A 230,686-nucleotide genomic window follows, 5' to 3' on the forward strand; every position below is an offset into this window, starting at 1 on the left:
ACGTGGTGAGTGAAGAGCGCATGTTCCGCGCAGAGCAGTTGCACTACACCCAAGTCGTGCCCCTAGACAAAATTCCGGGCTACCGCGAGACCGGGAACCCAAGTTACGTTCAAGCGCCTTATTTGGGCACCTACTACTACCTCGTAAACACTGAGCGACCACCAGTGGACAACGTTTTAGTCCGCCGCGCGCTATCGCTCGCCTTGGATCGCGATACGCTGACACGGACCGTACTGCAAGACACGGCCATTCCAGCCTACAGCATCACACCGCCCGATACGCTTGGCTACAATCCGCCAAAACTGTTTGCTCATGACCCCGAAAAGGCGCGTCAATTACTCGCGGACGCGGGCTACCCAAATGGCGAGGGTTGGCCGGGACTTGAGATCATCTACAACACCCAAGAAGCGCACCGCAAAATCGCTGTCGCCGTGCAGCAAATGTGGAAGCGCGAGTTAAACATCGACATTACAATCGCGAACCAAGAGTGGAAGGTGTACCTCGACTCTGTGTCCCAGCGGAATTTCCAGGTGGCGCGCCGAGGTTGGATTGGTGATTACGTGGACGCTAACAACTTCCTTGATCTCTTCATAACCGACGGCGGGAATAACAATACGGGCTATGCCAACGAAGTCTACGACGACATTATTTTAAATCGCGCACCGAAAGCCAAAAGTCGAGATGAGCGTTATGGGTTGTTCTATGAAGCTGAGACTATGCTGATGCAGGAAATGCCCATCATCCCAATTTACACCTACACGAGTAAGCACTTAGTGCACCCAAGCGTAGAAGGCATTTACCCCAACCTGATGGACTCATTGAACCTTAAATACGTGACGTTGCATCCCGAACGTCGCTTAAACGAGGAGGCGAACTGAGATGCTGCGCTTTATTTTCTGGCGGCTAATCCAAGCGATTCCCGTTATTTTTGTCGTCATCACGGCCACATTCTTCTTGGTGCGCTCTGCGCCGGGTGGGCCCTTTGACAGTGAGAAAGCGGTTTTACCCGAGGTCAAACGCGCGCTGGAGGCCCAATACAAACTGGATCTTCCGCTGCATGAACAATATTTTGCCTACCTTAGCGACTTAGGTAATGGCGACCTGGGACCTTCTTTTAAATACCCAGGGCGCAGCGTCAATGAAATCCTTAGCAGTGGTCTTCCGGTAACCGCTGAGTTGGGTTTATACGCGCTAAGCTTCGCGCTCCTCATTGGCGTTTTCGCGGGTGTATTTGCCGCACTCAAACCCAACACGCGGCAGGACTATATTCCAATGGGGCTGGCGATGATTGGAATCTGTATGCCCTCTTTTCTCCTGGGTCCACTGCTGGTGCTCATTTTCGGCATCTACCTCGATTGGCTGCCGATTGCCGGATGGGGCGACCTTCCCGGCGATAAAATATTGCCATCAATCACGCTGGGGTCGGCCTATGCCGCGTACATCGCAAGACTTAGCCGGGCCGGCATGCTCGAAATTCTGTCGCAAGACTACATCCGCACGGCACGAGCCAAAGGCTTGCCCGAATGGCGTGTCGTTACACAACACGCCTTGCGCGGCGGATTGATACCCGTCATCGCGTTCCTTGGTCCCGCCTTCGCGGGCCTGCTTGCCGGCTCATTCGTTGTCGAGACGATCTTCCAAATACCCGGTTTGGGACGTTTTTACGTCCAGGCCGCCTTCAACCGCGACTACACGATGATCTTGGGAACGACGGTGTTCTTGTCGACGCTCATCGTATTCTTCAACCTGATCAGTGACGTCATCGCGGCGTGGCTCAATCCGCGTCTCCGCGCGCAGTTCAAAGGAGCCGCCTAATGAATACAGAGCAAATCGACTACCTTGCCGAGGCCGAGGATGGCTCATCTCTCTGGCAAGACGCCTGGTTGAGACTGAAGAAAAATAGAGCGGCCGTCGCTGGCGGCATTGTATTGATCACCATGGTGCTTCTCGCTCTGCTTACACCGTTGATTGCGCCCTATGGTTACGAGGCACAAAACCTCGATTTGGGCGCATCGCCGCCATCAGCCGCGCACTGGTTAGGCACTGATATTTTCGGAAGAGATCTACTGACCCAGATTCTGTATGGCGGGCGTATCTCTCTGGCAGTGGGTTTCATAGCAACCGCTGTGGCCCTCGTCATTGGTGTGACTTGGGGCGCTGTTGCTGGCTACATTGGAGGGCGCGTCGATGCAGCGATGATGCGATTTGTGGATATTCTGTACGCCCTACCCTTCATGATTTTTATCATTTTGCTCATGGTGGTGTTTGGCAGAAATATTCTCTTGTTGTTCCTAGCAATTGGCGCGGTTGAATGGTTGACCATGGCTCGAATCATGCGGACGCAAGTACAGGCCCTTCGCCAGCAGGAATTTGTTGAAGCAGCTATTTCGCTTGGACTCTCGCCAAGATCGATCATTTTCAAGCACATTGTCCCCAATGCGATCGGCCCAATTATCGTTTACACCACACTGACCATCCCAAGCGTCATGTTGCTGGAGGCCTTCTTAAGCTTCCTCGGCTTAGGTATCCAGCCACCACAAACCAGCTGGGGACTGCTTATCAGCTATGGGGCGGAAACGATGGAAGAGTACCCGTGGCTCCTTATCTTCCCGGGACTTGCACTCACCGTAACCCTATTCTCACTTAACTTCCTCGGCGATGGTTTGCGCGACGCGCTCGACGTTCGCGGCTCTAAGGATTAAACGCATGAGTCTATTAACCGTTAATGATTTAAGCGTCAGCTTTGTCACGCGAAATGGAACGACAAAGGCCGTCCAGAACATCAGCTTTTCGGTAGAGCCGAAGTCCATCACCGCCATTATTGGCGAGAGTGGCTCGGGTAAATCCGTTTCGTGCTACGCCCTGCTGGGTCTCATTCCACAACCGCCAGGTCGTGTGGACTCGGGTAGCGCGCACTTCGATGGCAGAGATCTGCTGGCGCTCTCAGAACGTGAGTTAAGGGGCGTACGCGGCTCCGACATTGCCATGATCTTCCAAGACCCAATGACATGTTTGAATCCTTACATGCGCATTGGTGAGCAGTTAATAGAGCCCTTACTAGTACACGGTGTCGCCGATAAAACGACGGCCACAGCTCGTGCTGTCGCCCTGCTTGATGAGGTCGGTATAAGAAACCCTGAGTCGGCGATGAATGCCTACCCCTTTGAGTTTTCAGGTGGTATGCGCCAGCGAGTTATGATTGCGATGGCACTGATTACCGAGCCAAAACTGCTGATAGCGGACGAGCCCACAACGGCGCTTGACGTCACCATTCAGGCACAGATTCTTCGACTGATTAAGTCACTGCAAGAGAAGCGTGATATTGGCGTGCTGTTCATCAGTCACGACCTTGCCGTGGTTTCCGATATTGCCGATCAGATTGTGGTGATGGAGAAGGGGCATGTGGTTGAACAAGGGTCGCCCACCGATATTTTTTCGGGCGCACAGCACCCGTACACACAGAAGCTTCTTGCGGCCATTCCAAGTGGCGAGGCACCGCCCGCAGACACATCACGCACACCATTTATTACCGCGAGCAACCTCAAGACTTACTTCACAAGCGAAAACAGTGATGAGCCCGTCAAAGCCGTCGATGATGTTTCGCTGACGATTAACCGTGGCGAGGTTTTGGGACTCGTAGGCGAATCCGGCAGTGGAAAATCAACCTTTGGACGCTCTCTTCTTCGCCTAACCCCCATCACCTCAGGCAAGATCGCGTTCGATGGCGTGAATGTTGGGGAGCTGGACCGTGGAAGCTTGAAAACCCTGCGTCGTCGGATGCAGATGATATTCCAGGATCCCTACGCGTCCCTGAATCCGCGAATGACGGTATACGACACGCTGGCTGAGCCACTCTTACTCCATAAGATTGTTGACCGCTCGAACCTTGATGCGGCGATCAAATCGCTTATGGATAACGTGGGGTTATCGCGTGCTTTTGCCAAGAAATACCCGCATGAGTTTTCGGGGGGACAGCGACAGCGCATAGCGATTGGTCGGGCATTGGCCACCAAACCTGAATTCATTGTCGCCGATGAGCCGGTTTCGGCACTCGACGTGACCATTCAAGCCCAGATTCTCGATCTACTGAAAGACCTCAAAGACGAGTACGGACTGACCATGTTGTTTGTCTCTCATGACCTGGCCGTTATTCGACAAATTGCCGATCGCGTTGCTGTTCTGTATCACGGGAAGCTTGAGGAAGTTGGCGAGACCGCATCGGTATTTAATACCCCTACCAGCGACTACACAAAGCGCCTCTTAGCCGCTATTCCTGGGAAAACGGCTGCCTAGCGGCTATAGCCGCCTAATTTTTCGACGAGCCCCCAAGAGACGTCAGGGGGCTGAGCCGGGCCTGCGCACAGTGACGAATAAAATTCACATCAAAGAAAATGATGCGACTTACCCGAACTGCTTTTCGCCGACTTTGCAAACAATGGGTTCGCTCTCGGAAATCGAGTAACGACTTTCGAGAATCGTAGAGACAAATCGCCACTTAGAGGTGGTCGCCTCAGGTGTAAACTCGATATGAGTCCAGCCGCGCCTCGCTGTATCGAGGTCGTAGAGTTCCTTGCTGCTCGCCTTGAGGGCCTTTCTCAATACATCTGGTGGGGCCGGTAAGTAAGCCTCCATTCCTGGGCTGGTGATGCCCGGCGTACCAATCTCAACGCCAATGGCGTCCCCCTCTTGATCCTGCATATTGAAAGCCCAGCCATTGTGAGTATCGCCGGCCAGGACAACGGGGTTCTTGGCAAACCGCTTAAAGACGGCGTGTATGCGCTCGCGGCAGACCGGATAACCATCCCAGGCGTCGAGATTCATAGGTAATCCTGCCTCAGCGATTTCTCGCATACCCTCTAATCGCTCGCGATAGTATTTTGGCAGTGCCATGCTATCGATGGCGTCTTTTGAGAGGACAGGTGCGATGAGCTTCCCCATCAGCACTTGCTGGCCAATGATTTGCCATGTCGCACCTCGATCGCGGCCCGCCGCAAGTTGTGAGGCCAACCAATTCTCCTGCTCGGCACCTAAAATGGTGCGATTGGGATTCATCAACAATTCTTTAACGAAGGCCTCTGCTCCGCCCGCTTTAGGGATATCACGTTGGTAAATGAGCTGCTCATCGCGACCGTGGAGTCGCGTATCGAGCATAATCAGGTCAGCGAGATTCCCGACCTGAAACTGCCGGTAGATTGGTGCTTGGTCAGTTTGCGCTGCGGTGCGAATCGGCATCCATTCGTGATAAACCTTACGCGCCATCGCAATGCGCTCATCAAAGTCACCCTCTCCCTCATTATGGTTCTGAGCGCCGGCCTTCCAGGTGTTATTCATGAGCTCATGATCATCCCAGACACAAATCCATGGATGCGAGGCATGTGCCGCTTGTAAATCTTTGTCCGCACGATAAACCGCGTATCGAGCCCGGTAATCGTCCAGCGTCAGAATTTCATTCTCGGGCTCAACGGCTCTACCTAGGGTCTCCTCGGCAATAGGGTTTACGTAGACGCCGCGGGCATATTCATAAATGTAATCTCCTAGGTGCAGCACCACATCAAGATCGCTTTTCGCGATATCGTCATACGCATGAAAATAGCCCTGTGGATAGTTGGAGCAGGAAGCCACTGCCATGCGAAACTGCGCGACATCACCCACAGGCAACGTTTTAGTACTGCCGGTCGGCGAATACTCACCGTTCACCCTGAAGCGGTAAAAGTAGCGCTTACCTGCTTCTAGCCCTGTCGCATCGACTTTCACCGTGTAGTCGCGCCCGGCATGGGTGGCCGCAGTTCCACTAGCGACTAATCGCGTAAAGGACGCGTCATCAGCCACCTGCCAGATAATTTCACTCAATTGACCGTCCACTTTGGAAGCACCCGCCTTTGGAAGATAACGAGTCCAGAGAATGACGCGGTCTGATAGCGGATCGCCCGACGCAATACCGTGGGTAAACCCATAGGACCTCGTGGATGCATAGCTCATGCGGCTCGCGCCCATAATTCCTACACCCGCGGTCATTCCTTGCAAAACGCGTCGACGATTAATGTTCATAAATTCCGTTTTCCTATTACTAAAACCACCACTCTCACGGCCAGAGCGAATGCGATCTGAAAGACTAATGTCGCGTAGATCTGTGAATGTAGTGTGAAAGTTATCGTTATTTGGTCGACAAACAGTACCTGAATTTAAGGCGAGACCAAGCCCTTGTGCGACAATAGTGTGATGAGTATCGATACCGACCAAAAACCTTATTCACCCTGGCGATTCAGTACAGCCCCTTGCATGGACTGGACAGATCGACATTGTCGCTATTTTTGGCGATTGATGAGCAAGCACACCAGAGTCTATACGGAAATGGTGACAACCGGCGCCCTTATTCACGGGGATGCGCACAGGCACTTACGGTTCAATGAAGAGGAGCACCCCGTTGCGTTACAGTTAGGGGGTAGCTCTCCTCGCGATCTTGCTATCTCTGCCAAGATGGGCGCGGAATATGGCTATGACGAGATCAACCTCAACTGCGGCTGTCCCTCGGATCGGGTCCAAAATGGCGCCTTTGGTGCCTGCCTCATGCGCGAGGCCGAGCTTGTGCGAGACTGTGTCAGCGCCATGAATGACGCAGTCGACATCCCGGTCACAGTTAAACACCGACTGGGCATCGATGAAGACAATAGCTACGACGTTGTCCGAGATTTTGTGGGAACCGTGGCCGAGGGCGGCAGTGCAGTGTTTATAGCTCATGCACGAAACGCTTGGTTAAAGGGGCTTTCACCTAAAGAAAACCGGGAAGTGCCGCCCTTAAAATACGAGTGGGTCCATCAGCTAAAGCGCGATTTCCCTCACCTTACGATCGTGATTAACGGCGGTATTACGTCGCTCGAGGAATGCCAAACCCAGTTGGCCCATGTGGATGGTGTGATGCTGGGGCGAGAGCCCTATCAGAACCCCTGGTTAGTCAGTGACGTCGATGGGGTGTTATTCGACGGCGTCGGTTCTGGTCACACGCGCCTGTCCATTGCTGAGGCCTTGATACCGTATTTGGAACAGGTGCTCTCAGAGGGGGGGAAACTTAATCACGTTCTTCGGCATGTACTCGGCCTGTACCAGCGCCAACCGGGCGGAAAGCAGTTCAGACGAATTCTGAGCGAAGGTATGCACAGCGAGGGCGCGGGTATCGAATTATTTGAGCAGGCGGTTGCACAAACTCAAGCACTGATAGAGCGCCGTCGCGCCTAAAACTCCTCGTCCCAATCTTCGTCTTCAAAGTCGGAAAACGTATCGATAATCACACCGTCATTCACCAGTGCCTCTCTGTTCTGAAGGTAGGCGTCACGGATAAAGACATAACGGTCTCCTGTAATCAGCTCTTCAGCCTCAAGTAGATCCGCTCGATATTCCAGAGCACGCCATCCGCGCGACCCCCACGTAATACGATCGTCGTCTACAAGGTAGTCGTTCGCTGACATGAAACTATCGGTAATATCGCCAACGCCGGCACGAACTGTGTACGGGCCCAAAAATGGCATCATCACATAGGGGCCTTCTGGTACCCCCCAGCGGGCAAGCGTATGCCCAAAATCCGTCTTGTACCGATCGATTCCCATGTCTGATGCGACATCAAGAACGCCAAATAAACCCAGCGTCGTATTGATCAGCACGCGCCCGGTGTTCTTACCTGCTCTGACGGGGCGGCCCTGCAAGACGGCATTTAACGCGCCATTAATGTCAGTCAAATTATCGTAAGCATTCATTAATCCGCGGCGGATCGGCATTGGCATAATGTCATCGTAGACCACGGCAATAGGCCGCAGTACCGCTGCATCGGCCGCGTCATTAAATTCCAATATTTCGCGGTTTAACGACTCGAACGGGTCGTCATTGGCACTTGCCAAGGCCGGTACGAGAACTATCGATATAACGACGAACCCATAAGTGAGCATGGAGAGTAAGCTACGCACGATTTAAACCTTCCCATTACATGGCGATACTGTACCAAAAAGCGGCACTTTAACGTGGGTTATTCGTCATCCATTGCTCAACGGATTGCCACTGCTGATCCAGTCGCTTCGCCGATACGGGCAATTTTGTACCCAGCTGCTGCGCAAAGAGCGACACACGAAACTCTTCCAGCATCCACCTAAATCGAACAGCCTCGCGAGACAATACTTCCAGTCCCGGATAATCTCTTTGGCCTTTAGAAAGCCGATCGAGCTGAGGCTGAAGCAAAGACATAGATTTCTCGTCTTTCCCCCCCTGTGCTGACAGTCGCTCAGCACGATTGAGAACCGCTTTTAAATACCGCGGATAGTAAGACAGCCACTCGGCTGGGGTCTCTAGCAAGGCTTTTGCGTCAAACAGTCCAGCTATTTGCTGTTCCATATCCACGCGGGATGCAGAAAATTCTTTAGGTTGGTATTTCGTCAGAACAGACCGCACCCCAGCTGCCGTCTTCACGGCGAGTGTCAGGTGATTACCCATTTCCAAAACGTGGGGTACCCAGTTCGCTGTCACCTGATGCTGCACCTGACTAAACGTATCTGGCGATCGAGGCAGTGCGATGTCCTCGAGCAATTGCCAAAGTCCACCTTCAATCAACGCATCAACCAGTGGGTCTCGCTCTAATTGAGCCCCCGCGAGCGCAAGCTTCGCTGCATTGTCAGTAAAGAGCTGCTTTTTAAGGTATTTGGCTGTTTTCAAATCCCCTTGAAGTAAAAGACCTGCCACACCAAGCCTGTGCTGACGCGCCGCCTCGGATGCGTAATCCAAAAGCCTTACGGACAACTGTCCCGAGCCCTCCTTTATCACCGCAGGATAGGCCATGACCTCGGCCCCCGCCGACTTACCCCGCCACTCCTCAGGAAGCGCTTGAAAATCCCAGCGCGTCACGTTGACACGCTCTAGATTATTCTTCGTTGTCACAACCTCTACGGGAGAGTCACTTCGAAACTGAGCGATAAGGCTCGAAAGGTCTCTGCCCTCAGCCAGTAATTTCTTGCGATCATCAACAACACGGATATTCATTTGGTAGTAGGGTTCGATGACCACCTGTGACCAGTCATCAAGCGATACCGAAACGCCTCTCAAACTTTTTAGCTCGCGCGACAACGCCTGTGCCAAAGGCTCATTACTTAAGGTCAATCGATCAAGTAGGGCATCCGCAACATCGGGTGCGGGAACGAGCTGTTTACGTAAAGTTTTAGGCAAACCCTTGATCATGGCGATCAGCTTCTCTCGAAGGAGACCTGGAACAAGCCACTCGAAGCGATAGCGCGGCGCACGATTCATCAGTGCCCTGGGTATCGTCACCGTTACGCCATCACGGTTACCCCCTGGTTCAAACTGGTAACTGAGGTCGAAACAGACCTCTCCAACCCGCAAGGTCTTAGGGAATTGATCCTCGACCTCACCACCCGGATCACGCGTTAGCACCTGCTCACGATTCATCTTCAAGCTGGTCGAGGCGCTCTCGTCCCTGCGTAGCCATTTGTCGAGTGCGACACCGCTTGCGCAATCCGCCGGAAGACGTTCATCATAAAACCGCACCATAGACTCCTCGTCGACCAATAAGTCTCGACGACGTGTGCGTGACTCCAACTCCATAACATCAGCAACGAGTTTCAGGTTGTGCTTCAAAAACTCGGGAGGCTTTCGAACGTTACCGGATACCAAGCCATCACGAATCATAATCTGACGTGATGTCTTTTGATCAATACCCGCATAGTGGACGCGCTGTCCGTCACTGATAGTCAGGCCAAACAGTGAGACCCGCTCCTTGGCCATCACGCGACCCGAACGCGCGCTCCATGCGGGTTCATAGTGATGTCGCTTTAGCAGATCAGGATTGGTGTCTAACAACCAAGCCGGTTCAATCGCCGCGCACTGTCGAGCAAATACCTGTGAGGTTTCCACCAGCTCTGCGGCAACCAGCCACTTAGGGGGCTTCTTGTACTGACCCGAGGCAGGAAATACCTGTGCCTTTCGGTTACGAGCCGCGTTGAACTTCCGTCCTTCGTCTTGCTGCGCAATATTGCCCAGTAGACCCGTGAGTAACGCTCTATGAATCGGCTCATACCTGTCGTCGTCGGCTTTCCCCGCTGTGACAGAAAACTTCATTTGTCGGCAAGACAGCACTAACTGGTGGTGGACCTCGCGCCACTCGCGAATGCGCAGATACGACAAAAATTCGCGTTCACACAGTTTACGCAGCTGATTTTGACTCAGTGCTTGGCGCTGCTCTTCCACGTATTGCCATAAGTTAACCCATGCTACGAAGTCCGATTTGGCATTATTAAATCGTGCGTGCTGCTGATCTGCTTGTGCTCGTTTTTCCTGAGGTCTCTCACGCGGATCTTGGACGGACAGAGCACTGACGATAACGAGTGCTTCATGGAGGCAGTCTCGACTCGCCGCATCGAGCAGGATCCGACTCAACTTTGGGTCGACGGGCAACTTCGCCATGGCTCTGCCCAATTGCGTAAGCTTGGCATCGGTACCAACCGCCCCCAATTCAGTGAGCAGTCTAAAACCGTCGCGAACCATTTTAGTCTCGGGTGGATCGACAAATGGGAACTGGCGAACATCGCCCAGACCGAGCTCCAGCATGCGCAAAATAACAGAGGCGAGGTTGGTGCGGAGAATTTCCGCATCGGTAAACTCGGGTCGAGATAAAAAGTCTTGCTCTGAGTAAAGCCGAAAACAAACACCCTCTGCGACGCGACCACAACGCCCTTTTCGCTGGTTAGCACTGGCTTGAGAGATGGGTTCAATTGGCAAACGCTGAAGTCCCGATCGATGGCTGTAACGACTTACGCGCGCATCGCCTGGATCAATAACGTATCGTATTCCCGGAACCGTCAGTGATGTCTCAGCCACATTGGTTGCGAGAACCACTCGCATGCCCGATCCCGACCGACTGAAAACACGGTTTTGCTCCGCGTTACTTAAGCGGGCGTAGAGCGGAAGAACCTGAATGCGATCTCGCCCTCGCAGGGTTTTCGCTAGGTCGCGTATTTGACGCTCGCCCGGACAAAAAATGAGCACATCGCCGCGAGGGCCATACTTTTGCGCCTCAATTTCGTCAACGAGCTCTGCCACCTGACGTTGCACGCCACGATCCCGGTCTTCAACCGCATCCAAGTAATGGACATCAACAGGGTAAGTGCGACCGGACACCTCGATAATCGGTGCATCGTTAAAGTGCTTGCTGAAACGCTCAACATCGATGGTGGCCGACGTGATAATGACCTTCAGATCAGGCCGCTTGGGCAATAATCGCTTTAAATAACCCAAAATGAAGTCGATGTTGAGACTGCGCTCGTGAGCCTCATCAATGATCAATGTGTCGTAGGCATTTAGCTGACGGTCTCGCGTGAGCTCGGTCAGTAAAATACCGTCAGTCATTACCTTGACCGCTGTTTGCTCAGACACCTGGTCGTTAAACCGTACTTGGTAACCAACCAGTCCGCCTACTTCGGCGCCAAGCTCCTCGGCAATTCGACTTGATACGGCGCGCGCGGCAATACGTCGTGGCTGTGTGTGGCCAATGCGTTTATCTCGGCCTCGACCTAACTCAAGGCATATTTTCGGGAGCTGCGTTGTCTTACCAGAACCTGTTTCGCCCGCGACGACAACAACTTGATTTTCAGCGATAGCCCGCATGATTTCGTCTTTTCGAGCAACAACAGGTAGCTGCTCGGGGTACGAAAGGTGCTGAGGAACAATCCGCTCAAAACGACTTTCACGGTCTTTACTCACATGCTCCTCAACTCAATCACACCGCTATCGGTTATCTAGCCTCGCGCCGCCTCGTCACGGAGCTCTCGTCGCAAGATTTTACCGACATTGGTTTTAGGTAGATCATCTTTGAACACTATGGACTTTGGCACTTTATACGCAGTAACTTGCTCTCGCATGTACGCGATGACGGCGTCCTCGGTGAGCGCGGGGTCAGACTTCACGACATACATGCGAATGCCCTCACCCGTCGCCTCAGATTCGATCCCTACGGCTGCACACTCAAGTACACCCGGATGCTTTGCACAAACATCTTCCAACTCATTGGGATAAACATTAAAGCCCGAGACGATAATCATGTCCTTGATACGATCTACAATCTTCACGTAGCCATCTGGCTGTATCACAGCAACGTCGCCCGTTGCGAACCAGCCCTCTTGATCAAGCACCTCAGCTGTCGCCTCTGGACGCTGCCAATAACCCTGCATGACTTGAGGACCTTTGATACAGAGTTCGCCCGCCTCGTCAAAACCGAGCGTCTCACCGGACTCACTCACCGTCTTCACATAGGTTTGCGGCACCGGTATGCCGATGGTGCCCAATTGGCGCCCATTACCCGGATTGCTTGTCGCGGTAGGTGATGTCTCGGTGAGCCCATAGCCCTCATACACATTACAGCCTGTCACCTCAGCCCAGCGCTCAGCCGCCGCCTGCGTCAACGCCATACCACCAGACATTGTCAGCTCAAGATTATTAAACGCTGTTTTTTGGAAACGCTCGTCATTGCACAGTGCAACAAACAGCGTGTTCAGCCCGCAAAACACGGTGGGCTGATATGTTTCAAAGGCATCAACCACCGAAGGCAAGTCTCGGGGGTTTGGAATAAACAAGGTGTGTGCACCCTTGCGCAGCGAATACATCGAAACAGTAAACGCGTAGATGTGATAAACCGGAAGCGGCTGCATGAAGACCGCACCTTCTGCCTCAATGCCGAAGGTTTCAAAAAAACCATCCAGTTGCATGACGTTTGCAACGATATTCCCGTGAGAGAGCATGGCGCCTTTGGCCACCCCCGTGGTGCCCCCTGTGTATTGCAGCATCGCAAGGTCGGTCAAAGCGATATCAACCGGTGTGTGTCTCCGGCGTGCACCCTTTTTAAGCACATCGTTAAACTTCACGACATTGGGTAAGACAACCTTCGGTACCATCTTCTTGATGTACTTCACCGCCGCATTCAACAACCAGCGCTTTGGCATGGGGTGCAAGTCAGCAATTTCCGTCAGGACAATTTTCTCTATGCCCGTCTTTGAGACCACATTTGCAGCTGTCTCTGCGACGTTCGCTTGCAGCACCAGTAATCGCGCACCTGAGTCATTTAGCTGATGTTCTAGTTCACGCTCTGTGTACAGCGGATTGGTATTCACAACGACCATTCCAGCCCGCAACGTTCCGAGACAGGCAACCAAATAATGCATCAAGTTTGGCATCTGAATCGCGACGCGATCACCCTGTGACAACCCTGAATCACTTTGAAGCCAACTTGCAAAATTAGCCGACAACGTATCCAGCTCCCGGTACGAGATACTGTGCCCAACGCTCGAGCAAGCAGGTAGATCGGGGTACCGTTGCATCGCGTCCTCAAACAACGCCACAATGGACGGGTAAGCTGTGACGTCGACGTCCCACTCAATTTTTAGGTCTTGGTATCGCGCGGCAATAGCGGCACTGACATCTGCTTGCATTCGGTTAACCCCGTTATTTTGGTTATGGTATTTTGAGGGCCGTTTAATTGGCCCGAAGCGAGGATCCCCCCATGGAAATCACCAACATTACGTTCGATGAACTCGCGATTGGAGATGGTATCGAAGTTAGCCGCTTAGTCACAGCAAGAGATGTCGAACTCTTTGCTGTAGTGTCGGGAGATCACAATCCGCTGCACCTTGACCCGGAGTACGGTGCCACGACGCCATTTGGAGAATGCATTGGCCACGGCATGCTGATTGGTGCTTTCGTCAGCGCCATGATTGGCATGGAGTTTATGGGGCCCGGAACCGTCTACCTTGGGCAGAACCTTGAATTCAGATCGCCGATATTTCTGGGTGATACGCTCACCCTGTCACTTACCGTAACTGACAAGCACGCGCGCAAACCGTGGGTCACTATGGCACTCAAAGTCACCAATCAGGACGGTAAAGAGGTATCTCGCGGCGAGTCCAAAGTCATCGCACCAACTGAGAAACAAACACTCACCGTTGTGCCACCCCCACCCGTCGAACTAGTTGATCACGACTCGCCTCGACTGGATGGCGCAATAAACTGATCAGCATCCATGTACATAAGGTCCATCAAGATCAGGGGCTCCCTTAACGACGGCGTCATTGTGCACATCAAGACATTGATGTCGCTTCCGTGCACAGTTGGCCCCCTGGCACCGATAAGTACCTTATTAGTGCCCTGTTCGTCTGGACCTCGCTCCTGATACGTTCTCAGCGCACCCTCCTCCTTCAAGATTTCAATCAAATCTTGAAGGATCGCAACAATACTGTCCCTAAATCGCGAGTAATTAAGGTCGCCGCGGTACTGGGAAACATCCAGAGTCATATTCAGCTGAACCGTTTCATCACCCTCAAATTCCAAGCGCGTGACGCCCACGGTCTCGCCCTCTTCGAGGCGACGAAACAGCCCTTTGGAGACCGTTCGGGTTGTTTCAATAAATGCCTTGTGCAACAAGTTGGCAGCCAAACTGCCCAACTGGTCGTATGTCATCGTAGAATTGCCAAAGGCCATGATCGCTCCCCAAAAACTGTGCTAGTACCGACTACTCCAAAATCGCCGACCCCGTCTCTCAACGTTATCCCTACAACATCGAGACCTAAGCGGCCCAGCGCTGATGCGAGAGCTTATCAGTATGATTGACCGTGGCAACCAAGATTGGCGACTTATGTCGCGCCCGACTTTAAATTTTGTGGACGGGACGCCCAGATCAGTCGACTTTGACGATGACTATTACTCGCCAACGAACGGACTCGCCGAGAGCAGCTACGTCTACATTGAAGGTGGTGAGATCGTTCCGCGCATAAAAGCGCTCAAGGCCGGTCAAACATTAACCATTGCGGAACTGGGCGTGGGCACCGCCCTCAACCTGGCGCTACTCTTGCAGGCTTGGTCGCTTTTTGCTCCGCCAGATGCACACTGCCATTATATTGGCATCGAAAAGTATCCACTTCGCCGAGCGCAGCTGGCCCAAGTCAATGCACAATGGGAGGCGCTCGGTGAAATCAACGAGGTCATCATGTCCCGTTGGCCGGCGCCGATTCCGGGCTGTCATCGCCGAAATTCGCTACTGCCGGGTTTCTCTGTCGACTTTTGGTGGGGTGATGCAACCGACGTTCTAAGCGACCTCTTGAGTTATCAACAAACATGGATTGATGTGTGGTTTCTGGACGGCTTTTCACCGGCACGCAATGAATCAATGTGGGGTGCGGCTGTTATCGATCGACTGATGCCGATTAGCAATCCTGAAGCGATTGTCACCACCTTCACGGCGGCAGGTCATGTCAGGCGCGCTTTGGAGCACAATGGATTTTCCGTAACTAAACGCACGGGGTTTGGGGGCAAGCGCGAATGTATGACCGCCACACGGTCAAGCCACCCCCCTCTCAAAGCGGCTCGTTTTGACACGGATTGGGACCAACCCAAACATTGCGCTTCACCGAAAAACTGCTTGGTTATCGGCGCCGGGCTCGCGGGATCTCATATCGCGAGAAAACTTGCGGAGGCCGGCTGCACGGTAACGGTTATAGAGCGCAATAGCCTGGCCTCTGGCGGGTCGAGTCAACCGCAAGGCGTGATCTATACCCGCCCCTCTCATAAGCATGGGAAGCTCGCAGATTTCTCTCTAGCCGCCTACTGTTTATCCACCGATCATCACCAGCAGTTATTCTCCCATCAGCAGCTTTGTGAGGGTGTCGACGGTGAGATGTCGGGCTATATCCAGTTGCGCGACGCTGACAAGCTTACTCTTTTGATATCGGCCTTCGCCGATGAAGACAGTCCAGTGAAATTTGTAACGCCGGACGAGGCGAGCCGAATTTCCGGTATACCACTTGATCGCGGTGGTATGTATTTTCCGGATTCAGGCTGGTTGAACCCCGCCGGCGTTTGTCGATCACTCATCAATCACCCCAAAATTACGCTTGTAGAGGGCGTTGGCGCGGTAAAGCCGCGTCAGTTAGATTCAGGGCTTTGGGCTGCCGAGAATCAGAAAGGGCAAACGATCGCGGCTGGGGATACGGTGATCCTTACGACTGCATGGCAGGCAACAGACAGTACCGAGTTGGACTTCTTGCCACTGCAGCCTATTCGGGGACAAACGACGCAGCTGTCCTCAAACGGCGTATTGGCCAGGATGCGTTGCACTGTTTGTCATGATGGTTACACCCCGCCTGCTCGAAGCGGGGAGCATTGTATCGGCGCAACCTATGGGCTCAACGAGACGACCTTAGAAGAGCGTGCAGACGATCATCGCTTGAATCTGTCGCAACTGGCGTCGAATATACCCTCCCTCAAAGGAGCCCTCAGCGAGACAGGAGCCCTCAGCGAGACAGGAGCACTCAGCGAGACAGGAGCCCTCAGCGAGACAGGAGCCCTCGACAAACAAAGGCTCAAAGGCATTGCCGCCGTTCGCTGCGCCACCAGTGACTATTTACCGATCGCCGGACCCGTACCCGATAAAATTGCGTTTAATCGAACCTTTGAGGGTTTGCGTCACGATCGGAAGCGGCACATTGACGCGCAGCAACCCAACATCGAAGGGCTATGGGTCTTTACAGGGCTGGGCTCTCGAGGGCTCACTTCAGCACCAATTCTGTCGGAGATGTTAGTGTCGATGATGTTCCAGCGACCGCCCCCACTACCGCGCTACTTGATGCAAGCGGTTTCACCCGCGCGCTTTCTGAGGCGCAACTTGATAAAGGGCGAGTGATGAAGCTAAAGATCCTCTCATTGCTCCTCACTCTTTTAACGTTGAGCACTCAGGGCGTTCAGGGCACGCCAGCATCGGAAGCCATCACCGTCTTTGATATTTCTGTCGTGGAAAGACGGCCGTATGACCGAGGCACTTTTACTCAGGGCCTACTAATTACCCCCAAAAACCTGTGGGTTAGCTCTGGCCTCTACGGACAGTCCTTTGTTCAGCGCGCTGATTGGCCAAGTGGCGAGAATAAGCGGCGATTGGACCTACCTGACAACCTCTTCGCAGAGGGAATCGCACACCATGAGGGTGAATTGTACGTCCTCACTTGGAGGTCGCGACAGATGCTCGTGCTAGATCCGGAGACACTCTCAGTAACAGCCACTCATAGACTGCCGGGAGAGGGCTGGGGCTTAACGAGCGATGGGACAAGTTTGTGGATGTCAGACGGAACATCGCGCATCCGCGAGTGGCGCGACGGTAAATTTCAGCGCACACTGGCGGTGACCTTGAGGGGCAAACCGCTCTCTAGACTGAATGAACTCGAGTGGATTGACGGCGAAATTTGGGCAAATGTCTGGATGACCGATCAGATCGTAACAATAGCCCCCACCTCAGGCAAAATCACCCGTATCATAGACCTGACAAATCTACTCCCGAAGAGTGAACGGGCAAGAAACACCGATGTGTTAAATGGTATCGCCCACGACCCCAAAGCAAATGCCACATGGGTAACCGGTAAACGATGGCCGTACATGTACCGTATAGAATTGCTAGAGCGTAAGTGACCTAGCAGCAACTAAATGACGACGCACTTGTAACTCAGTGCCTAAAGAGAAGTAGAAGGAATCCTATGAACGCCGTTGTAACTCCGTCGACGCACCCCGCTTTTGAACTCATTCGAACTGTCCCTATTGAATCGCTGGGGCTAGACGTTCATGAATATGTGCATCGCGCTACCGGTGCGCGGCATCTTCATATGGCCACCGATACCGACGAAAATGTCTTTATGGTGGCGTTGAAAACGGTCCCCGAAGACTCGACCGGCGTTGCTCATATCCTCGAACATACAGTGCTGTGTGGCAGTGAAAAATACCCAGTTCGTGACCCCTTTTTCATGATGCTGCGCCGATCGCTCAACACGTTCATGAATGCCTTTACCAGCTCCGATTGGACTGCCTACCCTTTTGCGACGCAAAACCCCAAAGACTTCGATAATCTTTTGTCGGTTTATCTCGATGCCGTCTTCTTCTCACGATTGGATCCGCTCGATTTTGCGCAGGAAGGCCATAGAGTCGAACTCGCCTCCGACGAGCCCGATGCACCGCTGGTTTTTAAGGGAGTGGTCTTCAACGAGATGAAAGGCGCTATGTCCTCGGTTTCATCGGTACTGTGGGATCGCCTTTGCTTCGAGCTTTTCCCAACAAATACCTATCACCACAACAGCGGGGGTGACCCTGAAGCGATCCCTGATCTTAGCTATGACGAATTGATGGCGTTTTACAAAGGGCACTATCACCCCAGTAACGCGATCCTTCTCACCTTTGGCAATTTGCCGGTCGCACAACATCACGATGCCTTTGAAAGTCGAGCACTAAACCGATTCGAGAAATCAAAAGAAGTCATTGAGGTACATCTTGAGCAATCGTTTGAGGCACCCAAGCGTGCGACGCATCGATATGCATTGGATGACAGCGATGCCGCGGATAAAACGCACCTTATTATGGGCTGGAAATTGGGTGAGAGCTCGGACTTAGACGCCATGCTCGAGGCTCAACTCCTCTCCTCAGTTCTCATGGAAAACAGCGCATCACCACTTATGCAATGGTTGGAAACAAACGACCTTGGGACGGCGCCGTCTCCACTTTGTGGCTTAGAAGAGTCGATGCGCGAAATGGTTCTCTGCTGCGGGATTGAAGGCAGCGAGGCAAGTCGCGCCGATCAATTCGAGGCAAGCGTTCTCGATGTCATCCGAAAAACCGCAAAAGAAGGGGTTTCTGAAGAGCGACTTGATGCAATCCTGCACCAAATCGAACTGCATCAGCGAGAAGTCACTGGCGACGGAATGCCCTACGGGCTCAACCTCATGCTCCGTGCATTAGGCGCGGCAACACACAACGGTGATGCCGTGGCAGCGCTTGATTTAAGCCCTGCGGTTGAGAAGTTGCGCCAAAAGATGCGGGCTCCCAATTTCATTCAAAGTCGTCTAACTGATTTGCTGCTTGAAAACCCGCACCGCGTCACACTTGTCGTCGCACCGGATGCTAATCTTGATCAAGAACGAAAAGATCGTGAGACATCCCGCCTAGCCACTATGCGAGCGTCACTCGATGAGGAGGCCATTAATACCATTCGCAAACTCGCGACTGACCTAGAGGCCCGACAGAACCAGATTGACGATGCCAGTATTTTGCCCAAAGTCGGCATTTCCGATATTCCTAAAGACGTCTCAGCGCCAACGCTCGAGAGACGCCCGTTAGGTAGCGGACGTACCCATTTTGTGGGAGCCAGCGGCACGAATGGGTTGGTTTATCAACAAGTTGCCATGGATTTACCGGCACTCACCGAAGCGCAGCAGGGAAGGCTTCCACTGCTTTGCGCACTCGCGACTGAAGTCGGTTTGGGTGGTTCCACCTACCTCGATGTCCAGGATCGACAGTCCTCCACGGTCGGCAGTTTGAGTCTCAGTGTTTCAACTCGGGCCTCACGCGAAGACGTCAACGAGGCCTTTGGCTATCTCGTTACCTCCTCCAAAGCACTGGCTAATCGGATACCTGATCAAGTCTCTCTCATGATGGACACGCTTATGCGAGCCTCTTTTGACGAGACGGACCGTATAAAGGAGCTCATTAGTCAAATGCGCGCCCGTCGCGATCAAAGTATTTCAGGTGCAGGCCACAGCCTTGCCATGACGGCCGCGAGTGCGGGCATGAGCCCCCTCGCGAGCCTTTATCAAAGTCAAAGCGGTCTTGCGGGCATTGCAAGCCTTCGCTCGCTAGACAATGCCCTCTCTGACTCAGCAGCACTTCGCGATCTCAGCACTGAACTTGCGGAACTCAGGGACCATTTATTGTCTTCTCCATCGGTCAATTTGCTGACGGTGAGCGACTCACAGAGTCTAGATCAGGCCGCTCAAGCCCTCATTGGTGCGGTCGCACCCCTTGCAAGAAGTGACAGAACATCGACTTGGACACCCGGTGAGAAGCAAGCCAGTACCAACCAGATTTGGGTCGCAAATACGCAAGTTAATTTCTGCGCGAAAGCGTATCCCACAGTTTCAAGTGGACACCCCGATGCGCCGGCACTAACCGTCCTCGGAGCCTACTTACGTAATGGCTTTTTGCATCGAGCCATTCGAGAACAAGGTGGAGCTTACGGCGGCGGTGCCAGTCACGATGCGAATGTTGGCGCGTTCCGATTCTTCTCATATCGTGATCCAAGAAACATTGGCACCCTCGCAGACTTTGATGCCTCGGTTGAGTGGTTACTGAGTTCGAAAGCAGATTCACATGCACTTGAGGAGGCTATCTTGAGTGTCGTTTCGAGCTTGGATAAACCGGCGTCTCCTGCGGGCGAGGTTAAAAAGGCGTTCTATGACGCCTTGTACATGCGAACCCTTGAGCAAAAGCGGGCGCTTCGTGAGGCGATCATTAATACCCGTCACGAAGATCTGTGCCGCGTTGCCGATACCTACCTCAAACCTGAGTTGGCATGCTCAGTTATTTTAACTGACGCCAAGTCCGCCGAAAGTGAGTCCCTGAGCAGTCTTGGCTGGCAGCATCATGATGTGAGCTGAGTCAGGGGGTTTTGCCACTAACGTAGAGAACAATGCCTTTAGGACCCTTGAGCCACAGGCGCGACCAGGTAGCGGGTCCAAGTTTCAGGTATCCCCGGGTCGGGTCGGCTAGGACCACTTTTGTGTCGCTCAACGATTGCACCACTGTAAAGTGGCCATTGCCCCCTAGATCAATCCAGGCCAGCAAAGGGTATTGAAGTCTTCGTAACTTAAGTGAGGTCACACGTTCTGTGCTGAGCGAGACACCATAGGCACGCGCCAAAGCCTGTAACTCACCGACTGAGTAACCGTCTCTGCTACGTCTGTTAGCACTGTCGTGATGCAGCAACGCGCCAGTTTGCTCCAACTGCGCAAGTGAAACGGGTGATTCTGAAAAGTAAGTCAACAACATGGCGAGCGACGCCAATCCGCAATTCGTCGACGTCGATTGCCGTATCAAAGGCACGTCGACAGGCACTTCAATGTTACCGAATTGAACCTCCTTGGCTAAACGCGCCTGACTCGATGATGGCGACGCCATCACGCAGAGTGTACTGAGCGCAAAAGCAATTGAGGCGGTTATTCGCGTCTTCGACTCTTGCACCCGGCCAGACCGATATGAAGTGCAAAGAGCGCCAACATGGCACTCCCCCACGCAAGCGTATTATTGGAATCTGTCTCGAGGCTTGTATACGTCATGGCAATAGCTGCCCAGGTAACAAGGGGTCCAGAAATTTCGACAAAGAACAGCCGACGCGCTTTTACTTCTCTAAGGTGCTCAGCTCGCATCCTTTGAAGTCGATCGCTAGCAGACAATATGACACCTCCTTAGAATTTAGGACTTCGTTCTAGGTCGCTAAGAGCCGCCCTAGGGCGGCAAGATAAGGGTTAAGGGTTCACTAACCTCGTCGGGTCGAGGGAACGTAGACACCGTAAAAATAGGCCTGAAGCGCCAAATCAACTGCAACCACGCCTAAAATAACGGGCCATACCTCGCCTCGAATTTCAGAAACATCGGTATCGAGCATGATCGATTTTGTTATCTCGCCCGGAAGCGAAAGGTTGTTATTCACAAGCGCATCTGGGGGCGCTGCGACCGCAGACAATGACATCGTCATTGATATTGCGAGAACCGCTATCGTTTTTATTCGCTGCATTTTGACCCTCCTTGGTCATCCATAAACACACCCCGACTTGGGGGATAAAGAGGGTCTCAAAAACGCAAGGTTAGGTAGAAGGCTACAGGGGCTCAAAACTCAACGATAGATTTTAAGATAGATCATGATCGATCACTGACGTCTCAGTATGGGTCGCAACGAAGGAACACGGCTGACGTTTGGCTCGACAGAGACAGGCTTATTCAGCGACCGCGAGCTTAAGCACCTGTCCGTAGCCGGTCACGTTGGTAAGTCCATCGAGGCACCCCTTAGATCTTAGCAGTGCACGAAGCTTGGGTAGGTTGTAACACGGCACCCCTGCCATAAAGTGATGCTCCAAATGAAAGTTCACGTTATTTGGCGCTACCAAGAAGCGCTGCCAAAGCGGCGCCTCGACTGTTCGTGTATTCATCCTCACGTCCGGATCGAGGGAATCGGGAACCACGGCGTGCTCGCCCACCTGACGAAGCCTTACCACCCACATGTAAGATGTCAAAAACACGCCCATCCAAACAAACCATGTCCATCCCACACCTAAAGCTAAGAGAATCGATGCAAAGACGAAATGCACGAACAGTTGCTTAGCCAATAAATTTTTCGTGCCCACCGTCTCCTTGCTCATTTGACTGCCAGCACCGCTCGCCAAGGTAATCAGTAACTTCAAGCCCGTTTGACCTGTTAGGTCGCGCCTCCATTTTCGATAAAGACTGCGTTTATTTATTGGGTACGCACCATAATTTGGCAGATCAGGGTCCTCACGTGTACCCGCGAAGCGATGATGTGAGGCGTGCCCTCTCGCGTAAGATTCAAGATCACCAAGCGTTGGAAGCGCACAAAGCCACTGGCCCACCCAGGCGTTAAGCGATTTCGTCTTAAAGAGGCTGCCATGGCCTGCTTCATGCATTAATACCGCGAGGCTGAGTTGCCTTCCCGGGAGCACGATCCAGGCTAAAAGCAATGTGAAAACGCTTGGAAAGTACCCCACGAGCATGAGGATGCCAAAAATGAGTGTCCAAGCGCCCAAGACATGTATCCACGCCTGTACATCGCTTCGCTGCAAGAGCAATTCTCGCTCCTCTACTGTTAGAACATCACCTGGCTTCATTTGCTCCTCATCTCTCTTTGAAGTGCTCTTTTTGAAGTGCTCTTTTTGAAGGGCTCTCTTACTCACACCAGCAGACCTCAGTTGCGACTCCAGTATAAGCGATGCAGCCAACCTACCCGTCCTGATCTTCCATCCTCAGGCGAAGTACACCGTGTGCAGCATAACGAGTATGCCAACCGAGTACGTCACTGCGATGGGCAGGCCAAATCTGAGATAGTCTCCGCGTGTATAGCTCCCTAAGTTTTGTACGATCAAGTTAGTCGCGTAGCCGTAGGGCGTAAGAAAAGAGCCGCTTGCGGCAAATGCCACGGCCAGCGCAAATGGCATCACATCGACTCCCGCCGCGTCGGCAAACGCATACGCAATAGGGAACATCAGCGCCGCCGCCGCGTTGTTGGTGACTAACTCAGTCAGTAGCAAGGTAATGAGAAACACACCTACAAGCCCAAGAAAAGACGAACTACCGCTCAAAACAGGCAACACTGAACTCACTAACATCTCAATGAGTTGACTCTCGATCATTGCATCGGCCAGCACCAGGGCGGAGGACACTAAGATCCAAATATCAAAGGGAAAACGTCGTCTTAAGTCATCTACACTCACTACATCTGCCGCCCAAAAACCCGTCAGCAAGAGCAATAGCCCCAGCGAGAGCGGCGCAGCACCGGTTGCGGCGAGTACAATAACCGCCAATAACGCCGCGGTAGCCAAAAGCCCTGACGCCGGGTTCATCAAACGAACATCGACACGGTCGGATAAAACAATAAAGTTTCGGCTTAAGTTCTTGCGATCAGCAAAATCATCACCGGTAGCGAGCACCAATAAGTCACCGGCCTTTAGCGGCAGCTCACCCAGCCTGCCCGGCACGTGCTGTCCATCCCGCTGGAGTGCCACGATCGCGGCATTAAACCTCGCGCGAAAACCCAGCGATTTAGCGGTTCGTCCATTGAGAACCGAGCCTGGCGCAATCAGCACTTCAGTCAACTCGCTCTGCATCAGACCTTCACGCTTCGCAAAAGTACTAAGACCTGATATCTGGTCGAGTCTTGCCACGTCCGAAACATCGCCAGTGAATACCAAGCGATCCTCAGGAAGGAGTGTCTCTGTCGGTGATACGGGCGTTATCGTTCGGCCGTCGCGCAGAATTTCAGCCAGGTACAGGGTCTCCAACGCTCTGAGTCCAGCTGTTTCAACGCTCTTTCCGACCAAAACGCCGTCAGAATCTACCTCAGCTTCTAAGGTGTATTCCTTATCCGCACCCTCAAGGTTCTCCCGGATAGGTAAACGTCTCGATAAAAGCACCAACAAACACCCGACCACTAAGACAACGGGGCCGGAAACACCAAAAAAATCACCAAAACTCAGGCCGGTACCACGCTGGTCCTCGAGAAAGCTGCTCACAATCAGATTGGTAGAGGTACCTATAAGCGTGAGAGTGCCACCTAGGATAGCCGCGTAAGAGAGTGGCAGCAGTAACCGCGAGGGGACATGATGTTCACTTCGGCGTAAAACATGCGCAAGGCTCGCTACAACTGCCGTATTGTTGAGCAGTGCAGACATGGGCACTGTCACGGCAACGATACGAGCCGTCGCCACGGATAACCGAGGCGAATCAATCATTCGAGACAACATACCCAGCCAAGGAAGCCGTTCTAGAGCGACTGCACACAGCATGAGCAACAGTAGCGTGACCAACCCTGCATTGGTGGTCTTTGCCCAAAAAGTATCGACGGTCACCATGCCTGTAACGAGGCAGAACAGTGCCGCCATCAAGAACAAAATTGTCGCGCTGACGCGGGACAATACAAGTGCGCTGATCAAGCTAGCCAACGTCAAGCCAGCGAGCCATAAGTCCATGACGCCCCCCAACAATAAAAATGGTCATCACCAAAACACCCTGAGATACGCTGCCATTTGGCGCTCGTGCGCGGGTCCGACTCGCGCTAAAGTAACACATCAGTTGCACATAATAGGAATCAAACATGCTTGGCTACGTGACCCTTGGCACTTCGAACTTGGCGGCTGCAATAAACTTTTACACCGCATTAACTGCGGAGATGGGCTGGAAAAAGCTAATGGGAACGGACCGTATCGTCTTCTTTGGCTCGTCAATGGAACAGGCTGCTCTGGCGATCTGCACGCCCTACGACGAGCAAGCACCAACGGCAGGAAATGGCGTCATGGTGGCATTTCACGGGGGTAGTCCAGAGGGCGTCGATGCATTGTATTCAAAGGCTATTGAACTTGGCGCCACCTGCGACGGAGAGCCCGGTGAGCGCGTCCCCGGCGTTTTTTATGGTGCTTATGTAAGAGATGCCGAAGGCAATAAGTTATGTTTCTGCCACTTCACGCTGTAATAACCGGGTGGCGTAGAGTTCGCGGGCTGGGTCGCCCAGCCCGAGGGTTAGCCGAGTCGCCACTCAAAATCCTCGGCACTCGCCATGAGTTGATCGACTGCTGAGCCGATGCAGTTTGCTTCGACCATATGAGCTGCATACCACGTATGAAAACAGCGAATTCTGCCTGGTTCTTTAATACCCCCGATACCTCGATCTGATAGCGCTGACATCATGCCGCGATCCGTTAGCAGTGTCCGCTCTGCTTCGCTCAGAAAAGTCTCTCGCAGGCGTTTGTGAGCCTCGTGCGCCAGCTCCATTTGCTCCTGCAATGTCGCACTGTTATCAACATCTCTCTGAAGCCTCGCAATCCAGCCCGCCGCCTCAAGTCGATCGATCTTCAGTGAGATGTCGGCGTCAATGAGCCAAAATAGGGTCGGGAATGGTTTCCCGTCGACAACCGAACTCACCCTTATGACGGCTGGTTCGCCCTGTGCATTGAAGGCGGACACGTCGCAGAATCCCCTAGGCTCTCGCCCCAGTCGCTCGGTGACAAAGTCGCGCCACTGCGCTACACGCGATTCTTTCTGCTCAGATATTTGCATGCGCGAACCCTAGCACAAAATGCAATTGACTCGGACAGATCATGGGCGTAATGTCCGCCGCTTAGGTGCCTACAGGTGGAAACGCCCGGGTAGGTTAAAAGGGAAGTCTGGATGAGCCAGCGCTGCCCCCGCAACGGTAATTGTATTGTTATGACAGTACAGAGCCCGATACCTGCCTAAGCAATACAAACCCGTGGCGCGGTGGGCTCCAGCAGGGAGATTCCGCTTCGTGCTGTGTGCGCTGCTGGCCTCTTTGCTTGTTCACTGCTCCTTTAAACATGGAGCCAACATGGCCAAGCTAATAAGACCCCTTACCCTCGCGGTATCAATTGCTGTTTCCTCACATTTCGCGGTCGCGGGCTCGATCGAAGAAACCGTTGTCGTGGCCGACAGAGTTGACACCGCCATCACCTCACTCGCCGTGTCTGTGAACGTTTTAGACCGCGAACTCATTTCTGCCTTGGGCTCTGCCACATTACCTCAACTGCTCAAGTCACAAGTCGGCATATCCACAACTCAAAACGGGGGTATTGGAGCAGTAAGCGGTATTCGCGTCCGGGGGCAAGATGCCTTTAGAACCCGAGTATTGATTGATGGCATCGACATAAGTGACCCCTCCTCGCCTCAAATTGCGCCCAGAATGGAGCACATACTGGCACCTGCGCTCGAGCGCGTGGAAGTACTGCGAGGGACACAAGGATTGCTATGGGGTGCAGATGCAGGTGGTGTGATCTCACTGACGAGTCGCCGCGCGACAGAGCAGTCAAGCATTACTGTGAGTGCTGAGCGCGGCGGCTACGGCTTTGAAACAGAGTCCATCGTAGCGAGTAGCGGCGCCACGTCTTGGGGTGAGATGACCGCCGTTTTGAACCATGTGGGTATGGATGGCTTCAACGCATTAAAAAGTGATACCCAATTGGCCGATAACGATGGCTATGACAACGACAGCTACCGCCTCAGTTACACCACACCGCAGTGGCAGGGTTGGTCGGCAACGATAAGCGCGCGCGAAGTAGACGCAGCGACGGACTACGATGGCTGTGGAAGATTCGACGAGAGCTTCAGTTTCATATCGAGTAATGACTGTTCAGACGGTTACAACAATGAGACGCGAGCCGTCGTTGTACGTCACGCAGGTGACGGTAATTCAACCCAACTCAGTATGAGTGAAAGTGACAGCGATCGTGCTTACTTTACGGACGGTCTTTTTCAGTTCGCACTTGAGGGCTCGAACGAGCAAATGTCTGTCTCCCACAATCGGACCCTAACTGAAAACTACGACCTAACTGTCGGCGTTGATCTCGACGAGCAAAGCTATGACGACGGATTTGGCACTGCGAGGAGTCGTGATAACGAGGCGATCTTTATGAACGTCAGACGCTCCACTGACAAAGTAACACTCTCGACCGCAGTGAGAAGCGATGACAATGACGACTTTGGTCGCTTCACCTCTTGGCGAATCACCGCACTGACCGAGACCGGCGTTGATGGCGTGGCCTTTAAAGCCGCTTATGGAACCGGATTTCGCGCGCCATCACCCTATGAAGTGGGCTCTAATCAATCACCCTTTGCGCTGCCTGAGGCACGAGAGACTGCATTGAACGAGGAACAAAGCGAAGGCTGGGAGATGGGGCTGCGTGGCAGCCAAGAGCGCCTATCATGGGAGCTTACTTACTTCGACCAAGAGGTAAGTGATGCAATCGTCTATAGCTATAACCCGGCACTGTTTGCCGGGGGCTACCTTCAAATACCCGGCACTAGCCAATTCAGCGGAGTCGAGGCGACGGCAGCTTGGGAGATTGGCGAGGGCGTAACACTAGAGGGCTTTGTCACTGATTTGAGCGCAGACGATGCAAACGGTAACGATCTGCCGTATCGGCCAGAAACCACGGCACAAGTGTCAGCACGATACAGTGCGGCGAAGATCGATTGGCTTTTACTCGCTCGCTACACAAGCGATCGCAGTGATGGCTTCGGCACACGCCTCAGCGAATACACAGTGATGGATGGATCCTTCAGGTATGCGATAACGGATGAGCTAAACGTCTCAGTGCGCGCAGAGAATCTCACCAACGAGGGTTACTCTGATATTGTCGGCTACCGAAGTGCCGGTCGCACATTTTACGTCGGCCTTAATGTATCCATCTAGGTGGGAAATATGAGTAAAGCAGCCAAACACAAAGCCTCCATGGAAAAGCAAAAGACGAACGTCGACGCATCCATCGCAGCAGCTGATACCGAGAAAAGCCTTGTTTTACTGCTTACCGGCAACGGTAAAGGCAAAACAAGTTCTGCGTTTGGCATGGTCATGAGAGCGATGGGGTACGGACACCGCGTTGGCATTGTCCAATTTATCAAAGGCGAACAACTCTCTGGTGAAGAGCTCTTCGCGCGTGAAAATCTCCCAGAGACCGACTTTTACCAGATGGGCACTGGCTTTACCTGGGACACTCAGGATCGGCAATCCGATATTGAAGCGGCACAGCGCACATGGCGTGAAGCACATCGAATGCTAAGCGACCCAAGCTATGACCTTGTCATTCTCGATGAACTAACTTACATGCTGTCATTTGATTACCTAGAGGAAAGCGTTGTACTTGAGGCGATTCATCAGCGTCCTGAGCAGCAGAGCGTTGTGGTGACTGGCCGCGGCGGCGGTGCTGCGCTGCAGGAGCTCGCCGATACGGTATCCGAGGTAAAAGAGATTAAGCATGCGTTTAGGGCAGGCATCAAAGCGCGCAAGGGCGTGGACTTTTAAGTGTCAGAGGCCACTCACCCTGCCCTGAAACTGAGGCCTTTCATTGGTTACAAGGCCACGAATGCTTTTTTTCAGGGGCTTTGGGGAACGGCCTATGTCGGACTCATGTCGCCTCTGCCGCCTGAAGTCTTCTCTGCAGGCGGTATTGGCTTTAGCTTGGGTACGTGGCTGGTGGCTCTCGCCTACTCGCGACTGTTTAACCTCTCCGCCTTCTTTCGCATTTCGCTTGCCGTGGAAGTCATTGCGTTAATCAGCGTAATCGCCATTTTGATCTACCCGCCGGGCTTTGCGATCGCCGCCGGCATATACCTCGGATTCCAATTTGCACTGATTTTTGGCAGTTACTTGGGAAGGCTCGAGACGCTTGTCGTGGCTAAAGACAGCCTAAAACACCTCGATATGGGTAAATCGATTGGCGCCCTGCTGGGGCTTGGCTTCGCCGCTCTGTTTTACCAGTGGGCGCGGCTTTGGCTGAACATTGACGAATCAACAATCCTTGTTCAAATGATTCATTACCCACTGCTTTTGGTACAAGCCGTGAATGTAGGACTGCTACTCTCATCATTTGACCGCTCGCGGTTCGGCGACGCACTCTAACGAGGTTCCCCGCATCAATTAAAGCGCTTGTAGATTACTCGAGAAGCTCGGGCTGCTCACTCAAAATAACGTCAAACAAAGGCTGACCACTAAACCACCCAGAGAGCGTGCTCCCCACCTGTTTTTGGGTGTGCACCGCCATGTCATGGGGGATCGGTTTTGTCTCGCCGGCGGCCTCAGCCAGTAACTGTGCTTGGCAAGAACGCTCCATGGTGACATACCACCACGTTGCCTCTTCCACCGACTGACCCACTGTGAGATGTCCGTGATTTTTCAAAACGATTGCTTTCTTGTCGCCCAACGTCGCCGCCAAGCGCTCGCCCTCTGTCATATCGACAACCACTCCGGTGTAATCATCAAGCAACGCATGATCACCATAAAAAGCGCAGGCATCTTGTGTGAGTGGGTCGAGTAAGCGTCCTAGGGAAGACCACGTCTTACCGTAGATTGAGTGCGCATGCGCCGCGGCCGTGACATCCGGTCTCGCCGCATGAATTTGGCTGTGAATCGTGAATGCAGCACCATTTAGAATCCCGCTGCCCTCCACAATTTTTCCATCGTGATCAACACGAATGAGATCAGAGACACGCATCATCTTGAAGGAGCGTCCCATAGGGTTCACCCAAAACGTCTCTGGGTCGAGTGGATCGCGAACTGTAATGTGGCCAGCAACGCCTTCATCGAAACCGAAACGACCAAATATTCGAAGAGCGGCGGCGAGACGCTGTTTGCGAAATAGTTGTTCATCGGCCGGCGAACGCTCGACATGGCCCATGTTCTCATCCGCGTTCATGATAAGACTATTAACGTGTTGATTCATCTGACCGCTCCTTTGGTTTTTGTTTTACGATGCTCTCCTGCCATCTTAGGAAGCTGCGCATCGGTCGGTATTGGTAAGCCGTGTTGTTTTAAGTGTGCCACATATTCACTGATCTCAGCGCCGTGCTTGGAGGAAACTTCCTCAGGACGAAGAGGCTCTCCACATTCGCTACAGGACAACACGGGTTCGCAGACGCTTGCGCACCCACTGTGCCAATAATGCATGGGCGCACCGTGTTCATCACTTAACCATTGATCGCCCCATTGACTCAATGTCATCAACACGGGGTAAAGGCCCAACCCCTTTCGAGTAAGGCGATATTCAAAGCGCTCGGGATGAGTGCTGTACGCAACCTTTGTCAGAACGCCCTCATCCACCAGCATGGCGAGTCGCTCAGCAAGTCGATGACGCGTGACGCCTAAGTTTTTGTGGAAACCCTCAAAGCGTCGAGTTCCCTTGAAAGCATCGCGAATGATCAGTAGCGTCCATCGTTCACCCACAACAGAAAGCGCCCGGGCGACAGAACAAACTTGCTCGTTAATGTTTTCCCATTTCATTTTGGAACTCTGCTATTCCCCCTGAAAAATAGCAAGCGACAGGCAAAAAAAAGCCCGGTCAACCGACCGGGCGTATCGAACACTGGGCATGTTCATCCAAACTGATTCATTGTGTTATCGGAGCCACCGGCCTTTAGAGCGGCGTCACCTGAGAAGTATTCCTTGTGATCATCGCCCATATCGGAGCCCGCCATATTTTGGTGCTTCACACAAGCGATGCCCTGTCGAATTTCTTTTCGCTGAACGCCTGCAACATAGCCGAGCATCCCCGCCTCGCCAAAGTACTCCTTCGCAAGGTTATCCGTCGACAGTGCCGCCGTGTGGTAAGTGGGCAATGTGATGAGATGGTGGAAGATACCGGCTTCACGCGCCCCATCAGCTTGGAAGGACTGTATGCGGTGATCAGCCTCAATGGCCAATTCGGTCTCGTCATAATCGGCCGACATCAAACCATCGCGGGTATAACCAGATACGTCCTTACCTTCCTCTGCCCAGGAATCAAATACCTGCTGACGGAAGTTTAAGGTCCAGTTAAACGATGGGCTGTTGTTGTAAACAAGCTTAGCGTTAGGCACTTGCTCGCGAATGCGGTTGACCATGCTAGCAATTTGACCCACGTGAGGCTTCTCGGTCTCGATCCACAATAGATCCGCGCCATTCTGGAGTGATGTCACGCAATCAAGTACGACCCGATCTTCGCCCGTATTGGGCTTAAAGCGGAACAAACCTGACGCTAGTCGTTTTGGACGCACGAGTTGACCGTTCGCCTTAACCACCACATCACCGTTTGCCAGATCATCGGCACTGTGCACCACGTCGCCGTCAAGGAAGCTATTGTACTGATCTCCAAGATCGCCCGGTTCATTGGTCACGGCGATCTGCTTAGTCAGGCCTGCCCCCAACGAGTCAGTTCGCGCGACAATGATGCCATTCTCAACGCCCAGCTCAATGAAGGCATAACGTACCGCTCGGATCTTCGCTAGAAAGTCTGCATGAGGAACCGTGACCTTACCGTCTTGGTGCCCACACTGCTTTTCATCTGACACCTGGTTTTCAATTTGGATCGCACAGGCACCAGCTTCAATCATTTTCTTCGCCAATAGATACGTGGCTTCTTCGTTACCAAAGCCTGCATCGATATCTGCGATGATCGGGACCACATGTGTTTGGAAGTTATCGATCTGATTGAGTATGGCTCGCTCTTGCACCTCGTTACTCGCGGCGCGTGCGGCGTCCAATTCGCGAAAGAGGCCTCCCATCTCCCGCGCATCGGCCTGTCGAAGGAACGTGTATAGCTCCTCAATCAGCGACGGAACGGATGACTTTTCATGCATGGATTGATCAGGCAGTGGTCCAAACTCTGAGCGAAGCGCAGCAATCATCCACCCCGAGAGATACAAATAGCGACGATTGGTATCACCAAAGTGCTTCTTAATCGCGATCATTTTTTGCTGGCCAATAAATCCGTGCCAGCAGCCGAGGGACTGTGTGTATTGAGACGTGTCAGCTTCGTAGTTGTCGATGTCACGGCGCATGATGTCCGCTGTGTACTTGGCTACATCCAAACCCGTTCTGAACTGATTTTGGAGGCGCATCCGCACAGCGTGCTCGGCGCTTACCCCGTTTGCAGCGGTTGCGATACCGGCCAGTTTTTCTACTTGTTCAACATAATTACTCATAGTGCACCCCCGTGATTCACGGATTCGTTTGTCATATGGGGACTATGATCTACAACTCACTATTTTTAAAATAAATGAGTTATATCTTTCTCATAATAAAAATGAATAAATGGTCGTTTGCCGGTGCGGCCTTACGACTGCGTCTTTTTACTCTTGCGCTTTTTCTCGGATTTCTTGATGTGAGACACCATGCGACGCCGACGCTGGACTTGTCGCTCAGTTAACTTATTGCGCCGACCCGCATACGGGTTCTCGCCGGTGCGCAATTCAATCCGAATCGGTGTGCCGGATAGCTCCAACTCGCGACGAAAACTATTTTCCAGATAGCGCACATAGCTTTGAGGTAAGTTTTCCGTGGAGTTACCGTGAATCACGATACGTGGGGGGTTGTGTCCACCCATGTGCGCGTAACGCAGTTTTACACGTCGACCGCTGACCATCGGAGGTGGATGGCTGGAAATAATATCTTCGAGTAACTTAGTTAACCGGGGCGTCGTTAATTTTCGCGTCGCGGACTCGTAAGCGCCGTGAATTGATTCGTATAGGTGCCCAACGCCTGTCCCGTGCAATGCAGAAATAAAGTGAATATCCGCATAATCCACAAATAACAGTCGTCGCTGTAACTCGACTTTGACACGGTCGCGCTCATCGGCGTCCATGCCGTCCCACTTATTGATGGCAACTACGAGACCCCTTCCGGCCTCGATACACTGACCTAACAAATGAAGGTCCTGCTCGACAACTCCCTCGCGCGCATCCATGAGCAAAATAACTACATTTGCCTGATCGATGGCTTTGAGTGTTTTTACAATGGAGAACTTCTCGACAGTCTCTTTAACATTTTTGCGTCGCCGAACACCCGCCGTATCGATCAAGGTGTAAGCATGCCCATGACGCTCAAACTCGATAAACACACTGTCGCGAGTCGTACCGGGCTGATCGAATACAACCACCCGTTCTTCGCCGAGTAAGCGATTAACCAGCGTTGACTTACCCACATTCGGGCGACCCACAATGGCGACGCGAATACCGCTATCGAGCTCCATGGGTTCAGGAGTCTCAGCATCAAAGGGCTCAAGAACCTCGGTGATCATTGAGCGAATCCCACGATTGTGCGTTGCAGCAATCGTGTGGAGCGCCCCTACGCCTAAGCTATGAAAGTCACTGGCGGCAACATCCTCGCCAACACCGTCGATCTTATTGACTACGAGCTCAAAAGGTTTACTGCGTTCACGTAATAGCCGCACCAAGGATTGATCGCCAACCTGAAGCCCTGAGCGGCCGTCCACCATCAACAGGACCACGTCGGCCTCATCGATAGCGGCTAGGGATTGTGCTGCCATCGCAGCATCGATTCCTTGCTCCTCACCCGTGATACCGCCAGTATCAATCACCATGAAACGCTGCTCACCCAGCCGCCCTTCACCGTATTTGCGGTCTCGGGTTAGACCTGAGTAGTCAGCTACTAGGGCATCTCGCGACTTAGTCAACTGATTAAACAGGGTCGACTTCCCTACATTGGGACGCCCAACTAAGGCGATGACAGGTATCATTGTGTCAGTCCGACGATTCCAGGTCGAAGGCCGATAACTTGCCGTCGTCATCGAGAATAAACAACCGACCGTTATCAGAGATCATGTCAGCACGCGCAGGCCCTCCGGCGATCTTCAAGCGTCCGACAATCACGCCATCAACTTGCGAAAGCAAATGCAGGTACCCCTCAAGATCTACCGTTGCGACATAGCTTTTTACCGGCGTTGGCCGGGACAACTCGCGGTAGCCAAGCTCAATATTCTGCCAACGGGCACCCTGCCCATTTCTCAGAAATGCACTGACCGTGCCATCGACATCTGCGACGTAGACGTTACCAAAGCCCACCGAGGTGCCTGTGACCGATGACACATTTTGCTGCCACAGCTTCCTACCCGTGCGTATATCAAGCGCAGCGACGCGCCCCTGATAACTTGATACGAAGAGTTCAATACCTTGAACGGTCATCACTCCATCGATATCGACAATTCGATCGATCTCGGATCCACCTTGGGGAATTCCAATACGAGACTCCCAAGAGACATTGCCCGAATCCAAATCAATGGCCACCACTTTGCCATCGCCAAAGCCTGCAATCGCATTATCGCCAATAAGCAGAGGGGTTGAGGTCCCTCGAAGGGTTAGCACTGGGACATCACTGGTGTAAGTCCACGTTGGTGTCTCTGCACCCGTTTCAAAACCCAGCAGCTTACCGTCATACGTTTGCACGATGACCCAGTCATCGGAGACCGCTGGCGCCGCGAGCACTTCGCCCGATACGGTCGCTTCCCAAACCATGGAGCCGTCATCAGCTGAAAGTTGAAGCACTGAGCCATCAGCGCCACCCAGGTACAAACCGCCCGCATGGTAGCCCACACCTCCGGATAGAGGTCGCTCCAGCGAGACGCTCCAGCGCTTATCACCATCTACAGCATCAATCGCCGCAACCTCACCGTCACTGGATGCCACGTACAGGACGCCCTCTGACAGAGCCGGACGTATTTTGAAAAACCCTTTTCCTTGCCCATCACCTACCGATGTGGACCAGCGCTTTTTAACCTTTACCAGCGCGTCGATTTTCTCGAGTTCGACCGGTGCAGTGAGGTCTTCACCCTCTGAATCAAACCAACCCTGAACGGTACTGCACCCCGTCATTGTTACGGTAAGCGCCGTAATTAAAAGAAGCCGCGACAACCTCATTGAGGCGCATCCTCAGAAACCGGCTGCTCAGTGCGAAGTGACAAACCGCTTACTTTCAAATCAATGAGACCTGATTGTCCGCCAAGCATTAACGAGGCAGCTTTCGCTGTCTGATACGCTTCAAGCGCTGCCGCTTCCCGTCCTGCGGCAAGATGGATGTCGCCAAGCACTTGCGCATAGCTCACTGGGAACGAATCGCTGCCCAGTTCAAGAATTGCGATGGCCGCTTCCTCTTGACCAAGGGCAGCTTTTACCTTCGCGAGCCTGAGCTGTGCAAGTTGTCCCAGTGTGGAATCGACCTCGACACCCGCCATCACCTTTTCCAGCTCAATTTGCGCTTGTTCGAAATCGCCTTCCTCAGCGGCCGCTGCCGCTACTTGCAAAGCGGCAAACTCTGCAAAGGCAATCGACCCGTTTTCATCACGAATTGTGTCCGCCAGCATAGCGAGCTGATCGGCAGACTCTCCTGACGCTCGCTCGAGCAAGATCTCATCGTAGGTATCGGCTGCGGCAATCGCGGTAGCCGAGGTGTAGTCTTGGTATTGAGACCAGCCAAACGAACCACCCAGCGTCAGCACAATCGCGCCAATTACCGAGACTTTATTTTCCTGCCACCACTGCTTAATTGCGTCTATCTGCTCTTCTTCTTGAAGATGATCTGCCACACCTTACTCCTCAACATCCTGCGCCAGCGCTTCCAGCTGGGCCAAAAACTTGTTCAATCCTTCTCGATCGAGCGTCATTTGCTCATCTCGAGACCTAAGCGGCTTTAAGGTAACCGTGCCCTGGGCAACTTCTTCTTCACCAAAAACCATGGCCCATGCTGCACCACTCTTATCAGCTCGTTTGAACTGACTCTTGAAACTACCGCCCCCCAAATGTTGGACAACATTCAGGGTGGGAAATTCGCTGCGTATTCTATCTGCCTCGAGCATCGCTTTGCCAAGTGCATTTTCATCACTGCTAATAATGTACAAATCGGGATCTGCAGAGGCTTCCACATCGAGCGCTTGCAGGAGCAAAATTAAGCGCTCCAATCCCGCTGCGAAACCACAACCAGCGGTATCGCGACCCCCAAACTGGCTCACCATGGCGTCGTAACGTCCACCGCCACAAACCGTTGCTTGCGCACCCAGCTTATCGGTCGTCCACTCAAAGACGGTCTTATTGTAATAGTCGAGACCCCGAACCAGATTGGGGTTAGGGACAAACGAGAGACCCGCAAGGCTGAGTAATTCGCAAAGTCGATCGTGGTGCGCACGCGACTCATCATCGAGAAACGTCGACATTGAGGGCGCGCCTTTAAGCACTGCCTGCGTCGATTCGGACTTAGTGTCGAGTATACGAAGAGGGTTTGTATCGAGACGGCGCTGACTGTCGTCGTCGAGAGCGTCAAAATGGCCTCGTAAATAGTCGGTTAATGCCGCCTTGTACCGCTGGCGTGCCTCACCGGAGCCGATCGTATTGAGCTCGAGAGTGAGCACATCATCGATCCCTAAGCGCTTCCACCACTGGCGGCACATTAGCAATAATTCGGCGTCCAGGTCTGGCGTTGCTATCCCAAATGCTTCGACACCCAGCTGATGAAACTGCCGTTGTCGGCCTTTCTGAGGACGCTCGTACCGAAACATAGGTCCTCTATACCAAACACGCTGAGGGGACTGTATGAGATTATGCTGAACCATGGCACGAACGGTACTGGCTGTGCCCTCTGGGCGTAGCGACAAACTCTCGTCGTTGCGATCAGGAAACGAGTACATTTCCTTCTCCACGATATCGGTAACCTCACCGATCGAGCGAGCAAATAAATCAGTGCTCTCGACGATGGGCGTTCGAATCTCCTGGTAGCCATGCGCACCCAGCACGTCACTCGCCGTCTGCTCTAGCATCTGCCACAACGGGGTGTCGTCGGGAAGAATGTCCACCATTCCCCGAATCGCTCGGTACTGACTCATGAATTACGTGTCCTACTGACTACTGGAAATAATCTCCGCGTCATCGCGGGCGCGCTGCGCTTCCAGATTCTCAGCACGCTTCCTAATGGTAGCCTCTAAATGGTCAACAAAGTTGTTGTTGCTCACTTTATGATCAGGCTCACCATCGAGGTAGATCAAGTTAGACGGAGTAGCACCGGTCATGCCCACATCCGCTTCACGGGCTTCGCCCGGTCCATTAACAATGCAGCCGATTACGGCAACGTCCATGGGCGTGCGAATATCTTCTAACCGCCGCTCTAATTCGTTCATTGTACCGATGACATCAAAGTTTTGTCGCGAGCAACTCGGACAGGCAATGAAATTAATGCCGTTCGCCCGCAATTTGAGACTCTTAAGGATCTCAAACCCGACTTTTACCTCTTCAACAGGGTCTGCCGCCAACGACACACGCAAGGTGTCGCCGATACCTTCCATGAGTAGCATGCCCAGCCCAACGGCAGATTTCACTGTGCCACCGCGCAGCGCACCGGCCTCAGTAATTCCGAGATGCAGCGGTTGCTCTATCTGAGCAGCAAGGCCCCTGTAAGCGGCGACTGCCATAAACACCTCGGAAGCCTTTACACTCACTTTGAAATCGGGGAAGTCATGTCTATCTAATATATCGACGTTTTTGAGCGCCGACTCAATGAGCGCTTCTGATGTTGGCTCCGGATACTTGCGCATCAACTCCTTACCCAGGGAGCCGGCATTCACACCAATTCTTATCGGTATGCCTTTGTCTTTGCAGGCCGCTATGACCTCACGCACCTTCTGCTCTTTGCCGATATTGCCCGGATTAATCCTTAAGCAGTCGACACCGTACTCAGCAACTTTCAAAGCAATTTTGTGATCAAAGTGAATATCGGCGACCAACGGAACGGGGGATTTTTTTCGAATGGCTTTAAATGCCTCAGCGGCCTCCATGCTCGGAACAGAGACACGTACGATGTCCGCACCCGCTTCCGCAATCGCTGTGATCTGGCCAACCGTTGCCTGCACATCGCAGGTCTCGGTATTCGTCATACTTTGAACACTTATGGGTGCATCTCCACCCACAGGCACGTTGCCAACCATTATCTGACGACTCTTACGGCGCTTAATGGGCGAAGCCTGACTCATGGAGAGTTCCCCTACTTTTCTTATCGTATTATCGCTGCTCCAACTGCGCAGCACTCCACACCTTGTAAATAGGTGCCTCAGCGTGGAGGTTTCTTAGCGACAGTAAATTACTGGCCTCTAAGTCAGCGTCGCCGGAAAGACGCGCGATCTCAACACCGAGTATCAGAGCCCGTGCACTTTGACCACGTACGCTCTGGCGGTAACTTGCATAATACCCACTCGCGGCCTCGACATCACCCTCAGTCAGTGAAATCTGTGTTAATTCGAGTAACGCAGTTGGATTTCGCGAATCCATGAACAAGCTCCGCGTAAAGGCTTGACGCGCCTCGTTGGTATTACCGAGTTGCAGCAAGGCCAGACCGAGGTTCACAAAAGCGCGAGGGCGGCCGCTGTAAAGCGTATCGGCGGTTACCTCCCGAAACTCGTCCGCAGACTGCTGATATTGACCTTGCGAGAACAGAAATGCCGCGTAATTATTGCGCGCTCGAGACCCAGCACCTCCCTCCAGTGCGCGGGTGAAATTGGCTGCCGCAAGCTCGAATTCGCCCGTGCTTTGAAATACCAAGGCAAACGCCTCCAATACCTCGGGGTTATCCTCGTCAATACTCGCTGCGAGCTCCAAATTGCGTTTGGCGTTGTCCCAATCCCCGGCACCTATATATTGCCGAGCCAGTGCGACACGCTGAGAAATAGCCTGCTTGTCGTCAACGACAACGGGCTCAGGACCTTGGGTTTCGGTGACGCACCCGGCCGTTACGGCGAGTAATAGTGCTATCAGTCGGTTTTTCATCCGCAGTGCCACCTCTGTGTTGTGAAAACTATTCTAATTCTTCGTACTGAGCTCTATAACGTTCTGACCGCTTTGTTCGATCGTTCACATCGCCAACTAACTGACCGCAGGCGGCGTCAATATCGTCGCCACGTGTGGTTCTTACTGTGACGATGAATCCCGCTTCCATCAAGACCTTCCAAAACCGCGAGACGGCATTCCCGCTCGGACGTTGATAGCCAGAATTAGGGAAGTCATTGAATGGGATGAGATTAATTTTGCAGGGGTAATCCTTGAGTAGGACTGCAAGCTCATGCGCATGCTCTACTTGGTCATTAACGCCCGCCAGCAACGTGTACTCGATGGTCACGACGCGTTTTTTGTCCGTCTGCGCATCAATGTATGCGCGCGCGGAGTCGAGGAGTTTGGCAATGGGATAGCGCCGATTGATGGGAACAATCTCATTACGAATGGCGTCATTCGGTGCATGCAGTGACACAGCAAGACTCACATCTGAGAGCTCTGCTAAACGGTCAAGCGCAGGTACAACACCAGAGGTCGACAACGTCACCTTGCGCTTTGATAAGCCGTAAGCGAGGTCATCACACATGAGTTCCATGGAACTGACGACGTTATCGAAGTTAAGCAGGGGCTCACCCATGCCCATCATCACAACGTTCGTGACAACTCGTCCGTTGCCCGCTTGCCAGCCATCGTATGAATTGATGGCCAACCAAACCTGACCAATGATCTCGGCGGAGGTTAGGTCCCGCTGAAACCCCTGCTTGCCCGTTGAACAAAACTTGCAATCAAGACTACAACCCACCTGGGAGGACACGCACAGCGTGGCGCGGTCGCCTTCCGGTATCAGGACCGCCTCTACCAGTGCACCCCCGTCGACCTTGATCGCCCACTTTCGGGTGCCGTCGGTTGAATCTTGCTGACTTTCAATTTCCGGTGGCGTTATTTCAGCGCAAGAGGCGAGCTTATCTCTAAGCGCCTTACCGAGATTCGTCATCGCTTGAAAATCACGGACGCCTTGGTGGTGCATCCATTTCATGACTTGCTGAGCGCGAAACTTTTTCTCGCCCAGCTCGTCAAAATAGCTTTCTAGCTGGGCACGGGTCATGCCCAGCAAGTTTACTTTGCTGGCCGGATTGGACGTTGCGATTAACGCTTCCGGCATCGTAACCCGCGGTTACCGACTACAGAGGTCGCTGGCAGCGAAAAAGTAAGCAATCTCGCGCGCAGCGGAAGCTGGCGAGTCAGAACCATGAACCGCGTTTGCATCGATTGAGTTAGCAAAATCTGCACGAATAGTGCCAGCATCGGCCTCAGCAGGATTTGTTGCGCCCATCAGTTCGCGGTTCTTTAGAATAGCGCCCTCACCCTCTAGCACCTGAACAACCACGGGTCCTGACGTCATGAAAGAGACGAGATCCGGATAAAATGGACGCTCTTTGTGCTCTGCGTAGAAACCGCCCGCCACGTCATCCGACAAGCGCAGCATTTTCTGCGCGACAATCTGCAAACCAGCAGCTTCGAAGCGCGCATTGATCTGACCTGTGACGTTTTTCGCAACAGCGTCAGGCTTGATAATTGAAAGAGTTTGTTCGACGGACATGGTCATCTCCTGAGGATCGATAAAATTAGGGGCCCGCTTGAAGTCGCAGGACCGCCAGCGCGCGCGGAGTATACGGACTTTGACTCACCCTGTCATTGCACCAAAAGTGTGCTTATTAATGCTTCTCCGACGCGTGGTTGATCGTATAGCGCGGAATTTCGACCACGAGCGGCTCACTCCCGACAAGTGCTTGGCAGGAAAGCCGGGACTCAGGCTCCAGTCCCCACGCTTTGTCGAGATAATCCTCCTCGAGCTCATCGGCCTCGCTGAGCGAATCGAAGCCTTCTCTCACAATGACATGGCAGGTGGTACAGGCACATGACATCTCGCAGGCGTGCTCAATATCGATGTCATTGGACAGCAACACATCACACACACTCTGCCCACTCTCAGCCTCGACCGCAGCGCCGTCGGGGCAAAACTCATGATGGGGTAATACGATAATCTGTGGCATTTACGTTCTCTCTAATCTGAGTCATCAAGCTCCGAGACGGCTACACCGCTCAGAGCACTCTTTATACTTCTGTCCATCCGACGCTCGGCAAAGGTAAGAGAAGCTTGTCCCAATGTCTCGGTTCGTTGGCGAATGGCCTCAACATCATCGCCCTCGATGATATTAACCAGCGCAGCCGCGGTACTCTCAAGTTCGCCACGCTCTTCAGCACTCAACAAATCACCGTCGGCCTCGAGTGCACCCGCGAGACCATGAAGCAACGATTCCGCTTCAACTCTCGCCTCTCGTAGTTGCCGTGCCTGCATATCTTCTGCCGCATTCTGCTGACTTGAGCGCAACATCAGGGCGACCTCATCGTCAGATAAACCAAAAGAGGGCTTCACGACAAGACTTGTCTCGGTGCCTGTTATTTCCTCGCGCGCTGAAACCTCTAAGAGTCCATCTGCATCGACTTTGAATGTCACACGTATACGTGCAGCACCAGCAACCATCGGAGGAATACCGCTCAGCTCAAATCTAGCAAGTGAACGGCAGTCTTCGACGCGCTCCCGCTCACCCTGCAACACGTGGACAACAAGACCGGTTTGCCCATCTTTTGCGGTGGTGAATTCCTGCGCTTTCGCAACCGGCAGCACCGAATTTCGAGGAATAATTTTTTCGATCAGCCCACCGTATGTTTCCAGACCGAGTGACAAAGGAATAACGTCCAATAAGAGTGCTTCACCGCCATCACCATTGCCGACCAACACATCGGCCTGCATCGCCGCACCCAAGGCTACGACTTGATCAGGGTCTAGTGTGCACAGGGGCTCACATCCAAAAAAGTCTGCCACCTCAATGCCGATAACGGGCATACGGGTCGACCCACCCACAAGCACAACCTGTGTCACATCAGTTATGCCCGCATCCGACATGGCCTGCCGACAGGCATCAAGCGTTCTCACAACAAGGCCTCGGGTAAGCGTATTAAATTCCTCTCGGCTTAAGGTCAGTTCTTCTCTGTCCGAACAAAACGATGGAGGCAAGACCGATATCGCATCAAGCTGGGTCAGTGACTCCTTAATTTCACGCGCAATGCCCATTAACTCGCGTTGCTCAGCGTAGGTTGGATGACTCAAAGACCAGGCTTTAAGTAGCCAATCAACAATGCATTCATCGAAATCATCTCCGCCGAGGGCACTGTCACCACCCGTCGCGAGAACCCGTAATAGGCCGCGCTCCATACGAAGTATCGAAATATCAAAGGTGCCACCGCCAAGATCATAAACGGCAACAACACTCGACTCGTCGATAGACTCATCCAAACCGTAGGCAACCGCTGCAGCCGTAGGCTCATTCAACATGCGCAACACGTTCAAGCCGGCCAACTCGGCTGCTTGGCGGGTGGCCTGGCGTTGACTGTCATCAAAGTAAGCAGGAACGGTTATAACGACGCCGTCGACTTCTGCCGCGGCATTTTCCTTGGCCCGTTTTGCAAGCGCGCGCAAGATCTCGCTTGAAACTTCAACAGGTGTTTTTTCGCCAAAATCCGTATCGAAGGCGAGCCGGTCTGAATCGGCCAAACCCATCGTCTGAGATACCGTAAGGTCCTCACGCGAACGTCCCATTAATCGCTTTGCCGATACGATCGTATTTTTGGGATCACTGCTTGCGGTGGCCTTGGCCTCATGGCCGACAAGGACAACCTCACCAAAGTTCACGACCGACGGCAGCAAAACCTCACCCGTCGCGTCCTTAATAACTTCAACACCTGACGCCGTTTTTACGGCGACCAAACTATTTGTTGTACCAAGGTCAATGCCGAGCCCTCTCTTGCGCTCGCGCTGAGGCACCTGACCACTGTCGGGTTCTGAAATTTGCAATAACACGGCGGCTATCCCCTTTGATCCCGCGCACGCTTCAGCTCATCACTAAGCTTCTGCTGAAAATGAAACTCTACCCATGCGGCGGAAGCCTGCGTGACATCTCCCGCCTCAAAGTACGTAATGAACTTCTCCTGAGTCTGCTTGTACGCGACATCAATATCCGCAACAAGATCGGCGGATGAGTCCGCGCTCAACGTTTCAAACTCCTGCACCTTTTCTCTTAGGAGCATTTGTTCGAATAAGAATTCGGGGTCTGCCGGTTGGCGCTCCAAGACCGATAGGTCCACACCCCAGAGCTGTAATAAATGACCAGCACGATCCACGGGGTGTTTGAGCACATTGTACGCTTCGTTGATGTCGGCAGCCCGCTTGGCCGCCGCGTTCTGCTCAAAGGTCGGCGCTCCCGCGTATCTATCCGGATGGCATATCGCCATCAATTGCTCGTACCGCTGTTCTAACATATCGAGGTCAATACTGAACGCAGGATCAAGATCAAATGACGTAAAATGATTGGTCACAGGACCTCGCTTTAACTCTGTCTGTCAATCTTGATTAGACCGTGAAGCTCTCACCGCAACCGCACTCACCGGCAACATTGGGATTGCGAAACTCCAACCCCTCATTGAGCCCTTCACGCGCAAAATCGACGATAGTGCCGTCTAGGTAGACCAAACTTTTCGGGTCGACAAAGACGCGCACACCATCGACTTCAAAGACCGAGTCACTGGGGTCTTGATCGTCCACGAACTCGAGCACATAGGCGAGCCCTGAACAACCCGAGGTCTTTACACCGATGCGAATACCCTCACCGCGTCCGCGCGCGGCAAGCTGTTTACCGACATGTTCGGCGGCAGCGGCTGTGACACTAATGGCCATTATTCGCCTCGCTTTTCCCGGAAGTTTTTAACCGCAGCCTTGATGGCATCCTCTGCAAGGACAGAGCAGTGAATTTTAACCGGCGGCAAGGCAAGCTCCTGAGCAATTTCAGTGTTTTTAATGGCCTCGGCTTCTTCAAGCTTTTTACCTTTTACCCACTCGGTGAGCAGCGAACTTGAGGCAATCGCAGAGCCACAGCCATAGGTCTTAAACTTGGCGTCTTCAATGACACCTTCGTCGTTGACCCGAATCTGAAGGCGCATGACGTCGCCACAGGCAGGTGCTCCCACCATACCCGTGCCGACGCTGTCGCTATCAGCGTCGAGCTTTCCTACATTGCGAGGATTTTCATAGTGATCAATTACTTTTTCGCTGTAAGCCATAACTTACTCCTGTAAGCGCAAATCGCTAATTAGTGCGCTGCCCATTCAATCGTGTCGAGATCAATGCCGTCTTGGTACATATCCCAAAGTGGCGAGAGCTCACGTAGTTTGTCAACGGCATGACGCACGCTCTGTGCCGCCTGATCAACATCGTCTTCTGTGGTAAATCTTCCGAAACTAAAACGTAATGAACTGTGAGCCAGCTCATCGTTGAGGCCCAGGGCTCTCAACACGTAAGAGGGTTCCAAGCTAGCCGAGGTACATGCAGAGCCACTTGAGATGGCGAGGTCTTTGAGCGACATGAGCAGTGACTCGCCCTCTACAAACGCAAAACTCACATTCAGCGCACCCGGCAACCGATGATCGCGTGAACCATTAATGTGCACTTGTGGAATGTCATTGATCGCATCCCAGAAGCGCTGTCGCAGCCCCATAAGGCGATCGCCCTCTGCCTGCATCTCTTCCGTCGCAATACGTGCAGCCTCGCCCAGACCCACAATTTGGTGCGTTGCTAGCGTCCCTGACCGCATTCCGCGCTCATGGCCACCACCGTGCATTTGCGCCTCGATGCGCACACGTGGTTTACGACGAACATACAGCGCACCGATGCCTTTAGGGCCGTACATTTTGTGTGCTGAAATCGATAGCAGATCGACTTTCATCGCCTCCATATCGAGCGGGAGCTTGCCCGTGCTCTGAGCCGCGTCCACGTGGTAAATCACACCTCGCTCACGACATACCTCGCCGATTCCTGCTATGTCGTTCACCACGCCAATCTCGTTGTTGGCGTGCATGACGCTGACCACAGTCGTATCTTCGCGCAGCGCAGCCGCAATCATCTCAGGGGTGGTCAATCCGTCCTCATTTGGCTCCAAATACGTGACCTCAAAACCTTCACGCTCAAGCTGACGGCAGGTATCTAAAACCGCTTTGTGCTCGATTTTGGAGGTAATGATGTGCTTGCCTTTACGCTGGTAAAAATGGGCCGCACCTTTGATCGCAAGATTGTCTGACTCCGTTGCGCCCGACGTCCAAACGACCTCGCGAGGATCAGCGTTAATGAGCTCTGCCACCTGACAGCGCGCATTTTCAATCGCCTCCTCGGCTTTCCACCCGTACTGATGCGACCGAGAAGCGGGATTGCCAAACACACCGTCCATGGAAAGGCACCGTGTCATGGCCTCCACGACCCGAGGGTCTACGGGGGTCGTAGACAGGTAGTCTAGGTAAATGGGCACATTAATCGTTTCGGCCTTTCCCATATTGCTCTCTTCCTCAGACTGTTGAGTCTATTGATCTCTAATGGTTAATGGCTGAGCGTCTACCATGCCCGCCATGTAACTGCTTGCTCTAAACCCACCGCGCTTCACGAGGTCTTCCAAGCTTATGCCGCTTAAAAAACCGTGTATTTGATCTGACAGGTCTTGCCATAGGTGATGGGTTAAACACACCTCGCCGTGATTACAATCACCTCTACCCTGACAGTTCGTGGCATCGATAGATTCGTCAACGGCATCGATAATTTGAGCGACAAAAATGGCATCGAAATTCCTGGCGAGCTGGTAGCCTCCGCCGGGGCCTCTCACACTGCGCACTAGGTCCTCTCTGCGCAACTTAGAAAACAGTTGCTCAAGATATGACAGCGAGATCTCCTGCCGCTGAGAAATATCGGCAAGTGTGATCGGCTGCTTGTCGCCATGGATCGCTAGATCAAGCATGGCTGTCACCGCGTAGCGGCCCCGAGTGGTCAGTTTCATGTGTTTCGCATGACGCTCTTACATAATACCTGACTAGTTTAGTCAAGAATTACCTTGGGGACCAGCTTATAGGGTTAATTCGTGCCTTTTTCGCGAATTACCCGTCGAGTTTCCTTCAAAATACCTCGCAATATTTGGACTTCCATGTCGTCAAGGCGAACTCGGTTATACAAACGTCGAAGGCGCGTCATCAATTGCTTTGGGGCTGCAGGGTTTAAAAACTCAAGCTCTACAAGCGTTTCTTCCAAATGCTGATAGAAGTACTCCATGTCTTGAGAGGTCGCAAAGGGGTTCTCCCAATGTGAGTCCTCATCGGAAGGCAGCGTTCCTTCAAGCTCAGCCATACGGATCTCGTAACAGACAATTTGCACTGCCATCGACAAGTTCAGCGACTCATAGTCAGGGTGAGTCGGTATGTGACAGTGCAGGTTGCACCGACGCAACTCCTCGTTGTTTAAGCCACTGTCTTCGCGCCCGAACAGTATTGATACCTTTTCTTTAACCGATCTCTCAACTATTCGAGCCGCCGTGAGACGCGCATCTTGAACAGGCCAGGGGATTCGGCGATCACGCGCACTGGTACCAACGACGAACTGACTGTCACCAATCGCCTCATCAAGCGTCTCAACGACACGTGCATTATCAATAATGTCCACTGCAGATGCCGCTCGCCACTGCGCCTCGGGGTCGGGAAATTTACGGGGTGCGACCAGAACAAGGTGGTTAAGCCCCATATTTTTCATGGCACGAGCAACCGCTCCGATGTTTCCTGGATGTGAGGGATTGACCAATACGACCTGTATGTTTTGAGAATTCATAGAAGAGCCTGTAATAATGCGCGGCGAGTGTATCAAAACCTGACGGCGGCGCGTGCTTCTTGATATGATCGCGCCCCCACGCAAGCCTGGACACGCTCATGGAACCAATGGTCAACATCGCGCTACGCGCAGCACGAAAAGCAGGTAACCTGATTGTTCGGGCTTCTGATGACCTCACCCGCTTGCGTTTTGAAGCAAAAGGCAAAGCAGACTTCGTGACTGAGGTCGATCTGGCTGCAGAGCGAGAGCTTTTGTACAACCTCCAAAACACCTACCCAGATCATGCATTTATCTGTGAAGAGAGCGGTAGGACCGGTCCAGACCACGCGGAGTACGTGTGGGTTATTGATCCGCTGGATGGCACTAGTAACTTCATGCGCGGCATTCCGCACTACGCGATCAGCATGGCTTGCATCAAAGCAGGGAAGCTCGAGCATGCGGTCGTCTTAGATCCGGTCAAACAAGAGGAATTCACGGCGTCACGCGGGCGCGGTGCGCAGCTAAATGGCCGTCGTATGAGAGTGTCAGATCGCACGGATATGCGCGAATGTCTTTTCGGTACCGGCACACCGTGGCTCGGGAACTGCGACGATCAAATGGATTGGTACGTAAAGGGTCTCGGGCAAGTCGCAGGAAGCTCGATGGGCGTGCGCAGGGCGGGGGCCGCGGCGCTTGATCTTGCATACGTGGCGGCAGGCAGGCTCGATGGTTTCTGGGAAGCCGGTTTAAAGCCTTGGGATATCGCCGCGGGTGCGCTGCTCATTCGTGAGTCCGGCGGACTGATTACAAACTTCCAAGGCAGCGATGACGTTTTGGGTGGCAACGGCGATATCGTCTGTGCCAACCCTAAACTACTCAAGCAACTCGCAGCTGCTATTCGCTAAAGCGCCCGCACTCAGACGGTAGGCACCTGAACGGTAAAACCTTGGATTCAATCCAAGGACCTGGCTCAGAACAAAGCCTTAAGGCGCGATTGCGTCTTGATCCTCACCCTCTTTAACCGGTATGGCGACATCTTCTTTCGTGACACCCAACGCCAGAAGCGACGTCGAGGCGACGTAAATCGAAGAATACGTACCGACGGTTACACCGACTAAAAGCGCAATAGCGAAGCCAAAGATCATATCGCCGCCTAGTAACGCGAGCGACGTAAGCACCAGCAGGGTCGTTAAAGACGTAACCAGCGTACGCCCGAGTGTTTCGTTTAGTGATACGTCGATGACGCCCATCGGCTCCATCTTACGAATCTTCCGAAGGTTCTCGCGAATCCGGTCTGACACAACGATGGTGTCGTTGAGTGAATAGCCAATCACCGCCAGGATCGCCGCTAATACAGAGAGGTCAAACTCTAAACGGGTAAGCGAGAAAAACCCCAGAATGATAAGCACGTCGTGCGCCAAAGCGATGACCGCTCCCATTGCAAACTTAATTTGGAAGCGAAAACCCACGTAGATCAAAACAAGTCCAAGCGCCAGTAACATGGCGAGACCACCCTGCTCACGTAGCTCATCGCCCACTTGTGGACCGACAAACTCCATACGCTGAAGCGTTATAGACTGGGTTGTTGCCTGACGCAGCACATCAACCATACGAGCGCCTTCCGCATCTGAATAACTGATGGGTAAACGCACCAAAACGTCGCGGTCCGTACCGAAACTGACCACCAAGGCGCCGTCAAAACCACTGTTCGCTAATTCGTCTCTGATGCCCCCGAGGTCTGCACTCTGCTCGTAGTTGAGTTCGATAAGCGTTCCACCGGTGAAGTCCAAACCCCAGTTGAGCTGCTGTGTTGCTAAAGAGACAATGGTGGTAAGCAGTAACGCACCTGAGATCGCTGCGGCAACAAAGCGCCCGCGCATAAAAGCAATCGATTTCATGCAGAAGCTCCCTCAGTTTTCGAAGTTGGTTTCGCTGTCACATGCCCGATGCTGAGCGACTGAACTCGCCTTCCGCCGTAAACCAAATTGACCAGCGCGCGGGTACCCATGATCGCCGTGAACATGGAGGTAATGATTCCCACGGACAGTGTCACTGCAAAGCCCTTAATCGGCCCAGTGCCAACCGCGTACAGAATCACCGCAACAATAAGCGTAGTGATATTGGCATCGAGAATGGTTGTCACAGCACGCTCAAAGCCACTGTGGATAGCCAGCTGATTTGAGGTCCCTGCTGCAAGCTCCTCACGAATTCTCGCGAAAATAAGTACGTTAGCGTCCACCGCCATACCAACGGTTAACACGATACCGGCGATACCAGGGAGCGTTAACGTGGCGCCAAGCAGTGACATCACGGCCACCAATAAAATGAGATTAGCTGTGAGTGCGACAACGGCGATGACACCAAACACCCGGTAATACACAATCATAAACAGCACAACCAGCGCGAGCCCCAATTGCAGTGACTTCACGCCAAGCTCAATATTCTCTGCGCCCAAAGACGGGCCGACTGTGCGCTCTTCAACGAAACTAATGGGCGCTGCAAGCGCACCGGCACGCAACATCAATGCAAGCTCAGAGGATTCGCCCGGGCTATCAAGTCCCGTGATTTGAAATTGTGCACCAAGAGCAGACTGAATAACGGGCGCGGTAAGTACCCTTTTCTCGTCATAGGGCTCGCGTGTGATGACCGTCTCGCCGTTCTCATCCTCGCCGTACAGCGTTCGGTATTTCCGCTCAATGAATAGAACGCCCATACGCCTTTTCACATTGGCTCTCGTGGCGCGCGACATCAACATACCGCCCTCACCATCGAGGGTAATCTGAACATTTGGCTGGCCGTTTTGGTCAAAGCTTGCTGCCGCATTCGACACGCGCTCACCCGTAATAATGATGTCGCGCTCTAACCACTCAGTCATGCCTTGCCGAGTCTCACCTCGGTATTCAAATTTTTGTCTCTCCGAGAGTGGCGCGTTGGTTTCGGCGACAAGTCGAAACTCGAGATTTGCCACCTTCCCAAGGATTCGTTTTGCCTCCGCTGTGTCCTGAATACCCGGAAGCTCAACAACAATTCGGTTCGTGCCTTGGCGCTGCACCAAAGGCTCTGACACCCCAAGTTCATTCACCCTGTTTCGCAGCGTCGTAAGGTTTTGCGCTACCGCATATTCCACTGTTTCGGCAATCGTGGTCTCAGTTACCTCGGCAAACAGTTGTGGGCCTGTCTCGTCGACACGGTCTAACAAAAGCTCAGGATAGAGATCGCGAATCTCAGATCGCGCACGCTCCCGATCCTCAACCGACCTGAACGTTATACCAACCCGAGTACCTTCCAACGCAACGCGACCGCGAATGCGCTCCTCACGTAAGCGCCGCTTGATGCCGTTTTCGTATTGCTCAAGCTTCCTAGCGGTTGCTGCATCGACATCGACCTCGAGTTTGAAGTGAACGCCTCCACTTAAATCAAGGCCCAGCTTCATTGGCTGCGCCGCACCGCGAACCAACCAATCAGGGGTTGTCGGCGCCAAGTTCAGAGCAACGATATACCCGTCACCTAATGCCCGCTGCAGCGTCGCTTGCGCTCTTAACTGCTGATCGCGCCCTTCGAGTCTGATGAGGCCCGTTTTACCTGACTGTTGAATTTCCTGACCAAAATGGCCAATACCCGCGTCGTTCAAGGCTGAACTCGCGCGCTCTAAAACAACGTCATCAACACCCTGCGATCCGCTTGACCCACCGATCTGCAAGGCAGGATCAGGTGCATAAATATTGGGGGCCGCATAGTAAAAGCCCATAGCGACGACAGACGCTATGAGAAGATTTTTCCACAAGGAATAACGATTCAGCATTGATGCTCCATATCACCCAGCTTTTTAGCCGCACGGGTAAGCGGCGCGAAGTTTAGCGCGTGGCGCCGGTTTCTGCTAATGAAAGCCATGCTTAGTTAACCCAAACCCTCGCATTGCGAAAGAGACGCATCCAGCCTGAGTCTTCAGGCCATTCTTTTGGCGCCCATGACATTTGAACGGTTCGGAAAACGCGTTCCGGATGAGGCATCATGATGTTGACGCTTCCATCCGCATTACAAAGGCCCGTAATGCCGTTCAAAGAGCCATTCGGGTTCGCTGGGAAGGCCTCTGTTTGCTGCCCGTGGTTATCGATGTAGCGCATAGAAACTCGTCCAGCGTTCTCGAGCTGAGCCGCTGACGCTGCGTCTCTGAATTGGGCCCGACCCTCGCCATGAGCGACCACAATTGGGAGTTCAGAGCCTTCCATACCCGCCATCAAGATACTCGATGACTTTTCAACGCGGACACGGACCAGCCGAGCTTCGTACTGTTCTGACACATTGCGAGCAAAACGCGGCCAGTGCTCAGTCCCCGGTATGAGTGGCGCCAACGCCGATAACATTTGGCAACCGTTACAGACACCTAAGGCAAAGCTGTCGTCTCGTTCAAAAAATGCTTGGAATTGATCGCTCATTGCAGCGTCAAATAGGACCCCTTTCGCCCATCCCTCGCCTGCGCCAAGCACGTCACCGTAAGAGAAGCCGCCACACGCTGCGAGGCCTTTAAACTCGGCGAGCTGGCGTCTGCCCGACTTCAAGTCAGACATGTGCACATCAATCGATTCAAAACCCGCGCGATCAAATGCTGCGGCCATCTCAGCTTGCCCGTTGACGCCCTGCTCTCGCAAGATGGCAATCTTGGGTCTCACACCTGTCGCGATCATGGGGGCGGCGACATCCTCTGACGCACTGAAGCTCAGCGAGGCACTCAAACCGGGGTTTGGAGCTACGATGTCAGCGTATTCTTGATCCGCGCACTCCGCGTTATCTCTATCACGCTGGATGACAAAACTATTTTGAGCCCACAGCTGCTGTAAGGCGCCTCGTCGGCTGTCGATCAACTCAAACGATGCGGTATTGACCACAACACGCTCATCGAGTCGCGGTTTTGCGACAATGGAGGTGAGCGTATCCAATTGGTGTTGGGCGAGAATTGATCGGACGGTATCCAAGGTAGAATCCGCAACCTGAATCACAACCCCAATCTCTTCACTAAACAAGGTCGAGACAGCCGCATCAACCTCTGCGTCGATTTGAACATCCAGCCCACATCTCGCTGCAAAGGCCATCTCCAACAAGGCAACCAACAGGCCACCATCGGAACGATCGTGGTAGGCCTGAATGAGACACTCAGACTTCAGCTCATTAATGGCCTCAAATAAACATCGGACATCTTCTGGTGTGACGTCAGGGACTGCATTTCCGAGCTGACCATAGGTTTGGGCCAGCACCGACCCGCCCAAGCGGTTTTCACCGCGACCCAAATCGATCAGTAATAAGCTCGTCGCTTCATCACGCACTAATTCTGGGGTCAAAGTCTCGCGAGCATCACCCACCGGGGCAAAGGCGGAAACGATGAGCGAAACAGGTGCTGTGACCGCTTTTGCCTCACCCGCGTCGTCCCATTGAGTGCGCATCGACATCGAATCCTTACCTACTGGAATGGTCATTCCCAGGGCAGGACAAAACTCAATACCCACGGCTTTTACCGTGTCATAAAGAACAGCGTCATCACCGGAGTAACCTGCGGCACACATCCAGTTGGCGGACAACTTAATATCAGTCAGCGATTGTACTGGCGATGCCAATATATTGGTCACGGCCTCAGCCACCGCAAGGCGCGCCGAGGCGGGACCATCGAGGGTCGCAACCGGCGTGCGCTCGCCCATGCTCATCGCTTCACCTAGGTGCGTATCGAGCGAGGCTGTCGTGACTGCCACATCTGCCACAGGCACCTGCCATGGTCCCACCATTTGGTCACGCGCAACCGTACCGGTTACCGAGCGATCACCAATCGTGATGAGAAAACTTTTACTGCCCACCGCTGGAAAAGTGAGAACGCGCTCTAGGGCATCTGCAATGGGCACGTTACCGTTAAAATCATCGACCGGTGGCGCAACACGCTGCGTTTCCCTATGCATCTTAGGTGGCTTACCAAAGAGCAAAGAGAGCGGCAGGTCGACAGGATTATTGTCGAACAACGTATCGCCCAATCGAAGGTGCTGTGCGTCGGTCGCTTCACCCACGACGGCAAAAGGACAACGCTCGCGGATGCAAATTTCGCTGAAGGTGCTCAATTGATCCGGATCGATCGCCATCACATAGCGCTCTTGGGATTCGTTGCACCAAATTTCGAGTGGGCTCATGCCTTTTTCGTCGCTCGGCACATTGCGGAGCTCGAAATCGCCCCCACAGCCACCATCTTTTACGAGCTCTGGGAAGGCATTACTCAGACCACCCGCACCCACATCGTGAATAAAGGCAATAGGGTTATTCGCGCCACGCTCCCAGCAGCGATCGATGACTTCTTGGCAGCGACGCTGAATCTCCGGGTTCTGGCGCTGCACCGAGGCGAAGTCCAGGTCTTCGGTACTCGATCCACTGGCCATGGAGGACGCCGCACCGCCGCCAAGCCCAATGAGCATCGCAGGACCGCCCAACACCACCAACTTTGCTCCTGCAGAAAACGGTGGTTTATCAACGTGCTCTTCTTTGATGTTGCCAAACCCACCTGCGATCATGATCGGCTTGTGATAGCCCCGAACACCCTCGCTGGTAGCAACTTCAAACGTTCTAAAATACCCACCTAAGTTCGGTCGACCAAACTCGTTATTAAAGGCAGCAGCACCCAATGGACCCTCGGTCATTATTTGCTGCGGAGTCACTATCCGACTGGGCTTCCCATAACCTGTCTCCCAGGGGCGTTCGTACCCGGGCAAGTTGAGGTGAGAGACGGTGAAGCCGCATAGACCTGCTTTTGGCCGAGAGCCCCGACCTACCGCACCCTCGTCACGTATTTCACCGCCAGAGCCTGTGCCAGCCCCTGCGAATGGCGCAATCGCAGTCGGGTGATTATGTGTTTCAACTTTCATTAAGAGCGCTATCGGCTCTTCATGGAAGGTCCAGGACTGCGAGGCTGGCTCAGGATAAAAGCGACCAGCGGTGTGCCCTGCTACAACCGCTGCGTTATCGGAATAGGCGGACAGCACTTGCTCCCCACCTTGCTGATACGTGTTCTTAATCATGCCGAACAGCGACCAATCTTGATCTATCCCGTCAATGGTCCACGACGCATTAAAAATCTTATGTCGACAGTGCTCAGAGTTGGCCTGTGCGAACATCATCAGCTCGGTATCCGACGGGTCCCGCCCCAACGCGGCAAACGCCTCAGCGAGGTAATCAATCTCATCTTCTGCCAACGCCAATCCCAAGTTGCCGTTGGCCTCGACCAAAGCCTCTCGGCCTGCTTCTATCACGGGCACTGAGGTGAGCGGTCGAGGTGAAACATCACTAAATAGCATCGAGAGGTCTTCATAAGACGCCATCACGGTCTCGACCATTCGATCATGCAATAAGGCCTGAAGCGCTCGCTGCTCAGTACACTGTTTCACACCCTCGATAACGTAAACAACGGCACGCTCGATTCGTTGCACGGCATCAAAATCGCAGTTATTGGCAATATTGGTCGCCTTGCTAGACCAGGGCGATATTGTCCCAATACGCGGCGCCACAATGACGATATTGTCCTGTGTGAGCTCGTCTCCATGAGGCAGAGGTGTGGTTCCCGGCTGCAAAAGGGCCGCAAGCTGTTCGGCGTCAACCTCGCCCGTCGTTTCGACCGCGTAAACGAAAAACGCGCGTGTCAGTTTTAACGTTGAATCGTGCTGTGCTATCGCGTTCGATAGGCGCTTAAATCGGGGGGCTGACAGCGCGTCCGACCCGGGCAAGAGGAGCATGGGCAAATCCTACTATTGGAAGCGCGTATCATACCTTGCCTACGTCGCCGGGTGAATGTCCAAAGCAAAGATCTAGGCTACACTCGCGACATGAGACATTGGCTATTGATCACAACTTTATTCTTAACCGGCTGTGGCAACCCGACCGTTCTAGACGCGTTTGCTCCCGGTAATGAGCTTGTTGTTATTACACGCAACGGCCCTACCACCTATTACTTAGGCGCCAATGAGCCGGCCGGACTGGAATACGAGCTATTTTACGCTTTCGCAGACTCACAAGATATGACGCTTCGCATCAAGATAGCGTCGACCATCGAGGAAGTTTTCGACACACTTGCTCGCGGGGAAGCGCATATCGCTGCGGCTGGCTTAACGCAATCAACTGCACGTGATCAGGTCTTTACCTCAACGAAACCCTATCTTGCCCAACATCCCGTCGTCGTCTACAAGGCAGGTCAGTTTAGACCTAGGGGTGTCGAGGATCTCACGGGGCTCGATATTGTCATTATGCAAGGCAGTCATCATAGAACACGCCTAAGCATGCTCAGTGAGATGGATCCAGACGTTACCTACCGTGTACTCGAAACGGCCCAGTCCAGCGCTGTCCTCAGTGAGATAGAAGCGGATCAGGCTGACGTCGCGGTTCTAGATTCCGGTGAATTCTCAATGCAGCAACGGCTGTATCCAAGAGTGGCCAAAGCCTTTCAACTCAAAGAGACGCTCAACACAGTTTGGTATCTAGGGCTTGATGCAAGAGCCCCCGCTTGGCAAGCCAAGATCAATGAATTTCTAGACAGTGCAGCTGCTGACGGCCGCCTTACCGATTTAGAAGATCGTTATTTTGGCAGCGATGCCAATACGTCACGCATTGAGCTATTCACCTTTCAGCGTGCGGTGGAAAAAACACTGCCCAAGTGGCGCTCCCTCATAGAGTCAGTTGCTCAAGAATTCAGACTCGACTGGCAGCTACTGGCCGCTATCGCCTACCAAGAGTCACACTGGGACCCGATGGCTAAGTCGCCTACCGGTGTGCGCGGCATGATGATGCTAACGCGTCCAACTGCGCGTGAGGTGGGTGTAAAAAACCGGCTAGACGCCGAACAAAGCCTTCGAGGAGGCGCGCGCTTTTTACGTAACCTACTGCGTCGCCTCCCAAACGACATTGAGCAGCCGGACCGAACGTGGATGGCATTGGCAGCCTACAATGTGGGTATGGCGCATCTCGAAGAAGCCCGGCGTTTAACCGAGGGGCATGGCGGAGATCCGCACCTTTGGCAAGACGTGCGAAAACACCTGCCCGATCTGCAAAATCCCGACATTTACCCCCATTTGAGGCATGGCTTTGCAAGAGGCCGAGAGGCGGTCACCTATGTCGACAACATTCGGCATTACCAAGCGACCTTGGCGCTACAGGACATTCCATCGCAAACGATCTCGCAACGACTAAATCTTGACGACCTGACTGCTAAAGCGAGCGATCTGCTTAACTGGACGCCGCTAAGCCTTTAACGATCGGCGGGCTTTAAAGAATGCTTTAAGCTGCGCAGCACTCTCGTCGGCATACAAGCCTTCTGACCAAAGAACGCGATGATTGAGGGCGTCGTTGTCGAGCGCCGACGCGGCGCTAATAACCGCACCGGCTTTGGGCTCTCTCGCGCCAAAAACAAGCCGCGATACACGCGCATGAACCATAACGCCACAACACATTGTGCAAGGCTCAAGCGTTACAAAGAGCTCACAACCTGGCAGCCGATAATTTCCGACAGTTGCCGCCGCCGTGCGAAGCGCCAGCAGCTCAGCGTGTGCCGAAGGGTCGCTCAACGTAATCTGTTGATTACAAGCCTCGGCAACAACCTCATTGCCCATGACAACCACGGCGCCGACAGGCACCTCCCCAAGACGCGCTGCCCTGGACGCCTGTTCAAGGGCCCGGGACATAAATTGCCGATCGCGTTCTGAAAACTCACTCACACTGTCTGAGCCTTAAAGCGGCTCAGCGGTGCAAAACCGCCAGCACAACATCGCGAGACTACTTCGGTACGGCCTGTAATCCTCACCCATCGGCTTCAGCTTACCCGCAGAGGGTCGCTCATCGAGTCCTTGAATACGCCTGAACCCCTCACGAACGGCCAGATCGCCAACCGGCCAAATATCCGGTCTTCCGAGCGAAAACATGAGATACATGTGGGCCGACCACTCGCCAAAACCCTTGATGCGCGTAATCACATTCTCCGCATCATTGTCAGTCAGCTCAGGCAGGCTATCCAGCACCAAACTACCCGTTGCCTCGGCCGTTGCGAGGGACTGAATGTAAGTGACTTTTTGCCGAGATAATCCAGCACTACGAAGCAGCTCATCACTGGCATTGAGAACCTCCGTCGCGGTGAGCTGGCCACCCAATGCCGTGACGAGCTTTTTGTTTATCGATGTTGCCGCGGCGACACTCACCTGCTGCCCCACCACAATGCGCGCCAGCGTCTCAAAGCTGTGCTCACGACGTCGCTCCTCGGGGTAACCGACTTGCTCGAGCGCTCGACCGATTCGCTCATGCTGCTTTGCGAGGGTGTCGAGCGCCGCCTTTATGTTTGCGGTTGCGAGCTGATACTCCATGACCTAACCGTGAACGGGATACCCCAAATAAGCGTGAGCCTGCGCGACACCAAAATAAAGCGCCCCAGTGACAATTACTGCGAACACTTCGCGAGGGAGACTCGTATCAATAGAGGGAAGTGCAGGCTTACCGTCTTGTCGATTAATAACGATAACCGTCACGACAGCCCATATAAGGAGCCCACCAAAGAGCACAAAAGAGGGGGCGTCACCATTCACCAAAAGGTGCCCCACACTCCACGCCTTAATGGCAGTGAGCTGAGGGTGGCGAACAAGGCCTGTCACACGCACTTTGAGTGACGAAGCCACCATCAGGTAAAGCGCGAGCACCATCAAGGCATTATTAAGGAGCACCCAAGATGGCTGGCGAACCCACCATATGGATCCGACCGCACTCTGATAGCCTGAAGTCATGAGGGCGATGCTCCCAATAAGCGCGAGCGTAACGACCAGTTTGCCACCATCGCCCATGCCCTCGCGAACAGCCGGAGCCAGTCGTTTAAAAAGGTGCGCAAAAGACCATAAAAGCACCCCTAAAGTTAGCATCAACATAGCTCACTCCCTACTTGACGCAGTTCAGCTGTCTTGCCGCGACATAGGCAACAATGAAGGTAATGATCTCAACGACGATAGGCTCCACAGTCATGTCTCCACCGTGAACGGTCGCCGCAATAAGACGTGCTGGTGCGACAGCACCAACCAGACAACCTCCGGTTAAAATCAGTGTCGCGTTAGCGCGAAGGCCCCCGGCAATCAGCAAAAAGCCGCTGCCTAAGAAAAAGGCTGCGCTGTCTCCAATCTGTGTTGTCAGAGCGGCGCCTGCAAGCAATTCACTACTTAGATTTTCCGCTGCCATTTCGGGCGCAAAAATCCACATCACACCCAATAACAACAGAGGAATCCCCATAACAATCGGACCAAATTTGGCAAACATCTTTTTTCTCCCAGCGTATTTATGGTTATTTTGCAAAAGTACTCTCGCCTTCTGGCACTCCGATGTAAAGCTTCGGGCAAAAAAAAAGCCCCGCAAGTGCGGGGCTTTGACGAATCACCATTTGCTTACTTGGACTTCGCTTCCTTGCGCGCCTTCGCCTCTTCAATCACCGTTGTGGCAACACTTGAAGGACATGGCATGTAGTGCGAGAACTCCATAGAAAACTGGCCACGACCCGATGTCATCGTGCGCAATGAGCCGATGTAACCGAACATTTCAGCAAGTGGCACGTCAGCCTTAACACGAACACCCGTAGTACCCGCCTCTTGATCTTTGATCATGCCGCGGCGACGGTTCAGGTCACCAATGACGTCACCTACGTGATCGTCTGGCGTGAACACATCAACTTTCATGATGGGTTCAATCAACTGTGGAGATGCCTTGGGCATTGACTGACGGAATGCGCCCTTCGCTGCAAGCTCGAATGCAATTGCAGAGGAGTCAACCGCGTGGAAGCCACCGTCATAGAGCTCAACCGCGACATCCAAGACAGGGAAGCCAGCCAATGGGCCTTCCTGCATCATCACCTGGAAGCCCTTCTCAATAGCGGGGAAGAATTCCTTAGGCACGTTTCCGCCCACAACACTTGACTTGAACACATAGCCATCGCCGGGCTGTCCAGGGGTAATACGATAGTCGATTTTACCGAACTGACCTGAACCACCAGACTGCTTTTTGTGGGTGTAGCTGTCTTCAATGGCCTGCGTGATGGTCTCTCGGTATGCAACCTGTGGTTGTCCTACCTCGAGCTCAACACCGTAAGTACGGCGCAGAATGTCAATCTTAATGTCGAGGTGAAGTTCGCCCATTCCTTTAAGAATAGTCTCACCGGAATCTTCATCCGTCTCAACACGGAATGAGGGATCCTCGGCAATCATCTTACCGATCGCAATACCCATTTTCTCCGAGCCGCCTTTGTCTTTCGGCGCTACAGCAATGGAGATTACTGGATCGGGGAAGACCATGGCCTCAAGCGTGCAAGGCGACGCTGTGGAACACAGCGTATGACCTGTCTGAACGTTTTTCATACCAATGCAGGCAAAAATATCGCCCGCTTGAGCAACATCGACTTCAGTTCGATCGTCTGCGTGCATTTCCACCATGCGACCAATACGCTCGGTTTTACCCGTAGCCGAGTTCAGAATGGTGTCGCCCTTTTTCATCGTGCCCGAGTAAACTCGGATAAACGTGAGCGCACCAAATCGATCGTCCATAATCTTAAACGCGAGTGCGCGAAGTGGCTCATTCACGTCAACCTTCGCAACTTCACCAGTAGGCTCACCCTCTTCGTCGGTCAACGGTTGAGGATCAACTTCAGTCGGACTTGGCAGGTAATCGACGACGGCATCAAGTACTAACTGAATACCCTTGTTCTTGAACGCACTTCCACAAAACGTCGGGAAGAAGTGCATGGTGCGAGTACCTTCACGGATGCAGCGCTTGATGTCTTCCATGGATGGTATCTCGCCTTCCATGTACTCCATCATCAAATCATCATCCATCTCGACCGCAGCCTCGATGAGTTGCTCGTGATATGTCTCTACGTCGTCGACCATGTCTGCAGGCACGTCAACAACTTCATAGTTTTCTGGCTTACCGGAATCATCCCAGACGTAAGCTTTCTTGGTGAGAACGTCTACAACGCCAACGAAATCATCTTCACGGCCAATTGGCAGCGTCATGACAAGAGGGTTTGCCGCCAGGACATTACGCACCTGGTCAACTACGCGGTAAAAATCCGCACCCAGACGGTCTAGCTTGTTCACAAAAATCAAACGGGCAACTTCTGACTCGTTGGCATAGCGCCAGTTGGTCTCAGACTGCGGCTCAACACCACCTGAACCACAGAACACACCGACACCACCATCGAGAACCTTCAACGAGCGGTACACCTCGACCGTGAAGTCCACGTGTCCGGGTGTATCAATAATGTTCATGCGGTGATCTTTCCAGAAGCATGTCGTCGCAGCTGACTGAATCGTAATGCCGCGCTCCTGCTCCTGCTCCATAAAGTCCGTCGTGGCTGCGCCATCGTGAACTTCGCCGGTTTTGTGGATTTTACCAGTGAGCTTCAAAATACGTTCGGTGGTTGTGGTTTTACCCGCATCCACGTGCGCGAAGATACCGATATTGCGGTACAGGTTTAAGTCTGCAGACATTGTTCTACTCTTCCAGTCGTTTGCGTTAACTCGGTCAGCTCACTGCGTATTCGGCAGCAAGCTATGCCACATGACCAGCTCACACAAAGCCAACCACCTGACGCCTAAATAATCGTTTACTCGGGATTCCCGTTGCTTGTGGCAAACGACCCTTTCAATGCGCGCGCTTTTTACCACATTCGGGTGCCAAGAAGTAGGTGTTGTTCGACAAAGTGATAACTTTTGACGATACAGACAGATGTACCACGAAGAAATGGCGAACTCAGACAACGAAAATACGTCACAATGCGAGTATCGCGCACACAGCTCACTCAAAACTTCAGGTGAAATACGAGGCTATGGCTTGAATTTTGTCGCTGATCCGGCCAATGTCCAAGATCAATCAGCGACTCGCCGCATAACAAAAAAAACGCGGCGTTCATGACAGACTGGGAGGTAAAACTATGAAGACCAATATTGGATTGCTCCTTACAAAACGAGCTCACCTCAACCCCGAGCGCGAGGCCTACGTCGAGAGTGACGGCAGCCGTCGCTTTACCTTTAAAGAACTCAATAACCGATCCAATAGACTGGCAAACGGCCTGCTCGCAAGCGGTCTACAAAAAGGTGATCGTGTTGGCTTGCTGTTAATGAATTCTGTTGAGTTTATGGAATCGTTTTTCGCCATTGCCAAGGCGGGGGGTGTCGTCGTGCCGCTGAATTGGCGCCTTGTGGCCGATGAGCTCGAGTTCATCCTCAAAGACTCAGGTGTAAAAACGCTCATTTTCGACAATGAGTTTGCTGAAACAGTCGCCGACCTTGAAGGTCGTGGCGATAAAACAGAAATTAATCAATGGCTTCATGTGCTCGGTGGTGCGTCTGAGCATGCGTGCCAACCATTTGCAGTCTCTTACGATGCGTACTGTGCGGCGTCTGCCACCGACGAACCTACCTGTGGCGCCGAAGACGATGACATGCTGTATATCATGTACACCTCGGGAACGACTGGGCTCCCCAAAGGCGTCGTCCATACACACAGCACCGCAATGTGGGGTGTCTTTACGATACACGCGACCGCTGACTACCAAGGGGATGAGCGGTATATCGCCTGTCTACCGATGTTCCATGTTGGCGCATTAACGCCGCTGACGATCAACGCTTATCACGGCGCAACCACCTATGTCATGCGGAGCTTCGATCCCGTTGCCGCATGGGAATGTGTAGAACGAGAAAAGATTACCAGCGGGCTCATGGTGCCAGCGATGCTGAACTTCATGGTGCAAGTACCTCATTTCGAAAATTATGACTGGTCCAGCGTTCGATGGTTCATGACGGGCGCAGCACCTGTCCCGGTTGCGCTAACGCAGCAATTCCAAGAGATGGGCATCGATGTGACACAGGTGTACGGACTCACCGAGACCTGTGGTCCATCGTGCTTGATGGACTCCGTCAATGCGGTTCGCAAACCTGAGTCCTGTGGCAAGCCTTTCTTCTTCACTGAGGTGAAAGTCGCTGACAGCGACGGCAATGAACTTCCAATAGGTGAAGCGGGTGAGATGCTGGTTCGTGGTAAACACGTTATGCGCGAGTACTGGAATCGCCCGGATGCCACCGCGGACACGCTGGTGGATGGATGGTTGAGAACCGGCGATGTTGGGGTCATGGATGACGAGGGATTCTTCGCCATTCAAGACCGTATTAAGGACATGATCATCTCTGGCGGTGAAAATGTTTATCCCGCGGAAATTGAAAGCGTCCTTCAGAGCCATCCGGGCATTAGCGAAGCAGGGGTCATTGGACAAAACAGTGTCCGATGGGGTGAGTCCCCACTGGCCGTTGTCGTTAAAACGGATCCGACGCTGACAGCGGACGAAATACTCGCCTTTTGCCAAGATAAGCTCGCTCGCTTCAAACAACCCAAAGCGGTGGAATTTACGGATATTATCCCTAGAAACCCGAGCGGAAAGATCTTAAAACGTGTGCTGCGCGAGCAGTACCCTACCGAGGCATCAGAATAGCCCCAAGCTCGCCCCCTACCGCTATCCGCTGGGGTAGATCACGTCGTCAAAGTGGCTTGCGGGCTTACCGGCGCGAATAGCCCCACAGAGGCTGTAGCTTCGTCCTTGCTGACAGTATCGAGCCAGCTGGGTGTCTGATGACTTTGTGTCAGGGTGGTTTTCAACAAAGCGGTCTTTGTCATGACGCTCTGTGAGTGCGACCTTCTGCGCTTGAATGCCATCTAGCACGCCCCAAAACGGGCCGCGATTTGCGCTACATCAGGTACGTCTTTACCCGCGCTTCTTATCCCACTTCCGCATTAAAAAAGGGCTTTAGACAAGAATCTTGCACTAGGGCCTCACACGGCGGGGGCTTTACACCGGGGCTTTACACCAGGGCTTCACACCGGAGCCTTACCTAAGGCCTCACACCGGGAATTTACACAGTGACGCTACACCGTAACCCTACACTGGGACCTTACACCTGAGCCCTACAAGAAGTGACAGCATGACCTTATATGCATGCGCCCATCCTAGCGCGCTAACCGCCCCCAGCCCCCTTCAAGGACTCTGCGTCCTTAAATAGGCGAGCCGGGAGGGATCGTGAGGTTATCCGACGTGTAGGCCTCAGGGTCATCAATGGCAGCCTGAATACGCCTAGCGAGGAATTTCATATGAGCGCCACTTTGAGCGCTCTTTTTCCTCGCCCTTTCTGCGCGTCGCTGAATCTTATTGAGTGCATCGAGCGCGTCTGCCCGAACCTGAGGTGCAGCCGCGGCGTTGCCGAGCAAATCAACAAGCTGATCAACCAATAAGAGCTGAACGGCACGTTCAATACTCAGCAGTTCAGGCTCCTTTGCTTCAGGCCATCGATCGTCAATCAAAATACTGAGCACGTCGCCAAAGCTGGGTAATGATGTATCCACACGGTGCTGGTTATTCAGTCGCGCCGCACGCTTAGGGTCTGTGAGCTGCTCTAGCGTAATCAGGGCCGCCGTTCCCGCAGCGGCTATAGGGTCGAACACATAACCGGTGTGTCGAGGAAACAGTTCTCGACTCGCACCCGACTGTGGCGGTCGAGGGGGAATGAGCGCGGCGACTCGCTCGGGAATGTTAAGGGCGCCTGGCTCAAGCGTGGCGAGCATGGCCGAGAGTGCCGCACGCTGCTCACCCACGGGGACTCTTTCATTCGGAATCTGGCCGTCACCCCGCATTGCATACGTGAAGCTCTGTCCGCCCAGCACCGTCGCCGCCGCTTGGACCTGATAGCGATGCATCAAAAATGCTGGCACTAACACGTCCTCGAGTGACGCCATCGCCCGACCAGGCTGGATAGCCCTCTCTGAAAAGTTTCTGAGCACGACGGCACGCAACTGCATGATCCGGTTTAACTCTGAAACGGGATCACCACCGTTATCCCAAAGGCTGCCTTTGGGATGTGCAGGTCCTGCATTCACACTTCGTCCGATTCGTGCGTGTTCATCCGCAACAAAGCTCAACCCAGAGGCAAGTGTTTCTGCAATGATCGTTGCGCGCCCTGCTGCATCGGACTCATTGTCAGGGAAATCTTGATAACCCCAAATAACCGCTCGCTTGTCCCACGCGCCAATACCCACCTCGTAGGCCTCATTGAGTACTACCTGCCCAGCCTCGTCGAGCGTCACGAGCGGATGGGGGTAGTCCATAACCGATGCTCGACCATCGGCGCTTGAAGAAAAATTGTGCGCAATACCCAAAGTGTGGCCCACTTCGTGCGCCGACAGCTGACGAATCCGAGCTAGCGCAAACTCACTTAACTGATCTACAACGCCCCCAGTCTCGTCGTAAGGGCTGATAAGCCCCTCGGCTATTAGGTAGTCCTGGCGTACACGCAGTGAACCCAAGGTGACATGACCTTTCAAAATTTCCTCAGTGCGCGGATCTCTGATGCTCGAACCGTACGACCAACCGCGCGTTGATCTATGCACCCACTGAATCACGTTGTAGCGAATATCCATTGGGTCAGCTTCAGGCGGCAGCACTCTCACTTGAAAAGCGTCTTTATAGCCCGCGGCCTCAAAGGCCTGGTTCCACCATGAAGCACCCTCAATGAGGGCAGATTTCACTGGCTCGGGGGCACCGGAGTCGACCCAATATACGATCGGCTCTACTGCCTCACTGACGGTTGCTGTCGGGTCCACTTTCTCGAGTCTGTGTCGGCGGGCAAACGCCGACTTGATGGGCGCATCGATGGGACTTGCATAGTCATAAACAAGTGTCGCCTCACCAGAGTGAATGTAACCGGCGCGCGGGTCATAAGGCAGTGGCTCGTAACCGTCGTCCGGCAAGCGGATAAATGAGTGATGTCCATGAACGGTTATCGCGTCCGCGTTTGGAGCCACAGTGCGTAGAATTTGACCTTTTGACTTGCCGGAAAACGTAAGGGTTGCATCAATTTCAGTATTGTCAGGAAACGACTTCGTCCTGGGGAGGTACAGACCGGATCGACTCTCATCGACGCTGTAAGACCCCTCACCGCGCGCAGCCAGCAAATCGGATATACCCGTTGCGTCGCTTAAGGCGAACTCGGTTAGATCAATAACAAGTGACTGGGTATCAGACTCGATGACCGAGAACCCCCAGATAATCGACTCGGCAAACGCCTCCTCGACAGCCCGACGCTCCTCCATCGAGTCGGATCGAGCCGTGTATTTGGTATTAACGGCGGTCAAAAACACCTTTTTCCCAACCCGTCGAAACTCGACAAGGTAGGTATCCCCTAATCGACCACGATCAAGACCTAGATCGTTCGACCCTACGCCGTGTGATAAGCCGTTGTAGTAAATAAATGGCCCTTCGATGGCGTGAATATCTGCGTAAAGTCGGCCTTCTTCCCCATCCCAATACAGTGGCATAAAACCTGGCATGTGCTCGGCTGAAGCACGTACTGACTCAACCTTATCACTTGTTCCATCCGCATCAAGGGACCACGCCCACTGGCTCAGAAACACCACACCTAAAACGACAAACCGACGCATACAATCCTCCTGAAGATGGCCAAAAGGTAGCACGTCAACAGACATCTCAAAAGAGTCGCGCCTTCAGGTAATCGCTACAAATTAAGGATGAGAAGTTGAGTCAGAAAAAGCGCGGCACGCCCAGCGGATGCGCCCCATGACCCGCCCACAACTGATGCATAAACAGCGGGCACCGTTAGCGTATTGAGTGCCCTATTTATTGTGCGCGTTTGAGCGAACAAACGGCTCAATCGTGAAGGGTAATGGTGGCGACTTGCGATGCTCGCAGTAAATCGTTTGTGCGGCTGCCCACCAATAAACTGCGCCAGGGCGAGTGGCTATAAGCTCCCATGATCAACAGATCTGCTTCGCGCTCCTCGATCGCGCGCGTGACAACCTGCTCGGGGTCGCCAGGAATAAGCGATGCATCGACAGAAAAACCTTTAGCGCGCAGTGTCGCGTCAGCCCACTCAAGATGCTTAGTGGATTCCTGAGTGCGCCGCCCCGACATGATGACATGCACAGGTAGGTCTTTGAGGCTGCTTCGCGACGCAATCAATTCCACACCGCGGCGCGTCATTTTTCCTCCATCGAACGCGATCAGTAAACTACGAGGTGTTCTGAAATCATCGGTTACCGTGAGGATGGGCCGCCTAATCTGGCGGCAGATAGACTCCACATGTCGCCCAAGATCACGACGTGTACGGGAAGCGGACTCGCCGCGTCGCCCCAAGACATACATCGCAACCGATGCTTCCTGTTCTTTTAGGGTTGTGAGTAGCTGACCGTATCGCTGACGCGTATCAATGGTGAGCTCAGAATTTTCCTCACAACGTGCCTTTAACGTATTTAAGAACAGTCGGCCTTGCTCACGAACGGCACGATTTTTTTCGCCTTCTTCTGTGGATAAGCGCTCTAACAGATGCTCTTGCGCATCCATCTCAAGCGAACCACTTCGATCAATACCTGAGGCGACCTCTTGATGACGGTCGATCACATGAAGTAGTTCGAGCGGCGCCGCCAAATGCTCGGCCGCCCACGCGGCATAGTCTGCAACATGTTGGGCGTAATCTGACTGGTCCACACAGGCGAGAACTTTTTTCGAAGAACGCATTAGAGAGCCTTAATGGTCGAGGAGTAAATCATCAGCACCGTCCTTATCATGGATCCCAAATCGATCAACCATCGTGGCACTCGCTTCGTTTAGACCGATTACCTCGACCTCGGTGCCCTCGCGGCGGAACTTGATAACAATTTTGTCGAGTGAGCTGACTGCCGTGATATCCCAGAAATGCGCTCGACTGACGTCAATGTAAACCTTATCGATAACCTCTTGATAATCGAAGGCTTGAGAAAAACTATCGGCGCTCGCAAAGAAAACCTGACCAAAAATAGTGTAACGACGTGCCTTTCCCTCATCGCACGACGCAGAGTCGATCCGAAGGATACGCCCCACCTTATGCGCAAAGAAAAAGCCTGACAGTAGAACACCCGTCAAAACACCCTGAGCTAAATCGTGCGTCGCCACCGTCACCGCTACCGTTGCGAGCATAACGACGCTCGAGCTCTTTGGATGGCTCTGAAGGTTTCTGATCGAGTCCCAATTAAAGGTACCGATAGACACCATAATCATCACAGCGACAAGCGCAGCCATTGGAATCCGGCTTACCCAATCACCCGCAAAAACGACCATAACGAGAAGTAAGAGACCTGCCACGAGCGTCGATAGCCTGCCACGTCCACCGGATTTCACGTTGATCACCGACTGTCCAATCATTGCGCAGCCAGCCATGCCACCAATAAAGCCCGTCGCGATGTTGGCAACCCCCTGTCCCACACACTCTCGATTTTTGTTGCTAGAGGTATCCGTTAAATCATCTACGATCGTGGCAGTCATCAGCGATTCCAGCAGTCCAACAACCATCAATGTAGCGGCATAGGGAAAGATGATTTGCAATGTTTCCAGCGTCAGTGGCACATCTGGCATCAAAAACTGGGGAAGGCTATCGGGAAGTTCACCCATATCGCCAACCGTCCGGATGTCGAGATCCAGTGCGATGGCGACAATGGTGAGTACCACGATGGTAATAAGCGGTGACGGGACCGCCGTAGTCAAACGAGGCAGCCCATATATGATGCCAAGGCCTGCCGCTGTCATCGCATACACCTGCCAGCCGACATTTGTGAGCTCTGGTAGCTGCGCCATGAAAATAAGAATCGCAAGCGCATTGACGAACCCGGTAACAACCGAGCGCGATACAAACCGCATAAGCTCTCCGAGCCGAATCCAACCAGCGATTATTTGCAGGACACCGGTGAGGACAGTGGCCGCAAATAAATACTCAAGGCCATGCTCCTTGACCAACGTCACCATCAGCAGCGCCATGGCGCCCGTTGCAGCCGAAATCATGCCGGGCCGTCCGCCGGTGAACGCGATGATGACCGCAATGGAAAACGAAGCGTACAGCCCAACCTTTGGGTCTACGCCGGCTATGATAGAAAAGGCAATCGCCTCAGGAATAAGTGCCAGCGCTACGACAAGACCTGCGAGCACATCATTTCGAACGTTTGAAAGCCACTCTTGGCGAAATTTTTCCATCTGATCTTCTAAAGGCCCTAGAAATTTAAAAAAGGATGCAACTGCGTTACGCGCACGCGAGGGTGGCGGATTCCTTAGTCGTTAGGTGGGACGAACGGCCGCCTCGCTCTACTCGATAGCTTGGATCGAGAAGCTTGTTTACCATGGGATGCCATTCGCCGAAGGCCGCTATCTTACATGAAGACACCTAAGCCCGACATTGTGTTTATTGCAGGCACTAACGACGCCTGGCTTGGGCCCGTTGAGCGCTTAATCGATCATCGTTTGGAAATGATGACGCTCGACCCAACCCAGTCCATTCCACAGGGCTTAGATGTGTCTTCAGTGCAGATAATGGTGGCCTCCCCTAAGGATGCGAAGGCCTTTGCCCCGCTCTTTCCTAACTTGAGATGGATTCAAAGTACCTGGGCCGGTATCGACGCTTTGGCACAGAGCATCCCTGTTGGCGTCGCAGTGACCCCCTTAAAAGGTGTATTCGGACAAGCAATGTCTGAATTTGTGCTCGGCTGGATTTTGAGCATCGAGCGGCAAATCATGCAACGCGCGAAAGCGATGACATGGGACCCGAGACCGGAGACCGGTGTTCGAGGCAAAGTGATGGGGATTTTAGGTACGGGCAGCATAGGAAGCGCCATCGCAGCCGCCGCAGAACCTCTAGGCATCCGGTGCCGGGGCATGAACTCAACAGGGGAATCAAGACCGGGCTTTGAGCAGTGTTTCAAAAGCGGCGATCAGCATTTCTTTGAGGGCCTAGACTACGCTGTCTCCGTACTGCCCAAAACCCCAGAGACGGATCATATACTGGGCGCATCGGCTTTTTCGGCAATGAACAACGAAGGGGTTATCATCAACGTTGGCAGAGGCAATGCGGTCGATGAGGATGCACTTTTAAGCGCGCTCAATAGTCACCTACTAAAAGCCGCAGTGCTCGACGTGTTTGATGTTGAGCCGCTGCCGGAGCGACATCCCTTCTGGCAGCATCCACGCGCATTTGTCACGTCCCACACTGCAGCGCCAACGGCCGCCGACTCGGTGGCCGTTGCCATGAAAACAAACCTTGACCGATACCTTGCCGGCGATACCTTACAAGGCCTCTACTCAGAAGCGAAAGGCTACTGAGCCACAGCGATAATAATCTCATTTCGACGCATAAAAGGTAGCGTCCAAGGCGGGTTGTACTGATTGAGCGTGGGCTCGCCTAGCGGCTGTATACCCTGCTCGGCTAAAAATGAACGCAACATCTGCCAGTGTTTTTCGGCCTTCTTGTCGTTGACCCATCCGCTAAAACGAATCACCGCAGCGCGATAGGCGGGCTCCTCACGAAAATTCACACGCGCATCGTTTGGATTCGGTAGATCAGATAAATCAAACTCGCTTGGAACAACGAAGGCCATTTCAGCATCGGACTCGGTTGGCATGGTGCTTTGGACAGGTGCCGTCATGGCTATTTCCTGTTGTCGCTCGTTGCCCCCAAAAATGTAGCCAGCCAAGACTCTAAAGCCTGAATTTGAACCCTCTGACATATCGGTAAATGCCAAAATTCTCGATTCGTAGTCTCTAATTTCGATTGACTCATCATCCCAGGACTGCACAACCGTATATTCAGGCTCCTCAATAGCTGTGGCCGACCAACTGGTAATCAGAACGCAAAGTGTCAGTACGGTAGTTAGCACATATCGCATAAAGCAAAAGCTCGCTGAAAAAGAATTGAGCTGTTGTTACGCGTGCCCAGCGACTCAGATCAAACGAAAGTCGCTTCTGATAGGGCCACCGATTGCATCGAAACACGCTTTCCACTGTCCAGTGTCCGCTGTCCGATTTCAGCAAAGCCGAGCATTCGGTGGAAGTGGACAGAGTGTGCATTGGGTGGATCGATATCCATCTCAGCGGTCATCACACTGCAGCCGGCACCCAGAGAAAGCTCAGATAGGTATCTGTAGAGCTCCCTGCCGATGCCTTGGCCCCTCGCCTCGCTCGCTAAAACGATCCGATCGACGTAGACCATGTCGGAGACCCGGTCGTCGAACCACTTGTAGTTACCATTATCGTATGGCGCACCGTTTGTCATGGCTATGACAAAGCCCAGCACTTCATTTGGCGCCTCAGCCACGAGGCAAAAGCTGCTCAGCTTGAAAAGCTCGCGAAACCGCTCACCGTCCATAGGGCTAGTAACTGAGACGAAGACTTCATTAAGCGCTGTGATCGTGTCGGCATCATCAGCCGTTGCATGCCTAACAATCATTCAGGGATCCCCGATCCGAAAACACACAGCGCTCTGAGGGCATCAAACAACTTAAGCGTGTAAGTGCCCGTAATGATGATCATAGTCAGCTTGGGCTGCCGCAATCACTTCAAGCGCCTGGTCGCGCCCATAGACAACGTCGACATTGATGTTCGGGTTTTTACCCGGCACTTGCTTGTAGGTTGAGAAATAATGCTGAAGACGCTCAACGATGATGGAGGGCATCTCAGCGAGATCCTCTATATCACCCCAAACATTATCACCGTCGAGCACCGCAATGATCTTGTCGTCGGCCTCGCCACCGTCGATCATCTGTATTCCGCCAAGCACTTTAGCCTGCAAAATAATGTCAGTGCGGTTGATATCGCGCTCTGAGTAGACACAAATATCCAAAGGATCGCCGTCTGCTTCCTCAGTGCCAGCGCACCGTGCCGCAACATTCTCAGCGCAGTAAGTGCGGGGGATGAACCCATACAGGCAGGGTGGCGCAGCCGTCGTTCTTTGGGCGCGATCAATCATCAGATAACCGCTGTCTTTGTCGAGCTCGTATTTGATCGTGTCGCCGGGGAGCGATTCAATGAAACCAGTGACCACACCTTTGTCGTCTCCTGGGTGAGCCGCCATACCGTGCCATGGGTGACGTCTCCACCGTGCAAAATCGCCGTTGTTGTACATTCGAAATCTCCGTATTCGTCAAAGCAAGCGCGGACTGTATCGACAAATGCGACACATCGCGCGACGGGCGCGAATATTACGCGACTTCTCACACGACTTACAGCGCCGCGGCTGTGTTAGAATTACACGTCTGGGGCGTACCCAGAATTCACCTAATTGACTATCACTGAATGCTCTGCAATTTCGTGCAGGCACCGGGGCTCTGCTATGCATCAAGTTCGCACATACAATGCAATCTCGACTAAAGGACTTGAGCGACTGAGTCCCGACTGCTTCGAAGTCGGTAGCGACCTGTCACAGCCCGATGCGATTTTGCTGCGCAGCCACAAGTTAAGCACCAGTGATATTCCTGAGTCTGTTAGTGCCATCGCGCGAGCGGGCGCGGGCGTGAACAATATCCCCCTCGATCACTGCACTGGCAAAGGCATTGTTGTATTCAATACCCCGGGCGCTAATGCCAATGCGGTAAAAGAACTCGTAGCCGCAGGCATGCTCCTGGCATCGCGGGATATTGTCGGAGGGATGAATTTTATCTCGTCGCTTGACCCACAACTTGGCGCCGAGGAAATGGCGCCCTTGCTCGAGGCGAGTAAAAAGCAATTTGCGGGGGCTGAGCTTCAAGGTAAGACCCTTGGCGTTCTCGGACTTGGTGCGATTGGCAGCTTAATTGCACGGCTTGGTCTCGACCTTGGCATGGAGGTGGTTGGTTATGACCCAGCTATTTCTATTGAAGCCGCTTGGCGGCTCCCAAGTTCTGTGAAAAAAATGGACAACATGCAGGCGCTCTTCTCTCGCTCAGATTACGTGTCTTTGCATATTCCCGTGCTCGACAGTACCCGAGGTCTGATAAACGCCGACACCTTGGGCCACTTCAAGCCAGGCGCCTGTCTACTCAATTTCGCCCGAGAGCAAATCGTCGATACAGCATCTGTGGTCGATGCGCTCAATAAAGGCCAACTTCGTAAATACGTGACTGACTTCCCAGCACCCGCATTGGTAGGACGCAGAGACACCTTACTCATGCCACATATCGGTGCGAGCACCCAAGAAGCGGAAGAAAACTGCGCGGTCATGGCCGCTGACCAGATAAAGGCGTTTTTAGATCATGGCAATATCAAAAATTCCGTAAATTTCCCGGCGATAGAGCTAGAGCCCAATTCCAATACCCGACTTGCGATCACTAACGAAAATGCGCCCGGCGCACTCAGTCACATTCTCAATGTATTGAGCGACGCCAAAGTCAACGTGGTTGACCTCCTCAATAAGAGCCGTGGTGACATTGCCTATAACTTAATTGATGTAAACGCGTCCCCCACATCGGACTTGTTAGGTCAATTACGGGCTCTGCCCGGTGTTATCAATGTTCGACTGCTCAGCGGAGCCTGCGCTTAAAAATTGCGACCAAATGTCGCGCCGGTATTGTTAAGCCCAACTAAGATGCGTTAGCGTTCAAGAACGAGACGACTCGACGCTCCATGTTGCACAAAGCCTTTTGCTTGAACGGCACGTAATTAGGTGAGTCCAGTCCGACTGCGCTACGCGCAGCCAAGTTACCGATTGAATACAAGAGACTCATAGGAAATTACGATGCCGTCGTTATCTGGATACGTAAAAATAGTGCACCTCGCAGGTGCTGCTCTATCCCTTACCAGTGTGTTGAGCGCAACTGTACTGGCCTCACCTATTGTACTGCCGGGCGCACCGGGTCAACCCAGCCAAACGCTCAGCCCTGAGGATGCGGTCAAGATTACCGATACTAGCTTCTCTCCCGCTGATGTGAGCTTCATGCAAATGATGATCCCGCATCATGCTCAAGCATTGGAAATGGCCGATCTGGTTGAAGCTCGCACTAATCAGCCCGCTCTTTTGAATATTGCCGGTCGCATCAAAGCCTCACAGAGCGACGAAATCGACTTTATGGAAGGCTGGCTTACCGATCGTGGCGAGTCACCAATGGCACACGCGCATCACATGATGAGCATGCACCACAAAATGGAAATGGGGATGGCGACGGATGACCAAATGGCGGCTCTCGCTGCCGCTGAGTCGGTCGACTTCGACCGTCAGTTCTTAACACTCATGATTCGCCACCATGAAGGTGCCGTAGACATGGTGGAGGACTTGCTCGATAAACCCGGCTCTGCCTACGACCCCGTCTTGTACGAGTTTGTGGGTGATATCAAGAATGACCAAGCCGTCGAGATAGACCAGATGAACGGCTTATTGGTGAGCCTGTCTGATGACCCCAGAGCGAATCTCAAAGCAGGGCTCATGGATGCGGGCATCGCCATTAAGAATATGACGCTAGTTGCCTCGCTTCCAAAACCTGCCGGGTTTATCGACCCCAAGAATCCGATTGAGATGTCAAAGGGGCCCGAGCACAAACCCAAAACGGCCGAAGAAGACTCTGAAGAAGACACCGCAGAGGACGCGAAAAAGCAGTCGCCGGTTGAAGGTGGCTCACGCAAGCGATCGCCGCTTTTGAGTTTTAGTAATACAGATATGGCGTTCTCGGGCGATACCTTGGTAGCGGGTAGCTATCACGGTTTCAATGTCTATAACATCAAGGAAGATGGCGTTCCCGACTTGCTCAGCTCGGTCGTCTGTCCAGGTGGTCAGGGCGATGTCAGTATCGTGGGCGACCTTCTGATCATGTCTGTTCAGGAAACCCGCAGTCGCTTAGATTGTGGTCTACAGGGCATTGCTGAAGATGTCAGCGATGAGCGCTTCCGCGGCATTCGCATTTTCAACATTTCGGACCTGGAAAACCCGGTACAAGTCGGCGCAGTTCAAACTTGCCGGGGCTCACATACTCACTCTGTGGTATCGGGTCCGGGCGACGATGGCAAAATCGTCGTATACAACTCGGGGACTTCAAGCATTCGAGAGCGTGAGGAGATGGCCTCTTGCTTTGATGATACGCCGGGTGATCCCCGGACTGCCCTATTCCGAATCGATGTTATTGAGATTCCTGTGGAGGACCCATCTGCCTCACGAATTGTTCACTCCCCTACGGTATTTGCGGACGAGGAAACAGGTGCAATAGCGGGCCTTTGGCGTGGCGGCGACCATGGCGATGACACTCAGGAGACACGAACGACGGATGAGTGCCATGACATCACCGTATTCCCCTCTAAAAACCTCGCTGCCGGCGCTTGTTCAGGAAACGGCATCTTGTTTGATATTACCGATCCCTTGGATCCAAAACGCTTGGATGCCGTCTCAGATAATGGCTTTGCTTACTGGCACTCCGCCACCTTCAACAACGACGGCACCAAGATCCTCTTCACCGACGAATGGGGTGGCGGTGGCCGCGCTCGTTGCCGTGCATTCGACCCTTTAGATTGGGGTGCAGACGCCATATACGACATCGTGGACGGCAAATTGGTGTATCGCAGTCATTTTAAAATACCTGCGCCGCAGCGCGAGTATGAAAACTGTGTAGCCCATAACGGATCGATTGTTCCTGTGCCTGGGCGCGATATTTTTGTTCAAGCTTGGTACCAAGGCGGCATCTCCGTTATCGACTTTACCGACTCCTCTGACCCCATTGAGATCGCCTATTTTGACCGTGGCCCGATCGACGATAAGGAATTAGTGACAGGTGGTTTTTGGTCGACCTATTTTTATAAAAACCATATCTACGGCACAGAGATCATTCGCGGTCTCGATGTACTTGCCCTAGAGGAAAGTGAGCACCTCTCTGCAAACGAAATTGCCGCAGCAGGGCTCGCCGACTTGGACGGCGTTTTTAACCCGCAGCAGCAGTTCCCTGTAAGCTGGCCTGATCATCCTGTAGTCGCCTTGGCGCTGCTCGACCAGCTGGCAAGAGAGACGCCTGAAGCAAAGCATGTTGCGGCGGCATCGAAAGCCATGGCGGCCGCTTTGGAGACCATTGAAGCCGGCCAATCTGATAAGCGCGCCGTTCGTAATATCGAGAAACTTGCGAGCAAGGTTGCGTCCAGCGGTGGAGAATCGGCGGCTCGGGTTATGCGTGGCGTTGCCGCACAACTCCGCTAATCAGAGGACAGATTGAGCGCATGGCACCGTCCACAAAATCGCTAGCAGCGCTCACAGAGCTGCTCACCAAGGGACGGCTCCTTTGGTGGGCCATTTTTGCATTGGGAAGTAGCCTGCTTGCCGCAGCTTTGTACTGGCAATACGTCCTCGGTGACGATCCTTGTCAGGTATGTATCCAAGCTCGCCTCTGGGCCGTTGGCATAGGACTCGTTGGTGCATTCATGCTGATGCTCCCCGATACCCTGCTGTATCGGCTAGCGGGGTTCGCTTTGACCCTATTAACCGGCGCGGGCATGGGTGAGCGCGCCTTTTATCTCTATGAAATCGAAAACTTTCGAGGTGATGGCAGCTGCGAGTTTACCCTTGGCATGCCCTCCTGGTTCGCTGTGGACCAGTGGTTCCCTGCTTTATTCGAAGTGCGAAATATCTGCTCATACACCCCGGAAATCGCCTTTGGCGTCAGCATGGCGGAGGCTTTAATCGGCATCGCCGCCGTTGTCTGTGTGCTGGCTTTGCTCGGATCCGGCCTCTTGATCAAATCCGCGCTTGCCACAAAGACCGACTAGACGCGCCGCTTTGCCGTAGAGAACAAAAAGTCGGGCTTACCCAACAAAGAAGCCACCGTCGGTGTAAACGAAGTCAATCGCTGTAACACGACTCACATCCCTTGCAGGCTGGGTAGCTGGGCTAACCCCCGCTAAACACTTGTCCTAAGTCCCTAAAAACAAAACGGCCCCACAACTCAATGCTGTGGAGCCGATGTTGGGCCGTAGGTAAGCACAGCCCTTGGTAAACTATTGGTGGTGATCTTAGCTGTTTGCGCGCTCGCGCTGAACATCGTCCAGATAAGCACGAAACGCCGAGGTGTACTGCAGCGACCAGAGTACGATGTACGCAGCGAAAAACACGGTGATATCGATGCCATCAAGCAGCGTCGAGGCGAGGAACATGCCGAGCACCAGCGCTCCTTGAAGGGTTAGTGATAATACAGCTGGGATATCGATAAGTATTTTGTCCATAACTTCTCTCCCTAAAGTCATGTCGATTGAGTTCGTGCAAAAACTCGTCACCGAGTTAACGCCCCCGGGCGCCTCGCAGAACAACGAGACAAACTGTTAATAACGCCCTTGTGTCATGTACGCATATACTGAGGTGCAAGGATCAATATCTCACCCTTTTGAATCAGAACTATGTCTTTTATCCCACACGACAGTTTGATCTGCCCTATCGATGACCTGCCTTTGCAGTATCGAGATGGCTCATTGTCGTGCCCAAGCGGACATCAATACGATATTGGCAAACCCGGTTATGCGAATCTCCTCAGTGTTCAACACAAGCGCTCCAAGGCACCAGGCGATTCAAAAGACATGGTCAGAGCACGAAACGCATTTCTGGCCAAAGGTTACTATGAACCAATCGCAAACCGACTTGCGCAGCTGCTTGAGCACATCGCGGGCGATGAGTTGACTGTGGTCGATGCGGGCTGCGGCGAGGGCTATTATCTTGAAGCCATCGATTCACTGCCGGGTAAGCAACTGCACCTTGTTGGTTTTGATATTTCAAAGTGGGCGATTCAACGAGCTGCTCGACGCTGCGCAGCAACTTGGCTTGTCGCCAGCAATAAACGCGTTCCGTTGGCTGACGAGTCAGCTGATGTCGTACTCGATATGTTTGGCTTCCCTGACTTCGACTCGTTCCAAAGGATCTTAAAGACCAACGGCAGGCTTTTCTGTGTTACGCCCGCAGCACAACACCTCATCGAACTGCGTAAAATCATCTATCCACACGTAAAACAGACCAGTGGTCGCGATTATCCAGCGCCATTTACCCTCGTCTCTCGTGAGACTTTGACGTACGGGCTAACCCTCGTACAGCAAGATTTAGATAACCTCCTCGCCATGACGCCCCATTTGTATCGAGCACCAAAAGAGGGGCTGGCTCGCTTGAAAAACCTGAAGCAACTTGAGATTACAGTTGATATTAACATTGATGAGCTCCGGCTTCATTTCTAGCTCACGGAAAACCTAATTCCAAACGTCGCTGCCGAGGGAGGTCACTGATTCCCTGAGCGCTACGTGCGGGTAACTGAAGACACCTTGCCCACAACTCATCGCTGATTGAATAATTTTACGGGGCATTGTTGCGCAAATTGTGACGCACCGATCGAAATCGATTAGCCATACCGATGCTTCCCGACGATGCGCATCCAAAACTTGACTGTGACTGCGGTTGCCCTATTGTTGGACGTGGTGGAGGGGTTGCGCTCGTAGTCGTTACCCAAACCGCACAATACATATAAAAATACGATAGAAAATCTAGCGTTCCGACCACAGAAGAAATCGGTCCGTAAAGAGGAGACACTCGTGAATCAAGCCATCAAACGATCTAATTTGCCCGGTTATGACAGGGCTTTCAGCACGCCTCTTGGCGACTTGGACCCATCGAATCCTCACTTGTGGCCATCGCAGGAGATGTGGGCGGTCTTTGAGCGCCTGCGTAATGAAGACCCGTTACATTATTGCAAAGAAGGCTGGATGGCGGACGAGCGGCCCGCCGACATGGAGCCAATTGGACCCTACTGGTCCGTAACGCGTTACGAGGACATCATGGCGATCGACACGGATCATCATCGCTTCTCGTCGGAACCTGCGATTGTACTGCCAAACCCTGCTGAAGATTTTCCGCTACCCATGTTCATCGCGATGGATCAGCCTAAACACGATGTCCAGCGGCAGACCGTCGCACCCATTGTGGCCTCGCCAAGCTTGTCGCAAATGTCGCAGGTTATTCGTGAGCGGACGCAATACGTGCTTGATAACGTGCCCATCAATCAAGAATTCGACTGGGTCGATACGGTATCCATCGAACTGACTACCATGATGCTCGCAACGCTCTTCGACTTTCCCTTTGAGGATCGACGAAAGTTAACGCGATGGTCAGACGTCGCGACTGCAGGGCCTGAAACTGGCATTGTCGAGAGTGAGGAGCAACGTCGTGCCGAACTTACGGAGTGTGTGGAGTACTTTTTGGGTCTATGGCAAGAGCGCATTGGCGGTAGCGGCCATGACCTCATCACGATGCTCGCGAACGGTGAGAAAACGCGCGATATGGATGCCGTCGAATATTTGGGCAATCTGATATTGCTGATCGTGGGTGGTAACGACACGACCCGAAACTCAATGTCTGCTTCTATTTACGGGTCGCACTTGTTCCCTGAGCAGTGGGACAAAGTGAAAGCCAATCGTGATCTAATCCCTAATACAGTTGCCGAAATTATCCGCTGGCAGACGCCGCTGGCTTACATGCGAAGAACAGCACTCGAAGACGTCGAAATGCACGGAAAGACCATCAAAAAGGGCGATAAAGTCGCGATGTGGTACGTCTCGGGCAACCGCGACGAGCGAAAATTTGAGAACCCAGATGTGCTGGACTTCGAACGTAAGAATGCGCGCAACCACGTATCCTTTGGGTTCGGTATTCACCGTTGTTTTGGTAACCGCCTCGCAGAACTTCAGCTTCAGATTCTTTGGGATGAAATGCTAAAGCGCTTCTCTCGGGTCGAGGTTGTAGGTGAGCCCAGCCGAAATATCTCGAGCTTCGTAAAGGGCTACACCAAGATGAAGGTGATTGTCCGCGACTGAGCGGACTGCGGTCGCATCGAAACGATATTCTGTGCGACCGCCCTCAAACACCACACATCGCTTCCCTTTAGCGACAGTGACACGCAAGTAAGATGCTGTGAACCAACCGCCGCGACGATCGACAAGCACTGTTTTTCATCGCTCGTGCGACTCCAAAAGTAGCGCAGGCGCTCAGCGGGAAAACGAGGACACATCCACTGGGGTCATAGCCAAGTGTCTATCCACCTCCATGCCACCTCTTGGCTACAGCGATGCGAGGCTTCTTGACGCCTCACCCTTGCGTTGCATGCAGCCTCAAATAGACACGACAAATTCATCGCGGAATACCCATCACCAAGTAGACAAGGTCGCCTTATGACGAAACGTGCAACACAATTATCGGCCTACCAAAAAGCATCCTTTTCTGCCCAAACGAGAGAAGGACGATCCCTTTCTCACGATGTGTATTCCCGAGGTTTGGGTGCCCCTATAGTATTGATTCAAGAACTCCCGGGAATTGGTCAAGAGACGCTAAGTCTAGCCGATAAACTCGTCGACGCAGGTCACGAAGTTGTTATGCCGCACCTATTTGGACCGCTTGGGAAAATCTCAATTGGAGGCAATCTCGCGCGGGTGATGTGTATGCGCAAAGAGTTCCGACTCATGGCGACTGACGCCTCGAGCCCGGTTGCTGACTGGCTGCGTTTACTGTGTCGTCAAGTCCGCGATACCCGAGGTGTAGATGGTGTGGGTGTCATTGGTATGTGCCTTACCGGGAACTTCGCTATCACTTTGATCGGGGATGACAGTGTATTGGCAGCTGTTGCCTCCCAACCCGCAATGCCCTTCTTTAAGCAAGGTGCACTCCATATGTCGCCCCAAGAGATTGCGAGCAGTAGAGACGCGTTGGAGGCGAAAGGTCCAATGCGTGTCCTTCGGTTTGAAGATGATCCACTTTCAACCGTCGAGAAATCCGAATGCATTCACCGGACTTTTAATGACGACGCCCATGAGCGTGTGAAGGAGATCGTCTTACCCGGAAAAGGCCACTCTGTCCTCACACTTGATTTCGTAGATGAAGCGGGCCATCCCACCTATGAAGCGTTGCAAAGAGTGCTCAATTATTTCGGCGAGAAGTTAAGAGCGCCCCTACGTCAATCCTGACATCCTAGGCTATACGAATTGCCACATTAGCCGTTCGTAAGGCACTAGGAAAATCTATTTTCAGACAGACAATACTCATCCAGAAACAAGTGGTGGGTTAACGCCAAGCCCTTGACAGCCAAAAGCTCAGGGATTCAAACGCGACTGTAATGCAGCATGAATGAGCGGCAAACTCAGGCCACCTGGTATGGGAGACGGGATGCTGGTAGCGTCGAGTGGATCCGAACCCTCTGCAAGCTCCTCAGAATCGGAAAAGCCATCATTATCATCGTCCTCGTCTGCATTATCGCCGATGCCATCGCCGTCAGAGTCGCGTTGCTCAAGCGAGTTTAAAGGGTAGAGATCTTCCTCGTTGAGCACACCATCACCGTCAACATCGTTCGTAGAAGGTGGGCTCCAAATAATCTTGCTTTCTGGCAGTCGCTCCTCAAGAACATAAACGGTTAGTGAATGCAAAATCTTACCGCCCAAACCATCAAGAACGTAAAAGTCGTAGTTATAGACGCCGGCTGGCGTAGACGCACAAAAGTCGAACTTGTTGTCTCTGCGACTTGTCAGAGGGTGCTCACCAACAGGTAGATAAGACTCCAAACTAAAAAATGCCATCAGGTTTGAACCGACATAGAGGAGTGGATCTAGTCCTGCAAAGTCATAAGGATCGCACTCACCCCCAACGAACTGGCGATTCATTATTACCGCAGTATCAGCAAATGTAAGGTCCTCGACCGTCAGATCCGCCGATAGACGAACATTCGACTCCTGAAAAATTAGCTGAGGCGACGTCTCAAAATAATCGCCTGGCCGGATAATATGCGTCACGTTTCGGCCGCCCAATCCCTCAGCGTCATCAGAAACTCGGTAGCGTATTCGCCCTCCTGACCGCGTCATAAGCCCCGGTATTACATTTGGATCCACCAAGCTCTGATCATTGTAAGTAATCAACTCACCTGTGCTTGTCTCAAATTCCCAGACAAAACCTCTTTGATAACTGAGTCCCTCGAGGCTCAATTCCGGCCAAACAAACTCCATGGGGGCTTCTCGGGAAACCTCGTCGATTAAATAATAATGGGCGTTAGCCATGGGTGAGGTAACGCAAAACCCGGAATTGCAAAATCCGGTCTCATTATCGGTATCTGCAAAGTTCCCAATCCCATCATCGTCAGTGTCTAGCCACTCTGCGCTATTGAATGGGAACTTATCAAAAAGATCTTCAATGCCGTCATTGTCGTCGTCAGTATCAGCATTGTCCCCAATGCCATCTTGGTCACTATCGCTGACCTCGTCAGCATCCAGCGGGAAAGCATCCTCGTTATCGCCAACCCCGTCCTCATCCGAGTCTTTTGTCTCTAGCGGGTTGGTGGGAAACGCATCGGCGTTATCGCCCACCCCGTCCTCGTCCGTATCCAACCACTCGCTTGCATCTAGAGGAAAAACGTCCTCTTCATCTAGGTAGCCATCGTTGTCGTCGTCAGTATCGGCATTGTCCCCAATACCGTCGGCGTCGTTATCAAACCACTCGCTTGCATCAAACGGGAACTGATCAATGGGTGGTAATTTGACGGACTCTACACGTTGGTCTTGCAAATTAAACTGATTGGCCTCCGGCCCCCAACACTCGAGATTATTTTCAACCGCTGCGCAAGCAAAGCCCTCGCCCACTGCGACGTCATCTGCAATAAAATCGAAGTCTGTTGTTGGTCCACTTGAGCCTGATTCCCTGTCATAACTTAAGCATGTCGTACCCTGCTCGTGAGACACACAGACCTCAGAGCCCACGTCGAATGAATTGATTCCATTGAAATAAGTGCGTCTCGGCGAGTCCCAGCCAGAAGGTGCCCAACAGTTAATCGCCTCATCGCCCCCATAGCGGCCTTTTACACAGACCAAGTTATCACCGGCTTTGATGTCTACCGGATTATCGGTGTAATGCGTCGATAACGACTCCCCCGTTGTACTCACACAAGAAACCTGCTCGCCTGCCTCCATCAAGGCGCAGGTAAAGTTATCACCCGCCGCCACTCGGAGAACACCCGTGATTCTTGAAACGTCCGTATTACCCCAGCAAAGCGCATCCCCTTCTTGCATGGCGCAAAAATGATCTGAATAACCAGTCAAATTCTTTCTGCCAGGATAAGAAGGCAAAGGTGAGGTCATGACGTTACTACCCGGAGTGCCGCACAACAATTGCCCGTCCGTGAGCACGCAAAAACTATTTTTCGCAACGGCTAATTCCTCAAATCTCCATTGATCAATATTGAGAAAACTCTTGTGTAAAGCGTCGCCTATGGAATCGCACCACAGACCATCTGCTTCAGTGCCACAAATACTTCGTGTCCCCGCATTTAGAAGTGGTGGTTTTGGCGAGGTGGGGTCTATGTAACCATCGTTATCATCATCTAGATCCTGATTATCACCTGTTGCATCACCATCGAAGTCAGCGGTTTCCTCAGGATCAAAGGGGAATGCGTCAGCGTTATCACCGACACCGTCTCCATCAGAGTCTAGGGTCTCTGTCGGGTCATCCGGAAACGCGTCTTCATCGTCCGCGACACCATCACCATCGCGATCAGTCTGAACGACTATCACCAGGCGGGTAACCGACGAGCTGTTATCTGACTGATCTTTTACGGTGTAGGTCAATGAATAAGCATTAGCCTCCTGACTGTTTACCGCGCCCTGAACAGTAATGTCAGCGGTTATATCGCCCGCCACATCATCCACTGCAGTCGCACCGGGATCAATGAACTCTGTACCTAGCTGGATCTCAAGCTCACTCTCTCCAACAAGCGTCAATACGGGCGGCGTATCGTCGCCAACAGGCACTGATAACTCACTCTCGACTCGCTCCAGTGTGCCGTACACATCAAAATACGAGGCGGCAACCGAAATCTGACGACCGAAGGTTTCTTTGGTCAACTGAAAGGAATCGACCCCTTCAAAGACGACGTCCTCGGCATCTGCGTACCAGGTGTAAATCACTTCCCCCAAGCCGTCCTCATCGGCAAGATTATTGGCTGCCGTTAGGGTGTCACCGACAAAAGCGGTGCCTTCAAGGGATACTGTGCCGGTGGGTTGGTCGTTAACGTTCTCCACGATGTCACTAACGCTGCTGTCGACTTGCTCGGCTACACCGTAACCATCGACGTAGCGGACTCTGGCTACTATGCGATCACCTACCTGATTTTGCGTTAGGGTCAGGCTCGTAGACGTGGCATTTAGAATCGGTGTGCCGCCGGCAAGCCATTGATAAGTAAATTCCCCCAAGCCATCATCATCGGTCAGATTATCGGTGGACACTGTCAGCGTCTCGTCCTCTCTCAAGAGACCTGAAACAGACACACCACCTAGGGGGGCGTCGTTAACATTCTCAACAGCCTTCGTAGCCAAGCTGACTACTTGCTCGACTTTACCAAACCCGTCGGTATAACTCGCGGAGACCGTGATTTCACGTCCAACCTGCGCTTGTTCGAGCACGAGCAATGTTCCTGCTGCGCCTGTAATTGGCACTGCGTCCGCCAGCCATTGATAACTAATTGCCCCAAGTCCATCTTCGTCGGCGAGCGTATTTGATACCGACAACGACTCGTCCTCGCGGGCCAGCCCTGCGATAACAACTGTCCCAGTCGGCTCGTCGTTAACGTTAATGACAAGCGCCGTTGGCAAACTCGTCACACTCTCATTTTCGCCAAAGCCATCGGTGTATGACACGGTCACCGTTATGGCCTTACCGACTTCGCCTTGGGTGGGTGAGAATCCTGCATTAATGGCATTAAAGATCGGCGTGCCATCAGCTAACCATTGGTATTGAAATTCGCCCAGACCATCCTCATCCGCAAGCTGAACTTGAACCGATAAGGACGAATCTTCCTGAGCAACACCTACAACACTGACCGTGCCGGTTGGCGCATCGTTGATATTCGCCACGCCGGCCGCTGTTGGTTCACTGGTGACTGACTCCTCAAAACCATAACTGTCCGTGTAGCTTATGGTTACTGAAATCCGTTTACCTACCAACGCCTGATCCAGCTGCAGCGTAGCACCAACGGCTCCCTCGATGACTTGACCATCGGCCAACCATTGGTAAATCAGCTCGCCCAATCCATCCTCATCAGCTAGTGTGTTTTCGACCGTAAGTACCTGCCCTTGCTCAGCCAGACCAATTACGTCCACTGATCCCGTCGGCGGGTCGTTGACATTCACAACCGCTTCAGTTGCTTCGCTGACCGCCTGCTCACTGGCGCCATAAGCGTCTACATAGGCGATGACGACGGATAGGGTTCTTCCGATCAGCTCGGCAGATAACACCAATTGATTGCTGGTTGCACCCTCGATATCGACATCGTCAGCACGCCACTGATAGTTAAACTCGCCTAAGCCATCATCATCGGTGAGCGAATCGAGTGCCGTCAGCGTCTGCCCTTCCTCCACCACGCCCGAAATGGTGATCTCGCCCTCTGGCGGGTCATTGACGTTTGTAACCAATTCAGTTTGATCACTACTAACGCTCTCGTCTGTCCCAAACCCATCGGTGTACCTCACAATGACCGAGATAGCGGATCCGACCTGTGGCTGATCTAGCATCAAACTAGGCCCAGTGGCATCAGGTATCACCTGATTGCCGGCGTACCACTCATAACTGAAGGACCCAACTCCATCTTCATCGGATAGGGTAGAAGTAACCGAAAGTGTTTCATCTTCAATCGGGTCACCGGATATGAGGACATCCCCGACTGGCGCATCGTTGATATTCGCAACCGGGAGCGTCGCCGCACTCTCAACTCGCTCGATCGCGCCATACCCGTCCGTATAGCTAATCGCTACCGAGAGCGAACGGCCAATGTCGAGTGGTCCAAGGGTATAGGTGGTGTCCGTAGCACCCGAAAGCTCAACCCCGTCAGCCAACCATTGATAAGTGAACTCACCAAGTCCATCTTCATCACTGAGATTATCGCTAGCCGTGAGTGATTGATCCTCCTGTGCGACCCCCTCAATCGTGACGCTCCCCACAGGACTATCGTTAGTATTGAGAATTTCTCTGCTTATTGAGCTGACCAGCGAGGTTACGCCACCAAACTCATCAGTAACAGTCACCTCAAGTCGAAGCAGTTTCCCAACATAACTTTGCTGCTCGGGAACGTTAAGGGTTGCCGACGTCGCACCGAAAAGGTCTGTCCAGTCATCAAGATTATCGGCATCGGCTGTTTGCCATTGATAACGCTGATCAACAATCGCGCCATCGGGGTCACTGAGAGTGACGGAAGAGCGTGCAATACCGCCCTCCCTTGGTAAATCAATGATTGAAACCAGCCCTTGCGCGGGCTCATCTACCCCGATGACCGAAATATCGAATCGTCTTACCTGAAACTCACCCGAGGAGAGTGTCGCGCGAACAAAGACCACTTCTGTTTGATTGAGCTCAAAATCAATTAGCGAGCCATCCGCCACGCTGATTACGCCAGTCTGGGGCTCAATCTTAAACGGTCCAGCCACAACCTCCTCCGAGCCGGCAGCGGTCGTTACCAAGGAATATACGGTCCCTTCATCAGCAGTCGAAATGACAGCGGTAATGCCTACAGGAGTATCGACTGCCGCGCCCTCAACGACACTATCTGGACTGGCGTCCGCATCACTGAAACTCCCGAACAAAGAGTTTAGAGGCCCATCATCAAACTCAAAGACTTCGGCATTAACAATGTTATTTTTCTCGCCCGTTGCCAGTTCAGTAATCTGAGTGACATCTGCGAGGTAGCTAACACTGTAGGCCGACTGTGGACCCACAAACACCACCGTATCGTTGCCGGCGCCTCCATCGATAACATCATTTCCAGTGCCTGGATAGATGACATCATCGCCGGTGCCTCCTCTTAGATCGTCGTCACCTGCCAAGCCCGATAGAGTAGAACCCGCGTCATTTGCGACCAGTACGTTGGCTGCACTATTGCCCTCGACGGAAAAAGACACATCCGACAACATGACTGCATTGTTGTAGCTGCTTCCTAAGGTCGAGGTGTCGGTCACATACACGGTCAAACCCGGTTCAACGAGTAACGGGAAAGTCGCATCACTTACCGCCAGTACCTGCCCATTGGCATCGAAGAATGGATCATTACCTGCAGGAGAAATCTGCAGAGTTTTAATGGGGTCATCACTGTCTACTGGCACACTGATGTCATAGAGCGAGAATGCCCGATCGCCGTTAACGGAAACTGCCTCAATTCCGGATATGGAAATCGCTGAAAATCTGCCGGTAGCTGCGTTCGCGTCCGACAAATCCCAGTTTGGGTTTGAGCGATACTCATCGCTGGTCAGGACAAGCGGCGCACCGCTGGTTTGTAAAAGCACGTTTTGCGTCGAAATCCCGGCCAGCTTGTCTGCCTCAACGGTAGTCGCCTGCAGATAAACACCCACACCCAAGGTGGCGTCGAGTAACGCCGAAGTTATTAGCAAAGATGGCATTTATGGCATCGTCTCGGGACGGTAGCTGCCGTCGACATCGCCAATGATGAAAAGTGTGAGGTCAGGCGGGGTACCGCCATCCGTCGTCACTGAATCAAGTGTATCCGGCTGAGTATTATCGGCATCAATATCGCTCAAATCCTCAGTGGCTTGCACAGAGCCGACTTGACCAATGAGATCACTTTCTATGCCCACAATGTGGCGCAATAATATCCAGGCGTCCAATAGCGAAACGTCTCCACTGCGATCAACGTCCGCTGCCGTGAATTGCAAGGGGTGCAGGTCACTCGGACCGAGCGTGCCGTTTGCAATCTGGAGAATCATAAGCGCATCTTGTGAGTTTATAGCTCTGTCGATATCGCTTTGGCTAACGTCAAAGTCAGTAATGTAGGTACCGTCTTCACCGGCGAAACTAACCTCTCCATCCGAAGTATCTATCACGGTGGTTTGATATAACGCCCCGGGCAGGACTTCGGTATTACCAATGATTCCACCTTGTAAAATAGGGATTTCATTGGGATTAACGTTGGTGAAAGTAATACTAAACAGCCTAACCGACTCGCCCCCAGAAACTTCCTGAGCTCCAATGCCTGCGATTGCCAATACGCCATCTTGCAGGTTTGAAAGAGCGGTCCAGTTATCCAGTGCAGCATCAAAGGTTACAACAGCCTCCGCACCGGCTCCGAGGAGAATCGTTAAGTCGAAGTTCTGACCTAATTCACTTGGATTGCCCCAGAATTCAAGGGTCAGCGTTTGCGCACCCTCGTCGTAGTTAATAGCTCTGAAGCCCGTCGCTCCGGAGTCAGTAACATCGATTTCAGTTCGCGCAATCGTGCCTGAAACATCGACATTAATGCCGTTCCACGTTGTTGCGTCACCCGTTTGACCTGGTAAGTCGTCATCATTGATCAAGACGGTTACCGACCCGGGAATTGCGTCGAAACCACTGGCAGCAGAGAAGCTGACGATAAAGGCCTCAACGGACTCTTCAATATTATCGTCCGCTACCTCAATGTAGATGGTCTGCGAGGTTTCTCCGCGGGCGAAGGTTAAGGTGCCAGATGGGAGCTCCCCACTGTTGAAGTCCGCTGCATCAACACCGTTACCACCTGTGGGCGTAGCCATCCATGAAAGCGTTAGCTCTTGTCCCGCCGGTGCGTCCAGAGTGACCTCAATGGCAACCGTCGTACTGCTACCTTCTGTCACCTGAACACTGTTGGAGGCAACCGACGCCGTTGCGTAGTTGTCAAACTCAATGGTGACCGAAAACGTAACCGTCTCACCGGCAGCCGTTGCATAGCCAACGAATTCCATGACGCCGGAGAGTGCGGTGTCGGGAATGACAATAGTCCCCTGTTGCCCCACAAAATTAATGGTCGTGACGATCACAATCGATGGATCAGTAACACTCACGAGTCGAAGCTCACTCGACTCATCTGTCGAAGCATCAAGATTTGTATCAACACTGATCGTATCGCTTGCGGCCGAAACTATCGAAACCTCAGGCGCTACGATGCTCGTATTTTCAAAGACAATCGTCTCGTTGATAACAACCGTCGCCAAGTCGCCCGCGGCGAAATTCGTATCCGTGCTATCGATGCTGAACGTTAAATCCCGGTCAGCAATGAAGTCATCAGAGACGCTGTCTAAGGTGATCGTCTTTGTGCTATCCCAGTCATTGGCCGTGAAGACAACACGGGCAATTTCATTACCCGCCAAATCACGGACGATGATCGTGACATCGGCACTGGGCTGCCCTCCCCACAAAGCAATCTCTAGCGTGGCAGAGCCATCGTTAAAGCGTGTTTGCTCAAGGGTAAAGCCCGTTCTGACCAGCCCAAAATTACTGCTCCCAAAACCAAAGTTCTCCTCGGTTAGGTCACTACCGTCTACCCCATTGAGAATAACAAGGGGCTCAAAGAAGAAATCATCGCCATGACCGTCGCGGTCATAACCCACGATGGCATCATCACCCCGCTGGATAATTCGGAAATAACCGTGAGTGAATGGGAACTCGTTAGCGCCGAAGGTAGCGTTACCCTCATCGACATTAACTTGGTGTACGTCGTATAGATCCAGCACATCACCGGACGCACCGACCTCAAAATCGGTGATGACATCAACATCGTCATCGAGTGCATCGTGGGTAAAATGGAAAGTGTCGCGACCGGCACCGCCAGACAGCACGTCGCCGCCTCGCCCACCACTGATAAAGTCATCCCCTGCGCCACCGATTAGGTTATCGGCGTTGTCACCGCCATAGAGACTATCGTTATCCGCACCGCCAAATAAGGTGTCGATGCCGGCATCACCGTACAAAGTGTCCTCACCCGCACCACCATAGAGGACATCATTGTCGGCACCGCCGTACAAGGTGTCCTTCCCGACATCACCATATAGCGTGTCGTTGCCCTGATCACCGCGTAGAACGTCGCTGTTGGTTCCACCAAACAATGTATCGTCACCGGCATTGCCGTTTAGGGTGTCAGCACCATCCTCTCCGTATAGAAGGTCATCCTCGGTACCGCCCGATAGGGTGTCATTACCCTCCCCGCCGTAGAGAATGTCATTGAATGATCCCCCGTCCAAAGTGTCATCACCGGCACCACCATAGACAAGATCAAGTCCGGCGCCACCGCTGAGGGTGTCATTACCTTCGCCACCCCGAATATCATCGTCGCCCAGACCGCCTTCGATGGTATCCGCGTCATTACCGCCATCGATGACATCGTTGCCATCGCCACCATAGAGGGTATCGCTGCCATCACCACCATCGATCGTGTCGGCGCCGCCGCCGCCGTAAACCACATCATCGCCGGCCCCAGCATCAATCGTGTCATTGCCAGCGAAGGTGGTGGAGTTAGTAAATGAGTTGCCATCTCTTCGAGCGTTAAAATAAGCCTCTCTGGCTAAGTTGTCCCAAACCGCCTCCGATCCATAGTACTGATCGCTGTTAATATAGATCTGATCATAGCTAGCATTATGATTAAACGAACGAGCACTATCGAAACCATCGCCAAAAATGACATCCGTCTGGGCTGAACCCGTGATCACATCGTGACCTGACCCCCCAGCAATATCTACCTGAACAGTGGATGCCGAGGCATCAATCACATCGTCGCCAGTACCGCCCGCCAGTATCTGCAAGTCACCAACATTACGGTTACGACTTTGGCTTGAGTGGCGCAGTGTGAAGGTTAGCGAGCTACCCGTTGTCGCCGAAATAATCGTGTCGTTACCAGAGCCACCGTCGGCCTGAATCACACCACTCAAGGTGTCGTTGCCACTGCCCCCTAGGAATAAGCGCTGTTGAACGGCATTACTGCCCCACAAATCACCGCTGACCTCGAGCCGATCATTACCCGCACCCAGGCTGTATTGGTTGGTGCCGGTGGTTGCCGTATCGCCATCAGCGCTGTCGTAAATCACATAGTTATTACCGTCACTCGGTAACTTCTCGGGCTCCAATGTGCGCTGGAAATCATTGTCGATAACCGTGACCGCATGAGTCTCGGCCAGACCATCGAACTCACCATCGGTTGAGCTAAAGGTGTGCACAATATCCGCCGGCACATTGCCTTCGATCAGCAAGTCGTCACTGGCGGTGACGGTCACACTCTGGGGGATCCACCAGTTAGTAGCGTCAAAGGTCAGGGTGACCTCACTGCCACCATCCACCGCGATCTGATCGCCGCCCTGGATGGTTACCGTGACCGGCGCCGTTGGCGCCTGGCCTAAGACAATACGATAGGTAATGCTCGAGCCGCCGTCCTCAGACAGTCCAACCGCCAGGTTCTCTGACTCAATCAGGAATAGGTTATCGCTCAGCGGTGGGTTCGAGTTAACCCCTTCGATCACATCCGATGCGGTGGTGTTCTCCAACACCGCGATGATCTTGCCGTCATACTCACCGTTCAGACCGTCACGGTCGTACATCACATGGGTGTGATTACCCGACTGCACAAAATAAATGTAGCCGTGGGCATAGGCGAACTCAGTACCGGACCACTCGTCACCGTAACCTTCAGCCAGGTTGGCCGCATGCAAGGCCGCCAGATCGATAATGTCGCCGTCCGCTCCGGTCTCAAAGTCTGTAACCCGGTCGTAGACCGGTGTGGTCAATGCCGCTTCCGCCAAGCTATCGACGGCCAAGACAAAGGTGTCGCGACCCGCACCACCCGTCAGGACATCGCCTGCTGCACCGCCTTCTAAGCGGTCATCGCCAGCACCGCCATCGAGGGTATCGACATCAACACCCCCATAGAGGACGTCATTATCGGCGCCGCCGTACAGCGTGTTCTGGCCATTACCGCCATAGAGCGTATCGTCACCGGCATCGCCATAAAGCGTATCGTTATCGGCACCGCCATAGAGGGTATCGTTGCCATCACCACCGCGCAGGGTATCGGCACCGGCATCGCCGTAGAGGATATCGGCACCGGCATCCCCGTACAGGGTGTCATCGCCTTCATTACCCCGCAGGGTGTCGTTCTCTTCCGCCCCATAGAGCGTATCGTTACCCTCGCCACCGGTCAGAGAGTCAGCTCCCTCGCCGCCGTAAAGCACGTCATCGTCAGCACCGCCTTCTAGCGTATCGTTGCCCGACTCACCGTAGAGCGTATCGGCGCCGGCGCCACCGCTGAGGGTGTCATTACCTTCGCCACCCCGAATATCATCGTCGCCCAGACCGCCTTCGATGGTATCCGCGTCATTACCGCCATCGATGACATCGTTGCCATCGCCACCATAGAGGGTATCGCTGCCATCACCACCATCGATCGTGTCGGCGCCGCCGCCGCCGTAAACCACATCATCGCCGGCCCCAGCATCAATCGTGTCATTGCCAGCGAAGGTGGTGGAGTTAGTAAATGAGTTGCCATCTCTTCGAGCGTTAAAATAAGCCTCTCTGGCTAAGTTGTCCCAAACCGCCTCCGATCCATAGTACTGATCGCTGTTAATATAGATCTGATCATAGCTAGCATTATGATTAAACGAACGAGCACTATCGAAACCATCGCCAAAAATGACATCCGTCTGGGCTGAACCCGTGATCACATCGTGACCTGACCCCCCAGCAATATCTACCTGAACAGTGGATGCCGAGGCATCAATCACATCGTCGCCAGTACCGCCCGCCAGTATCTGCAAGTCACCAACATTACGGTTACGACTTTGGCTTGAGTGGCGCAGTGTGAAGGTTAGCGAGCTACCCGTTGTCGCCGAAATAATCGTGTCGTTACCAGAGCCACCGTCGGCCTGAATCACACCACTCAAGGTGTCGTTGCCACTGCCCCCTAGGAATAAGCGCTGTTGAACGGCATTACTGCCCCACAAATCACCGCTGACCTCGAGCCGATCATTACCCGCACCCAGGCTGTATTGGTTGGTGCCGGTGGTTGCCGTATCGCCATCAGCGCTGTCGTAAATCACATAGTTATTACCGTCACTCGGTAACTTCTCGGGCTCCAATGTGCGCTGGAAATCATTGTCGATAACCGTGACGCTGATGTTTTCGGTGAGTCCATCGTAAGTTGGGTCGTCCGAACTAAACGACAGTTGAAGTTCGTAGACTTGGTCACCCTCGATGGTAAGGTCATCAACAGCGGCTACTAGCAGCGTCTGCGCGACTGAGAAGTCGGTCGATGTGAAGGTGATAGTGCGCGGCCCAGTGCTGCCGTCTGCCCACGTTAACTCGCTTGGTAGAGTGATGGTTACGGTGACATTGAATGCAGGCGCCACCCCTAGGACGAGGGTAAATGAGCTTGAGCCGTCCTCTGCGTACTGCCACTGTGCAGGCTCGCCTTCCGTACCGATAAGGTAGATTTGTCCTACGGGGTTCGTCGCAGCTGAGGTAACAGTTTCCTGATTACCCGCACCATCCGTGTAGGTCGCTACCACCGTAATGCTGGCGTCTACATCATCGCCCGTGAGGCTATAAGTTGCCCCCGTCGCACCTTCGATTGCAACGCCATCGCGGTACCATTGGTAGGTGATGGTGCCGAGCCCGTCAACGTCTTCTAGCGTGCTGACTACAGCTAAGGTCTCTCCACGAAACAATGTACCCTGAATCTCGATACTACCGGTTGGTGCGTTGTTGCTCATTCGTATCTCACCTTGGTGTTGGGCTCTGTAGCCGCCTGTCCCACAATACCCGCTTCAGAAACAACCGCGCATCGCGATTGCCATCGTCAAGAGAAACCACTGTGCCGTTTTCACCCACTATTATTTTTTTGGGCGAACTTCCGACTAAAACCACATATTAGACCCGCTTTAAGCGGAGCTAATATTGCTCGTCAAAATGTAGCTAAATTTTACGCAAACAGGAAATTTTTCTTGCCTCAGTACGCCTGTCAACTTGGGTGAAAACCAGAACATTAGCGCTCGCCCAAGGACTCAGAGAAGGTTTTGACCAACGGTTTGAATAAATAATGTAAAACCGTATTGCGACCCGTTTTCACTTCTACGCTACCCGTCATACCCGAGCGGATTGATAAATCCACGTCACTACGCTCAAACATGGTCTCGGTGCTTACTTGTACTCGCGCAGGAAAGAACACTTCAGATTGTCCGGATCGCTCAAGAATCACACTATCTGGACTCACAAAGATGACTTGACCCGCCGCGCTCCCGTAGATTGATGCGTCATACGTATCGAAACTCATTGACGCCGGTTGACCTATCGTGACGAAGGCGATGTCCCTCGGCGAGATCCTAGCCTCTACGACCAAAACATCACCCTCAGGCACAATCTCCACCAACGTGTCTGTTGCCTTAACCACTGCGCCCAATGTGGAGAAACCTATTTGCTTTACGACGCCTGACACGGGAGCCTTCACTGTCATAGCGGACAATGAAACTTCTCGCTGTTTCAACACTTCACGCTCACTAGCAAGCTCCGCATCTACCTCCACGTATTGTTCTTGCAGCGATTGGTAATATTTATTTTTAATGGCGACTAGCTCGACGTCCGCCTGCGCAACTGCGCGCTCAAGACGCATAACCTCGGAGAGCCCCACATCGCCACTCTCAAGTAACGGCTTATTCGCAGCCAGTTCTGCCGCAACCAAATTCAATAACCGCTCCCGGCCTTTGATTTCTTGGGTAAATGACCTAACTCGCAGGTCATATAGCTGCTGCTGACTCTCGGTTATTTTTTGATCTATTATGGATAGCCTTGAAAAATCGGGCGCGCGACCTTCAATCTCTGCGCTAAGGCGCTCTCTCAGTGCCGTTAGTACCTCAAGTGCAGCAAGACTCTCGGAGACTGCCGCCTGCGCCCGTTCATTATTGAACTCAATTAGCACATCACCTTGATTGACCTTTTCACCGAGCCCCGTGTTCAGCCGCTCCACCACCGCCTGCTCTTGCGCTTGAACAACTTGGAGTCTTGAACTTGGGATAACGACACCTTGAGCCCGACTAATTTGATCCACTTCCGCGAAGTGGGCCCAAGAAAAGAAGCCGATGACAAAGAGTAAGCACAGCCACACTACCCACCGCGCAGACGACACTTTGGAGCCCGTGTAGTGCGGCGTCAGGTCATCAAGCATCGGGAGCCTCCGTGGCGGGACGAGTCGCTGTTTCGCGCAACCTCGCTAAAACATCTTTTAGTGGGCCATCAATTGCGATCCGGCCTGGACCAAAGACAACGAGCCGCCGAATCGCAGTAAACACCTGCGGGCGGTGAGTAATCAAAACCACGGATCGTCGGTCACCTGCGTATTTAAATAACTCGTTAATGACACGCGCCTCTGTTTCCTGATCGAGCGCGCTGCTTGGCTCGTCGAGCAATAGAATATCGGCATCACTTAAGAACAGACGCGTAATACCCACTAGTGCTGTTTGGCCCCCAGACAAGCCCTGCCCACCCTCAGTGATGGGTAATTCTAATCCGCGCGGATGGCCGTTAATCACTTTGATGAGGCCCGAGCGTTTTGCAGCGTTAAGCACCTTCTCGTCATCAACACCTGGCAACCCTGCAAGCAGATTTTCCCGCAGCGTCCCCTGAAAAAGTTGATAGTGCTGAGGCATGTAAAACACTTTTCTTCTGACTGCAGTCTCGTCGAGCAAACGCATATCCACGTCAGAGAAGAGTACCTCGCCCTGTTTTGGCTGGTACAAACCGGCCAGCAGCTTTAGAAACGTCGTCTTACCCGAGCCAACTGAACCAATTACGGCGACACGCTCACCGGGCTCGAGCTTAAATTTTTGAACCTGCAAGGCCTGACTCGTTTCATTGTAAGCAAACGTTACGTTTTGCATGAGAAGGTTTGGGGCTCCCTCGGGAGGTGCAATAGCTTTTTTCCCTATGGGAAACGCGCTGGGCAGCTGAAGCATTTGATCTAATGAGGTCAGCGCAATCCGGCTCGATGTCCACTGGATTATCAGGTTAGGCAGAGACGCCACCAATGGACCATTAATACGCCCCCCCAAAATGGTGCAGGCGATTAATCCACCGAGCGTTAAATTGCCATCGGCCACCTGAAACGCTCCCACAACAACAATACCGACAAAGCTCACTTGCTGGAGTAAAGAAAAGAGCGCACCGGCGATTACTGACCAGCGACGGAGGTTTCTGTCTGAGACCTGAAGCTCCTGCAGAAGCTGATTCCACCGACCCACCAAATGATTTTCTGCGCTGTTACTCCGAATGGTTTCAGAGGCGTTGATACTGTCCACCAACAAACCATTCTTTCGATGACTCGATAGCTGCACTCTCTCGGCATCTCGCCGAATCAGTGCAGCAAAGATGAAAGCCGTGATCAGCGCGATGGGGAAAACCGTCAAAGGCACTAGGGCAACACTGCCTCCTATGCCCGCAATCGCGGCGATAAACAAAAGCGCGAACGGGAGATCTGCCAATATTAAAAAAGAGGCAGACGTCATTAACCCACGCACAATATCAAGGCCTCTAAGTTGTGCTGCGAGTGTCCCTACGCTCGGAGGCCTGGCATCTAAGCCCACCGCTAATAAGCGCGCAAAAAAGAACTCCGAAAGCTCCACATCAATATCACCGGATTCGCGATCCATGATGAAGGCTCTAGAGATTTTTAGGAGAAAGTCGATAAAAAGTGCTATCCCAATTCCCAACGTCAAGACGAACAGGGTCTCAAACCCACCTCGTGGGATGACGCGGTCGTACACTTGTAATGTGTAAAGCGATATCAACAATGCGACGAGATTAATAACGAGTGTTGCAACGCCAATGTCTCTTAACATACGACCGCGGCGCCACACGGCAGCGGCAACGTATTGAAATGCGGTCTTTGGCTCAGGTGTATCCACTGTCTGTCATCTCTCTGGAATGTCTAAACGCAACTGCTCGAGCTCAGTCATGGGAGAGGCAAACGCCGTAAGAGGAGCATAAGCCTGCCGCATGACTTGGAGACGATAATACCCACTGAGGAAATTTTTACGCTGAGTAATTTGGAAAAGTCGCGCTTGATGGGCCTCTCGCTGCGCGTTCATGACGTCAAGCCAACTTTTTTGGCCCACTGCAAATTGACGAAGATAGGACGCTGAGACCGCACTTGTAGCTTCAACTAACTCTCGGGCGGGTCCAAGTTGTGCATGGCTAACCTCGATAAAGTTGACTGCTGATTTGACCTGCAGAGCCACATCCTGACGAGCAGACTCCATAGTCGCTGTGATGGTTCGCTCGCGCGCCCTGGCGGCCGCCTGTGCAGTTCCAGCTTCAAAACCTGCTCCCGGGGCGTATTCAAAGGCCACGTAAAACTGCTCCTCCACCTGCCCGGGAAAAATCTCATCAAACCGACGTTCATAACCGGCAAAAACTTTGGGTTTAGTGAGCGCCTTAGCCACTTTCATATCGGCCTTCGCTTGCTGCCGCTGCGCCTGATATGCCGAGAGTGCTGGCGATATTTGCTCCACTTCATCAATCAACTGCGATAAGGACTTCTGGGGCAACTCTGGGGTTACCGTCACTTTTATCGCATCGATCACTGCTCCCGATAGTCGTTCAAGTTCGTCCAAATATCGCTGCTTATCAGCGTTCAATCGCAAGAGCTCAGTGACTGCGTATTGTCGCCTTGCCTCTGCAAGCTTCACATCGATTTTTGCACTGGCTTGCGCTGTGGCGCGGCGATTAATTCGAGCAAGTAATTCCTCATGATTAGCCAAATTTGCTTCAGCAGCAGCAATGGCTTCGTCGGTTGCGGCCGCCTCAGCAAACGCTGCTGTCAGCTGTAAGAATAGGTCCTGAGCTTGGTTGGAGAGCCTTGCCTCGTACTCGGCTAAGAGCGATTCGGCACGTGCAATGCGTCCCGATAAATCTCCACCAGTCCACAGGGGTTGAACAAGTGATGCAGACGTTTGATCAATCTGAGCTTCAGATTGAGAGGAGCTCGCGCGGAAAGACGGAAAAAGCGCCCATAGTGAACGGCGTACCTCGTAGTAGGCCTCATCTCGTGCTGACTGAGCCGCGGCAATCTCGGGATTGTTGGCGAGCGCCTGCTTCATGAGCGTCTCGAGCGACGCACTCTCAGCTTGAACAGACGGAACCACTCCACTCGCACAGATGAAAGCCATGCTCAACTTGATACCGCTCTCAACAATGCCGCCTGTTAACCTAAACACTTGTCTACTCGCCCCGATTTGGCCGCACGATAACATATACCGAGGGGCGATTTCTGCGGCGTCAATTTAGCCACTTTGCTATATCAGAGATAACGTTTCGCCAAGGAGTAGTATTCTCGGAAGGAGGCCGAGTGGGGTCATCACATCAAGTTCGACTAATTAGAGCCCAGATGACCGAGGAGGGGTTTACTCAGGCATTAACCACGGATCGTAAGTCCCAAAGGTCCACACATGACCTTCTAGATCTTTGCTGGTGCAACCGCGGCCACCGTAGTCCTCATCCCGAACATCAATAATGATCTCAGCACCGTGTTACCGGGCAAAGGTCATTCTGTACTGACTTTAGATTTTGTTGACGAGACCGGCCACCCCACCCATGAGGCACTTGAGAATGTCCTCGCCTATTTCGCCGAGAAACTAAACTAGCCCTGACCCAATCCTAAAAGCAGACTGTGTTGTGCTCGAAACTGCTTCAAGATCACATCTCGCCCAATCGTGCGACTCGGGTCCTAAGTCCTAAGTCCTAAGTCCTAAGTCCTAAGTCCTAAGTCCTAAGTCCTAAGTCCTAAGTCCTAAGTCCTAAGTCCTAAGTCCTAAGTCCTAAGTCCTAAGTCCTAAGTCCTAAGTCCTAAGTCCTAAGTTTATTTAGGGTTTATCGCCCATCTTGTTCGGTGCAATGTAGGTGGTGCGTCGATCGTATATTTCTAGCCAATTTTCCGGTGGCAAGGGCAGAGGACGACTTTCTGACTTGCGCGCTGGAATGAAACTGGGCGCAGCTTTTTTGCTGCGAATCTGCTCAAGCCAGAACACACCATCGAATTCGCCGCTATTTCCACGCGTTGAGATGAGATCTATATCGCCATCTCCATCAAGATCACGAGAAACATACATATCAAACATTCCCCTGACACGACGCGACACATCATGGCGCTTCCATGTCGCGTCGACACGTCCCGGGTTTTCAAACCAGCTAATGCGACCGACTGACGAAGCCGGTGTCACGGAGGGATCATCAAAGTCTCGCGATGCGCCTGAGTAAGCTCCCTCGATAATATTGATGCCTGAGTAACCACCCGTAACCACGTCGTGATCCCCATCACCATCGATGTCTGTGACGTGAATGCCGATGAGCCAGTCCGGCAGCGTACTGCCGATACGACGAAAAACCCACGGATCATCCAAGCTCTCGCCTTGCTCAAGCCACCCCAGGCCCGCATGACGAAAGCTAGGATCATCAGCAAGTTCAAGGACATTCACTAGAAGATCCAAGCGACCGTCATTATTGATATCCGCAGTGTCGGCATGAAATGCGTTACTTAGCCCTCGCCACCCTGTTGGCGCGTCGAAACCGGGAAGGATTTGAACAGATTTAGCATCTGTTCTTAACACCCCCTGCTCGCCTACTTCCTGATTCTCTATGATCACAATTTGTTGGCGAACACGCTTCGCGGCGATCACATCCATATCACCGTCGCCATCGATGTCGACGGGTAAAGCCGTATTAGGCACGCCGACTTGATACAGCACCGTCTCGCTCCAGCTTGACGATTCAAGCGGATTGCCCGCAACGCGAATCAGCGATGTTGCGCCATTGTCTGCATCACCCGCATCGAGTCGCACAACGTCGGCGGTCCCTTTATTGGCAGCCGTGAGTTCGGCGCGGCCATCTCCATCGATATCTGTTGTGAAGATCCGTAGCCACGATCCACGGCCCTTACTGAACTCGGGAATTAATGTCTGCCAGATACCGGTGCGCGCTGCTTCTCCGGGGTTTTGCAGATACAAAAGATGCGCGTCCTCACACGCCGCCACCACATCAAGATAGCCATCGTCGTTAAGGTCAATCAGCGCGACATCCTCGACAGCCCCGGCTGATTTTCCCTCGGCGATGGTTCGAAGCATCCACTCATTGGGACTGCCATTGGAGAAGGCGATACGAATATGGTTTGAGTCCTCGTGAGCAGTGATCAAATCCTCCAACCCATCACCATCAATATCACCGACAGCAATTCCATCCCCACCGCGAATTGGGACGCCACCGTTAATGCCTTCATCGTCTATTCTGTGCTCGCGCCAAGAGATAAATTCCCCTGCAGGACTGCGCGCAGTCGTCGGAGTCTCTGCGACGGTCATCAGTTCGCTGGCCCACACCATCGCAGTCACGAAACCAAATACCAACACTGACCAGCCAATTGCAACGCCGCGTAAAAAGGGGCGATCTAGAAAGCGTTTAGACATTGATCACCTCAGCTTTGAATACTTTCACCGCGCACCCGAACCCTCGCAAATTTCTGTACGTTGATGAGGTTAAGCAAACCGATCTACAAGTTGAACGACATACCCCTAAGTCCTCCTCTCGGGTTCGACCGACTTCTCCAGCAAAACTTAATGTCCCCTCGGCAGCCTCAGTCTCCAGCATCACTGAAGACTTTATGGCATACGATCACAAGTTTATGTCCGTCCGGGTCGCGACAATAAGCCGCATAGAAATGCGGATGAACTTCGCTTCTTAGTCCAGGCGCGCCCTCGTCTTGCCCCCCTTGATCCATCGCCGCTGCATGAAACGCATCAACCGCCTGACGGTCCTCGGCAAGTAAGGCGATATTTGTACCGTTGCCAATAGTGGCTGGCTTTCCGTCTAGTGGCATGTTGATCCACAAACAGTTCTGTCCACTGCCAATATCGGTCGCTTTACCGTAACCCGCGTAGGTATCGCCGGTATCATGACGTGCGTAGCCAAGCGTCGCCATCACCTGATCATAGAATACAGTTGCCGCTTTCAAGTCGTTGGTGCCCAGCACTATATGACTAAACATACGCGCCCCCGGCAGTGGACCAAGGGTCATAAGTGCCGAAGGTCCAAATATGTCCCTCAAGATCCGTACACGTGTAACCCCGACCACCGTAGTCCTCATCCCGAACATCAATAATGATCTCAGCACCGTGCTGCCGGGCCTGAACACAATGCTCATCGGCGTCCTCAACAACCAGATAAAAACTCGCCGTATTTTTCCCTTCAAGTTCATTAGGGCATGCGTGGAGTTTGCCGAAGTCATCCCCGTCATGTGCTGAACCCAGCATGATCATGGCGTCACCGTAGGTCAGTTGCGCATGAAGGATCTCACCATGATCTCCTGGCACGACAAAATGCGGAGTAAAGGAAAATGCACGGACCAGCCAATCAATCGCCTCAGGACAATGTTTATACCGAATCGATGGAATTATCTTCCCTGTCGCCATACCCCGCTCCTTCTTATTTTTTAATCTATCATCCGGCTTACCGGTTAAAAATCACTGCGGCCTAACTGCGAAGCTACACGCTCTGGTTTACCTCAGACTAAATGCTGACGTCAAAAATCTGTTTGATTGCCTCTTGCAGCGTTGTGTTCGGCCGCTCCACGATCCGTCCCACTTCGACCCCCTGACGCAGGAAGATGGCCGTCGGCGTGTACTGCACGTCTAATTGCGCGGCCCGCCCCTCGGGCTCGCGCTTTCGGTAATCAAGGCCAATAAGCATGAGCTTTTCCTCACTCAGCCCCGCCGTCCTAAGCAGTTTTAACAACCTCGGCACTTCGCGCTCGCTGTCGTGACACCACGTCCCAAAAAACACTAAAACAGTCGTATCCAATGGCAACTGGATCGAACCTGCCCCTACATCAAACGCTACATAGCCCTCTGCGAAAGATGGGAACGCCTCAAATAGTTGCTCGGGGCTGAGGTCTCCCACAAGGGGGTTGCCCCCGCTCTCCGCTTTGGCTTCCGGTGTGTTCGCGCCAAGCAATAGGCACGTCATGATGCCAAGCAAAACAGCGGACAAAAAGCGCGACCTACTCATGAGCATTAGCGGTTGGTAATTGGTCACTGCACGCTAGACCAGGTCGGAATACGACCGGGGGTCCAGGGTGCGCCTTTTTCCTCTAGCCCTGCTTCGAGGTCGCTTAGATCCTGTGCGATCGAGCGAAGCTCTGAGAGCGCCCCCTCAAACTCAGTGGCCGCTATTGCGTAAGAGTCTTTGAATTTACCCCCCACCCTCGACTGAGAAAAAACGACCGTGCCGTAAATACTCGACACGCGTGATGCGATCGATACGGGAGAGGGTTCGTTGCGACTGCTTCGGGTCCGATCACCACGGAGCGTTACCTCTAAATCAGCCAGTCGCGCCTCGAGCTGACCGACAGCATCGAGATCTGCCTCAGATGACGCAAGCGTTACAGGCAGTGCGGCTCGCACGTGCGCCACACGATTATCGAGTTCGCTCATGCTCCGTACAGCACCTTTGACCGCTCGCTGTAAGCCAGCAACTTTTACTTGGAAATCTTGTAGCGCCCGGCGGTCATCCGTGATCTCAACACTGTTATCCAGTGCCTTAACCGTAAATGATTGCGGCTCTCCAACCATTTTGATAATCCCATCACGCTCCAAGGCAAGCGAGGCGCTATACAAACCCGGAAGTGCAAGCGGACCCGCAGGATCACTTGCCCAATAGGGTCTCGAACCTGACGTCTTTATGCTGACTGGATCGGGCGCTGGCAGCCGTAAATCCCAGGCTGTTTGGTGCAAACCACCACCTGATTTTGCCGAGATTTGACGAACCAGCTGACCATTAGCGTCTCGAACAAGAATATACAGTGCAGCGCCACGCTCTCTGTCTTCGGCACGAAGTGCATTCCAAGAAGGATATGGCGTATCACCCCCCTCATTTTCGATCGCTATTTCAGCCGCACGACGAATCTGCTTTTTGGTTTTCGATCCGTCTTTAACGTAATACCGAAAAACAGCGCCAAACTCAGGATTTGGCGCTGTGAAGAAGGCATGACCAATTGAACCTTTCTCAACACCGCCCCAGACGTCACCCTCGATGAATAACCAGGGGTCTCGCGGTGCAAAGAGCTGAAAGGCACCGAGGTCGCGAGCTTGGGTGCGAAGTGGCGAGTAGTCATCAACAATGTAGATGCCACGTCCAAACGTGCCGACTACCAGATCGTTCTCACGACGCTGAATTTCAATATCGCGCACGGCAATTGTCGGCAGGTTATTGCGCATCTGACTCCAACTCTTACCACCGTTCTGTGTAACAAAGACACCTTGCTCGGTGCCTAAAAATAAAAGATTCGGATCGACGTGATCCTCGGCAATGGTGTGCGCAAAACCATTCGTCGGCAGGTTACTTGCGATGGACTTCCAACTCTTTCCCTTGTTAGAGGACTTCAGTACGTAAGGCTTATTGTCACCACGCTTATGATTTTCCATGACGGCGTAAACAACATTTACGTCATGCATCGAAGCCTGCACATCATCGACGTAGGTCATATCAGGTACGCCCGCGAAGCGTGTGGTTTGTGTCCAGGTCGCACCGCCATCTTCGGTGATGTTAATGACACCGTCGTCGGTGCCAACGTAAATCAAACCCTCTTGAAGTTCGCTCTCACTAATCATGATGGCCGCGCCATACATCGAAGTGGAATCATTCTTGGCAATGGTGTCGACACCCCAAACACGGCCCATCACCTCGAGCTTATTTCGATCGATTTGACGGGTTAGATCGGGACTGACTTTTCGCCAGCTATCGCCACGATTATCCGAGCGAAACAGATATTCTGCTGCGTAATAAAGCCGCTTGGGATCGTGTGGGCTTACCAGCAGTGGGGTATTCCAGTTCCACTTGTAATCGTTTTCACCGCTCTCAGGGTGTGGCGCAATATAGACCCGCTCCTGTGTCCGCCGGTCATAGCGCGCAAGTCCACCGTACTGATACTGCGCATACACTGTATTGGGATCTATGGGGTCAAACTGAGGCTCGTAGCCATCGCCGCCCAGTACAACGTTCCAATCCGAGTTGGTAATGCCGTGGACATTGGTGGTCCGAGAGGGTCCGCAGATGGAGTTATTGTCCTGCGTACCGCCACAGACATTGTAGAACGGCTCTACGTAATCGGGCTGTATACGATAGAACTGCGTAATTGAAAGATTACGTATATGACGCCACGTGCTGCCACGATCCCAGCTCTCGTAAATACCCCCATCGCCACCGATGTAGAGATGCGCCGTGTTCTCGGGGTCAATCCATAACGCATGATCATCCACGTGACGCCACTGGCTTGAGATAGCAGAAAATGACTTGCCACCATCCTCTGATTTCATCGTAAAGGTATTGAGTGCGTACAGTCGTTCTGCATTGTCAGGATCGACCACAATCTCGTTGTAATACTGGGGACTCGACGTCATGTACGAGGATCGTTTCTCCCAAGTGCTTCCAAAATCCGTTGACCGATAGACGCCCTTCTCTTTGTCGTTCGCCTCGATAATCGCATAGATCATGTCAGGGTCGCTGTCGGCACCTGCAAGACCAATGCGACCCATGTGGTCACTTGGCAAGCCCGATGCGATTTCGGTCCATGTCTCTCCACGGTCGGTAGACTTATGAATACCGCTGCCTGGTCCTCCGTTGATCAGGACCCAAACATGGCGTCTGCGCTGGTAACTCGAGGCGACAATGACATCAGGGTTTCGGGGGTCGACTACAAATTCATTGATACCCGTATGCTCATCAACGGTAAGGACGGATTCCCACGTCGCGCCCCCATCCGTTGTTCGGTAAAGACCTCGATCGCCACCATCACTCCACAGTGGTCCTTGCGCTGCGACCAGTACTTCATCTGAGTCCGCGGGATTAATCCAAATCTGACTGATATGACCTGAGTTGTTGAGCCCTACGTTCGTCCAAGACTTACCACCGTCGACCGACTTATAAACACCATCGCCCGCAGCTACGCTACGCTGTGCGTTGTTCTCACCGGTACCAACCCACAGCGTGTCGCTGTCATTGGGGTCGATTTCCACAACACCGATGGCATAAGACGCCTCACCGTCAAAAAGAGGCTCCCACGTTGTACCGCCGTTAGTCGTCCTAAACACGCCGCCCGAGGAAACACCGGTGATAAACGACTGATTACCCTCTGGATAGAACGCAAAGTCAGAGATGCGGCCAGACATGAGCGCTGAACCAATGTGACGCATTGGCAGGTCAGCTAAGGGGTTGTCACCTGCGTCGTTATCAGCAGCAAACGTTGCCGAACCAAGGCACAAACTGACAGCTAAAAGGGTGAGGACGCGCAACGAGACCATAGTGTGATCCTTATCATTTTGTAATTGTTTGCAGATTTACGACTTCCACCCGAAGTACGCAATCTGCAATCAGGGGATATCGATGGTGTTCCATTCACCCGAGAGGGTCAAACCGTCTCGTCAGAATTGTGGCTTAGAAGCGAGAAAGTTTCACTCGCAAGGCTTGTAGGTAACCAAGGCCGCGAACTTTGCGTTCACAACTCAACGTCCGCCCCGCTTAAGCCGTCCATGAGGGCGCAGTCCCGCCAATGCTGCTTGCCAATAGTTAGCAGAGCCTCACCTGCTCGGGGCAGTGCTATATTTTGTTCATCGATTCGTTTGTGAAAGGAAAACGCTATGACACCAATACCCCGCTGTGGAGTCGCCTATTTTATTGTTTGCGTAGCCAGTTTTTCCGCGTTGACCTCGTGGGCAACCGAGATGCGAGTCGTCCCCGAGACCGCCTTGCTGGACGAGGCAGTTCAGCGACCCAGCGCGCGGGACCTAGGCATTTCGCCGGGCATCTTAGGTACAGGTCAGTACAACGCGATTACCGATGTCGCAGGCGTTGCAGTCGGTCATATGACGCTGAGCAAGGGCACTCAAATAAACACGGGCGCTACGGCAATTTTACCTCACGGCGGCAATCTCTATCGTGACCGTGTTCCAGCGGGCTTCCACCAGGGTAACGGCTACGGAAAGTTTGCGGGCAGCACCCAAGTTATCGAACTTGGAGAGCTAGAAACGCCTATCATTTTGACGAACACGCTCTCTGTACCCCAAGGAATGGAGGCGGCAATTTCTTGGACACTGAAACAACCGGGAAATGAAGACGTGCGAAGCGTCAACGCAGTAGTCGGCGAGACCAATGACGGATTTTTAAACGATATCCGAGGCAGGCACCTTCGTGCCGCAGACATTGAAAAAGCTATCCTAGCGGCGACATCAGGTCCTGTCAGGCAAGGATCGGTTGGTGCGGGGCGAGGCACCGTCTCCTTTGGTTGGAAGGGGGGTATTGGGACAAGCTCCCGCGTATTACCTGCTGAGCTAGGCGGTTTTACACTTGGCGTTTTAGTGCAAACAAATTACGGAGGCATCTTGCGCGTCGATGGTGCACCCGTTGGGGAGGCACTTGGTCAATATTTCATGAAGAACGTTGTCGATGAGGGCGACGCCGATGGGTCGATTATTGTAGTCATTGCAACCGATGCACCATTATCGGACCGAAATTTGCGACGTTTAGGATCACGCGCGATGCTCGCTATAGGAAGAACCGGTTCACCCATTACCAACGGTAGCGGTGACTATGTCATCGCGTTTTCGACAGCCCAAGAGGTTCGCAGGGCCCCCAATAAAGCCCCGCTTTCAGGACTTGCTAATTCCCAGATGTCACCGCTTTTTCAGGCTGCGGTGGAAGCGACCGAGGAGGCAATATTGAACGCACTCTTCAAAGCCACAACTGTCAACGGTCACAACGGCACCGTTGAAGCCATTGATATCGAGGCTGTTAAGCGTATCGTGCAGACGGCGCGATAGCGCGCCCGCCGATTTCCGGGGACGATTGCTAATGGCTATCATGCCGTCTCGCTCGACATGACTGAAGGTAAAGTTTTTGCAGAAACTGGTATGTGCATAAAACGGAGTTTAAATGGATCCTCTTAGCCAAGCTGCCTTGGGAGCAGTGGCACCCCAAACATTGGCGAGTAAAACAGCGATCGATACCGTCGGGCTAATGCGCATTGGCATCATTGGCGCGCTGGCAGGTATGGCACCCGACCTCGACGTACTGATTCAGTCGTCAACGGACCCCCTTCTGCAACTGGAATACCACCGTCAGTTTACACATTCACTTATTTTCATACCCTTTGGTGCAGCGCTTTGCGCCCTCGTTTTCTGGCCTTTTGTGAGAAGCCACCTGTCTTATCGCCAGGTCTGGTTTATTGCACTGCTCGGCTATGGCACCCACGGATTACTCGATGCCTGTACAACTTACGGCACCCTACTCCTTTGGCCGTTCTCGGATGCTCGAATCGCTTGGAATACCATTTCCGTCATTGATCCGCTGTTCACGTTACCGCTCTTATTTTTGGTGGTCGTTGCGGCGGTTCGAAAGTCAGCATTTGCGGCGCGCTTTGGCGCAGCCTGGGTGGTTTTTTACCTCGGCCTTGGCGGCATTCAAGAAGAACGCGCGGCAGCCGCCGCTAAAACGCAGGCGGAGCACAGAGGACATGTTGGGGCCCTAATTTCTGCCAAGCCAAGCTTTGGAAACCTCTTACTCTGGAAGACAATTTATGAGTACGAGGGTGAATTCTGGGTCGATGCGGTGCGAGCTGGTAGTAACCTGACGGTTATCGAGGGCGAAAAGGTGGCCCGGCTCAACCTCGAGCAACAATTCCCATGGCTGGAAAACGCGTCGCAGCAGGCAAAAGATGTGGAACGTTTTCGGTGGTTTTCCAGTGATTATCTAGCCGTCGACAAACAGGACCCACTTCTTATTGTCGATATGCGTTACTCGCACCTTCCGAATGAAGTCAAAGGCCTCTGGGGTATTCGGTTGGACCCTAAAGCAGCCCCTGACCAGCATGTAGAATGGACGACTCGTCGCAGCGCAGACGCCTCGAGATTTGAGCAGCTTTGGGCCATGCTGATACAGAAATGACGGGTAGCCCCTAAGGCACAGCACCTCCGATACGTAACTTGTGCCTGTCTAAAGTGATGAGAAAAGACGGAGAAAAATCACTCGCGAGCCCCAGGATACGGCGTTAAACGTATCCTGCTAAGCTATCGGGAATCGGCCCTTTCCTGTGGAGATTCAACCTGTGTCAGTAGTCGAGTTTAGTAAGGAAGAAAAAGCATTGATCACTCAAAAGCTGCAACGTTATGTAGCCACTGAGTTGGGATTTGAAATGGGGAGTTTTGATGCTGAATTCTTGCTCGACTTTGTGTCGAAAGAGCTAGGCTGCTACTTCTACAATCGCGGGCTGTATGACGCTCAAACTGTCGTTAATGCGAGATTTGAGGAGATGGCTGAAGCGATTGTCGCACTGGAGAAATTCGAGCCCTCAGACTGATTTTAAAGACGAGTAACCCGTTCGGTGTTTGCTAGGATCTTCAACGCTCGAAATGGCTTGAGAATAGTTCGATGAACGACCCCCTACAAAATACCGCCACCCAACAAACCGGGGAGTTTCTACGTGACCAAAACATTGATTCGAATCCTCGGCATTTCGATCCTCACAATAGGATGCACCTCCGGTCCCGGACTCGTCACAGGCTACACCAGGCCCCCGATTGAAGATTACAGGACAGTGCGAGTGCTAGGACGGTTACCACAAGGAGCAGAGACTATCGCGGCTGTGAAAGCATCGTCGGACTCAGGGTTTTCGAGGGCGCGAAATTTAGATCACACGATCAATGAGCTCAAAAAGAAGGCCGCACGCCTTGGTGCCAATGCAATTGTCATAACCCAGCGAGACTCACCCAGCCAAATGGGCACTGCTCAAACATCTGGCGGCGGACTCGTTGTCACAAATAACGAGCGAGAGCGACTGAAAGCGATTGCAATATGGGTCGACTAGCGCCCTCACGATTTAAGCCCTGAAGATATAAGCGAGGATAAGCGAAACACCCCCTAAGCTTTTTTTATTGAGGAACGTCTTGGTGAATAAAGGCGGGTGAGCCAGGTATGCAGTCGTGTTTCACCGACTAGGCAGCGTGGCGAAATTTATAATGCGTTGCTGCGACTTCGCGTCGAGACAATGCATCATTGGCTTTGCTTTGCCGCGCATCGCCCACGCTTGGAAAGCGAATTAAGTCCTTGCATGGGATAACTAACGCGCGTAATCAAAGGCCTGGGTATTCAGGCGCTCCACTGCCAAGAGGAAGGCTTGTTTGCGGGCTTTTACCAGCGCCTTGGTATGACGAATCTCTTCTGCAAGCTCTTTATAACTTTCATTTGCTCGCTGCATTAGCTTTGATTCGCTTCGCAGTGCTTCCCAACTACTAACGGCCTCCAACCACTCTTTACGTAGCTCGATCACCGTCGATTCCAAGTGCGCATACAATGCCGCCGCGTCATTATTTAAGCGTTTTAACTCGTCAACCTTCGCGAGCTTGCGCGCCGATATAATTTCAGCTTCGTCACGTCGGTTTGCGTGATTAAGACCTCGAACCAAACCCAAGGCTCTCAGGGCCAAGATCACGTAACGGGTCGGGTCAAGTACCCAACCTGACCAGCCGAACCCGTTCCGATAGTCCCGTGGAAAGTCATGATGGTCGGCATGATGATTACCCTCACCCATCGGCCCAAGCCATATAAAGTTGTTCACTGCAGAACTCTTGAGGCCCTTGGTCCAACCCCATAAGTGAGTGACGCTGTTGACTGTCCATGTATTGTGCTGCACAGCAACGCTGCCCACCAGGGAACCCGCCAGTAATGACAAGGCCCCCGTCAATCCGCCTAAGAAAAATCCCAAAGCAAGCGGTACCGCGAAGATCCAAAACGCGATTAACGCCCCGTAGTGCCGGTTCTGCCAGACAATAATAGGGTGACGCTTCGCCTTGTACGCCCGCGTGTATTCCTCTGAGTCTGGATGATTAAACAGATGCGTTAAGGTGTGGGACCACAAAAAATTCCGAAGATTGTCTGGAAACCAAGTAGCGCTATACGGGTCGAGCTCCTTTTTACCGTGACGATCCACACCGTGATGCAAGACGTGGTTTGCCGACCAGCGACGAACACTGCCTTGCACACTCAGAACTTGACCGAAGAGACAGAAGAACAGGTGTACCGGCACCGACACTGTCTTAGCCGCGCTGTGCGTAATCAACCGGTGGCTATAGACCGTCGTCGACATAGAGCCGATAACAAAATGTATTGCCGCCCAGACGAGTGCTATCGACGCCCACTCGTGCGGCGCAGCAAGACCAACCCAAGCGCCGAGTCCAATCGCTGCAACGTGAATAGCCAACACAAATACCCACGTCGCCGTATCGAGGGTAAAGCCCTTTGCAAACAGCTCCCCAAACGTCTGATAAATGGGCGCATCGCGCAGCTCAGGTGTCACTTTAGTTTCCATGGACAAACAACTCTGTTTTGAACGTCATCCGATGTTAGTACATTCCAAAAATGTTGCCGATTAAAAAAGGCGAAATGGACCAGTTTTTGACCGGTCTGGATTTCAGACTCGACAAACCACCACCGGCAAACGAGACGCAATGTGCCAAAGCTATTTCAAGGTTTGGATTGACTTACGGTGGGGGTTAGACCGTTGGCAAGTTGTCACAGCTTCTGAAATCCTAATGTCGAACGAAGTTACTCTCGAATTTCACCCAGCGGCTCGAAGAGCCAGAGCCCCACTCCGAACGAAGCCCCCTATTCGCAAGAGGATTGGCCAACGATTAGAGAAGTTCTTCCTATTGGCACGCAATGGCAGGGCTATAATTCACCGCACACAATCTTGAAATGACGCCACACTGGCTGTGGTCTAGGAGCAGCTACACTCAAGATTTTAGGTTCTGCAAATCAAGCTCAACAAGCGTGTCATGCTGAGCACTGCTAAACACCACTTGGCCGTCATCAATGACACATTGCAGCGACATATTACTGCCGGCCAACGACGCTAGCGCCTCTAGGGAGTCGTCTGAAATCTGCACAATACTCAGATTGTCAAAACGCTTAAGTGCGGTTTCTTGCTTATACCACCATACCGATGCTGAGCGATCTCCATAGACAAAGAGCTTCACTCGCTCAGCACGCCCACAGGCCTTTCGCAATCGACTTTCATCGGGTGTACCCAAGTCTACCCAGAGTTCTACATCATCGGACAATGACTTTTGCCACAGATCAGGTTCACTATCGGTGCTGATACCACGACCAAATTCCAAGCGCTCATCTGCATGGATCGCAAATGCCAAAATACGCAGCATCATACGTGCCTCAGTTTCCGAAGGGTGACAGGCAATGGTGAGCGGGAATTCCTTATACACCTGCCGATCCATATCGGTAACGTTAAGCTTTGCTTTGTAAATTGTTGATTTGAGTGCCATGGTGAACTCTCGGAACATCGTCAGCTAAGTTTGGGCCAATTAGCCGCCTTTAAACAGGTGTCGACCCCCCAAAAGCGGTAAAGCCACGAGAAGCGGTCAACCCAAGACCGCAGCGGTGACGCAAACTCTGTAGCCCAGGATCAGAGGGCTCTTTGGCATTTGCCGGCGCGATCAAAAGACCCGTTGGATCTAATAGGTCAAATTGAGTCACCAGCGGGCGTTGTAGGGTGAGCTTTTACTCCCATTCGATGGTGGCCGGCGGCTTCCCCGAAATATCGTAGGCAACACGTGAGATCCCTGAGATCTCATTGATGATGCGATTGGAGACCGTCTCAAGAAGTTCGTAGGGTAAGTGCGCCCATTTAGCGGTCATAAAGTCGATGGTTTGAACGGCGCGAATAGCAATGACATATTCGTAGCGACGACCGTCGCCCACCACTCCTACTGACTTAACAGGAAGGAAGACCGCGAATGCCTGACTCGTTTTGTCATACCAACCGGATTTACGAAGTTCCGAGATAAAAATATCGTCAGCTCTTCGCAATAACTCAGCGTATTCATGTTTCACCTCTCCCAAAATTCGAACGCCAAGACCGGGACCAGGGAACGGATGGCGGAATACCATAGGCTCGGGTAATCCGAGCTCTAGGCCGATCTGTCGAACCTCATCTTTGAAGAGCTCACGTAGTGGCTCAACCAACTCGAGTGTCATGTCCTCGGGTAGACCCCCAACGTTGTGATGGGACTTAATGACATGCGCCTTACCCGTCTTAGAGCCAGCAGACTCAATGACATCAGGATAGATGGTCCCTTGTGCCAGCCACTTGACCTCGGTGAGCTTTGTAGCCTCCTCGTCAAAGACATCGATGAAGGTATTTCCAATAATCTTCCGCTTTGCCTCAGGCTCGGACACCCCCGCTAAACGCGAGAGAAATCGTTCTTGCGCATCAGCACGAATGACTTTCACACCCATATTCGAGGCGAACATCTCCATGACCTGATCGCCCTCGTTCAGGCGCAACAACCCATTGTCGACGAAAACACAGGTCAACTGATCGCCAATGGCCTTGTGAAGGAGCGCCGCGACAACGGACGAATCCACACCCCCCGATAGGCCCAAGAGGACTTTGTCTGAACCCACCTGTGTGCGTACTTTCTGAATCGCGTCTTCAACAATATTGGCGGGCGTCCACAACGCCTCACAGCCACAGATGTCGATGACAAACCGCGACATAATCTCTTTCCCCAATGAGGTATGGGTTACCTCGGGATGAAACTGGATGCCAAACCAGGGCTTCTCAACATGCGCCATGGCGGCAATGGGACAACTGTCTGTCTCAGCGGTGCGAAGAAATCCCTCAGGGAGCTGAGTCACTTTGTCTCCGTGACTCATCCAGACATCGAGTACCCCTCGACCATTCTCGCCGGTCCGATCGGCAAGGCCAGTAAACAGTCGATCATCAGTGACGCTTTGAATTTCGGCGTAGCCGAATTCGGATGTACCTGAACCCTCAACAGCGCCGCCCATTTGAGCGGCCATTGTCTGCATGCCGTAGCAAATTCCGAGCACTGGAAGGCCGAGTTCGAACACGGCATCCGCGGCGCGAGGGGCGTTATCGTCGGTAACAGACTCGGGACCACCCGATAGAACGATCCCTGTGGGGTTGAAGCCCCTAATGGCTTCGTCGCTTACATCCCAAGCGTAAATCTCGCAATAGACGCCAATTTCGCGAACGCGACGGGCGATGAGTTGTGTGTACTGCGACCCAAAATCGAGAATAAGAATGCGATGCCGATGGATATCCTGGCTCATTGAGTACTACCTTGTTAATTGAACTGTGGGGCTAATATAAGCGTGGAATAATGGTTTCCATCCGCCGGTGCAGTATCTCACAGACACAACCTCGCTCACAGACTACCTGATGATTACCCACCAAGTTGAAACTGTCACAGTTGCCTCAAGGGTAATAAATGGCCCCTAGAACACGGCAATTGTCATTGAAAGTGTGATGCGCATCACATAGCGTGGCCGACATCTAGTCAGATCGCTGAGGTGATATGCGATGAAACCTTTTTTGCCTTTGGCGCTCGGTCTGCTGATTACCTGCACAGCGGCGCTGGCAAACGCGTCGGATCGTGAAGACGTAAGTCTGCACTGGCCGGTCATTGCTGGGCCGCACTGTGAAAGCTACGGCGAGGCCGTTGCAAAACTGGAAAAACACATCTTAGAGCTTGCGACCGATGAGTGCGCAGAACACGGACTGCATGCCCCCAGTGCTGGCGACATTCAGTATGAGCTTCATGCCGTGCTCTCGGAGTGGCAGCATTACAGACGAGCGATAGCCAACAACGTCAGCGCCACGTGCGCAGTGGCCAGTGCTGACAGCTAAGACGGGCCAATTCCTTCAGTTGCTTTTGGTAGTGCTCAAACTCAACGAACGGGGTAATTCGGCGCTTCTTTGGTGATCGAAACGTCGTGCACGTGTGATTCAGACATACCTGCCGAGGTCACACGAACAAACTGTGGCTTGGTGCGCATATCATGCACCGTCCCGCACCCCGCATAACCCATGGAAGAGCGGACACCACCCATAAGTTGATGGATGATGGCGGAAACTGGCCCTTTGTAGGGCACACGACCCTCAATACCCTCTGGCACAAGCTTTTCAGAGCCTTGACTGGAGTCTTGGAAATAGCGATCAGAAGAACCCTGCTTTTGCGCCATCGCACCAATAGAGCCCATGCCTCGATAAGATTTGTAGGTACGACCCTGATAAAGCTCCACTTCGCCTGGAGCCTCCTCCGTGCCCGCAAACATGCCACCCAGCATCACAGAATGCGCCCCTGCAACGAGGGCCTTTGAAATATCTCCCGAGAAACGGATACCACCGTCGGCAATAAGTGGAATGTTTGTATCGGCAAGCGCCTCTGCAACGTTCGCTACCGCGCTTATCTGAGGAACACCCATGCCAGTGACAATTCGGGTAGTGCAAATGGAACCAGGACCAATACCGACTTTTACCCCATCTGCTCCCGCATCCGCTAGCGCACGAGCGGCATCAGCCGTCGCGATATTGCCACCAATGACATCAACTGAAGGAAAGTTCTCTTTGATCCAGCGAACACGATTCAGTACGTTGAGAGAGTGACCGTGCGCCGTATCCACGACTAAAACATCGACCCCTGCGCTCACCAATGCATCAACACGCTCGTCGGTGTCGGCGCTCGTGCCTACCGATGCGCCAACACGCAACTGCCCATATTGGTCTTTACACGCATCAGGAAAAGACTCTGCTTTATCAAAATCTTTTACGGTAATAAGCCCTGCGAGGGCACCGCGATCATCAACAACGAGAATCTTTTCAATACGGTGCTGATGCAATAATCGTTGGACCTCGTCGGACGAAGCGCCTTCTTTCACCGTCACCAATTGTGCCCGTGGCGTCATGATCGCCGAGATAGATTGTGAGGTATCCGTCTCAAAGCGAAGATCACGGCGCGTGACGATGCCGGTGAGATCGCCGTCCTTCATCACAGGGACGCCCGATATGCCATTTGCGCGCGTGAGCTCGATGAGCTCGGCAATCGTTGCTGTGTGGTCAATCGTGATGGGATCCTTAACCACCCCACTCTCGAATTTCTTAACGCGGCGGACCTGTTCAGCCTGCTCTTGGACAGTTAAGTTCTTGTGGACGATACCAATACCGCCTTCCTGCGCTAACGCAATCGCCAGCCCAGATTCCGTGACCGTATCCATCGCTGCCGAAACGAGCGGGAGGTTCAGACTGATATTACGCGTCAATTTTGTCGCAAGCGAGACGTCCTTCGCCGTGACCTCCGAGTAACCCGGAAGTAAGAGAACATCATCAAATGTCAGCGCTTCTTGAGCGATACGTAACATCAATACCTCGTGGTTGTCGCGTTAAGTAAACCCAATATTGTACGCTTAAGACCTATTTCGAACAATGTCGACAAGGTTGTAAGAATTCCATGCCACTACCCAAACCCACGCCCGTCAGTGTTAGTGAACTAAACCGTAAAGCAAAGTCGTTGCTTGAGAACCAACTGGGCGAAGTTTGCGTCGAGGCGGAGATCGGCAACTTATCAAGACCTAGCTCAGGACACTGGTATTTCAGCCTCAAAGACGACCGAGCTCAACTTAGTTGTGCGATGTTCAGACGCGCAAACATGCGCGTGAGGTTTGAGCCGAAGGTAGGGGACTCCGTTATCGTTCGAGGCCTGCTTTCCATCTACGAGGCTCGCGGCGACTATCAACTGATTGTCGATCACATGGAGGCGTCGGGTGATGGTGCGTTGCAGCGCGCACTGGAGGCCCTAAAACAAAAACTTCAGACAGAGGGGCTTTTCGCCGAAGAGCGTAAAAAGGCCATCCCCGTACATTGCGAACGCGTCGGTGTCGTAACGTCTCCCACTGGTGCAGCCGTCGAGGACATTATTAGCGTACTTGGACGAAGATCGCCGTCTAGCCATATCGCTATTTATCCCGTGCAGGTTCAAGGTGTTGGGTCCGCGGAGCAGATTGCCGCCGCTATCGATGTCGCAAATGCCCAAGTACGCAATGGGGAGCGAGAGCTTGATGTGCTCATCGTCGGACGTGGGGGCGGATCACTCGAGGATCTATGGGCATTCAATGAAGAGAGTGTGGCGCGGGCCATCGCTCGCTCGGAAATACCTGTCGTCTCAGCGGTTGGCCATGAGATCGATTACAGCATCTCCGATCTCGTAGCGGATATGAGAGCCGCCACACCCTCGCAAGCAGCTGAACTGATAACGCGCGACAGCCAAGAGTGGCTTCAACGAATCGATATTGCGACGGCGCAGCTAGAGACCATGACTCAGCGGATACTGAGAGATCATCGACATCGCACCGAAGGTTTGGTCGCACGATTACGGCACCCGAGCCAACAGCTTACGTTGCTGAAAAACAAAATAAGTGCCAACCAAAATCAGGCAACCGCACTTATTCAAAGGAGGCTCGCCGGAACCAAACATCCGCTTGCGCAGCTCAACACACGCCTCCAAGCAGCCTCCCCCAGCACCCTACTCCACCAACGCCGGGAGCTCGTGACTAACTTGTCTAGCGGATTACCCCATCAAATCGACACCATAATGAGAGGACATAGGCAGCGTATCAGTCACCTAACGACGCTACTCGAAACACTAGGACCCACGTCAACACTCAAGCGGGGCTACGCGATCATCACAGACAAAACAGGAAGTGTTATACGCTCTACAACGCAGACCACACTCGGTGAGCGCCTTGATATCACGCTTGACGACGGGCAGGTGGGTGTAACGGTTGACGAGGTTAACCTTCGTTAACCTCGCCCACGCTACGATTTAATACTTAGCAGGTAACCGCGTGTTGATCACAATATGACGACCTTCGAACCGGATATACTCGCCTATCGTGAGATCCTTGAGAATCCTAGCCACCATTTCGCGCGAGGCACCGACGCGATCGGCAATATCCTGTTGCGTCAGCTTCTCAGGGACAAATAGCGTCCCATCCCCGCGCTCATGCGACAGATCCATGAGGACGTTCGCGACACGACCGTATACGTCTTGTAGTGCGAGATTCTTTACGTCTGTGGTCAGTTTGCGCACTCGCGAGGCAAGATTGCCTAGCAACTGCTGTGTGATCCCAGGATTGTCGGTTAGCACTTTGGAGAAGTCTTCTTTTTTAACGATCCGGAACTGACATGGCTCCACCGTTCTGACAGATGCCGAGCGCGCGGAATCATCTAGCAGCGCCAGCTCACCAAAATAATCGCCCACACCCAAGGAGTTCATAATGAACTCTTTGCCGTTCTTGTCGCTGCAATAAACTTTGACTCGTCCTGATTCAATGACGTAGAGCGCATCAGCCGGCTCATTCTCCTGAATCACAACCGTATTTTTCGAGTACGACTCTGACGAACTTGACGCATCAAGCGCCGCCAACTCCTCGCGACTTAAGCCATGAAAAATTTCGACTTGATCAAGCATGAACTCTCACCTTTTGTGTACTATTCACAATTCTAACTGAAGGTTAGCCATTCGACTATCCCTACTGGTCGAAAGTATTGAGCGCGATATACTTCTAAACGATAAAAAAGACGAATTGGTTCAATATTTGTGGCCGAACCCGCATTAAATACGGTTGTTGAGCTTAGTAAAGCGGCGACACCCGAGCTTAAAAAGCTTCTTGATACCTCAGACAGCGAACTGACTGAGGATGTGACTGCGTTACTTCTAGCGTTGGACCGTTTTGACATTGTCGCGAACGATGACAGTACGAATCGTCACGACCTTCTCAACGCTGTGGCCGCTGTAATGGGTTATGCGGAGATGGTGCTCGAGCTCGATCGCGATCTTCCGCCCAGTATTCGAGCGCACATTCAGCACATTGCGGACGCCCTCAGCGCCTCCACGAAAAGCCCCGAGCACTCGACAAAAAGCAGCCGATCGCTCGATACCTTTGAGGGATGTACGGTTCTGGTGGTTGATGACCTACCGGAAAACCTTGACCTGATGTCGAGACTCTTGCGAAAGATGGCGTGCTCCGTCATCACAGCTGACTCCGGTGCAATCGCTCTCGATTTACTGGAGCAGGAGTCAGTGGATTTGGTGCTCCTGGATCTTGTCATGCCAAGCATTGATGGCAGAGAGGTGCTCGCCCGCATTAAGCAGAGCGAGCAACATCGTGCCATACCGGTCATTATGATTTCCGGTCGGCAAGATATGGATCAAATTGTTGACTGTATTCAGGTTGGGGCCGATGACTATTTACTCAAACCGGTGAACTCAGTCCTTCTCAGCGCACGAATCAAGTCGGGGCTTGAGCGAAAACGGTGGCATGACAAGGAAGAGCAGTATCGCGAGCAGCTAGAAAAGCGAGAGCTTTTCATTCGCCAGACCTTCGGTCGCTATATTTCAGACGCCATTGTCGACGAGATTTTAGAGAATCCAGAAGGGCTTAAGCTTGGCGGAGACTTGCGCAGCGTGACGCTCATGATGAGTGATATTCGGAGTTTCACAACCCTCGTTGAGCATTTGCCCCCCGAAAAGGTGGTCACACTGCTTAATCGTTATCTTGGCAAGATGACCGATATTATTCTCGAACACGGCGGCACCATTGACGAATTTTTAGGTGACGCTGTCCTGGCGGCCTTCGGCGCACCGACTAAAACGCCAGATCACGCCCAGCGCGCTGTAACCTGCGCGATCGCAATGCAGGCAGCAATGGATGACATTAACACTCAAAATAAGGCTGACGGTCTCCCCGAAATTGAGATGGCCATCGCTCTCAATACGGGCGAAGTTGTCGCGGGTAATATCGGCTCAGAGCGACGCTCGAAGTACGGCTTCGTAGGCCACCAAGTCAACGTCACATCACGAATAGAGGACGCTGCTTTGCCCAAAGAGATTCTGGTATCCGAACGTACGCTCAACTGCCTTGATTTAACCGGTTTTAATGTGGGCGAGTCTCGCAGCTTGAACCCCAAAGGGATCGAAGAGACGCTGTCGGTATTTCCTATCAATGGAGAAATGCTTCGTGACTAACGCTGCTGTGCTGCTCGTTGAAGACAACGATATAAATCGCGATATGCTTACACGGCGATTGACGCGGGCCGGTCTCACCGTCATCAGCGCAGCAGATGGCGAAACAGCCCTGGAGAGGATGCGCAACGACTCACCCGGTGTTGTCCTAATGGACATGACACTGCCAGTGCTAAACGGCTGGGAGGCCTGTGAACAGGCAAAAGCCGATCCAACGATCGCGCACATCCCAATCATTGCTCTCACGGCACATGCCATGGCGGCCGATCGTGAGCGAGCGATGAGCGTTGGCTGCAGCGAATACGAAACTAAACCCATCGACTTTCCGGTGTTACTCGCCAAGATTTACCAATTTCTTGAGGCAGCACCCGCATGATCATGGAGCGACTAGGGCTACGTGCGCGACTGTATTTGGCCTCGGGTTCAATACTGTTGCTCTTTGCATTCAACGTGGGAACACATTTGTGGGGAAGTTACGCGCGAAGTGAAAGCGTTCTCGCCTACCGTGATGCGACGGAAGCAACGACCCTCGTTAGAAATATCGAGCAGGGACTCAGCACTGAAAACCAGCGGGTACAAGTACTCGCCGCGCTTCGAGAGACAAACGCCCCCATTGGAGAAACACAACGAGAGCAAGCAAACGACGAACTGACATCCATATCGGACCAGTTACGAGCGCTAGGTGGCTTGAGCAACACCGACACAGAAACGGCGTTCCGAGCGTTTTACAAGCCTGCTGCTGACCTGCTCAATGAGTGGATGTTGTTTTACGGTAACTACAATGATGTCACCGTGCCGACCTCCCTGTCGCCCGAGACCTACACCAATACACTTGAGCGCCTGAGCGCGTTGTCTGACCAACACAACAACGTCGCCATGGAACGCTCCACAGTTATCGACAACACGATACAACTCACCGACCGCATAACCATCATTGCCTTTATCAGCTCTATTACGATTACGCTGGTACTGATTCTTACCTTGATACGCACTACCAATGCGTCGCTGTTTCGTCTGCGTGTCGGTGTCGAAAAATTCGGTGCAGGCGACCTAACCCACCGAATTGATGAAAATCGTGATGCGGGAGAAATCGCCAACCTAGCTCAAACCTTTAATGAAATGTCTGCATCACTTCAGACCGCCATGGCTGATTTAGACGACGCGCGCTCGGATGCTGAGGCGGCCAATGAAGCAAAAAGCATGTTTCTGGCAAACGTATCGCACGAATTACGAACGCCGCTCAACGCGATTATCGGCTACTCGGAAATGCTTCAAGATGAGGTCAGCGACGGTGTTGAAATTGATCGCGATCAGTTCAATCACGACCTAACAACCATCATTTTTTCTGGCAGACAACTGTTGGCTTTGATCAATGACATTCTTGATCTCTCAAAAATAGAAACCGGGAAGATGTCTGTGAGCGTCGAGCCCTTTAATGCTGCGGGGCTGGTTGTGCAGGTCTGTGACGCGCTGTCGCCACTGCTGGCACAAAACAACAATCGCTTAGATTTGCACGTCGAGGGTGCCAAAGACGTCGAGGTTGAAAGTGACGCCGCGAAGGTGCAACAAATTCTGACTAACCTATTCTCTAATGCCTGTAAGTTCACAAAGAACGGCGTTATCAGTGTCGTCGCGACCGTCGATGAGGACACGTTACACCTCAGCGTTGCTGATAGTGGCATTGGTATGACCGAAGAACAGCAGGCGAAGGTGTTTCAAGCGTTTGTACAGGCTGACAGTAAGACCAGTGTGAACTATGGCGGCACCGGCCTTGGACTGGCCATCGTGAGTAACTTTTGCGACATGCTGGGAGGAGAAATTGCGCTGACCTCAACACCCGGGCAAGGCTCAAAGTTCGACGTCAGTCTTCCAATTGTCCCAGCGTAAGCTCACGTAGACGTTCTAACACCGCCTCTCGCTTTTCAAGGTCATCGGCTAAACGACTATTCGCTTTGCCCAGTGCAGACACCTTGTCTTCAAGACGCGTTAACAACGACAGCGCGAGCGAGATCACTTCCGCACGATCATCAAGCGCTTGTGAATTACTCGGATCACGCGTGTCTGCCTGCAAAACGGCTATAAACGCTAGACCAATCTGCGCCTCACGCGCCGCATTAGCATCACCCGTATCACCATGAGCCTCAAAATATCTGAGTGCCTGAGCGTAATCTCTTGCTGCCAGCGCGCGAATGCCACGATCAAAGTAAGTCTCCTCAACCTCCACCATGACGGTCTCACAATCGCACGAAGCTTCTGAAACCGGCTCTGGGATGTTGAGCTCAGGAACGGGGGCGACTTCTGAAACACGCTCGGAATCGCTCTGCTCAGCCGAGACAGTCTCCACCGGCGCAGTTTGACACCCTGCCAATATAAGAAGGCAGATGGATGTGCTCAGAAGAAACGACGATTTGCTTTGCGCTGTCATGACCGGAGAATACAGACTTTTTCTCAAAAAGTGTGACGAATTTACTCAGGTCGCATATGTGGAAATAAAATGACATCGCGAATTGACGGTGAGTTTGTCAGCAGCATCACAAGTCGATCGATTCCAATGCCCTCGCCAGCGGTGGGTGGAAGACCGTACTCCAGAGCTCGCACGTAATCGTGATCGTAATGCATGGCTTCGTCATCACCGGCGTCTTTCTCGGCGACTTGCGCTCTAAAGCGCTCGGCTTGATCTTCTGCGTCATTGAGCTCGCTGAAACCATTTGCCAACTCACGTCCCCCGACAAAGAACTCGAATCGATCGGTTATATCGGGATTGTTGTCGTTGCGTCGTGCGAGTGGAGACACCTCAGTCGGATACTCCGTAATGAAGGTCGGCTGAATGAGTTTATGTTCCGCCGTTTCCTCGAAAATCTCCATGTGGATTCGACCAAGCCCCCACCCGTCTTTCGCCTCGATCCCAATTTTTCGCAAAACTGCTGCCGCTGATTCACGCGATTCAATATCGCTGAGCGTCAGATCTGGGTTGTAAGTAAGGATCGCCTCAGTCACAGACAGGCGTGCAAATGCTTTGCTGAAATCCACGGTGTCTTCACCGCAAGGAATAACGGTTGTACCGAGGACTTCTTGAGACAACTCTTTCAAAAGTCGCTCAGTGAGATCCATCGCGTCGCGATAGTCAGCGTAAGCCCAGTAAAACTCGAGCATGGTGAATTCGGGATTGTGACGCGTCGATAACCCCTCATTACGGAAATTTCGGTTAATTTCATAAACCTTTTCGAAACCACCCACTGTTAATCGCTTGAGATAAAGTTCAGGGGCGATTCGCATAAACATGGGCATATCGAGCGCATTGTGATGCGTCGCAAAGGGCCGCGCAGTTGCACCGCCCGGTATGGGGTGAAGCATTGGCGTCTCAACCTCCATGAAACCCTCGGCATCGAGGAAAGAGCGCACAAAAGCGATGACTTTAGAGCGAATTTGAAAGGTCTCTCGGACCTCGGGATTAGCGATAAGGTCCACATAACGCTGACGATAACGGGTCTCCTGATCCGCCAAACCGTGATATTTATCAGGCAGGGGACGAAGTGCTTTGGTGAGAAGGTGAGCGGTTTCCATATTGATGTATAGATCGCCCTTTCCGCTCTTACATAGGACACCCGACGACGCCACAATATCGCCCAAATCCCAGGTTTTTATGGCATCTAACAGCTCTGAACTTAAACCCTTTCTATCGATGTAAAGCTGGATCGTGTCGGAGCCGTCCTGAATCAGAAGAAAGGCGCCTCGATTCCGGACCAAGCGTCCAGCGACGGCAAACGACTCACCCTTTTGAGCTAAGTCCTCTTTTGTCTCATGGCCATATTGCTGCTGTAAATCGCCCGCTAACGCCGTTCGACGGAAGTCGTTTGGAAATGCGTTACCGCCTTCACGAAGCTTCGCAAGTTTTGCCCTGCGCTCTGCGATCAATTTGTTTTCATCTTCAGCAGCTGCCGACACCGAATCAGTCATAATAATTCCTAACCTAAAGGCCTTTTTTCAGAGAGGCTTCGATAAAGGGGTCGAGCGCGCCATCCAGAACAGCTTGTGTGTTCCGGTTTTCCACCCCAGTTCGCAAGTCCTTAATACGCGAGTCATCAAGGACATAGGAGCGAATTTGACTACCCCAGCCAATATCCGCCTTACTGTCTTCCATTGCTTGCTTTTCAGCACTGCGTTTTAGCATTTCCAACTCATACAGCTTCGCCCGCAACTGCTTCATCGCATTGTCTTTGTTCTGATGCTGTGACCGTTCAGTCTGACAGCTTGTAACCGTACCCGTCGGCTCGTGTGTGATGCGAACCGCGGAGTCCGTAGTGTTGACGTGCTGTCCACCTGCGCCAGATGAGCGGTACGTATCGATGCGCAAATCGGCGGGATTAATATCGATGTCAATGTTGTCGTCAATTTCTGGTGACACAAACACAGACGAAAAGGAGGTATGACGTCGACCGCCGCTATCAAAAGGAGACTTCCTTACGAGTCGATGCACACCGGTCTCGGTTCTGAGCCAACCAAATGCGTACTCGCCCTCAAACTGCACCGTTGCACTTTTTATTCCGGCAACATCGCCCGCCGAGGCTTCGGTAAGCGTTGCTTTAAAGCCTTTACTCTCACCCCAGCGCAAGTACATTCGGAGCAGCATCTCAGCCCAGTCCTGAGCTTCTGTACCACCAGACCCAGCCTGAATATCCAGAAATGCGTTATTGGGATCCATCTCACCAGAGAACATACGACGAAACTCAAGCGTCTCGAGTTGCGCAGTCAGCTGATCAATATCACTTGCGACTTCGTCAGCGGTTTCCTGATCATCCTCAGCCTGTGCCATTTCGAGCAGATCAACACCGTCTTGATGACCTGCGTCCAAGGCCTCAATCGTGTGAACGACTAACTCGAGCGATGAGCGCTCGCGGCCGAGACTCTGCGCTCGGTCAGGATCTTCCCAGACGCTCGGCTCCGCGAGCTCTAACTCAACCTCGGCTAGCCGTTCTTTCTTGTTAGCAAAGTCAAAGATACCCCCTGAGCACATCGGTTCGTGCACGAATTTCTTTCAGCTGATTGATAAGAGGGGCAATTTCCACGAGCGATACCAGTCGATTTATGGGCGGCGAGTTTAGCGGAGCGCGCTATTTTGTTCCAGCTCGTCAGGTTGTTATCAAGGGCCAGATAACATCGAGTTGGAGTTGAAGTCGGCGTTCACCCCGAAAGTCATTTATCGAAGGCTTATAGACGCAGGTCATAGCGGCTGGGCGTTCTTGAAGCCAGGTATCCACATCGGCGTTGAATGCAATGGCATCGATAACCCCTGCATCTGTTGCCAGACGAAATTTCAGATGTTTCTCCCCTACGACACGCATATCGTCAATGGCAAACGTTCCGTCAAATGAAGGCGGCTCAAAGCCCTGCCCCCATGGTCCGCCCGACGCTAGGGCCTCAGCAAGGCTCGGTGAGAGCTCTGCGTGGCTCAAGGAGCCATCGGTCAGGTATTCCTGATTGGGCGTCACGCCATGCAGCTCGTCGGCCACTGCCTGATTAAACGCTTCTCGAAATTCTGCCAATTTAACCTTGGCTAAACTGAGTCCTGCCGCCATGGCGTGCCCACCAAACTTCGTCACAAGGCCCGGATTTTGGGTTGCCACGCGATCTAAAACATCCCGCAGGTGAACGCCGGGAATCGAGCGGCCAGAGCCCTTAAGCTCCTCGTCACCCGCTTCGGCAAAAATAATTGTAGGACGATGAAAGCGTTCTTTGATCCGGGAGGCGAGGATCCCAACCACGCCCTGATGCCAATCATCGCGATAAAGCGTGACCGCGAAGTCTTGGTCTCGGACTGCAAACTCACCCGACTCAACCAGCGCCAGGGCCTCAGCTTGCATCGTGCCTTCGATATTGCGCCGCTCCTTGTTGTAGTCGTTAAGTTGCGCCGCGAAGGACCGAGCAGCCACTGTCGATTCGGCGAGTAAACATTCAATGCCTACGGACATGTCATCTAATCTCCCCGCGGCGTTGATACGAGGCCCAGCAACGAAACCTAGGTCAGTTGATGTGACAGACCGAATATCTCTGCCCGCCACTTCAAACAACGCTTCTATACCCGGTCGAGCCCTGCCCGCACGCATCCGTGCAATACCTGCCGCGACAAGTGTTCGATTGTTCTTATCAAGTGGAACGACGTCTGCGACAGTTCCAAGTGCGACCAAGTCCAAGGAATCAGCCAGGTTGGGGATCTCGATGTTCATCGACTCAAACCAACCCCGACTCCGCAGCTCAGCGCGCAAGGCAGTAAGCACGTAAAACATGACACCCACGCCCGCTAACGCCTTACTTGGGAAGCGGCAACCCGGCTGATTGGGGTTTACGATGATATCGGCCTCAGGCAATACCTCACCGGGCAGATGGTGGTCCGTTATGATGACACTCATACCCAGCTGACGCGCAGCCGAAACACCGTCGATACTGGCAATACCATTGTCGACAGTCACCAAGACATCAGGCTGATACTGCGCCGCAATGCCTACGATTTCAGGTGTGAGTCCATACCCGTATTCGAAGCGATTGGGTACAAGGTAATAGACCTCTTCCAGCCCCATTTGTTTGAGAAGAGAAACCGCTAGCGCACAACTTGTCGCGCCATCGGCATCGAAGTCGCCGACAATGACGACGCTCGCCTGAAACTCAATGGCATCAGCAAGCATTTCAGCGGCCTCCTGCGCGCCTAAAAGTGCCGCTGGAGACAGCAACTGATTCAACGGTAGCGAGATCTCATCAAGACGTTGAACACCGCGGTGCGCGTAGATCTTTTTGATCGCATCCGGAATATTGGCCGCGGCGAGCTCGGGCGAGACTAAACCCTCGCGATGTTTAATGGCCGTCGTCATCAGGCGCGACAGTTAGCCACCATAAATTGGTGAACCTCAGCTAGGTCATTGGGCAAAACATCGAAAGCCTCTTCTCGCTCAAACAAGTCTGCCAGATGCGCAGGCAGTTGTGCCTGGGCGTCAATGCCTGCCGCGTCGATCGCTGAGGGGAACTTCGCCGGGTGTGCTGTGGCCAGGGTAACCATGGCCGCATCGCTGTCTTGCTGACAAACACGGGCCGCTTTTGTGCCGATTGCGGTATGGGGGTCGACCAGATAGCCCTGCTTGCGCCAAACAGCGGCAATTTCGGCGCAGGTCTCTTCGTCTGAACTGCGGTCACTGTCAAAAAGCGCTTTCGCTTTTTCTAAGGCCTCGTTAGAAAGCGTAAGGTCTCCTTCTGCGAAGGTCTCCATCCAGCCACGCAAAACGTCGCCATCGCGGTCTGCAAGATCAAAAAGAAGTCGCTCAAAATTAGATGAAACAGTGATGTCCATACTGGGTGAAAGCGACGCCTCAAGCGATAACTTAGCGTACACGCCCTCGGTCAGCACGCGATGCAGCACATCGTTACGGTTAGTGGCAATGACTAACTTCTCGATCGGCAAACCCATTTGCTTGGCTAAGTAACCCGCAAAGATGTCCCCAAAATTGCCGGTCGGTACGGAAAAGCTCGTCGGACGGTCAATCCGACCTAATGCGAGCCCCGAGTAAAAGTAATAAACAATTTGCGCCATAATTCGCGCCCAGTTGATCGAGTTAACCGCGACCAATCGGCGTCCATCGGGCAAAAAAGGTTCAGCGACGAAGCTTGTCTTCACCATCGCTTGGCAATCGTCAAAATTACCCTTAATGGCAATGTTGTGGATGTTGGGAGCTATGACGGTCGTCATTTGGCGCCGCTGAACATCGGACACGCGCTCGTGCGGATGCAGAATAAAAATATCGATGTTGTCGCAGCGCTTACAGCCCTCGATCGCGGCGCTGCCTGTGTCACCCGACGTTGCGCCCATGATGACGACTTTCTCCCCGCGGCGGGCCAACACGTAATCTAATAGGCGGCCAAGCAACTGAAGTGCAAAGTCCTTAAACGCCAGCGTGGGTCCCTGAAAGAGCTCCAGCACCCACTGGTTGTGCTCCAACTGAACGAGCGGTGCGACCGCCGGATGTCGGAAGCTTGAATAGGTGTCCTTAAGAATTGCTCGCAGGTCGGCTTCATTGATGCAATCGCCAATGAAGGGCGAGACGATTTCGTAAGCCAGGTCTGGATAAGACATCGTCTGCATTGCGCGCAGTTTTTCTGCGTCAAACTTCGGCAGATAGGTGGGAACATATAGCCCGCCATCCGAGGCTAAACCCGCTAGCAGAACGTCTTCAAAATCCAGCTCGGGGGCCTGTCCGCGAGTGCTCACGTAGCGAATAGTCATATTGGGTCAGGTCTCATCAATCAAAATTTTCAACACGAAGGCAGGTCACACGTCCAACCACCGATGACATTGCTTCAATCGTCGACACAGCATCATTTAGACAACGCGTCGTCGCTCTGTCGGTGACAATAATGACAGGCACGTCAGCGCTCGCACTCGCCTCAGGTTTCTGAATGAGCGACTCGATACCGATGCCTTTTTCACTCAGACATTTGGTGATCGATGCCATCACACCCGGCTTATCTTCAGCATCAAGTCGCAGATACCAGCCAGTTGAGACATCGTCTATGTGTGTAATCGAGGCAGAATCCAAGTCCGCTATCGGCACACCCATACTCGGTGTCGCTGGCGACTCATCACGCGCCAGCGAACCGGCGATGGACACTAGGTCACCACAGACCGCGCTAGCCGTGGGTCTGGAACCCGCTCCCGGGCCCACCAATAACAACTCACCCACACCCGTCCCATTAATCATGACGGCATTCAGAACGCCATCCACTTGGGCAATTGCCTTACCCTCAGGAATCAACGTCGGATGAACCCGTAGCTGTATCGTCTCTGCGTCGCGCTGGGCGATCCCCAAATGCTTTATGCGGTAGCCGAGCTCTTTTGCGAACTCAAGATCCTCAGGCGCTACGCTGTCGACACCTTGCTTAAACGGTGCATCCGCAGGAATCGCCGCACCAAAAGCCAGGGACGCCAGCAAAACGAGCTTTTGAGCGGCGTCGGTGCCGTCGACATCGAAGGTCGGATCCGCCTCGGCATAGCCCAGTCGTTGGGCCTCTTGGAGCACGTCATCAAAGGCGCGACCCTCAGAGGCCATCGCAGTCAAAATAAAATTACCCGTGCCATTGATAATACCTGCCACAGATGTCACTTCATTAGCAGCAAGACTCGCTCTGACCGTCTCAATAATGGGAATACCGCCCGCCACAGCCGCCTCATATTTCAATGACACACCTTGCTGCTCAGCCAATGCAAACAGTTCTCCACCGTGATCAGCAAGTAGGGCTTTATTGGCGGTAATGACGTGTTTTTTCTGTTGCAACGCCTCGATTACGAGCTCTTTCGCAACCGTTGTTCCACCAATTAGCTCGATCAACACATCAACCTCGGGATCGCGCGCAACGGCGAACACATCGCGAGAGTCCTGCGCATCACCGATATCAACCTCAGGTCTTGGCGTTCGTGTACCAATGTGTGTGACAACTAGGTGCGCAGCAGACCGCGCCGAAATTGCCGCATTGCCCTCGACCAGCAGTGCTAAAACACCCTGCCCCACCGTTCCAAGACCACACAGACCCACTTTTACCGTTCGCTTTGTCACGCTTGTCCCCAATCGCTGGGTAGTCCAGCACGCAATACCTTTTTTATTCCTCGCAGTGCTTGTCGCGTTCTATGTTCATTCTCAATGAGACCAAAACGGACATAGCCCTCGCCATATTCGCCAAAGCCTATACCGGGCGACACAGCCACTCCAGCGTCCTTGAGCAAAAGCTTGCTGAATTCCAAAGAGCCCATCTGATCAAACGGCGCAGGAATCTTCGCCCAAACAAACATGGTCGCCTTGGGTGGCGTCACGGCCCAACCTGCTTTGTTAAGGCCTTCACACAGCACGTCGCGCCGGTCTTGATACATTTGTCGAATGTCTTCAACACATGACTGATCGGACTCAAGTGCCGTAATGGCCGCGACCTGAACCGGCGTAAAGATGCCGTAATCCAAGTAAGACTTTATGCGAGTTAACGCTGCCACTAATTCTTTATTTCCACAGCAAAAGCCCACGCGCCAGCCTGGCATGTTGTAGCTCTTAGACAGAGTGAAAAATTCCACCGCGACATCGCGTGCTCCGGGCACCTGCAAAATACTCGGCGCCTTGTAACCATCAAAAACGAGGTCTGCATACGCGAGGTCGTGAACCACCCAAATATTATGTTCACGTGCCACGGCGACGACCTTCTCAAAAAAGTCGAGCTCGACACAGTCGCCAGTAGGATTAGAGGGAAAGTTGAGGACGAGCATCTTAGGCCGGGGGTAAGCTGTCCGGATCGCCTTATCGAGCTCCTCGAAAAAGTCGCCCTCTTCGGTCATCGGCACGTGGCGTAAGTCAGCACCTGAGATCACAAACCCGTAGGGGTGAATAGGGTAAGAAGGATTTGGCACAAGGATTGTGTCGCCTACACCCGTAGTGGCTAGCGCAAGGTGCGCAAGACCCTCTTTAGACCCTAGCGTCACAATAGCTTCGGTTTCTGGGTCCAACTCCACGTCGTATCGCGAGGCATACCAATCGCACATAGCTTTTCGTAACCGCGGAATACCTTTTGATTGCGAGTAACGGTGCGTATCACCACGTTCAACCGTGTCTTTTAATTTGTCGACGATGTGCTGAGGCGTCGGTTGGTCGGGGTTTCCCATGCCAAAGTCGATAATATCCTCGCCACGTGCACGTGCCTGCTGCTTCAGTTCACCGATAATATTGAACACATAAGGCGGTAATCGCTCTATGCGTTGAAACTGCTGATTCATCTGCTTCCCTTGAGATTTTGCTCAGGCTTACTTAACTATTCGATCCCCAGCATGGCTGCAATATCAGCAGCCGGCTTGTACCCGGGTATCAACTGTCCGTCACTGGTTACGATAGCGGGCGTCCCTCGGACGCCTAACCGGTTGCCTAGCGCGTAGTGCTCGGAGACGGGGTTCCCCTCACACTCGTTGATCGGTAACTCAACACCGGATTTAAGCGATGTGAGCGTCGATTCCCGATTGCGCGAGCACCAGGCTGTCGCTAATTGCCGAGCACCGTCTGACTCCATACCGCCCCTTGGGAATGCGAGATAGCGGACCTCAACACCGCGGCGATTCAAGTCATCCATTTCTAAATGAAGCTTACGACAGTAGCCGCACGTGATATCTGTGAACACGTTGATGTAACCCTTGGCAGGCTCGGCTGGCGAAAATACGATCATGTCATCAATGTCGACCTGAGCCAGGAGCTCAATGCGCTCTGTGGTCCGGCGTTGCTCCGTCCAATTCGATACGCTGGTCTCAGAGACGCTGAGCAAATCGCCGTTAAGCAATAAAAAACGACCGTCCCGCGTCGCATACAAAACAGGCCCATCTTGAATGGCTATCTCAATCAAGTCTTTGGACGGTGTCTCCTCAATGCGATCGATACTGATGGGGCTGCCTACCATGGCAGATAAGCCCGCCTCTAACCGCTGCCTGGCGTCTCCAAAAGACGAACTGTCCTGTGCTAGCGCAGGCCAACTGAACATTGCCAACGATGCAAAGGTCGCCGAGATGAGCTGTATTCGAAACGATTTCAACATGTATTAACCTCTAGGGTGGTGCTTCTCGTGAAGCGCTTGCATCCGGCTGCGTGCCACGTGTGTGTATATTTGCGTCGTCGTCAGGTCGCTGTGGCCCAATAGCATCTGCACGACACGCAAGTCCGCACCATGATTAATCAAATGCGTGGCAAATGCGTGCCTCAACGTGTGCGGAGAGAGACTGTCTTTAATTCCTGCCCGCTGCGCGTAAAGTTTAATACGATACCAAAAGGTCTGGCGAGTCATTGCCACACCCCGATTTGATGGAAAAAGCACATCGCTCTGTTTGCCACTGAGCAAGTCGATGCGAGAAGACCGTAAATAATCGCTCACACTCTGAACAGCCGCCTCGCCCATGGGCACTAACCGTTCCTTACCACCCTTGCCCAAGACGCGAACCACCCCTTGATTCAGACTGAGCTGGGGAATGGTCAAAGACACCAATTCCGATACGCGCAGACCACAAGCGTAAAGCACTTCTAGCATCGCTGCATCGCGATGCTCAATGGCGACATCGAGATCAGGTGCGTTCAATAAAGCGTCTACTTGGGCCTCAGAGACTGTTTTAGGCAGTGGTCTGGAAGGCTTCGGCCGATCAAGGTGTTGTGTTGGGTCGACGGCTAGCTCGCCCTCTCTCACCAGGTATTGATAAAAACTACGCAGACTCGATAGGAGCCGAGAGATCGACCGATGAGAACTGCCGCCAGCAAGCCGCACCCCAAGGTAGGCTTGCACGTCTGATTCATCGGCAGTGAGGGCTGTGCTGTGTTTGTGCTCAGATAACCAACGGTCCAACCCTTCGACGTCTCGCCGATAGGCTTGGCAGGTGTTCTCGCTCAGACCGCGCTCGAGCCAGAGGGCTGTCGTAAACCGCTCAAGCTCTGGCTTGATAATGCGATCCAAACGCGTCCTTACCCCAAAGGCTGAGCCTTAGGAGAGCTTTTCCTTGATGCGTGCAGCCTTACCGGAAAGCTCACGCAAATAGTAGAGCTTCGCCTGACGAACGTCACCGCGGCGCTTGACTGAAATCGAGTCAACCAAGGGGCTGTAAGTCTGGAACGTACGCTCCACGCCAACCCCGTGAGAGATTTTTCGTACAGTAAACGCTGAGTTCAAGCCACGGTTGCGCTTGCCAATGCAAACACCCTCGAACGCCTGAAGACGCTCGCGGTTACCTTCCTTTACTTTTACCTGAACGACAACGGTGTCTCCCGGCGCAAAGGCGGGAATTTCTTTTGACATTTGCTCAGCATCGAGCTCGGCAATAATTTTGTTGGCACTCATGGCTTTCTCCTCAGTCGGCCGCTATTCAACACAGCAACCCCGTTTCAATCTCATATCGAGCGTTACCGCTCACTTTTTACTCAGAGATGGGCGTTTAAATCCCACCGCGCGAGCATCACTCGCTGCTCATCTGTTAGGTCGGCCCAATCGAGCAAATCTGGCCGCCGATCGAGGGTCCGTTTCAACGCCTGCGCCGCTCGCCAATCAGCAATGCGCGCATGGTCTCCGCTGAGCAACACCTCCGGCACCGCTCGACCCTCAAAAATCTCAGGGCGCGTATAGTGAGGACAGTCGAGCAATCCGTCAACAAAAGAGTCTTGTTCTGCAGACATTTCATCGCCTAAAACACCCGGAATGCGACGAATTAACGAATCCATCACCAACATAGCGGGCATTTCTCCACCACTGACCACCATATCGCCTACCGACAACTCCAGATCTACATCTTGCTCGAGAAAGCGCTCGTCAAATCCTTCATAGCGGCCCGCAACAAAAATAATCGCTTTATGGGCAACGAGACGAGCGATCATAGCCTCATCCACAGGCGCCCCCTGCGGACTCATCGCAACCACTAGGGCATCGTCACCCAGCAGCTGTTTCGCTTTGCGGACGGACTGACTCAGGATAGGCGCCTTCATAAGCATGCCCGGCCCACCCCCATAAGGTCGATCGTCAACCGTACCGTGCTTGTCGGTTGCAAACTGGCGGGGATCCACCGTCTCGACAGTGAAAAGCTGGTCTCGTGCCGCCCGGCCTGTCACACCCCATTCAGTCAGACCAGAAAGCATTTCAGGAAAAATGCTGATAAAACCAAATTGCTTCAAGGCAACGATTGATTCAGTCATCGGGATGCCAGTTCACTTCAATCAGCGCGTCGTCTAAATCGATTCGCGCGATAACCTCGGTCTCTATGTAAGGGATAAGGCGCTCGCGATCATCGATACTGCTCTCAGAGGCGCGAACGACCAGCACGTCGTTAGCACCTGTTTCAAGCAGATAATCGACGTCACCCAAGTAAAGAGGCGCTCCGTCATCACCGGGTGCCATGACGCGACAGCCCACCAGGTCATCCCAGTAAAACTCACCTTCTTTGAGGGTTGGCAGCGCCGACTTGGGAACCACAATGCTGTAACCCCGCAGAAGTTCGGCTGCATTTCGGTCATCTACACCCTCCAACAGGGCGACATACCCCTTTCCCTGCGCGCGAATATTGAGCACGCGTACAGGTTTACGCCCCTGGTTCCGAGCGTCGACTAAAAATTGAGGTTGGAGAGAAGTGAGCGAGGCTGGCGACTCGAGGTTTACCTTGAGCTTTACCCAGCCTTTGATGCCGTATACGCCTACGATTTTGGCGGCGGCTATGTCGGGAGATGTGGCGTCAGAGCGCGCCACAAAAAATCACTTAAGCCGCTGCGGCCGCTTGGCCTGCCGCTTCTTTTACCAAACTGGCGACGCGAGGTGACAACTGTGCACCCTTAGCTACCCATGCGTCGATACGGCCTGTATCGATGCGCAGTCGCTCTTCTTGACCGCGAGCAATGGGGTTAAAGAACCCAACGCGCTCGATAAACCGGCCATCACGAGACCTACGACTGTCGGTAACTGTCACGTGGTAAAAAGGGCGCTTCTTTGAGCCGCCGCGTGAAAGACGAATTGTGACCATTGCTTTGTCCTAAACGTTAACCCTTGGGACATTTCCCAAGGCAAAATTTGAGGTCGCGAAGACTACAGGAAGTCGTCCCGTCTTTAAAGTCCTGCAACACATAATAATTACCGGCGCGGAAACCCGGGTGGCATACCACCACCAGGCGGCATACCTCCGCCACCGCCCATCATTCCACCCATGCCACGCATCATGCGCTGCATACCGCCGCCTTTCATCTTCTTCATCATTTTTTGCATCTGCTTGTGTTGCTTCAACAGACGATTCAGATCAGGAACTGCCGTACCTGATCCGGCCGTGATGCGACGCTTACGCGATGGGTTAATCAGATCGGGGTTTTTTCGCTCTTTCGGTGTCATGGAGTTGATAATCGCTTCCATGCGGTCAAATTGCTTGGTGTCAACTTGCGACTGCGCTGCCTGAGCCATGCCACCCATACCCGGCATTTTATCGAGCATGGCACCAATGCCACCCATATTTTTCATCTGCTGAAGTTGGTCACGGAAATCTTCGAGGTCAAAGCGTCCGCCTTTTTCGACCTTTTTAGCGAGTTTTTGCGCCTTCTTTTTATCAACTTTCCGCTCAGCATCCTCGATAAGCGACAGCAAATCGCCCATGCCAAGAATACGCGACGCCAACCGATCGGGGAAAAACGGCTCAAGTGCCTCTGTCTTCTCGCCAACACCCATAAACTTGATGGGCTTACCCGTAACATGACGCACCGAGAGCGCAGCACCGCCGCGCGTATCAGCATCCACCTTCGTCAAAATAACGCCCGTGAGTGCCAAGGCGCGATTAAACGCGGTCGCGGTGTGCACAGCATCCTGACCTGTCATGGCATCGATGACAAAGAGCGTTTCAACCGGGTTGATGGCCTTATGCAGGTCAGAAATCTCTGCCATCATTTCATTATCAATCGCAAGCCGTCCCGCCGTATCGACCAACAAAACGTCACTGAATGCGGTTTTTGCGTTCTTAAGCGCGCGATTAACAATGTCTACAGGGCGCTCTTCCACCGACGAAGGCTCAAAGCGCGCACCCACCTCGCTCGCTAGTGTTTCGAGCTGCTTAATAGCGGCCGGTCGATAAACATCAGCACTGACGACCGTCACTTTCTTTTTCTCACGCTCCATGAGGTAGCGCGCAAGCTTGGCGACCGAGGTGGTTTTGCCCGCACCTTGCAGACCGGCCACCATCACAACCGCTGGGGGTTGTGTCGCTAAATTGAGTTGCTCATTGGCTTCACCCATGACGCTTTGAAGCTCAGCCTGAACGATTTTCAAAAAGACCTGCCCCGGCGTGAGACTCGAGCTCACCTCAGTACCAACAGCGCGCTCTTTGACCCGGTCCGTGAACTCCTTAACCACCGACAGAGCAACGTCGGCCTCCAACAGCGCCATACGGACTTCCCGCAGCGTGTCTTTGATGTTGTCTTCAGTGAGGCGCGACTTGCCCGCCATTGCCCTCAAACTGGCGGATAAACGTTCGCTTAAGCTTTCAAACATGTTCTTTCCTGTGTCAATTAACAGTGCCGCAAGCGCTGGAACCGCGTAGTATACGCCTACGGCAAAAAAATAATCAGGGGAGTTCTGCAATCGGCATGGCAGGATTTGCGACCAATCAAGTTCTCGCAGTAGCGGCCACGCTCGCGGCCGCGCTCTATTTGTTTACAGCAGCTCAGCAGCTTTTGAGGCTCGAACGACGCGAGCAAAAACTGCCAAACGCTATCTTATTCCCGGCCATCGCGGCGCTCTTGCTCCATGGTTTTGTCATTTACGATAGCTCTGCGTCCGTGGGGGCCAATTTTGGCTTTTATCGTGTTGCATCGTTAACGTTCTGGCTGATGGGTGTCCTAAGCTTACTGATTCTCGCCTTCCGTCCATTGCAGACGTTACTCATGGGTATTTTCCCATTGGCAGCGATTGCCATATTGGTCGCGACACTGACGCCTGAAACGGCTCGGCCCATGACCGATACACCACGCGGCTTGCTGCTGCATATCTCGACCTCGATTATCGGTTATGCGTTGCTGGGACTCGCAACACTGCAAGGCTTGTTGGTGCTTCAACAAAGCCGGTTGTTGCGGCAACACAAGACACGCGGGCTTATTCGCTTGCTGCCGCCGCTTGATAGCACCGAGCAAGTCATGCACGAGCTAATTGCAATGGGGACGCTTGTCATGGCGATATCAATCGTCGCCGGCTTCTACTATGTCGACGATTTATTTGCGCAGCACCTCATACACAAAACAGTGCTCACCATCATTGCATGGCTGCTGTTCGCGGTGGTCTCCATCCGTCATATACGTTATGGGTGGCGCGTAAACACCGCAGTGATGCTTTGCTGCAGTGGGTTTGCCTTGCTGACGCTTGGCTTTTACGGATCCAAACTCGTTCTAGAGCTTGTTTTAACCTAAGTGAAATCTAGGGTTGCGGCCGGACACATTTTTCTCAACAATTGGCGTTCATGCTGACGCTTGCCCATAAAGTTTGAACGACGCCCCGCTGGGACTCCTCTTTGCCATTTTGGCAGCACTCATTCTGTTATCCGGATTTTTCTCGAGCTCAGAGACAGGGATGATGGCGCTCAACCGCTACCGGCTAAAGCATCTGCAGCAGCAGGGTCACAAGGGTGCGCTGCGAGCGGGAAAGTTACTTGCGCGTCCCGATAGGCTGATTGGACTCATTCTAATCGGCAATAACCTCGTCAATATATTGGGCTCTTCCATTGCCACCGTTGTGGCGATTCGACTTTATGGCGATGCGGGTATTGCTATAGCCACCATTCTTTTGACGATCGTCATTCTCATCTTTGCTGAGATCACCCCGAAAACGATTGCCGCTATCCACCCTGAAAAAGTGGCCTTCCCAGCAAGTATTATTCTGCTGCCGCTTATGAAACTCGCCATGCCACTCGTATGGTCGATTAACGCTATTACAAATGGTCTGCTGTCGCTCCTTGGCTTCAAAACCAATGCCGCAAATGAGGACGAACTTACTCAAGAAGAGCTTCGCACCATCGTCAATGAGTCGGGTGGACTCATACCGCGGCGACACCGAAGTATGCTGGTGAACATACTCGATCTCGAGCAAGTCTCAGTGAATGACATTATGGTGCCCCGCAACGAGATATACGGTGTCGACCTCGATGATGATGATGAGACGATACTCAAGCGACTCAAGTCGAGTACCCATACCTTAGTGCCCGTCTTTCGCGGCGATATCAACAAGATCGAAGGTATCCTGCACTTGCGAAATCTCGGCAAGTGCCTTGATGGCGACGGGCTCAATCGAACCTCATTGATCAGTGAGCTCCAAGAGCCCTACTTCACACCAGAGAACACAGCGCTACATATTCAGCTCCGCCATTTTCAGCAGCGAAAACTTCGACTCGGGATGATCGTCGACGAATACGGCGACATCATGGGCTTGGTGGCCCTTGAAGATATCCTCGAGGAGATCGTCGGAAACTTCACTTCCAATCTAGTAGAGGACCAAGAAGAGATTGCCACGATGGCAGACGGAGGTGCCTCCTGTACCGGCAGCATTCCGATCAGAGACATCAATCGACAGTTTGGGTGGTCGTTACCCACAGACGGGCCAAAAACTATAAGCGGGCTTGCTCTTGAGGCCTTGGAGGCCTTCCCAGTGGGCCCCGCGTCCGTTCGGATTGGTGCTTACCAACTCGACATAGAATGCGTCGAGGGCAATGCAATCACTCAGGTTCGCGTAACACCGATGACCGCCACACCGCCATCGGATGACGCCATCTAGGATTCGCAAGTACGGGGAAACACCTTGACACTTCGCAACGCGCTAAACCCTCAAAATAATGAAAACCCAGCTTCTTTCCGTCGCTGAGCGCTCGCCTCAAGAATTTCTTGCTTGCGCGTATCGTCCGCAGTAAACCAATCTACGATTTCATCGCCTGTCCTGTAGCAGCCCTCACAGACGTCATTCTGATCAAGTGCACAGATAGAGACACAAGGGGATTGTGGGGTATCAGACATGGGGGTCGCCCGCCTCCTGGGCTGCATAAAATGCGTCGGCAAATTCATCGAGTGTTCCTGCCTCGATAGCATCACGGATGCCTTGCATGTGCTTTTGGTAGTACGTCAGGTTGTGAATGGTGCACAACTGCGAGCCCAAAATCTCATTGCAACGATCAAGATGGTGCAAATAAGCGCGACTAAAGTTCGAACAGGTGTAGCACTCACAGTTCTCATCAAGGGGGCGCGTGCTTGTCTTATGGCGCGCATTACGCAGTTTAATGACGCCATGGCTCGTGAAGAGATGCCCATTGCGCGCGTTCCGTGTGGGCATCACGCAGTCGAACATATCGACACCACGGCGCACCGCCTCGAGTAAATCCGCGGGCGTGCCCACCCCCATCAAATAGCGAGGTTTATCATCTGGCAGCTGGTGCGCCACGTCATCCAGCACTTGCACCATCTCGTCTTTCGGCTCGCCCACGGATAGGCCGCCGAGTGCGTAGCCGTCGAAGCCAATGTCGACTAATCCAGAGAGCGAGGCTTCACGCAGATGCTTGTACATTCCCCCCTGCACAATGGCAAAAAGCGCAGAGGCATTACCCGCATGAGCATCCTTACTGCGTTTTGCCCAGCGCAGAGAGAGCTCCATCGATCGACGTGCCTCCTCCTCTGTCGCAGGATAAGGCGTGCATTCATCAAAGATCATTACGATGTCACTGCCTAAATCCCGCTGAATTTTCATCGAGGTTTCGGGATCCAGAAACACCTTGTCGCCGTTAACCGGCGACTTGAACGTCACGCCCGACTCTTCGACTTTCCTGACCTCGCCCAGACTGAACACCTGAAACCCGCCCGAGTCAGTCAAAATCGGGCCACCCCACCCCATAAAATCGTGGAGGTCGCCGTGCTTCGAAATGATGTCGGTGCCCGGTCGAAGCCATAGGTGAAAGGTATTCCCAAGGAGAATCTGTGCACCCGTAGCGCGCACGTCATCCGGGGTCATGCCCTTAACCGTGCCATAGGTACCGACCGGCATGAAGGCGGGGGTTTGGACCTCACCTCGCGCAAAGGTCATTGTCCCCCGACGCGCGAGACCGTCTTTAGCTGAAACCGAAAACTTCACTTTCGACCCTCAAGATTTGTGCGTGACAAACATCGCGTCACCGTAACTGAAAAAGCGGTACTCCTTGAGTACAGCTTCACGGTAGGCCTTCATTGTTTCCTCATAGCCGGCAAAGGCAGACACCAGCATAATGAGTGTGCTTTCAGGCAAATGAAAGTTTGTGACCATTGCGTCTACCACACCAAACTCGCACCCCGGATATAAAAATATATCGCTGTCACCTTCGAAAGCCCGAGGGCAGCGCTCAGAGTCAAGACCTGCGGCCGCCGCACTTTCGAGCGATCTAACAGAAGTCGTGCCAACCGCCACAACGCGACCCCCTCTCTTGCGGCACGCACGGATCGCGTCAACGCAATCCTGCCCAACCTCAATCCATTCCCGGTGCATTTTATGATGCGTAATATCCTCAACGCGCACGGGTTGAAAGGTGCCTGCCCCCACATGAAGGGTTACAAACGCGGTCTGCACACCTTTGAGGCTGAGTCGCGAGAGCAGGGCCTCGTCGAAGTGAAGACCTGCAGTAGGCGCTGCAACAGCGCCCTCATGCTTTGCGTAGACGGTTTGATAACGCTCACGGTCTTGTGGTGTATCCGCGCGCTCAATGTACGGAGGTAGGGGCATATGACCGTACAACCGCATCATCTTTGCAACCGTGCCAGTTTCCGCTTGAAGTTCAAACAAACCGCCATCGCGACCACAGACCCTCAGCGTGAAGTCAGTAATATCTGAGTCCTGATCAGCTGTAATAAAGATGAGGGAACCCTCTTTCGGACTCTTACTCGACCTGACGTGGGCCAAAACAGAGCCATCACCGCGCAATCGCTCAATCAAAATCTCAACACGCCCACCCGTTTGCTTTTGACCATAGAGCCGCGCGGGAATCACTCGCGTGTTGTTAAAAACAAGCAAGTCATTGGGGCTCAGCAACGCTTCTATCTCTAAGAACTGCCGGTGATCAAGGCTACCTGTGGCACCGTCCAGCGCCAGAAGACGGGAACCCGTCCGCTCCTCAAGTGGCGACTGAGCAATCAGGTACTCGGGTAGGTCAAAGTGAAAGTCAGCTGTCTTCATAGTCACGTTTAGTTAGTAACGCAGTCATAAAAAAGCCGGCATACGCCGGCTTCGTCGTTTCGTAAGAGCGACGATTAGTCGTCGCTGGCTTCGCCATCCGCGGGTGCTTCCTCAGCGGCGGGCTCTTCTGCTGGTGCTTCCTCAGCTGCAGGCTCGTCTGCGGGTGCTTCCTCAGCGGCAGGCTCTTCTGCTGGTGCTTCCTCAGCGGCGGACTCTTCTGCTGGTGCTTCCTCAGCTGCGGGCTCTTCTGCTGGTGCTTCCTCAGCGGCGGGCTCTTCTGCTGGCGCTTCCTCAGCTGCAGATTCCTCCACAGCAACTTCTTCCGCAGCTGCTTCTGCAACGACCTCTTCTTCCGTCTCCACAACTTCGGGTTCGGGTGCGGGCGGCGCTGAAACCGTAACGAGCTCTTCAGCAATCAGAATATTGACTTTTTCTTCGCCATTCACTGGCTTTCCTGCAGCATTTTGAACTGCATAACGGTTGTCACCGCGCAAGAAAATTTTGTAGTCAGCGGTCTTACGGACAAGCTTCATCGCCATGTCTTTTCTCCCTCAAGATACTCAGCAACAGCACAAAGCAGTGGGCTCTGCGCCAAATTGCGGCGTAGTATACGCGCAACTCAGAATTATAGCGATGCTTAGATTGCTGATTCAGCTCGACCTGATATACTCCGCCGCCTGCACGTTGCCGCACATGCCAGAGTGGTGAAATTGGTAGACACAGGGGATTCAAAATCCCCCGCCCTTAAAAGCGTGCCGGTTCGAGTCCGGCCTCTGGTACCACATAATTTTTCAAAGCAAAAAAAAACGCGAAGGTCTGCTATTGCGGCTGCCCGCCCTGGCCAAGACGCCGCCTTATTGGTCTGCCGACCATTGGGATGCCCGCGAGCAGCTAGAGCGAATTCTGCGTAAGTCAGTAAACCGCTTGCTCAAATTCAAATAGCGCTTCAATGGTAATATCGTCATGAAAGGGCAGCTCCTGGGTGCCAAAAATGCCGTATATCCCCGCTTCTCGGTCTATCCAAAAACATGAGTTAAGTAATCCTGTCCAAGAGTCTGAAAATGGCTTTCTTCCCCCCTCGATACCGCCTGTATGGAGCAGCAAGCCGAAGCCGAACCTTGCTCCGTTACCGAAACTCAAATCCCCGTTGTTGCTGATATTAGGCATAACGGTATCAAGAGCACCCATGATCGCACTTCATGCTGAAAAACCGTAGGAACGTCATTCAGATACTCGTCCTAAATAAAGCACCAATTACGCTCTTTGGTGTCTAGCAGCCGACTACTGCCGCGGGACACATGTGTTACCGTCGGAACTTCGAGCAATAGGATAAAAAATTTCTGCATTGAGAGCGTTTTAAAGCGATGGCAATCTCTTGGGAACCAGGCGAATTCGATAGCGTATACATGGTGTCGGGTAGTCTTTTAGTAACAACAGCTTCAGGTGACAGGGTGATCGGATACCCAAAACCCGTATCAGTCTCTGCCAGCAACCAAAGTGACGCTAAAACCAAGGTCAAAATGATGCTCCTTTCGAGGCACGGACTCAAAGACGTTAGCGTCACTCAAGACTCTCTCAGAGCGACATTGAAGCAAGATTGAATTTAACATCTCTGACCCGTAGCGGTTATCAAACTCAATCGTATGGGATGACGCTCCGACAGGGTGCGATGTGCCGCTGATGTGCCCGGTGAGGTACTGCGCCGAACAGGCAAGTCCAGTCGTCACCCCCCGGTTTGGCTTCTGGATAACAGCTTAGCCGGTGCGCCCGTCGCTTCTCAGCACAACTCAGCGAACGCACATCTCACTCAAACGTTCTTATCTCGAATATCCGAGTGCACTTTGATGCGATAGAGTCATCGACAAGGGTTCATCCCCCGGCCTTGAAAGTATATTGGCGCGATTTGGGCCTCTGGCACTCGCCTTGCTTCATCACCAAAAACTCTGCGCGTAGCCAATGGGCGGCTTTATCGGTAGCGTATTGGTGGAAATCCCGACCCAGGAGCGAGTCTATGTTCTCGGACATCAGCCAAACTGTTGCTAGGCAACTCATTACACACGGACACAGCGTCTCGGTCGCCGAGTCATCGACGGGCGGTCTTATCGCAGCGAATTTACTTTCCGTGGCCGGCGCCTCGAACTACTTTCGGGGCGGCAGCGTTATTTACACACGAGAATCGAGGTACGCCTTTCTCGATCTTGACCTCGTCAAGTTAAAAGGTCTGAAACCTTTGACCGAGCCTATGGTTGCCGAATTTGCCGATGCCGCACGATTGAAACTCGACGCCACCTGGGGTATTGCAGAACTGGGCGCCGCAGGCCCTAGAGGCACGCCCTACGGTCACGCCCCGGGGACAAGCGTCATAGGCATCAGCGGACCGATCAACGCTACGATTACTGTCGAGACGTCTTCGGATAGCCGCGAGGACAATATGGTGCGGTTTGCAGAAGCCGCACTATCACTCTTCAACGAGACACTGCGGAAATTCGATCAGGCTTAAAGCTCAGCCGAAATCGTCGTGGGCTCGGCCATTACACAGCCGCAAATGGTACTCGTTTTGCTCATCACTCTCGTCAGTCAGAATAAGCCGAGTGCCTGAGTGCCGTAAGCAGGCGCGCAGCGCGCGTCGAGCAACACTTGATTCAGGCTCTAGCGTCTCGGTCGGCAGGTCATCGAATGACTCGGATGGTTGGTCATCCTCGGGCAGACCCCAGCCAACACCCGTGTCGATAATGCGTAGATTCACGCAGTTGAAACCGTCCACCTCCTCCGACCACAGTGAAACCTCGATGCGTCCCTCGTCTGTGGTTTCTGCCGACAGACTGACAGCTGCGACTAAGGCAGTCTGAACACTGAAACCAAAGCCAAGAAAGGTCTCAGGTAAGTCACCCGAATTCAGAAATTTGGCCTCGACCGGCGTATCGATTGTGGATACTTCCAGCACCATTTGGGCGAGCGCCACTAATTCGCTCGAATTTATTTTTTCAATAGTTGCCCGCTGGCTTGCCGCCGTAGGTGGGCTCTCTAGACGCAGGGTATTTAAGCTCAATGTTGCTTGCATAAATTCACTGACAGCAATATCAAAGTATCTGCGCTCACTTTCTGGGATATCGCCATCGCGCATAAGGAAGGCAAATTTGCTCATCTTCTCCAGCTGATGACTCAGAACATCATGAATTGACGTGTTGACAGAGTCTTTAATCATTAGCGAATCGGCGAAAGACCTGAGAGTGTCAGTGCTCGTAGCGCGGTAACGAATATACGTAGCCGTTGTGACCAAGAGGAATAGTGCTAAAACGATGGGGATCGCGATCCGCCAGCGGCCCTCGGCGTTAACACCCGACATCCCGAGCGCCTTGTACGCGTCATTAGGCTGATAGACACTGTAGGTTAACGCTCGCGACGCTTCGCTGCTAAAGTCGGTTCGATATTCCAATCCGCGTCCGAGTTCGGCCTCTGTACAATCGAGCTTGCCCTTGGGCACCTCCCAAACAAGTTGACAATTACCCGTTCGCGCGTCCACGTTAATGACTCGCATTGGGGTTGTACCACCCACCATCTGTTGGCCAATAAGATCAATGGCTCGGTGCAAATCAGCAATACCAACGCGATTGACCATGAACCATCGTGATAGCCCGTCGCCACCTTCAAAAACTAGTCGCGTGTGAATTATGACGGGCTGTTGGCCGGCAATACGCAGCAAAGAATCACTCTCAATTTCATAGATTTCGCTGGTGGATTCAAACAATTCCACCTTCTCCAGATCGACATGGGCGAAAAGTGATGTGTCTAAAACAGGCACTCCCTCTAGCGCAGCTTCACTTGGGTAGCGCCCTCTGAGAAGTAATTCCCCCTGAGGCGTTTCTTGTACGAGAAAGGATTCAAAGAAATCGTAACGTGAATTTCGCAGCGCGAACGCAATCCGTGAAAAGGCCTCTTGCAGAATGGAGGCTCGGTCTTCATCGGAACCTGCCTGCTCAAGCTCAGGTAATCTGTAGAGCGCCAGCTGAACCGCACTTTGGACGTCCCGCGCCAGGAGATTTCGCATGCCCTCGCGACGAGACGCATCTTTTTCAAACGTCGATTCAAATTGCTCGGCTATCGCGATTTGAGAGCCCTGCAGACGCGACGTGACATCCCACATTAACAGCATGAGGAGCAACGTAAGTGCAGCAATGTACCAACGGCCACTCGGTTTAAATGTGTTCATGCTGGCTGACTCGTCATTCGGCGCCCAGACGGACAATTATCCTAACCCAGGGATTTGAGTAAGCAAAATCAACGCCCTCATCGGCCATCACCCACTGAAGAGTTGAAGCCTGAGCGCACGTCCTTAAGTATCCGACCGCTATAAAACATTGCGGGCAATCACAACCGATGAAAGCCCAATCCACAGGGTATTAAACGCCACCATTGTCGGAAGCAATTTACGCTCCGAGACCCAAATCAACAGTGCCGAAGTAACGAGCGTGATGATATGGAGCTGCCAAATCTCCTTTTGCCAAACTAAGCCTGGGATGATGACCGCCGCCTTGGCTATCCACGCTATCGCCTCAACCACATTGCAGTTAACCCAATAACCGTCCTGAAACCACATGCGGTAGCTCGCCATAATATTTGCGAAACCAACATGTGCGTATACCAGCGTTGTAAGGGCGATGAATAAACCGAGCGCAATGGCTATTTCAAACATGAGCGGCGACCGCAAGCTGTCTCGAGGCGTTTCAGTGTAGTGTTTACTGCTTTGCCGATATCGCGGTGCCTATGCTTCGTCCTTGTTTCTTGACGACTTATTGCCTGTGCTTTCACCGGCTTGAAATCGTTTGGATCGCTCTGTGACGGCGCTATGGGGTTTTCCGCTTGAATCGCCAAGGAAAAATAAGCAAGCGCCCTGTCGCCCATCGCAAAGCGAAAAGCACCAGAGCCCATAGCAAAAAGATCCAGTGCGTATCGGAAATCAAATCCAGAGACCATCGCCAAGCCACGGTCGAATTCGACATCAATGTCGATTGCATCGCCACCAGTACCAAAGGCAGAAACTTCAAGATACCAAGAAGGGCGAGCACAAAATTGGCCCAGGCAACACCTAAAACGAATCGATTAGTTGGTTTCATCAGCCTCCCTCGCCCTCAGTCCCGACTCACCTTTTGCCTCTTTTTATCGTCGTTAGAGCACTCACCGATGCGAACTTGACTATCCGCAATGTGCGCCTCAAGGTGAGGACGCTCTGAAAATAAACGCTAACACGCAACGGCACGCGCTTGTATGGATAAGAAAAAGGAAAAACGGCCCCAGGGCCTGTCACTCGGTCTAGGGTTGATTTTCGGCGTCACGCTCTATGTGCTAACCCGTGAGGTATTTTGGATACCCGTTGGTATAGCGCTCGGCGCAGCAAGGGAGATGCGCTCCTAGAGCTCGGCGGGTCATATTCATTGAAAAGTCAGCCAACTGTGCTTGTAACATTGACTAAAACCGCCAAAGATCAAGAACTATAGCAACCAATAAGGATCGGTAAATGGACGCGCTCGCAGCTCTAATTGAAGGCTTTTTGTCACCTATCGCTGGGGCATTATCGAGCGTGGTTTTTTTCTCAGTGACGCTGTACGGCGTGAGCGTCCCCCTCGTGGTCGCTTGGCTTGCGGGGGGCGCGCTTTTTTTTACCGTATACCTAGGCTTCATCAATATTCGTGGCTTTTGGTTGGCAGTACGACATGTCAGAGGGGATTTTGCAGACCCGACGGCAAAAGGCGAAATCAGCCACTTCCGCGCGCTTGCCACCGCGATATCGGGCACGGTGGGGGTTGGAAATATTGGAGGGGTTGCGATTGCCATCAGTATCGGTGGAGCCGGTGCCGCATTTTGGTTATTTGTCGCCGGTTTCCTCTCTATGTCGACCAAGGCTATCGAATGCACACTCGGTGTTAAGTACCGACAAATCGGGGAAGACGGTCGCGTCCTCGGTGGACCAATGTTTTATCTTGACGCGTATTTCCGCGATCGCAAAATGCCCAAAATCGGTCGATCTATGGGGATGTTCTACGCATTAGCGTTAGTCATTGGCTGCCTTGGTACGGGCAATATGTTCCAATCAAACCAAGCCTATTCACAAATGGTTGTTGTCACAGGTGGTAGCGAAGGGTTTATCGGCGCCAACCCCATGCTCTTTGGCGCTGTCCTCGCCGCAATTGTGGGCGCTGTTGTCATTGGGGGCGTTAAATCGATCGCGCGCGTGGCAGGCGTCATCGTACCCGTCATGGCGAGCGTGTATATCGTTGGGTGCCTCTACGTGATAACCATGAGCTGGCAGAATATCCCCTTCGCCATTCAATCTGCTATTGGAAATGCGTTCGGGCTCGATGCAATGGCAGGCGGTGGCATTGGCGCGATGATCTATGGCTTTCAACGGGCGATCTTCTCGAACGAAGCAGGACTGGGAACGGCATCGATTGCCCATTCAGCGGTTCAAACCGACAAGCCTGCTTCTGAGGGTCTCGTTGCCCTATTGGAGCCCTTTATCGATACTGTGGTTGTCCTGACCTTGAGTTCACTTGTCATCCTCACCACGGCGATTCCAAACGGAATGATGGGCGGCGAACTCGCCGGAATTGAGCTGACATCTGCAGCTTTTTCTCACCATATTTCCTGGTCGCCCTACCTCATTGCCTTTGCCGCCTTTCTTTTCGCATTCTCTACCGCTCTCGCATGGTCATATTACGGACTCACGGCGTGGAACTATTTGGTGGGTGTGGGCCGCAAGCGAACCTTGTTTTTCCAACTGGTCTTCTTGGGCTGCTTGGTGCTCGGATGCATTCTAGAGTTGCGTGCCGTTTTGGACTTCTCCGACGCAATGATCTTTGTTGTCGCCATCCCCAACCTGATCGCGCTGTACCTGTTTGCACCGATGGTAAAGCGCGAGCTCAATGCCTACGTAGCATCACACACGTCTTGATTAATAGGGTCTGTCGCCTTCGCTTACGACTCGGTGCAAAGCGCGATGTGCGGGTAAAAAGTCATTTACGGGCTTGTGCTGGGTACTTCTGTTATCCCAAAGCACCAAGCTATCGACGGCCCAGTTGAACCGACAGGTGTACTCCGGAAGCACCGCATGCTTGTACAAAAAACTCAAAATCTCAGTGGATTCGAGTGCCGAAACCCCCTCGATATGCGACGTGAACAATGCATTTACGAAGATCACTTTTTTACCCGTCTCTGGATGAGTCTGGATGACGTTATGACGCACCGGTGGGTTATTGGCGAGTGCATCGGCTAGCCGCTCGCGGCCACCGGGCTCAGCTAGGCTCTCTTTAAAGCCCTGAGAAAAGTCATGCACGGCAACGAGCGGTTCAAGGTAGCGTTTCATGCCCTCAGAGAGACCCTCATAAGCCGCCGTCATACTCGCAAACAAGGTATCTCCGCCCACTTTGGGAATGGTGACGCCTTTTAAAACCGTAACCGACGGCGGATGCTGACGGAAGGTCATATCCGAATGCCACACTTCGATTTTCGAGGGATTCTCGGGCGTACTCTCAAGGAGCATAACCTCAGGAATATTATCGACCGTGCCATAGGCTGGGTGTGTTTGGAGTGGACCGAAGAGCGCAGCGACATCGCGCTGCTCGCTGGGCTTGAGCTGTTGACTACGAAAAAACAGCACCTCGTACTCATTTAATAAGTCTCGAATGCATTGGCCTTCGCCTTTGGCTAATGCGGCACTCACATCGAAGTCGGTTACCTCGGCACCTAATGCGCCGGCTACTCGTGATAGTTTCATGCTTCCCCCACGTCTGACTTGGTCGGACAATTTGCGCGACGCTAGACCAAGCAGAACGTCACTTTATCTAACCGTTCTAAACGCCGCGAGACTATCAGGACAACAGCAAGGCGCGCCATCCTCCAAATCGGTTAAGGTCAGGTCAACCGTCAAACAAGATCAAGGGCGTAGGGTTTTAAAACCTCTAATGGGATCGCTCTTAGCGTGACAATGTTGGTTGACCGCAAGAAGAGTTTTGGCGCCTTACCGGCTAAGTGTGCCTGCTCCCATCTTAAGGCGCACAAACACCACTTGTTTCCCGCAACCAAACCGGGGAATCCAAATTCTGGACGAGGGGTACTGAGATCATTACCTGCGGAGGCTGAGAAAGCGAGAAACTCTTGCGTCATTAACGCACAAACTGTGTGCGTCCCCACGTCATTCGGACCCGTATTGCAGTGCCCATCTCTATAAAAACCCGTGAGCGGGTCCTCGCAGCAAAGTTCTATTGGCTCGCCAAATACATTTTGCTGTGATTTAGGCATACGCTCAGCTTTCATTGGCTTGTCTCCATAAAGGGAATTAATTCAATTTTCGGAAGTGACTCATCACTCCTTTCTCACTTTAAGTCGCCACGCTTTTACCAAGGCGCGGGTGGTGACTAACTCATTCATCGAGGTTAGCAGATGATCGTTTCATCAAAGGGGTCGTGGGGATTAGCGATCTCTAAGACTCACATCGACACGCTAAAATAGTGAATCACAAACAACCATCGAGATCTGCGCCTGGTTTTACCCTCCGCCCTACCACATGACTCCAGACCAACAGCCAGCACTCAAAACCTACAAGCGCTGCGCATCTCCACCGTGGTAAGTGAGTGAGCATAAAACCAAAGAGAGGCGATTGAAAAGGCATTTGGGGCTCCCCTTAGAAATGGCCGCGGCCCCCCTCCCCGACCTGCTCGATTACAGGCTAAATCAACCCGTAGGGAGTCCAAGTCCAGAGGATTCGAAGCCCTACCAAAAGTACCAAAGCGCCTGTGAGTTGGGCCACACGCTGATGCGCTACACCTTCGATAACGAACCGCCCGCCTATCACACCCCCCAAAAGAACAGCCCCCAGTAACGGTAGTGCAGACATAACCTGAAGAAATGCTTCATCAGCGCCACTTTTTAGAAGCTGACCGGCGAGTCCACTAAACGAGTTAATGAGAATGAAGAAACTACAAAGGGCAGCGATGGTTTTACTCGATGCCCATCTCAGGTAATGCAGGATGGGAGCGAGGAAAATTCCGCCACCAATCCCAACCATTCCAGAGAGCAGCCCAAGGCCCCCTCCAATAATCGCCGCGAGCCGCCAAGATTTGGCACCGACAATCGATTCATCCGGCGCGCGCCGAATACACAGGCTTACACCTGCGAGGGTGAGGCTCGACCCAAGAACCAAAAAATAAAATCGCTCATCGATGGGGATAATTCCGCCCAAAAATGCCATTGGCACCGATGACGCCAAAAACGGAATCGCCATCCGCCAATCAAAGTCTCGCCGGTTCACTGCGAAATAACTGCCAAGACTCACGACAAGAATATTGCAAGGCAAGGCCACGAGCGGAATCAGCTCCGCCGGTTGCCCGCTTAGGGCGAGCAGAGCAATGTAAGTGGATCCCCCACCGAAACCAACGGCTGAGTAAATGACGGCGACAAAGAAAAAAGCGACAGGGAGCATGGCTAAATCATCACATAAACTCCTCTCACTGCACCACTACGAGTCACTTAAAGCCTAAAAAGCGCAGTCTCAGTAGACTATTAAGGCAGGAAATCCCAGCGCGATGGCAATAAAAGCCAGCTTTCATTTGATGCCCTGTCTGAGGAATTTGCGCGCCGAGACGCGTTTAACTGTAAATGCCCTCTCTCACTCTGACTTTTACTCCACCTCGTTAGGCGCCGCTTCAGGCCTCGCCATCTAAATTACTCAGCCAAATGGCTTGGTAGGGTGCCATGCTCAAATTTTGGGTGTCGGGCAAACAGGCCTCTCCTGTCATAAGGTCTGTCCAGCTATCGCCGCCTGTCAGGTTCAACGACGCCATCGGCACCGATGCCTCAAGGGCACTTATGTTGTAAAGACAAAAAATGCTCTGGCGCCGATCCTGGCTTTGTCGCCAAAAGGCAAATATCGCTCGACCGCAATTGAGCGTAAATTGGGTGGCATTCGGATGAAAAGCCGGTTGGCGCCGGCGAATACTTATGAGGAACTTAATGCGCTCGAGACATTTTGAATGCTCACTTGCCGGATCGCTCAACTTAGATGAAAGGGCTTTCAGATCCCATTGATGGCGGTTGATTGCTCGGTTATGACCGGTATGGAGCACTCGCTGCTCATCGTTCGGTGTGGCCAAAAAACTATGGAGGTAAATGGCAGGTATTCCCTCCAGTCCGAGTAGTATCGCGTGCGCCAGCACCATTCGATCCAACGTTTCGGTGGGCCCGCCCTCTTGACACCTCAGTGCATCAACCAGGGAGACATTGACCTCGTAGATACTCTTGTCCCCGTCTGGCAACTCGCGCCATGACAAGAGCGCGCCGTTGGCTTGGAGCTTGTCGCGCATGGATTCAAGCTCGGCTGTGCTCAACAGACCTTCCACCGGCCGAAGTCCAATCCCATCGTGTGATGCGAGAAAGTTAAAATACGTTGTTCCCAAAACCGCGGGAGGCATGCTCATCAGCCAGCGAGTCATGCGAGATGAATCGCCTTCGAGCAAGGTGTGAATCAACAGCGGTGGCAGCGCAAAGTTGTAAATACAGTGCGCCTCATCACGCTGACCAAAGTAGGCCAAGTTTTCAATGTTGGGTACATTGGTTTCAGTAATAATGATGGCGTCGGGCTGCACCAGTTCAATAAGCGCGCGTAGCAAACGCACCAAGTCATGGGCTTCCGGTAAATTAATGCAGGTCGTGCCCGACCGTTTCCACGTAAAGGCCACTGCATCTAACCTGAATACCCTCACTCCTTGGTCAAGGTATATCCGAATAATCCGTGTAAATTCGAGTAATACTTCAGGGTTTGAAAAATCAAAGTCAATTTGGTCATGACTAAAGGTGCACCACACTTTTGCAGTACCCGAAGTCGTGTCGACCGCCTGTAGTAAGTCACTGGTTCGTGGACGCACAACTTGCGAGACGTCGAAGGCCTCCGTGGCGGTAAAGAAAAATCCAGCTCCGGGTTTGACGTCCTGCTTGAAGTTCTCAAACCACACTGACCGGCTCGAGCAATGGTTAAGCACGAGATCGGCCATCAACTTAAAGTCGCTACCAATCGCTCGGATATCATCCCAGTCACCGAGGGCTTGATTAACCGTCGAGTAATCTAATACGGAAAAGCCATCATCCGATGTCCAGGGAAAAAACGGCAGTATGTGCACCCAGCTCACACAGTCAGAGAAGTGCGTTAAACAAAAACGATGCAGCACACTCAGCGGCTTTTCATCCTCACATAAAATTGAGTCGCCGTAGGTAATCAGCGCAATATCCGACTCACTCCAGAGCCTCGTGTCCACGACCTCCCGTTCTGAGCCAGCGCCGTCCAGTCCTATCGCATTGAGTAGACTGACGCAGACCTCATCGACGTTGGTCTCTTGACGAGAACCGTATAGCGTACCGAGTAGGTGCTTTATTTTACTGTGGCTCTTACTCATGGCGCTTACCTCTACCTTGCATTACAGCCCTCGCGATGAAAATTCCCGGTGATCCTCCTCAACAGCATCGATGAGTTGCTCAAAAATGTCGGGGACTGCACTCACCACACGCGACCATGTGGGCATGAAAGGTGCGTCCAGTGGACGCTCAAGAAATTGCTTACCCGCCTCTAAAATATTGGTAGCAAATAACTCCACCGCTTGCTCTTCAGCATGGGTGTCAAAATCCAGGCCGTTCATGATCGCGTCGCGGCGAAAACTCTCAACGTAATCGAGCGCAACACGGTAGTACGTTGCCTTGAGTGTTCTGAACGTCTCTTGATTAAAAACCGTCCCTTGAATAGCCAGCTTCCGAATCAAAGATTTCGTGATATCCAGCGACATTCGTGACAGCCCGTGACCCGCGTCATTAGCGGATAACTCCTGATGCTTGTGATCATAATTGTCGGTGAGCTCGACCTGACATATGCGATTAGTGCTGTTGTTTCGGTACATCTCCGACGCGACACCCATTTCTAATCCCCAGTCACTGGGCACCCGCATGTCGTTCAATAGGTCTTTACGAAACGCAAATTCTCCGGCCAATAAGTAGCGAAAGCTGTCGAGGTAATTCAGGAAATCGTTCTCGCCCAAGACGCGTTTTGTGGCGTGAATTAAAGGCCCAACTAAAAGTCGGCAAGCGCGTCCATTGAGCTTCTCATTTGCCACACGGGCGTAATATCCCTTGCAGAAATCAAAACTGAATTGTGGATGCGCAACCGGGTAAATCAATCTTGCAAGTAGGCTTCGGTCGTAGGTCAGAATGTCGCAATCGTGAAGGGCAACCGCATCCACCTTGGACGTCGCTAAGGCATAACCCATGCAGTACCAAACATTCCGCCCTTTACCGGGTTCATGGGGAGCAAGCCCTCTGATCGCGAGTTCGGAGTGAATGGCGCGCAGGCGTGGGCCGTCGTGCCACATCACTCGATGCTGCTGCGGTAAGCCTTTAAAAAAAGAGAGAGCCGACTCGTACTGGCTCTGATCAGCTCTGTCGAGTCCAATAACAATTTGGGATAGATAAGGGACTTTTTGGAGCTCTGAGCGAATGAGGGGCATCGCGTCAGTTTCGAGCTCTGAGTAGAGCGAGGGAAGAATCAGCCCCAAAGGTCGCGACGCCGAAAAATTAACGAGCTGGGCCTCAAGCTCCTCAACGGAGCGGTTTCGTAGGTTATGCAAAGTGGCAATGTGCGGGCTTTGATAAAAATCAGCCATTAAATTCTCCAACCGTTCGATTTAAAGATTTCGCGTATGCCGGCAGCCCATGCATTGGGCCCGGAGCCGTCTGAGACATAAGTTGAACCTGAGCGCTCGAGCACAAGTGGTGTGCCACGGTCATTTCGCATAACGAGTGCAAAATCAGCGCCCTCCAACATCTCTCGATCATTGGGTGCATCGCCAGCGGCGATGGAAATGAGGTCAGGTGTCCACTCACGTTTCAATAAATTTTGAAACCAACGAGCAGCAATGCCTTTGTTGTTTGGTCCCATTAAGTGAACAAAACGACCCCCGTGCGACACCGCAAACCCTATATCGGTCAGCACCGTTTTGAATTTCTGAAGCGCGTCGCTCGAATCTCGCCAGTCTATTGTTTCCGAATACAAACGCATCTGAGCACGCTTCGCAGATTCAAGATCGAGTCCTGTAATGTCCGCCACCTCGGCCGCGCGCATCTCGTTAAGAGACTTAAACGCGAATTGGCTGGACATATCGAGCGCTTCAATCACGTCGCAAAGAGCCTGGCGTCTCACTCCGAACTCTCGAACCCAGTAGTCCTCAAAGATCTTGCTTCCCATTGGACAGCGGATATTCAGACTCATTGGTACGTAGACGGCCGCGCCATTCTCCACAATGAAGGCATGGTCTAAGGACATCTGCTCCCTGAAATCAGCGACCTCCGCATACGTTTTACTCGTAGCTGGAATGACCGGGACATGACTCGCCGATAACTGCCCCAATATCTCCTTGGCCTCGTGAGCCGAGTACGTGTCGTGATCAAGGAGTGTCCCGTCTAAATCCGTATAAATGACCGGCGAGCTGCTCATTTAGACGTCACCTCCGAAAGGATCAATCTATCGGCTTGCAACTCCCAAGTTTCATTGGCCAAATCGGGGAGAACCGTCATAGCGTGACAAGTGAGCCTACGAAAGTTCTCTACAAACTCCGCAACCTGTTTAACATTCATTCCCTTAATCGCGTTGTCATTCGCCACTTCACGCCGTTTCGCGATTAAGCGCACCTCCTGCTCCACACGCCAGTCTAATACCGCCTCAAAACAGGGCGGTTTCAACATACTGAGATAGTCGAGCTTCTTAAAAATATCCACGTAAACGGTCGCAAGCTGATCGTTCACGTACCCTCGCCACGTCCCTAAATTATCGTTTGAGAACTCGAAGCTGCTTGCCGGGACGGCCAGATCTAGGGGTGCTTGGGCGGGAATTCCAACGCACCACCCCTCGAGCAAAACAATTGTGGGCTTTGCACCAACTCTGATCTTTCGCACCTTTCTGGTGCGATCGTCTTTGAGCTTGTCAAAAATAGGCAGTGCGATGTCGCCAGATGAATATTCAGAACAGGCGGCGAGGGCATCGTTCAACCGAGGACAATCATGCGTTCCCGGGACACCCCGCGTTGCTAAAAGAGGATGCACGGCCGCACCTAATTTTCGACGTTGCGCCTTAGACAAATAAAAATCGTCAATGGACAACACGTGACAGTCTACTTCGAAGAATCTGGGTAACAGTTCGGCCAGCAACTCACTCAGCGTTGACTTTCCAGACCCCTGTGCACCGTTTAAACCAACAACAACCGGTCTATTTGAAGCGTGTGCACGCTGGCTGAGCCGCGCCGCATAGTCGAGAAAATACGACTCGGCATTGCGCATAAATATGCTGTTCAAATCTCGTGCCGCGCAAAATTCGTCCATGAACTGACGAGTAGATCGTTTAAATGTCGACACCATTTACTTTCGGAAACCTTTCAAAGCCTGTCTATCCCTTCTGTGCCTGCAAACACCGTGCCGATTTGCTAATTCTGCTCGTTTATTTCCACCGGCCAGCGAATGTGATATCCACTTATCTGGCCATAGGGCAAGGTGAGGAGCTAACACAATGTTTAACAATACAGCATGGCTTGCGCAGGTCATTGAGGAGATTGTCGATCCGGACCGCGATATTGTTGATCCTCATCATCATCTCTGGCCAGAGCCGAGTATGGCCTACAACCTCACAGAACTACTTGGTGACACAACCGATGGTCACAAGGTGTCGCAAACGGTCTATATGGAATGTGGTGCAGCCTACTATAAAGAGGGTCCAGAGCACCTCAGAAGCGTTGGCGAAACTGAATTCATTGCTCAGGCAGCCACCAGGGCTAAAGAGCAAGGTAGCCGCACACAAATAGCTGGAATCGTCGCGCGCGCTGACCTACGCGATACGCAACTTGAGGGTGTCCTAGACGCGCATGACGAAACCGCCAATGGCTTGTTTAAGGGTATTCGTCAGGCGGGCGCTTGCTCGGAGGGTATCGAAGGACTCCTTATTCCCGGTGGTGCTGAGGCGAAGCTGTTTGAGCAAGACCTATTTCGACAGGGGGTCGAACAGCTGGGAAATCGAGGACTTACCTTTGACACATGGCTCTACCACTTTCAACTACCCGAATTTATAGCCCTTGCACGCGCAGTGCCAAGCACCACCATGATTCTCGATCATTTTGGAACGCCACTCGGTGTTGGGCCTTTTGCCGATCATCGAGAAGCCATTTTCGAGACCTGGAAAGTCCACATTGCCGAGCTGGCTGAATGCCCAAACGTTTATATGAAACTCGGTGGTCTCGCCATGCCCGACAACGGCTTTGGTTGGGATGGACGAGAACGACCTCCAACTTCTGACGAATTTGTCCAGGCGCAGGCCCGATACTACCGCCATACAATTGACTGCTTTGGCCCCGAGCGATGCATGTTTGAAAGTAACTTCCCCGTTGACCGTCTGTCCTTGGGGTACCACGTACTCTACAACGGCTTCAAAAAGATGACGTCGCACTATGCAGAGGAAGACAAAAATCTTTTATTTTCAGGGGTCGCCAGACACGTCTATCGTTTGGAAGCACCCTAAACGTGCTGTGCGCCAAACGCAGTTTACTCCTCGGATTACTACTCGTTGCATCGCAGCCGTTCGCATCTGTGCCCGACACCGGTAAAAGCGATAGTCATTTAAGTATCGTCGATGACGGGCGTGTATATGCGTACAAAAAAGGTTCAGGAAGCTACCGAGTTGCCTTCAACTATACGGGTGAAGATTGGACCCACGCCGATGTCGCCGCTATAAAAATAGCGACTCGCCAGCCCATCGCAATTTTGCCCATGCAATACACAGAACCGGGTGGCTTGCAGCCGGGAGCATCAGTCGACGACAGAAGTATAGGAAAGCGCTGGAATACCATCACACAAACAGCCATGGCAGAGCGACTGCGAGATCGTGGCTTCTTCGTGCTCACACCGAGCATTACGCACTATGGTGAAAACCTACCGGGATTTCAGGCCTTAGAGCACTTCATAGCGGGCGTGCACAAGGGCAATAACAATGTGCAAACAGTCGTACTAACCGCCGATGCCCATATTGCGAATGCACAAAACCCTACTCCCGGAGCGCAAATGTTGGTAACTGGCACAAACGCTCGCGACCGAGAATGGGAGTCGCTCATTCAAGACCATATTCAGCCGTTTTATGAGGCGGTTAATCTGGGCAATATAGGTCCTAGGGTTCGCGGTGGTTTATCCAATAAAGAAGGCGCTTCAGCCGCGTGGCACCCCCTGATCGAGCGCGCCGCAGAATATGGCCCCCACGTCACTATCATAGAGGTAGCGCGGGCCATCGATATCGTAGAAAAAGCAGGAAGCATCGAAGCGGGCGGCGAGTGGGCAGCCCCCCTTTTTGACGGACTAGCTGATGGAATGCGTATCTGGGCCACACAACACAACGCTCAAAATAGTCCTTAATCGTTGCGCGCAAGCAAGGGTATCGCCCCGCATTTCGTCTAGGTGTTTTGGTTTAGCGATGCAAGCATTTCGTCACGCATAACAAACTTCTGAATCTTACCCGTTACGGTCATGGGGTATTCGCTCACAAACCGAATATGCCTTGGGATCTTAAAGTGCGTAATCTGATCTTTGCAGAAGGCTTTTATATCATCAGCTGAAAGCGTTGCCCCCTCGTTAAGCTGGACCCAGGCGCACACTTCCTCACCCATTTTTTTATCGGGTATACCGAACACCTGAACTTCAGAAATCGCTGGATGCTGATACAGAAATTCCTCAACCTCCCGCGGATAAACATTCTCCCCCCCGCGGATAATCATGTCCTTTATCCGACCCACAATTCGCACATATCCACAGGCGTCCATTGTGGCAATATCACCGGAGTGCAACCAACCAGCGGCATCAATCGTCTCCGCGGTTTTTTCGGGATCGTTCCAGTATCCCTGCATCACCGAATATCCACGCGTACATATCTCGCCCTTTTCCCCCACCGGCACAACGTGTCCTGCATCATCGATCACCTTGATCTCGACCCACGGCATCGCACGCCCTACCGTCTCAGTTCGGCGCTCGAGTGAATCATCAGGCAACGTTATATTGTTGATGGGACTGAGCTCTGTTTGTCCGTAGGCAATGAGTATGTCCCGCATGTGCATTTCTGAAATAACGCGCTTCATCACTTCAATTGGACACGGCGCACCCGCCATTATTCCCGTCCTGAGGCTCGAAAGATCAAAACTTGAAAAATTGGGGTGATCAAGCTCGGTGATGAACATTGTCGGCACACCGTGAAGGGCAGTGCATCGCTCGTCCTGAACAGTTTGTAATGTCTGCTGAGGGTCAAAGGCCTCACCAGGGAACACCATAGTAGCGCCATGAGAAACACAGGCGAGAACTGCAAGCACCATACCAAAACAATGATACAGCGGGACCGGAATGCATAACTTGTCAGCGGGAGTCAGCCGCATCGCCTCGCCCGTTAGGTAGCCGTTGTTAAGAATATTACAATGCGAGAGCGTTGCCCCTTTCGGATTGCCCGTGGTCCCGCTCGTAAACTGAATGTTAATCGCATCATCGGGCTTTAATTGAGTTTGAAGACCCACGAGCGCGGCGCGATCTGCGTCCGTTGCCAGTTCACAGACCTGGTCAAAGTTGTGCATACCCGCACTTGATGATGACCCCATTCGAATGACGTGCTTGAGCTTCGGCAGTTTAGTCGACGCCAGTGCTCCCGGCTCACAATATTCAAGCTCGGGCGCTAACGTGTTCAACATGCCTAAGTAATCGCTGGTTTTAAAAGACTCGTCGGTTATCAGCGCCTTGCATTCAACTTTGTTGAGGGCATATTCGAGTTCATACAGTCGGTATGCGGGGTTAATACACACCATAATCGCGCCGAGCTTGGCAGTGGCGAGCTGGGTCAACACCCACTCAGCACTGTTGGGGCCCCAAATACCTACCCGGTCCCCGGGAACAATACCCAGAGCAAGTAAGCCCGCAGCGAGTTGATCTACACGACGCTGTAGCTCGGCGTATGTCCATTCGACGCCCTGATGTCGGAGTATCAAGGCCTGGCTGTCAGGATGTTTCTCAGCTACCCGGTCGAAGAACCCACCAATGGTCTCGTAAATAATTTGAGTCGTTGACGCACCGCAGTAATAACTCTTTTCGATAGCAGTCATCAGGGTCTCCCCCTAGTGAATTTAACAAAAGATCGCCGCCAGCCTTGAACGCTAGCACAGTAAAACCGTTACGCACCTATACCTACTTAAAAAGTCTGATGCTCACTAAACGGCTAACCCAGGAGTGAAAGCGCCTCCACACCGTTCGGAAAGTTCCAAGGTGGTATTTTAGTTTGGCTAGTTCGAAGACCGCGCTTTGAAGCGCTTACCGCGCTCTGAGGCAAGTTTGAAGGCGGCTTGCGTCTCTGCTTCGACCTCCTTGCGCTGCTGTTCGCTCAAGGCCTCAAATTCATCAACCCACCATCGACGTGTAACCTGTGGAAAAGTTCCCATGCGGTTAACACAGGCGTTGGCGCCTCGGTCGCGTCCCGCTTCGTAACCAGCGGCACCGGATTTATCGGCCGCTGATCTCCCAAAAGGCACTAAGTCACCCTCCATTTTGGGCAGCAAAAAATAGGGCATGGAGACACGTGTTTCGCCCTCTGGAATCAACAACGTATTGACCCGGTGCAATGTCGCCGCGTATCGCCCCTCACTCAGATGCATGAGCGTACCACCCGTATTCACGATAACCGACCCCTCAATGACAGGCACATCGTACTCTCCCGAAGCGGTTCGACAGGTAACGGGCGCATTCACCCAATCACCCTCTCCCGCCACCACCTGCAGGCCCGGACGGTCATTAATCAACAGCGCAATGAAAGGCGGGCCGTCAATGTGCGCACCGACATTATCCGCGTCGAATCGCGCATACGAGTCGCGAACCGCCTTTTTTGCCTCATCAGAGAAAACCTCAAGGCTATAGTTATGATTGAGGCTCGCCGCAAGGTATGGCTCTTCAAGATCAAAATAACGCCGAAACTCGGCTGGGTCCTCACCCAAAGATTCAACAATGAGTTCGCCCAGTTGATGCGTTAACTGGTGATAAACCTCTGTTAATTGCTCAATGAGTGGCCTGAATTCAGGCATTGAATCTGTTTTGGGCCAAGTATTAGGACCGACAAAAAGTCGCTTGTGAATCGGTTGAGACGCATCGTCGTGCGCGCACAAAGGCGCTTGCTCAAACCCATATTGGAAATTTTCAATAACTTGCCCTTGGCCACGATCGGCAGGCGTCGGTAGCGTATAACCTCGAAAATACGGCGTGTTCGATATATGTGCGGTTTTCTTGACGTCCATGGGCGCATCAAAAAACTGACGAACCTCTTGAAAGGCTTTCTGCTGGAATGCATCGTCCAGTCCTGGCGCGTTTTTGAGCACCAAAAAACCACACTCCGACAGCGCGTACCGCAGATCGCTCATGAACTTGTCACGATCCGCGTTGAGGTCGAGCCAATCGACTGTTGGAATTTCGTTCAATGTCTCTGAGTTCATGGGGGCGCCTGCACTTATTATCTCATTAGCACTCGATCCAATCGCAGAGCTTAAACCTAAATTGCGCGCTTAACGAGTCAGAGGTGGAGGAAACCAATCGCAATCGAGCACCGAGGAATGTCCTTCGTAAACGCGCATCCCAAGCATGTAGGGACCGTCGGGTACTGGCAGCCAGTTTCCAGCCCGCTGAGGTCTTTGCGCAGACAAGATAACCGTCAGCCCCCCATCATCATCGCGGTGCAAATTGGGGGTTCGATCACCAATGGAGTAACGGTTAATCTCGTTTTCAACGAGGTAGAGGTCCATGCCATAGGCGGTCAGTGACCAGAAGGCATCACACGGCGGTAAGTTGTCGGCATCAAACTTCATACAAAGCTCGTGCTTCCCACTCAATGCCCCTCGTTGGGAGTCCGACAACGCCATATACGATCTATTTTCGACCGCATAATGCCCCCCAAGTCCGAATTTGGCGCCCACCGCCCGCTTCAAAATATCATCACCGGGGCCGCCCGCAGCCCTGCCTGTACTCCAGCCATTTTGAAAGACCGTATCGGTGGTTCTACCGGACTTAATCAACGTCTCTGCTTCTTGAATACCTGCCTCTAACTCGGCGTCCGTTAAACACGACGGGTCATCCAATATTGCCTTAGCGGCGGGGGACAAGGCTGGGTGCCATGGCGCCGGGGGCGAGTGCGCGACGTAGCCTCTGAGTTCCGTGAAAAATGGCGCGCCCGACTCCGCGATTTTTGCAGCGCGGCCCGCAGGCTCCATTCTAATATGTGGGTGGTCAGGGGCAGGTCTAACACTGAATTGTCGTTGTAGTACTCTCGCTTGAGCGACGTCTTCTGGGGACTCGACTAGAACTCTAATAATGATCCAAGCCGTCCGTGTACCCAGTCGAATTGTGGTGGCTCCGTCATCCAGTGGTTCGGCTTTTGGGTCGAAAGTAACGCGAGCAGACACCCCCGACACACCGTGGTGCCGACGTGACACATAGGCAACATGGGTATACGCATCGACCACCATAAGGTTCCAGTACCGATCGGGCTTATCCATGGGTGGGACGTCGATCATCACATCGCCGTACGATAAGTCGTACCACCCCGATGAGTACAAGGTGTCGTTGTTAATGGCCACGATGGCTTTATCGCTCGGTGTCGCCAAGGACTCAATGTGGCGCAAGGTACCGGTGTCATGGTGAGACGACAGCATGAGTCGAGTGCGGTGCACTGATACGGTGGGAAATCCCCACAAATAAAGTTCTGCAGCGGGCGACACCGGTTTTCTTGGCGACTCACTCACAGGACAAACCTGCCGCCATAAACAGCTCCCTCACCCCATCGACTCACAACTTAAGCCCTGAGACCGAGGTAGTCCTCGAAATTCCAACGATAAAACCGATCGAGCTCTTCTTTAGTGGGCTCAACTGCGTCCAAACTGCGCTCAAAATCGCCATAGGGATCACTGCCACCCTCAGGGTGAGGGTAGTCGGTGTTGAACATCAAAATATCCTTACCCACATTTCGAAGAATCCATCCGGTATTTTCAGTGTGCATAGGCGCCACACGAATTTGCCGCTGAAAATACTCCGAGGGTTTCATGGAGAGCTTTTTCAGCCCTTGATCAAATTTACCTAACAGCGAGACACCCATATCCAGATTCATCAACGTAGCGGGAACCCAATTGGCACCCAGTTCAATGATCCCGATTTTGAGCTCAGGGAAACGCTCTAATACACCGTCATAAATCATGCAGGTAATCCAGCGCTCGATGCTGTGGTGGACCACGGGAAGATCTTTTGGCTTCGTTGTCTCGATGTTACCAATATTGCCCTCAAGCACACGCTCCACTCCGGTGTTCATGTACACCGATGGCATATTTTGACCGCTGCCAATGTGCAGTGTGACGGGCACACCCGCATCTTGCATCATCGACCAGAGAGGATCGTAGGCGATGTGCGATGGTGCTCTCCCTTCAACCGCGTCACTCCCTATCCAAATCGCATTAACCCCTAAATCCAAGGCAAGTTTGAGCGATGTAAGCGCACGCTCAGGATCACGCAAGGACAGATAGCCCACTGAAAGTAGTCGTGGATCATCCGCACAGAAGTCTGCCATTCCACGATTAAGTGCATCGCAACCGCCGTACACCACATCCATATCGCTTGAGCGCGCAAACCGCGCAGCACCCACCGAGGGAAAGATCAATTGCGAGCTGACACCCATGATGTCCAACGCAGCACTGCGCTCAACTTTCTCGACAGCGCCATAAGCACTCCACATATTACGCTTGCCGGGGTGCGCAAAAATATTTGAACGAAGCGCCTCGGTCAGGTCCGGATCAGCGCCAGCTAAACGTTTGTTAGCCGCGTTCATGAGGGGATCCAGCGCTGACATGTTTAGATCAAACGCTCCCGTCTCCAAGTTATTTTTAACGTACTCAGACGCATAGCTTTCAAGCCAACCACGAGCCTCAATAATGTGACTGTCAGCATCGTGAATAATTCGACCTTCTTTGTGTGACATAAGGACCTCGCTAATGTCGGTAAGTAATGCAATTGACCATTGTTGTCTGTAAGCTAACGCTTTTATTAAAGTCTGACAATAATAAGTTTTCGAGAACATCGTCATTTTGGTGTGACGAGGGTCTTGGCTAAGGGTCTTCATTTTGAACAACACAGACACAGCAGGCAGCCTGCGCCTGAGCTTTGGAACCAAGCTTGCCTTTGGCTCCGGCGCGATGGCGGAAGCTGTCTACATGGGGCTTTTCAACACATTTATCACCATTTTTTACAATCAAGTCATAGGCTTATCGAATACTTTAATCGGTATCGCCATCATGCTGGCCCTCGTGGGCGATGCGCTTACCGACCCTGTTGTCGGCATACTTTCTGATCGGTGGCGTGGAAGATATGGTCGCAGACACCCCTTCATGTTTGTCGCGCCTGTGCCACTTGCCTTAATGGTTTACTGTATTTTTAATCCGCCCGAGGGCCTCGTTGAGGGCAGCCACCAGCTCGGTTTGTTTCTCTGGCTGGCCCTAACCACCATCTTAAGTCGGGCATTTCTAACGCTGTACAGTGTCCCGCACCTTGCGCTAGGCGGTGAACTATCCAAGGACCAGTTTCAACGCTCGCAACTGTTCAGCGCCAATACGATGATTGGTGCTGCATCCGGTGCACTCGTGGCGATTTCCACCTGGGGTTATTTTTTTGCAGGAGAGCGAGTACGAGCAAGCGATGGGCAACTGGTACCCGGTCACCTCGACCCAGCCGCCTATGGACCCATGGTCATCTGTGCCTGCGCTGCGATCGTCATCGCCGTTTGGGGGTGTGCGCTACTGACACTCAAGCATGTCGAACGGTTGACCGAGGCACCTGCACCCACAGAGCGATTCACCATCATCATGCTCTTTCGAGAAATTCTTGGCACCTTCAAAAACCGCAACTACCTCATTCTCATGGTCGGCTATTTTTTCTTCATGATCACGAGCGGAATTTATGACACCTTTAACGTCTTCATAAATACGTATTTCTGGGAGCTTGCTCCCGAAGAGATCAAATACTTTGGCTTCATAGCCTTACCCATGATTATCGTCGGGGCGCTCGCCTCGCCAGTGCTTCAGAAAAAGTTCGATCGTAAGCCAGTCATTGTGACAGCGCTGATTTTCATGACCATCTTTGCGCAATTAGTGATTGATCTTAGGCTTCTTGGATTACTGCCCGCCAACCACGATGAGAATTTACTCCCCATTCTTATCGCCAATGCTGGCGCATTCGCCCTGACGATTGGCGTTGGAGGGGTGGCGATCATGGGCATGATTGGCGATCTTATCGATGAAAACGAACTCACCACGGGGCTTCGACAAGACGGTTTGTTTTTCTCCGCTCGCGCCTTCTTTGCAAAAGCCTCTTATTCTGTAGGCCACCTATTTGCAGGCATTGCCTTAGATCTCTACGTCCGACTACCTTTCGAGGCTGTGCCTGGCCAACTAGAGGAGGCCATACTCACGCGAATGGGCATCGTTGCGGGCCCCGCTATGGCGGTCTCAGCGGTCATAGCGGTGTTTGTGTACAGCCGTTATGACCTCACCGCCGCGCGACACCGAGCAATAGTCGCCGAATTAGACAAACGTAATAGTGAATCGCGATCTGATCAAAAAAGGCCAGAAATGGAAGCCCGCCTATCCGATAACGATACGGGATTCGATGCCTGAGCAATAACGCAGTACAGGACGTTGAGACAGACGGCGCTCCCGCACTGAGGGCGCGGCCTCAGCCGACCTACTTGAGGACCGGTTGCACACCGCCAATGGTAATCAGCGATTCAACACAATCGCGAATAGATTCGTCGAGCGACCGAAACTCCATGCCCAAGGCATCTTTAATTCGATCATTTCGCAGCTCACATCCGCCCCATATAGCTCTAAATTGAGCTTCTCGGGCCTTAACCTTGTCGGGCAATGGATCAACTAACGTCGCGCCCGCAAACCCCAACTCGGGCAAGAGCCGATCAATACTCGCGCACACATCTTCCACATTGCGGGTCTCCGTCGACCACGCAATAAACCGCTCCCCATTCTTCAAACCATCTCGCTCGAGCATCCGGATGTGCGCCTCAGCCACATCGCGCACGTCGACCGTATACCAAGGACGATAGGCCCCCACGATATTTTGACTGTAACGACCGAGCAGCATCGTCTCGATATGGTGTTGCCAGGGCCCTCGCTCCTTCTGATGGCGTGCCAAGATAGGTCCCACGTTGTCGCCAGGGCAGCAGGTGATTGCATCCCATCGTCCACTCGCATGAGCCGCGTCGGAAAAGGCACGTTCAGCAATGACCTTGCCTATAGAGTATCCCTGACCACGCGCCGTCGTACGGTTTGGGTTTTGCTCATCGGGGTACCGGCCCTCAAAGAGAACCGGCCGTCGCACGAGCTCCTGCATATCTTGTTCTGAGATGACGGCGGCTATGCTGGAAGTGACCACCACACGATTGACCGAACCGGATCGATTGACACTGTCGATGATGTGATCACAAACACGTTTCACATAGCCTTCATCGTCATAGCTGGACACGTGCGAGAGATGCGCAACGCCGTGACACCCTTGAAATATCTCATCAAAGCATCCCGGCGTGTCAAGATCCGCGGCGTGCAGGGTCAGGCGGCCACTTGCATGACCGGGCATGGACGTTAAAAAGCCCGTCTTCTCTTCATCAGAAACGTCGCGGACACAGGCGCGAACACGATAACCTTTATCCAGTAACTGTTTGACGACCCAGCCACCAATAAAGCCAGCGCTTCCTGTTACGGCTACAGTGCCACCCTTTGGAATTGGCGCCATGAGTCTCCCCCCTTATCGCTACCACGTTTTCTGTTTTAAATGACTAACGGAAAAATCGTCTTGTGTTTTTGGTTGAATCAAACTGATGAGATTGCCATCAGGGTCTCTTAAACAGACCTCCCAACCATCAACAGACATAGCGGGCGACGATAAAAATGCGACACCCAGACCCGTCAAACGCTCATATTCTTTTTGTAGATCCGAGACCTCAAAAGCAACTTTGTTGTACCCGAGATCTTCGATTGCTGCCGTTCGCTGAGGCTCCGGCGTCACTGGATTCACAAATTGCCACATCTCCAAAATCATGTTGCCAATATCAAACCAAGCGGCTCGGATCATGACATTGTCGTACCCGGCAACCTCGTCAAACCGAGGCCCGGATGCCCGATCCGTCCGTCGATTGGGCTTGGCATCAAACAAAAGAGAATAAAACTCAACCAAACGATCAAGATCGGGCGATACCAACGCTGCATGTGAGAACCAAATAGGCCCCTCAAATGGCGTGTGATCGAGGTGCTCGGTTTCGTACATGATGCCGTCGTGATCTCTGGCGTACGCGTAGTAGACGCCCTGCCCTAACAAATGAACGGGCTGTTCTCCGCGACTAACCGACGTAGCGCCCCCATCCATTAGACGCTGATAAATATCTTGGGAGGTCGGCGACTGATAGCAGACATGCGTGATGCCCGGTCCTTTTACAGGCAGGACGGCAGAAGGTGGAAGATCAGATCGGTCGTACTCAGAGAGCTTCAAATAACCATTGGGGAATGCCAGTACAGCGCTACTACTCGGCGTTGAGAACCCCAGACTGCCGTCCTCGATCTGCATCGTTTCGGGCGTGCTATGCAGGTCTACACCGAGGGCTTCTGAATAAAATTCAACCGATGCCTTTAAATCGCTGACTGACATACCAACGTGGTGGATGCCGATAACGCTTGACGTGCTTAACTCAGATTGACCACTACTCACAACGCTGTGTCCTCGCTTATGTATTATTTTCGAGTATTCAAAAGCTCATCTCGCCGCTTTTGGTAGTCGGCGGAGGTGGCCTTATCGCTGCGCTCGAGCTCCTCGGGCACATACCAGTGCAAGCGGTCACCGTGATAGGCGCTCCAAACGGCTCTCGCAACTTCGATAGGCGCAATGGTTCTCCTCTCGTCGGTTAGATCTGCATTCAACTTCGGTATCTTTTCGTAGGTACCGGCCACCTCTCCATTCTTATAGCGTGCACCGGCCCATAAAGGCGTATCGATAATCCCTGGCATGACGTCTGCCACACGAATACCGAGTCGCGAGAGTTCGACACTCATAGCGTGCGTAAACCCCTTTATGGCGTACTTGGTCGCTGTGTAAGTAGCCATTCCTGCCGCGCCATAGATTGCGGCCGACGAAGACGTGCTGATGCACAGCGCACCGTTGGTGTTTTTTAAGTAGGGAATCGACGCATGAAAACCATTGAGAACACCCACTAGATTGATGTCGACCATGTCCCGCGTCTTCTGCATTGGTAAGTCCTCAAAATACCCACCAATTGCAATGCCCGCGTTATTGAACATGATGTCTAACCGACCGCTGCTCTGCGAGCAAAAGTCTGCGATCGCAGCCTCAAGCTCGCTTGAATTACGAACATCCACACAGTACGTGGGGCAGCGCTCTGTCAACTCATTGGACAGCACGTCCAAGGCGTCTCGACTCGCATCGCAAGCACCTACAATCCACCCCTGGCTGTGAAACAGCAACGCTGTAGCCTTACCAATGCCGCTCGCCGCACCCGTAATAAAGATAGTTTTATTGTCCAATGTCCTTATTCTTCCTTCTTATAGGCCTTTTTGCAGGCTCACCTTTCGAACCCATCGACCACATTGAGTATGCCATAGAGGTTAGGGGTATCATCGCAACTATTAGGTATTGCCTCTGATAAAGTGGTGGTATCACGTTGTTTCATGTACAACCCTATTTATGTCGCAAAAAAGAGCCACTAACGCCCCGAAGAGAACTCGCTTAAGTCCCGACGCTAGACGCGATCAGATATTGGATGTTGCGAAAAACTTGGTCGTTGCGCACGGACTGCAGTTGTTCTCAATAAAGAAGCTCGCGGTCGAAGCCGAGGTGAGTGAACCGCTTCTTTTTCATTACTTTTCATCGCGAACAGCGCTGCTACAACAGCTTCTTCGTCGTGAATTTACACGCCTAGTAACTGGCTTGAATGCATCTTTAAATGGCGCTGACACCTTGGATGCAGTTTTGCGTGTATACGTCTCAATGAACTACGACCAGTGTGTCGAAGAAAGCGTCATCAACCTGCTGCTTTCTGAGCCAGATATCGCGGAAGCGGTTGAGGCGGACGTGTCCGAGAACCGTGAAATACGGGAAAAAATGCTGGTCTCGACCATCGCAGGTAACCTCAACGTCAGTAAAAAGACGGCGGCAATGTTCGCGCTTATGGCATCGGCAGCATCGCTCTCCGCGGCAAGATTTGCGCATAAGTACGGTATCGATCGCCACAATTCCGTCGAGACAACGATTAACTTTATTAAAGCGGGATTCGAAGCACATCGCGCGCATTAGTGCGATTTTTGAGGGACGTTTAACTAACCATGGAAGACTACCAACACGGTTACTTCGAAACCGGTGGGTGCCGCCTTCACTTTGTGGAAGCGGGTGCCGGCCCGCTTCTGATTCTGTACCACGGCTTCCCCATGTTTTGGTTCTCGTTTTACCCGCAAATTGAAGCACTCAAAACGCAATTTAGGGTGGTTGCCATTGACGGACCGGGCGTAAACTTGTCGTCGAAGCCAGCCAACATCGAACTCTACAAACTGGAAAATCTCGCGCTTCAGATCGATGAACTCGCGCAACACCTTCATGGCGATGAGCCCTTTTACCTCGTAGGGCACGATTGGGGTGGTGCGTTAGTCTGGGCGTATGCTCAGCACTACCCTCATCGATTGCACAAGGTTGTTGCGATCAATGCGCCGCCCGCGAACCAGCTCATCGAGCTACTCGCCTCTAACAGCGAGCAACAACGCCGCTCCAGTTACATGTGGTCAATGCGAGAGGGTGAACTCCACACGTCAATGACAGAAAATGGGGCTGCACGCGTCTGGGAACGGGCTTACGCGCCGTTTAGAGGCCGCCCCCACTACACCAAAGAGCATGACGAAATCATGCGCATAGGCCTCGCCCAACCAGGTGCAATTGACGGTGGTATCAATTGGTATCGGGCCAATATTCCGCCTCTAGGTGGCATTACCGATGCTGACTTCTGGCCGTCAAGAGATGCGAAGACAGATGTGCCCGCGTTGCTGATCTGGGGTGAGAAGGATCAAACATTCATTCCCCAGTTCATTGATGACCTACACCGCTATGCGACCCAGCTGTCAGTTGAAATTCTGCCAGGCGTCGGGCACACACCCATGCTGGAAGTGCCTGAGATCACGAACAAGACGTTAAGCGATTTTCTAAGCGCCTGAACATCATGAGAATCAAGGTGGTTTCCTCTATTTAGGATCCGCTCCGGGCAGCCGCCTGTTTCATCGCCTCTGCCACCATACGTTGCTCTGAACCATCAAGGCGCGCTTTAAGACCGCGATCCATTTCAGCTATAACGCGCGCTGCATGCTCATTCTGTTGTATCCGACCCCAATAAGCCTCGGTTTTCACCAGTCCCAAAACAGGATTACTGATACCCAGTCGAGGCAGTGTCCGGTCACACATATAGAGCGCGGGAACTAGACTGCAGTCTGCGCGAGTGAGTTCACTGCCTCCGGCGGCATATCCATCGGCCGTAAGATATTCTTCCAGAGCAGTCACACCGCGTACGACTTGAGCGGTCAGTAGATCAATGATCGCTTGATTAGGCTCTGGCACCCGCATTTGACCAAGCGCCAGGAAAATATTGTCCATCAGATAAGTGTCTGCGATTCGGCTCAATACTCGAATATTCGCACGCTCGATAGGCGTGTTACCGACGAGTGACTGCTGCGGGTACAACTCGTCAATATACTCAGCGATTACCTCTGACTCAGGAATAAGACCCTCGTCGGTTTTCAAAATAGGAATTCGCCCTATAGGAGATACCTCTTTCAGCTTCCCGGAGAAAAATTGAACCACCGGCAACTCGAAGCTAAAGTCATCAGAAACCCCCATAGCGTAAATTTGCATGCGCACTTTTGCGCTGTAAGGACTTAAATCACCGCTGTAAAGTATCATTGCTACACTCATCCTTTTTATAGTAAATCTATAATAGCAGAGGAAACGCACCCGAGTGAGTGTTTAAGGAGCTATTTGAAACGGTTAGCCATCATTTTAGGGTACTGCGCTGGCACTGCGTTTTTGCTCGGAGGTACAGGGTTTGTTGTCGGATTCTTCGGACCACTACTGATCGGATTACTGATCGGCTCTGAACCCAATCAAGGCCCGTTATGGGGAATATTTATTTTGGGACCGGGTGGAGTGATTCTTGGATTTTTCTTTGGCGCGTTTGTTGGCTACAAGAAAACTCGACATAAATGAAGACAGTCAGGTCCAGTGCATGCGGGCTATAGCCAGTCGCTTTCGGGTGATGCGCGATAACTTTTTTCCAACCCACCATTGAGCAGGATAAAAAAAGGACTCAGCGAGTCCCTTTTTTATTAGTGGCGGAGAAGGAGGGATTCGAACCCTCGATACGCGATTAACGTATACTCCCTTAGCAGGGGAGCGCCTTCAGCCACTCGGCCACTTCTCCGTATTCTGGCGCGTGTCGTCGTTAAAATAACGCTGCGAAACCCCCGGTTTAAGGGCATCGCTCAACAAGCGCGCGAGAATATCACAATCGATACGAATTGCGATATCTCGAGCCCACAAAATGCCGAGCAACGAATCTCTTAAGGTGAACGCCAAAAGGGCCGATCACCAGCGATCGTTACGCGCTCCATCTTTCTCACTTGCGGAAAATAATCTGAACTTGCGAAGTGCTGCGAGGCTCTATTGTCCCAAAAAGCCAAAGAGCCCTCTTTCCATCGGAATCGACACTGTATTTCGGGATTAGCGGCCGTTAGATACAGGGTGCGCAGCAACTTTGAACTCTCGTCTCTGTCCATGCCTTTAATATGACTGGTAAAAGCCGTATTCACGTACAAAACAGACTCGCCCGTCTCAGGGTGTGTCCTCACAATTGGGTGCTCCACCGGGGGATAACGCTCGCGCAACTCCTCAGCAGACTTATTGAGTCTTTGAGCAAAGACCCGCGCAATATCGTGAACGGCGACTCGCCCTGTTATTGCCTCTTTCATATTTTCGGGCAAAAGTTCGTAGGCCAAAACCATATTGGCGAACAGGGTGTCCCCCCCCACCGCGGGCACCTCTACCGCCTTTAGAATTGAGCCCAGTGACGGTTTTTCACGCCAAGTCACGTCGGAGTGCCAAAAGTTTTCTTGCCCTTTAGATTCAGGGCCATGAGCGATATGCAGGACCTCGGGATTGGACTGAGAGCGAGGTGTTGCCGGGTGGATTTCGAGTTCACCAAACCATCTTGCGAGGCTAATGTGCTGTGCCTGCGACAGCGCTTGTTCTCTAAAAAACACCACTTTGTATTTGAGTAACGCAGCGCGGATATCAGCTATTTCTTGCTCCGTCACCTGCCCCAAGTCGACATTGCCAATCTCCGCCCCAATTGCGGGCGTCAGGGGTGAAACAGTGATATTTGAAGTCGTCATCATTTCTTATTCTCAGTCATCCCGACCCAGAATAACCAAGCGTGCAGAGTACGTAAACGACACGCATAGGGAATGGAAAGGTTGCAGATTGGAACGACCCCAGTGTGGCGGTGCAGGGCACTTGAATTAGGTGCACAGTACCTTTTTTTGAGATGCCATTACCCGATATATCAGCTTACGTTAGGACCTCAGTCGCTTGGATCCTGTGACTGTGACGCCTCACCACGACCTTGCTTTTGGGCAAGTTCCTCACGATGAACAGTGACGTCACGGGGCGCATCGACGCCTATGCGCACCTGGTTGCCCTTAACACCTAATATGGTCACGGTGACGTTGTCACCGATGACAAGCGACTCATCGACTCTGCGGGTCAATATCAGCATCACTAACGTCCTTGTTTGTCAGTCCCGGAGTCACCCTACACCTCAGGCGTCAGTATCTCCAGCCTCGTCGGCGTCCAAACCGAACGCAGAGTGCAGCGCTCGTACAGCCAGCTCGAGAAACTTTTCCTCGATGATGACCGAGATTTTGATTTCGGAGGTACTGATCATTTGCATATTTACGCCTACCTCAGATAAAGCTCGGAACATGGTGGCCGCAACACCCGCGTGTGAGCGCATTCCTACGCCCACGACTGAAACCTTGGCAATCTTGCTGTCTGACCGCCACTCCATAGCACCCAGCTCAGAAATATGGGTCTCTAATATCGCTTCTGCCCGCGACAAATCGTTACGGGAAACCGTAAACGTAAAGTCTGTTTTTCCTTCATCACCGACGTTTTGAAGAATGACATCAACCTCAATATTTGCTTCACCGATTGGGCCGAGTATCTGATAAGCGATGCCTGGCGTGTCAGGAACGCCAACCATGGTCAGCTTTGCCTCGTCGCGATTGAATGCTATGCCTGCAATGGTGGGCGCTTCCATGAGATTGTCCTCGTCAACGGAGATGAGCGTTCCCGGCCCATCTTTGAAACTACTTAGTACCCTCACCGGTATACCGTACTTCCCGGCAAACTCGACCGATCGAAGATGCAATACCTTAGACCCCATGCTCGCCATTTCGAGCATCTCTTCAAATGTGATGCTATCCAAACGCTTCGCGCCGTCAACGACACGTGGATCAGTTGTGTAGACACCATCTACGTCAGTATAAATCTGGCATTCAGCTGCGTTAACCGCCGCTGCCAACGCCACAGCGGAGGTATCTGAGCCGCCACGTCCAAGTGTCGTGGTCTCACCTTGATCATCGACGCCCTGAAAACCTGCGACAATGACAACCTTACCTGCTGATAGCTCGGCGTGTAGCCGCGTGCTGTCGATATCTTTGATTCTGGCCTTGCTGTGAAAGCTATCGGTCTTTATCGCGACCTGACTGCCTTTGAGAGAAATGGCATCAACCCCACGCTTTTGAAGCGACATGGCAAGTAATGCCATCGAAACTTGCTCTCCGGTTGAAACCAGCATGTCGAGTTCTCTGGGACAAGGCTCGTCTGAGATCTCACTCGCCAAACCGATCAACCGATTGGTCTCTCCCGACATCGCAGAAACAACGACAATGAGCTGATCACCACTCGCGTGATGTTTGGCAATACGATCGGCTACGGCTTCAATACGCTCTATCGAGCCGACCGACGTGCCACCAAATTTTTGGACAATAAGTGCCATGAGAAGAAAAAGGGCCGTCGAAAAGTCGCGTATTAAACACGGTTTACGCCATCACTTAAAGGCGATATGACCGTGCAAAGTGCTCATATCGCATTGTGCGACTAACCGCCAAGCCGTTCAGAAACCCATTCGGGAAGGTCAGCAAGCGCCGGTTTCAGGGCGCTCACATCGGTGCCTCCACCCTGTGCCATATCGGGTCTACCGCCCCCTTTGCCACCGACGCGACCTGCAAATTCCTTCATCACATCGCCTGCTCGAACCCTGTCGGTCAGATCTTTGGTAACACCGGCAACCAGTGAAATCTTGTCACCCTCGACAGCGGCGAGAAGCACAACGCCCGAGCTGAGTTTATTCTTACAATGATCGAGTGTTTGCCGGAGTGTGGACGCATCTGCACCGTCAACAACGGTGGCTAAGACGTTGGTATCACCGACCTGCACAGCCTCTTCCGTAAGATCTGAGCCAGCACCGGTCGCCAGTTTCTGCTTGAGCTGGGTTATTTGCTTCTCGAGGTCCCTGACTTCTTTTCGGAGATTAGAAACCTTCTCAGCGGCTAATGCGGGCGACGCTTTTACAACGTCACACACTTCGGCGAGCGCTTGATCAGCTTTTGCAATATCCGCGAGCGCCCCGACACCCGTGACCGCTTCGATACGACGAACACCTGAGGCAACGCCCGCTTCGGTCAGAATTCGAAAAATGCCTATATCGCCCGTCCTACTGACGTGAGTACCCCCACAAAGCTCTACCGAAAATCGATCCGTACCCATGGTGAGCACACGGACTTCATCGCCGTATTTCTCTCCAAATAAAGCCGTCGCACCAGCAGCAACCGCCGACTCCATATCCATCTCTTGCGTAAGGACCTCGCCATTACTCTGCACTTGCTGGTTCACGATCGAAGCGACCTGCTGAAGCTCTTGTGCAGTCAGTCCCTCAGAGTGCGAAAAATCAAATCGTAATTTATCGGCATCTACCAATGAGCCTTTTTGCTGGACGTGCTCACCCAAGACTTGCCGCAATGCTTCGTGCATTAAATGTGTCGCGGAGTGGTTGGCTTTGATTCGCGTTCGCAGCGAAGCATCAATTGCTGCTTTTACCTCGTCACCCGAGGCAAGCTCTCCCTCTATCACAACGACATGGTGCAAATGATGGCCTTGTGCTTTGGTGGTGTCGCGAACTTCAAGCTTCGCACTGTCAGAGACGATATATCCCGTATCGCCCACCTGACCGCCGCTTTCGCCGTAGAACGGTGTCCTATCAAGGATTACAACCGCGCTATCACCGGCGGAAATAGCCGTTCGCGCATCCCCGTCTACAAACAACCCTCGAACCTTCGCCGTCGACTCAACGTCGCCATACCCTAAGAACTCAGTTTCACCCGCCACGTTGATAACGTTGTTGTAGTCGACCTGAAACGAGCCGCTTTCCTGTGAACGCTTGCGCTGCGCCTGCATCTCCGCTTCGTATCCCTCGATATCCAGCTCAAGGCCTCGCTCTCGCGCAATGTCATTGGTCAGGTCGACTGGAAAACCAAATGTATCGTAGAGGCGGAAGACAACATCACCCGGGATTTGATTGCCATCGAGCGAAGCAAGTGCCTGCTCCAAAATATCCATACCCTTATCAAGAGTACGCGCAAACTGTTCTTCCTCTGACGCAAGGGCTTTGATAATTGCACCCTCCTGCCTCACCAATTCAGGGTAAGCGGTACCCATTTCACTAACCAAGGCCGGCACGAGACTCGCAAAAAACGGTTCAGTGGCACCCAGTTTGTTACCGTGGCGAATCGCGCGTCGTAAAATACGGCGCAGTACGTAGCCTCGACCTTCATTACTTGGCAGCACGCCATCGGTTATAAGGAAGGCGCAAGAACGCAAGTGATCAGCCACGACACGCAGCGACGTGTGACTGTGGTCCTCAACATCTAATTTCTCAGCCGCCGCGGCAATCAGGGCTTTGAAGAGATCAATATCGTAGTTGTTGTGTTCGCCTTGCAGTACCGCAGAAATCCGCTCCAGCCCCATACCGGTGTCGACAGAGGGCGCCGGCAGAGGGTTCAAGACCCCCGCGCTATCGCGGTTGTACTGCATGAACACGAGATTCCAGATTTCGATGTATCGATCGAGATCATCATCAGGCGATCCCGGTGGGCCGCCAGGTACATCCGGACCATGGTCGTAAAAAATTTCCGACGAAGGTCCACAGGGGCCTGTGTCGCCCATCTGCCAGAAGTTGTCTTCGTCAAGGCGCGACAGACGGTTGGGATCCACACCAATCTCATCGACCCATATCTGTGCCGCTTCATCATCGGAAATATGGACCGTTACCCAAAGCTTATCTTTCGGAAGCTGAAGTTCCTCCGTCAAAAAGGTCCATGCAAAATTAATGGCTTCGCGCTTGAAGTAATCACCAAAGCTGAAGTTTCCCAGCATTTCAAAAAACGTATGGTGTCGCGCGGTGTAACCAACATTCTCAAGATCGTTGTGCTTACCGCCCGCGCGAACGCAACGCTGACTTGATACTGCGCGGTTGTAGTCACGCACCTCCAACCCAAGAAACGTATCCTTAAACTGGTTCATTCCCGCGTTAGTGAATAGCAACGTCGGGTCGTCGTGAGGAACCAATGAACTGGAGTCCACACGGGTATGCCCTTGGCGCTCAAAGTAGGAAAGGAAAGCCTCTCTAATATCAGCGGTTTTCATGGTCAAATCTCTAAATATGTTTTTTGGAGGACGTCGACTAGTAGCTCAACTATTAGCTCAAGCCCTGAGCAAGCTCACCTTCTTTCATGTCGCGTCCCGCTAAAATATGCAAGTGAAGATGGAAGACGGTCTGACCCCCTCCCTCTCCGTTATTAATAACTAGCCGAAAAGCATCCTCGACTCCCAGCTGATTTGCGACTTTACCCGCCACCACTAAGAGGTGTCCGAGAAGTGCTTGATCTTCCTCATCCGCCACAGACAACATCGGTATGGGTTTCCGCGGAATAATCAAAACGTGTGTTGGCGCTTGGGGATAGATATCTTTGATGACAACACATTGCTCGTCTTGGTAGAGAAAATCCGTCGGAATTTCACCCCGGGTGATTTTTCCAAATATCGTGTCTTCCATAGCGACTACCCAAGCTTTTCGTCTGCGGTGAGCACCCTCGCCTCACCCTCGAGTAACACGGGAATGCCGTCTCTCACCGGATAAGCAAGTCCACTCGCTTTGCAGACGAGCTCTTGAGCTGCCTCGTCAAAATCGAGCGGGGCCTTCGTCACAGGGCAAACCAAAATTTGCAGTAATTTTTTATCGAGCACGTCTTTCTCCTTTGGCGCGCGCTGAGTATACGCTCTAATCAGTGTCAGGGCATGGCCGGTACAAGTAATTGCGGGTCAACTCTCTGGTTGAACCAACTCATTCGCCAGTCTAAATGAGGGCCCGTAGCGCGACCCGTTGCGCCAATCGCCCCAATGGGATCACCTGTGCGCACTTCCTCCCCCACTTGCACGTCAATGCGACTCATGTGAAGAAACGAAGAACTGAGGCCAAAACCATGATCGAGGATGACGGTACCCCCTGAGTAAAAAAGATCGGGCTCTGCCAGTGTGATAACGCCCGGCCCGGGCGACAGAACAGGTGTTCCGGTAGGTCGAGCGACATCGACACCATAATGAGGATTACCCGGTTTTCCGTTATAGAACCGCTGGCTGCCATAGACACCACTGATTCGCCCTGTCACGGGCCACGCTAACCCCGACTTAACCGCGAAGAGGAACTCCTCACGTTTTACACGCTTTGCTTTGGCGGACCGAACGCGCCGTCGCTCCTCACGAATCCGCACGAGCTGCTCCTCAGGCGGTGTCACGGTTCTTTGCGGTACGCCCTCAACACGCGAAATACGATACTGCCTTGTCTGAAGCTCGATAGGGCACAGGCTCGTCTCATTTACCCGCAGCTCGAGCTTGTTTGGCGCATCACGCCCGAGACCTAACAGGAATGTGCCATCTTCTAGTACGGGCACTTGGACATCATTGAATTCCAGCCGTGCATTGGGTTCTGTCTTACCCCAAAGCAAACCACCCGGTTGAAAATTCCCCTCCAACACCGGGCAACCCTCGCTCGCCGACACAAAGGGATTCACGCCAAAAACGAGGCAAAATATAAAGGTCAGCTTTGGACGCATGTGACTCCCTAATTTTCTTTGAATCTGCTTTACTCGCTCATTAGAGATGATGGCGCAGCATGGCATTCAAATCTACAAGGACATCCACGAAAACACAGAAGGAGCATTCATGTCGCGGTATCGCCCGCCCCGTGCCAAAGGCTCACCCTACATTACACCGGAGGGAGCCCAGCGACTGCGTGACGAACTCAAAATGCTCTGGAAAGATGAGCGACCTAAAGTAACGGCCGTCGTGCATGCAGCGGCGCTCAATGGCGATCGCTCAGAGAATGGCGATTACATTTACGGAAAAAAGCGGCTCCGAGAGATCGACTCCCGCGTGCGTTTCCTTCAAAAACGTCTAGACGAGCTCACTGTGGTGGATACTTCCCCAACCGACCCCTCTAAAGTCTATTTTGGTGCTCGAGTCACTCTCGAGGGTGGCGATGGGCGGTTACAAGAATTTAAAATTGTTGGTCCTGATGAATTTGACCTAAGTCTGGGCCTTCTAAGCTGCGATTCCCCCCTTGGACGGTCTCTTCTTGGAAAGACCGCAGGCGATACCGTCGTTGTGCAAACGCCTGAGCAGGAAACTGAGTGGTTTATTGACGCGATCGCGTATCAATAGCACTAACAAATCAGCTTAAATGACGACAATTCCCACGTCGCCAACTCCGGATTTACGAGCCAAGTGTTATTATTGTCGCAACACGAAATTTGTCATTAATTCTTAGGAGAGAGAGCATTGAATCAGGGCGTCACGGACCATTTTCAGCAGCGTCACATTGGAACGACCAAAGCCCAACAGCAAGAAATGGCGTCAAGCGTCGGCTTTGAAAGTGTTGAGCAGCTGATCGAGACCGCGATTCCTGACAATATCAAAGCCAAGGCGTCACTTCGTTTGCCCCCAGCCCTAAGCGAGGCTCAAGCACTGAAGCGACTCCGTAACTACGCAGACCAAAATACCGTCATGCGCAGTTGTATCGGGATGGGGTATTACGACACGCTCACGCCAGCTGTGCTCCTTCGAAATGTTTTCGAAAACCCCGGTTGGTACACGGCATACACACCTTACCAGCCCGAAATATCACAAGGGCGTCTAGAGACCCTACTGACATTTCAGCAAGTCATTATTGATCTTACAGGCATGCCGCTTGCCAATGCCTCGCTCCTTGATGAAGCCACCGCTGCTGCCGAAGCCATGACACTCATGCATCGGATGAATCGAAAATCCAAGTCATCGACCTTTGTCGTCGCTGAGGACTGTCATCCACAAACCATCTCGCTCATTCAAACACGAGCAGAGCCGCTGGGCATTGAAGTTCGACTTGTTGACCCTGAATCCCTCGAGAATGTCGACGACGCCTTTGGGCTTCTAGCGCAGTATCCGGGCACATTTGGCGATGTGCGAGACTTGAGCGACGTCATCAAAACGTCTCATGAAAAAAATATCCTAGTCGGCGTCGCAAGTGACCTTCTCGCACTTACGTTACTCAAGTCGCCAGGCTCCATGGGGGCAGACGTTGTCGTGGGTAGCTCGCAACGCTTTGGCGTTCCAATGGGGTTCGGTGGTCCCCACGCCGCATTTTTCGCGACCCGCGATGAGTACAAGAGATCGATGCCGGGGCGGGTTATTGGTGTGTCGATTGATAGCCGCGGACGTCAAGCCCTTCGCATGGCAATGCAGACACGCGAACAACACATTCGACGAGAAAAAGCGACGAGCAACATCTGCACAGCACAGGCCCTGCTTGCGATTATGGCCGGCCTGTACGCCATGCATCATGGCCCCGAGGGCCTACGAGCCATTGCAACACGGGTGCATCACTTAACAACACAACTGGCTAGCGCCCTAGGCGGCACAGCACACACGGTCGTAAATAACAGCTGGTTCGACACACTCACCATACAAACCGGGTCAGCTGATGCCATCCACACCCTCGCCGAATCGCGCGGCTTTAACCTGCGTCGTATTAATGACACCCATGTTGGTATCTCACTTGATGAGACCACCACGGCTGAGGAACTCGAGTCACTCGTTGAACTCTTCGGCGGCGTCTATTCGGCGGAGGGCACCGAAGAAAAAAGTGACAAGCCATCGTCAGTGAGTCCGCTACTCATTCGTGAGATGGATTATCTTCAGCACCCGCTGTTTCACGACTATCGAACAGAAACGGAAATGCTGAGGTACCTAAAGCGCTTGGAAAACAAAGATATCTCGCTGACTCGCGCGATGATTCCACTGGGTAGCTGCACGATGAAGCTCAACGCGGCGGCAGAGATGATCCCTGTCTCCTGGCCTGAGTTTGCTCGAATGCATCCGTTTGCTCCCGCCCATCAGACTGTTGGTTATCTGGCGATGCTGGAAGAGCTGTCTCAATGGTTAACAGAGTGCACCGGCTACGACGCGATGTCGCTACAGCCAAACTCGGGCGCACAGGGAGAATATGCTGGGCTCATGGCAATTCGTCGATACCACCGCGCACGCGGTGAATCGCACCGAAATATTTGTCTAATACCCACATCCGCACATGGCACCAATCCGGCCAGTGCCGTGATGGCGGGAATGAAAGTTGTGCTCGTTAGCTGCGATGACAGCGGCAACGTCGACATACAAGACCTCAAAGCGAAGGTCGATGCACACTCCGCTGACCTTGCGGCGATCATGGTCACCTACCCATCTACACACGGCGTATTTGAAGCCTCTATTGTCGAACTCTGTGAGCTAATCCACGAACACGGTGGCCAAGTCTACGTCGACGGCGCAAATCTAAACGCGCTGGTTGGCTTGGCAGGACCCGGTAAATTTGGAGCCGATGTCTCTCATCTGAACCTACACAAAACATTCTGCATTCCTCATGGTGGCGGAGGGCCAGGTATGGGACCGATAGGCGTTGGTGAACATCTTGCACCCTATCTGGCCTCGTCGGTTGTTGTGCCACAAGACGGTCTCGACGCCACAAACAATGTCATCAGCGCGACGCCGTTTGGTAGCGCCTCTATCCTCCCCATTTCGTGGATGTACATCGCCATGATGGGTCCGGATGGCGTGACAGACGCAAGTCGTATTGCGATCGTTCATGCCAACTACATCGCCAAGCGCCTGCGAGGACACTTTGACGTGCTCTACACAGGACGCAATGACACAGTGGCGCACGAATGCATCATCGATATTAGACCCCTCAAAGAGCGCTGTGGCATTTCAGAAGAAGACGTAGCAAAAAGATTAATCGATTACGGTTTTCACGCCCCCACGATGTCATTTCCAGTTGCCGGCACGCTAATGATCGAGCCAACTGAATCAGAGTCCCTCGCCGAGATTGATCGCTTTTGTGACGCAATGCTGTGTATTCGAGATGAAATCAGGGCGGTGGAAGACGGTCGTCTCGACCCCATTAATAACCCGCTCAAAAACGCGCCACACACCTTGGACGAGGTGACCGCGACAAACTGGGACAGGCCTTACTCGCGCGAGCAAGCCGTTTGGCCGGTTGACTCGTTAAGGTCGGACAAATACTGGCCACCGGTTAACCGAGTGGATAACGTTTACGGAGATCGAAACCTCATTTGCTCGTGTCCGAGTATCGAGTCTTACCTAGAAACGGCCTGACGTAAGGTGGCTACGTGAACCACTTCGTGTGATGTAGCTTCGGCTACTTATTCAGCGATGGGGGTTTGGTAACGGGTTTTCCATTCCTCGTAAGGCATACCGTAGATGAGCTCGCGAGCAGCATCTTTAGTCATTGAGTCACCTGCCTCGCTGGCTGCTTCTGCGTACCATTTAGAGAGACAATTTCGACAGAAGCCGGCGAGCTCCATGAGATCGATGTTCTGAACGTCCGTGCGCTCTTGCAAATGACCGACGAGGCGCCTAAACGCTGCCGCCTGCAACTCAACCTCTGTCATGATTCACTACCCTGAACTAATCGCTGGATAATACTACCCTGCTCTGGGTATCGCCAACGCAACTGGCTGAGCTGCTCATCCGAGAACCAATCTGCGTCTTTAATTTCTAGCGGCCGCGTTATATTGATGTCTCTGCCGGAGACGGACTCACACGAATAAAGTTGGAACCCGTTCTCAAACGTTTTCGCCAACTCCCCAGCACGGACTTCTACTCCCGTTTCTTCCCAGGTTTCTCGCTCCGCCGCACACTGTGCCGATTCACCTTTATTGACTGAACCGCCCGGAGGACCGTAACTACCACCCATGATCTTTACGAGCAGAACGTCTCCCTGATCAACGACAAGACAACCCGAACTGGGTGCCAACATATTCCCACCAACGTTAACACTGCACTCGGGCTGCTTGGAGCACGCGCTGATTAACGCCGCTAAGAATAAGACCGTTAAATGTTTCATTTGTCATATTTATTATGGAACTTATGCCGCATCGTGTCATAAGTTGCCATTTTTAGGCAATTGGTAATACTAACGCTCGTAGACGAGCTCGACGGCATCCTGTCCAACCAACTCTTTAAGCTGATCAAGCAATGTATCGGTAGGTGTGACACGCCATCGCTCGCCAAATCTCAGCATTGCTGACCCCGCAGGCTGCTTGTACTCGACAACAATTGGACAGTCACCCGAGTGCGCTGAAAAGGCACGCTTCAGTTCAGACGAAACCCCACGTTTAACTGCATCAGTGCTCAACCCGACTTTAAGTTCACGAACGCGTGAGCTGCGAGCCGCTTCGAGCGTTGTAAATGATTTAGCACGCAGAGAAAGCTGCCCTCTAAAGTCATCCATTTGCAGTCGGCCATCTGCGAGCACAATTTGATCCTTTACCAGTAAGTCACGATTCTGCTCATAAACCTCACTGTAGGCCGTCGCTTCAATTTGACCTGTCCCGTCATCCAGCTGCAGCACAGCCATGGTCCCGCGCTGAGTTTTTACGAGTCGAACGTCCACAATCAAACCTGCCACCCACTGTTTACTGCCTGCCGTCAGCTCACGTATCGAACGGGGTGAAAACTTACGCACTTCTTGTTGGAACTCATCCATTGGGTGGCCGCTAAGGAAGCTCCCTAAGCTTTCTTTTTCACCGGCGAGGATATCTCGGAGTGTCCAAGCACGCGCACGTCGATGATCGCGATAGGGGTCGCCGTTTTCTGCGGAGGGAACAACCTCACCAAATAAATCACCCATGCCGGCTGCCTCATTGGCCGCCGACTGCTCAGCGGCGCGAAGCGCATCGTCCAACGCTGACATCAGCACAGATCGCTCCGCACCCAGCTCATCAAGGGCCCCGCTCTTTATTAACGCTTCAAGCGCTCGGCGATTCACCTTCCTGGGATCAGTCCGGCTACACAGGTCGAAAAGGTCACTAAAAGGCAAGTTACCTCTCGCCTCCAGCAAGTCATCAATAGGCCCCTCACCCAGCCCCTTGATGCCGCCAAGACCGTAAATAATGTGGCCGTCTGCGTTCACAGAAAAATGTAATTTTCCTTCAAGAACATTAGGGGCTTTAACGGTTAAACCCATGCGCTTACATTCATCGCGAAGGCTCAGCAATTTATCTGTGTTATCAATCTCAGAACTCATTACCGCCGCCATGAATTCAGAGGGGTAGTGCCGCTTCAACCAAGCTGTTTGGTAGCTGACCAATGCATAAGCAGCGGAGTGCGACTTGTTAAAGCCATAGCCCGCAAACTTTTCAACCAGATCAAAAATCTTCATAGCAAGTGTTGGATCAACACCTTTGTCTTTAGCCCCGCCCTCAAAAACAGAGCGCTGCTTTGCCATCTCCTCGGGCTTTTTCTTACCCATCGCGCGGCGCAAGAGATCAGCCCCACCGAGGGTGTAGCCGGCCAGCTCCTGCGCGATTTGCATCACCTGCTCTTGATACAGAATGATGCCGTAAGTGGGCTCTAATATTGGCTGTAACCACTCGTGCTGATACTGCGCATCCGGGTAGGAAACCTGCTCTCTACCGTGCTTTCTGTCGATGAAGTTTTCGACCATACCCGACTGGAGTGGCCCCGGCCGGAACAGGGCCACTAAAGCGATGATGTCTTCAAAACAGTCTGGGCGAAGACTCTTGATCAGCTCCTTCATACCTCGGCTTTCCAACTGAAATACAGCCGTGGTCTCTGCGCTTTGCAACAAACTATAGACCGCACCATCATCAAGCGGTATCTGATTGATATCGACAGGCGATGCAATGTCCTCGCGCTCATTGATCATCGCGACGGCCCAATCAATGATGGTAAGGGTTCTCAAACCTAAGAAGTCAAACTTTACGAGACCCGCATCCTCAACATCGTTCTTGTCGTATTGAGTGACGAGCCCATGCCCCTCTTCATCACAAAACAAGGGCGAGAAATCTGTTAGCTGTGAGGGCGCAATGACGACACCACCTGCGTGCTTGCCTGCGTTTCGGGTCAATCCCTCGAGCTGGACCGCCATATCCCAAATCTCTTGGGCAGCGCCGTCTTCTTCGAGAAGGTTGACTAATTGCTCTTCCTGCTCAAGCGCCTTTTCCAGCGTCATACCCACCTCAAAGGGTATGAGCTTGGACATCTTATCGGCCAATGCGTAAGGCTTGTCCTGCACACGCGCAACATCTCGTACAACCGCCTTTGCCGCCATGGTGCCGAATGTGATGATCTGAGATACGGCGTTTCGACCGTATGTTTCCGCAACATAATCGATCACTTCATCCCTGCGATCCATACAGAAATCGACATCAAAATCGGGCATGGAAACCCGTTGCGGATTCAAAAATCGCTCAAAAAGGAGATCGTATTCGATCGGATCCAAGTCGGTAATTTCGAGCGCATAAGCGACAAGAGATCCTGCACCAGAACCCCTGCCTGGCCCCACCGGTATGCCGTTTGCCTTACCCCAGCGGATGAAGTCCATAACAACCAAAAAGTAGCCCGGGAACCCCATTTGATTGATGATATCGAGCTCAAATTTGAGACGCGCACGATACACTTCATCATCGTCAATATTGAGCGCTGCCAGCCGCTTATCGAGTCCCTCGTTAGATAAATCTTCGAGGTGCTGCTCGATACTTACCCCTTCAGGTGTTGGGAAATCAGGCAAATACGCTTTACCCAGTTCTATTTCAGTCGAGCAACGAGCCGCGATGTGAATCGTATTCTCGATTGCCTCTGGAATATCGGCAAATAACGCAATCATCTCATCGGGAGATCGAAGGTACTGCTGATCTGAAAAGTGCCGTGGCCGGCGCGGATCATTTAGCGTTCGACCATCACCGATACAGACTCTCGCCTCGTGGGCATCATATTCCTCTGGCGTGAGAAAGCAGACTTCGTTTGTCGCCACCACCGGGCAGTTTTCTTCAGCTGCCAGTGCCACCGCTGCGTGAAGATAGTCCTCTTCGTTCTCTCTACCCGTTCGCTGAAGCTCAACGTAATAACGATCCGGGAACAGCGACATCCACCACTCAAGTGCGGCTTTTGCCTCTTGGCGTCTTCCTGCAACCAGATGCTGACCCACGTCACCTAGCCTGCCACCAGACAATGCAATCAAACCCTGACTTCGCGCTTGAATCCAATCACGTCTTAGCAAAGGTCGACCCAAGATCTGACCTTCCTGATAAGCCTGAGAAATAAGAAGTGTGAGGTTTCGATAACCCTCTGCGGACTGTGCTAAAAACGTCGCCTGATAACGGCGCTCATCGTCCTCGAGTACCTCAAAATCGGCCCCTATAATGAGCTTTACGCCTTCACGCTCAGCGGCCTTATAAGCCTTAATCAACCCAAAGAAATTAGTCCGATCCGTCACAGCCACCGACGGCATATCCGCTGCGGCCACCGACTTCATCAGAGGCCCTACACGCACCAAACCGTCGGTGAGCGAAAACTCTGAATGAACACGAAGATGAACGAATTTGGGATCCATAGAACTTATTTAAACCTGATTTACGTTTGTAGCAAACGGGCGATTGGACCAAAACTACGGCGATGTATGGGCAAGACACCGTGTGCTTTAATTGCCGCGATATGCTGTGCGGTAGGGTAGCCCTTATGCTTAGCAAAACCGTACTCAGGGTAGTGTTGATCCAGTGCAATCAACTCCTGATCACGTGTCACCTTGGCGAGAATTGAAGCCGCACTGATAGACGGAATCAACGCGTCACCACCTACCACCGCCTCAGCACTGTACTCCCAGGTAGGAAGCTTGTTGCCGTCAACAAGCACGTGGTCGGGTTTAATACCCAGGGCTTCGACCGAGCGCTTCATGGCGAGCAATGAGGCATTTAAAATATTGAGCTCATCAATTTCACTTACACTCGCCCGGCCGATACCGAACGCAATTGCGTGATTTTCAATCTCAGAATACAAACGCAGCCGTTTTTTCTCCGACAGTTTTTTAGAGTCTGTGAGTCCTTCAGGCGTGTACTCACCAAGAATAACGGCCGCAGCGACGACATCGCCGGCTAGGGGGCCTCGCCCGACTTCGTCGCATCCCGCTACGATCATTCAAAGCCCTCGCCAGCCATAAGCGCCTCTAATGCATCGGCTGAGCGCACAGCATAGTCATCGCCAATAGTTTGGCGAAGCTCGCTAAAGGTCGTCTTTTGCTCATCACCCTGACGAGAGAAGCTCTCGAGTACCGATTGGTAAAGGTTTTCAACCGTTGCATTTCCCTGCAAAAACTCAGGCGCGACTGCCCTACCCGCAATAACATTAGGCAAGCCCACAAAAGGCGAAGTGACCATGCGACTCAGAATCTGCCAAGAGAACCAGCTCATTTTGTAAGCTATTGTCATTGGCTTGCCAATCAGCATCGCTTCCAGTGTTGTTGTACCGGACGCACACAGCACAGCATCCGATGCCGTCATTGCCAATCGACTCTGACCTTCGATGACTAAAAAGCGCTCATCATCAATTGGCATGAGCCGGTTTATTTGATCCATGCGCTCCTCCGAGGAAGCCGGAAGGATAACGCGCATTTCACTGTCTGACGCAAGCAGTCGCATTACAACCTGCGTAAATGTAGGACCAATATGTTCGATTTCGCCCGATCGACTCCCAGGGAGGCATGCAAGAACCGGCGCATTCTGAGGAAGTCCAAGATAGTGCTTTGCCGTCGCCTGATCCGGCAGGGCCGAGAACTCCTCAATAAGGGGGTGACCCACACACACCGCTTCAACACCGTGCTGCGCGTAAAAGTCTTTCTCAAACGGGAGCAAGCACAACATCAAATCTACCGCTTTTTTAATCTTATTGATTCGTCCGGGTCGCCATGCCCACACCGAGGGACTCACTAGGTGCGCAGTTTTAAGACCTTTGGCACGCAGCTGCTGTTCCAGTGTGAGATTAAAATCAGGGCTATCAACACCGAGAAAAACATCTGGACGCTCCAGCAACATATGCTGACGAATACCGCGCCGCATAGATAAGAGCTCGGGAAGACGTTTTAGCGGCTCGGTAAAGCCAAAGACAGCAAGACGGTCCATGTCGTAGAGGCTCTCAAGCCCATGAAGTGCAGTAGCTTCGCCGCCAATACCGGTAACGCGTAATGTTTCGTTGCGGCGTTTGAGTTCACGAAGCACCGATCCGGCTAAAATATCGCCGCTCTTTTCACCCGCTAAAACACCAAGGTATGGCGCACTCGACATTACCGGACGATACCGCGCTCGGACGCCTCAAGTGACTCAATCAGCGGAAGGATTTCAGGTGTTTCTGTCGTCATGGTGGAGAGGCGTTCCATTGCAACGTCCAACGTCAGCCCCTGCCGATATATCAACTTAAACGCGCGGCGCAGGTTGGAAAGTGTGGATTCTGAAAATCCTCGGCGCCGGAGGCCTTCGGCGTTAATCGTTCTTGCTTCGGCAGGGCTACCCGATACGGTGACATAGGCAGGCACATCCTTACCAATCGCTGTGCCCATACCACTGAAACTGTGAGCGCCAATTTTGCAAAACTGATGCACCAAGGTGTAGCCGGATAAAATCGCCCAGTCGTCAACGACAACGTGCCCAGCTAACGCCGTATTGTTAACGAGAATTGTGTTATTTCGGACAACACTGTCATGGCCTATGTGGACATAACACATAATTAGATTGCTATTGCCAATATACGTATCGCCACGGTCTTGAACGGTACCGCGATGGATCGTAACGCTCTCTCGGATGACATTATCGTCACCAATCGTCAGCGTGGTGGGCTCTCCATGATATTTAAGATCAGGAGTGGCTTCGCCAATGGAGCTAAATTGGAATATATGATTTCTGGCACCGATCGTGGTCGGGCCCTTAATTACAACATGGGATTCGATAATCGTATCCGCACCAACCACCACATCGGGACCAATGATGGAATAAGGCCCCACGTTCACCGACGGATGCAACGTCGCTCGGGGGTCAATGATGGCTGTTGAATGAATCATTGCTTATCGATCAGCACACAATATCGTGGCCGATGCCGCCGTCTTTCCGTCAACCGATGCGCGCACGTCAAATTTCCAAATACCGCGCTTCTCACTCACAATCGACGCCTCAAGCTTGACGCAGTCGCCCGGCACACAAGGCCGCTTAAATCGGAGTTTGTCGGTACCAACCAAGTAGTATATGGAGCCGTCTTCTGGCGTTTTACCCATGGTCACAAACCCCAAAATTCCCGCCGCCTGCGCCATAGCTTCAACGAGAAGCACGCCCGGAAAAACCGGATTACCCGGGAAGTGGCCGTCGAAATACGGTTCGTTAATGCTTAAATTTTTGTAGGCTTCAATCGACACACCAGGCTCGATTGCCACAACCCTGTCTACAAAAAGAAAGGGATAACGGTGCGGTAAGTGCTTTCTGATCCCCTCAATGTCCATCATAGTTTGGTGTTCCCTATTCGCCAGTGTTGGCTTTCTCCGATAACAGTTTTTCAAGCGCCTCAATGCGGCGAGCCATCTCTGTTAGCTTTTCGTAGCGCGCGGCGCTGCGCGCCCAATCGCGAACAGGCATTAGCGATGTTCCTGACGCGTAGTGACCCGCCTCACTGACATCCCTAGAAACTCGACCCTGTCCACCAATATGCACATCATTGGCAATTTTGAGGTGCCCCGCAAAGCCAGCCTGTCCCCCTACGGTACAGCGCTCGCCGAGCTCCGATCCCCCAGCAAAACCCACCTGCCCCGCGACGGCCGATCCCCGGCCAATCTTCACACCGTGCGCAATATGCACCAGGTTATCAAGGATAACGTCGTCGCCGATCTGAGTATCCTCGAGTGCCCCACGATCGATGGCACAGCCCGCACCAATCTCAACACGATCGCCCACCTTGACCCCGCCCAACTGGAGAATTTTCTCCCAACCCGTGCTCGTGGGTGCAAAGCCAAACCCGTCGGAACCTATTACGGTGCTGGCGTGGATCAGACAATCGTGGCCAATAGCAACACCGTGATAAATCGACACGTTGGCTCTGAGCTCAGTCCCCGAACCAATGGCGGTCCGCTCGCCGATCCAAACGTTAGGCCCAATCCACACATCGTTGCCAATCGTAGCGCCCTCACCAATAACAGCACCAGCGTCGACCGTTACGTGAGCGCCCAATTGGGCTGTCTTTGCGATAACGGCACTCGAATGAACTCTCCCAGATGGGCGTGGTCGATTATCAAACAGCTTAGTGGCACGCGCGAAATCGGCGTAGGGCTCATCGCTAAACAGTACAGCCCCCGCGTAGTCACCCACCCAGTCTCTGGGGCAAATGATCGCTGAGGCATCCGACGCAGAAAGCGATTTAACGAATTTCTTTTGTGCGATAAAGGAAAGATCGCCCGTCTCGGCCATAGAGATGGGCGCAAGGCGATTCAGCGTAAGGCTTGGGTCACCTTTATAGGTGAGACCCAATGCCGCGGCTGCATCGCCCAGAGTCGGCATATTACTCTTGAGGTAGCTGGTTGAGCTTGTCGGTTACTTTAGCCGTGATGTTGTAACCGAGATCGGCGTGGATCACCGATTGCGCTTGGAGCAAAAGACCAATCTGATCGGTCTCGATCACTTCACCTAATACCTGTCGAGCGGCGGGAACAAGCTCTTGGAAAACGCGTTGCGCATTCTGCTGCTGCAAGGCCTGCAACTTCTTTGCGACATACTCAAGGTCGGCGTTTTTACTGGCCATCTTTTGGCGAGCAGCCACTTGGTCGTCCTCGCTCATTGCCGCCTGATCACGCTGGAAATCTTGCACCAACTTGTCGAGCTCAGCTTTTAAGCTATCAAACTCGGCTTTATCTTCAGCAAAAGATTCACCGGCCTCGAAATCACGCAAACGCTGCTGCGCGGAGTCGGTTTGTAAAATGGCCTCCTCCAAATTCACAACAGCGATACGACCTTGAGCGTGCGCTAGGGTCGATGCAACCATCAGTGCCAATACGGCGACAAAGCGGAACAACATTTGGGATAACCTCCTGGTTAGTTATTAGAATCCACGCCCCAGCGTGAATTGGAATACTTCTGTACGATCAGTGTCGCTAGCATTGAGCGGCTTCGCAAGTGCAAATGTAAGTGGTCCAAAACCACTTAACCACGTTACGCCAATGCCGACTGAATAGCGCAACTCACTGGCGTCAACGCCGAAGCAGTTGAGCTGATTTTCACGACAATTCGTGTTGAAAACATTGCCAACGTCTAAGAAGAACGCGGATCTTATAGAACTCCTATCCTTGACGAAAGGCATAGGGAAAAGAACCTCTGCAGAGCCCTCGATGACGACATTGCCGCCAAACGGATCAGCGCGGCGACGTCCTGTGAATACCTGCTGCGTCTCGATTTGACCCGTCTCAGGATTCACAATGTAGCCAAAGCCTAAACCATCAGGGCCACCAATCTCAGTGGGCGCGCCATCCTCATCGACTCCTGTAACCGCAAGGCCCGTTTGATAGAGAATGGGAGGGGTGCTTCGCGGTCCTAGGGTATTCGCCTCGAATCCACGGACACTGCCAAAGCCACCCGAATAGAAGTGCTCATAAAACGGAAGTTCAGTGGTGTCGCCATAACCGTCGCCGTAACCGACCTCACCCCGCAAGTGGAACGTAAAATCACCGTAGATAGGAACGTACATCTCCCCCCGATAGTTGAGTTTGAAAAACTCAAGATCGGATCCCGGCATCTGCAATTGCGCTGAAATCGAGTTAGACACACCCCGTGTCGCAAGCTGCCCTCGGTTCAAGGTTGACTGAATCCAAGACCCCGTAATCGACCAATTGGTGAATTCACTGCCATTTTGATCTAGGAAACCGTCATTATTAAGATTGACGAACGCCTCAGGCGGTAAATCGGTGATGGGAAACAACTCTTCAGGTCCCGAGTAAGTCCCGTCTAGCTGCCTGGTGGAGGTATAGTACTGCTCCACACCGGTTATTAGTCGCGGACTGGTGCGTATTTCCTGTACCGCGTAGCGTCCCGATGTAATGTCGGTATTCGTGATTCCCAGATTAAAACCGAGTCGCTGCGTTTCACTGATCGGGTAGCCAAACGACATGGTGGCACCCACCGTGTTCGTTGTGTAGCTAGCGACATTAATCTCAGAAAGGTCAGACTTTCGGTAAAAGACGCTGAACCCTCGACTCACACCGTCCTCAGTAAAATAAGGGTTGTTGTAGTTGATGCTTGCAACGCTCTGCCACTGCGACGTGTTCAGATTCAGACCAACCTGCCGCCCCGTGCCCAAGAAATTATTTTGTTGCAGATTCAGGCCAACAATAAGCCCCGCAAACTGCGAGTAACCTAAGCTGCCGCCTATAGAGCCAAAGCTCTGCTCCTCAACTGAGAAGTCAATATCCACGAGATCGTCGTAACCGGGAAGCTCGACAGTCTCGACCTCGGCAGAGCTAAAGAAGCCTAACCGTTGAAGACGAATACGCGACTGCTCAATGGCCGCTGCGGAGGCAGGTGCTGCCTCCATTTGGCGCATTTCACGTCGCAAAACCTCGTCGGCGGTTCGTGAGTTTCCTTTGAAGTTAATGCGCCGGACATAAGTCCGCCTGCCGGGATCAATGAAGAACTTGATTGAGACCTCAGCCTCGCCGTCGCCAACTTCCGGGATGCCCGTTACCTTGGCAAAATTGTAGCCCTCATTCCCGAGTCGGCGGGTGAGGTATTCTTCAGTGCTGGTCACCAATTGCTGCGAAAAGACCTGACCTGGACCCACCAAAAGGAAGCGAGATAGATCCTCCTCTGACAGCACAAGGTCACCGGAAAGGTCCACATCGGTGATCGTAAATCGATCCCCTTCGGCGACATTGGCAGTTATGAAGACTGAGTCCTTAGTCGGTGACACAGCCACCTGGGTCGACTCGATCTCAAACTGCAAATACCCCCGGTCCTGGTAGTAACTGGTCAGGGTTTCTAAGTCGGATTCCAGCTTTTCCTTACTGTACTTATCAGCACTAGAGAAAAACGAGAACCTGCCGCCAACCTGCAACTCGAACAGCTCAAGTAGCTCCTCGTCGTTATACACTTCGTTGCCGACAATATTGATGTGTTTGATTTTTGAGACTGTTCCCTCATCGATCTCGATGCTGATGGAGACTCGGTTCCTAGGCTCGGGTATCACCTCGGTATCAATTGACGAGTCATATCGCCCCTGAATCACGTACTGACGTCGAAGCTCACCCTGCATGCCCTGAAGCGTAGATCGTTGAAATACCTGCCCAACAGCAAGGCCGGCCCCCTTAAGGCCATCTAACAACGCTTCCGTCTCGATCGCTTTGTTACCCTCGATCGTGATCTCACTAATACTCGGTCGCTCCGCCACAGTAAGTACGAGTACGTTGCCGTCACGCCCCACCGAAATATCGTCAAAATTCCCGGTGTAAAACAGATTGCGAGAGATACTTCGAATGGCGAGCTCATCGACAACATCACCAACGCTTACCGGCAAAGCCGCAAAGACGCTTCCAGGCGCAATGCGCTGCAAACCTTCGACGCGAATATCCGCAACAACAAAGGGCTCAGTTTGCGCAATTGAGGTCGGCGAAAGGCCAACGATAAAGCCGGTAACAATCAATGCCAGACCGCTGGAACGCTTCACACTTCCGAGCCAACAGCGAGCCCGGTCGCTTATTTTTTTGAGGACTAATTTCACGTATTTTGTCTTCGATTATCTTTGGTTACTGCGTAGCGCGCGGGAGTATCTCACAGTCGGGCCACATCGTTGTAGATGGCAAACATCATTAGTGTAAAAACAGCAGCTAAACCCAGCTGAAAACTCATTATTTGGATTTGCTCGGGCACTGGCCTACCCATTAGCCCCTCAACTACATGGAAGACGATGTGTCCACCATCAAGCACAGGTATGGGCAATAAATTTATTGCGCCGAGAGAAATAGACAGTAATGCAAGAAACGAGAGCCACGTGGTAAATCCGCTCTCTGCCGTACTGGCAGCGATTTGCGCGATAGCGATTGGGCCCGACAAATTTTTTGTCGAAATCAGCCCTTGCACCATTTTCCACATCGACTCGAAGGTGAAAATAGTCAACTCATACGTACGATTAACAGCCGCACCGAGCGCCTCTATCGGCCCGCGGCTCTGACGGCGAATCCGACTGTCCGGAATCTCTGGCAGCGCCAGACCCATGCCAACTGTTCCGATTGCATTGCGATTTTGCGGCATCACGCTCAGCGTAACTTGACTGCCAGCGCGATCGACTAAGACATCAAATCGCTGATTAGGGCGCGCGCGGACAAATTCGACCCAATCCGTCCACTGCGCCATCGGCACACCCGCCGCGTCAATGATTACGTCTCCGACCTGAAAACCTGCACGAGCAGCTGCGCCCCCCTCGGACAGGGAGCCCACCTCGGGTCTGATCGGAAGAAAACCTAATGACAACCCGAGGGCTGCCGCGGGGTCTGGCGCCTCCGCCTCACCAAGCCAGTTCACAATGGGGAGTGCATAACGCTGTCCTACATCGCTCAAGGCATTTCCAATGGTCAGGTCAATGTGGCCTGTATCACCGAGACGCTTTAGTAAGGCGAACCTTACGTCTGAAACGGTGCTGGTGGCCTGCCCATCAACCGCTATGACCTCTTGCCCTACAACCAGCCCACTCTCTTCGGCAATGGAATTCACTGCAACAGCTTCGATAACAGGAGCCAAACCTGTTTCGCCCCTCAGAAAAAGGCCAAACAACACCATAACGGCCAAAAGAAAGTTAGCGGCGGGACCTGCAGCCACGATCGCAAGCTTGTTACGAACAGGTTGTGCATTAAAGGACTCAGAACGGTTAGCCTCCGTAACAACGGCCTCACCATCGCGCTCGTCCAACATTTTTACGTAGCCGCCCAGTGGAATGGCGCAAAGCGCAAACTCTGTTCCGTCTCGACCCTGCCAGCTGTAAAGCGTCCGCCCAAAGCCGATCGCGAATCTCAGCACTCGCACACCACAACGACGCGCAACCCAGTAGTGGCCAAACTCATGGATCGTCACAAGGACACCCAGCGTCACCAATGCCATCATGATAGAAAATAAAATTTGCATGCTTTGTTAACTACTACCTAAACGAGACATCAGAAATAAACGCGCCCGCAGCTTCGCGCGCCGCTCGATCTAACGCTTGGACCTCAGCGAGCGTCGTTGGTTCCGCCAATGTTACACAGTTGAGTGTGGCCGCAATTGTCTGATCAATATCGGTGAACCGAATCTTCTCTGATAAGAAGGCATCCACCGCCACCTCGTTAGCCGCACTAAAGGCACACATCCCACCCGGCACATCAATAGCCTCGTAAGCAAGCCTCAAGCACGGAAAAGCATCGAGGTCGGGTGACTCGAAATCCAGCCTTGCTGTTTTGACCAAATCGAGAATATCAACGCCCGCTGACACGCGATCTGGCCAAGATAGACTATAGGCTATTGGGGTTCGCATATCGGGCTGCCCGAGCTGCGCCAGCACCGAGCCATCAACGTAACGAATGAGCGAGTGAATGATGCTTTGCGGATGAACGACTACCTCTATTTCCGATGGCTTTCTATCGAATAACCAGCATGCCTCAGCAAGCTCCAGACCTTTGTTCACAAGCGACGCCGAATCCACCGAAATCTTTCGTCCCATCGACCAATTGGGATGTGCACAAGCCTCGTCGGGCGTCACATTGTGAAGCGAGTCCCGCGAGCGACCGCGAAACGGGCCACCCGATGCGGTCAGTAAGATCTTTTCAACACGCGCCATCTGCGGTCGTGCCTGTGTATCACAGGGCAAACACTGAAACATGGCGTTGTGTTCGCTATCCACGGGGAGGAGTAAGGCGCCACCCTCGCGAACGGCCGTCATAAATAAACCACCCGCGCTGACGAGTGCTTCTTTATTGGCAAGCAGCAACCGCTTCCCCGCCTTTGCTGCTGCAAGGGCAGCTGATAGCCCTGCGAACCCGACGATGGCGGCCATAACCGTATCGACATCGGGGCTTTGTGCGAAGTCGACCATGGGCGCTTCGCCGGCATGGACGCGCGTCGCTACCCGACCGCTCAAGCGAGTTTCTAATTCTTCAGCAGCATCAGGGCAAAACATTACCGCGTGCTGAGGTTCGTGCTGTAAGCACAGCGCCGCCATTTCGGCCACGGAGCGATTCGCACAAAGCACCTCGGCGCGATACTTGTCGGGGTGCCGCCCGATAACGTCAAGTGTGCTCAGCCCAATTGAGCCAGTCGCACCCAACACCATCACTCGCTGCATCAGGCGTAGCCCACCAAGATAAGTGACAGCGCAAAAAACGGTGCCGCACCACAGATTGAATCCAATCGATCGAGCAAGCCACCGTGCCCTGGGAGCAATGTGCCCGAATCTTTACAGCCGCTCTCGCGCTTGAACATACTGATCGTGAGGTCCCCTAGTACCGAGGCACCGCAGCAAAAAAGTCCAATCAAAAAGATTTCAACAGGGTGTATGTGAGCGTATTCCGGGGGCAGTAACCACCATACAACCGCGGCCAGACCCAGTACGACGAGCAACCCACCCCAAAAGCCTTCGATCGTCTTTTTGGGACTGACATCGGGCGCCAGCGGATTACGTCCAAGGGTGCTTCCTACAAAATAAGCGCCAACGTCTGAGGCCGCGACTACCACGATGAAGAGTGTTGTAAGGATCCACCCGTTAGGCAATCCCACCATATAAGACAGAGACAACCAGCCAGCGCCCAAAACAAAAAGACCAATCAAAGACCGCGTGACACGTGCGCGCCACAAAAAAGACAACTTGGGGTAACTCTCCACCAAGAACGCATTAGCCAGCCATGTAAAACAAGCGACCCCCAGTACGGGACGTATGGCCGCAGAGCTCTCAATGAGGTCAGGGTGGTATACCAAAATAAAGCCTGTGCAGAGTCCCACGAAGACCAGTGAAAATATCATTCTTATCCAGCGGGCATCCCAACCGGACAAACCCGCCCATTCCCAAGCCCCGGCGGCAAAAACAACGGCAACCACAACCGACATAGCAAAAGGAGACAACTGCGTCACCGCCACCAAAAAGATGCCCATCATTACCAGAGCGGTGTAGATTCGCTTAACTAACACTAGACGCTCTCCACCTTTGGCCGCGCACCGTATCGACGATCTCTCCCGCGGAAATGCTCAATGGCTACATCTAGCTCATCCACGTTGAAATCAGGCCAGAGCGTATCAGTGAACCAGAGCTCGGCATAGGCGAATTGCCATAAGAGGAAGTTCGACAGTCGCCACTCGCCACCCGTGCGTATGCACAAGTCAGGCGTTGGCTTGTCGGCAAGCGCCATCCGTGAACTCAGTAACGTTTCATCGATGTCGTCAGCTGACAACCTGCCTGCGGCGACATCTCGAGCCAGTGAGGCGGCGGCTTCGCTCACATCCCACCGACCGCCATAGTCGAGTGCCAATACGAGCGTAGATTCGGTGTTGTGAGAGGTCGCGCGCTCAGAGTCCTCGAGTAATTTTGCAATTCTTGGGCTGAGCCGGTCTCGTCGACCAATAAATTGAATCCGCACACCATCGGCGGCGAGTTCTTTAATTTCGCGCCGGAGGTATCGAGACAGCAAGGCCATCAGAGCACGAACCTCCGGCACGGGTCGCTGCCAATTTTCACTAGAGAATGCGAAAAGCGTCAAAGTTTTAATGCCGCGATCACGGCAGGCGTACATCAGCGGTTTCACCACGTCAGCACCTGCGCGGTGTCCAACGGGCCCCGGAACACCCTTTTTCTTCGCCCATCGGTTATTGCCGTCCATAATGACGGCAATGTGTTGGGGGGCAGGCCCTGTCGGGCTGGCGGGAAGCGTCACTTCGCGATCAACCCGCAATTAAATTTCCATCAAATCGGCTTCTTTGGCACCGAGCGCTGCATCAACTTTCGCAACGAACGCGTCGGTAAGCTTTTGGATTTGATCCTGACCTCGACGTTCATCGTCCTCCGAGATCTCTTTTTCCTTTACGAGCTCTTTGAGCATGCCGTTCGCATCACGCCGCGCGCTTCGAATGGACACCCTCGCTGATTCCGCTTCGGCTCGCGCCTGCTTGATGTATCCCTTACGCGTTTCCTCGGTCAACATGGGCATGGGGATACGAATCACATCGCCTGCGGTAGACGGGTTCAAGCCCAAATCACTCTTCATGATTGCTTTTTCCACATCGGGCGTAATCGACTTATCGAAAACACTCACAGCCAGCGTTCTCGCGTCTTCGACGTTAATACTCGCCATTTGCTTCAGCGGCGTCTCGGCGCCGTAATAGTCGATGCGAATGCCATCAAGAATACTGGGGTGGGCTCGCCCCGTTCTAATCTTATTGAAATTCTGCCCCAAAGCTTCAAGCGACTTTTCCATTCGCTCTTCAGCATCGCTTTGTATGTCGTCAATCATCTTTTTGATCTCCAGATCGGTAGCGCAGCAAACAAACCGCCGCTACTGAATCAATGTACCCTCAGATCCACCCCGTACGATACTCAATAACGCGCCTTTCATCGACATATTAAAAACGCGCACAGGCATTTCGTGATCACGTACTAAGCAAATGGCTGTGAGATCCATCACACCAAGTTTATTGTCTAGCACTTCATCATAGGTGAGGGACTCGTATTTAACTGCCGTCGAATCCTTCATGGGATCTGCGTTGTACACGCCGTCCACCTTTGTCGCTTTGAGAACAATGTCCGCCTCGACTTCAATGCCTCGCAAGCACGCTGAGGAATCAGTGGTAAAGAACGGGTTGCCCGTTCCTGCTGAAAAGATCACAACGTCGCCTTGTGACATTGCACGAATTGCCTTTCGTCGATCGTAATGATCGACCACACCGCTCATAGGGATCGCAGACATCACCTGCGTTGCGATGTTTGAGCGCTCGAGCGCATCGCGAAGCGCCAAAGCGTTCATTACAGTCGCCAGCATACCCATGTGATCGCCAGTGACGCGATCGAGACCGGCTGCTTGCAGTGCGGCACCCCTAAAGAGGTTCCCGCCCCCAACAACCAATCCCACCTGGACACCAATACCGACCAGCTGCCCTATCTCCAGTGCCATTTGGTCGAGTACCTTTGGATCGATGCCAAAGGGTTGATCGCCCGTTAGGGCCTCCCCGCTGAGTTTAAGTAAGATGCGCTTGTAGACTTTTTCTGTTGCCATACTTATCTCCCGGATCTGTACCGCCACCGCAAGGGTAGCGGCGTTTTTTCTCACAACCTTCTTACCGCTTAGTCGCCACCTTCTTACAACGGACTGACAACCTGCTCAAAACCCGCCATGAGGAGCGCTAAGCCGGCCAAACTCAACCTCTGCGAGCCTTATTCCTAGCGTTTGTGGGCAGACCACCAACCGCCTCCACCTGCATCCACTCAACACACTCGACCGTGCTCAAGCGGCACGGCTGAGCTGAGCGGCTTATATGTCGGTTTAGTTACCCAGCTGTGCGGCAACTTCAGCAGCGAAATCGACCTTCTCGACCTCAATACCCTCACCCACTTCGAACCGTGTAAAGCCCGCTACGCTTGCGCCAGCTGCCTTCACGAGCTTCCCTACCGTAACGTCGGGATCTTTTACGAACGCTTGCTCAGTCAAGCTGTTTTCGGCGAGGTACTTGCGAATGCGCCCTTCAATCATTTTCTCGACGATTTCTGGAGGCTTTCCAGAGTCCGCTGCCTGCGCGGTATAAATTTCGCGCTCTTTTTGCAGCTGATCTTCTGGCATATCTGCAGGTGACACCACCGCTGGATTCACAGCGGCCACGTGCATCGCCACATCTTTCGCCAACTCTTCATCACCACCAGTGAGCTCAACGAGCACCGCGATGCGACTGTTGCCGTGAACATAACCACCGACGACACCGTCGTTAGCTGTAACGACTCCAACACGACGAACGGAAATGTTTTCACCGATCTTTTGAACCAGGGCTTGGCGAGCGTCCTCGATTTCGCCACCGGCAATCGCGGCAATATCGTCAGTCTGCAATTCGACAGCTTTATCCATAACCTGCGAGACGAAGCCTGCGAAATTTTCATCGCGAGCAACAAAGTCGGTTTCGCTGTTTACTTCACCGATCACACCGGACTTACCGTCCGCAGAGATTCTCATCGCAACAACGCCATCAGCTGCCGTACGACCCGCTTTCTTCGCCGCCTTCATACCACTTGATTTGCGAAGCTCCTCGATAGCAACCTCGACATCACCACCTGCGGCAGCAAGTGCCTTTTTACACTCGAGCAAACCCAGACCTGTTCGTTCCCGCAATTCCTTAACTAATGCAGCAGACATTTTTTAACCCTTCTAACGTCTCAAAACAGCCTCGCCTTTAGTGCGAGACCACACTTAAAAAAAAGCCGCGCTAGGCGCGGCCGATAAATATTTACTCGGCGTCGCCGGCAACCTCAGCGGGCGCCTCGGCTTCTTCTGTCTCAACGACTTCCATGAACTCATCGACAACGGGCGCTTCAGAACCCGCGCCTTTACCCGCCATGACCGCATCAGCAACCGCTGTAACGTATAACTTGATCGCGCGGATCGCGTCGTCGTTACCGGGAATGATGTAATCGACACCGTCGGGGTTACTGTTCGTGTCCACAATGCCGATGACCGGAATACCCAGCTTGTTGGCTTCAGTGATCGCAATGCGCTCGTGATCTACGTCAACGACAAATAACGCATCGGGCAGTCCGCCCATGTCCTTAATACCGCCGATAGAGCGATCGAGCTTATCTTTGCTGCGCGAACGCATCAGAGCTTCTTTTTTCGTGAGCTTGTCGAACGTGCCGTCCTGCTCCTGAGTCTCAAGGTCTCGCAGACGCTTGATTGATGACCGGATGGTCTTGTAGTTGGTGAGCATGCCACCCAACCATCGGTGACTGACGTACGGCATTCCGCAACGCGCCGCCTGCTCCTGAATAATTTTACCTGCGGCACGCTTCGTGCCAACGAACATGATTTGGTTCTTGTTCTCTGCCAAACGCTGAATAAATCCAAGCGCGTCATTAAAGGCGGGAACCGTGTGCTCGAGGTTAATGATGTGAATCTTGTTTCTTGCACCAAAGATGTATTGATCCATCTTGGGGTTCCAGAAACGAGTTTGGTGGCCAAAGTGCGCGCCGGCCTGCAACAAATCGCGCATGCTTACTTGTGTCATAACTTTTCTCTAAGTTGGGTTTCACTTCCGTCTACGCAAAATGTCCAACCGACGTATCGGCACCCGGCACTTTGTTGTGTGTAAACGTGCTATTTATTACCGGCATATCCGATAACGGCGCGCTTTATACCACAGGCTTGCTTTCTCCAGAAGCCTTTAACTGTAATATTGCCCCTCCCATGCGGTAAACTACCCAAAAACCCCCATCTGAAACGACAAGGCTTGGAATCGAGTAAGTGAGCAACGTAGCTATTAAAACTGATGAAGACCTCGAAGGTATGCGCGAAGCAGGTCGCCTCGCAGCAGAGGTACTGGAAATGATCCGGCCCCATGTTGTCCCCGGCATCTCAACGGGTGAGCTTGACCGTATCTGTCACGATTACATCGTTAACGTTCAGAACGCCATCCCGGCGCCGCTCAACTACAAAGGCTTCCCCAAATCCATCTGTACCTCTGTCAACGAAGTAATTTGTCATGGCATTCCCTCAGAGGCCAAAGTTCTGAAGCAAGGCGACATTATCAACATCGATGTCACTGTCATAAAAGATGGTTGGCATGGTGATACCAGTATTATGGTTCCCGTCGGTAAAGTAGCGCCGCATGCGGAACGTCTCATGCGGGTTACGCAAGAGTGTCTCTATAAAGGACTGGCGCTGGTCAAACCAGGCGCGCGCTTAGGCGATATTGGACAGGTCATTCAACAGTACGCCGAATCTTCGTATTACTCCGTTGTAAGGGAGTACTGCGGCCATGGAATCGGCAAGGTTTTTCACGAAGAACCTCAAGTGCTCCACTACGGGCGTGCCGGCACAGGGCTTGTGCTAGAGAAAGGCATGACGTTTACCGTCGAGCCGATGGTAAACGCGGGTAAACGACACACCAAACTCAACACGCGAGACGGCTGGACTGTAACAACACGTGATGGCCGATTATCCGCCCAGTGGGAGCACACGATCGCGGTCACTGATGATGGATGCGAAGTACTCACCAAAAGACCCAGCGAGACACTTCCGTTTTAAGACCTATCTTGAAGGGATAGGCAGAGTCGTAATGGCGGTAGCCGCAACCTAAGTATTTATTCGCTTACGACCTAAAAGCTCTAATCTGGTTTTCAACCCGTACTAAACGAGAACACACGACACTCGAACCTATGGCGACACCGTTACTGACAGCATTGATTGCAGAACTTAGAAGTGAGCTCAAAGCCCGTAATACCGAGCTTGCAGGTCAATTTTCGCCCGACGTATCGGTCACACCGTTATTGCGTTCGCGATGTCTAGCCGTAGATTCCGCGCTTCAGCGACTCTGGTACCACTTCGACCTCGACGAGACTGGCGCAACATTAGCCGCCGTGGGGGGATATGGTCGCGGGGAGTTATTTCCCGAGTCCGACATAGACGTTCTTATTCTTGTGGCAAACGAGAGAGCCCCTGATACGACTGCACTGTCGGGCTTTATCAGTGCATTGTGGGACTTAGGACTAAAAATAGGCCACAGCGTCCGGACGCCCGATGAGTGCATTTCGCTCGCCTCGAGCGATATCACTGTCATGACGACCTTGCTTGAGACGCGCTTGTTAAGCGGGAGCAATGATTTACTTCTCGAAATTACTCGCCGGTTAGAGAGTGAGCAGGTTTGGCCAACGGCCACGTTCTTTAACGGAAAAATTGAAGAACAGAGCGCTCGTCATGAAAAGTTCGGTTTAACCGGGTACAGCTTGGAACCGAATGTGAAATCGTCCCCGGGGGGTCTCCGCGATATTCAGGTTATTGGCTGGATAGCCCGCCGCCATTTTGGGATTGGGCTTGATGAGCTTCCGACTGGAGAGTTCCTGACAGAGGAAGAACTCGCTCTTTTGAACGAAGGGCACGACGCGCTAAGCCGTGTTCGTTTTGCGCTGCATGCCAAAACAGGACGAGAAGAAGATCGTCTTCTTTTTGAGCACCAGCAAACGCTCGCCAAGCAATGGGGGTTTGAAGATCACGGCAAACTCGCCGTGGAACAATTCATGCAGGCGTATTTTCGCAACGTGCAAGCTGTGTCACACACCACTGCGCTGCTGATCGATATCTTTCAAAAGACCTTGTTGCATAACGAGGCCTCGGCATCCGTCATTATCGATGAAGATTTTGAATTGATTGATGACCGCATTTCCGCGCGACATGAGGCTGTTTTTTCAGCCAACCCCTCCAATCTGCTGCGGATTTTTTCCGTCATTGCGCGTGATAGCCGCATTAAACGCATTGATCCAGAGACGACACGACTGTTACGGGGCTCCGCCCCGCTGCTTGATGATGACTTTAAACAGGACCCTGTAAATCGTCGTGCATTTCGCGACATCATTGCAGCGCCGCACAATATGACCAAGCAGTTGCGAAGGATGCTGCGCCATGGCGTACTCGCCCGGTACCTGCCGGCCTTTGGCGCTATTGTCGGACAGATGCAATTCGATATGTTTCATACCTACACGGTCGATGCGCATACCATGCAGGTGATTGCCAACTGCCGCAGATTCCTTCGCGCCGACTACACCGATACCTTTCCCGTCACAACGCGCATTGCCCAACGCTTGAGAAACCCGACACTCTTGTTTGTTGCAGCCTTATTTCACGACATTGGAAAAGGGCGAGGAGGCGACCATTCCGAGCTGGGGGCGGTCGATGCTCGCGCCTTCTGTGAACAGCACTTTTTTGACGAGCCCGATACCGAATTAATCGTCTGGCTGGTAAGTAACCATTTATTCATGAGCTCTTTCTCACAAAAACGGGATATCTCTGATCCGGAAGAGATTCAGCGCTTTGCCGAACATGTCTCTACCGAAGAGCGCCTTGATTATTTGTTCACGCTAACCGTTGCTGACATTAACGGGACCAACCCTGAGCTCTGGAATGCGTGGCGAAGCTCTTTGCTACGACATCTCTACACGGAAACACGTCGCGCGCTGCGACGCGGCCTAACAAATCCGCTTGCGCGTGAAGATGTTATTAGTGCCACCAAGAAGGCGGCAGCGCACCTCCTCGAGTTCAGGGGATTCCTCGACGACGAACTTGATGAAATCTGGGCCGCACGAGGTGATGATTACTTTCTTCGCGAGCGCCCAGAGGATGTCGCCTGGCACACTGAGGCCATTGCGGACTTTGATGACAGCGGCGAACCATTGGTATTAATCAAACAATCCTCGGAGTCGCTAATAGCCAATGCGACCCAGATCTTTGTGAACACCCAAGACACGGAAAATGTATTTCCAAAAGTCTGCTCGGCGCTTGAACTTCTCGATCTAAGCATTAACGATGCGCGGATTTACAGTGGTACCGATGGTGCGACGCTCGATACGTTTTTTGTATTGAAGGCTGATGGTTCACCCGTTGACAGTGCTCCTGAAACCTTAAACATGATCGAACGCGCCATTATCGCTGCCCTGACAACGTCTACATTGAGTCAGAGCAATCAGCGCATAAACCGAACACTGCGCTCTTTTCTGTCACCCACTGAAGTGACGTTCATTGAGGACAGCAATCGAAACCTGACGATTATGGAGCTTAGCTCACCCGATAGACCCGGTCTTTTAGCACGGGTTGGCCAAATCATGGCTGAAAACAATATCAGCATTCAAGGGGCAAAAATTCAAACACTGGGAGAGCGTGTTGAAGATGTGTTTTTCCTCACCACACAACAGGGCGATCGCCTTGCCGACGACGCTGTGTGTGAGCGTTTGCGAGAGCAGGTGTGTACGGCTTTAGACACGGGCTTAGCCGCATGAATCCGGGCCTTAATACACTTCACCCCTATCCGTTTGAGAAGCTTGCACAGCTGACAGCGAGCGCAGAGCTTCCCCCACTAGAGCGAATTGCGCTGACGATAGGAGAGCCAAAACACCAGCCGCCGGCACACGTGCTGGAGGCCCTAGTTGCCTCTGTTGAAGAAGTCGCAAAGTACCCCTCTATTATCGGACAAGCTGAGCTTCGAGAAAGCATTGCGCGCTGGGTGGCGTCGCGATTTAAGACCCGTGCGATCGACCCCGCCACCGAAGTGCTCCCGGTCAACGGGACTCGCGAAGGTTTATTTGCCATTACACAGGCGCTTGTGACACCGAACCGCAGGGGTGGCGTTGTCATACCCAACCCGTTTTACCAGATCTACGAGGGCGCAGCATTGCTCGCTAATGTTGAACCCCTGCTTGTTCCCGCAACCGAGGCCACAGGTCACCTCGCCGACTACAGCATACTGTCTGACGACGATTGGGAGCGCTGTGAGATGCTCTTCATTTGCACGCCGGGAAACCCCTCCGGCGCCGTCATTCCCGAAGCCGAACTCCATTTTCTCATCGAGAAAGCCCTTGAGCACAACGTCGTTCTGATCAGTGACGAGTGTTACAGCGAACTCTATTACGACGAGGAGCGTCCGCCCGTTGGGCTCCTTGAAGCAGCGAGCACTTACGGGAATACCGAGCTTAAGCAGTGCCTCGCTTTTCATAGCCTATCTAAGCGATCGAACTTGCCCGGATTGCGATCAGGATTTGTCGCAGGCGATGCTGAGCTCATCGCACAGTTCAAGCGCTACCGCACCTATCACGGTTGCGCGATGCCGTTACATCACCAATTAGCCAGTATCGCCGCATGGTCTGACGAGGACCATGTTGTTAAAAACCGCGCCCTTTATCGCGCGAAGTTTGACGCTGTAACCGATCGACTTTCGTCGGTTTTACCGGTCAGCATTCCCGAAGCTGGGTTTTATTTATGGGCAAGGACACCCACATCAGACACCACCTTTGCACGAGACTTACTCAGTCACACGCATGTTGCCGTTCTACCGGGGAGTTTTCTTGGCCGATCAGTAAACGGGATTAACCCGGGCTCCGACCATATTCGCATGGCGCTTGTGGCTACCCTCGCGGAAACGCTTGAGGCGGCAGATCGCATATGCCATTGGCTTAGGCGCGGGTAAGGCAAGAGACAATGTCAGCCAACATGCTAAAACAAGAACGGGTTGCGTTTATCGACAAGCGGTTACAAGAGCTTTATCCCAACCCACCCGTTCCCCTCGATCATTCAGACCCCTACACCCTGCTTGTCGCCGTGTTACTGAGTGCACAGTGCACAGACGAGCGAGTCAATTTGGTTACACCTGCGCTGTTTGCGTTGGCCGACAACCCCTTTGATATGGCGAAAGAAAGCGTTGAGACGATTCGTGAAATCATCAAGCCCTGCGGTCTGTCTCCGCAAAAATCAAAAGCCATTCGCGGCTTAAGTGAGATCCTAATTAATGAGCACGGGGGCGAAGTACCGCAGGACTTCGAGAGCCTCGAACGATTGCCGGGGGTAGGACACAAAACGGCGAGCGTCGTAATGGCACAGTCCTTTGGTGTCCCAAGCTTCCCCGTAGACACGCATATTCACCGGCTAGCACAAAGGTGGGGCTTGACCCGTGGTCGAAATGTGAGTGAGACAGAGCGCGATTTAAAGCGGGTATTCAAAAAGAGCCGCTGGAATGATCTGCACCTTCAGATCATCTTTTATGGCCGAGAATTTTGCTCGGCGCGTGGCTGTGATGGCCGCGTTTGCGAAATTTGCACTACGTGCTATCCGACAAGAAAACATCCCAAACGCGTCAACAAACCCTAACGTTCCCCAAGAGAGAAATCATCAAAAATGACTACCATCTACGGCATTCCCAATTGCGACAGCGTAAAGAAAGCGCGAAAGTGGCTGGAAGAGAAAAATATTGAATACGACTTTGTGGACGTACGTGAGAACACGCCGGCTGCATCTCATATTAGCCACTGGGTGACCGCATTGGGCGCCGAAAAAATGGTTAACAAGCGCAGTACAACGTGGAAGAACATGTCAGAGGACGAGCGGTTAGAAGCGCAAACAGGTAATACCGTTTCGGTATTACTTGCTAATCCAACGCTTATTAAGCGACCCGTATTAGAGCACAACGAGGTACTCGACGTCGGTTTCAAGGCAGACGCCTACGCTACCTATTTCTCTTAAACCTCATTTATTCAAACCTACCTCAGGAGCACATACTCAATGTCTCGCACCCTCCATGCCTTTGGTCTCGGCGTTGCGTCAGAAAATGCAAATGGCGACATACTCGACGTTTTCTTCCCCGCACCCAGAGCAAATATCTCCGGTGGATTAGCCGATGCCCTCCACGGTGTATCAGGCACGCTCGACGACGCATCGCTCAGTTCAGTCGCCACCGACTGCAGAGCGGCTGGTGATGAGGCGCTGGCAGCCCTCGCTGAACGGCTACGTGAGAGCGGACGCCGGATAGTTGCGTCATCGTTGAATGACAACTCGGCACCTGAGACGGTGGGGGACGCCTACCTAAAGCTGCACCTTCTTTCCCACCGGCTGGTTAAGCCGCATGGCACAGACCTGTCGGGTATTTTTCCGCTCCTTCCCAATGTGGCATGGACGGATGAGGGCCCCGTTGATTTAAATGAGCTCGCAGATCGGCAGCTCACTGCGAGGCTCAAGGGGCGCGTGCTCGAGGTTGCAAGCGTTGATAAATTCCCAAAGATGACAAACTACGTAGTGCCGGCAGGTGTTCGCATCGCACACAGCGCCCGAGTCCGTCTGGGCGCTCACCTTGGTGCAGGTACAACGGTAATGCATGAGGGTTTCATCAATTTCAATGCGGGTACCGAAGGCCCCGGGATGGTTGAGGGCCGTATATCGGCTGGAGTCATGGTTGGTAAAGGGTCCGACCTGGGTGGCGGATGCTCTACCATGGGGACACTGTCCGGTGGCGGCAACATCATCATCTCCGTTGGTGAGGAGTGCTTAATTGGTGCCAACGCAGGCTTGGGCATTCCGCTGGGTGATCGTTGCACCATCGAGGCTGGGCTATTTGTAACGGCCGGAACAAAAGTAGACGTGCTCGACGATCAACGAAATACCATCGAAACCATTGCAGCGCGGCATCTGGCTACCCGTTCAGATTTACTCTTTCGCCGTAATTCACAGTCAGGGGCTGTAGAATGCCTTACGAACAAGACCGCCATAGAACTCAACGAAAGCCTTCATGCAAACAACTAATTCGTACAACGACGCCATTGCGCTCACTCGAGAACTGATTGAGAAACAATCGGTGACGCCCGCCGACGACGGGTGCCAGCCGCTCATGGCAGAGCGACTCGCTAATATTGGGTTCACCTGTGAGTGCTTACAAGCCGAGGAAGTCCTTAACCTGTGGGCAACGCGTGGCAATGAGGGCCCACTCCTCGTATTTGCGGGGCATACCGATGTGGTGCCACCCGGACCCCTAGAGCATTGGGATAGCGATCCGTTTGTGCCGACAGAGCGAGATGGCTTTTTATTCGGTCGAGGTGCGGCAGACATGAAGTCGAGTCTCGCCGCCATGGTTGTTGCAACGGAATCGTTTATTGGGAAGCACCCGAACCACAAAGGACGCATAGGCTTTCTGATTACCGCTGACGAAGAGGGTCCGGCAGTTCACGGCACTCGCTATGTCGTTGATACGCTGATGGCAAGAGAGGAAACCATCGATTGGTGCGTCGTTGGCGAGCCTTCCAGCACATCCCAGCTCGGCGACATCATAAAGAACGGTCGCCGAGGCTCCATCAACGCAACGCTTACGATAAAGGGCAAACAGGGCCACGTCGCCTACCCGCACCTTGCCGATAACCCTATGCACAAAGCCTTTGACGTGTTGAACCAACTCAGCGCATTGCAGTGGGATCAAGGCAATGCTTTTTTTGACCCTACACAGCTACAGTTTTCCAATATTCAGTCAGGGACAGGTGCCACGAATGTGATTCCCGGTGAGTTAAACGCTGTTTTCAATCTGCGGTTCTCGACGGAAATCACCGCCGACGGTATCAAGAAGAAGTGTGAGGATTTATTGGATAAAAGCGGTGTTGACTATGATATTTCCTGGCAGTTAAGCGGAAATCCTTTTTTGACTGAACCCGGCGATCTTGTGGATGCAGCAACGCAGAGTATTTTGGAAGTCACAGGCGTCGATACAACACTCAGCACCGGTGGTGGGACGTCTGACGGGCGATTTATTGCAAAAATGGGCGGGCAGATCATCGAGCTCGGCGTTATCAATGCGTCGATACATCAACGTAATGAGCACGTATTGATATCCGACATCCCAAAATTAGCCGCTATCTACGAGGGCATACTCACTCGGGTACTGACTTAAAGCAGAGGCGAGACCGCCGAACCTCATACAAAGGTGATTTTGGCCTGCGGTAGTTGTGTAGCGAGACCCTGAGCGAGCGTCCTAAAGTACGCCTCACAGGATTTTGACCAAATATCGGCATTTGCGTCGATGATAAACTCCCAGTGAATCGACGCACTTAACATGAGCGTTGCTTCGAGAATCCGGGTCACGCCAACAACCTTAGCTTGTAAGAATTCCGAGGCGGCGCCCTCAAAGTCTGGACTATCTAAACGGCACTTTACGCAGCTCGGGACCGTATTCTGGCGGAGCCAATCCATCACGCGAGCCTGCCCTTCAACCGTAGCCAAGTCGACCGCGATCACGCTGTCGACGAGGTCGTCGTCCCCCAACGCCAAACCCACGTAAGTCATCGTGTGCTGTTTTTTCAGCTCAGGCGTCGGTACGTAATCCAACAATAGCAATGACGTTCTCACAACTCTCCCTTGGCATTAGGCCGCACCAAAACATCGAATCTCACCGTTTTACCGGAAATTGCATGGGAGGGTTTCATGCCTCCCAAATAAGGGGATTTTGCGGGTCGCTTTATCACTACGCGCCCAACGGGTTGCGACAGTGCCCAATCCAGCAGCGCCGCCCCCTGCTCGCCGGTTGCATCGTTTTCAAGAAGCGCCTGAACGGTCGCGAGATCTTTTTTGACTGCAGCTGATTTACTTCGATCAGGAAACATAGGGTCGAGGTAAATCACATCGAACCCCGCGAGGGAGCGCTGCGCACTGTCCCCGCGACTGATCGTCATCCGCTGGGCAGCATCCACAACTTTGGTCTGGGCACTCAGCAGCGCGGTTTGCTTTGCATGCGTCAGCAAAAAAAACAGTACCGGTGATGCCTCCGAAAGCTCGACGTTGCAACCCAGGTCAGCGAGGACAAAGGCATCTCGACCTAATCCTGCTGTCGCATCAAATACCCTCGGCTTCAGATCTTTCTTTACCCCAACGGCGCGCCCAAGCGGTTCGTTATGCCCCGATTTACGACGGTAAAGCATGTCAGGCGATGAGAAGTCGATCGTAACTCGACCAGGACGGGGTTTCTCTAGAGCTTGCAACCAAACTTCATGAGTGTCCACCACTAAGGCAACCGGGGCCACGGCATGAGCGTAGGAACTCGCAAGTGGCAGTCCAAGTTCATTCGCCACACGCTTCGCCGCCTGCTCCGCTGATCTAGATGCAGGGATAACCTCACATGCCATCATCGATTTCGAACACCTAGCTCGAGTGGAACATCACCCAAAACCGCTTTAAATCCGACCGACAGCGCCTGCTGACGAAGCCCGTGTTTGTCGTTAAATTCAATAGTACGAGCATGGGACTCGCCTGCCGACCAGTCCTCAAAATCCATTGCTGTCAGCTGCCGCTCTCCAATTTGAAGGCCCGACATACTCAGCAACTCATCGCGTGCGTAATTCAAAAAATCAGACGTTGTTTTTAACGCATCAGACTCGGGTAAACAGGAGGAAAATTGTCCGAAGTGGATACCACATGGCGGTACCTGTTCAATCAGTCTGGCCAATCGTATCGTTACATCACCAACGATGTAGCTGAAGACAGTTGGATTTATTCCCTCGGCTTGAGACAGTTCGTAGTGACTCCCCAAGTGAAAGGCTGAGCGAAGAACCGGAACGGTACCCGCTTGCGATTTTTCTCTCGCAACCGCGTTGTCAATCAGTACGAGCAGGAAGAAGGTAAGCAAGTCGACATTGGGAAAGGCCCCCAAATCCCTATTCCAAACATAGTAACCATCCCCTGTGGTAGTCCGTGCAAAGTTTACTTCAACACCCTCGCGCTTCAGTTTTGAATAGGCCGAGTTCATTGAGTACGACAAGCTATTAAGCTGGCTCGCCTGCTCGAAGGGTCGAAATAAAGAAAAGTCTACAATATCGAAGAGCGCCACAGCGCGCTCTTCAACATGAGCGACGCTATAGCGCTTAACGAGCTCATCGATGGCTAAAATCGTCGCCTCGTCGTCAGCAGGCGCGAGATCCAACTTGATGAAACTCGGTGCAACGCCCAAACGCGCCGCGATCTCGAAGATCTCTTTGTGCCCTTTATGCCTAGAGCCTGACAAGAGATCCCTGACAAACGCCTCGTTTGCTAAAGGGTCCGATACGTGTTCTTCAGGCGCTGTGAAGTTACCCAAAAAATAGTGAGGGACAACAAGCGTTAACAGGCCACTTGGGTCATAGGCCCAGCATAAAACAAGGCTTTGACCCAATCGCCATTGTTTCTGTAATGTCGCCTCAAGCTGTTCTAGTGCCACCGTGTCACCCTTACACGCTCACGAACCCAATAAGCACGTCGAGATTCGTTCTCGAACTTCGCTGCCTGCACTGGCATCATACTGACTCAGACACTGGATTTCGTCATGTTTACTCATTTATTTAAAAAGCGGCCGCCCGGTAGGCGAAGGAGGAACGTTGCCACTAAGTTTATTGCAGCAAGCTTCGTTTTCATGGGCCTGACCGCCTGCAAAAATATTGATAAATACGACGTAACCTTTAATGACCGTCCAGTCTACTCACCGCAACGACTCTTTACCGACTATCGCGTCAACGACAAAGCCCTGGCCAACTGTATTGAGCAAGCCATCGAAGATTTCGAGATATACACTGCCGATGGTTTAGAGGTTTTGAACTGCTCAGATGCCGGGATTAGCTCCTTGCTCGGTCTCTCCCAATTCGCAAACCTACGGCGCCTAAAGCTCTCAAATAATGAGATTCGAAATCTCGTAGAACTGTCAGTTATGACTGAGCTAATTGAGGTGCAGCTTGACGGTAATAATGTGATCGACAGCGTGCCCTTGACATCGCTACCTCGGGTAGAGCGGATTAACTTGGCCGATAATCCAGCCCTCCAATGTGACGGGGTTGCCAAGTTTTCGTCGGCGATCCAAATCACGCTACCGGAGCACTGCCAGTCATGACTTACTGGCTCTACCGCACTATTGCGGCACTGCCGCTCGCATACGCCTACCATTTATCAACGGTGATTGCCTGGCTTACTCAATCGGTTGTCAAATATCGGGTCAAGACCGTTGACCGTAATTTGCGGGCGGCCTTTCCCGGCGAGACCGATGAGTGGTATCTCACTACACGCAAACGGTTTTACAAACAATTCGCTGAAGTCGCCATTGAGTCACTCTATGGCTGGCGCATCCCGAAAGCCGAATTAGAAGAACGTATGAAACTGGTTGGCTGGGAGCCGTTGCAGGCTTCTTCAGAAACAACACCCAAGCCCGGCATTTTGCTGTCAATACACCACGGAAATTGGGAGTGGTTGATGCAGCGAGCAAGCCTTGCCGCCTCGGCGCCGCTTGATGGTGTCTATAAACCGCTGCACGATAAAGGTGCTGACAGATTTGCGCTGGAGTCGCGCGGCCGCTGGGGTGCAACACTTGTCACAATGAAAGCGATGGGTCGTCATGTATTGCGCAATCGACGTAAACCTCGCGTCCTCGCCCTGCTCGCGGACCAAGCACCGGGCAAACGAGAGACTGCCCACTGGACGCAGTTCATGAATCAGCCCGCGGGCTTTTTTCTCGGTCCAGCGACGCTGGCCAATATCACGCAATATCCTGTCTATTTTGTCCGCGGAAAACGTCTTAATCGGGGTTATTACGAGGTAGAGCTCATTGAAATCTGTCGAGAACCCGGGACTTTATCGCAAGAAGCGCTGATCGAGCGTTACGTGGAACTCGCCGAGGAAACGATTCGCAGCGAACCTGAAAGTTACCTGTGGAGTAATCGACGGTGGAAACGAAGTCCGCCTCAGGCGACGTTAACCGAAAGCGGCGCCGTATCTGACGAAATCCAGTCAAATCCCTGACTCTGTGTGGCGTAAATTACTTGTGTTTGAGATGCTTTCGACCAGTCTCCAAGCCTTTCTGACACCGCCTCAAGAGAGTTATTTTGCTCAGAGATGTGACCCGCGACCACAATATTAGGTGTGCCTGACGTCATAGACGTCAGCATTGTCATCGCTTGATCATTATTTAAATGACCGTAATCGCCAGCGACGCGACGCTTTAAGGTTGCTGGATAAGGTCCCCGCCTGAGCATGTCCAGGTCGTGGTTAAACTCGAGCAAAAGCATGTCGCAACCTGAGAAAGCTTTTTGCACGTGCGCTGAAACACAACCAAGATCGGTGAGCACACCCACCGCCACCCCGTTGTGAAAGAAGCGGTATTGCACGGGTTGCCTGGCATCGTGCGGAACCGTAACCGCACTTACTTCAATGTCGCCCACCGCAAAGCGTGAGTCGCTCTCAATTTCGACCACTGAACGAGCTGAATCCAACTTGCCTGACTGTCGCGTACCGTGTGTCGCATAAATGGGCGCGGATGCAGCCTTCGCCACGGCGGAAACGCCTGCGATATGGTCGGAGTGCTCATGCGTAACCAACACCGCATCGATGTCCGTGATCTCCAACCCCAATCGCGGTAGGCGAGCCATCATTTCGCGCACCCCAAAGCCGCAGTCGATCAGCACAACGGTATCTTGCGAAGCGACAAGTGTTGCATTGCCTTTACTGCCGGAGCCCAGCGAAGCAAGGCGCAACATTACGTAATATTGCCCTGCAGGAGGATGAGCAATCCCTGTTGCTCAATTTGATCGATGGGTTGACCTTGCGCATCGAGCACGTCGATGTAAATCAGTTTGCGCTCTTCGGTACTCAACATGACCTGAAACTCACGTCCAATGAGCGGATCATCGCTGTCACCGCCGCCCCAAAGCCACCCAAACCAACTCTCGCCGTCCTCACCGTCAGGCCCGAGGTAAGTCACATAAAACAATCCTGCACTTCGATTTTTGTCATCGACTCTAAAGCCCGCATCAGCGAAACCTTTTTCTGTTGCCGCCCAAGCGCGATTGAATGGGAGCGCTAGCTTCAATCGTGTCCCGGCAGACGATTCTTCAAGCGAAATGCGTCCCGCGCCCGTCATCGCCTGTCCCGCCATCATCGAAACGGGCGCTGACTCCGCATTGTTGGCAATAAACTGTGCAATGTTGCGAAGCATTTTTTGTTCGAGATCGTCGTCGTCCGAATTTTCGGGCCATGACGTTAGATCGATATCCTTCGCCTGATTTTGCTGCAAAATGTGCAACTCAGACGTATTGCGCTGAACGCCCGAGTCCACGCGGAATCTAAAACGCGATTCGAGCTCTCGGTCCTGCAGTAATACAAAGTTTGTATCGATCAGACCACCAGTTGCGTCCACACTAGAGACATCGATACCGCTGCTGACAAGAAAGGCACGTACCTGAGGCCATAACTGACCTGGCGCCACGTTGACCACGGCCCAGCTACTACCCCCTAGACGTTGCAAACGGACTGCATCTACCTGTGAGCTCGCCGTCAGTGGAGCAGGCCGAGGTACCTTTCCGGTCACAGGAATCGCGATATTAATAGCCACCTCTGGGATCGGATAGCCTTGCTGGATCGCCTCAGAATCCAAATCAGACGGCACCTCAATGGGCGAGGTTTCAATGGCGGTCTCGTAGTCCCCAGAGAGCTCATTCTCAGTCTCCCAAGGCAGTGTCTTCACCGACTCAGGTAGGTAACTACAACCGCTCACGAGTGTTGCCATGAGAAATGCGGCAGCGCCTTTTATTTTATGCATTCGTCTATCGCCTTGTTCAATGTATCCCAGTGCGTCTCACTCAATGGTGTAAGCGGTAATCTCATCGTCGGTTCAATCAACCCCATCTTACCCATGGCATATTTTACGGGAATCGGATTGGATTCGATAAAGAGTGTACCGTGTAACGCCCTCACTTGATCATCGATGGCTCGCGCTGATGCCATATCGCCTGCCAATGCCAGCTTACACATGTCCGCCATTTGAGCAGGCGCAACATTCGCCGTAACCGATATGCAGCCCGCAGCACCTACGTCGAGTAGATCACAGGTGGTGCTGTCGTCTCCTGAATAAACGGCAAAACCCTTAGGCAAGGCCTGAATCAGGGCTGCGCCCCTTGCAACATCACCGGTTGCATCCTTCAGCCCAACAATATTTTCGATCTGACTAAGACGCAGGGTTGTCTCTACTGAGAGATCGCAGCCTGTACGCGAGGGTACGTTGTAGAGCACGATCGGGAGATTGATGGCCCCTGCGACCGCTTTGAAGTGCTGGTACAAACCTTCCTGGGTCGGCCGATTGTAATAAGGCGTGACCAGCAAGGCGCAATCAGCACCTGCCTCTGCCGCCGATACGGTCAATTCAACCGCTTCTAAGGTGGAGTTAGAACCTGTCCCGGCCATAATCGGGATACGACCACCCGCATGACTCACTCCGAAGCGAATGACTTCACGGTGCTCCGGGTGGCTGAGGGTCGATGCTTCACCCGTTGTTCCTACTAAACCTAGGGCCTGCGTGCCATTCGCGATGTGCCAATCGATGAGACGCTCAAGTGCCGCCCAATCAATATCCCCCGTCTCTGTCATGGGGGTTACCAGCGCAACGATGCTTCCGGTTATCATCAGCGTACTCCTGAGGCGGGGAAATTCGTAGTGAGGGTGAATATGAAGCCGCAATTATCCATGTCGAGCGCCGTTTCACAACCGGTTTCACCGGGACGGAAGTGGATGTTCGTCTCGTTTGTTTTTTTTATCACTGCTTTGACCGTGCAGACAGCGAATAGTTCAGACTTTGAGCTACAGATTCGCCCACTCAGCGCCATAGATAAGCAGTATATGGTGCAGCAGCGTGCCGCTATTGAAGCGCTGGCGAATCGTCTTGGCCGCAGGCTATCGGGAATGCCCAGTCGGGACTTGGATACTCTGCAAAGAATTATCGATCGCCGTTGGATCGATCCTGAGGATGCAAAGACTCAGCAAGCAATGGGAATCGTATTTGGAGACCTACTTGCGAAGGAGCTCAGTTTTGATTGGGTGGTTTATCGGGACCGAGCGGGCCGGTCACGCGCCCTTCGCTATCGGGACCAAGATATTTATATTTTCCCGATCACCATGATATCGCGCCGACTTGCCGCTAAGGCAGAAACGCCGGTTAAGGCACTCTTCGATGAGCAGTTGCGCAAGCAACGTAAGCGCCTGCCAGGGGCTCGCTGGATGCCCACCGACTAGCGCCACAGCAGGGCATCACCGAGACTGCCTGTAGCGCTCAGGCGGCGCTAAGCTATCCCCTTTTGGACTAGGCCCTGTAAACGCAGCTGATAAAATCGGCAGTCCATAACGGCGTTGGTGAGTGCTAACGCGAAGCAAACTCGAAACTACGTTCGTAATCGATAACACCGTCAACCCACCGCGCCCGGTGCCGCTCGCCGGGAGCGAGTTCGTCACTGCCATCGTATCCCGCATCGCCCGGGTACAGCATGACCACATTTTCCGGGTCTTCTGCGAGAATCTTGGGATAAAAATACGGCGCCCTGCGTGCATCCGCTTTGGCTATCGCCTGGGCAGTTGTCTCGCTTTCGGCGACATCGAGCAGACTCACAACAGTTGGGGGCGGCAGTCTCAAGCGACCCGCTTTGTGTTCGCTCACCGCATGCCGAGGGTTTATCCAGACGGCGTCCACCATTTCCTCGCCATCAACCTGCACAGACGCATCCGCGGGTAAGACAGCAATAAAAAACCACGTCGCGAACCGCCGTTTTTGACCCGCCGGTGTCAACCAATGAGAGAACGTTGTCAGCGACTCAACTTCAAGCGAGATGCTGGCCTCCTCACTTAACTCTCGCAGCCCACCCGCAGCTGCGCGTTCAAGCTCCGTATTACCCGTGTCTTCTGCATCGATTTTTCCGCCGGGAAACATCCATACATCAGCCATATTTTTTGCGTTGGAATTCCGCTTCAGCAGCAGGATTTCAAGCCCTTGGCCACCGTCTCGAATGAGTAGAATTGTGGCCGCTAAGACAGCACCATCGCGATCCCCTATCGGCAGATCAATGCTGGCTAGCATAGTTACAGTCAAAACATTGGAGATAAATGTGCTTTGGATCCTGAAGTTGCGACAGCGTCACTAACGGTTCTTGAAAAGGGGCAAGCCACGCCACAGCGTTTTGTAATGTCGCAGGCATCGCCACCTCCAAATTCTTACCTAGCTCCTCCAAAACCAACTGTTGTGGCGAAATGGGCGCACCAAATCGCTCCGCCTTGTAGTCATCAAGTCCTGCAAGTTCCGCGGCGGCCCTAATCGCATCGTTTAAACCGCCAAGCTCATCCACGAGGCCAATCTCGAGCGCTTGGCGGCCGATCCACACTTGACCGCCGGCGATGGCATCGACTTGCTCAACAGTCATGTCTCGTCCGCCCGCAACCAACCCCAAAAACTCGTTGTAAACACCGTCGATCATCGCTTGGAAAATACGACGCGTGTTCTCATCCAAGGGCTGTGCTGGATCAAACCCACTGGCCATGTTCGTCGTTCCAACGCCATCAACAGTAGCACCGAAATAGTCGAATACGCCCTCGATCGTTGGAAAAACAGAAAAGGCGCCAATGCTGCCGGTAATGGTGGTTGGCAACGCCCAAATTTGATCCGTCTCAGCCGCAATCCAATATCCGCCCGATGCCGCGGCGCCCCCCATCGACGACACAACAGGGACTCCTGCTTCTGAAATTTCCTGCACTTTTGTGCGAATTTCCTCAGAGGCAAAGACGCTACCACCACCCGAGTTTATGCGCAGAACAATGGCTGCTGCATCTGACTCCATTGCCTCTGTTAGCTGATTGACGATCGTCTCACTACCAGCAGAACCTTGAATACTCTCGCCCGGTATCAATGTGCCCTCCACGGGCACCACGGCAATCGTTGCCACGGTCTCATCGCGGGGTTGCCGAATATCGATCAGGTAACGACGAAGGCCCACCAAAACGACGTCGCCGTCATCATCGACCGCGTCCACGATCTCTGTCACACGGACATCGACCTCATCACCGCTCAAGAGCGCATCGACATAGCCCTCTTGCAAAAATACCTGAGCTAAGTCGCCCCCATTAGCTTCAAGCCTTGCGGGGAAGTCATTAACGAATGCCGTCACGTCGCCCTCGGACTTACCGCGCCCCTTCTCTACTTGCGCCGTGTAATCGTCCCAAAGGCTATTGAGCCACCGTGCGACGACAATGCGCTCCTGCGGTGACATGTCATCACGGAGATAAGGCTCTACTGCCGATTTATTTTCACCGGCTCGAAAGACATGGAATTTGACCCGAATATTGTCCAAGAACTGCTTTAAATACGTGCGGTAAACACCAAAACCCATCAGGCTAATACCACCCTCCGGGTGCAAAATAATCTCATCTGCTTGGGCGGCAAGTAGATAGTGTGACTGACTAAAGTAATCACCTACGGCGACAATGGGTTTTCCTGACGCCGAAAAACGTTCGATCGCTTGGATAATCTCCATCGCCTGACTAGTGGAGGGCCCTGCCAGATCCTCAAGGTCCAGTACGATTGATGTAATACGTGAGTCAGCAGCTGCTTCGTCGATAGCCTCAATCAACGAAGACAGCAGTACCTCACCTGCCAGCTCACTGGCGAAGAGCGCATCGACGGGCTCCAGTGGTGTTCTGCTCTCAACCAGACGCCCCTTGGGGGCAATTAACAACCCTGCCCGCTCAGGTAACGGCTCAGGTACGGTCTCCGACAAACTTATCGAAAATGCGGTGATGAAAATACCGAGGAACAAGAGCGGTACTAAAACCGTGATCGCCTTACTGATACCCGATAAAATCCGCCATACTGCTTTGAGTAAATCCATCTACAACCCTCTTTATTCGCTCGCTTCCTCGTTGCCTCGCTTCTCGCGTCCCCGGAACCGGAGGTAAGCGGTGCAGACTGAGAAGAGCAAAACGACAATTACTAATCCGCTCATCACAATAGGGTTATGAGGTCGTGCAAAGGCATCCTCAACCGCACTGATGAAATAAAACAATAGCAACAAACAATACCAAATGAGCCAGTGAAGATTATCCCTGGCGACACCGATAAGAAATAACAACAGCGGTGCAATTGAGATCAACCAAACCGGCCATCGGGCGCCTAATTCAAACACTTCTAATCCACCCTGAATGATCAGACCTGCACTCAGCATCCAAAGGGTTGCCCAGAGTCGACCTGTAAGCTTTCCACGTGGGGTCATGAAGGAATCTCCATTAAGGCAAGACGAGCAAGGCGTTTACCCAGTGTTTGGCACAGGGCGGTCTCGTGCTCGGAGAGTTCCCCATCAGAACCGGCCTCAGCCCAGTGACTGGCGCCGTAGGGCGTTCCCCCCGTCCGCGTGGCATGAAGCTCCGGGGCACTGTAGGGCAACCCAACGAAAATCATGCCGTGGTGTATGAGTGGTAAAGCCATACTGAGCAATGTTGACTCTTGGCCACCGTGAAGCGAAGCCGTTGATGTGAAGACACCCGCGGGCTTATCGACTAACGCACCGCTTATCCAAAGAGGCGAGGTGCCATCGATAAAATATTTAAGCGGTGCCGCCATATTTCCAAATCGTGTGGGGCTACCCAATGCAAGCGCAGAGCAATGACGAAGATCCTCTTCCTCGCAATATATCGGCCCAGTATCCGGCACCTCTGGAAGAGTCGCCCCGTCAGTCTCTGCACTGACCGGGGGTACAGTCCGCAGCCGTGCCTCAACCCCCGGCACCTGCGAGACGCCCCGAGCAATTTGACGAGCCATGGTCTCAGTGGAACCGTGACGCGAGTAGTAAAGGATCAGAACATACGGCGCTTCCACCGGCCACCTCACGAAAAAAAGCAAAGATGCACAATATCACGTCGTCACCGCGAGTCGGACCTCGTTATAATGGCGATGTCCATAAAAAGACAGGGCGATATGCGGTCACTCAAACTATTAATCATAGCCTTTGTACTGGTAACAGTCGGAAGCTGTTCAGGCTCAGACGACCTATTTGACGGCGATAATTGGACTGTCATTAATTACTGGGCAGTTTGGTGTAAACCTTGTCGAGAAGAGATTCCCGAGCTTAATCACCTCAATGGCGTCACAGGCATTGAGGTGCTGGGTGTCAATTTTGATCGTAAATCGGGTGAGGCGCTGCATTCAGATGCCCTAAATTTAGGTCTCGAGTTCAAAAACATTAAGGATCCAAGCCACCAATTGGGTATCGAACGTCCCAATGTACTGCCCACCACGGTCGTTTTATCACCGTCGGGAAACGTTGAGGCTGTACTTGTCGGACCGCAAACCAAGGAGACGATCCTTGAGGTAATAAGATCTGACAAGGGTTAACGATGGCGCAAAAAAAACGCCGACTAAATAGTCGGCGAATATAAAGGAGCCACTCAAATCGGGAGATGATCTCTCACCTGTCCCCCAGACGTTTCCCTTGCACTGCGCCCGCCGCACTGCCGCCTGATGGACATAATTTAAGAACACTCGGATAGGCAAAAGTTCACAAATTTTTTAAAAAAATTAATCCGCGCGCCAAATCGCTGACGCCGCCTGCCCGCTCCCCGATGAGACGGTCAGCTCAACCTCAACTAAATCGGGGTCGGCCTCCGCAGCAATAAGCTCAGAAAGTAAGAGTTGTGACAGCTCCTCAACCGTGACATTCGTGACCGGCAACACCCAAGTTTCATCCGCTAAAAACTTCAAGACTCGACCGGCAAAGTGCGCATGGATCTCGTCACCCACCCGCTCAATAGTTTGATAGGGCGAGAATTCAGGTAACAGCATGTACTCGTCGTAACGATCACAAAGCGCCTTAATTCGGCGCTTGTAGACGTTGTAGTCTGCCGAGAATCCGTTTTCACCCATGGCGGCGACGATGCGCGTGGTCAGAAAGTAGTTATGACCATGCAAACGTTCGCGCTCCGTTGCAGAAAAAATTGTGTAGTGGGCAGCGGAAAACTTGTGCGCCTGCTTATCGATGTGGAGAGTGACCAACCTAGACAATGAGCAATTCCTTATACATTTGTGTTTTGCATTAATGCGCTGAGCGGCGGCTATTTCGCCCGCTCAGTGCTCGTAGCACCAACCCCTGATACTCAGACAGGCGCCGCAACATCCTCTCGTCAGGTAAGTGTCAACAAGATAGAGACGATTGCCTATACGCTTCGTGCAATCCTAGCCGATCATCAGCGCGTAGGATAATCTCTACCTAAATTAGCGTTAGTGTGAGTGCAATGAGCAAAACAGCAATCATTACCGGTGCAAGTTCGGGAATCGGAGCCGCAACCGCTCACCGATTTATTGAGCTTGGCCATAAGGTCATTAATATCGCTCGGCGCGCGAGCCCTGTTGAAGGTGTTATCAACATTAGTGCGGACTTAAGCACGGAAGAAGGTGCTAAGCGTGCAGCGCTTGAAGCTGCCGAGTCCGCCGTCAAAGGCGAATCCATATCCTTGGTGCACAACGCATCGTTGATGCTCAAAGACACGGTTCGCGAATGTGATACGGCTGATTTGATGCGTGTGCTGGCAGTGAATGTGGCAGCGGTCAACACCCTCAATCGAGAGCTGTTACCCCACATGGTAGCTGGATCAAGCATCCTGTACGTCGGCTCGACTTTATCTGAAAAAGCAGTCGCTGGCGCACACAGTTACGTCATCAGTAAACACGCGCAGCTGGGCCAAATGCGCGCGACCTGCCAGGATTTGATCGGCGCTGAAATCCACACGGCGATGATCTGCCCCGGATTCACTGATACGGAAATGCTCAAGCAACACTTAGGCGGGGACACCGAATTGATGCATGAAATAGGTTCCCAAAATAGCTTCGGACGTTTAGTCACACCCGACGAAATAGCGAGTGTCATAACCTGGGCGCATCAGAGCCCTGTGGTTAACGGCACAGTAATTCATGCCAATCTGGGACAAATGGAACGGTGAGTTTGGAAGTGACACTCAGTGCGGGGGAACTAACGGAGCGTCGCGAGCGCGTTTTTCTCGTCCTCGCCGGTGTATTTTTGTCTGCCATGACGTTGTTGAATGTGATCGGCATCACCAAGTTCATACAACTCGGGCCACTCGCCCTCGCTGTTGGCGTTCTTCCCTATCCGCTAACGTTTCTGTGTACCGATCTGATTTCAGAGCTGTACGGGAAGTCGCGCGCCAATTTTCTCGTTACGGTTGGCCTCTTCATCAATGCTTTTATTTTATTAGTGATGACGGCGGGGCATTACGCGGCATCGGTTGACCCTTCAAACATGCCACCCTGGCAAATTCTCCAGCTTTCCCAACCCGTACCCCTTCCCTCGGGCGGGACGCTTGAGGGCAGCGTCGAGCTATTTACGCTTATGTATGCAATGACAAGCGGCGCTGTCACAGCTTCTATGGTTGCCTACATCACGGCACAGTATTGTGACGTCCAGCTATTTCACTTCTGGAAACGGGTGACTAAAGGTAAGCACCTTTGGATCCGCAACAACTTCAGCACGCTTCTCAGTCAGTTAGTCGATTCAATAATGGTCGTAACCGTGACCTTTGGCGCTGTTTTCTTTCGCGGCGAAATCGCTTTCCAGACACTGTTGCTTCTGATTGCCAGCAACTACGGATTCAAAGCCGCAGTCGCCCTTTTGGATACCATCCCGCTCTACATTTTGGTCGCACGATTGCGGCGTTATCTCGTCTTGGACGAGGGTGAGTTAGCGGCCAGTGAACCTACCGGCTAATTGACTGATCACCTCACTGCACCTAGCGCACGGTGTATTGGCATGTGCTTTTTTTTGCCCTAAAGCCCGAGTGTCTTCAAAAACGGGATAGTAGGCGTTCGCTGCTCGATGAGACTTGAGAGCTCAATTTTCTCGATTGCCACCAAGGCATCAACAGGTGTATGCCTCAAGCGCCGGTTGAGATAGCGAGCGACCTCCTCGGTAAGAATCAGTCCTCGATGCTTTGCCAAACGAATCAGCAACGACTCGAACGCATCCATCTCCCAACTTGGCAGCCTAAATCCAGTCAGCAAAGCAAGCCGCGAGGTTAGGTCTGGCAGTAAATCCGAGAGACCTGAGATCGCAGTCTTTGATGAGACAACAAGAGGCGTTCCCGCTGCCACGCAACGGTTAAAGCAGTGAAACAACCCCTCCTGCCATTCGGGCTTGGTAATAGACAAATGAACATCGTCAATCAGAACCGCGCTGCTGCTTTCAATACCCTCCAGCATGGCGCTCGGCATGGCATCCATTACGACACCCAACGGAATATAACTCGCCCCGCGACCAAGCTGTGCGCAAACAGCCTGCAGTAGGTGGCTCTTTCCCAAGCCCTCCTCACCCCAAATGAGCACGCCAGGCGGTGTTAATGCCGGACTGCCCACCAATGCGTGCTCCAATAACTGAGTCTCACTCCTGGAAACCCAATGCTCCCAGGTTGCGTCCGGATCAGTGGAAATGGGCAGCACAAGCTGCGTCGGGTTGGGGTCCATGAGGGCAGCTCACTCCCCGAGATAGGTATCAGTGGTGAGGTAAACCCCAACCAATCGCCGACAAAACACGAGTAGAACAGCCGCCACAGGTAAGGCGATCAAAATGCCAGTGAACCCGGCGAGTTGCCCACCCGCCATCAGAGCAAAAATAACGGCGACAGGGTGGAGCCCAATGCGATCCCCTATCAGCATTGGAGTCAGCGCGAAGCTCTCGATGAGCTGACCGAAAATAAATACTGATCCGACGAGGCCCAAGGCCCATAGATCCAGACCGAATTGCAGATAGGCGACGATCAGTGCACTACCGATACCGATGACTGCGCCCGCATAAGGAATAATGCTGGCTGCGCCCGCCAAGAGACCGAGCGCGACGGCATAGTTTAAACCGATCAACCAAAGGCCCGTGCTGTAGATCACTGCCTGAGCACTCATGACGACCAACTGGCCCCGTACAAAAGCCTCCAGGACTGAGTGCGCATCGTTAATAGCCGTTTTAACTCCTCGCACCATTGCACGAGGCACTAGTTTCATGATGGCCGCCATCATGACGTCCCAATCTCGCATCAAATAAAAAGCGACAACGGGCACCAGGGCCACGTTGAGAAGGCCAGTGAGGAGTGAGAGGCTCGAGGCGGTGACTTGTTGCACGACGCCGCCCGTCATCTTACCGACTGAAGACCAGTGTTCGCTAAGACTTGTCTGCCAATCGATCTCGGGTAGGTTGATGGGCGTCAGACTGAGCCAAGCCTGTAGTTTTGGCACCGCAACCAATGCTAACCAGCGATAAGCGTCAGGAATACCTGCAGCAACATCGGATAGTTGCTGTAAGAGGATGGGAGCGACCACAGCTATTATCAGGATGAGCAGTCCTATGAAGAGTGCAAAAACGATCGCCACACCACTTGTGCGTCCAAAGCCACGATTTTCAAGGCGATCAACCATAGGATCCCCCAGATAAGCGATCAAGGCGCCAATCGCGAACGGCATTAAAATGTCTCTCAGCCCAATTAGGGCAACGAGTGCAAGGGCTGTCACGATCGCGATACCCAGCCATGGCGTTTGTGAGGGCTTATAACGCTCGAGGTCGCTCATTAGAAAGACTCCCAAATCAATTCAAGCTCGCCACGACGTGTAACGGGCTGAGCCAGCAGGCCCGAGCGAGAAGGAATGAGTCGTGCAACTTGCTCCGCCGAAGGAACACCCACAACGCGATAAATCACCGTGTCACCGTTCAAGGAGTCAATTCGTAAATCAACGAGCTGTCCGAGCTCATCAAAGACACTGGATATGGCGCGATAATCGGCATAGGACTTAACGCCTTTGACAGACACGGCAATTGCTTCTGACATCTCGAACTGCTGCAAGGTCACAGCCAGTGAATCACGCATCGCATCCACTGCCAAATCGACACCGCGATCCCAAATATCGGAGAGCTCAGTGGCCCGAAATTGCAGGTTCTCTGACTGCTCTGGCCCAACGTAGTACCAGTCAACCAACTTGCTTCCGTCGCTCAAATCGATCCAACGCCCCACCAGCGCGTGCTCCGTTCCATATCTCGCTGAGGCACGTCTAACTTGATCGAAGTCTCGCTCCCAAATAGCGTTTACCGACAGCGCAGCAGAATCGGCGAGGTCTAGCAGTGGAAAACGGACCTCTACTCCACGTAACTCCAAGCGCTCCAGCGAAGGCGCCAGCAATTCCACATCGTCCGATCGGGCAGCAAAACGCCTTGAAAACGGCTCATCGAGTGCTAACCAAATTACCAGCGGCGGCCGACGCTGCTCCCAGTACAATATCGAATGGTCTCTGAACAAACTTCTAACAAACGCATCGTCGAATTCGAAAAAGACACGGGTGCCACCGGCCTGATCATCTTGGTAGCTGTAGAGCAACACATGTGACTGCGCGTTTTGTACCGCTTCGTTAAATGGCGCCTCATCTAAGATTTGCTCATCCCCTGAAACTCTTACAAACACCCGGGTCAGAGCGTCACCAGCAGCTCGCGCCAACTCACCCGCACTGCGGTCCTCAACAGCCACCGCCTCGGCGAAAAATTCATCCGCCGCGAGCGCGATGCCACTACCGAACAAACACGCGGTGGTGATCAAAATTACCAAAGGGTTAGCGTAAATACGTCTCATATTTGCAGTTTACCAGCGAAAGTTGCGTTGGTCGCTTTCCTCAAGTAAAGGCAACGAGTAATCTTCCCGACCATACGAGAGGGACGTTATGACAGACCGGCAACAAACCCAAGGATTAACTTACAAAGATGCGGGCGTTGATATCGACGCCGGCAATGCTTTAGTAGACCGTATCAAACACGTTTCAAAAGCTACACGGCGTCCTGAAGTGCTCGGTGGGCTCGGGGGCTTCGGTGCACTTTGCGAAATTCCAGAGGGCTATCGCAGCCCAGTGTTGGTATCCGGTACCGATGGCGTTGGCACGAAACTTCGTCTGGCAATGCAATTGGGAAGGCACGACACGATTGGCATCGACTTGGTTGCCATGTGCAGCAACGATATCGCGGTTGTGGGTGCTGAGCCCCTCTTATTTTTAGACTACTACGCGACTGGAAAACTCAATATTGATGTGGCCGCCAAGGTCATTGAAGGCATCGGGAAAGGCTGCGAATTGGCAGGTGCTGCGCTGGTGGGCGGCGAGACGGCTGAGATGCCAGGCATGTATGAAGGTGAGGACTATGACCTTGCTGGCTTTTGTGTCGGTGTCGTTGAGAAAAATCAAATAATCGATGGCCATAAGGTTGCGCCAGGGGATGTCATCATAGGCATTGCGTCGTCCGGCCCCCACTCAAACGGCTACTCGCTTATCCGAAAAATTATTGATATCTCGGGCGTTGACCTTGCGAGCCCCTGCGGATCAACAACGCTTGCTGATGCGTTAATGGCGCCCACACAAATTTACAATAAACCCCTCCTTGCGCTTCAGCGCGAGATAAAGCCCCATGCGCTTGCGCACATTACGGGCGGGGGTCTGTTAGAGAATATTCCGCGCGTGCTGCCTGAAGGGTGCTCAGCCGTTCTGGATAAGACCTCTTGGGATATGCCGCCAGTATTCACATGGCTTGCAGAGGCGGGGGGCGTCGCTGAAGAAGAGATGCACCGAACCTTTAACTGTGGTGTTGGCATGACGGTAATCGTCGGTCCAGCAAAAGCTGAAGCGGCCATCCAGCTTCTCAGTGATCACGGCCTAGACTGCTGGGAGCTGGGACGCATCGAAGCTGGTGATGGCTCGGTCGTATTCAGTTCCTGAGTGAAGCCCACTGAGACGGCCTTAGGACATATCCTTGCAAGAGTCGATTACAACGCCCGCGAAGAAATCATTGAAGAACATTGTCATTCTGATTTCGGGCCGGGGCTCAAATATGGAAGTCTTCCTAGAGGCTGCCACTAGCGGAGCGCTTGCGGGAAACATTGTCAGCGTCATCAGTAACCGACCCGACGCTCAAGGCATCATCACCGCCAGAAATCGTGGTATTGCGACAACTGTTATTGATCACCAACAGTTCGCAACGCGCGAAGCTTTTGATGCGGCGCTCGCAGACGAGGTCGCGGCTCATAACCCTGACGTCGTTGTCCTTGCGGGCTTCATGCGCATTTTAACCCCCGTCTTTATCAATCGATTTTTAGGCAAGTTGGTGAACATTCACCCGTCTTTGTTGCCTAAATACGCAGGTCTGCATACGCATCAACGCGCCATCGATGCGGGTGATAAAGAAGCGGGAGCCACTGTGCACTACGTAACCAATGAACTTGATGGGGGTCCTGCAATCCTGCAGGCGCGAGTCAACATAGCGAACACTGATGATGCTCAAACACTCGCTTGTAAGGTGCTTGAGGTTGAACACCTTATATTTCCCGAGGCGGTAAATTGGCACTTGCAAGGGCGTGTAGTTCACGCAAACCAGGGCGCACAACTCGATGGTGAGCTCTTGCCACCCACGGGTGCCCAGTGGAAACACCCCCGTGGTGAATAAACACTTGTCACGGTGTTTTGGCTGGCAAATGACCGCCGCCCTCTCGCTCGTTATGACTTCCATAAATTGTTCATCGGCTTTAGCTGAGGCGTTCAAAATAAGGCCCTTTGAGGCCGTATATGAGACAAGCGCACTCGGCATGACACTCGATTTAACGCGAACATTAGTGCGCGAGGGCGATGTTTACCGCCTAAAGAGTAGCGGTAAAAATTTTCTCATTAAGATGGATGAATCGGCCGAGTTCCGAATAAACGAAACCGGTATTGAAGGCATCCGTTTTGATTCAAAAGTCAGGACCTTGAAGACCAACAAGCGCTCCGTTGAATTCGATACAGAGAATGGTTTAATCAAAAGCTTGAAGCGTGGCAAGTGGACCGAGCACCCCTTGTCACCCGGCATACTCGATCAGTTTTCGCAGCAACAGCAGCTGCGACTGACACTTATGCGCTCGAGTGAACCACCCAGCACCTTACAGTTCCGTGTCGTGGACGGTGCCAAGATTAGTGATAAGTCTTGGCTTAGATTACCCAATGAGACCCTAAAAACACCGCTCGGTGAAATAGATACCGTTCGCTATCAGGCGCAACACAAAAATCCTAAAAAACGGGCCTCGGAGATATGGCTGGCACCCAGCCTCGACTACCTGATGTTAAAGACGAAGCACGTCGAGGGCGCCTCAACCATTAAAGTGGACATTAAGACACTCACTTGGCTGGATTAGGTGGCATTTTCCGCCCACCGCTAGTGACAACGCGCCCGCACCCCATGCACTGAGTTTAAACCGCGTCCTTTTGGTTCAACCAAGATGATGTGCAGAGCAGAATGCCAATCGAGACTGGGGGCACCCATGGCGTCGCACCACGCCTTAAACCCGAATACTTACTCGGCTTTTTTTGTAGGGCTTGGATATCCCGCCCCTAGGCTACGTGGCGAGTTGCTCAAAAAGACTTATGTCTTTGGCAACGTGACGCCCGTCTGCCCCTGGTATTTTCCTCCACGGTCAGCATAGCTCGTCTCGCAAACCTCGTCAGACTCAAAGAACAACATTTGCGCTACGCCTTCATTTGCGTAGATTTTTGCAGGCAGCGTGGTGGTATTGGAAAACTCGAGTGTGACATGCCCCTCCCACTCGGGTTCTAGTGGCGTCACATTTACGATAATGCCGCAGCGTGCATAGGTCGACTTACCCAGACAGACCGTCAATACATTCCGGGGTATTCTGAAGTATTCGACCGTGCGAGCGAGCGCAAACGAGTTGGGTGGTATGACACAAACATCGCTCTCGACGTCAACAAAGGAGTTGCTATCGAATGCCTTAGGGTCAACCGTTGCCGAGTTAATATTAGTGAAGACTTTAAATTCACGAGAGCAACGCACGTCGTAGCCATAGCTGGACGTACCGTAGGAAATCAGCTTTTCACCGTCCTTGTGTCTGACTTGCCCTGCTTCAAAGGGCTCAATCATTTTGTGCTGATCGGCCATTCGACGAATCCAAAGATCTGACTTAATACTCACATTTACTCCTGAAGTTTTTTGTTACTGAGCCGGGCTTACCATGCCTAGTCAGTCATGCTTATAGTGGGCGCTGCAGGGCGCGCAGCCTTATCCAGCGATGCCATAATGACCGATGCGGCATCACGGTAAGCTAATGCGCCTGCGTTATCTGGCTCTGCAAGAACAATCGGCTCTCCTGCGTCGCTAGTTTCGCGAATACGTCTCGACAGAGGAATATTCGCAAGCAAACGCGAATCGTATTCATTTGCTAGGTTCTCGCCTCCCTCGCTGCCAAAAATTGGGTCTTCATGACCGCAATTAGAACAGACATGCGTCGCCATATTCTGAATCATCCCGAGCACTGGCACAGAGACTTTATTGAACATTTCAACAGCGCGCCTTGCGTCAATGAGTGCAATATCTTGGGGAGTGGTGACTACGACGACACCGGAGAGTTGTGTTCTCTGAGAGAGTGTTAACTGAATATCGCCTGTGCCCGGTGGCATATCGACAAATAAAACATCCAGATCACCCCAACGGGTGGATTCAATCATTTGCTGAAGTGCTCCGCTGGCCATCGGCCCGCGCCAAACCATGGCTGTTTTTTCACGTGTCAAAAAGGCCATCGACATCGAAGCGACTCCCTGCGCCTCAATGGGAAGAAAAATCTTTTCTTCAACCACCTCAGGCATAACGCCGTCTGCCACACCCAGTAAGCGGGCTTGGCTCGGTCCATAGATATCGGCATCGAGCAGTCCCGCTTTAAAGCCGAGCTGTGCAGCGGCCACCGCGAGGTTCACGGATACGGTCGATTTACCCACACCACCTTTACCAGACGCTATGGCCACGACATGCTTAACTGTGCTGACGCCCTGCACTATTTTAGCCTCCACCGAAAAAGTCGCGAGTATATATCAGCAGCTCTCCGATAGGTGATATGTAATCAGTTGTGAACAAGTGACAACAGCTGTTCCCGATCGTCCTGTAACGCTACAATAGCGCCCGTTTTACAGTGAGCCCATAATCAATGTCATCGCGCAAGATACTCGTCACGTCTGCCCTGCCCTACGCTAACGCTCCATTGCACTTGGGGCACATGTTAGAGCAAGTGCAAACCGATATTTGGGTAAGGTTTCAACGCTCACGCGGCAACCATTGCCAGTATGTCTGCGCCGACGACGCTCACGGTACCGCCATCATGTTGTCGGCGGAAAAACAGGGCGTCACCCCCCAAGCCCACATCGGAAATATTAAGGCGTTGCACGAAGCCGATTCAGCTGGTTTTCACATTTCGTTCGACAACTACCATTCAACGCACTCGCCTGAAAATAAAGCCTGGTCTGAGACGATTTTCCAACGTTTGGAAGCCAACGATCACATTGCTGTGAGAAGTGTTGTGCAAGCCTACGACGAGGTAAAAGGTCTATTTCTGGCCGATCGCTTTATTAAAGGTACGTGCCCAAAATGTAAGACCCCGGACCAGTACGGCGATAATTGCGAAGCCTGCGGCGCGACTTACTCGCCCACGGAAGTCATCGATCCAATCTCTGCCTTGTCCGGTTCCACACCCGTCGAAAAAGCATCTGATCATTTATTTTTCAAGCTGAGCGCCTTTCAAGAGCTCTTGGCGGATTGGGTCTCGGGTGAGCAACTGCAGACGCCGATTGCTAATAAACTTCGAGAATGGATTGATGCTGGACTCCAGGATTGGGACATCTCGCGAGATGCACCCTATTTTGGCTTTGAGATCCCGGGGTATCCCGAAAAGTATTTTTATGTGTGGCTGGACGCACCCATAGGCTACATCGCGAGCCATCAAAATCTGTGCGCGCGAACCGGGGATGATTTCGAGAGCTTCTGGCAGCCGGGTAATGACACAGAGCTCTATCATTTCATCGGCAAGGACATCATTAACTTTCACGGGCTGTTCTGGCCCGCCATGTTAGCGAGTGCTGGACTGCGTCAGCCGACTGCGATTTTTGCGCACGGGTTCCTAACCGTAGATGGGACCAAAATGTCAAAAAGCCGCGGTACGTTTATTATGGCGTCCACCTACCTTGACCACCTCGACGCGGAATATCTCCGCTATTACTTTGCCGCGAAACTCAGCCCTAATGTCGACGACATGGACTTGAATCTCGAGGATTTTATACAGCGAGTTAACAGCGATCTTGTTGGCAAAGTAGTGAATATCGCGAGTCGCTGCTCGGGGTTCTTGCGTAAACGCTTCGACAACGAAATCAGCACTACTTGCAGTGAGCCCGCGTTTATCAATGAGCTTATCAGTGCCGGTGATTCGATTGCTGCTCTCTACGAAACGCGCGATTTCCAGCGCGCAATGCGTGAAATTATCGCCCTGGCGGATCGCGCAAACCAATATATCGATGAGAAGAAGCCGTGGGTTCTCGCCAAAGAAGAGGGTCGCGATCAAGACGTTCAAGATGCCTGCTCGGTGGGTATTAACTGTTTCAGGGTACTCATGACTTACTTGAAGCCCGTTCTGCCGGTTATGGGACAAAAGAGTGAGGAATTCTTGGGGCTAACGCTTAACTGGACTGACCTGCAAGGCCCGCTGGAAGGTCATAAGATCAACAAGTTCTCGCCACTAATTCAGAGAATCGACCCCGAGGCTGTGACAGCCATGGTGGAAGCGAGTAAGCATTAAACCGATAACGCCAGGCACTATTGCTATTCCAAACTATCACTGTTCGATCGCCTTACTATTCCTTACTATTAGGTGCAGTTGAATGAGACAGGTCAAAAAGCCTGCTGGAGTAAGATGCTAGGGGACTATGCCGTACTGCTGGTTGCCGCAGTGCTGGTCAACAATTTCGTACTGGTCCAGTTTTTGGGCCTGTGCCCCTTTATGGGCGTTTCAAACAAGCTCGATACGGCAATCGGTATGTCCGCCGCAACGACCTTCGTTCTAACACTTGCCTCGGTTTGCAGTTACCTCACGTATCGCTACTTACTCGAACCGCTCGATTTGACGTACCTTCGAACACTATCGTTTATTCTCGTGATCGCGGTCGTTGTCCAATTTACGGAGATGGTTGTCCGAAAAACCAGCCCGCTGCTGCACCGGGTGCTTGGTGTTTATTTACCCCTCATCACAACGAATTGTGCGGTTTTGGGTGTTGCGCTGTTGAACATCAATCAAGCGCACAACTTTATGCAAAGCCTCATCTATGGCATGGGCGCGGCACTGGGATTCTCCTTGGTGCTGGTGCTGTTTGCTGCGATGCGCGAACGCCTCGTCGTGGCTGACGTTCCCGAAGCCTTCCAAGGTGCCGCGATTGGTATGGTCACCGCTGGGCTCGCGTCGCTGGCTTTCATGGGCTTTGCTGGGTTGGTCTGATGATTGAGATGATTCTCGCCAATCCGATATTGCTAGCACTCGCCGCATTGGTGGGTATGGCTATCGTTTTCGGTGCGCTTTTGGGCTTTGCGGCTGTCCGCTTTGAAGTTGAAGGGAATCCGCTCTCCGATCAAATCAATAGCATTCTTCCACAAACGCAGTGCGGCCAGTGCGGCTATCCCGGTTGCAGGCCTTACGCAGAGGCGATTGCCGAGGGTGATTCGATTAACAAGTGCCCTCCGGGTGGCGAAGATACCATTCAAGCGCTGGCAAACTTGTTGGACGTTGAGCCCGAGCCACTGGATGCAGAGCACGGTATCGAAGCCGAGCCCACCGTTGCCTTTATCCGGGAGGATGAGTGTATTGGTTGCACAAAGTGCATTCAGGCGTGTCCTGTTGATGCAATCTTGGGTGCAGCCAAACAAATGCACACCGTTATTATCGATGAGTGCACGGGCTGTGACTTGTGTGTTGAGCCCTGCCCTGTCGATTGTATTGACATGATTCCAAGGAAAGGCGGTATTCAGCATTGGTACTGGCCACTGCCCAATGAAGCCTCCAGCGATAACCTTATTGCCACTGACAGGCCTTCAGAGAATACGCGGGAGCAGGCCGCGGCATGAGGCAGATCTTTGATATTCATGGTGGCATTCATCCGCCAGAACGAAAGGAGCTTGCCGACCCGGGGTACGTTCACGAAATGCCGCTACCCTCCAAGCTAGTGCTCCCTATTTCCCAGCATATCGGTGCGCCCGCAAGACCTGTTGTGGAAGTGGGTGACGCCGTAAAAGGCGGGCAAATGATTGCTGAAGCGCAGGGCCCCGTCAGCGTGCCCGTTCACGCACCCAGCTCAGGCACCGTCACTGCCATTGAGTCACGTGCTGTGCCACACGCTTCTGGCTTAACCGCCACGTGTATTGAGATCAGCTTGGACGGCAACGATAGCTGGATAGACTTAAAAGGCCTTGAGGATTGGCGTGAGACACCCAAACCTGAGCTCGTCGAGCGCGTTCGTCAAGCCGGTATCGCAGGTCTCGGCGGTGCAGGATTCCCGACAGCCATTAAGCTCGCCTCCGACCGTGAGCTCGGCATTCACACGCTGATCATTAACGGCACAGAATGCGAGCCATACATCTCGGCGGACGATACCGTCATGCAGTGTTGTGCGCGCGAGATTGTTGAGGGAGCGGAGATCCTCGCTCACATGGTTGGCGCACAGAACATCATTCTCGCTGTCGAGGACAACAAGCCGGAGGCTGCTGAGGCAATGGCAAACGCCGCCCAAGCGCTTGAGATCGCCGATGTGGTGACCTTCCCGACTAAATATCCCTCGGGCGGTGAAAAGCAGCTCATTGAGATTCTATTCGACATGCAGGTTCCCTCGGGCGGCATCCCCGCTGACATTGGGATCCTGTGCCAAAACCCGAGTACGGCTGTTGCGGTTCGCGATGCACTGATTAACGGTAAGCCCCTGACAGATCGGATTACGACTGTGACGGGCATGTCATTGAAAAAACCTGGCAACCGCCGTGTCATGCTGGGAACGCCCATTCGTGAACTGCTCGATGAGGCGGCCTTTGATGCCGAGACGGCTGACCGGGTCATTCATGGTGGCCCCATGATGGGCTTTGCAGTGACTGACCTCGACATGCCGGTGGTAAAGATCACCAACTGCATACTGGCGCCAACGCGCACTGAGATACCCTCTCCACAGCCACAACAGGCCTGTATTCGTTGTGGTATGTGTGCCGAGGCTTGCCCGGCATCGCTCCTACCGCAACAACTGTATTGGTATGCACGCGCCAAAGATAACGAGCAACTTGAGCGACATAACCTACTCGACTGTATCGAATGTGGGGCGTGTGCCTACGTGTGCCCAAGTCATATTCCGTTAGTTCAATATTATCGCTCGGCAAAAGGTGCGATTCGGGAGGCCGCAAATGAAAAAGTACGGTCCGACAACTCGCGTTTACGGTTCGAAGCGCGTCAAGAACGTTTAGAACGGGAAGCGGCCGCAAAAGAAGCGAAACGTGCAGCCAGAAAAGCGGCCGCCGAAGCGCGCGCAAAATCGGGAGATGATCCGGTCCAAGCAGCCATCGAGCGTGCAAAGGCGAAAAAAGCCAGTCAGGAGGCAGAGCAATGAGCCTCATGCATGTCTCATCGCCTCACGTACACAAGCCTGTGACATCGGTTGAACAGGTCATGAAGCAGGTCTTACTTGCGACAGTTCCTGGCGTTCTTGCACTCACCTGGTTTTTTGGTCCGGGTACACTTGTGAACATTGTGTTTGGTTCTATGTTGGCTCTGGGATTCGAAGCTTGGGCGCTGTGGTTACGAGGTAAAGACTTTAAGTCGCCGCTCAAAGACCACAGTGTCATCGTAACGGCAACGCTGCTTTGTATTGCACTGCCTCCCTATGCGCCTTGGTGGTTAGTGGCGGTTGGAATAGGTGTTTCAGTTTTGCTGGGTAAGCATGTATTCGGTGGGCTGGGATACAACCCCTTTAACCCGGCAATGGTGGGATATGTCGTGTTGCTGGTGTCATTCCCTT

Annotated in this window: 203 protein-coding genes, 2 tRNA genes and 1 riboswitch (2 of these 206 only partly in view); of the genes, 65 read left to right on the top strand and 140 right to left on the bottom strand. The window is 52.8% G+C overall.

What is annotated here, in order from left to right:
- The 4 genes in view from E0F26_RS10850 to E0F26_RS10865 are tightly spaced (at most 4 nt apart) and all read left to right on the top strand, a layout consistent with a single transcriptional unit that may run on beyond the window.
- Positions 1 to 878 carry the 3' portion of a peptide ABC transporter substrate-binding protein gene (locus tag E0F26_RS10850; protein WP_279241677.1) on the top strand. 763 nt of this gene lie to the left of the window's left edge, so the window shows 878 of its 1,641 coding nt (coding positions 764-1,641); its start codon lies off the left edge, out of view; it ends in the stop codon at positions 876 to 878.
- Position 879: 1 nt separating this feature from the next.
- Positions 880 to 1,815: an ABC transporter permease gene (locus E0F26_RS10855; protein WP_279241678.1), complete on the top strand. Its 936-nt coding sequence runs from the start codon at positions 880 to 882 to the stop codon at positions 1,813 to 1,815.
- A complete protein-coding gene (locus E0F26_RS10860) occupies positions 1,815 to 2,702 on the top strand; it encodes an ABC transporter permease (protein ID WP_279241679.1) in 888 nt (295 codons plus the stop codon). Before E0F26_RS10855 ends, E0F26_RS10860 begins: the two co-directional genes overlap by 1 nt.
- Positions 2,703 to 2,706: 4 nt before the next feature.
- Positions 2,707 to 4,293, top strand: coding sequence for an ABC transporter ATP-binding protein (locus tag E0F26_RS10865; RefSeq protein WP_279241680.1), 1,587 nt, complete (start codon positions 2,707 to 2,709; stop codon positions 4,291 to 4,293).
- A 108-nt stretch (positions 4,294 to 4,401) separates the two neighbouring features.
- Here E0F26_RS10865 and E0F26_RS10870 read toward each other — a convergent pair whose 3' ends face one another.
- A complete protein-coding gene (locus E0F26_RS10870; RefSeq protein WP_279241681.1) occupies positions 4,402 to 6,048 on the bottom strand; it encodes an alkaline phosphatase D family protein in 1,647 nt (548 codons plus the stop codon).
- A 171-nt stretch (positions 6,049 to 6,219) separates the two neighbouring features.
- On the opposite strand from E0F26_RS10870, the gene dusA reads away from it, so the two are divergent.
- Entirely contained in the window at positions 6,220 to 7,233 is a 1,014-nt protein-coding gene (gene dusA, locus E0F26_RS10875; RefSeq protein ID WP_279243226.1) for a tRNA dihydrouridine(20/20a) synthase DusA, read from the top strand.
- Here the strand turns inward: dusA and E0F26_RS10880 are convergent.
- From E0F26_RS10880 to E0F26_RS10890, 3 genes are read right to left on the bottom strand one after another with little or no spacing between them, the layout of a single operon-like run.
- Positions 7,230 to 7,955: an MlaA family lipoprotein gene (locus E0F26_RS10880; RefSeq protein ID WP_279241682.1), complete on the bottom strand. Its 726-nt coding sequence runs from the start codon at positions 7,953 to 7,955 to the stop codon at positions 7,230 to 7,232. The genes dusA and E0F26_RS10880 overlap by 4 nt on opposite strands.
- A gap of 49 nt (positions 7,956 to 8,004) precedes the next feature.
- Positions 8,005 to 11,751, bottom strand: a complete 3,747-nt coding sequence (gene hrpA / locus E0F26_RS10885; protein WP_279241683.1) for an ATP-dependent RNA helicase HrpA — start codon at positions 11,749 to 11,751, stop codon at positions 8,005 to 8,007.
- A 35-nt stretch (positions 11,752 to 11,786) separates the two neighbouring features.
- Positions 11,787 to 13,472, bottom strand: a complete 1,686-nt coding sequence (locus tag E0F26_RS10890; protein WP_279241684.1) for an AMP-binding protein — start codon at positions 13,470 to 13,472, stop codon at positions 11,787 to 11,789.
- Between the two features lie 71 nt (positions 13,473 to 13,543).
- Between E0F26_RS10890 and E0F26_RS10895 the strand changes: the two genes are divergently transcribed.
- Positions 13,544 to 14,050, top strand: coding sequence for a MaoC/PaaZ C-terminal domain-containing protein (locus E0F26_RS10895; RefSeq protein ID WP_279241685.1), 507 nt, complete (start codon positions 13,544 to 13,546; stop codon positions 14,048 to 14,050).
- Here the strand turns inward: E0F26_RS10895 and E0F26_RS10900 are convergent.
- Complete coding sequence (locus tag E0F26_RS10900) at positions 14,014 to 14,517, bottom strand: hypothetical protein (protein WP_279241686.1); 504 nt, start codon at positions 14,515 to 14,517, stop codon at positions 14,014 to 14,016. The two genes, E0F26_RS10895 and E0F26_RS10900, sit on opposite strands and share 37 nt — an antisense overlap.
- 121 nt (positions 14,518 to 14,638) lie before the next feature.
- Here E0F26_RS10900 and mnmC1 point away from each other — a divergent pair, with 121 nt between their 5' ends.
- The 3 genes from mnmC1 to E0F26_RS10915 all read left to right on the top strand — a co-directional run bounded on the left by mnmC1 (position 14,639) and on the right by E0F26_RS10915 (position 20,498).
- The gene (mnmC1, locus tag E0F26_RS10905) at positions 14,639 to 16,714 is read left to right on the top strand and encodes an FAD-dependent 5-carboxymethylaminomethyl-2-thiouridine(34) oxidoreductase MnmC1 (RefSeq protein ID WP_279241687.1); all 2,076 of its coding nucleotides are present in this window, start codon (positions 14,639 to 14,641) and stop codon (positions 16,712 to 16,714) included.
- The gene (locus E0F26_RS10910; protein WP_279241688.1) at positions 16,714 to 17,490 is read left to right on the top strand and encodes a glutaminyl-peptide cyclotransferase; all 777 of its coding nucleotides are present in this window, start codon (positions 16,714 to 16,716) and stop codon (positions 17,488 to 17,490) included. The genes mnmC1 and E0F26_RS10910 overlap by 1 nt, the downstream gene beginning before the upstream one ends.
- 65 nt (positions 17,491 to 17,555) lie before the next feature.
- Positions 17,556 to 20,498 carry an insulinase family protein gene (locus E0F26_RS10915; protein WP_279241689.1) on the top strand — a complete coding sequence of 981 codons (2,943 nt, stop codon included), beginning with the start codon at positions 17,556 to 17,558 and terminating at the stop codon, positions 20,496 to 20,498.
- Between the two features lies 1 nt (position 20,499).
- Here the strand turns inward: E0F26_RS10915 and E0F26_RS10920 are convergent, their stop codons facing one another.
- The 5 genes from E0F26_RS10920 to E0F26_RS10940 all read right to left on the bottom strand — a co-directional run bounded on the left by E0F26_RS10920 (position 20,500) and on the right by E0F26_RS10940 (position 24,596).
- Positions 20,500 to 21,081 (bottom strand): cysteine peptidase family C39 domain-containing protein, encoded by a 582-nt coding sequence (locus E0F26_RS10920; RefSeq protein WP_279241690.1) that lies wholly within the window; start codon positions 21,079 to 21,081, stop codon positions 20,500 to 20,502.
- Positions 21,057 to 21,293 carry a hypothetical protein gene (locus tag E0F26_RS10925; RefSeq protein WP_279241691.1) on the bottom strand — a complete coding sequence of 79 codons (237 nt, stop codon included), beginning with the start codon at positions 21,291 to 21,293 and terminating at the stop codon, positions 21,057 to 21,059. Before E0F26_RS10925 ends, E0F26_RS10920 begins: the two co-directional genes overlap by 25 nt.
- Positions 21,294 to 21,376: 83 nt before the next feature.
- A complete protein-coding gene (locus E0F26_RS10930) occupies positions 21,377 to 21,634 on the bottom strand; it encodes a hypothetical protein (protein ID WP_279241692.1) in 258 nt (85 codons plus the stop codon).
- Between the two features lie 199 nt (positions 21,635 to 21,833).
- Positions 21,834 to 22,805, bottom strand: coding sequence for a fatty acid desaturase family protein (locus E0F26_RS10935; protein WP_279241693.1), 972 nt, complete (start codon positions 22,803 to 22,805; stop codon positions 21,834 to 21,836).
- Between the two features lie 69 nt (positions 22,806 to 22,874).
- On the bottom strand, positions 22,875 to 24,596 hold the full coding sequence (locus tag E0F26_RS10940; RefSeq protein ID WP_279241694.1) for an SLC13 family permease: 1,722 nt from the start codon (positions 24,594 to 24,596) through the stop codon (positions 22,875 to 22,877).
- A 125-nt stretch (positions 24,597 to 24,721) separates the two neighbouring features.
- Between E0F26_RS10940 and E0F26_RS10945 the strand changes: the two genes are divergently transcribed.
- Positions 24,722 to 25,096 (top strand): VOC family protein, encoded by a 375-nt coding sequence (locus tag E0F26_RS10945; protein WP_279241695.1) that lies wholly within the window; start codon positions 24,722 to 24,724, stop codon positions 25,094 to 25,096.
- Between the two features lie 47 nt (positions 25,097 to 25,143).
- Here E0F26_RS10945 and E0F26_RS10950 read toward each other — a convergent pair whose 3' ends face one another.
- Positions 25,144 to 25,680 carry a DUF501 domain-containing protein gene (locus E0F26_RS10950; RefSeq protein WP_279241696.1) on the bottom strand — a complete coding sequence of 179 codons (537 nt, stop codon included), beginning with the start codon at positions 25,678 to 25,680 and terminating at the stop codon, positions 25,144 to 25,146.
- A 46-nt stretch (positions 25,681 to 25,726) separates the two neighbouring features.
- Positions 25,727 to 25,874, top strand: a riboswitch (cobalamin riboswitch).
- A gap of 95 nt (positions 25,875 to 25,969) precedes the next feature.
- Here E0F26_RS10950 and E0F26_RS10955 point away from each other — a divergent pair.
- The 3 genes from E0F26_RS10955 to E0F26_RS10965 are packed head-to-tail and all read left to right on the top strand — an operon-like array spanning position 25,970 to position 29,035.
- Positions 25,970 to 27,829 carry a TonB-dependent receptor plug domain-containing protein gene (locus E0F26_RS10955; protein WP_279241697.1) on the top strand — a complete coding sequence of 620 codons (1,860 nt, stop codon included), beginning with the start codon at positions 25,970 to 25,972 and terminating at the stop codon, positions 27,827 to 27,829.
- 9 nt (positions 27,830 to 27,838) lie between these two features.
- A complete protein-coding gene (gene cobO / locus E0F26_RS10960; protein ID WP_279241698.1) occupies positions 27,839 to 28,438 on the top strand; it encodes a cob(I)yrinic acid a,c-diamide adenosyltransferase in 600 nt (199 codons plus the stop codon).
- Positions 28,439 to 29,035: a hypothetical protein gene (locus tag E0F26_RS10965; protein ID WP_279241699.1), complete on the top strand. Its 597-nt coding sequence runs from the start codon at positions 28,439 to 28,441 to the stop codon at positions 29,033 to 29,035.
- 34 nt (positions 29,036 to 29,069) lie between these two features.
- Here the strand turns inward: E0F26_RS10965 and E0F26_RS10970 are convergent, their stop codons facing one another.
- The 19 genes from E0F26_RS10970 to E0F26_RS11060 form a co-directional block, all read right to left on the bottom strand.
- Positions 29,070 to 29,855 (bottom strand): class II aldolase/adducin family protein, encoded by a 786-nt coding sequence (locus E0F26_RS10970; RefSeq protein ID WP_279241700.1) that lies wholly within the window; start codon positions 29,853 to 29,855, stop codon positions 29,070 to 29,072.
- Entirely contained in the window at positions 29,852 to 30,412 is a 561-nt protein-coding gene (locus E0F26_RS10975; RefSeq protein WP_279241701.1) for a winged helix-turn-helix transcriptional regulator, read from the bottom strand. The genes E0F26_RS10970 and E0F26_RS10975 overlap by 4 nt, the downstream gene beginning before the upstream one ends.
- A 92-nt stretch (positions 30,413 to 30,504) precedes the next feature.
- Positions 30,505 to 32,091: an isocitrate lyase gene (locus E0F26_RS10980; RefSeq protein WP_279241702.1), complete on the bottom strand. Its 1,587-nt coding sequence runs from the start codon at positions 32,089 to 32,091 to the stop codon at positions 30,505 to 30,507.
- A 131-nt stretch (positions 32,092 to 32,222) separates the two neighbouring features.
- The gene (gene der / locus E0F26_RS10985; RefSeq protein ID WP_279241703.1) at positions 32,223 to 33,644 is read right to left on the bottom strand and encodes a ribosome biogenesis GTPase Der; all 1,422 of its coding nucleotides are present in this window, start codon (positions 33,642 to 33,644) and stop codon (positions 32,223 to 32,225) included.
- Positions 33,645 to 33,648: 4 nt separating this feature from the next.
- Positions 33,649 to 34,821: an outer membrane protein assembly factor BamB gene (bamB, locus tag E0F26_RS10990; protein ID WP_279241704.1), complete on the bottom strand. Its 1,173-nt coding sequence runs from the start codon at positions 34,819 to 34,821 to the stop codon at positions 33,649 to 33,651.
- Positions 34,818 to 35,486 carry a YfgM family protein gene (locus tag E0F26_RS10995; protein ID WP_279241705.1) on the bottom strand — a complete coding sequence of 223 codons (669 nt, stop codon included), beginning with the start codon at positions 35,484 to 35,486 and terminating at the stop codon, positions 34,818 to 34,820. Before E0F26_RS10995 ends, bamB begins: the two co-directional genes overlap by 4 nt.
- 3 nt (positions 35,487 to 35,489) lie before the next feature.
- Positions 35,490 to 36,776: a histidine--tRNA ligase gene (gene hisS / locus E0F26_RS11000; RefSeq protein ID WP_279241706.1), complete on the bottom strand. Its 1,287-nt coding sequence runs from the start codon at positions 36,774 to 36,776 to the stop codon at positions 35,490 to 35,492.
- Positions 36,777 to 36,788: 12 nt separating this feature from the next.
- Positions 36,789 to 37,916: a flavodoxin-dependent (E)-4-hydroxy-3-methylbut-2-enyl-diphosphate synthase gene (ispG, locus tag E0F26_RS11005; RefSeq protein WP_279241707.1), complete on the bottom strand. Its 1,128-nt coding sequence runs from the start codon at positions 37,914 to 37,916 to the stop codon at positions 36,789 to 36,791.
- Between the two features lie 28 nt (positions 37,917 to 37,944).
- Positions 37,945 to 38,706: a type IV pilus biogenesis/stability protein PilW gene (gene pilW / locus E0F26_RS11010; protein ID WP_279241708.1), complete on the bottom strand. Its 762-nt coding sequence runs from the start codon at positions 38,704 to 38,706 to the stop codon at positions 37,945 to 37,947.
- 28 nt (positions 38,707 to 38,734) lie between these two features.
- Positions 38,735 to 39,871, bottom strand: a complete 1,137-nt coding sequence (gene rlmN / locus E0F26_RS11015) for a dual-specificity RNA methyltransferase RlmN (RefSeq protein ID WP_279241709.1) — start codon at positions 39,869 to 39,871, stop codon at positions 38,735 to 38,737.
- Between the two features lie 12 nt (positions 39,872 to 39,883).
- Positions 39,884 to 40,309, bottom strand: a complete 426-nt coding sequence (ndk, locus tag E0F26_RS11020; protein WP_279241710.1) for a nucleoside-diphosphate kinase — start codon at positions 40,307 to 40,309, stop codon at positions 39,884 to 39,886.
- A 115-nt stretch (positions 40,310 to 40,424) separates the two neighbouring features.
- Positions 40,425 to 40,763, bottom strand: a complete 339-nt coding sequence (gene fdx / locus E0F26_RS11025) for an ISC system 2Fe-2S type ferredoxin (protein WP_279241711.1) — start codon at positions 40,761 to 40,763, stop codon at positions 40,425 to 40,427.
- An 11-nt stretch (positions 40,764 to 40,774) separates the two neighbouring features.
- Positions 40,775 to 42,631, bottom strand: coding sequence for a Fe-S protein assembly chaperone HscA (gene hscA, locus E0F26_RS11030; protein ID WP_279241712.1), 1,857 nt, complete (start codon positions 42,629 to 42,631; stop codon positions 40,775 to 40,777).
- Positions 42,632 to 42,636: 5 nt separating this feature from the next.
- Positions 42,637 to 43,146 (bottom strand): Fe-S protein assembly co-chaperone HscB, encoded by a 510-nt coding sequence (gene hscB, locus E0F26_RS11035; RefSeq protein ID WP_279241713.1) that lies wholly within the window; start codon positions 43,144 to 43,146, stop codon positions 42,637 to 42,639.
- A gap of 34 nt (positions 43,147 to 43,180) precedes the next feature.
- Entirely contained in the window at positions 43,181 to 43,504 is a 324-nt protein-coding gene (gene iscA, locus E0F26_RS11040; protein ID WP_279241714.1) for an iron-sulfur cluster assembly protein IscA, read from the bottom strand.
- Positions 43,504 to 43,887, bottom strand: a complete 384-nt coding sequence (gene iscU, locus E0F26_RS11045) for a Fe-S cluster assembly scaffold IscU (RefSeq protein WP_279241715.1) — start codon at positions 43,885 to 43,887, stop codon at positions 43,504 to 43,506. Before iscU ends, iscA begins: the two co-directional genes overlap by 1 nt.
- A gap of 29 nt (positions 43,888 to 43,916) precedes the next feature.
- Positions 43,917 to 45,149 (bottom strand): IscS subfamily cysteine desulfurase, encoded by a 1,233-nt coding sequence (locus E0F26_RS11050; RefSeq protein ID WP_279241716.1) that lies wholly within the window; start codon positions 45,147 to 45,149, stop codon positions 43,917 to 43,919.
- A 27-nt stretch (positions 45,150 to 45,176) separates the two neighbouring features.
- On the bottom strand, positions 45,177 to 45,644 hold the full coding sequence (iscR, locus tag E0F26_RS11055; protein ID WP_279241717.1) for a Fe-S cluster assembly transcriptional regulator IscR: 468 nt from the start codon (positions 45,642 to 45,644) through the stop codon (positions 45,177 to 45,179).
- Between the two features lie 74 nt (positions 45,645 to 45,718).
- Positions 45,719 to 46,462, bottom strand: coding sequence for an RNA methyltransferase (locus E0F26_RS11060; protein ID WP_279241718.1), 744 nt, complete (start codon positions 46,460 to 46,462; stop codon positions 45,719 to 45,721).
- A 98-nt stretch (positions 46,463 to 46,560) separates the two neighbouring features.
- On the opposite strand from E0F26_RS11060, the gene E0F26_RS11065 reads away from it, so the two are divergent.
- Positions 46,561 to 47,346 carry an inositol monophosphatase family protein gene (locus E0F26_RS11065; RefSeq protein ID WP_279241719.1) on the top strand — a complete coding sequence of 262 codons (786 nt, stop codon included), beginning with the start codon at positions 46,561 to 46,563 and terminating at the stop codon, positions 47,344 to 47,346.
- Between the two features lie 78 nt (positions 47,347 to 47,424).
- On the opposite strand, the gene secF is transcribed toward E0F26_RS11065, so the two are convergent.
- From secF to purL, 3 genes are all read right to left on the bottom strand, one after another.
- Positions 47,425 to 48,339 (bottom strand): protein translocase subunit SecF, encoded by a 915-nt coding sequence (gene secF, locus E0F26_RS11070; protein WP_279241720.1) that lies wholly within the window; start codon positions 48,337 to 48,339, stop codon positions 47,425 to 47,427.
- Entirely contained in the window at positions 48,336 to 50,243 is a 1,908-nt protein-coding gene (secD, locus tag E0F26_RS11075; protein WP_279241721.1) for a protein translocase subunit SecD, read from the bottom strand. The genes secF and secD overlap by 4 nt, the downstream gene beginning before the upstream one ends.
- 91 nt (positions 50,244 to 50,334) lie before the next feature.
- Positions 50,335 to 54,198 (bottom strand): phosphoribosylformylglycinamidine synthase, encoded by a 3,864-nt coding sequence (purL, locus tag E0F26_RS11080; RefSeq protein ID WP_279241722.1) that lies wholly within the window; start codon positions 54,196 to 54,198, stop codon positions 50,335 to 50,337.
- Between the two features lie 105 nt (positions 54,199 to 54,303).
- Between purL and mltF the strand changes: the two genes are divergently transcribed.
- The gene (gene mltF, locus E0F26_RS11085; protein WP_279241723.1) at positions 54,304 to 55,707 is read left to right on the top strand and encodes a membrane-bound lytic murein transglycosylase MltF; all 1,404 of its coding nucleotides are present in this window, start codon (positions 54,304 to 54,306) and stop codon (positions 55,705 to 55,707) included.
- Here mltF and tadA read toward each other — a convergent pair.
- The 5 genes from tadA to fusA all read right to left on the bottom strand — a co-directional run bounded on the left by tadA (position 55,696) and on the right by fusA (position 59,961).
- The gene (tadA, locus tag E0F26_RS11090) at positions 55,696 to 56,169 is read right to left on the bottom strand and encodes a tRNA adenosine(34) deaminase TadA (RefSeq protein ID WP_279241724.1); all 474 of its coding nucleotides are present in this window, start codon (positions 56,167 to 56,169) and stop codon (positions 55,696 to 55,698) included. The genes mltF and tadA overlap by 12 nt on opposite strands.
- 12 nt (positions 56,170 to 56,181) lie before the next feature.
- Complete coding sequence (locus E0F26_RS11095) at positions 56,182 to 56,808, bottom strand: DNA-3-methyladenine glycosylase family protein (RefSeq protein WP_279241725.1); 627 nt, start codon at positions 56,806 to 56,808, stop codon at positions 56,182 to 56,184.
- 3 nt (positions 56,809 to 56,811) lie between these two features.
- On the bottom strand, positions 56,812 to 57,360 hold the full coding sequence (locus E0F26_RS11100) for an NnrU family protein (RefSeq protein ID WP_279241726.1): 549 nt from the start codon (positions 57,358 to 57,360) through the stop codon (positions 56,812 to 56,814).
- Positions 57,361 to 57,370: 10 nt separating this feature from the next.
- The gene (locus E0F26_RS11105; protein WP_279241727.1) at positions 57,371 to 57,742 is read right to left on the bottom strand and encodes a hypothetical protein; all 372 of its coding nucleotides are present in this window, start codon (positions 57,740 to 57,742) and stop codon (positions 57,371 to 57,373) included.
- Positions 57,743 to 57,867: 125 nt separating this feature from the next.
- Positions 57,868 to 59,961, bottom strand: a complete 2,094-nt coding sequence (gene fusA / locus E0F26_RS11110) for an elongation factor G (protein WP_279241728.1) — start codon at positions 59,959 to 59,961, stop codon at positions 57,868 to 57,870.
- 443 nt (positions 59,962 to 60,404) lie between these two features.
- On the opposite strand from fusA, the gene E0F26_RS11115 reads away from it, so the two are divergent.
- The gene (locus E0F26_RS11115; protein ID WP_279241729.1) at positions 60,405 to 61,958 is read left to right on the top strand and encodes a class I adenylate-forming enzyme family protein; all 1,554 of its coding nucleotides are present in this window, start codon (positions 60,405 to 60,407) and stop codon (positions 61,956 to 61,958) included.
- A 21-nt stretch (positions 61,959 to 61,979) separates the two neighbouring features.
- Here the strand turns inward: E0F26_RS11115 and E0F26_RS11120 are convergent, their stop codons facing one another.
- From E0F26_RS11120 to E0F26_RS11135, 4 genes are all read right to left on the bottom strand, one after another.
- The gene (locus tag E0F26_RS11120) at positions 61,980 to 62,186 is read right to left on the bottom strand and encodes a hypothetical protein (protein WP_279241730.1); all 207 of its coding nucleotides are present in this window, start codon (positions 62,184 to 62,186) and stop codon (positions 61,980 to 61,982) included.
- A gap of 329 nt (positions 62,187 to 62,515) precedes the next feature.
- Positions 62,516 to 64,954: a zinc-dependent metalloprotease gene (locus E0F26_RS11125; RefSeq protein ID WP_279241731.1), complete on the bottom strand. Its 2,439-nt coding sequence runs from the start codon at positions 64,952 to 64,954 to the stop codon at positions 62,516 to 62,518.
- 226 nt (positions 64,955 to 65,180) lie between these two features.
- A complete protein-coding gene (locus E0F26_RS11130) occupies positions 65,181 to 66,047 on the bottom strand; it encodes a universal stress protein (RefSeq protein ID WP_279241732.1) in 867 nt (288 codons plus the stop codon).
- Between the two features lie 9 nt (positions 66,048 to 66,056).
- Positions 66,057 to 67,532, bottom strand: a complete 1,476-nt coding sequence (locus tag E0F26_RS11135; RefSeq protein ID WP_279241733.1) for a SulP family inorganic anion transporter — start codon at positions 67,530 to 67,532, stop codon at positions 66,057 to 66,059.
- A 177-nt stretch (positions 67,533 to 67,709) separates the two neighbouring features.
- Here E0F26_RS11135 and E0F26_RS11140 point away from each other — a divergent pair, with 177 nt between their 5' ends.
- The gene (locus tag E0F26_RS11140; protein ID WP_279241734.1) at positions 67,710 to 68,651 is read left to right on the top strand and encodes an NAD(P)-dependent oxidoreductase; all 942 of its coding nucleotides are present in this window, start codon (positions 67,710 to 67,712) and stop codon (positions 68,649 to 68,651) included.
- On the opposite strand, the gene E0F26_RS11145 is transcribed toward E0F26_RS11140, so the two are convergent.
- From E0F26_RS11145 to E0F26_RS11155, 3 genes are read right to left on the bottom strand one after another with little or no spacing between them, the layout of a single operon-like run.
- Positions 68,645 to 69,214, bottom strand: a complete 570-nt coding sequence (locus tag E0F26_RS11145; protein ID WP_279241735.1) for an SOUL family heme-binding protein — start codon at positions 69,212 to 69,214, stop codon at positions 68,645 to 68,647. The two genes, E0F26_RS11140 and E0F26_RS11145, sit on opposite strands and share 7 nt — an antisense overlap.
- A 59-nt stretch (positions 69,215 to 69,273) precedes the next feature.
- Positions 69,274 to 69,774 (bottom strand): GNAT family N-acetyltransferase, encoded by a 501-nt coding sequence (locus E0F26_RS11150; RefSeq protein WP_279241736.1) that lies wholly within the window; start codon positions 69,772 to 69,774, stop codon positions 69,274 to 69,276.
- A 51-nt stretch (positions 69,775 to 69,825) separates the two neighbouring features.
- Positions 69,826 to 70,449, bottom strand: a complete 624-nt coding sequence (locus tag E0F26_RS11155) for an inorganic pyrophosphatase (RefSeq protein ID WP_279241737.1) — start codon at positions 70,447 to 70,449, stop codon at positions 69,826 to 69,828.
- 207 nt (positions 70,450 to 70,656) lie between these two features.
- On the opposite strand from E0F26_RS11155, the gene E0F26_RS11160 reads away from it, so the two are divergent.
- The 3 genes from E0F26_RS11160 (at position 70,657) to E0F26_RS11170 (ending at position 75,035) form a co-directional block, all read left to right on the top strand.
- Complete coding sequence (locus E0F26_RS11160) at positions 70,657 to 71,841, top strand: phosphoglycerate dehydrogenase (protein ID WP_279241738.1); 1,185 nt, start codon at positions 70,657 to 70,659, stop codon at positions 71,839 to 71,841.
- 195 nt (positions 71,842 to 72,036) lie between these two features.
- Positions 72,037 to 74,469, top strand: coding sequence for a DUF305 domain-containing protein (locus tag E0F26_RS11165; RefSeq protein ID WP_279241739.1), 2,433 nt, complete (start codon positions 72,037 to 72,039; stop codon positions 74,467 to 74,469).
- Between the two features lie 20 nt (positions 74,470 to 74,489).
- On the top strand, positions 74,490 to 75,035 hold the full coding sequence (locus tag E0F26_RS11170; protein WP_279241740.1) for a disulfide bond formation protein B: 546 nt from the start codon (positions 74,490 to 74,492) through the stop codon (positions 75,033 to 75,035).
- 243 nt (positions 75,036 to 75,278) lie between these two features.
- Here the strand turns inward: E0F26_RS11170 and E0F26_RS11175 are convergent, their stop codons facing one another.
- Entirely contained in the window at positions 75,279 to 75,488 is a 210-nt protein-coding gene (locus tag E0F26_RS11175) for a hypothetical protein (protein WP_279241741.1), read from the bottom strand.
- A gap of 171 nt (positions 75,489 to 75,659) precedes the next feature.
- On the opposite strand from E0F26_RS11175, the gene E0F26_RS11180 reads away from it, so the two are divergent.
- The 3 genes from E0F26_RS11180 to E0F26_RS11190 all read left to right on the top strand — a co-directional run bounded on the left by E0F26_RS11180 (position 75,660) and on the right by E0F26_RS11190 (position 79,253).
- Complete coding sequence (locus E0F26_RS11180; RefSeq protein WP_279241742.1) at positions 75,660 to 76,481, top strand: putative RNA methyltransferase; 822 nt, start codon at positions 75,660 to 75,662, stop codon at positions 76,479 to 76,481.
- Between the two features lie 351 nt (positions 76,482 to 76,832).
- Positions 76,833 to 78,110 carry a cytochrome P450 gene (locus E0F26_RS11185; RefSeq protein ID WP_279241743.1) on the top strand — a complete coding sequence of 426 codons (1,278 nt, stop codon included), beginning with the start codon at positions 76,833 to 76,835 and terminating at the stop codon, positions 78,108 to 78,110.
- Positions 78,111 to 78,464: 354 nt separating this feature from the next.
- Entirely contained in the window at positions 78,465 to 79,253 is a 789-nt protein-coding gene (locus tag E0F26_RS11190) for a dienelactone hydrolase family protein (protein ID WP_279241744.1), read from the top strand.
- Positions 79,254 to 79,379: 126 nt separating this feature from the next.
- Here E0F26_RS11190 and E0F26_RS11195 read toward each other — a convergent pair whose 3' ends face one another.
- From E0F26_RS11195 to E0F26_RS11240, 10 genes are all read right to left on the bottom strand, one after another.
- On the bottom strand, positions 79,380 to 85,709 hold the full coding sequence (locus E0F26_RS11195; RefSeq protein ID WP_279241745.1) for an immunoglobulin-like domain-containing protein: 6,330 nt from the start codon (positions 85,707 to 85,709) through the stop codon (positions 79,380 to 79,382).
- The gene (locus E0F26_RS11200; RefSeq protein ID WP_279241746.1) at positions 85,710 to 91,811 is read right to left on the bottom strand and encodes a Calx-beta domain-containing protein; all 6,102 of its coding nucleotides are present in this window, start codon (positions 91,809 to 91,811) and stop codon (positions 85,710 to 85,712) included.
- Positions 91,812 to 92,083: 272 nt separating this feature from the next.
- Positions 92,084 to 93,259, bottom strand: a complete 1,176-nt coding sequence (locus tag E0F26_RS11205) for a beta-barrel domain-containing protein (RefSeq protein ID WP_279241747.1) — start codon at positions 93,257 to 93,259, stop codon at positions 92,084 to 92,086.
- Positions 93,252 to 94,994, bottom strand: a complete 1,743-nt coding sequence (locus E0F26_RS11210; protein ID WP_279241748.1) for an ATP-binding cassette domain-containing protein — start codon at positions 94,992 to 94,994, stop codon at positions 93,252 to 93,254. Before E0F26_RS11210 ends, E0F26_RS11205 begins: the two co-directional genes overlap by 8 nt.
- Before the next feature lie 6 nt (positions 94,995 to 95,000).
- On the bottom strand, positions 95,001 to 96,305 hold the full coding sequence (locus E0F26_RS11215; protein ID WP_279241749.1) for a TolC family protein: 1,305 nt from the start codon (positions 96,303 to 96,305) through the stop codon (positions 95,001 to 95,003).
- Positions 96,306 to 96,950: 645 nt separating this feature from the next.
- The gene (locus E0F26_RS11220; protein ID WP_279241750.1) at positions 96,951 to 98,543 is read right to left on the bottom strand and encodes an FG-GAP repeat domain-containing protein; all 1,593 of its coding nucleotides are present in this window, start codon (positions 98,541 to 98,543) and stop codon (positions 96,951 to 96,953) included.
- A gap of 167 nt (positions 98,544 to 98,710) precedes the next feature.
- Positions 98,711 to 99,121: a VOC family protein gene (locus E0F26_RS11225; protein ID WP_279241751.1), complete on the bottom strand. Its 411-nt coding sequence runs from the start codon at positions 99,119 to 99,121 to the stop codon at positions 98,711 to 98,713.
- Positions 99,114 to 99,545 (bottom strand): VOC family protein, encoded by a 432-nt coding sequence (locus tag E0F26_RS11230; protein WP_279241752.1) that lies wholly within the window; start codon positions 99,543 to 99,545, stop codon positions 99,114 to 99,116. Before E0F26_RS11230 ends, E0F26_RS11225 begins: the two co-directional genes overlap by 8 nt.
- A gap of 97 nt (positions 99,546 to 99,642) precedes the next feature.
- Complete coding sequence (locus E0F26_RS11235; RefSeq protein WP_279241753.1) at positions 99,643 to 100,122, bottom strand: TlpA family protein disulfide reductase; 480 nt, start codon at positions 100,120 to 100,122, stop codon at positions 99,643 to 99,645.
- 41 nt (positions 100,123 to 100,163) lie between these two features.
- Complete coding sequence (locus E0F26_RS11240; RefSeq protein WP_279241754.1) at positions 100,164 to 103,430, bottom strand: VPS10 domain-containing protein; 3,267 nt, start codon at positions 103,428 to 103,430, stop codon at positions 100,164 to 100,166.
- 336 nt (positions 103,431 to 103,766) lie between these two features.
- On the opposite strand from E0F26_RS11240, the gene E0F26_RS11245 reads away from it, so the two are divergent.
- From E0F26_RS11245 to E0F26_RS11260, 4 genes are all read left to right on the top strand, one after another.
- A complete protein-coding gene (locus E0F26_RS11245; protein WP_279241755.1) occupies positions 103,767 to 104,945 on the top strand; it encodes a DmpA family aminopeptidase in 1,179 nt (392 codons plus the stop codon).
- 112 nt (positions 104,946 to 105,057) lie between these two features.
- Positions 105,058 to 106,068: a metal-dependent hydrolase gene (locus E0F26_RS11250; RefSeq protein ID WP_279241756.1), complete on the top strand. Its 1,011-nt coding sequence runs from the start codon at positions 105,058 to 105,060 to the stop codon at positions 106,066 to 106,068.
- Between the two features lie 160 nt (positions 106,069 to 106,228).
- Complete coding sequence (locus E0F26_RS11255; RefSeq protein WP_279241757.1) at positions 106,229 to 106,480, top strand: DUF2164 domain-containing protein; 252 nt, start codon at positions 106,229 to 106,231, stop codon at positions 106,478 to 106,480.
- A 243-nt stretch (positions 106,481 to 106,723) separates the two neighbouring features.
- Entirely contained in the window at positions 106,724 to 106,987 is a 264-nt protein-coding gene (locus E0F26_RS11260; RefSeq protein WP_279241758.1) for a hypothetical protein, read from the top strand.
- A 252-nt stretch (positions 106,988 to 107,239) separates the two neighbouring features.
- Here the strand turns inward: E0F26_RS11260 and E0F26_RS11265 are convergent, their stop codons facing one another.
- The 3 genes from E0F26_RS11265 to guaA form a co-directional block, all read right to left on the bottom strand.
- Positions 107,240 to 108,487 (bottom strand): fatty acid desaturase, encoded by a 1,248-nt coding sequence (locus tag E0F26_RS11265; protein ID WP_279241759.1) that lies wholly within the window; start codon positions 108,485 to 108,487, stop codon positions 107,240 to 107,242.
- Positions 108,488 to 108,911: 424 nt separating this feature from the next.
- The gene (locus tag E0F26_RS11270) at positions 108,912 to 109,457 is read right to left on the bottom strand and encodes a YaeQ family protein (protein WP_279241760.1); all 546 of its coding nucleotides are present in this window, start codon (positions 109,455 to 109,457) and stop codon (positions 108,912 to 108,914) included.
- A gap of 235 nt (positions 109,458 to 109,692) precedes the next feature.
- On the bottom strand, positions 109,693 to 111,270 hold the full coding sequence (guaA, locus tag E0F26_RS11275) for a glutamine-hydrolyzing GMP synthase (RefSeq protein WP_279241761.1): 1,578 nt from the start codon (positions 111,268 to 111,270) through the stop codon (positions 109,693 to 109,695).
- A gap of 250 nt (positions 111,271 to 111,520) precedes the next feature.
- Between guaA and E0F26_RS11280 the strand changes: the two genes are divergently transcribed.
- Complete coding sequence (locus E0F26_RS11280; RefSeq protein WP_279241762.1) at positions 111,521 to 111,847, top strand: hypothetical protein; 327 nt, start codon at positions 111,521 to 111,523, stop codon at positions 111,845 to 111,847.
- A gap of 41 nt (positions 111,848 to 111,888) precedes the next feature.
- On the opposite strand, the gene guaB is transcribed toward E0F26_RS11280, so the two are convergent.
- Positions 111,889 to 113,358 carry an IMP dehydrogenase gene (guaB, locus tag E0F26_RS11285; RefSeq protein WP_279241763.1) on the bottom strand — a complete coding sequence of 490 codons (1,470 nt, stop codon included), beginning with the start codon at positions 113,356 to 113,358 and terminating at the stop codon, positions 111,889 to 111,891.
- An 89-nt stretch (positions 113,359 to 113,447) separates the two neighbouring features.
- Here guaB and xseA point away from each other — a divergent pair, with 89 nt between their 5' ends.
- Positions 113,448 to 114,800, top strand: a complete 1,353-nt coding sequence (gene xseA, locus E0F26_RS11290; RefSeq protein WP_279241764.1) for an exodeoxyribonuclease VII large subunit — start codon at positions 113,448 to 113,450, stop codon at positions 114,798 to 114,800.
- Between the two features lie 18 nt (positions 114,801 to 114,818).
- On the opposite strand, the gene E0F26_RS11295 is transcribed toward xseA, so the two are convergent.
- Positions 114,819 to 115,466, bottom strand: coding sequence for a Crp/Fnr family transcriptional regulator (locus tag E0F26_RS11295; RefSeq protein WP_279241765.1), 648 nt, complete (start codon positions 115,464 to 115,466; stop codon positions 114,819 to 114,821).
- Positions 115,467 to 115,595: 129 nt separating this feature from the next.
- On the opposite strand from E0F26_RS11295, the gene E0F26_RS11300 reads away from it, so the two are divergent.
- Genes E0F26_RS11300 through E0F26_RS11310 form a run of 3 tightly spaced genes read left to right on the top strand, consistent with a single transcriptional unit; the run spans position 115,596 to position 118,907 of the window.
- Entirely contained in the window at positions 115,596 to 117,023 is a 1,428-nt protein-coding gene (locus tag E0F26_RS11300; protein ID WP_279241766.1) for an adenylate/guanylate cyclase domain-containing response regulator, read from the top strand.
- A complete protein-coding gene (locus E0F26_RS11305) occupies positions 117,016 to 117,396 on the top strand; it encodes a response regulator (RefSeq protein WP_279241767.1) in 381 nt (126 codons plus the stop codon). The genes E0F26_RS11300 and E0F26_RS11305 overlap by 8 nt, the downstream gene beginning before the upstream one ends.
- Entirely contained in the window at positions 117,393 to 118,907 is a 1,515-nt protein-coding gene (locus tag E0F26_RS11310) for a sensor histidine kinase (RefSeq protein ID WP_279241768.1), read from the top strand. The genes E0F26_RS11305 and E0F26_RS11310 overlap by 4 nt, the downstream gene beginning before the upstream one ends.
- Here E0F26_RS11310 and E0F26_RS11315 read toward each other — a convergent pair.
- The 14 genes from E0F26_RS11315 to ffh all read right to left on the bottom strand — a co-directional run bounded on the left by E0F26_RS11315 (position 118,882) and on the right by ffh (position 133,067).
- A complete protein-coding gene (locus E0F26_RS11315) occupies positions 118,882 to 119,364 on the bottom strand; it encodes a hypothetical protein (protein WP_279241769.1) in 483 nt (160 codons plus the stop codon). The genes E0F26_RS11310 and E0F26_RS11315 overlap by 26 nt on opposite strands.
- 122 nt (positions 119,365 to 119,486) lie before the next feature.
- On the bottom strand, positions 119,487 to 120,977 hold the full coding sequence (gene lysS / locus E0F26_RS11320) for a lysine--tRNA ligase (RefSeq protein WP_279241770.1): 1,491 nt from the start codon (positions 120,975 to 120,977) through the stop codon (positions 119,487 to 119,489).
- 13 nt (positions 120,978 to 120,990) lie between these two features.
- Positions 120,991 to 122,086, bottom strand: a protein-coding gene (gene prfB / locus E0F26_RS11325; protein ID WP_279241771.1) for a peptide chain release factor 2 whose coding sequence is annotated in 2 segments (ribosomal slippage) — positions 120,991 to 122,013 and positions 122,015 to 122,086 — 1,095 coding nt in all. Because the reading frame shifts where the segments join, the coding sequence is not laid out codon by codon here.
- Positions 122,087 to 122,149: 63 nt separating this feature from the next.
- On the bottom strand, positions 122,150 to 123,883 hold the full coding sequence (recJ, locus tag E0F26_RS11330) for a single-stranded-DNA-specific exonuclease RecJ (protein WP_279241772.1): 1,734 nt from the start codon (positions 123,881 to 123,883) through the stop codon (positions 122,150 to 122,152).
- On the bottom strand, positions 123,883 to 125,286 hold the full coding sequence (gene thrC / locus E0F26_RS11335; protein WP_279241773.1) for a threonine synthase: 1,404 nt from the start codon (positions 125,284 to 125,286) through the stop codon (positions 123,883 to 123,885). The genes recJ and thrC overlap by 1 nt, the downstream gene beginning before the upstream one ends.
- A 16-nt stretch (positions 125,287 to 125,302) precedes the next feature.
- Complete coding sequence (locus E0F26_RS11340; RefSeq protein WP_279241774.1) at positions 125,303 to 126,613, bottom strand: homoserine dehydrogenase; 1,311 nt, start codon at positions 126,611 to 126,613, stop codon at positions 125,303 to 125,305.
- The gene (gene alaC / locus E0F26_RS11345; protein WP_279241775.1) at positions 126,610 to 127,812 is read right to left on the bottom strand and encodes an alanine transaminase; all 1,203 of its coding nucleotides are present in this window, start codon (positions 127,810 to 127,812) and stop codon (positions 126,610 to 126,612) included. Before alaC ends, E0F26_RS11340 begins: the two co-directional genes overlap by 4 nt.
- A gap of 35 nt (positions 127,813 to 127,847) precedes the next feature.
- Complete coding sequence (locus E0F26_RS11350) at positions 127,848 to 128,615, bottom strand: DsbC family protein (RefSeq protein ID WP_279241776.1); 768 nt, start codon at positions 128,613 to 128,615, stop codon at positions 127,848 to 127,850.
- A 3-nt stretch (positions 128,616 to 128,618) separates the two neighbouring features.
- A complete protein-coding gene (gene xerD, locus E0F26_RS11355) occupies positions 128,619 to 129,518 on the bottom strand; it encodes a site-specific tyrosine recombinase XerD (RefSeq protein ID WP_279241777.1) in 900 nt (299 codons plus the stop codon).
- Between the two features lie 27 nt (positions 129,519 to 129,545).
- Entirely contained in the window at positions 129,546 to 129,899 is a 354-nt protein-coding gene (gene rplS, locus E0F26_RS11360) for a 50S ribosomal protein L19 (protein WP_279241778.1), read from the bottom strand.
- A gap of 80 nt (positions 129,900 to 129,979) precedes the next feature.
- Complete coding sequence (gene trmD, locus E0F26_RS11365) at positions 129,980 to 130,744, bottom strand: tRNA (guanosine(37)-N1)-methyltransferase TrmD (protein ID WP_279241779.1); 765 nt, start codon at positions 130,742 to 130,744, stop codon at positions 129,980 to 129,982.
- Positions 130,737 to 131,291 carry a ribosome maturation factor RimM gene (gene rimM, locus E0F26_RS11370; RefSeq protein WP_279241780.1) on the bottom strand — a complete coding sequence of 185 codons (555 nt, stop codon included), beginning with the start codon at positions 131,289 to 131,291 and terminating at the stop codon, positions 130,737 to 130,739. The genes trmD and rimM overlap by 8 nt, the downstream gene beginning before the upstream one ends.
- A 10-nt stretch (positions 131,292 to 131,301) precedes the next feature.
- Positions 131,302 to 131,562 (bottom strand): 30S ribosomal protein S16, encoded by a 261-nt coding sequence (gene rpsP, locus E0F26_RS11375; RefSeq protein ID WP_279241781.1) that lies wholly within the window; start codon positions 131,560 to 131,562, stop codon positions 131,302 to 131,304.
- A gap of 107 nt (positions 131,563 to 131,669) precedes the next feature.
- Entirely contained in the window at positions 131,670 to 133,067 is a 1,398-nt protein-coding gene (ffh, locus tag E0F26_RS11380; RefSeq protein WP_279241782.1) for a signal recognition particle protein, read from the bottom strand.
- 95 nt (positions 133,068 to 133,162) lie between these two features.
- On the opposite strand from ffh, the gene E0F26_RS11385 reads away from it, so the two are divergent.
- Both E0F26_RS11385 and E0F26_RS11390 read left to right on the top strand, forming a co-directional pair.
- Entirely contained in the window at positions 133,163 to 133,978 is an 816-nt protein-coding gene (locus tag E0F26_RS11385) for a cytochrome C assembly family protein (protein ID WP_279241783.1), read from the top strand.
- 73 nt (positions 133,979 to 134,051) lie between these two features.
- On the top strand, positions 134,052 to 135,335 hold the full coding sequence (locus E0F26_RS11390) for an HlyC/CorC family transporter (protein ID WP_279241784.1): 1,284 nt from the start codon (positions 134,052 to 134,054) through the stop codon (positions 135,333 to 135,335).
- 50 nt (positions 135,336 to 135,385) lie between these two features.
- Here E0F26_RS11390 and E0F26_RS11395 read toward each other — a convergent pair whose 3' ends face one another.
- The 4 genes from E0F26_RS11395 to E0F26_RS11410 all read right to left on the bottom strand — a co-directional run bounded on the left by E0F26_RS11395 (position 135,386) and on the right by E0F26_RS11410 (position 138,286).
- Complete coding sequence (locus E0F26_RS11395; protein ID WP_279241785.1) at positions 135,386 to 135,571, bottom strand: DUF1289 domain-containing protein; 186 nt, start codon at positions 135,569 to 135,571, stop codon at positions 135,386 to 135,388.
- On the bottom strand, positions 135,564 to 136,676 hold the full coding sequence (gene tgt, locus E0F26_RS11400) for a tRNA guanosine(34) transglycosylase Tgt (protein WP_279241786.1): 1,113 nt from the start codon (positions 136,674 to 136,676) through the stop codon (positions 135,564 to 135,566). The genes E0F26_RS11395 and tgt overlap by 8 nt, the downstream gene beginning before the upstream one ends.
- Positions 136,677 to 136,685: 9 nt before the next feature.
- Positions 136,686 to 137,747 carry a tRNA preQ1(34) S-adenosylmethionine ribosyltransferase-isomerase QueA gene (queA, locus tag E0F26_RS11405; RefSeq protein WP_279241787.1) on the bottom strand — a complete coding sequence of 354 codons (1,062 nt, stop codon included), beginning with the start codon at positions 137,745 to 137,747 and terminating at the stop codon, positions 136,686 to 136,688.
- A 74-nt stretch (positions 137,748 to 137,821) separates the two neighbouring features.
- Complete coding sequence (locus E0F26_RS11410; protein ID WP_279241788.1) at positions 137,822 to 138,286, bottom strand: hypothetical protein; 465 nt, start codon at positions 138,284 to 138,286, stop codon at positions 137,822 to 137,824.
- 156 nt (positions 138,287 to 138,442) lie between these two features.
- Between E0F26_RS11410 and E0F26_RS11415 the strand changes: the two genes are divergently transcribed.
- Positions 138,443 to 138,529 (top strand) — tRNA-Leu (locus tag E0F26_RS11415).
- Positions 138,530 to 138,659: 130 nt separating this feature from the next.
- Here E0F26_RS11415 and E0F26_RS11420 read toward each other — a convergent pair.
- Positions 138,660 to 138,935 carry a serine hydrolase family protein gene (locus E0F26_RS11420; RefSeq protein WP_279241789.1) on the bottom strand — a complete coding sequence of 92 codons (276 nt, stop codon included), beginning with the start codon at positions 138,933 to 138,935 and terminating at the stop codon, positions 138,660 to 138,662.
- Between the two features lie 823 nt (positions 138,936 to 139,758).
- On the opposite strand from E0F26_RS11420, the gene E0F26_RS11425 reads away from it, so the two are divergent.
- The gene (locus tag E0F26_RS11425) at positions 139,759 to 140,247 is read left to right on the top strand and encodes a CinA family protein (RefSeq protein ID WP_279241790.1); all 489 of its coding nucleotides are present in this window, start codon (positions 139,759 to 139,761) and stop codon (positions 140,245 to 140,247) included.
- Positions 140,248 to 140,250: 3 nt separating this feature from the next.
- Here the strand turns inward: E0F26_RS11425 and E0F26_RS11430 are convergent, their stop codons facing one another.
- The 3 genes from E0F26_RS11430 to E0F26_RS11440 all read right to left on the bottom strand — a co-directional run bounded on the left by E0F26_RS11430 (position 140,251) and on the right by E0F26_RS11440 (position 142,861).
- Positions 140,251 to 141,957, bottom strand: coding sequence for a hypothetical protein (locus E0F26_RS11430; RefSeq protein WP_279241791.1), 1,707 nt, complete (start codon positions 141,955 to 141,957; stop codon positions 140,251 to 140,253).
- Between the two features lie 138 nt (positions 141,958 to 142,095).
- Positions 142,096 to 142,440, bottom strand: coding sequence for a hypothetical protein (locus tag E0F26_RS11435; protein ID WP_279241792.1), 345 nt, complete (start codon positions 142,438 to 142,440; stop codon positions 142,096 to 142,098).
- Positions 142,441 to 142,591: 151 nt separating this feature from the next.
- Positions 142,592 to 142,861, bottom strand: coding sequence for a hypothetical protein (locus E0F26_RS11440; protein ID WP_279241793.1), 270 nt, complete (start codon positions 142,859 to 142,861; stop codon positions 142,592 to 142,594).
- A gap of 401 nt (positions 142,862 to 143,262) precedes the next feature.
- On the opposite strand from E0F26_RS11440, the gene E0F26_RS11445 reads away from it, so the two are divergent.
- A complete protein-coding gene (locus tag E0F26_RS11445) occupies positions 143,263 to 144,696 on the top strand; it encodes an alanine/glycine:cation symporter family protein (RefSeq protein WP_279241794.1) in 1,434 nt (477 codons plus the stop codon).
- Here the strand turns inward: E0F26_RS11445 and E0F26_RS11450 are convergent, their stop codons facing one another.
- The 7 genes from E0F26_RS11450 to E0F26_RS11480 all read right to left on the bottom strand — a co-directional run bounded on the left by E0F26_RS11450 (position 144,697) and on the right by E0F26_RS11480 (position 152,126).
- Positions 144,697 to 145,518 carry a TauD/TfdA dioxygenase family protein gene (locus E0F26_RS11450; RefSeq protein WP_279241795.1) on the bottom strand — a complete coding sequence of 274 codons (822 nt, stop codon included), beginning with the start codon at positions 145,516 to 145,518 and terminating at the stop codon, positions 144,697 to 144,699. It lies immediately after the preceding gene.
- A 149-nt stretch (positions 145,519 to 145,667) separates the two neighbouring features.
- The gene (locus E0F26_RS11455) at positions 145,668 to 146,057 is read right to left on the bottom strand and encodes a DUF2237 family protein (RefSeq protein ID WP_279241796.1); all 390 of its coding nucleotides are present in this window, start codon (positions 146,055 to 146,057) and stop codon (positions 145,668 to 145,670) included.
- A 412-nt stretch (positions 146,058 to 146,469) separates the two neighbouring features.
- The gene (locus E0F26_RS11460) at positions 146,470 to 147,222 is read right to left on the bottom strand and encodes a sulfite exporter TauE/SafE family protein (protein ID WP_279241797.1); all 753 of its coding nucleotides are present in this window, start codon (positions 147,220 to 147,222) and stop codon (positions 146,470 to 146,472) included.
- A gap of 223 nt (positions 147,223 to 147,445) precedes the next feature.
- Positions 147,446 to 149,188, bottom strand: coding sequence for a sugar phosphorylase (locus tag E0F26_RS11465; RefSeq protein ID WP_279241798.1), 1,743 nt, complete (start codon positions 149,186 to 149,188; stop codon positions 147,446 to 147,448).
- A 21-nt stretch (positions 149,189 to 149,209) separates the two neighbouring features.
- Positions 149,210 to 150,442, bottom strand: a complete 1,233-nt coding sequence (locus tag E0F26_RS11470; RefSeq protein WP_279241799.1) for a glycosyltransferase family protein — start codon at positions 150,440 to 150,442, stop codon at positions 149,210 to 149,212.
- Positions 150,442 to 151,272, bottom strand: a complete 831-nt coding sequence (locus E0F26_RS11475) for an HAD-IIB family hydrolase (protein ID WP_279241800.1) — start codon at positions 151,270 to 151,272, stop codon at positions 150,442 to 150,444. Before E0F26_RS11475 ends, E0F26_RS11470 begins: the two co-directional genes overlap by 1 nt.
- Positions 151,269 to 152,126, bottom strand: coding sequence for a P-loop NTPase fold protein (locus E0F26_RS11480; protein ID WP_279241801.1), 858 nt, complete (start codon positions 152,124 to 152,126; stop codon positions 151,269 to 151,271). Before E0F26_RS11480 ends, E0F26_RS11475 begins: the two co-directional genes overlap by 4 nt.
- A gap of 211 nt (positions 152,127 to 152,337) precedes the next feature.
- On the opposite strand from E0F26_RS11480, the gene E0F26_RS11485 reads away from it, so the two are divergent.
- Together E0F26_RS11485 and E0F26_RS11490 are read left to right on the top strand one after the other, a co-directional pair.
- On the top strand, positions 152,338 to 153,339 hold the full coding sequence (locus E0F26_RS11485; RefSeq protein WP_279241802.1) for an amidohydrolase family protein: 1,002 nt from the start codon (positions 152,338 to 152,340) through the stop codon (positions 153,337 to 153,339).
- Positions 153,340 to 153,341: 2 nt separating this feature from the next.
- Positions 153,342 to 154,223 carry a hypothetical protein gene (locus E0F26_RS11490; protein WP_279241803.1) on the top strand — a complete coding sequence of 294 codons (882 nt, stop codon included), beginning with the start codon at positions 153,342 to 153,344 and terminating at the stop codon, positions 154,221 to 154,223.
- 38 nt (positions 154,224 to 154,261) lie between these two features.
- Here E0F26_RS11490 and E0F26_RS11495 read toward each other — a convergent pair whose 3' ends face one another.
- The 4 genes from E0F26_RS11495 to E0F26_RS11510 form a co-directional block, all read right to left on the bottom strand.
- Positions 154,262 to 155,944, bottom strand: a complete 1,683-nt coding sequence (locus E0F26_RS11495; RefSeq protein WP_279241804.1) for an AMP-binding protein — start codon at positions 155,942 to 155,944, stop codon at positions 154,262 to 154,264.
- 177 nt (positions 155,945 to 156,121) lie between these two features.
- Positions 156,122 to 157,318: a 2-oxoglutarate and iron-dependent oxygenase domain-containing protein gene (locus E0F26_RS11500; RefSeq protein WP_279241805.1), complete on the bottom strand. Its 1,197-nt coding sequence runs from the start codon at positions 157,316 to 157,318 to the stop codon at positions 156,122 to 156,124.
- 69 nt (positions 157,319 to 157,387) lie between these two features.
- A complete protein-coding gene (locus E0F26_RS11505) occupies positions 157,388 to 158,620 on the bottom strand; it encodes a DUF1254 domain-containing protein (RefSeq protein ID WP_279241806.1) in 1,233 nt (410 codons plus the stop codon).
- Positions 158,621 to 158,670: 50 nt separating this feature from the next.
- Positions 158,671 to 159,843 (bottom strand): amidohydrolase family protein, encoded by a 1,173-nt coding sequence (locus E0F26_RS11510; protein ID WP_279241807.1) that lies wholly within the window; start codon positions 159,841 to 159,843, stop codon positions 158,671 to 158,673.
- Positions 159,844 to 159,985: 142 nt separating this feature from the next.
- Here E0F26_RS11510 and E0F26_RS11515 point away from each other — a divergent pair, with 142 nt between their 5' ends.
- Positions 159,986 to 161,533 (top strand): MFS transporter, encoded by a 1,548-nt coding sequence (locus E0F26_RS11515; RefSeq protein ID WP_279241808.1) that lies wholly within the window; start codon positions 159,986 to 159,988, stop codon positions 161,531 to 161,533.
- Between the two features lie 67 nt (positions 161,534 to 161,600).
- Here the strand turns inward: E0F26_RS11515 and E0F26_RS11520 are convergent, their stop codons facing one another.
- From E0F26_RS11520 to E0F26_RS11530, 3 genes are read right to left on the bottom strand one after another with little or no spacing between them, the layout of a single operon-like run.
- Positions 161,601 to 162,662 (bottom strand): NAD-dependent epimerase/dehydratase family protein, encoded by a 1,062-nt coding sequence (locus tag E0F26_RS11520; RefSeq protein WP_279241809.1) that lies wholly within the window; start codon positions 162,660 to 162,662, stop codon positions 161,601 to 161,603.
- 18 nt (positions 162,663 to 162,680) lie between these two features.
- Complete coding sequence (locus E0F26_RS11525) at positions 162,681 to 163,631, bottom strand: VOC family protein (protein WP_279241810.1); 951 nt, start codon at positions 163,629 to 163,631, stop codon at positions 162,681 to 162,683.
- A 23-nt stretch (positions 163,632 to 163,654) separates the two neighbouring features.
- Positions 163,655 to 164,461, bottom strand: coding sequence for an SDR family oxidoreductase (locus E0F26_RS11530; protein ID WP_279241811.1), 807 nt, complete (start codon positions 164,459 to 164,461; stop codon positions 163,655 to 163,657).
- Between the two features lie 232 nt (positions 164,462 to 164,693).
- Between E0F26_RS11530 and E0F26_RS11535 the strand changes: the two genes are divergently transcribed.
- Positions 164,694 to 165,230, top strand: a complete 537-nt coding sequence (locus E0F26_RS11535) for a TetR/AcrR family transcriptional regulator (protein ID WP_279241812.1) — start codon at positions 164,694 to 164,696, stop codon at positions 165,228 to 165,230.
- Between the two features lie 29 nt (positions 165,231 to 165,259).
- Positions 165,260 to 166,135, top strand: coding sequence for an alpha/beta fold hydrolase (locus E0F26_RS11540; RefSeq protein WP_279241813.1), 876 nt, complete (start codon positions 165,260 to 165,262; stop codon positions 166,133 to 166,135).
- 31 nt (positions 166,136 to 166,166) lie between these two features.
- Here the strand turns inward: E0F26_RS11540 and E0F26_RS11545 are convergent, their stop codons facing one another.
- From E0F26_RS11545 to E0F26_RS11585, 9 genes are all read right to left on the bottom strand, one after another.
- On the bottom strand, positions 166,167 to 166,874 hold the full coding sequence (locus E0F26_RS11545; protein ID WP_279241814.1) for a glutathione S-transferase family protein: 708 nt from the start codon (positions 166,872 to 166,874) through the stop codon (positions 166,167 to 166,169).
- Between the two features lie 426 nt (positions 166,875 to 167,300).
- Positions 167,301 to 167,391: transfer RNA gene (locus tag E0F26_RS11550), tRNA-Ser, on the bottom strand.
- 139 nt (positions 167,392 to 167,530) lie between these two features.
- Entirely contained in the window at positions 167,531 to 168,364 is an 834-nt protein-coding gene (locus E0F26_RS11555) for a TauD/TfdA dioxygenase family protein (RefSeq protein ID WP_279241815.1), read from the bottom strand.
- 185 nt (positions 168,365 to 168,549) lie between these two features.
- Entirely contained in the window at positions 168,550 to 168,744 is a 195-nt protein-coding gene (gene csrA, locus E0F26_RS11560; RefSeq protein WP_279241816.1) for a carbon storage regulator CsrA, read from the bottom strand.
- A 42-nt stretch (positions 168,745 to 168,786) separates the two neighbouring features.
- Entirely contained in the window at positions 168,787 to 170,028 is a 1,242-nt protein-coding gene (locus E0F26_RS11565) for an aspartate kinase (protein WP_279241817.1), read from the bottom strand.
- 101 nt (positions 170,029 to 170,129) lie between these two features.
- A complete protein-coding gene (gene alaS / locus E0F26_RS11570) occupies positions 170,130 to 172,733 on the bottom strand; it encodes an alanine--tRNA ligase (protein ID WP_279241818.1) in 2,604 nt (867 codons plus the stop codon).
- Positions 172,734 to 172,785: 52 nt separating this feature from the next.
- A complete protein-coding gene (locus E0F26_RS11575; protein ID WP_279241819.1) occupies positions 172,786 to 173,142 on the bottom strand; it encodes a histidine triad nucleotide-binding protein in 357 nt (118 codons plus the stop codon).
- Between the two features lie 5 nt (positions 173,143 to 173,147).
- Complete coding sequence (locus tag E0F26_RS11580; RefSeq protein WP_279241820.1) at positions 173,148 to 173,333, bottom strand: Trm112 family protein; 186 nt, start codon at positions 173,331 to 173,333, stop codon at positions 173,148 to 173,150.
- Between the two features lie 44 nt (positions 173,334 to 173,377).
- The gene (locus E0F26_RS11585) at positions 173,378 to 174,199 is read right to left on the bottom strand and encodes a M23 family metallopeptidase (protein WP_279241821.1); all 822 of its coding nucleotides are present in this window, start codon (positions 174,197 to 174,199) and stop codon (positions 173,378 to 173,380) included.
- Positions 174,200 to 174,308: 109 nt separating this feature from the next.
- Here E0F26_RS11585 and greB point away from each other — a divergent pair, with 109 nt between their 5' ends.
- Both greB and gcvP read left to right on the top strand, forming a co-directional pair.
- Positions 174,309 to 174,806 (top strand): transcription elongation factor GreB, encoded by a 498-nt coding sequence (greB, locus tag E0F26_RS11590; protein WP_279241822.1) that lies wholly within the window; start codon positions 174,309 to 174,311, stop codon positions 174,804 to 174,806.
- A gap of 117 nt (positions 174,807 to 174,923) precedes the next feature.
- The gene (gcvP, locus tag E0F26_RS11595; protein ID WP_279241823.1) at positions 174,924 to 177,788 is read left to right on the top strand and encodes an aminomethyl-transferring glycine dehydrogenase; all 2,865 of its coding nucleotides are present in this window, start codon (positions 174,924 to 174,926) and stop codon (positions 177,786 to 177,788) included.
- Between the two features lie 47 nt (positions 177,789 to 177,835).
- On the opposite strand, the gene E0F26_RS11600 is transcribed toward gcvP, so the two are convergent.
- The 18 genes from E0F26_RS11600 to rpsB form a co-directional block, all read right to left on the bottom strand.
- Positions 177,836 to 178,084 carry a DUF1244 domain-containing protein gene (locus tag E0F26_RS11600; RefSeq protein ID WP_279241824.1) on the bottom strand — a complete coding sequence of 83 codons (249 nt, stop codon included), beginning with the start codon at positions 178,082 to 178,084 and terminating at the stop codon, positions 177,836 to 177,838.
- Positions 178,081 to 178,539 carry an NUDIX hydrolase gene (locus E0F26_RS11605; RefSeq protein ID WP_279241825.1) on the bottom strand — a complete coding sequence of 153 codons (459 nt, stop codon included), beginning with the start codon at positions 178,537 to 178,539 and terminating at the stop codon, positions 178,081 to 178,083. The genes E0F26_RS11600 and E0F26_RS11605 overlap by 4 nt, the downstream gene beginning before the upstream one ends.
- A gap of 69 nt (positions 178,540 to 178,608) precedes the next feature.
- Positions 178,609 to 182,049 carry a DNA polymerase III subunit alpha gene (gene dnaE / locus E0F26_RS11610; RefSeq protein WP_279241826.1) on the bottom strand — a complete coding sequence of 1,147 codons (3,441 nt, stop codon included), beginning with the start codon at positions 182,047 to 182,049 and terminating at the stop codon, positions 178,609 to 178,611.
- A 20-nt stretch (positions 182,050 to 182,069) separates the two neighbouring features.
- Positions 182,070 to 182,630, bottom strand: a complete 561-nt coding sequence (gene rnhB / locus E0F26_RS11615; RefSeq protein WP_279241827.1) for a ribonuclease HII — start codon at positions 182,628 to 182,630, stop codon at positions 182,070 to 182,072.
- On the bottom strand, positions 182,627 to 183,772 hold the full coding sequence (gene lpxB, locus E0F26_RS11620) for a lipid-A-disaccharide synthase (protein WP_279241828.1): 1,146 nt from the start codon (positions 183,770 to 183,772) through the stop codon (positions 182,627 to 182,629). Before lpxB ends, rnhB begins: the two co-directional genes overlap by 4 nt.
- Positions 183,772 to 184,542 carry an acyl-ACP--UDP-N-acetylglucosamine O-acyltransferase gene (gene lpxA / locus E0F26_RS11625; protein WP_279241829.1) on the bottom strand — a complete coding sequence of 257 codons (771 nt, stop codon included), beginning with the start codon at positions 184,540 to 184,542 and terminating at the stop codon, positions 183,772 to 183,774. The genes lpxB and lpxA overlap by 1 nt, the downstream gene beginning before the upstream one ends.
- A 3-nt stretch (positions 184,543 to 184,545) precedes the next feature.
- On the bottom strand, positions 184,546 to 184,977 hold the full coding sequence (fabZ, locus tag E0F26_RS11630; protein WP_279241830.1) for a 3-hydroxyacyl-ACP dehydratase FabZ: 432 nt from the start codon (positions 184,975 to 184,977) through the stop codon (positions 184,546 to 184,548).
- Positions 184,978 to 184,990: 13 nt separating this feature from the next.
- Positions 184,991 to 186,022, bottom strand: a complete 1,032-nt coding sequence (gene lpxD / locus E0F26_RS11635; RefSeq protein WP_279241831.1) for a UDP-3-O-(3-hydroxymyristoyl)glucosamine N-acyltransferase — start codon at positions 186,020 to 186,022, stop codon at positions 184,991 to 184,993.
- Position 186,023: 1 nt separating this feature from the next.
- Positions 186,024 to 186,536: an OmpH/Skp family outer membrane protein gene (locus E0F26_RS11640; RefSeq protein WP_279241832.1), complete on the bottom strand. Its 513-nt coding sequence runs from the start codon at positions 186,534 to 186,536 to the stop codon at positions 186,024 to 186,026.
- 24 nt (positions 186,537 to 186,560) lie between these two features.
- A complete protein-coding gene (gene bamA / locus E0F26_RS11645; RefSeq protein WP_420887706.1) occupies positions 186,561 to 189,155 on the bottom strand; it encodes an outer membrane protein assembly factor BamA in 2,595 nt (864 codons plus the stop codon).
- Between the two features lie 122 nt (positions 189,156 to 189,277).
- Entirely contained in the window at positions 189,278 to 190,624 is a 1,347-nt protein-coding gene (gene rseP, locus E0F26_RS11650; RefSeq protein WP_279241834.1) for an RIP metalloprotease RseP, read from the bottom strand.
- Positions 190,625 to 190,637: 13 nt separating this feature from the next.
- A complete protein-coding gene (locus tag E0F26_RS11655; protein WP_279241835.1) occupies positions 190,638 to 191,816 on the bottom strand; it encodes a 1-deoxy-D-xylulose-5-phosphate reductoisomerase in 1,179 nt (392 codons plus the stop codon).
- On the bottom strand, positions 191,816 to 192,655 hold the full coding sequence (locus E0F26_RS11660; protein WP_279241836.1) for a phosphatidate cytidylyltransferase: 840 nt from the start codon (positions 192,653 to 192,655) through the stop codon (positions 191,816 to 191,818). The genes E0F26_RS11655 and E0F26_RS11660 overlap by 1 nt, the downstream gene beginning before the upstream one ends.
- Positions 192,655 to 193,413, bottom strand: a complete 759-nt coding sequence (uppS, locus tag E0F26_RS11665; RefSeq protein WP_279241837.1) for a polyprenyl diphosphate synthase — start codon at positions 193,411 to 193,413, stop codon at positions 192,655 to 192,657. The genes E0F26_RS11660 and uppS overlap by 1 nt, the downstream gene beginning before the upstream one ends.
- A complete protein-coding gene (frr, locus tag E0F26_RS11670; protein WP_279241838.1) occupies positions 193,414 to 193,971 on the bottom strand; it encodes a ribosome recycling factor in 558 nt (185 codons plus the stop codon).
- 42 nt (positions 193,972 to 194,013) lie between these two features.
- Positions 194,014 to 194,730, bottom strand: a complete 717-nt coding sequence (gene pyrH / locus E0F26_RS11675) for a UMP kinase (RefSeq protein WP_279241839.1) — start codon at positions 194,728 to 194,730, stop codon at positions 194,014 to 194,016.
- A 267-nt stretch (positions 194,731 to 194,997) separates the two neighbouring features.
- The gene (tsf, locus tag E0F26_RS11680; RefSeq protein ID WP_279241840.1) at positions 194,998 to 195,855 is read right to left on the bottom strand and encodes a translation elongation factor Ts; all 858 of its coding nucleotides are present in this window, start codon (positions 195,853 to 195,855) and stop codon (positions 194,998 to 195,000) included.
- Between the two features lie 91 nt (positions 195,856 to 195,946).
- Positions 195,947 to 196,720 carry a 30S ribosomal protein S2 gene (rpsB, locus tag E0F26_RS11685; RefSeq protein WP_279241841.1) on the bottom strand — a complete coding sequence of 258 codons (774 nt, stop codon included), beginning with the start codon at positions 196,718 to 196,720 and terminating at the stop codon, positions 195,947 to 195,949.
- 236 nt (positions 196,721 to 196,956) lie between these two features.
- On the opposite strand from rpsB, the gene map reads away from it, so the two are divergent.
- From map to dapE, 7 genes are all read left to right on the top strand, one after another.
- Complete coding sequence (gene map, locus E0F26_RS11690) at positions 196,957 to 197,739, top strand: type I methionyl aminopeptidase (RefSeq protein WP_279241842.1); 783 nt, start codon at positions 196,957 to 196,959, stop codon at positions 197,737 to 197,739.
- Positions 197,740 to 197,870: 131 nt separating this feature from the next.
- Positions 197,871 to 200,480, top strand: coding sequence for a [protein-PII] uridylyltransferase (gene glnD, locus E0F26_RS11695; RefSeq protein WP_279241843.1), 2,610 nt, complete (start codon positions 197,871 to 197,873; stop codon positions 200,478 to 200,480).
- Positions 200,477 to 201,664: a succinyldiaminopimelate transaminase gene (gene dapC, locus E0F26_RS11700; protein WP_279241844.1), complete on the top strand. Its 1,188-nt coding sequence runs from the start codon at positions 200,477 to 200,479 to the stop codon at positions 201,662 to 201,664. The genes glnD and dapC overlap by 4 nt, the downstream gene beginning before the upstream one ends.
- 11 nt (positions 201,665 to 201,675) lie before the next feature.
- A complete protein-coding gene (nth, locus tag E0F26_RS11705) occupies positions 201,676 to 202,341 on the top strand; it encodes an endonuclease III (protein WP_279241845.1) in 666 nt (221 codons plus the stop codon).
- Positions 202,342 to 202,368: 27 nt separating this feature from the next.
- A complete protein-coding gene (locus E0F26_RS11710) occupies positions 202,369 to 202,713 on the top strand; it encodes a Spx/MgsR family RNA polymerase-binding regulatory protein (protein ID WP_279241846.1) in 345 nt (114 codons plus the stop codon).
- Between the two features lie 39 nt (positions 202,714 to 202,752).
- On the top strand, positions 202,753 to 203,766 hold the full coding sequence (dapD, locus tag E0F26_RS11715) for a 2,3,4,5-tetrahydropyridine-2,6-dicarboxylate N-succinyltransferase (RefSeq protein ID WP_279241847.1): 1,014 nt from the start codon (positions 202,753 to 202,755) through the stop codon (positions 203,764 to 203,766).
- Positions 203,753 to 204,898, top strand: a complete 1,146-nt coding sequence (gene dapE, locus E0F26_RS11720) for a succinyl-diaminopimelate desuccinylase (RefSeq protein ID WP_279241848.1) — start codon at positions 203,753 to 203,755, stop codon at positions 204,896 to 204,898. The genes dapD and dapE overlap by 14 nt, the downstream gene beginning before the upstream one ends.
- A gap of 23 nt (positions 204,899 to 204,921) precedes the next feature.
- On the opposite strand, the gene E0F26_RS11725 is transcribed toward dapE, so the two are convergent.
- From E0F26_RS11725 to E0F26_RS11735, 3 genes are read right to left on the bottom strand one after another with little or no spacing between them, the layout of a single operon-like run.
- Positions 204,922 to 205,353: a hypothetical protein gene (locus E0F26_RS11725; protein WP_279241849.1), complete on the bottom strand. Its 432-nt coding sequence runs from the start codon at positions 205,351 to 205,353 to the stop codon at positions 204,922 to 204,924.
- Complete coding sequence (locus E0F26_RS11730) at positions 205,350 to 206,129, bottom strand: class I SAM-dependent methyltransferase (protein ID WP_279241850.1); 780 nt, start codon at positions 206,127 to 206,129, stop codon at positions 205,350 to 205,352. Before E0F26_RS11730 ends, E0F26_RS11725 begins: the two co-directional genes overlap by 4 nt.
- Positions 206,126 to 207,193, bottom strand: a complete 1,068-nt coding sequence (locus E0F26_RS11735; protein WP_279241851.1) for a hypothetical protein — start codon at positions 207,191 to 207,193, stop codon at positions 206,126 to 206,128. The genes E0F26_RS11730 and E0F26_RS11735 overlap by 4 nt, the downstream gene beginning before the upstream one ends.
- A 105-nt stretch (positions 207,194 to 207,298) precedes the next feature.
- Here E0F26_RS11735 and E0F26_RS11740 point away from each other — a divergent pair, with 105 nt between their 5' ends.
- Both E0F26_RS11740 and E0F26_RS11745 read left to right on the top strand, forming a co-directional pair.
- Positions 207,299 to 207,856 carry a hypothetical protein gene (locus tag E0F26_RS11740; RefSeq protein WP_279241852.1) on the top strand — a complete coding sequence of 186 codons (558 nt, stop codon included), beginning with the start codon at positions 207,299 to 207,301 and terminating at the stop codon, positions 207,854 to 207,856.
- Entirely contained in the window at positions 207,853 to 208,758 is a 906-nt protein-coding gene (locus E0F26_RS11745; protein WP_279241853.1) for a lysophospholipid acyltransferase family protein, read from the top strand. Before E0F26_RS11740 ends, E0F26_RS11745 begins: the two co-directional genes overlap by 4 nt.
- Here E0F26_RS11745 and E0F26_RS11750 read toward each other — a convergent pair.
- From E0F26_RS11750 to dapA, 3 genes are read right to left on the bottom strand one after another with little or no spacing between them, the layout of a single operon-like run.
- On the bottom strand, positions 208,701 to 209,492 hold the full coding sequence (locus tag E0F26_RS11750) for an MBL fold metallo-hydrolase (RefSeq protein WP_279241854.1): 792 nt from the start codon (positions 209,490 to 209,492) through the stop codon (positions 208,701 to 208,703). The two genes, E0F26_RS11745 and E0F26_RS11750, sit on opposite strands and share 58 nt — an antisense overlap.
- Positions 209,492 to 210,553, bottom strand: coding sequence for an outer membrane protein assembly factor BamC (gene bamC, locus E0F26_RS11755; RefSeq protein ID WP_279241855.1), 1,062 nt, complete (start codon positions 210,551 to 210,553; stop codon positions 209,492 to 209,494). The genes E0F26_RS11750 and bamC overlap by 1 nt, the downstream gene beginning before the upstream one ends.
- Positions 210,541 to 211,413 (bottom strand): 4-hydroxy-tetrahydrodipicolinate synthase, encoded by an 873-nt coding sequence (gene dapA, locus E0F26_RS11760; RefSeq protein ID WP_279241856.1) that lies wholly within the window; start codon positions 211,411 to 211,413, stop codon positions 210,541 to 210,543. Before dapA ends, bamC begins: the two co-directional genes overlap by 13 nt.
- 42 nt (positions 211,414 to 211,455) lie before the next feature.
- On the opposite strand from dapA, the gene E0F26_RS11765 reads away from it, so the two are divergent.
- Entirely contained in the window at positions 211,456 to 212,019 is a 564-nt protein-coding gene (locus E0F26_RS11765; protein WP_279241857.1) for a DUF3806 domain-containing protein, read from the top strand.
- 124 nt (positions 212,020 to 212,143) lie between these two features.
- Here the strand turns inward: E0F26_RS11765 and E0F26_RS11770 are convergent, their stop codons facing one another.
- Genes E0F26_RS11770 through wrbA form a run of 4 tightly spaced genes read right to left on the bottom strand, consistent with a single transcriptional unit; the run spans position 212,144 to position 215,638 of the window.
- Positions 212,144 to 212,854 carry an NUDIX hydrolase gene (locus E0F26_RS11770; RefSeq protein WP_279241858.1) on the bottom strand — a complete coding sequence of 237 codons (711 nt, stop codon included), beginning with the start codon at positions 212,852 to 212,854 and terminating at the stop codon, positions 212,144 to 212,146.
- Complete coding sequence (gene sppA / locus E0F26_RS11775) at positions 212,838 to 214,655, bottom strand: signal peptide peptidase SppA (protein ID WP_279241859.1); 1,818 nt, start codon at positions 214,653 to 214,655, stop codon at positions 212,838 to 212,840. The genes E0F26_RS11770 and sppA overlap by 17 nt, the downstream gene beginning before the upstream one ends.
- A gap of 12 nt (positions 214,656 to 214,667) precedes the next feature.
- Positions 214,668 to 215,036: a DUF2069 domain-containing protein gene (locus E0F26_RS11780; protein ID WP_279241860.1), complete on the bottom strand. Its 369-nt coding sequence runs from the start codon at positions 215,034 to 215,036 to the stop codon at positions 214,668 to 214,670.
- Positions 215,033 to 215,638 carry an NAD(P)H:quinone oxidoreductase gene (wrbA, locus tag E0F26_RS11785; RefSeq protein ID WP_279241861.1) on the bottom strand — a complete coding sequence of 202 codons (606 nt, stop codon included), beginning with the start codon at positions 215,636 to 215,638 and terminating at the stop codon, positions 215,033 to 215,035. Before wrbA ends, E0F26_RS11780 begins: the two co-directional genes overlap by 4 nt.
- A gap of 99 nt (positions 215,639 to 215,737) precedes the next feature.
- Here wrbA and E0F26_RS11790 point away from each other — a divergent pair, with 99 nt between their 5' ends.
- A complete protein-coding gene (locus E0F26_RS11790) occupies positions 215,738 to 216,154 on the top strand; it encodes a TlpA disulfide reductase family protein (RefSeq protein ID WP_279241862.1) in 417 nt (138 codons plus the stop codon).
- A gap of 183 nt (positions 216,155 to 216,337) precedes the next feature.
- On the opposite strand, the gene E0F26_RS11795 is transcribed toward E0F26_RS11790, so the two are convergent.
- Positions 216,338 to 216,820 (bottom strand): 6-pyruvoyl trahydropterin synthase family protein, encoded by a 483-nt coding sequence (locus E0F26_RS11795; protein WP_279241863.1) that lies wholly within the window; start codon positions 216,818 to 216,820, stop codon positions 216,338 to 216,340.
- Positions 216,821 to 217,050: 230 nt separating this feature from the next.
- Between E0F26_RS11795 and E0F26_RS11800 the strand changes: the two genes are divergently transcribed.
- Together E0F26_RS11800 and E0F26_RS11805 are read left to right on the top strand one after the other, a co-directional pair.
- Complete coding sequence (locus E0F26_RS11800) at positions 217,051 to 217,755, top strand: SDR family NAD(P)-dependent oxidoreductase (RefSeq protein ID WP_279241864.1); 705 nt, start codon at positions 217,051 to 217,053, stop codon at positions 217,753 to 217,755.
- 8 nt (positions 217,756 to 217,763) lie between these two features.
- Complete coding sequence (locus E0F26_RS11805) at positions 217,764 to 218,537, top strand: queuosine precursor transporter (RefSeq protein ID WP_320416200.1); 774 nt, start codon at positions 217,764 to 217,766, stop codon at positions 218,535 to 218,537.
- 59 nt (positions 218,538 to 218,596) lie between these two features.
- Here the strand turns inward: E0F26_RS11805 and E0F26_RS11810 are convergent, their stop codons facing one another.
- Genes E0F26_RS11810 through E0F26_RS11820 form a run of 3 tightly spaced genes read right to left on the bottom strand, consistent with a single transcriptional unit; the run spans position 218,597 to position 221,430 of the window.
- Complete coding sequence (locus E0F26_RS11810) at positions 218,597 to 219,289, bottom strand: DnaA ATPase domain-containing protein (protein ID WP_279241866.1); 693 nt, start codon at positions 219,287 to 219,289, stop codon at positions 218,597 to 218,599.
- Positions 219,290 to 219,298: 9 nt separating this feature from the next.
- On the bottom strand, positions 219,299 to 220,381 hold the full coding sequence (locus E0F26_RS11815) for an AI-2E family transporter (RefSeq protein WP_279241867.1): 1,083 nt from the start codon (positions 220,379 to 220,381) through the stop codon (positions 219,299 to 219,301).
- A complete protein-coding gene (locus E0F26_RS11820; RefSeq protein ID WP_279241868.1) occupies positions 220,381 to 221,430 on the bottom strand; it encodes a DUF2066 domain-containing protein in 1,050 nt (349 codons plus the stop codon). Before E0F26_RS11820 ends, E0F26_RS11815 begins: the two co-directional genes overlap by 1 nt.
- A gap of 88 nt (positions 221,431 to 221,518) precedes the next feature.
- Between E0F26_RS11820 and purM the strand changes: the two genes are divergently transcribed.
- From purM to E0F26_RS11835, 3 genes are read left to right on the top strand one after another with little or no spacing between them, the layout of a single operon-like run.
- Positions 221,519 to 222,559 carry a phosphoribosylformylglycinamidine cyclo-ligase gene (gene purM / locus E0F26_RS11825; protein ID WP_279241869.1) on the top strand — a complete coding sequence of 347 codons (1,041 nt, stop codon included), beginning with the start codon at positions 221,519 to 221,521 and terminating at the stop codon, positions 222,557 to 222,559.
- Positions 222,560 to 222,593: 34 nt separating this feature from the next.
- A complete protein-coding gene (purN, locus tag E0F26_RS11830) occupies positions 222,594 to 223,283 on the top strand; it encodes a phosphoribosylglycinamide formyltransferase (protein WP_279241870.1) in 690 nt (229 codons plus the stop codon).
- On the top strand, positions 223,273 to 224,004 hold the full coding sequence (locus tag E0F26_RS11835) for a DUF3108 domain-containing protein (protein ID WP_279241871.1): 732 nt from the start codon (positions 223,273 to 223,275) through the stop codon (positions 224,002 to 224,004). The genes purN and E0F26_RS11835 overlap by 11 nt, the downstream gene beginning before the upstream one ends.
- Positions 224,005 to 224,231: 227 nt before the next feature.
- Here the strand turns inward: E0F26_RS11835 and dcd are convergent, their stop codons facing one another.
- Positions 224,232 to 224,798, bottom strand: coding sequence for a dCTP deaminase (gene dcd / locus E0F26_RS11840; protein WP_279241872.1), 567 nt, complete (start codon positions 224,796 to 224,798; stop codon positions 224,232 to 224,234).
- A gap of 44 nt (positions 224,799 to 224,842) precedes the next feature.
- Entirely contained in the window at positions 224,843 to 225,655 is an 813-nt protein-coding gene (locus E0F26_RS11845; protein ID WP_320416188.1) for an Mrp/NBP35 family ATP-binding protein, read from the bottom strand.
- A 149-nt stretch (positions 225,656 to 225,804) separates the two neighbouring features.
- Between E0F26_RS11845 and metG the strand changes: the two genes are divergently transcribed.
- The 5 genes from metG to E0F26_RS11870 all read left to right on the top strand — a co-directional run.
- Entirely contained in the window at positions 225,805 to 227,442 is a 1,638-nt protein-coding gene (metG, locus tag E0F26_RS11850; RefSeq protein ID WP_320416189.1) for a methionine--tRNA ligase, read from the top strand.
- A gap of 114 nt (positions 227,443 to 227,556) precedes the next feature.
- The gene (gene rsxA, locus E0F26_RS11855) at positions 227,557 to 228,135 is read left to right on the top strand and encodes an electron transport complex subunit RsxA (protein WP_279241873.1); all 579 of its coding nucleotides are present in this window, start codon (positions 227,557 to 227,559) and stop codon (positions 228,133 to 228,135) included.
- Positions 228,135 to 228,758: an electron transport complex subunit RsxB gene (rsxB, locus tag E0F26_RS11860; RefSeq protein WP_279241874.1), complete on the top strand. Its 624-nt coding sequence runs from the start codon at positions 228,135 to 228,137 to the stop codon at positions 228,756 to 228,758. Before rsxA ends, rsxB begins: the two co-directional genes overlap by 1 nt.
- Positions 228,755 to 230,278, top strand: coding sequence for an electron transport complex subunit RsxC (gene rsxC, locus E0F26_RS11865; RefSeq protein ID WP_279241875.1), 1,524 nt, complete (start codon positions 228,755 to 228,757; stop codon positions 230,276 to 230,278). Before rsxB ends, rsxC begins: the two co-directional genes overlap by 4 nt.
- Positions 230,275 to 230,686, top strand: partial view of an RnfABCDGE type electron transport complex subunit D gene (locus E0F26_RS11870; protein ID WP_279241876.1) — the 5' portion only. The gene runs 623 nt beyond the window's last position; 412 of the gene's 1,035 nt are visible here — the first part of the coding sequence; its start codon is at positions 230,275 to 230,277; the stop codon falls past the right edge of the window. Before rsxC ends, E0F26_RS11870 begins: the two co-directional genes overlap by 4 nt.

The organism is Candidatus Paraluminiphilus aquimaris (assembly GCF_026230195.1).
In the GTDB taxonomy this organism is placed as follows: Bacteria; Pseudomonadota; Gammaproteobacteria; order Pseudomonadales; family Halieaceae; genus Luminiphilus; species Luminiphilus aquimaris.

What these genes read in the sequence shown, in the direction of transcription:
- E0F26_RS11195 (WP_279241745.1), bottom strand. Translation starts at nt 85,709, where the DNA reads ATGCCATCTTTGCTAATAACTTCGGCGTTACTCGACGCCACCTTGGGT.
- E0F26_RS11425 (WP_279241790.1), top strand. Translation starts at nt 139,759, where the DNA reads ATGTTCTCGGACATCAGCCAAACTGTTGCTAGGCAACTCATTACACAC.
- E0F26_RS10950 (WP_279241696.1), bottom strand. Translation starts at nt 25,680, where the DNA reads ATGCAAATATCTGAGCAGAAAGAATCGCGTGTAGCGCAGTGGCGCGAC.
- E0F26_RS11200 (WP_279241746.1), bottom strand. Translation starts at nt 91,811, where the DNA reads ATGAGCAACAACGCACCAACCGGTAGTATCGAGATTCAGGGTACATTG.
- rpsB (WP_279241841.1), bottom strand. Translation starts at nt 196,720, where the DNA reads ATGACACAAGTAAGCATGCGCGATTTGTTGCAGGCCGGCGCGCACTTT.
- E0F26_RS11225 (WP_279241751.1), bottom strand. Translation starts at nt 99,121, where the DNA reads ATGTTTAGTCATATAGTGCTGGGCACCAACGACTTGAAAGCGGCAACT.
- E0F26_RS11500 (WP_279241805.1), bottom strand. Translation starts at nt 157,318, where the DNA reads ATGAACTCAGAGACATTGAACGAAATTCCAACAGTCGATTGGCTCGAC.
- E0F26_RS11740 (WP_279241852.1), top strand. Translation starts at nt 207,299, where the DNA reads ATGTTTACTCATTTATTTAAAAAGCGGCCGCCCGGTAGGCGAAGGAGG.
- E0F26_RS10910 (WP_279241688.1), top strand. Translation starts at nt 16,714, where the DNA reads ATGAAGCTAAAGATCCTCTCATTGCTCCTCACTCTTTTAACGTTGAGC.
- metG (WP_320416189.1), top strand. Translation starts at nt 225,805, where the DNA reads ATGTCATCGCGCAAGATACTCGTCACGTCTGCCCTGCCCTACGCTAAC.
- ndk (WP_279241710.1), bottom strand. Translation starts at nt 40,309, where the DNA reads ATGTCCGTCGAACAAACTCTTTCAATTATCAAGCCTGACGCTGTTGCG.
- E0F26_RS11605 (WP_279241825.1), bottom strand. Translation starts at nt 178,539, where the DNA reads ATGAAACATTTAACGGTCTTATTCTTAGCGGCGTTAATCAGCGCGTGC.
- E0F26_RS11050 (WP_279241716.1), bottom strand. Translation starts at nt 45,149, where the DNA reads ATGGGAAAGGCCGAAACGATTAATGTGCCCATTTACCTAGACTACCTG.
- E0F26_RS11160 (WP_279241738.1), top strand. Translation starts at nt 70,657, where the DNA reads ATGCATCAAGTTCGCACATACAATGCAATCTCGACTAAAGGACTTGAG.
- E0F26_RS11410 (WP_279241788.1), bottom strand. Translation starts at nt 138,286, where the DNA reads ATGGCGATGAAGCTTGTCCGTAAGACCGCTGACTACAAAATTTTCTTG.
- E0F26_RS11540 (WP_279241813.1), top strand. Translation starts at nt 165,260, where the DNA reads ATGGAAGACTACCAACACGGTTACTTCGAAACCGGTGGGTGCCGCCTT.
- E0F26_RS11150 (WP_279241736.1), bottom strand. Translation starts at nt 69,774, where the DNA reads ATGATTGTTAGGCATGCAACGGCTGATGATGCCGACACGATCACAGCG.
- E0F26_RS11820 (WP_279241868.1), bottom strand. Translation starts at nt 221,430, where the DNA reads ATGAGACGTATTTACGCTAACCCTTTGGTAATTTTGATCACCACCGCG.
- glnD (WP_279241843.1), top strand. Translation starts at nt 197,871, where the DNA reads ATGGCGACACCGTTACTGACAGCATTGATTGCAGAACTTAGAAGTGAG.
- E0F26_RS11190 (WP_279241744.1), top strand. Translation starts at nt 78,465, where the DNA reads ATGACGAAACGTGCAACACAATTATCGGCCTACCAAAAAGCATCCTTT.
- purL (WP_279241722.1), bottom strand. Translation starts at nt 54,198, where the DNA reads ATGCTCCTCTTGCCCGGGTCGGACGCGCTGTCAGCCCCCCGATTTAAG.
- E0F26_RS11655 (WP_279241835.1), bottom strand. Translation starts at nt 191,816, where the DNA reads ATGCAGCGAGTGATGGTGTTGGGTGCGACTGGCTCAATTGGGCTGAGC.
- E0F26_RS11175 (WP_279241741.1), bottom strand. Translation starts at nt 75,488, where the DNA reads ATGGACAAAATACTTATCGATATCCCAGCTGTATTATCACTAACCCTT.
- E0F26_RS10890 (WP_279241684.1), bottom strand. Translation starts at nt 13,472, where the DNA reads ATGCAAGCAGATGTCAGTGCCGCTATTGCCGCGCGATACCAAGACCTA.
- E0F26_RS11585 (WP_279241821.1), bottom strand. Translation starts at nt 174,199, where the DNA reads ATGCGTCCAAAGCTGACCTTTATATTTTGCCTCGTTTTTGGCGTGAAT.
- rpsP (WP_279241781.1), bottom strand. Translation starts at nt 131,562, where the DNA reads ATGGTCACAATTCGTCTTTCACGCGGCGGCTCAAAGAAGCGCCCTTTT.
- lpxB (WP_279241828.1), bottom strand. Translation starts at nt 183,772, where the DNA reads ATGTCGAGTGCGCCATACCTTGGTGTTTTAGCGGGTGAAAAGAGCGGC.
- E0F26_RS10955 (WP_279241697.1), top strand. Translation starts at nt 25,970, where the DNA reads ATGGCCAAGCTAATAAGACCCCTTACCCTCGCGGTATCAATTGCTGTT.
- E0F26_RS11395 (WP_279241785.1), bottom strand. Translation starts at nt 135,571, where the DNA reads ATGTCTGATACCCCACAATCCCCTTGTGTCTCTATCTGTGCACTTGAT.
- xseA (WP_279241764.1), top strand. Translation starts at nt 113,448, where the DNA reads ATGCCACTACCCAAACCCACGCCCGTCAGTGTTAGTGAACTAAACCGT.
- iscR (WP_279241717.1), bottom strand. Translation starts at nt 45,644, where the DNA reads ATGAAACTGACCACTCGGGGCCGCTACGCGGTGACAGCCATGCTTGAT.
- E0F26_RS10930 (WP_279241692.1), bottom strand. Translation starts at nt 21,634, where the DNA reads ATGCAGCGAATAAAAACGATAGCGGTTCTCGCAATATCAATGACGATG.
- E0F26_RS11140 (WP_279241734.1), top strand. Translation starts at nt 67,710, where the DNA reads ATGAAGACACCTAAGCCCGACATTGTGTTTATTGCAGGCACTAACGAC.
- E0F26_RS11295 (WP_279241765.1), bottom strand. Translation starts at nt 115,466, where the DNA reads ATGCTTGATCAAGTCGAAATTTTTCATGGCTTAAGTCGCGAGGAGTTG.
- E0F26_RS10855 (WP_279241678.1), top strand. Translation starts at nt 880, where the DNA reads ATGCTGCGCTTTATTTTCTGGCGGCTAATCCAAGCGATTCCCGTTATT.
- rplS (WP_279241778.1), bottom strand. Translation starts at nt 129,899, where the DNA reads ATGAGTGCCAACAAAATTATTGCCGAGCTCGATGCTGAGCAAATGTCA.
- E0F26_RS11265 (WP_279241759.1), bottom strand. Translation starts at nt 108,487, where the DNA reads ATGGAAACTAAAGTGACACCTGAGCTGCGCGATGCGCCCATTTATCAG.
- E0F26_RS11555 (WP_279241815.1), bottom strand. Translation starts at nt 168,364, where the DNA reads ATGATGACGACTTCAAATATCACTGTTTCACCCCTGACGCCCGCAATT.
- iscU (WP_279241715.1), bottom strand. Translation starts at nt 43,887, where the DNA reads ATGGCTTACAGCGAAAAAGTAATTGATCACTATGAAAATCCTCGCAAT.
- alaS (WP_279241818.1), bottom strand. Translation starts at nt 172,733, where the DNA reads ATGAAAACCGCTGATATTAGAGAGGCTTTCCTTTCCTACTTTGAGCGC.
- E0F26_RS11815 (WP_279241867.1), bottom strand. Translation starts at nt 220,381, where the DNA reads ATGAGCGACCTCGAGCGTTATAAGCCCTCACAAACGCCATGGCTGGGT.
- E0F26_RS11170 (WP_279241740.1), top strand. Translation starts at nt 74,490, where the DNA reads ATGGCACCGTCCACAAAATCGCTAGCAGCGCTCACAGAGCTGCTCACC.
- E0F26_RS11230 (WP_279241752.1), bottom strand. Translation starts at nt 99,545, where the DNA reads ATGGCGACAGGGAAGATAATTCCATCGATTCGGTATAAACATTGTCCT.
- E0F26_RS11180 (WP_279241742.1), top strand. Translation starts at nt 75,660, where the DNA reads ATGTCTTTTATCCCACACGACAGTTTGATCTGCCCTATCGATGACCTG.
- E0F26_RS11130 (WP_279241732.1), bottom strand. Translation starts at nt 66,047, where the DNA reads ATGCGTTCTTCGAAAAAAGTTCTCGCCTGTGTGGACCAGTCAGATTAC.
- hisS (WP_279241706.1), bottom strand. Translation starts at nt 36,776, where the DNA reads ATGAGTCAGTACCGAGCGATTCGGGGAATGGTGGACATTCTTCCCGAC.
- dapC (WP_279241844.1), top strand. Translation starts at nt 200,477, where the DNA reads ATGAATCCGGGCCTTAATACACTTCACCCCTATCCGTTTGAGAAGCTT.
- fusA (WP_279241728.1), bottom strand. Translation starts at nt 59,961, where the DNA reads ATGTCTGCAGACTTAAACCTGTACCGCAATATCGGTATCTTCGCGCAC.
- E0F26_RS11145 (WP_279241735.1), bottom strand. Translation starts at nt 69,214, where the DNA reads ATGCGATATGTGCTAACTACCGTACTGACACTTTGCGTTCTGATTACC.
- fabZ (WP_279241830.1), bottom strand. Translation starts at nt 184,977, where the DNA reads ATGATGGACATTGAGGGGATCAGAAAGCACTTACCGCACCGTTATCCC.
- der (WP_279241703.1), bottom strand. Translation starts at nt 33,644, where the DNA reads ATGATACCTGTCATCGCCTTAGTTGGGCGTCCCAATGTAGGGAAGTCG.
- alaC (WP_279241775.1), bottom strand. Translation starts at nt 127,812, where the DNA reads ATGAATCAGCAGTTTCAACGCATAGAGCGATTACCGCCTTATGTGTTC.
- rseP (WP_279241834.1), bottom strand. Translation starts at nt 190,624, where the DNA reads ATGCAAATTTTATTTTCTATCATGATGGCATTGGTGACGCTGGGTGTC.
- E0F26_RS11450 (WP_279241795.1), bottom strand. Translation starts at nt 145,518, where the DNA reads ATGAAACTATCACGAGTAGCCGGCGCATTAGGTGCCGAGGTAACCGAC.
- E0F26_RS11220 (WP_279241750.1), bottom strand. Translation starts at nt 98,543, where the DNA reads ATGTCTAAACGCTTTCTAGATCGCCCCTTTTTACGCGGCGTTGCAATT.
- E0F26_RS11155 (WP_279241737.1), bottom strand. Translation starts at nt 70,449, where the DNA reads ATGTACAACAACGGCGATTTTGCACGGTGGAGACGTCACCCATGGCAC.
- E0F26_RS10870 (WP_279241681.1), bottom strand. Translation starts at nt 6,048, where the DNA reads ATGAACATTAATCGTCGACGCGTTTTGCAAGGAATGACCGCGGGTGTA.
- E0F26_RS10860 (WP_279241679.1), top strand. Translation starts at nt 1,815, where the DNA reads ATGAATACAGAGCAAATCGACTACCTTGCCGAGGCCGAGGATGGCTCA.
- E0F26_RS11545 (WP_279241814.1), bottom strand. Translation starts at nt 166,874, where the DNA reads ATGATACTTTACAGCGGTGATTTAAGTCCTTACAGCGCAAAAGTGCGC.
- guaA (WP_279241761.1), bottom strand. Translation starts at nt 111,270, where the DNA reads ATGAGCCAGGATATCCATCGGCATCGCATTCTTATTCTCGATTTTGGG.
- E0F26_RS11455 (WP_279241796.1), bottom strand. Translation starts at nt 146,057, where the DNA reads ATGAAAGCTGAGCGTATGCCTAAATCACAGCAAAATGTATTTGGCGAG.
- E0F26_RS11470 (WP_279241799.1), bottom strand. Translation starts at nt 150,442, where the DNA reads ATGGCTGATTTTTATCAAAGCCCGCACATTGCCACTTTGCATAACCTA.
- E0F26_RS11115 (WP_279241729.1), top strand. Translation starts at nt 60,405, where the DNA reads ATGAAGACCAATATTGGATTGCTCCTTACAAAACGAGCTCACCTCAAC.
- iscA (WP_279241714.1), bottom strand. Translation starts at nt 43,504, where the DNA reads ATGGCCATTAGTGTCACAGCCGCTGCCGCCGAACATGTCGGTAAACAG.
- tsf (WP_279241840.1), bottom strand. Translation starts at nt 195,855, where the DNA reads ATGTCTGCTGCATTAGTTAAGGAATTGCGGGAACGAACAGGTCTGGGT.
- lysS (WP_279241770.1), bottom strand. Translation starts at nt 120,977, where the DNA reads ATGACTGATTCGGTGTCGGCAGCTGCTGAAGATGAAAACAAATTGATC.
- E0F26_RS11520 (WP_279241809.1), bottom strand. Translation starts at nt 162,662, where the DNA reads ATGGCGCCAATTCCAAAGGGTGGCACTGTAGCCGTAACAGGAAGCGCT.
- E0F26_RS11060 (WP_279241718.1), bottom strand. Translation starts at nt 46,462, where the DNA reads ATGAATTCTCAAAACATACAGGTCGTATTGGTCAATCCCTCACATCCA.
- E0F26_RS11065 (WP_279241719.1), top strand. Translation starts at nt 46,561, where the DNA reads ATGGAACCAATGGTCAACATCGCGCTACGCGCAGCACGAAAAGCAGGT.
- E0F26_RS11750 (WP_279241854.1), bottom strand. Translation starts at nt 209,492, where the DNA reads ATGTTGCGCCTTGCTTCGCTGGGCTCCGGCAGTAAAGGCAATGCAACA.
- sppA (WP_279241859.1), bottom strand. Translation starts at nt 214,655, where the DNA reads ATGGATTTACTCAAAGCAGTATGGCGGATTTTATCGGGTATCAGTAAG.
- rsxA (WP_279241873.1), top strand. Translation starts at nt 227,557, where the DNA reads ATGCTAGGGGACTATGCCGTACTGCTGGTTGCCGCAGTGCTGGTCAAC.
- E0F26_RS11575 (WP_279241819.1), bottom strand. Translation starts at nt 173,142, where the DNA reads ATGGAAGACACGATATTTGGAAAAATCACCCGGGGTGAAATTCCGACG.
- E0F26_RS11250 (WP_279241756.1), top strand. Translation starts at nt 105,058, where the DNA reads ATGGATCCTCTTAGCCAAGCTGCCTTGGGAGCAGTGGCACCCCAAACA.
- bamC (WP_279241855.1), bottom strand. Translation starts at nt 210,553, where the DNA reads ATGCATAAAATAAAAGGCGCTGCCGCATTTCTCATGGCAACACTCGTG.
- recJ (WP_279241772.1), bottom strand. Translation starts at nt 123,883, where the DNA reads ATGACGACGGCCATTAAACATCGCGAGGGTTTAGTCTCGCCCGAGCTC.
- bamB (WP_279241704.1), bottom strand. Translation starts at nt 34,821, where the DNA reads ATGAGGTTGTCGCGGCTTCTTTTAATTACGGCGCTTACCGTAACAATG.
- E0F26_RS11765 (WP_279241857.1), top strand. Translation starts at nt 211,456, where the DNA reads ATGAAGCCGCAATTATCCATGTCGAGCGCCGTTTCACAACCGGTTTCA.
- queA (WP_279241787.1), bottom strand. Translation starts at nt 137,747, where the DNA reads ATGAAGACAGCTGACTTTCACTTTGACCTACCCGAGTACCTGATTGCT.
- E0F26_RS11310 (WP_279241768.1), top strand. Translation starts at nt 117,393, where the DNA reads ATGATCATGGAGCGACTAGGGCTACGTGCGCGACTGTATTTGGCCTCG.
- E0F26_RS10940 (WP_279241694.1), bottom strand. Translation starts at nt 24,596, where the DNA reads ATGGACTTATGGCTCGCTGGCTTGACGTTGGCTAGCTTGATCAGCGCA.
- ispG (WP_279241707.1), bottom strand. Translation starts at nt 37,916, where the DNA reads ATGAGTCAGGCTTCGCCCATTAAGCGCCGTAAGAGTCGTCAGATAATG.
- E0F26_RS11640 (WP_279241832.1), bottom strand. Translation starts at nt 186,536, where the DNA reads ATGTTGTTCCGCTTTGTCGCCGTATTGGCACTGATGGTTGCATCGACC.
- E0F26_RS11385 (WP_279241783.1), top strand. Translation starts at nt 133,163, where the DNA reads ATGGCAGGATTTGCGACCAATCAAGTTCTCGCAGTAGCGGCCACGCTC.
- secF (WP_279241720.1), bottom strand. Translation starts at nt 48,339, where the DNA reads ATGAAATCGATTGCTTTTATGCGCGGGCGCTTTGTTGCCGCAGCGATC.
- E0F26_RS11460 (WP_279241797.1), bottom strand. Translation starts at nt 147,222, where the DNA reads ATGCTCCCTGTCGCTTTTTTCTTTGTCGCCGTCATTTACTCAGCCGTT.
- thrC (WP_279241773.1), bottom strand. Translation starts at nt 125,286, where the DNA reads ATGACTATTCGCTACGTGAGCACTCGCGGACAGGCCCCCGAGCTGGAT.
- E0F26_RS10970 (WP_279241700.1), bottom strand. Translation starts at nt 29,855, where the DNA reads ATGAATCAACACGTTAATAGTCTTATCATGAACGCGGATGAGAACATG.
- E0F26_RS10945 (WP_279241695.1), top strand. Translation starts at nt 24,722, where the DNA reads ATGCTTGGCTACGTGACCCTTGGCACTTCGAACTTGGCGGCTGCAATA.
- E0F26_RS11485 (WP_279241802.1), top strand. Translation starts at nt 152,338, where the DNA reads ATGTTTAACAATACAGCATGGCTTGCGCAGGTCATTGAGGAGATTGTC.
- E0F26_RS11165 (WP_279241739.1), top strand. Translation starts at nt 72,037, where the DNA reads ATGCCGTCGTTATCTGGATACGTAAAAATAGTGCACCTCGCAGGTGCT.
- E0F26_RS10915 (WP_279241689.1), top strand. Translation starts at nt 17,556, where the DNA reads ATGAACGCCGTTGTAACTCCGTCGACGCACCCCGCTTTTGAACTCATT.
- E0F26_RS10895 (WP_279241685.1), top strand. Translation starts at nt 13,544, where the DNA reads ATGGAAATCACCAACATTACGTTCGATGAACTCGCGATTGGAGATGGT.
- E0F26_RS11205 (WP_279241747.1), bottom strand. Translation starts at nt 93,259, where the DNA reads ATGCTTGATGACCTGACGCCGCACTACACGGGCTCCAAAGTGTCGTCT.
- E0F26_RS11780 (WP_279241860.1), bottom strand. Translation starts at nt 215,036, where the DNA reads ATGACCCCACGTGGAAAGCTTACAGGTCGACTCTGGGCAACCCTTTGG.
- trmD (WP_279241779.1), bottom strand. Translation starts at nt 130,744, where the DNA reads ATGACTGAATCAATCGTTGCCTTGAAGCAATTTGGTTTTATCAGCATT.
- pyrH (WP_279241839.1), bottom strand. Translation starts at nt 194,730, where the DNA reads ATGGCAACAGAAAAAGTCTACAAGCGCATCTTACTTAAACTCAGCGGG.
- secD (WP_279241721.1), bottom strand. Translation starts at nt 50,243, where the DNA reads ATGCTGAATCGTTATTCCTTGTGGAAAAATCTTCTCATAGCGTCTGTC.
- lpxD (WP_279241831.1), bottom strand. Translation starts at nt 186,022, where the DNA reads ATGCCGACTCTGGGCGATGCAGCCGCGGCATTGGGTCTCACCTATAAA.
- E0F26_RS11350 (WP_279241776.1), bottom strand. Translation starts at nt 128,615, where the DNA reads ATGTTGAAATCGTTTCGAATACAGCTCATCTCGGCGACCTTTGCATCG.
- E0F26_RS11135 (WP_279241733.1), bottom strand. Translation starts at nt 67,532, where the DNA reads ATGGAAAAATTTCGCCAAGAGTGGCTTTCAAACGTTCGAAATGATGTG.
- E0F26_RS11600 (WP_279241824.1), bottom strand. Translation starts at nt 178,084, where the DNA reads ATGACAGAGGTTGAGTTGCAGGCGGCAGCGTTTAGGCGCCTCGTCGGT.
- E0F26_RS11565 (WP_279241817.1), bottom strand. Translation starts at nt 170,028, where the DNA reads ATGGCACTTATTGTCCAAAAATTTGGTGGCACGTCGGTCGGCTCGATA.
- E0F26_RS11125 (WP_279241731.1), bottom strand. Translation starts at nt 64,954, where the DNA reads ATGCGTCGGTTTGTCGTTTTAGGTGTGGTGTTTCTGAGCCAGTGGGCG.
- E0F26_RS11510 (WP_279241807.1), bottom strand. Translation starts at nt 159,843, where the DNA reads ATGTCACACAAAGAAGGTCGAATTATTCACGATGCTGACAGTCACATT.
- E0F26_RS11105 (WP_279241727.1), bottom strand. Translation starts at nt 57,742, where the DNA reads ATGTTTGCCAAATTTGGTCCGATTGTTATGGGGATTCCTCTGTTGTTA.
- E0F26_RS11790 (WP_279241862.1), top strand. Translation starts at nt 215,738, where the DNA reads ATGCGGTCACTCAAACTATTAATCATAGCCTTTGTACTGGTAACAGTC.
- E0F26_RS11465 (WP_279241798.1), bottom strand. Translation starts at nt 149,188, where the DNA reads ATGAGTAAGAGCCACAGTAAAATAAAGCACCTACTCGGTACGCTATAC.
- E0F26_RS11475 (WP_279241800.1), bottom strand. Translation starts at nt 151,272, where the DNA reads ATGAGCAGCTCGCCGGTCATTTATACGGATTTAGACGGGACACTCCTT.
- E0F26_RS11710 (WP_279241846.1), top strand. Translation starts at nt 202,369, where the DNA reads ATGACTACCATCTACGGCATTCCCAATTGCGACAGCGTAAAGAAAGCG.
- csrA (WP_279241816.1), bottom strand. Translation starts at nt 168,744, where the DNA reads ATGCTGATATTGACCCGCAGAGTCGATGAGTCGCTTGTCATCGGTGAC.
- E0F26_RS10980 (WP_279241702.1), bottom strand. Translation starts at nt 32,091, where the DNA reads ATGAGTAATTATGTTGAACAAGTAGAAAAACTGGCCGGTATCGCAACC.
- E0F26_RS11245 (WP_279241755.1), top strand. Translation starts at nt 103,767, where the DNA reads ATGACACCAATACCCCGCTGTGGAGTCGCCTATTTTATTGTTTGCGTA.
- E0F26_RS11095 (WP_279241725.1), bottom strand. Translation starts at nt 56,808, where the DNA reads ATGGAGTATCAGCTCGCAACCGCAAACATAAAGGCGGCGCTCGACACC.
- dusA (WP_279243226.1), top strand. Translation starts at nt 6,220, where the DNA reads ATGAGTATCGATACCGACCAAAAACCTTATTCACCCTGGCGATTCAGT.
- dapA (WP_279241856.1), bottom strand. Translation starts at nt 211,413, where the DNA reads ATGATAACCGGAAGCATCGTTGCGCTGGTAACCCCCATGACAGAGACG.
- E0F26_RS11440 (WP_279241793.1), bottom strand. Translation starts at nt 142,861, where the DNA reads ATGAAACCAACTAATCGATTCGTTTTAGGTGTTGCCTGGGCCAATTTT.
- E0F26_RS11445 (WP_279241794.1), top strand. Translation starts at nt 143,263, where the DNA reads ATGGACGCGCTCGCAGCTCTAATTGAAGGCTTTTTGTCACCTATCGCT.
- E0F26_RS11745 (WP_279241853.1), top strand. Translation starts at nt 207,853, where the DNA reads ATGACTTACTGGCTCTACCGCACTATTGCGGCACTGCCGCTCGCATAC.
- ffh (WP_279241782.1), bottom strand. Translation starts at nt 133,067, where the DNA reads ATGTTTGAAAGCTTAAGCGAACGTTTATCCGCCAGTTTGAGGGCAATG.
- E0F26_RS11800 (WP_279241864.1), top strand. Translation starts at nt 217,051, where the DNA reads ATGAGCAAAACAGCAATCATTACCGGTGCAAGTTCGGGAATCGGAGCC.
- E0F26_RS11730 (WP_279241850.1), bottom strand. Translation starts at nt 206,129, where the DNA reads ATGATGGCATGTGAGGTTATCCCTGCATCTAGATCAGCGGAGCAGGCG.
- E0F26_RS11280 (WP_279241762.1), top strand. Translation starts at nt 111,521, where the DNA reads ATGAAACCTTTTTTGCCTTTGGCGCTCGGTCTGCTGATTACCTGCACA.
- E0F26_RS11430 (WP_279241791.1), bottom strand. Translation starts at nt 141,957, where the DNA reads ATGAACACATTTAAACCGAGTGGCCGTTGGTACATTGCTGCACTTACG.
- E0F26_RS11240 (WP_279241754.1), bottom strand. Translation starts at nt 103,430, where the DNA reads ATGGTCTCGTTGCGCGTCCTCACCCTTTTAGCTGTCAGTTTGTGCCTT.
- rsxC (WP_279241875.1), top strand. Translation starts at nt 228,755, where the DNA reads ATGAGGCAGATCTTTGATATTCATGGTGGCATTCATCCGCCAGAACGA.
- frr (WP_279241838.1), bottom strand. Translation starts at nt 193,971, where the DNA reads ATGATTGACGACATACAAAGCGATGCTGAAGAGCGAATGGAAAAGTCG.
- E0F26_RS11420 (WP_279241789.1), bottom strand. Translation starts at nt 138,935, where the DNA reads ATGGGTGCTCTTGATACCGTTATGCCTAATATCAGCAACAACGGGGAT.
- cobO (WP_279241698.1), top strand. Translation starts at nt 27,839, where the DNA reads ATGAGTAAAGCAGCCAAACACAAAGCCTCCATGGAAAAGCAAAAGACG.
- rlmN (WP_279241709.1), bottom strand. Translation starts at nt 39,871, where the DNA reads ATGCCGGAAGCGTTAATCGCAACGTCCAATCCGGCCAGCAAAGTAAAC.
- mnmC1 (WP_279241687.1), top strand. Translation starts at nt 14,639, where the DNA reads ATGATTGACCGTGGCAACCAAGATTGGCGACTTATGTCGCGCCCGACT.
- E0F26_RS11435 (WP_279241792.1), bottom strand. Translation starts at nt 142,440, where the DNA reads ATGTTTGAAATAGCCATTGCGCTCGGTTTATTCATCGCCCTTACAACG.
- E0F26_RS10975 (WP_279241701.1), bottom strand. Translation starts at nt 30,412, where the DNA reads ATGAAATGGGAAAACATTAACGAGCAAGTTTGTTCTGTCGCCCGGGCG.
- dnaE (WP_279241826.1), bottom strand. Translation starts at nt 182,049, where the DNA reads ATGGATCCCAAATTCGTTCATCTTCGTGTTCATTCAGAGTTTTCGCTC.
- E0F26_RS11770 (WP_279241858.1), bottom strand. Translation starts at nt 212,854, where the DNA reads ATGCTAGCCAGCATTGATCTGCCGATAGGGGATCGCGATGGTGCTGTC.
- greB (WP_279241822.1), top strand. Translation starts at nt 174,309, where the DNA reads ATGTCGCGGTATCGCCCGCCCCGTGCCAAAGGCTCACCCTACATTACA.
- pilW (WP_279241708.1), bottom strand. Translation starts at nt 38,706, where the DNA reads ATGAAAAACCGACTGATAGCACTATTACTCGCCGTAACGGCCGGGTGC.
- E0F26_RS11810 (WP_279241866.1), bottom strand. Translation starts at nt 219,289, where the DNA reads ATGGACCCCAACCCGACGCAGCTTGTGCTGCCCATTTCCACTGATCCG.
- E0F26_RS10900 (WP_279241686.1), bottom strand. Translation starts at nt 14,517, where the DNA reads ATGGCCTTTGGCAATTCTACGATGACATACGACCAGTTGGGCAGTTTG.
- E0F26_RS11270 (WP_279241760.1), bottom strand. Translation starts at nt 109,457, where the DNA reads ATGGCACTCAAATCAACAATTTACAAAGCAAAGCTTAACGTTACCGAT.
- purM (WP_279241869.1), top strand. Translation starts at nt 221,519, where the DNA reads ATGACAGACCGGCAACAAACCCAAGGATTAACTTACAAAGATGCGGGC.
- dapD (WP_279241847.1), top strand. Translation starts at nt 202,753, where the DNA reads ATGTCTCGCACCCTCCATGCCTTTGGTCTCGGCGTTGCGTCAGAAAAT.
- dapE (WP_279241848.1), top strand. Translation starts at nt 203,753, where the DNA reads ATGCAAACAACTAATTCGTACAACGACGCCATTGCGCTCACTCGAGAA.
- nth (WP_279241845.1), top strand. Translation starts at nt 201,676, where the DNA reads ATGTCAGCCAACATGCTAAAACAAGAACGGGTTGCGTTTATCGACAAG.
- guaB (WP_279241763.1), bottom strand. Translation starts at nt 113,358, where the DNA reads ATGTTACGTATCGCTCAAGAAGCGCTGACATTTGATGATGTTCTCTTA.
- lpxA (WP_279241829.1), bottom strand. Translation starts at nt 184,542, where the DNA reads ATGATTCATTCAACAGCCATCATTGACCCCCGAGCGACGTTGCATCCG.
- E0F26_RS11495 (WP_279241804.1), bottom strand. Translation starts at nt 155,944, where the DNA reads ATGACTGCTATCGAAAAGAGTTATTACTGCGGTGCGTCAACGACTCAA.
- rsxB (WP_279241874.1), top strand. Translation starts at nt 228,135, where the DNA reads ATGATTGAGATGATTCTCGCCAATCCGATATTGCTAGCACTCGCCGCA.
- E0F26_RS10865 (WP_279241680.1), top strand. Translation starts at nt 2,707, where the DNA reads ATGAGTCTATTAACCGTTAATGATTTAAGCGTCAGCTTTGTCACGCGA.
- fdx (WP_279241711.1), bottom strand. Translation starts at nt 40,763, where the DNA reads ATGCCACAGATTATCGTATTACCCCATCATGAGTTTTGCCCCGACGGC.
- rnhB (WP_279241827.1), bottom strand. Translation starts at nt 182,630, where the DNA reads ATGATCGTAGCGGGATGCGACGAAGTCGGGCGAGGCCCCCTAGCCGGC.
- E0F26_RS11100 (WP_279241726.1), bottom strand. Translation starts at nt 57,360, where the DNA reads ATGTTGATGCTAACTTTAGGGGTGCTTTTATGGTCTTTTGCGCACCTT.